We start from the raw sequence: 230,686 nt of genomic DNA on the forward strand, positions 1-230,686 counted from the left end.
TAGTTTTCAAAGCCCAGCAGTTGGGCCAGTTCGTGACGCAACGCGAGGATTTCCGCCATCACCGGGCTGTTGTCCCACTTACCGGCATTCGGTCCCTGATCGGAAGCGCGGGTGCTGTAGGCGCGGTACATCTCTTCACGCAATGCCTGGTTGTCGCAGTAGGTCATCACCGGCAGATAGCTTGGGATATCCAGCGTTAACAGGAAACCGTCCTGCTCTTTCGCTTCGGCCTGGGCTTTTGCCGCCGCCAGCGCGCTTTCCGGCATACCCGCCAGCTCCGCTTCGTCGGTAATCAGCTTCGTCCAGCCCATGGTGGCGTCGAGCACGTTGTTGCTGTACTGGTTGCCCAGCTCGGACAGACGCGCGGCAATTTCACCGTAGCGAACCTGTTTATCTTTTGGCAGACCGATACCGGACAGCTCAAAGTCACGCAGCGCGTTATCGACCGATTTTTTCTGCGCCGTGTTCAGTTCGGCATAGTGGTCGCCGTCGCGCAGGTCGCGGTAGGCCTTGTAGAGTCCTTCGTGCTGGCCGACCCAGGTGCTGTACTCAGAGAGCAGCGGCAGGGTCTGTTCGTAGGCTTCGCGCAGTTCCGGGCTGTTTTTGACCGAGTTCAGGTGGCTCACAGGGGAGAAGATACGCCCCAGCACGTCGTCCACTTCGGAAAGCTTCTGACACAGATTTTCCCACGTGTACGGCGCGCCCTGCGCAACCACGTTTTCTACCGCCGCGCGGCAGTTGTCCAGCGATTGCGTAACGGCTGGAACTACATGCTCAGGGAGGATTTTAGAAAACGGCGGCAACGAAAAAGGCGTCAGTAATGGATTGGTCATAAACGCTGTCCTGTTGAAATAGGTGAATGAAGCGCGCATCCGGCGCTGGGCATATTGTTTTCAGTAATGGGGTTAAGTGTAGAGGATTTCAATGCCGGACGTTGCGCTTTCGCGGCCGTGGAAACTTTTCTGTATACTGTGGCGATACGCTCTATTTTTGCCCGATGGCGCTACGCTTATCGGGCCTACGTTTACTACCTGGAACACATTCATCCATGCTCAGTTATCGCCACAGCTTCCACGCTGGCAACCACGCCGACGTCCTTAAACACACCGTTCAGAGCCTGATCATTGAAGCGCTCAAAGAGAAAGAGAAGCCGTTTCTCTATCTCGACACCCATGCGGGTGCGGGCCGTTATCAGCTGAGCGGCGAGCATGCCGAGCGTACCGGTGAATACCTTGAGGGCATCGCCCGCATCTGGCAGCAGGACGATCTGCCTGCCGAGCTGGAGCCGTACATCGGTGTGGTGAATCACTTCAACCGCAACGGCCAGCTGCGCTACTACCCTGGCTCCCCGCTGATTGCCCGCCAGCTGCTGCGCGAGCAGGACAGCATCCAGTTAACCGAGCTGCACCCGAGCGACTTCCCGCTGCTGCGTTCTGAATTCCAGAAAGATAATCGCGCCCGCGTGGAAAAAGCCGACGGCTACCAGCAGCTGAAAGCCAAGCTGCCGCCGGTCTCCCGTCGCGGCCTGGTGCTGATCGACCCGCCGTACGAAATCAAAACCGACTATCAGGCGGTGGTGACCGGCATCCACGAAGGCTACAAACGCTTCGCTACCGGCACCTATGCCCTGTGGTACCCGGTGGTGCTGCGCGCGCAAATCAAGCGCATGATCAAAGACCTGGAAGCGACCGGTATCCGAAAAATCCTGCAGATTGAGCTGGCGGTACGCCCGGACAGCGATCAGCGCGGCATGACCGCTTCTGGCATGATTGTGATCAACCCGCCGTGGAAGCTCGAAGCGCAGATGAACAACGTGCTGCCGTGGCTGCACAAAACGCTGGTGCCAGCGGGTACTGGCCACGCCACCGTCAGTTGGATCGTGCCGGAGTAATCGCAGCCATCGGTGGAAACTATTGATTTCAGGTATACAATCGCGGCAATTCACGATTAAGGACAAAAGCTATGACTAAGCATTATGACTACATCGCAATCGGCGGCGGCAGCGGCGGCATCGCCTCGATCAACCGCGCGGCCATGTACGGCCAGAAGTGTGCGCTGATTGAAGCCAAAGCGCTGGGCGGCACCTGCGTGAACGTGGGTTGTGTACCGAAAAAAGTGATGTGGCATGCGGCGCAAATCCGTGAAGCTATCCATATGTACGGTCCGGATTATGGCTTTGACACTACCATCAATAACTTCGACTGGGACAAGCTGATCGCCAGCCGTACCGCCTACATCGACCGCATTCACACCTCGTACGATAACGTGCTGGGCAAAAATAACGTCGACGTGATCCACGGTTTCGCCCGCTTTGTGGACGCGAAAACGATCGAAGTGAACGGTGAGACGATCACTGCCGATCACATCCTGATCGCCACCGGCGGCCGTCCGAGCCACCCGAATATTCCAGGTGCAGAATACGGCATCGACTCCGACGGTTTCTTCGAGCTGCCAGCCCTGCCTAAACGCGTTGCCATTGTGGGCGCGGGTTACATCGCGGTGGAACTGGCTGGCGTGATTAACGGGCTGGGCGCTGAGGCGCACCTGTTCGTGCGTAAACACGCGCCGCTGCGCAGCTTTGACCCGCTGATTGTCGATACCCTGGTCGAAGTGATGAACACCGAAGGCCCGACCCTGCACACCAACGCCGTACCAAAAGCGGTGGTGAAAAATGCAGACGGCAGCCTGACCCTGGAGCTGGAAGATGGCCGCAGCCAGACCGTCGACTGCCTGATCTGGGCGATCGGTCGTGAACCGGCGAACGATAACTTCAACCTGGCTGTAACGGGCGTGAAAACCAACGATAAAGGCTACATCGTCGTTGATAAGTTCCAGAACACCAGCGTACCGGGCATTTACGCGGTCGGCGATAACACCGGTGCCGTTGAGCTTACCCCGGTTGCCGTTGCGGCGGGCCGTCGTCTCTCCGAGCGCCTGTTTAACAACAAGCCGGACGAGCATCTGGATTACAACCTTATCCCAACCGTGGTCTTCAGCCACCCGCCAATCGGCACCGTCGGCTTAACCGAGCCGCAGGCGCGCGAGCAGTATGGCGACGACCAGGTGAAAGTGTATAAATCGGCGTTTACGGCGATGTACACCGCCGTCACCTCTCACCGTCAGCCGTGCCGCATGAAGCTGGTCTGCGTCGGCCCGGAAGAGAAGATTGTCGGTATCCATGGCATCGGCTTCGGCATGGACGAGATCCTGCAGGGCTTTGCGGTGGCGCTGAAGATGGGCGCAACGAAGAAGGATTTCGATAACACCGTGGCGATCCACCCGACGGCGGCGGAAGAGTTTGTTACCATGCGTTAATCCTGATGCCCCTCTCCTGAGGGGCATTTTTTTAACATTCATAAATCGTTGCAAAACGAATGCTCCGAAAAGAGTGATCTACCGCACATATCCCTACCCTTCTACCGAAGCGAGTGTCTACGCTTATAGGACGCCCGGAAAAACCTGTCTTTAAGAACACACAACCGGAGGTCCTTATCACCATGTTCAACCAGAAGATACAGGCTACCGAGAACATCGAATTCGGGATCGAAGAAGAGCTGCGCTACGAGACCGATCCCTGCGAGTTGAAACTGGATGAGATGATTGAGGCGGAGCCGGAACCGGAAATGATCGAGGGGCTGCCGGCCTCCGACGCCCTGACGCCTGCCGATCGCTACCTTGAGCTGTTCGAACACGTGCAGTCATCAAGGCTGTTTGCCGACAGCAAAACCTTCCCCGACTGCGCGCCGAAGATGGATCCGCTGGATATCCTGATCCGCTACCGCAAAGTGCGTCGCCATCGTGATTTTGACCTGGCACGCTTTGTGGAGAACCACTTCTGGATGCCGGAAACCTACGGGACGGAATACGTTTCCGACCCCGGTCTTTCCCTGAAAGAGCACATTGATAACCTGTGGCCGGTGCTGACGCGCGAACCGCAGGATCATATTCCCTGGTCGTCCCTGCTGGCGCTGCCGCAGGCGTATATCGTCCCCGGCGGACGATTCAGCGAGACGTACTACTGGGATTCGTACTTCTCCATGCTGGGGCTGGCGGAGAGTGGCCGTAACGATCTGCTGAAGTGTATGGCGGATAACTTCGCGTGGCTTATCGAGCGCTACGGCCATATTCCCAACGGCAACCGTACCTACTATCTCAGCCGCTCCCAGCCGCCCGTATTTGCCCTGATGGTGGAGCTGTTTGAGGAGGACGGGGTGCGCGGCGCGAAGCGTTATCTTGAACACCTGAAGATGGAGCACGCCTTCTGGATGGACGGGGCCGAGTCGCTGCTGCTTAACCAGGCCTACCGCAGCGCGGTGCGTATGCCGGATGGCTCACTGCTTAACCGTTACTGGGATGACCGCGACACGCCGCGCGACGAATCGTGGATCGAGGACGTGGAGACGGCGCGCCACTCTGGCCGTCCGCCGAATGAGGTTTACCGCGATTTACGCGCCGGGGCGGCGTCTGGCTGGGATTACTCCTCCCGCTGGCTTCGTGAGCCGGGTCGACTTGCCAGCATTCGCACCACCCAGTTTATCCCTATCGATTTGAACGCCTTCCTGTTCAAGCTGGAAAGCGCTATTGCCAATATCTCTGCTTCGAAAGGAGATAAAGAGACGGCCGACCTGTTCCGCCAGAAAGCCAGCGATCGCCGCGCGGCGGTTAACCGCTATTTATGGGATGAAGAGAACGGCTGTTATCGGGATTACGACTGGCGACGTGAAGTCATGGCCCTCTTCTCCGCGGCGAGCATCGTGCCGCTGTATGTCGGGATGGCGACTCATGAGCAGGCTGAACGCGTGTCTGATGCGGTGAAAGCGCGGCTGCTGACGCCGGGCGGGATTCTGGCGACCGAGTACGAAACCGGCGAGCAGTGGGATAAACCCAACGGCTGGGCACCGCTGCAGTGGATGGCGATTCAGGGGTTCAAGCAGTATGGCAACGACTCGCTGGGCGACGAGATCGCCTGGAGCTGGCTGCACACGGTGAACCACTTCTACAAGACGCACCACAAGCTGATTGAGAAGTACCACATCGCCAGCAGCACGCCGCGTGAAGGTGGGGGTGGGGAGTACCCGCTTCAGGACGGCTTCGGCTGGACGAACGGCGTAGTGCGGCGGCTGATTGGGCTGTATGGGGAGCCTTGAGTGGGGTGCGGTTAGGTGCCCTCACCCCTCACCCTAACCCTCTCCCCACAGGGGAGAGGGGACTGTAAGGTGCGGTCTTTTCCCCTGTGGGGAGAGGGGAAAAATTTAGCGAATCACCTCATAAATGGCGGTCTGAATAGCCTGCCATTTTTTCGTTTCAGAGCCCGGCTGTGCCTGCGCGCGGCGCTTCGCCATATCCGCGTCGTGCTGCTGGCGCTTCACAACAGCGGGTACGGTGCAAAACGCTTTTAAATAGTCTTTACGCGTTGACGTCAGAGACTCACCGTTCGCCATCGCGTGGCTAAGCGTGTTGATAAAACGTCGGCACGGCTTCTCTTCCACCATGTTTTGCCGATAGCGCAGCATCAGTTCAAGCACGTCGTCATGGTCTGACGACATCGCCTCTTCCGTCCAGGACAGCTTCCAGTCCATGCCCCCCTGCAAGAAAAGCAGCGCCACGCGAGTGTCATTGCGGTTGATGGCTGAACGGAAATTATTCTCGTCCCAGGTAACGCCCATGCGCGTCAGCGTCTCACGCGAGGAAGGCGTTTCACGCATCTCCTCTACTGGAGGCGTGGCTGCGGCATTCGCCGCGACGTGCTGCGGTTTGCCGCTGGTCACAAGCCAGACGCCCCCGGCAATAATCGCGATAACCATGACGCCAACCGCGCCCCACAGCACGCCGGAAATGAGCTGCTCGCGCTGTTCAGGCGTTCGCGGCGCGCGCTGGGTGGGCTTTTCAATGGTGTCACGCACCTCGAACAGATCGCCACCCGTGACCCGGTCCATTTTCTGCGCCTTTTCCCAGAATGCATGCAGTTCGCTGGCATCCACGGCCAGTAATCCCGCCGGATTGACGCGCGTTCTTCCCTCTTCAAACGCGCGCTGAACGGGTCGGGTGACTTGCGTATAGTAGCGATCGAGCAGCAGGATTTGCGCGGAACTTAATGCCCGCTGCACGGTAATGCTGTTGCGGATTTGTCGGATGTCATCAAGGAAGGTTTGCAGGGTGATGCGCGGCTCCACCAGCAGCGTCAGCATGGCAGGATCGCTAAACAGTGACGCGTAGTAACGGCTAAATTCTTTTTTATCCACCAGCAGCTGCGCCAGCTCACTGAACATCATGCCGCTCAACACATCGTTAATGTCACCCAGCTTCAGCCAGCGACGAACGCGATCGGCATTAAACAGGGTCTTGAGATGGTTATTGAGCCGTACCTGATCGGGCCACGCCTGCTGGATCAGCCCCTTCATCATCAATTCGATAGCACGCACCTGCTTATGCGCCTGCTGCTGTTGGATTTCGCTACCGTGCGCCAGCTCAGTGTTGTAAGTCAGAAGAGGCTGCTGGAGACGAAGATGCTCCAGAGTCGTCACAAACCGCATCGCCGCAATCAGCTGATTTTCAGTGACATCCTGCCCGCTTTCATACTGAGGCACGCGCTGCTGCAGCAGGCGCAGCTGGAGCGTAAATGTCGACATTTCAGCGTCGTTCAGGTTGAGTTGCTTCGCAACAGCAGTCCATCCCCCCAGACCTAAGCGGGCACTGTCCAGCTGTTCCAGAAACCAGCGTGGATCTTTTCCTTCAGAAGCATGTACATTCAGCAGGAGCAGAATTTCGACTGACGCCTGACGAATCACCGCAAGACAGTGTTCAAACTGTTCGCGAATGGGGTGTGATGTGCTGAGAGTCATTGTATTCCTTCAGAGACAATGAAAACGCCTGGGCCAGGCATGAAACAGCCTTTTTTTCTTTTATTTATACGACGTTAAACATACCTGACTTTCTGTTGAAATAAAGTGACAACCTTATAATCATTTAAAATGTTTCAGGAGAATCTGAATGCCCGTATTAACGACCGCGCGTCTCACCTGTTCACCGCTGCACGAGCAGGACTGGCCATTTTTTCTCGCGCTACAGCACGATCCCAACGTCATGCGCTTTGTGGCGGAAAACCGCTCTCTGGCAGAGATCCGCGCCGCGTTCGATTCTCGTCTCGTCCCATGGTCGCCAGGCAGTGCGCACTGGCTTTGCCTCACCGTGCGTGATGCGGCCTCGCAGGCTCCGCTGGGCGTCACGGGTTACATTCATCGGGAAGAAGATTGTGCCGAAGTCGGATTCCTTTTCGCACCTGCGGCACACGGGAAAGGTTACGGCTTCGAATCGCTGCGGGCGCTTTGCGATTATGCCTTTCTTCAGGGCGGTATTCGTCGGCTTACCGCCACCGTCACGGCGGGAAATATTGCGTCAAAGCGTGTACTGGAAAAAACAGGTTTTCAACTGGAAGGCGAACTGCGCGAGAATTATTACCTTGGCGGTCAGTGGCAAAATGACTGGCTATTTGGCTTATTGAAGCATGAATACCTGAATAATAATCCCTGAGCAATAGCCATTTGGCGGATATTTCTCCCGCGTCGTTTCCTCTACAGTGTTGCCATTAAGAGGAAACGAATATGCCAGGTTCTACGCTAAAGATATCGTCTGCTGCGATTGCGTTAATTAAAAAAAATCAGGGGCTTTCCCTGGAGAAATATCGCGACATAAACGGGATATGGGTTATCGGATATGGTCACGTCATCCACCCGCGGGAAGATTTTCGCCGTCTTATCACCCCCATCGAGGCAGAATATTTGCTCCACGGCGATTTGCAATTATGCGAGGCGCTGCTGCGGGAAAATGTGACGCTCCCCTTAACCCAACAGCAGCATGACGCGCTGATAGTAATGATATTCAGCTTCGGTGAGACACCCCTGGCGAAAGCGCTGCTTCAGGCCGTTGAGCGGGTGTAGTACATGGCCGCCTGCGTTCTGTTTTTGACATCCAGCCGACGGAAAAGCGCTTCCAGATGGGCTTTTACCGTTGCCGCGCTGATATTCAGGCTGCGGCTAATTTCCTTATTTGACTCCCCGGCGGCCAGGCGTTTCAACACTTCACGCTGACGCTCGCTTAGCGTTAATAATGCCTCCTGCGAAGCCTGCTTCCTGAGCCACTCCCCGGGAAAACAGATCATCCCTCTGGACACGGAATCCAGCACGGCGGCGAATCGTTCCGGGTTCGCATTGCGGGGAATAATCGCCATCACGTTTCGCTGCATCATCTGCTCGCCCCATCTGGACTCTTTTCTCGCCAGAACCATCACCACGCGGAGTGCCGGGAAGCGATGTATGATTTCCTCCAGAAAAGCGATGCCCTCTTTCTGAATTAAATCCCCGTCAATCATCACGATAGCGGCGGGTGACGCGGACAACTGCGCCCATAATTCATCAGCCTGACTGGTCCCCGTCATATCTATTTCCGGAATTAACTTTTGCAGACTGTGTATCGCTCCATGAATAAATATCGACTGCCTGTCAAACATGATTACTCGCATCGTTTTTCTCCCTCTGAGAATAGCGAGGGGGGATTCTACAGAGGCATTATTTGAGAAAAAACTCAATGAATGGAGAGGTTACAAATCCACCCGTTTTCTTTATATCTACCCCTATCTGGACACATTTGTCTTAAGGATTTCCTTAAGAGGTTCCGTCCCCTTAAGCGTGCGGCTTAGAGGAACATACCGCCTGACACTTCAATACGTTGCGCGTTCATCCAGCCCAGTTTGTCGCTAAGCAGGGCGGCAATGGCATTGCCAATGTCGTCCGGCAGGCCCACGCGACCCAGCGCCGTCTGCGACGCCAGCAGTTGATTAAGCTCGGCGTTGTCACGCACGCGTCCGCCGCCAAAGTCGGTTTCAATCGCGCCGGGGGCGATAATGTTGACGGCGATCCCGCGAGCGCCCAGCTCTTTCGCCTGATAGCGGGTCAGCACTTCCATCGCCCCTTTCATCGCCGCATAGGTACCCGAGCCCGGCTGGGTGAAACGGGCCAGACCACTGGAGACGTTCAGAATGCGCCCACCATCCTTTATCAGAGGCAGCAGGGTCTGAGTCAGGAAGAACGGCCCTTTAAAGTGGATGTTCATTGCGTCATCAAACTGGGCTTCCGTCGTCTCGGTATAGGGTGCATATAACCCCGTGCCCGCGTTGTTTAATAAATAATCAAAGGTGTCACGTTGCCAGACCGTCTTCAGGCTTTCCTGCACTTTTTTAGCAAAGTCTCCGAAAGTGGCGATTTCGCCGACGTTAAGCCGTAATGCCACCGCCTTAACCCCTTTTTGCTCAATTTCACGCACGACGTTCTGCGCTTCCCGCTCGCTGCTGTTATAAGTCAGGATGATCCCCGTCCCTTCTGCCGCCAGCTTCAAAACCGCGTTTTTACCCAGGCCACGGCTACCACCTGTCACTAATGCAATACGTTCACTCATGAGAAACCTCGTTTCGGCTGTTATGGAGATTGAGAAAGAGCTTATTAGGTGATAGAAAATCAATAAAGACAGTGGATAACGCTTCACTGTTTCATTAGTAACAACAATGAGCGCCGCCTATGGATAAAATTCACGCAATGCAATTGTTCATCCGTGTCGCAGAACTGGAGAGTTTTTCCCGCGCGGCGGAGACGCTGAGCCTGCCAAAGGGCAGCGTTTCGCGGCAAATCCAGGCGCTGGAAAACCAGCTGGGCACCCAGCTATTGCACCGTACCACCCGTCGCGTCAGCCTGACGCAGGATGGGATGGTCTATTACGAACGCACAAAAGATCTGCTGGCAAACCTCGACGAACTGGACAGCATGTTCCTTCACGACCCTTCCAGCATCAGCGGACGGTTGCGTGTCGATATGCCCGTTGGCGTTGCGCGAAATTTAGTCATCCCCAAACTGCCCGCCTTTCTGCAACAGTATCCCGGCATCGAACTGGAACTCAGCAGCAGCGACCGTCTGGTGGACGTGATTCGCGAGGGGTTTGATTGCGTGGTGCGCGTGGGCACGCTGAAGGATTCAGGGCTGATAGCCCGACCGCTGGGCAAGCTGTCCGTCATCAACTGCGCCAGTCCGGCGTATCTGACGCGCTTCGGCTATCCTGAGACGCTGGACGATCTGGCTTCACATGCGGTGATCCACTATGCCGCCACGCTGGGCACACGCCCGCAGGGCTTCGAGTTTTATAACGGCAGCACGACGCAGTGGGCCAAGTCGGGCGGTGTATTAACGGTCAACAGCACGGAGACCTACCAGGCTGCCTGCCTTGCGGGGTTAGGCATTATTCAGGTTCCGCGGGTTGGGGTGCGTGATTTACTGCGCACGAAGAAACTGGTTGAGATCCTCCCGCAGTACCGGGTGGAACCGATGCCCGTTTCGCTGATTTATCCTCACCGCCGTAACCTCTCCCGCCGGGTACATCTGTTTATGGAGTGGCTAACTGAACTCACGAAAGCTTACGTGGACTAGTCGCAAGCTATAATTCAAAAACACATCCAGCTCAACGAAAAGGAAAATGCGCGTGACGCCGGAAAACAATCCGCAACGACCGACTCAACATTTAGAGTATGAACCCATCAAAAAGATGGAAACCGAGCCTGACGCGCCCGCAACGCCTGGGACAGCCAGCAAAGCGCTGGGCACGGTTACCAGCATGGCAGAAAAGATCCAGCAGCTCCCCATGATTGCGCACCTGATACGCGCCACGGAACGGTTTAACGACCGCATGGGCAATCAGTTTGGGGCGGCCATTACTTACTTTTCTTTCTTATCGATGATCCCGATCCTGATGGTGTCGTTTGCTGCCGCCGGTTTTGTGCTGGCATCACACCCGACGCTGCTGCAGGACATTTTCAATAAGATCCTGATTAACGTCAGCGACCCAACGCTCGCCTCCACGCTGAAAAGCACCATCAATACCGCCGTACAGCAGCGTACTACCGTCGGTATCGTCGGTTTACTGATTGCCCTCTATTCCGGCATTAACTGGATGGGCAACCTGCGTGAAGCCATTCGTGCCCAGTCGCGCGACGTGTGGGAGCGCACGCCGCAGGATCAGGAGAAGATTTGGGTTAAGTATTTTCGTGATTTTGTATCGCTGATTGGTCTGCTCGTGGCGCTGATCGTGACGCTTTCCATCACTTCCGTTGCAGGCTCGGCGCAGCAGATGATCATCTCCGCGCTCTATCTCGATTACATCGAATGGCTGAAGCCCGCATGGCGCGGGATTGGCCTGGCTATCTCCATTTTTGCCAATTATCTGCTGTTCTTCTGGATCTTCTGGCGCCTGCCGCGCCATCGTCCGCGTAAGAAAGCGCTCATTCGCGGGACGCTCATTGCGGCGATTGGCTTTGAGGTGATCAAAATCGTAATGACCTACACCCTGCCGTCGCTGGTGAAATCCCCGTCCGGCGCGGCGTTTGGCTCCGTACTGGGGCTGATGGCGTTCTTCTACTTCTTCGCTCGCCTGACGTTGTTCTGCGCGGCGTGGATCGCCACTGCCGAGTATAAAGATGACCCGCGTATGCCGGGAAAAACCCACCGCTAAGCCCCCTGTCGGGCTGATATTTCAGCCCGACCAATCATTTCAGCATATAAATCCAGACCGTAACTTTTATTTAACCAAAAACCAGTTTTAATCACTAATATTTGAAAAGTGTGAAGCATTTCATGGAAGATATTTCTCTGGTCTGAAAATTATCCGCTTTTTGTTGCTTTTATCACCGCCTCGCGACTTTGTAACAGATTGAAATGTCGCTTTTGCTATGCGTAATATGGCCTTTCGTTCGTCCAAAAATAAGAAAATATTATGCAAGCAACAGCCACAACACTTAACGAAGGGGCGGAAAACGTTCCGGTCAACTCGCGTAACAAAGTTGTCGTCGCATCGCTGATTGGCACCGCCATTGAGTTCTTCGACTTTTATATTTATGCCACCGCAGCGGTTATCGTCTTCCCGCATATTTTCTTCCCGCAGGGCGACCCGACGGCGGCAACGCTACAGTCTCTGGCAACCTTCGCTATCGCCTTCGTAGCGCGTCCAATTGGTTCAGCGGTCTTTGGTCACTTTGGCGATCGCGTTGGCCGCAAAGTGACGCTTGTGGCGTCGCTGCTGACGATGGGGATTTCGACCGTGGCCATCGGTCTGCTGCCCACTTACGAAACCATCGGCATTCTGGCCCCGGTTCTGCTGGCGCTGGCGCGTTTTGGTCAGGGTCTGGGCCTGGGCGGTGAATGGGGTGGCGCGGCGCTGCTGGCTACCGAGAACGCCCCGGCGCGCAAGCGTGCGCTGTATGGCTCATTTCCGCAACTGGGCGCACCGATTGGCTTCTTCTTCGCGAACGGCACCTTCCTGCTGCTCTCCTGGCTGCTGACGGATGAACAGTTCATGAGCTGGGGCTGGCGTATTCCGTTTGTCTTCTCTGCCGTACTGGTGCTGATTGGTCTGTATGTGCGCGTCTCTCTGCACGAAACGCCGGTCTTTGCCAAAGTCGCAGCAGCGAAAAAACAGGTAAAAGTACCGCTGGGAACGCTGTTGACCAAACACGTCCGCGTGACCGTGCTGGGCACTTTTATCATGCTGGCAACGTATACGCTGTTCTACATCATGACCGTCTACTCAATGACGTACAGCACCGCCGCCGCGCCGGTGGGGCTGGGTCTGCCGCGTAACGAAGTGCTGTGGATGCTGATGATGGCGGTGATTGGCTTTGGCGTGATGGTGCCGATTGCGGGTCTGCTAGCGGATAAGTTTGGTCGCCGCTCAAGCATGATTGTGATCACCACGCTGATTATTCTGTTCGCGCTGTTCGTCTTCCCGCCGCTGTTGGGTTCCGGTAGCCCTGCACTGGTGATGGCGTATCTGCTGATTGGCCTGAGCCTGATGGGCCTGACCTTCGGCCCGATGGGTGCGCTGCTGCCGGAGTTGTTCCCGACGGAAGTGCGTTATACAGGCGCGTCGTTCTCCTACAACGTTGCCTCTATTCTGGGCGCGTCCGTTGCGCCGTATATCGCTACCTGGCTGCAGGCGAACTATGGTCTGTTCTACGTGGGCGTCTATCTGGCGGCCATGGCAGCACTGACGCTGATTGCGCTGCTGCTGACGCACGAGACTAAGCATCAGGCTCTGTAATACACTGCGGCCTGATGCCCTCACCCCGGCCCTCTCCCATGTACGGTCCGGGGACATGGTAGACAGGTGTTCGGGGACATGGTGAACACTTTTTAACATCCTTTACCCATGGTGATCGACTTTTTCTTCAGGTCGATCACCCCCACTTTCGTGCTGTACCACCACACCTCGTAGCTGCCGTCTTCCTGCGTCTCCTTCAGCCCGACCCGTTCTCCCCTGAACGCCTTGCCTGCGCTCAGACTTACCCCTTTCACGCTCAGCTTTCCGCTGATATCCACTTTCCTGACCATCACGCCCTCGTCGTATTCCGGGGGCGTGGTGTTGCCGCTGTATTGTCGTGCAGACGGCTTATACCGCGAGCCCGGTACCGCCATATCCAGCGCCTCATGCGGGCGTTCAAGGTTGTACACCGTCCGCCAGTGGTCGAAGGCGCGCTGCAGTTCACCCTCGCTCGCGAACCACTTGCCCTGCAGCACTTCCGCCTTCAGGCTGCGGTGAAAACGCTCCAGCTTGCCCTGCGTCTGCGGATGATAAGGCCGGGAATGCCCCACCCGGATACCGTGGCGCATCAGCCACAGCTCCAGCGCCGTCCAGGTGCCGGTGGTGTCTCCCCACGGTGAGCCGTTGTCCATCGTCATCCGGTCCGGCAGGCCGTAACGTTCAAACACGCTGACCAGTTGCTGCTGCACGGTCTCGCGCCGTTCATCGGTACAGTGCGCCAGGCACAGGGAAAAACGGGAATGGTCGTCCAGGAGGGTGAGCGGATGGCAGCGGCCACCGCCAAAGGGAAAGTGGCCCTTAAAGTCCATCTGCCAGAGGCGGTTCGGCGCGTCGTGTTCGAAGCGTCCCGTGGCGGGAATGCCCGGTGAAGTGCCCGGCAGCAGGCCGTGACGGGCCATCAGGTTATGGACGGTGCTGAAGGCGGGCATGGTGTGCCCCTGGTCTTCGAGCCAGCGCTTTATCTTGCGTGCGCCCCAGCGTTGATGGCGGTCATGGGCCATACGCAGCAGGGCAGTGATGTCGTCAGATGAGCGGTTCGGGGAATGGTGCGGTATGCGCGGGCGGTCCTGAAGGCCGGCGGCCCCTTCCTCCGCCCAGCGGCGAAGCCACTTGTAGCCGGTGGCCGGTGAAATGCCGAAGCGACGGCAGAGGGAACGGATGTTCGCCCCGTCCTGCGAGGCGAACAAAACAAACTCGGTACGTAATGACATGGTATCTCTCGCATCCCAGGGCATAAGCGACTCCATAAACGGGTTCTTATGCCTTAGTTGTAAGTGTCTACCATGTCCCCGAACAAGTGTTCACTATGTCCCCGGACCGTACACCCACAGGGAGAGGGAGAAAGGGAGCTACTTCTTCATCTGCGACAAAATGTTCCGGCACTGATTGGCATCCCCTTCTGACGGCGAAATCAGCGCCAGCAGCGCCGCAGCGGGCGTCACCAGCGTGGCAAGCGCTGCCGCTACCGCACCGCGCGCAATCAGCGGCCCGGGCTTCACGCCCGCCTGCGGATTTTTGAAGGTGCCGCGCACGTAGAGCGGCGAGCGCAGGGTGATGATACGTATCCCCTTACTTTCCGGGTCGATGGTGAGATCAAGTTGCTCAGAAGCCATACTGGCCGTCCCGGTCACGTTGATCACCGCATTCTCCGTATCGAAGGCGAAGATCTGCGGGCGCGCCACGCCGTTGACCAGATCCACGTTTGCCGCCGCACAGTTCACGCGGACTTCATCGTCGCCGAAAATCTGGCCGATGATAAAGTTACCGACGTTAAGCCCCAGAATTTCCATCAGGTTGCGGCTGATCAGCCCGTCGTTCATCAGCAGTTTCAGGTTACCATTACCGCTGCCCAGCAGCGCCGCCACGGAGTTGCCCACGCCGCGAATGTCGGCATCGCCGTTCATCTCACCGAGGGTTTTCTGCATCAGTTCGACGTCAGGCATCAGCTCTTTTAGCTTAAGCCTGCGCGCCTGAATCTCTGCCCGTCCCTGCATCGGCTTTTTGTCGCCTTCCAGATGAATGTTCGAGGAAATCGTTCCGCCCGCCATGCCAAACTTCAAAGGCTGCAGGCGCAGATCGGCGTTTTTCAGGATGATATGCGTCGAGAGATCGCTCAACGGCAGCGTGCTGCCATGCTCAATTTTGCGCCCTTTGAAGCGGACATCGGCATCCATCACGTCCCACTTATCGGTCTCAAAGCGATCGTAAGGCAGCACTTTTCCCGCAGGCTGGATGTCCTTTTTCACCTCTTTTGATTTGGTGCCTTTGCCGGAATCCACGCCAATCAGCGGGCCGAGATCGGCCAGACGCAGCTGGCGGGATTCCACATCCCCTTCCAGTTTCGGACGCGGCTTGCCGGTGGTGTAGGTCAGCGAACCGTGAATATCGCTGTCGCCAATGCGGCCGTTGAAATCCTTGTAGTCAAAGACCGACGATTTCTCGGTGTCGATTTTTGCCACCAGATGCCCGTCCGTTTCAAACGGTGGGGTATCCGGCAGCAGCACGCCGGTCAGTTCATACAGCTCACCCAGCGAATCGCCGGCAAACTTCAGCTGCAGGTCAACACCGCCCATGTTCATCGGGTCGTTAACCGTGCCCACGAACGCCACGCGGGTGTTGCCGGAACGGAAATCCGCCTGCACCGGGAACGGTGTGCCCTCGCTCCTGAGCGCCAGCATGCCGCCAATTTTCCCTTTCCCGGTCAGCGGCTGGTCGTTATAGCGCCCTTTTGCCGTCAGACCGAAGACGTAATCGCCCGCTTTGGCGCTGTCGCCTTTGGCCTTGCTGCCCGTGACTTCGCTAAACGGCAGTGGCTTGCCGAGCGGATCGACCAGGATCTCCACGTCTGCTTTGCTGACCTTATCGTCAATGGCGATCCGCCCGCGATCGAAAAGAATGTTATCGAGGCGGAATGACCACGAAGAGGGCTGCGCATTGGGATCTTTCTCGCCGTCGCTGGCAAGGTTAAACGTCCAGTTGTTGTTCTTTTCAGAAAGGCGGATCAGGCGTGCGTCGGGCTGCTGGAGTTTGATCCACGGCAGGTAAACCGTTTTGGTCAGCAGCGCGAGCGGTGCCAGCGTGGCTTCAACGCGCGGCAGGTGAACCATTGTCACGTCAGGGATGTCCGGCGGGTTGCCAAGAATAATGTCATCGGCGTGAACGTGCGGCCAGGGCACCCAGCTTCGCCAGCCGGTCTCCTCTTTCTGCCGTTCCCATACCACACCCAGATCGCCGCGTATAGCAAAGGGTCGGTTCAGTTCAGTTGAGACTTTCTGGTTGATGGTCGGCTTAAGACGGTTCCAGTCGAATGTCGCAATAATGATGATGGTGACCGCGATCAACAACAAGAAAATCCCTGAGATCCAGGCGATAACCCTGGTTGTCTTTGTCATTTTTGTCCCCTTTCCTGATGACCTGTCCTGTAAAACTATAGTCCAGACAAAGGGAAGCGGGCAGTTCAGAGCGTCGTTATCACCGTTTCGAGCGTATCCATCGGCACCGGACGAGAGAGGAAGTAGCCCTGCGCAGCGGCGGCAGGAGAGTTTTGCACATCACGCCACTCTTCCAGCGTTTCAATACCTTCAACAATCACGCCCTGGCAATAGCGATTCATCAGCTGCAGCAGCAGCGTGAACAGGTTTCGACCTTCCTGCGTCTGGCGCAGCATGATAAAGAGGTCGCGGGCCACTTTGATGTAGTCGTAACGAACTTCGCTAAGGGCCGAGAAGTTCGCCATGCCGGTGCCGAAGTCATCCAGCCACAGCGGGCCAAACTCGCACATGGAGGCAAATGAGGAGTCCTGCGGCAGGCGGACATGCTCCACCAGTTCAAAACGCATCCATGGCAGGGAGGCAATCAGCGCCTGCAATTTCTCGTTCTGGCGCAATGCCAGCAGAGTTGGACCGTCTACATTGACCGACGCAAGGATATTGTGCCGGGCGAAAAATGCCTGCTTCGTTGCCAGCATCCGGAGTTGTTCTTCCAGCACATCCAGTCGCTGGCGAACCGCCACCTCCGCAAAATAGCGGTCAGGCGCAATGCGCTGTGAAGGATTCGATGGGTGTGTAACGACCGTTAAAATCTCAATCGCCATCAGCCGACCATCGGTGCGATAGATGGGTTGATAGGTGTACGCTCGATCACATTGCAGCCAGTAGCGATGCTCCTGCAAGTTCTCAATACTTGCCTCTGGCGTAGTGTTCAGCCGCTGGATAACCTGCTCTGACTTCATTTCAGATGTCCTGTTGTATGGGATGACCTTTTTGGACTCGTCACTGGGTTATCGGCGCGCTAATTGAGAACTTTATGTTCAATTAGCCGGGAAAATGAAATTAAGATGACAGAAATTTGCAGGAACACGCGCTGGCTCAAAAAAAATATTGGAACGTCGTTTTAATATGGTTGACCACAAAATCCACTCAACGCACACTACCGTAAATTACTCTGTTCAGGTTCACGACTATGTCCAAAAAAATTGCCGTGATTGGCGAATGCATGATTGAGCTGTCCCAAAAAGGCGAGGAAGTCAGCCGCGGTTTTGGTGGCGATACATTAAACACATCTGTTTATATTGCCCGTCAGGTTGCTCCTGACGCACTGAGCGTGAACTACGTTACTGCGCTTGGGACGGACAGCTTCAGCGAGCAGATGCTGGCGTCCTGGCAGAGCGAGAATGTTCACACCTCCCTTATCCAGCGTATGGAAAACCGCCTGCCGGGTCTGTACTACATCGAAACTGACAGCACCGGCGAGCGCACCTTCTACTACTGGCGTAACGAAGCCGCCGCCAAATTCTGGCTGGAAAGCGATGCCGCCGCCGCCATTTGCGAAGAGCTGGCCACCTTTGACTACCTCTATCTGAGCGGGATCAGCCTGGCGATCCTGAGCCCGGAAAGCCGGGAAAAGCTGCTGTCTCTGCTGCGCGAATGCCGCGCCAACGGCGGCAAGGTGATCTTCGATAATAACTATCGCCCTCGCCTGTGGGCCAGCCGCGAAGAGACGCAGCAGGTTTATCAGCAGATGCTGGAATGCACCGACATCGCATTCCTGACCCTGGATGATGAAGACGCCCTGTGGGGTGAGAAGCCCGTGGATGAGGTTATCTCACGCACTCAGGCTGCTGGCGTGAGCGAAGTGGTGATTAAACGCGGTGCGGATTCATGCCTGGTTGCCATCGCGGGCGAAGCGGTGGTTGAGGTACCTGCGGTGAAACTGGCGAAAGAGAAAGTGATTGATACGACGGCGGCGGGAGATTCTTTCAGCGCGGGGTATCTGGCGGTACGCCTGACGGGTGGGACACCTGAAGCGGCGGCACAGCGTGGTCACCTAACGGCGAGTACCGTGATTCAGTATCGCGGGGCGATTATTCCGCGTGAGGCAATGCCTGTTTAAATAAGGTGCGGGCTGATGCCCTCACCCTAACCCTCTCCCATGTACGGTCCGGGGACATGGTAGACAGGTGTTCGGGGACATGGTGAACACTTTTTAACATCCTTTACCCATGGTGATCGACTTTTTCTTCAGGTCGATCACCCCCACTTTCGTGCTGTACCACCACACCTCGTAGCTGCCGTCTTCCTGCGTCTCCTTCAGCCCGACCCGTTCTCCCCTGAACGCCTTGCCTGCGCTCAGACTTACCCCTTTCACGCTCAGCTTTCCGCTGATATCCACTTTCCTGACCATCACGCCCTCGTCGTATTCCGGGGGCGTGGTGTTGCCGCTGTATTGTCGTGCAGACGGCTTATACCGCGAGCCCGGTACCGCCATATCCAGCGCCTCATGCGGGCGTTCAAGGTTGTACACCGTCCGCCAGTGGTCGAAGGCGCGCTGCAGTTCACCCTCGCTCGCGAACCACTTGCCCTGCAGCACTTCCGCCTTCAGGCTGCGGTGAAAACGCTCCAGCTTGCCCTGCGTCTGCGGATGATAAGGCCGGGAATGCCCCACCCGGATACCGTGGCGCATCAGCCACAGCTCCAGCGCCGTCCAGGTGCCGGTGGTGTCTCCCCACGGTGAGCCGTTGTCCATCGTCATCCGGTCCGGCAGGCCGTAACGTTCAAACACGCTGACCAGTTGCTGCTGCACGGTCTCGCGCCGTTCATCGGTACAGTGCGCCAGGCACAGGGAAAAACGGGAATGGTCGTCCAGGAGGGTGAGCGGATGGCAGCGGCCACCGCCAAAGGGAAAGTGGCCCTTAAAGTCCATCTGCCAGAGGCGGTTCGGCGCGTCGTGTTCGAAGCGTCCCGTGGCGGGAATGCCCGGTGAAGTGCCCGGCAGCAGGCCGTGACGGGCCATCAGGTTATGGACGGTGCTGAAGGCGGGCATGGTGTGCCCCTGGTCTTCGAGCCAGCGCTTTATCTTGCGTGCGCCCCAGCGTTGATGGCGGTCATGGGCCATACGCAGCAGGGCAGTGATGTCGTCAGATGAGCGGTTCGGGGAATGGTGCGGTATGCGCGGGCGGTCCTGAAGGCCGGCGGCCCCTTCCTCCGCCCAGCGGCGAAGCCACTTGTAGCCGGTGGCCGGTGAAATGCCGAAGCGACGGCAGAGGGAACGGATGTTCGCCCCGTCCTGCGAGGCGAACAAAACAAACTCGGTACGTAATGACATGGTATCTCTCGCATCCCAGGGCATAAGCGACTCCATAAACGGGTTCTTATGCCTTAGTTGTAAGTGTCTACCATGTCCCCGAACAAGTGTTCACTATGTCCCCGGACCGTACACCCACAGGGAGAGGGAACAAAGCACCAGGGTCTTACTGACCTTGCGGAATATCGCTCGCATCCTGGTGCAAATCATCCGCCGATGCAGCCTGTGCAGGCTGCGCTTCAGGCGCCATGATCGCATCCCAGGTCGCTTTCAGTTCCTTCATGTTATATTCCGGCTCGCCTTGCGGCTGCAGCAGAATCAACGCCATATCCTGCGATAGCTGCTGACGTAAATCCTGATTTAACATCTCGACGGTCAGACCGCTGAGGAAATCCTGGCGTAGCTTTTGATACTGCTCCGGCGCGATATCGACCACCTGGTTTTGCAGGGAGCGAATACGCTGGCTAATCAGGATATCGGTATCGGCGCGAGCATAGGTGGCAAACAGTTTCTGCAGCTCAAGTGATTTCTGCGCGACCAGCGCGTTGAATTCCTCTTCAGAGAGCCCCTCTTTACGCACTTTTGCCAGCTCTTTCGCCACCACGCCCAGGTTCGTATTCAGCTTATCGCCCGGCGATTCAACGTTAATGGCGCACTGCGCACGCTGGAACAACACCCGGCAGTCAAAGCCCAGACCAATATTCTTCGCGTTGTTTTTACTGAGCGTTTGCTGAACATGCCAGAACAGTGCTTCACGCGCCAGGTCTGCACGCCAGTAGCGCAGCAGCGCGGCGGATTCGCGAATAGGCTGCCAGGCGGTGTCCCACATCATAGAGAGACGATCCTGTCGCACAGTGTCCGTCATGATGCTGACAGATTCAGGACGCAGCGGCGAAAGGGTCGGTACGGGCGCAGGCGTTTCACGCTTGCCTTTAAGCTCACCAAATACTTTGTTGATTTGCTCGACGACCGCACGGCTATCCACATTACCGACCACGATCAGGGTCATCGCATCCGGGGTGTACCATTTCTGGTAGAACGATTTGACCTGCTCGGCATCCACAGGCTGCTTCAGCGGCTCTGCCGGATCGTGACCGAGCAGCGTTGACCCTTTCAGGCGGTAGCGCCACCAGCCCTCTTTGGTATCGACAGGCCAGGTCGCCACCATGTCACTGTTGCTCAGCGCATAGTTGACGGTTTCCGGCGTCACCGACAGGTTACCGGTGGCGTCGGAGAGATAGGTCAGCGCTTCTTTCAGCAGGTCGTTACGGTTATTTGGCAGACTCAGGTTGAACATGGTGTAGTCGTATGACACAACCGCAGGGGGAAGAGGACGTTTCGGGTCGATGGCCTGTTGCCAGAGTGAACGCACCTGTACCGCCTGCAAACTGCCGCTCTGGGTGAGCGCCAGTCGAGGAATAAAGTGGCTGAAGCCAGTCTGCTGGGTGCTTTCAGTGAGGGAACCGGTATTCACTGACAAACGAATTTCAATACGATCGCTGGGACGCTGCGGAGTCGCTAACAACTGCCACTGAAAACCATTCGCCAGGGTCCCTTGTTGCCAGGCCGGGTCTGGCTGGAGCGCATCTGCCTGCACATAACTGGCTGCTGCCATCATCAGCAAACCGCCGGTTAAGAGTCGAATTTTTGTGCCCTGCATGTGAACCCCTGATCAACATTCCTGGTTAAAAAGAGTGTCTCTTGACGTGAGCACTCTAAAGATGACGATGAAAACACTCCGATTAGACCGCGTGTTAAGCCAAACGTCACGGAGGGAAGTGAAATATACCCAAAAAAAATCTTGTCGAAGTATGACAGGTATGAAGCATTATTATGCGCAGGAGCCCGCATCCCGACAAGGGAATGCGGGCAATTATGACGTGATTAAGAGGATAAACCTGCTGATTTGCTGTCAGTTGGGCGATTATTTAACGTATCGGTGAGCTTTTTGTGATCCAGCTCTTTTACCCATTTCGCCACCACCACCGTAGCCACACCGTTACCCACCAGGTTGGTTAAGGCGCGCGCTTCAGACATAAAGCGGTCAATACCCAGGATCAGCGCCAGGCCAGCCACCGGCAGGTGTCCCACCGCTGAAATGGTCGCCGCCAGCACAATGAACCCACTTCCGGTAACACCCGCCGCCCCTTTCGAGGAAAGCAGGAGCACCACCAGCAGGGTGATTTGATGGAAGATATCCATATGGCTGTTGGTCGCCTGGGCGATAAACACCGCGGCCATCGTCAGATATATCGATGTGCCGTCCAGGTTAAAGGAGTAGCCCGTCGGGATCACCAGCCCCACCACCGACTTCCGGCAGCCCAGTTTTTCCATCTTATCGAGCATACGCGGCAGCGCCGACTCAGAGGACGAGGTACCCAGAACAATCAGTAACTCTTCGCGGATGTAGCGGATGAACTTGAAGATGCTGAACCCCGCCGCACGGGCGATTGAGCCCAGCACCACCACCACAAACAGAATACAGGTGATGTAGAAGCAGATAATCAGCTGACCCAGTTGTACCAGCGTGCCAACGCCGTATTTACCGATGGTAAACGCCATCGCGCCGAAGGCACCGATCGGGGCCAGACGCATGATCATGTTGATGATGCCGAAGATGACCTGCGAGAAGCTTTCAATGACGTTGAAGATGAGCTGGCCTTTGCTGCCCAAACGGTGCAGGGCAAAGCCAAACATCACGGCAAACAGCAGCACCTGCAGGATATTGCCACTGGCGAATGCGCCGATAACGCTGCTCGGAATCACGTCGAGCAGGAAGGCGACAACCCCCTGATCTTTCGCTTGCTCGGCGTAAACGGCTACCGCCTTCGCATCGAGCGTGGCCGGGTCAACGTTCATTCCCGCGCCAGGCTGAACGACGTTAACAATGATCAGGCCGATAATCAGGGCAAGCGTACTGACCACTTCGAAATAGAGAAGCGCCACTGCACCGGTACGTCCGACCGCCTTCATGCTTTCCATGCCAGCGATACCCGTCACCACCGTACAGAAGATGACCGGGGCAATGACCATTTTGATGAGCTTCACGAATGCGTCGCCAAGCGGCTTCATTTGTGCGCCCAGTTCAGGGTAGTAGTGGCCAAGCAGAATACCGACTGCGATGGCTGTCAGGACCTGAAAGTAAAGGCTTTTGAAGATTGAGGTTTTCATAGGGTGTCCTTGGGAAGAAAAACCACAGGCTTTTTAAGGTTATGGTTAACCTGCGGCTCTAAAATAACACCCGCATAACAGGACAGAAATAAACCAGGTTCAAATTTGAAACACAAATGTTAAGAACTTTGAGCTGGCTCGCACAAGCCAGCAACAAAATTACACTTTTGCGTTATTGCCCACGTCGGCAAGGTAGCTTTTTTCGAAGATATCCGACGGTACGGCACGGCCAAATAAGAAGCCCTGACCGCCCTCCACACCCGCTTTAGCCAGCCAGTCTCGCTGGTCTTCATTTTCGATACCTTCAGCAATCACATGCAGGTTGAGACTGCGCGCCATCTGGATAATGGCCTCGACCATACTGCTGTCTTCCGGTAGCCCATCGACAAAGGTTTTGTCGATTTTCAGCACGTCGACCGGCAGCGTTTTCATATGCTGAAGCTGCCGCAGTCCGGCGTAGCCCATACCGAAATCGTCCAGCGCGATGCGAACACCCGCGTTACGCAGCGGTTTCAGGATCGCCACGGCTTCGTTCGGGTCGTCAATACGACGGCTCTCCGTCACTTCCAGAATCAGCGTGTCCGGCTGGATGCGATAGCGGTGGATCAGCTCCAGCAGCTCCGACACCATGGTCGGGTGCATCAGCTGTAAAGCGGAGAGGTTTACCGACAGCGGCAGGGTGATGCCCCGCTCCTGCCAGGCCGCAAGCTGGCGGCAGGACTCTTCCAGCACCCAGTACCCCACGCTGACCATCAGGCCACAGGATTCAATCCGCTCTATCAGCCCCTCAGGCAGCTCCCACGAGCCATCCGGCTGCTGCATACGCAGCAACGCTTCGGCACTGTTCACTTCACCGGTGAGTAAATTGACCTGCGGCTGCAGCCAGATGGCAAACTGGCGGTTGTCCAGCGCGGTCAGTATGTCGCTCTCTTCGGTCAGACGCTGCTGCGCCTTTTCCATCTGCTCCGGGTCGAAGAACTGGATCTGATTCTTCCCTTTGCGTCGCGCGGTGAAGGCCGCCGAGAATGCGCGACGGTAAAGCTGCTCTGCCGTCAGGTCGCCGTAGAACATCGCAATCCCGATACTGGCGCTTGGACGAAGCTGGATCCCCTGAATCGGTAACCGCTCATTAATGACAGTGAGCACTTGCTGACCTAGCGTAATAGCGTGCCATGGCTCTTTCACCCCATGCGCAATGATCACCAGGTCATAGCCGCTAACCTGAGTCAGCACCATGCGCGGGGCAAGCACCGATTTCACCTTTTCCACCAGCGTCAGGAGCAGCATTTCACGCTGGCTCTCCTTGAGCACGCCCGCCGTATCCTGCAAGGTTTCGCAGGCGACCACCATCAGCGCGGTGGTCTGTTGGCGGGCAACCGTCTGCTCCAGCATCGCCATCAGGAAGGCTTTATTTGGCAAATCGGACACCGGGAAACGGGTGGCACTGATATTGAGTTCATCCTGCTGGCGCATAATGCGCTGTTGATTGATGTTGTAGCTGCGCACCAGCATGCCAATTTCATCGTCATGATGCAGACGCGGCAGCGCAATCTGGTGGCCTATCTGCTCCTGCGGCGGGAGATCGTTCAGCTCTCTGGCGATGCGGCGTAACGGATGCACAATCAAACGGTTAATACACCAGGTGAGCGCGACGCTCAAAATAAGCGTCAAAAGTAAGTAAGCAGTCACTAACGTCGCAACCCAACTCATGACAAACTTATACATGCGATAGGAGTCTGACTGAAGGACAAGGTAGGCTAACGGCTGAGGGTTGGCCGGACGTTCCAGTGAATAGATGGGCAGGGAAATTTGCACCGGTAGCTCAAACATGCGCATGACCATGACCGGGACGGGGCGTTCAGGAATGAAGCGCATCCGTAACGCCTGAAACTGATTAGGCAGAACGACATCCGCGCGGCTGACAATACCCGCAGGCTGGATGCGTTTTAAAATGGTTTCCGCGTCGGGAATGTCCCCTTTCAGGATCGCGGCCGACAGCGGCTCACGCACCTCACGGGCAATACTTTCGAGTTGCGAAGCCGTGTTGTAGCGATTCTGCTGTACGGCATGAAACAGCAAAATAACGCTGAAGAGAAAGACAAACAGCATCGTGACGGCTGAAACCATCGCCATCTGTTTGATCGTTAAAGAACGGCTAACACGCAAAATGACTCTCCACAGAACTCGAAGCGCAGGGCGCACCAGGGAGTGAACCTGGTGCGCCTGAGTATACCCGATTGCTGCACTTTTAAGAGAGACTTACAATTGGATTAAGTTAAATCCGATTACCAGTCGGCGTAAGGGACCAGCGGCTCTGGCGGCAGGTCCATATCGCCCTGCCAGCCTGCAGCAGAATAACGCACGTAGAGCAGCGCATGGCTCGGGGTATAGTCTTTTGCTTCCTGAATATCCACGCCCAGACCGACAAACCAGTTGGAGGTCACGCGGCGCTCGATAATCGCCCTCGCGGTATAACCTGTACCGGAGGAGCTGCTACCGGTTTCCATTTCGCCTCTGTCGGTATAGCGGCCAGGCTCATCGGTTGGGATCAGACCCTGTTTCGGATAACGCAACTCATCTTTCGTCTTCGAATGCGACCAGGAGACCGAACCGCCCAGCTCCCATGACCAGTTCTCAGTACGCTTACGCCAGGTGACGGGCAACGCAAAGGAGACATACTCCTGCGGACTGTAGTAGCCACCTTGTCCCAGCGTGTAGCCACTGAGATCTTTGTCGTAATGCCAAAGCATGTTAGAGACACCGACCGTCAGACGTTCGTTGTTCTCGTTGATCAGCTTGTAGTAATAGCCGGTCATCCAGCGGATGCGCCAGTTATCTTCCACATTTTTACCGGTCAGGCTGTCCATGTTCAGGCTTGACCAGACGCCGTTCGCCTCACCTTTGTCATAGCTTACGCTCACACCGCCGCCGGTCGAACGGACGCCGCCCCAGGTGGTGTTGGTATTGGTATCTTTTTGCCCGGCGAAGGCCAGCACAGAGCTGGAGATAGGACGACGATGCGCGTTCAGGGTGTAGCCAATCGGCCCCAGGTCACTGCTGTAGCTCACACCGCCGACCACATCCACCACGTCGAAGCCCATTGGCGTCGTACCCAGATCCCACGCCCAGGTTTTATTCTGCCAGCCCACGGCCACGCTAGCGCCGTTCGCTGACTGGTTCGTGTTGCCGCTACATGGCGTTTCGGCACAGGTACCCCATTTCGGATCGTAGGTGCCGTTACTGGTGGCAAACGAGCCAGCGTCCATATTGACCAGATCGCTTCGGAAGAACATGCGTCCATCTGACAATGGCGCATCGACCTGCAGCATCGTGGTATGCGCTTTCAGGTCGGAATAGCCACCGGTGCCGCTGGAGCCCCAGTAGTCGTGTTGCAGCGTGACGTTCACATCCTGCTGGCGATACAAATCACCGGCATCGCTGCGCACGCCGCGCTTCAGCCAGTCGTCTTTTTCATCATTTCGCGTCAGGCGGGTGAAGCTGTCGTTATCCGCCGGGCGAGTTGACGTGATGCCGGACGACACCATCGCATCTTTATAGGTTTCCAGCGCCTGCTGCGGCTGGCCGTTCTGGGCCTGGAATCGTGCCGCATCACGCAGCACCAGCGCATTGTCCATCGATGCGGGCTGCGATTTGGCCTGAGGGAGAATCTTGCTAAAGGTTTGCTCTGCGGCGGCAGAATCGCCCAGGCCAGCCTGCGCCATGGCGATCCGACGTTGCATATTGAGCGACGTCGGTTGACCATTTTGCGCGGCAGGCAGTTTCGCCAGCTCGGCACGCGCCGCGTCTTTATCACCTTGCGCGATATAAACTTCGGTCAGTCCGAGGAGCGCATCTTCGTTTTGCGGCTCACGCTGGAGCACGGTGCTGTAGGCCGCTTTCGCGGCGTTATGATCGCCACGCTGTTCTGCCCAGTCTGCCAGCGTTAAATCGATACGTGTGGATGCTGGCTGCTGACGAAGCAGGTCTTCAGCCTCCTGCGCTTTCCCGCTGTCACGCAGGCGGTTAGCGGTTTCCAGCACCTGATTGCTCTGCAGTCGGTCAGCCAGCTCCTGAATATTGCCGTTCCACTTGTCGCGCGGCAGGGTATCCAGATGCGCCAGCGCGGCGCGATCCTGATCGTTCCCCGAGAGATACAGCCCGTTGGCGTAGACCTGATCCGGATCGCCCGGCTTCTGGCTTGCCAGCTGGCGCATGAGAGTATCCGCCTGACTGCGCTGACCCGCGCTGTAGAGATCCCGCGACAGACGGTAGGTGATCCATACGTCTCCCGGCGAGAGCGCAAGGCGACGACGCTGAATTTCTGCGGCCTGGGCGTATTGTCCCTGGTTTTCCAGCTGCTCTGCCTGCGCGGAGAGCTGTTCGTTGGTCAGGCTACGTTCAATATCATCTATGCTGCGACGCTGGCTGGCCGAGAGTGACTGAATAAACTGCGTCGCCTTCTCCGGCGACTGCGCGCGATACACATTGGCGAGGCCGCGTACCGCATTGCTGTTGCCGCTGTCCATGCGCAGCGCCTGACGGTAATACCGCTCGGCGGCGTCGTTATCTTTGCGCGCGGCAGCGGCATCGCCCAACCCCAACACCGCATAACTGTCGGTATTATCGATATTGCGCGCCTGTTGGAAATAGCGCTCCGCCTGGGCAGTGTTGTTAGCTTTCAGCGATGCATCACCCTGTTGAATCAGCAGCCAGTAGCGGTTGACCTTCAGCAGGCTGTCCCACTTGCCCCGATTATCGCTCTGCGGATCGAGGGCGATTGCCTTTTCAAACTGCGCCACCGCACGAGCGCGGTCACCTTTTTGTGAATAGGCCTGGCCCAGCGCGCCCACGGCTTCGCTGTCGGTATGGTTGGCACTGACCGCTTTTTGCAGTTCTGCCACCGCTTTACCGCCCTGCCCGGCATCCACTGCGGCTAGCCCTTCGGCTTTGGCGCGGAACGTTGGGTCGGCAAGTTGTTTTTGCTGTGCGTCAAGCTGTGCCCGCGCCGCCGTCACGTTGTCGCCATCACTAAACACCGTGAGGTATTTCTGCAGCGCGCTGACGCTGGCACTGCTGGCAGGCTGATCTTTAATTTGCTGATACCACATATCAGATGCCTGATTGCGGCCATTGTTGGATTTCGCCATCGCCTGCAACACCGCAAAACCTTCATCGCGGCGTCCGCTCTGGAACAGGAGTTGCGCCAGCGCAGCCTGCTGCTGCGTATTGCCCGGATTACTGGCATTAATCTTCTTCAGCTGATTAATGGCGGCATTCCGTCTGGCGGGCTCTTTGGCTACAAGCGTCCAGTATTCTGCTGCCAGGTCGCCATCCGGCGGATCGCCAGCAAACAGTTTGTCATAGGCGGCAATGGCTTCCTGCGTATGACCTGTCGTCGCCAACAGGCGAGCCTGCTGCAAGGCCTGGCGGCCATCCGGCGTGGAGAGCAGCATCGTGTTGCGGGACGTTTTGTATGCGCTGGAGCTCGGCGCCATGCCTTTCAGGCGGTCCAGCTCTTTTTGCGCGCCCGCGTTATCTCCCTGACGTAAGAGATAACGGAAACGTGCGGCAATCACGTCCGGGTTATTCGGGTCGATCAGCTCCAGGCGGTAAAGCGACTGGCGAACCAAATCCTCACGCTGCGTCGATTCGCCCAGACGAACCTGCTCCAGCAACTGTTGCTGCTGGGGGGAATTGGCGGCCCCGACCATTGGCATCAGTGCCAGGCCAAGCGATAAACTGAGTAGATTTATTGTGAACTTGCGCATTCCTGGCCCCAATCCGGTATTAATTCACCCTGTGTGGTGAAGCGAAAACGATGCTGATCCCACCCTTGCCCAAAGAGGGTCAGTACATAGCTGTAATAGGCATTATTATCAGGAAAACGATCGGCGACGCGCTGTCGTTGCACTGCCTGCGCGTCCCGATTCTGTAAAAAAGGTAGCAGAGAGGCAGAAAAACCGACCGGGCCTTTATCCGTCCGTTTTCCGGTTGCCACGTCTACTTTCTCCGGCGGTACACCCTGCTTTGCCGTCACCGTTGCCATTGGCTTAAAGCGTGCCAGCAGCTGAGCCTTCTGCGGGTCTTTATCATTCATCATGCCCACCCAGAGATAAACGCGGATGGCGTCGTAGCTGCCCACCAGCGATTTATCCTGACCGAGCTGCCAGCCTCTGTTTTTCTGGTACTGCACCCAGTTCGGGGAGAAGCCTTTCGGTGCCGTCTCCAGCAATAAACGCAGATTGGTTTCACGAAGCGTGGTCCACGGCGTACCAAATCGGGTGAAATAGTTCGCTAGCTGTGGCGGGAGGTAGCTGGGGTTAAAGCGCCAGGCGTTCTCTTCGGCAAATCCGGTTTTACCCGGCAGCAGCATGAAGCCCAGACCCGGCACTTTCACCACTTCCTCGCTGACGATGCGTTTAAGCAGCCCCTTGCCTGTGCGGGTGTAGTCCTGATTTTTCCACAGCCGCCCTGCTTCCAGCAGCGACCAGGCAATCCAGATATCGGCATCGGACGCGGAGTTTGGGTCGATAACCGCCCAGGTCTCTTTGTCCTTTTGCCCCCACAGCCAGGCAGGCAGGTTGGTCGCTAAATCGCCCCCGGCGAGATTATCGCGCGTCCACGCCAGCAGCAAATCGAACGCTTTACGATCGTTTGCTGCCAGGGCAAAGAACAGCGCGTAGCTTTGCCCTTCAGAGGTGGTAATTTTTCGCGCGTCACTGGGATCGATAACGCGCCCGCTTTCGCTGATGTAGTCCTGTTTAAACTGTTCCCAGGCAGGCCAGCTACAGGCGGCGCGTAGATTTGTCGCCGCCAGCATCAACACGGCGAATACACACCAGCGAAAGCCTTTCATCACAGCTTACTCATGATCCGGATTCAAACGACGACGGCTGATGATACGCAGCAGACGCCACAGCACCCATGCCAGCAATATCACACTCACTGCAGCCAGAATCGCCAGCAGGACCGGATGATTGGACAAGGCATACCACAGACGTTCGAACCACGGCAGATGACCGACATAATAGACATCGCCGACGCGCAGGCTATTGACGCCCGCCTCACGGATAACGGAGACAGAACCAAACATGGCGGCCCGTTTACCGCTGTCGTTCATGGCCGAATTTAACAGTTCATACCCGCGAGGGCTGTCTGCCAGCAGGGCGATCACGCTGCGCTGGTCGTTGTACGGTGACTGGAAGCCCACGATTGCCGCCATCGGGCCCGTTGAGCTTACGCTGGTTTTAACACTGGCCTGGCGGTCACCGCTGTCCGGCATAATGCTTGGGAACTCGGTCTGGCGCAGCGGCGTGTTAACCCACGACTGGGCAGCCTGCACCAGCAGATCGACGCGTTTATCATCCTTCAGCTTATCCGGAATGGTGCCAATGACCATGATATCGGCATCTTTGTTCTGGATTTGGCTACCATCGTCGGTGAGCGAGACGTTGACGGCCGGTAAACCGGTTTGCGACCCAACGGTCCCCATCGTATTCAGCAGCGTCGACACCTGACCCTCATTTGGCGCTTTCGGCATCACAATAATCGACTCAGACAAATCGGCCATGCGGCTGAACGGGAAGCTGGCGTTGGCAAACGCACGCAGATCCGGCATCGCGATAAAGTGATAATACTTCGAGAAGTCGATAGTGGACTCATCGCCAATCACTACATGGTTCTGTACCGGCTGGAAGGTGATGCAGTTATCGACCGAACCGCCAGGCATCGGGTTCATATACTGGAAGTCGAAACGCAGCTGGTTTATCGCGCCAAGCTTCAGCGCCGGGATGGATACATCGGTTTTACCGTCCAGCAGCCCCTGCAGCACAGGCAGGCGGAGCATCAGGCGGTTGGTTTCCTGGTTGCTCGTCAGACTGAATGATTGCAGGAACTGGTTGTTCAGGCTGATATCCATCCGCGAGCTGTCTTTGGTCGACGGCGCGGTGTAACGGTAGTTCAGGTTGATATCAATACCGTTGGTGCGCAGCAGATACAGATCGGGCGGCAGATTCATCGACAAACTGACAGGAGAAGGCTCAAGGCCGGTCGACTGCAGTTGCTCTTCGTATGTTTTCAGCTCGCCGAAGCTAATAGGGCGAACGGTACGCACCCAGTGAGGGGCATCGTAAGGCTTACGCGGCAGCAGCGGTTTCACCTCGTCCACCACAACGCTGTTTCCCCGGAAGAGAACATTCCCTTGCGCAATGCCTTTTGCCGCCTGCACCAGATCTTTCTCATCACGCCCGAAGACGACCAGCAGCTTCACATACGGATTGTCCGGGTGGTTGATCATTTCAATCGTCGGCGCTTTCACGTCCGGGTGTTCACGCAGGAACGCCGGGCGTTTGGCGTTAGTGGCAAACACAATGGCGTTTTTGTCCGGCATTTTGTCGTACATGACCGGGAAGCTCTGGCCGCGCCAGCCGGAGCGAGAGCCAAACCAGGAAGCCACGATGGTGGCGGCAAGCTGTTCCGTCACATCAGGCGCACCGGCAAAGACCATCGGCAGGTTTAACGGGCGATTGTCACGCGGGTCGAAGAACGGGACCGGGAAGGCCGAGAGATCGTTTTTCAACGCCAGCGGCTGATAGGTCAACTGCAGCGAGGAGTTACGACCAATATCCATCCACAGCGTGTTGCTGGCCGGGTTTTCACACACATCGCGATAGTGGCCGACGAATTCCAGACGGACACGGTTGAAGTCGGTGATGAACAGCGGGTTGATTGGCACCTGAGCCAGGGTTTTCTTACCCAGCTGCTCTTTGGTAACCGGCAAAACGTCCATCAGTTCATCGTTCAGGTAGACCTTGAGCTGAGACTGAACGGGCAGCAGTGACGGTGACGGCGTGTATTCCAGATTCAGCACCGCATTCGATACCACTTCATCGCTACGCATCCCAAACTCAACGCCGCCATTAGGATTGATGCCACGCAGCACCATGCTGCCCGGCGGCGGGGCAATCTGGGCGAACGACAGCTTCACATCGCGCGACGGCACATTTTCGGCGACGACAGGCGCACTGGCACCACGTACGCCTGGCATCACCTGCCCAACGACCTGGCTGTCGGCAGATAAGGTATTTCCCGCCGTCGGCTTATTCGGGACCACGTTTTCCGTTTGCCCCGGTGCTGCCGTGACAACAGGATCGGTCGCTTGCGCGACCACCGGAACCGTAGGGGCAGGTGTGGCCGCTGCGTTATCAGGCGCTGCGTTAGCCATTGTTGTAGGGAGCGCACTCATCCCCATTGCCACTGCACATAACCAGGAAAGTTTTGTTTTCATCGCGTTATCATCATTGTTGAGCCATAACCGGGTCTGCCTGCTTCGCTTCATCTCGCTCAGGTCGACGCGGAATGAACGACACGACCCAGGAAACCAGTGAAGTAAGTGACCGGAAAATTAATTTCACCGACGACGGGGCAAATTCTGCAAGGTGACGATAGCCACGGAACCCCAGCTTCAGAATATCCAGCAGGCTTTCCAGAGGTTTATCTTCCGGGAAGCTGTCCTGCCAGAGAGCCCACGTATCCGCGCGGGCAAACGTACACTGCACAAAATCAATATGTTGCTTTTTGGTCAGCGGCATCAGCTTCAGACCCACTTCATCACCTGCCACACGCGCAACCTGCGTAGGGAAGACATACTCTTGCTGACCACGCTTGAGCAGCAGATTGACCTTTTGCCCTTCCAGCACTTTCGCCTGACCGTTGATTTTGATGCCCAAACCACCGTCAGAGAAGTCGTGCACGGTACAGGAGAAGAGGTGACCATCTTCGCGGGCTATTGCTGCCGGCATGCTGATCTCGACGCGGTGCGCACGACGTACCTGTTTGCTCTCGACCGATACGGCTACCGCACCACCGAGGATAATCAGGTTGTAGAACACCCACGCCATACTCACGAATACCGTCAGGACCTCGTTTTCCGGGCCGTAGAAGTAACGCCAGATGCCTACGATGACGCCGACGATGTTAAGCAGGACCAGGAAGATATACGGACGGGAGATCACCCAATCGACATACTCCTCTTCCACCAGCCCACCTTTCGCGGTGACGTTGAACTTGCCTTTGTGCGGGTTTATCAGCGCCACCATGGTTGGCGGGGCAATGTACCAGGCCAGCACGGTTTCGTAGATTTCACTCCAGAACGAATGGCGATATTTCCCCTGGATCTTCGAGTTCGTCAGGCTCGCGTGGATCATGTGCGGCAGAACAAACAGCGCAATCATCAGCGCCGGGGCGTAAATGATGTAGGCATGAAGAAGCAGGAATGCCAGCGGCGCGGTGAGGAAGATCAGCCGCGGGATACCGGATAAGAAGTGGAACATGGCGTTGACGTAGCACAGGCGCTGCGCCAGCTTCAGCCCTTTACCCATCAATGGGTTATCGAGGCGGAAAATTTGCACCATGCCACGCGCCCAGCGAATACGCTGGCCGATATGCGCCGACAGCGATTCTGTCGCCAACCCTGCCGCTTGTGGAATGCGCATGTACGCGGAGGTATAGCCAAGGCGGTGTAAACGCAGCGAGGTGTGGGCATCTTCCGTCACCGTCTCAACGGCAATACCGCCAATCTCATCCAGCGGTTTGCGGCGGATAACGGCACAGGAGCCGCAGAAGAAGGTGGCGTCCCACATATCGTTTCCGTCCTGCACCAGGCCATAGAACAGCGTGCCTTCGTTCGGGGTTTTACGGAAACGACCGAGGTTGCGTTCAAACGGATCCGGTGAGAAGAAGTGGTGTGGCGTCTGCATCATCGCCAGCTCTTTCTCTTTCAGGAACCAGCCCATCGTCATCTGCAGGAACGAGCGCGTTGGCACGTGGTCGCAGTCAAAGATGGAGACGAACTCCCCGGTGGCATACTTCAGGGCGTTGTTAATGTTACCGGCCTTCGCGTGTTCATGAGTGGTACGGGCGATGTACTCCACGCCGACCTCCTCTGCAAACTGGCGAAACTCGGCGCGGCCACCGTCATCCAGGATCCAGATTTTGAGCTTATCTTTCGGCCAGTCGATACCTAATGCGGCATAAATGGTGTTTTTCACCACCGTCAGGTCTTCGTTGTAAGTCGGTACAAAGAGATCGACCGACGGCCACTGAGTGGTGTCTTTTGGCAGCGGAACCGGCTGGCGGTTCAACGGCCAGATAACCTGGAAATAGCCCAGGACCAGCACAATCCACGCGTAAGTTTCAGCAAACAGCAGAATCAGACCGCACACCAGGCTGACCGGGTCATCCCAGTTCAGCGTTGATGTATAACGCCACCAGATATAGCGGCAGGAAACCGTCAGTGACAGCACGATCAGCATCAGGGCGGAGAAGCGTCCCGGAATGCGCCGCACCAGCAGCGCCACGCCCCAGAGCAGGATCAGGAAGGTGAACTGTGCGAGCGGGTTGAACGGCTGCGTAATACAGACCAGTGCCAGAATGAGCGAGAACACCACAATGACGCCGAGGATAAAACGCCTGAAGCCCGGGTGCAGGTGCCCGAGCTCTTTATGATTATCCAGATGACTGGTTTTGTCGCCGACGCGGTCGGGAAGCCTGTCCAGCCACTGGTGATAGCGTTCACGTAAGTTCTGCACGCGATCGAAGCTACGCCAGCGCGGCGTGGATTTTTCCACTCTGGCCGACATCGCTGCCAGCCAGACGGCCTGAATCGCATAGCGTGCAGGATCGAGAGGCCTTGGACGGTCGGGGTTAATGTGCGGATAGAGTTCACTGTGACGCGCACGAATACCCTGCCAGCGGGGGTGTTCGAGTGGAATAAATATCCAGGCCAGGATTAACCAGAAGCAACCGAGCGTGGCACTCAGCGACGACGCGCCATGTCGACGGTAGTGCCGATAGCGCTCGCTTAAACGCGAACTGACCGGCGGGATAAGTAACCCGTTAGACAGGCGACTCATACCGTACTCCCGGCTGATTCCGGTCTTTTCGCGAAGTGCAATAAGCACCAGTTCGCCAGCGTCAGGATCTCTTCGGCTGCCAGCGAATCGCCCCGATATTCACCGAGCGGCTGCTTGGAGGCGAGGCATTCCGCCATTCCCTCATCGCGATGAATAACAATCGGCAGCAGGCGACGCTGGCTTTGCAGCCAAACCTGGTAGAGATCGTCCTGGATCTGGCTGTTGATGCGAAGATCGTTAATCAGCAGATGGGCATTCGTCGGCAGCGGCTGCTGGTGCAGACGAATATGGCAATTCGCATCCACATTCACGATAGAGAGAACATGGTCGCATTGCGCAAGAAGCTGGCGAGTGAGCGTGGCGGCACCGTGCGGCAGATCCAGCAATATCCACTGATACTGCCCTTTTTCCTCCAGGCTCTTCAACGCGGTCGTAAATTGCGAAAGCAGACGCTGATACGCGGCTTCATTCTCACGCTCAGCTTCAGTCAATTGACCATAAGGAAGTAAATCAAGCTGGGAGGTGTAGCGCATACCCGCGTCACGCCAGTCTTTATCATCGAGCAGCGCGCGGGCCCAACCCTTTGTATGCGTAAAGTCGACGTTAAATGACATGCGCAGCAAATTATCGGAGCAGGCATCAATAACCAGCACCGATTCGCCTAACAGCTGTAATGACCACGCCAGCGCCGCGGTAATGGATGTTGTACCTACACCACCACGGACGCCCTGTAATCCTAGTATGGCCATCAATGGCTCCCTTATTGTTGTTGGGCAAATTCAGCTAATAACGGCCAGCGTTTAATAGCCGCGGCCAACTGTTCCCGCTGGGAAATATCGGTGTAATCTATTTCGGGCAAAGAGAAAGCCTGCGTCAGCGCCAGAAAATCGTTTTGAAATGTGTAACCCAGGCTTGAGTCTACAGGCGTTCCGGATTCGTTATTATGCATGATTAATTCATCCCTTAGCGTAAAATCACACGATCAGATGTTGTCGGCATCCTGCCCACGAAATTTCATTTACATGCTAAATCTGATGCTCTTTAATTTCAATGTTAGGTTTATTTCTACGCTTTCGCTAGTAAACTGAGATACAGATAAATTCGACGAAAAGAGGGATACCGTGGACTCCATATTTTCTATTGGCATCCAGTCATTATGGGACGAATTGCGCCACATGCCAGTCGGAGGAGTCTGGTGGATTAATACGGATCGCAACGAAGATGCCATAAGTCTGGTAAACCAGACGATCGCCGCACAGGATAAGGATTCCCGCGTGGCTGTCATTACGATGGGCGAAGAACCTAAAAATATCATCAGGCTCGAAAACGACCGTGGGCCACAGACCGTACGATTATTTTCTATGTCTTCGGAGGCGGATAGTCTATACTTTTTGCCCCGCGATATTCAGTGCTCGATTGATCCGGATCACTATTTACTGATTCTAAAATGTTCGAATAACGCGCTGCAAAATATCCCCTCAGAAAAACTGCTTCGCTGGCTGAACAGAATCAATAATTGGGCAAAAAATCAAAACTGCACACTATTGGTTGTTAACCCCGGCAGTAATAACGATAAGCTTTTTTCACTGTTAATGGGCGAATATCGTTCTCTTTTCGGTCTGGCAAGTATCCATGACCAGACGGATAGCTATCTTTACGATATTGCGTTCTGGTGCAATGAAAAAGGGGTTAGCGCTCGTCAACAGCTCACCCTTAAACATATCGAGGGAGAGTGGCATCTCGCCCGACAAGAAGAAACCGTGGTTCAGCCACGCAGCGACGAAAAACGCATCCTGAGCCACATTGCGGTATTAGAAGGTGCGCCTGCGCTTTCTGAAAATTGGTCACTGTTTGAAACTAACGAAGCGTTATTTAATGAAGCCCGTACGACGCAGGCCGCTACGATTGTTTTTTCTCTCATGCAGAATAACCAAATCGAAACGCTGGCGAGACACATTCACACATTACGCCGTCAACGCGGCAGTGCGTTAAAAATCGTGGTGCGTGAAAATAATACCAGCCTGCGTGCCACTGACGAACGGCTGCTGCTGGGTTGCGGCGCAAATATGGTCATACCGTGGAATGCGCCGCTGTCCCGCTGCCTGACACTTATTGAGAGCATACAGGGGCAGCAGTTTAACCGCCATGTTCCGGAAGATATCGGCACCTTGCTCTCAATGACACAGCCGATGAAACTGCGCGGTTTTCAAAAGTGGGATACCTTCTGTGATGCCGTCGGCAACATGATGAGTAATACGCTGCTGCCAGCAGACGGAAAAGGGGTCATGGTTGCCCTGCGTCCGGTGCCGGGTATTCGCGTTGAGCAGGCGCTCACGCTATGTCGCCCTAACCGCGTCGGAGACATCATGACGATTGGCGATAACCGTCTGGTGCTGTTTTTATCCTTCTGCCGGGTAAACGATCTCGACACCGCGCTCAACCATATCTTCCCTCTTCCGACTGGCGATATTTTCTCTAACCGCATGATTTGGTTTGAAGATAATTTGATTAGTGCTGAACTGGTGCAAATGCGCGCCCTGACGCCTGAACAATGGGCGAAACCTTTACCTATGGCAAACGATGTCAAACCGATCCTGAATGCGAAGCATGACGGGCATGTCTGGCGGCGGATACCCGAACCACGACGTTTATTACCTGAGGGCGAGGAGAGCGCATCATCATGAATCTCAGCGATATCATTCAACTGGTCGTACTGTGTGCGCTGATTTTTTTCCCGCTGGGCTACTATGCGCGCCATTCTCTGCGTCGTATTCGCGATACGGCCAGATTGATGTTTCTAAAACCCCGCTACCTTAAACCAGCCGGAACACTGACACGCGCTCCGAACGTCAAGGCAGACCGAAAACATGACTAATTCTACCTATACCACGTCGGCGCCCTCGCCGCTCTGGCAATACTGGCGCGGACTTTCCGGCTGGAATTTCTACTTTCTGGTGAAGTTTGGCCTGCTCTGGGCAGGCTATCTTAATTTCCACCCTCTGCTTAACCTGGTGTTTATGGCATTCCTGCTGATGCCTATTCCCAATATCAGGCTGCATCGTTTGCGTCACTGGGTCGCTATCCCCATTGGGTTCGCGCTCTTCTGGCATGACACCTGGCTACCGGGTCCGGAAAGCATTATGAGCCAGGGCTCGCAGGTTGCGGGCTTCAGTACCGACTATATGCTTGATCTGGTTGAGCGCTTTATTAACTGGCAGATGATTGGCGCGGTGTTTGTGCTGCTGGTCGCCTGGCTGTTCCTGGCACAGTGGATCCGCGTGACGGTGTTTGTCGTCGCGATTATGGTCTGGTTAAACGTGCTGACGCTGGCAGGGCCGAGTTTCTCCCTGTGGCCAGCCGGTCAACCGACCACAACGGTCACCACCACCGGTGGCACGGCGGCAGCAACCGTCACGACGGCAGGCGATACGCCGGTGGTTGGCGATATTCCTGCACAAACCGCCCCACCCACCTCCACCAATCTGAACGCGTGGCTCTCCAGTTTCTATACCGCTGAAGATAAGCGTCAGACCAAATTCCCGGATGCGCTCCCTGCCGACGCCCAGCCATTTGAACTGCTGGTGATCAACATCTGTTCTCTCTCCTGGGCGGATGTGGATGCAGCCGGATTAATGTCGCATCCGCTGTGGGCGCATTTCGATATTCAGTTTAAAGATTTCAACTCTGCGACCTCTTACAGCGGCCCGGCAGCGATTCGCCTGTTACGTGCAAGCTGCGGTCAACCTTCGCATAAGAACCTCTATCAGCCAGCCGGTAACCAGTGTTACCTGTTTGATAACCTGTCCAAACTGGGCTTTACGCAGCACCTGATGCTGGGTCATAACGGTCAGTTTGGTAACTTCCTGAAAGAGGTGCGTGAAGAAGGGGGTATGCAGGCACCGCTGATGGACCAAACGGGTCTGCCGGTCACTCTGTTGGGCTTCGATGGTTCTCCGGTTTATGACGATACTGCCGTGCTACAGCGCTGGTTGCAGACCGTCAGCAAAGAAGAGGGTTCGCGTAGTGCAACATTCTTTAACACCCTGCCGCTTCACGATGGTAACCACTTCCCGGGCGTGAGCAAAACGGCAGATTACAAAGTTCGTGCGCAGAAGTTCTTTGATGAACTGGACGCATTCTTTACCGAGCTGGAAAAATCAGGCCGTAAAGTGATGGTCGTTGTGGTACCTGAACACGGCGGCGCGCTGAAAGGCGACAGGATGCAGGTATCCGGCCTGCGTGATATTCCAAGCCCGTCGATTACCAACGTCCCTGCCGGGATTAAATTCTTCGGGATGAAGGCCCCGCATCAGGGTGCGCCAATCGAAATCACTCAGCCAAGCAGTTATCTGGCGATTTCAGAACTCGTTGCCCGCGCGGTAGACGGTAAGCTGTTTGTTGAAGATAGCGTGAACTGGGATCAGCTCACCAGCGGTCTGCCACAAACGGCAGAGGTATCGGAGAACGCCAATGCGGTAGTGATCCAGTACCAGAACAAACCGTATGTTCGCCTGAACGGCGGCGACTGGGTACCGTATCCGCAGTAAAAGGCCTGGCCCTCTCCCCAGCGGGGAGCGGGCCTTATTGTTCTGAGATCCAGACCAGCATTTTCAGGCTTGCCGAATAGTAATCATCATTTGCAGTGATGTCGGGCTCGCCGACCGTCTGCCCCATCGTTAAATCACGCACTGCCAGCAGACCGCCTGCCATCATGTAGGGGGCGTATTCATTCGTCGTGACGTTAACCCACGCGGGTGTTTGTTCACGCGGAAACTGACCGAACCAGGCGCGCCACGGGGTGAGCAAGGGGCTTTTCGCGTTGGACCAGCTGATGTACAGCGGAATGCGGATAGCGTCATAACTCATGCGGGGTGGCCAGGCGTTTGCAGGGGCCAGCGTCCCTTTCGTGTCCAGAGAGACCCAATCGGTTGGCAGATTGGCTTTACCCGACCCCATTTTCTTCAGCAGCCGCTGTCCGTCCTGCGCGAGCTGACGCCATATTTGCAAATGGCTGCGGTCAGCAAATGCCTGCCAGGCAGGAAACACGAAGTAGGAAGGATTAAGCACAACGTTATTGTCCAGCTTAAACCCTTGTGAGCCGGGCAACATCACGCGGTAACCCGCATAGCGGATAACGTTATGGGCAAGCAGCGCTTTGGTAATGGCATCCGATGCCGTGCTGTAGCCTTTGTCATGCCAGCGCGCGTTCGCTTTTAACAGAGCCCAGGCAATGAGCACATCGCCATCGGAGGCATTGTTTTTGTCGGCAATCGGGTCTGCCTGAGCGGGGTTATAACGCCAGTAAAAAAGACCGTTCTCTTTATTCTTCAGCGTACTGTTGGTCCAGTGCCAGAGTTTATCAAAGGTCGCTTTATCATCGTTTGCCACCGCCATCAGCATGGCAAAACCCTGGCCTTCGGTATGGGAAACGTCACCGTTGCCGGTATCGACGATTCGCCCATCCGGCTTAAAGAAGCGCGCTTTGTAACTCTCCCAGGCCTGGCCTGCCTGAGAGAAAGGCGTGAACAGCAAACTCATCATGACAGCCAGCGTGGCGCATGCGGATTTTCGCATCATTAATACAATCCGGTTATTCAGCGCTGCGTAAGGAGATTTCCCCGCCCATCCAGGGTTTGATCGCGCCATCCTGTTCCAGGAGCAGCGCCCCCTGCGCATCAATTCCGCGAGAAATGCCGTAGATTTCTTTATCCCCAATCAGCAGTTTCACCGGGCGGTTGATAAAGTTATCCAGCTTTTCCCAGCGAGACAGGAACGATGCCAGCCCGTCTTGTTCAAAGAGCCTGAGTGAGCTTCGCAACTCTTTAATCATTCGCGCGGCCAGGATATTGCGGTCGATAGTGATACCCGCTTCCTGCAGGTTAGTCCAGGCCTGGTTCACCACATCGTTCTGTACATTACGCATCACCATGTTTAACCCGGCACCAATGACGATCTGCGCGGCATCGCCGGTCTTTCCCGTCAGCTCAACCAGAATACCCGCCAGTTTTCGATCGTTCAGATAGAGATCGTTAGGCCATTTTACCCGCACCTTATCCGCGCCCAGATCGTGCAGGACTTCCGCCATCACAATCCCGATGACCAGGCTTAGCCCAACCGCCGCAGCCGGGCCCTGATCGAGTCGCCAGTACATGGACAGGTAGAGATTCGCACCAAACGGCGAGAACCACTTGCGTCCACGACGGCCGCGACCGGCCTGTTGATATTCAGCAACGCAGGCATCGCCGGATTTCAGTTCAGGCAGGCGATCCAGCAGGTACTGGTTCGTAGAGTCAATCACGGGCAGCACCGCAACATTGCCGTGTCCAATCTGGCTACGGATCGTTTCTTCATTCAGCAATTGAATAGGCTCCGGCAGGCTGTAGCCTTTTCCGGGAACCGTGAACACATCAACGCCCCAGTCGCGGAGCGTCTGGATATGTTTATTAATGGCAGCACGGCTCATGCCCAACTGCTCACCTAGCTGCTCGCCAGAATGAAACTCACCGTCCGCAAGGATGCTAATCAGGGTTAAAGGGATCGTGTTGTCCTTCATGCGATAGTCTCCACGGCGTTGACTTCACCCGTACGGCCAATGAAGCGAACTTCAGGCTCCAGCCAGACGTTAAATTTATCACCCACACGCTGGCGGACATGGTGCGCCAGCTTCACAACATCGTCGCTGGTCGCATTGTTTTGATTGATCAGCACCAGCGCCTGCTGGCGATGAACAGCAGCACCGCCCATCGTGGTGCCTTTTAATTCGCACTGGTCGATAAGCCAACCTGCAGCCAGCTTTACGCTACCATCCGTCTGAGGATAATGCGGGGCCGTTGGCCAGCCGGTGAGGAACGTTTTCGCGTTTTCGCTGCTGATGACCGGATTTTTGAAGAAACTGCCCGCATTTCCGTTCACTTTAGGATCCGGGAGTTTTGTCATTCGCATATGGCAAACTGATTCAAACACGTCGCGCGGGGTGACGGTGGCCGGATCGAGACGGGTGAGATCGCCGTAGGTAAGGACCGGGTTCCACTGCTTCGCCAGACGCAGACCAACGGCCACAATGACGAAACGATCCTGGTAGTCATGTTTGAAGATACTGTCACGATAGCCAAAGCGGCACTGTTCTGCGGTTAAACGTTGCGCATTTCCCGTTGCCAGTTCAATGCAGTCAACATATTCACAGACGTGTTTTAGTTCGATGCCGTAGGCACCGATATTTTGAATAGGTGACGATCCAGCGCAGCCTGGGATCAATGCAAGATTTTCCAGGCCGGGCATCCCTTTTTCGAGGGTAAATTGCACCAGATGGTGCCAGTTTTCTCCGGCCCCCACGTGCAGATGCCAACTCACTGCGCTCTCTTTAACGTCGATTCCCATGATGCGGTTGACGATCACGGTCCCCGCAAAATCATCGAGAAACAGGACATTACTTCCTTCGCCCAGAATCAGTACAGGTTCACCGTTTTCAGTCGCGTTTTGCCATGCATTCAGCAACTGCTGAGCATTATCGGCACGTACAATTTGTTTAGCATTACGTTGAATGCCAAAGGTATTCCAGGGCTTAAGGGAGTGGTTCATAGACGCTATCCTGATGCAAAAACGCGGATAGTTTACCGTATATACGGGGGGATAGGTGATTTGTTTATAGAAACGAGGGGTGTACAAAAACGCAAAAAGGCCATCCTTGCGGATGGCCTCTCTACTTAATTGATGCCTGGCAGTTCCCTACTCTCACATGGGGAGACCCCACACTACCATCGGCGCTACGGCGTTTCACTTCTGAGTTCGGCATGGGGTCAGGTGGGACCACCGCGCTAAAGCCGCCAGGCAAATTCTGTTAAATCTGTATCAAAGCTGAAAATATCGTGTCTCTTCGCCAAAACACCTTCGGCGTTGTAAGGTTAAGCCTCACGGTTCATTAGTATCGGTTAGCTCAACGCATCGCTGCGCTTACACACCCGACCTATCAACGTCGTAGTCTTCAACGTTCCTTCAGGACCCTTAAAGGGTCAGGGAGAACTCATCTCGGGGCAAGTTTCGTGCTTAGATGCTTTCAGCACTTATCTCTTCCGCATTTAGCTACCGGGCAATGCCATTGGCATGACAACCCGAACACCAGTGATGCGTCCACTCCGGTCCTCTCGTACTAGGAGCAGCCCCCCTCAATTCTCCAGCGCCCACGGCAGATAGGGACCGAACTGTCTCACGACGTTCTAAACCCAGCTCGCGTACCACTTTAAATGGCGAACAGCCATACCCTTGGGACCTACTTCAGCCCCAGGATGTGATGAGCCGACATCGAGGTGCCAAACACCGCCGTCGATATGAACTCTTGGGCGGTATCAGCCTGTTATCCCCGGAGTACCTTTTATCCGTTGAGCGATGGCCCTTCCATTCAGAACCACCGGATCACTATGACCTGCTTTCGCACCTGCTCGAGCCGTCACTCTCGCAGTCAAGCTAGCTTATGCCATTGCACTAACCTCCTGATGTCCGACCAGGATTAGCTAACCTTCGTGCTCCTCCGTTACTCTTTGGGAGGAGACCGCCCCAGTCAAACTACCCACCAGACACTGTCCGCAACCCGGGTAACGGGTCTACGTTAGAACACCAGCCATTAAAGGGTGGTATTTCAAGGTCGGCTCCACGCAGACTGGCGTCCACGCTTCAAAGCCTCCCACCTATCCTACACATCAAGGACCAGTGTTCAGTGTCAAGCTATAGTAAAGGTTCACGGGGTCTTTCCGTCTTGCCGCGGGTACACTGCATCTTCACAGCGAGTTCAATTTCACTGAGTCTCGGGTGGAGACAGCCTGGCCATCATTACGCCATTCGTGCAGGTCGGAACTTACCCGACAAGGAATTTCGCTACCTTAGGACCGTTATAGTTACGGCCGCCGTTTACCGGGGCTTCGATCAAGAGCTTCGCGTTGCCGCTAACCCCATCAATTAACCTTCCGGCACCGGGCAGGCGTCACACCGTATACGTCCACTTTCGTGTTTGCACAGTGCTGTGTTTTTAATAAACAGTTGCAGCCAGCTGGTATCTTCGACTGATTTCAGCTCCACCCGCAGGGGCTTCACCTACATATCAGCGTGCCTTCTCCCGAAGTTACGGCACCATTTTGCCTAGTTCCTTCACCCGAGTTCTCTCAAGCGCCTTGGTATTCTCTACCTGACCACCTGTGTCGGTTTGGGGTACGATTTGATGTTACCTGATGCTTAGAGGCTTTTCCTGGAAGCAGGGCATTTGTTACTTCAGCACCGTAGTGCCTCGTCATCACACCTCAGCGTTAATAGAGTTCCGGATTTACCTAAAACTCCCGCCTACATGCTTAAACCGGGACAACCGTCGCCCGGCTAACATAGCCTTCTCCGTCCCCCCTTCGCAGTAACACCAAGTACAGGAATATTAACCTGTTTCCCATCGACTACGCCTTTCGGCCTCGCCTTAGGGGTCGACTCACCCTGCCCCGATTAACGTTGGACAGGAACCCTTGGTCTTCCGGCGTGCGGGCTTTTCACCCGCATTATCGTTACTTATGTCAGCATTCGCACTTCTGATACCTCCAGCAACCCTCACAGGCCACCTTCAACGGCTTACAGAACGCTCCCCTACCCAACAACGCATACGCGTCGCTGCCGCAGCTTCGGTGCATGGTTTAGCCCCGTTACATCTTCCGCGCAGGCCGACTCGACCAGTGAGCTATTACGCTTTCTTTAAATGATGGCTGCTTCTAAGCCAACATCCTGGCTGTCTGTGCCTTCCCACATCGTTTCCCACTTAACCATGACTTTGGGACCTTAGCTGGCGGTCTGGGTTGTTTCCCTCTTCACGACGGACGTTAGCACCCGCCGTGTGTCTCCCGTGATAACATTCTTCGGTATTCGTAGTTTGCATCGGGTTGGTAAGCCGGGATGGCCCCCTAGCCGAAACAGTGCTCTACCCCCGAAGATGAATTCACGAGGCGCTACCTAAATAGCTTTCGGGGAGAACCAGCTATCTCCCGGTTTGATTGGCCTTTCACCCCCAGCCACAAGTCATCCGCTAATTTTTCAACATTAGTCGGTTCGGTCCTCCAGTTAGTGTTACCCAACCTTCAACCTGCCCATGGCTAGATCACCGGGTTTCGGGTCTATACCCTGCAACTTAACGCCCAGTTAAGACTCGGTTTCCCTTCGGCTCCCCTATACGGTTAACCTTGCTACAGAATATAAGTCGCTGACCCATTATACAAAAGGTACGCAGTCACCCCATAAAAGAGGCTCCCACTGCTTGTACGTACACGGTTTCAGGTTCTTTTTCACTCCCCTCGCCGGGGTTCTTTTCGCCTTTCCCTCACGGTACTGGTTCACTATCGGTCAGTCAGGAGTATTTAGCCTTGGAGGATGGTCCCCCCATATTCAGACAGGATACCACGTGTCCCGCCCTACTCTTCGAGTTCACAGCAAGTGTGCTTTCGTGTACGGGACTATCACCCTGTACCGTGCGACTTTCCAGACGCTTCCACTAACACACAAGCTGATTCAGACTCTGGGCTGCTCCCCGTTCGCTCGCCGCTACTGGGGGAATCTCGGTTGATTTCTTTTCCTCGGGGTACTTAGATGTTTCAGTTCCCCCGGTTCGCCTCGTTAACCTATGTATTCAGTTAACGATAGTGTGTCGGAACACACTGGGTTTCCCCATTCGGACATCGCCGGGTCAAAGGTTCATATCACCTCGCCGGCGCTTTTCGCAGATTAGCACGTCCTTCATCGCCTCTGACTGCCAGGGCATCCACCGTGTACGCTTAGTCGCTTAACCTCACAACCCGAAGATGTTTCTTTCGATTCATCATCGACTTGCGAAAATTTGAGAGACTCGAACACACATTAACTGTGTGTCGTTTCAATTTTCAGCTTGATCCAGATTTTTAAAGAGCAAAACTTCGCAGTGCACCTTTTCAGGTTCACTCTGAAGTTTTCTTGTGTTCGCAGTAAAAGGATGGTGGAGCTATGCGGGATCGAACCGCAGACCTCCTGCGTGCAAGGCAGGCGCTCTCCCAGCTGAGCTATAACCCCATCGTATACACTAATCTCTGTACCGGTAATGCTTTCTGAGACAAGGCGTGGAATAACGAAGCATACTGAAGTATGCGAGTTGTTCCGCAACGCGGTATCAGGAAGCATTTGGTAGGCCTGAGTGGACTTGAACCACCGACCTCACCCTTATCAGGGGTGCGCTCTAACCACCTGAGCTACAAGCCTGCAGAGATTTTTACTGCTATTTTCATCAGACAATCTGTGTGGACACTACAAAGGCAGGTTCTTTAAGGTAAGGAGGTGATCCAACCGCAGGTTCCCCTACGGTTACCTTGTTACGACTTCACCCCAGTCATGAATCACAAAGTGGTAAGCGCCCTCCCGAAGGTTAAGCTACCTACTTCTTTTGCAACCCACTCCCATGGTGTGACGGGCGGTGTGTACAAGGCCCGGGAACGTATTCACCGTAGCATTCTGATCTACGATTACTAGCGATTCCGACTTCATGGAGTCGAGTTGCAGACTCCAATCCGGACTACGACGCACTTTATGAGGTCCGCTTGCTCTCGCGAGGTCGCTTCTCTTTGTATGCGCCATTGTAGCACGTGTGTAGCCCTACTCGTAAGGGCCATGATGACTTGACGTCATCCCCACCTTCCTCCAGTTTATCACTGGCAGTCTCCTTTGAGTTCCCGGCCGGACCGCTGGCAACAAAGGATAAGGGTTGCGCTCGTTGCGGGACTTAACCCAACATTTCACAACACGAGCTGACGACAGCCATGCAGCACCTGTCTCAGAGTTCCCGAAGGCACCAATCCATCTCTGGAAAGTTCTCTGGATGTCAAGAGTAGGTAAGGTTCTTCGCGTTGCATCGAATTAAACCACATGCTCCACCGCTTGTGCGGGCCCCCGTCAATTCATTTGAGTTTTAACCTTGCGGCCGTACTCCCCAGGCGGTCGACTTAACGCGTTAGCTCCGGAAGCCACGCCTCAAGGGCACAACCTCCAAGTCGACATCGTTTACGGCGTGGACTACCAGGGTATCTAATCCTGTTTGCTCCCCACGCTTTCGCACCTGAGCGTCAGTCTTTGTCCAGGGGGCCGCCTTCGCCACCGGTATTCCTCCAGATCTCTACGCATTTCACCGCTACACCTGGAATTCTACCCCCCTCTACAAGACTCTAGCCTGCCAGTTTCGAATGCAGTTCCCAGGTTGAGCCCGGGGATTTCACATCCGACTTGACAGACCGCCTGCGTGCGCTTTACGCCCAGTAATTCCGATTAACGCTTGCACCCTCCGTATTACCGCGGCTGCTGGCACGGAGTTAGCCGGTGCTTCTTCTGCGGGTAACGTCAATTGCTGAGGTTATTAACCTCAACACCTTCCTCCCCGCTGAAAGTACTTTACAACCCGAAGGCCTTCTTCATACACGCGGCATGGCTGCATCAGGCTTGCGCCCATTGTGCAATATTCCCCACTGCTGCCTCCCGTAGGAGTCTGGACCGTGTCTCAGTTCCAGTGTGGCTGGTCATCCTCTCAGACCAGCTAGGGATCGTCGCCTAGGTGAGCCGTTACCCCACCTACTAGCTAATCCCATCTGGGCACATCTGATGGCAAGAGGCCCGAAGGTCCCCCTCTTTGGTCTTGCGACGTTATGCGGTATTAGCTACCGTTTCCAGTAGTTATCCCCCTCCATCAGGCAGTTTCCCAGACATTACTCACCCGTCCGCCGCTCGTCACCCGGGAGCAAGCTCCCTGTGTTACCGCTCGACTTGCATGTGTTAGGCCTGCCGCCAGCGTTCAATCTGAGCCATGATCAAACTCTTCAATTTAAGTTTGATGCTCGTGAATTAAACTTCGTAATGAATTACGTATGTTCACTCAGAGACTTGGTATTCATTTATTGTCCGAAGACATTAAGAATCCATGTCACTTTGAGTGCCCACACAGATTGTCTGATAAATTGTTAAAGAGCAGTGCCGCTTCGCTTTTCGCAGCGGCGCGGGGTGTGCATATTACGCTTTCCCGCTTCAGAGTCAAGCGTTTATTTTCGCTTTTCTCTGCTGACCCGGCGGCGTGTGTGCCGTTGTTCCGTGTCAGTGGAGGCGCATTATAGGGAGTTATTCTGAAGTGACAAGCACAAAATACAAAAAACTTTTCGTTCGCTCACTTTTCAAACTTAACGCTTATTTAAGTCGCGAATCGCCCGTTATATGCGCGATTTCCCGCGCAAAACTGGCAACCTGCGACCAGTCGGTGTACACCACTTCTTTATGCGTATCGGTTTCACCGCCCGTCATCTTCATAATCAAGCGGATCATAAAGCGGTCGTACCAACGGTAGCGCGGATAGCGCAGCGCCCCGGCAAAGACCGCGCAAAGTGTTGGCTGCCACGGAGAATTAAGTAAAAACTTGCGCGTATAGCTGTTCGTTTGCGGCGTGCGCTTTTCTGCTTTACGGGCAACCAGATTGACCGAGTAGAAGGCACTGGGCAGCTTATTGAGCACGTCCTTATGTTTCTTCACAAAACGATCCAGCGCGGGATGGAAATGCCCGTAACGAATAGACGCCCCAATCACCACACGATCGTACTCCTGCCACGCGATGTGTTCCGCACGGTTCAGGTTCACTACATCCGCGTAAATGCCCAGCTCTTTTAATTCAGAAGCCAGATAAGCGGCAATCTCGCGCGTTTGTCCGTCTCGCGTAGAGAAAAGAACTAATGTTTTCATTAATGACTCCTTACTCGCGCCAGAATGTTGGGGTAAACAGCACCAGCAGCGTAAAGACCTCAAGACGCCCAAACAGCATGTTAGCGATAAGGATCCACTTCGCCACCGGGTTCATACTGGCAAAGTTATCCGCCACCACGCCCAGCCCAGGCCCGAGGTTATTAAGCGTCGCCACAACAGAGGCGAATGCGGAGAAATCATCCACGCCGGTAGCAATAATAGCCAGCATACTGACGATAAAGACCAGCGCATAAGCAGAGAAGAACCCCCACACCGCTTCGAGAATACGTTCCGGCAGCGCACGATTCCCCAGCTTGATGCTATAAACTGCATTCGGGTGAACAAGACGCTTCAGCTCGCGGTTGCCCTGTTTGAACAGCAGCAGTATACGAATGACCTTCAGGCCACCGCCCGTAGACCCCGCACAGCCCCCGATAAAGGCCGAGCAAAGCAAAAGCACCGGCAGGAACAGCGGCCAGCGCGCAATGCTGTCCGTGGTAAAGCCCGCCGTTGTCGCCATCGACACCACCTGGAAGAAGGCCTGGTTTAGCGTGGTCATGGCCGAGTTATAAACATCGTGGAACCAAAGCACTAGGGTACAGATGATCACCAGCGTCAACTGGACGCCAATAAACATGCGGAACTCCGGGTCGCGCCAGTACACCTTCAGGCTTCGCCCACTCAGTAAAGAGAAGTGCAAACCGTAGTTACAACCGGAGATCAGCAGGAAGATAGCAATAATAGTGTTAATCGTCGGGCTGTCGAAGTAGCCCACGCTGGCATCGTGCGTGGAGAACCCACCGATAGCGATAGTCGCAAAGCTGTGCCCGATGGCATCGAAAGCGGGCATTCCGGCAAACCACAGCGCCAGCGCGCAGGCGACCGTCAACAAGACATAAATCAGCCACAGGGTTTTTGCCGTCTCCGCAATACGCGGACGCATTTTGTTATCTTTTAGCGGGCCGGGCATTTCAGCCCGATAAAGCTGCATCCCACCGACGCCCAGAATGGGCAGGATAGCCACCGCCAGGACGATGATCCCCATACCGCCGAACCACTGCAGCATCTGGCGATAAAAGAGAATGGCATGTGGGAGAGAATCCAGCCCCACCAGCGTCGTCGCACCGGTAGTTGTTAAACCAGAGAACGATTCAAAGAATGCATCCGTGATGCTCAAATTGGGCTGTTCAGAGAAGATAAACGGGAGCGAACCGACGCTTCCCAGCACCGTCCAGAACAGCACGACGATCAGAAACCCTTCCCGAGATTTCAGCTCGCCTTTCTCACGACGGTTTGGCCACCAGAGCAGCGAGCCAATCGCCAGCGCGACAAAAAAGGTCTGGGTAAACGCACGCCCCGCGCCGTCCCGGTAGATAAGTGCCACCAGTCCTGGGAGAATCATCGTCCCGGAAAAAAGTATGACCAGCAGTCCAACGATTCGGGTTATGGCACGAAAATGCATCTCTGCCGCTTCCTTTGGTATTCAAAAAGTGAGGTGGGGATTATTCTTCAATCGGCAGCAATTGCAACGAACCACGACTAAAATCAGCGAGTTTTGCTGAAAAAGAAGCCAGTTCCGCCTGAGGAAGCGCCACGCGTAATTGCACCATCGCCTGGTAATCGCTGTGCACAATCACACCGTTAACGCGCTTCAGTAACGCTTCAATGCCCGAAAGCTGCGAGTACTCGCATACCAGAGTATATTCGGTAAGTGGCGTTTTGCGGGTGGTTATCAGCAGATTAAGTGCCTGCTGTACACCTCCACCGTAGGCTTTAACCAGCCCACCCGTGCCTAACAAAATGCCGCCGTAGTAGCGAACCACTACGGCGGTGATCTCGCCCACGCCGCTGCCCATCAGCTGCGAAAGCATAGGTTTACCGGCCGTGCCAGCCGGTTCACCGTCGTCAGAAAACCCCAGCTGTTGCGAATCGTCCGGCGGTCCTGCCACCCACGCCACGCAGTGGTGGCGTGCATCAGGATGCTCCGCGCGAACGGACTCGACAAACGCCTTTGCCGCCTCTACGCCGTCGGTGTGCGCCAGCAGCGTAATAAAGCGGCTTTTCTTGATTTCCTCAACAAAGGTGACCGGTTCAGCCGGTATCAGCCAGCTTTCCATCAGGCCAGCTTCAGGTCTCGCGTCATGTTCTCGACACCGTTCTCATGAATAACCACGTTATCTTCGATACGAATGCCGCCAAACGGTTTCAACGCGTCAATTTTTTCCCAGTTGAAGTGCTTGCTGAACTGCCCTTCACGCCACGGCGCCAGCAGGGATTCAATAAAGTAGATCCCCGGCTCGATGGTCAAGACCATGCGCGGCTCAAGAATACGGGTGCAGCGCAGGTAAGGATATTTAGACGGTGCCGCCAGGTGCGTGCCGGTATCATCCTGCATGAAGCCCGCAACGTCGTGAACCTGCAGGCCCAGCGGGTGACCGATACCGTGCGGCATAAATGGCCCGGTCAGATCGTTTTCGACCATCGCCTCTTCGCTCATGTCTTTCACAATCTGATGCTTACGCAGCAGTTTGGCGATGCGCTGATGGAACTGGATGTGATAATCCACATAGCTGGTTCCGGCCTTCATGGTGCCAATCAGCGCCAGCTGTTCATCGTTCACGTCTTTAATCAGCTGCGCGAAATCGGTATCCCCATTCGTCGCCCAGGTACGGGTCAGATCGGCCGCGTAGCCGTTATACTCTGCCCCTGCGTCCAGCAGGAAGCTGCGCATTTCCGACGGAACCTGGTGATCAAGTTTGGTGTAGTGAAGCACAGACGCGTGCTCGTTCAGCGCGACGATGTTGCTGTACGGTACGTCGGTGTCGCGGTGACCGGTTGCGGTCAGGTAGGCAAGATTGATGTCGAACTCGCTCATGCCCGACTGGAACGCTTCGTGCGCGGCACGATGGCCATTCACCGCCGTTTTTTGCGCTTCACGCATGCAGTAAAGTTCGTAGTCGGTTTTATACGCGCGGTAATAGTGGAGATAATCCAGCACCCCTTTCGGGTTGAGTTTATCCGCCGGAATATCCAGACCCAGCGCACGCTCTGGAACAGGACCAATATAGCCAATGTTGCCACGCGCTGCAGGCAGCTGGCTGCCAATACCGTCCGCTTTTGGCAGGGCAATCACATCAATTTCTTCGGTCCAGAAAGAAGTCGGCAGCGGTTCCACGTTGTGCCAGTAATCCACCGGCAGATAGAACCACAGTTTCGGCTTGTTCACGCCATCCACCAGCAGCCAGCAATTTGGCACCTGTGTCACCGGCACCCAGGCTTTAAACTGCGGGTTGACCTTAAACGGATAAGCATGGTCATCAAGAAACGTGTTCATCAGCTCGCCGGAGTGGATTAGCAGGGCATCCAGCTTGAAGCGCGCCAGTACATCGCGGGTACGTTCCTGTAGGGTAACGATATGATTTTTATAAAGCGAAGCCAGTGAGTCCATCATTCTTCCTTTCGTTTTTTTGACCTCAAGTCATCGCATCTTAGCACACCTCACTCCGGCTGCGTGATTTCCACCGACCGTGATCAATGCAGCAATTTCTTAATGAGAAATTTGCATTTTATTAACATAAATTCCACACTCCGTCTCATCTGGTATGACCAGATCCACTTGCTGGATTCAGGAGACTGACATGCTTTACAAAGGCGACACCCTGTACCTCAACTGGCTGGAAGATGGCATTGCCGAACTGGTGTTCGATGCCCCCGGCTCAGTGAATAAGCTTGATACCGCGACGGTGGCCAGTCTTGGCCAGGCGCTGGATGTTCTTGAAAAACAACCTGAATTAAAAGGGCTGCTGCTGCGTTCGAACAAAGCGGCCTTTATTGTCGGTGCCGATATCACCGAATTTCTCTCGCTTTTCCTGGTGCCTGAAGAACAGCTGAGCCAGTGGCTACACTTTGCCAACAGCGTCTTTAATCGTCTGGAAGATCTGCCTGTCCCCACGATCTCCGCCGTGAACGGCTACGCGCTGGGCGGCGGCTGTGAATGTGTATTAGCCACCGATTACCGTCTCGCCACGCCGGATCTGCGCATCGGCCTGCCGGAAACCAAGCTGGGCATCATGCCGGGCTTTGGCGGCTCCGTGCGTATGCCGCGCATGCTGGGTGCCGACAGCGCGCTGGAGATCATTGCCGCAGGTAAAGATGTCGGCGCAGAACAGGCGCAGAAAATCGGCCTGGTGGACGGCGTCGTTAAACCAGAGAAGCTTGTTGAAGGTGCTGTCGCCATTTTACGTCAGGCGATTAACGGCGATCTCGACTGGAAAGCTAAACGCCAGCCGAAGCTGGAGCCGCTAAAACTCAGCAAGATTGAAGCCACCATGAGCTTCACCATCGCCAAAGGCATGGTGATGCAGACGGCAGGTAAACACTATCCGGCGCCGATCACGGCGGTGAAAACCATTGAAGCAGCGGCCCGCCTTGGTCGCGACGAAGCGCTGAAGCTTGAAAACCAGAGCTTTGTTCCGCTGGCGCACACCAATGAAGCTCGCGCGCTGGTCGGTATCTTCCTCAACGATCAGTTCGTGAAAGGAAAAGCCAAACAGCTGACCAAAAACGTTGAGACGCCAAAACACGCGGCGGTACTCGGCGCCGGCATTATGGGTGGCGGCATCGCCTACCAGTCGGCATGGAAAGGCGTGCCGGTGGTGATGAAGGACATCAACGAGAAATCCCTGACGCTCGGCATGACCGAAGCGGCCAAGCTGTTGAATAAACAGCTGGAGCGCGGAAAAATTGACGGGCTGAAGCTCGCAGGCGTGATCGCCACCATTCAGCCGGTGCTGGAGTACAGCGGTTTTGACCGTGTGGACGTGGTGGTTGAAGCCGTGGTTGAGAACCCGAAAGTCAAAAAAGCGGTGCTGGCGGAAACGGAAGACAAGGTGCGTCCTGGCACCGTGCTGGCGTCTAACACCTCGACCATTCCGATTGGCGAACTGGCGAGCGTGCTGAAGCGCCCGGAAAACTTCTGCGGCATGCACTTCTTCAACCCGGTACACCGTATGCCGCTGGTCGAAGTGATCCGTGGAGAAAAAACCTCTGACGAAACCATCGCCAAAGTGGTGGCGTGGGCGAGCAAAATGGGCAAAACCCCGATCGTGGTGAACGACTGCCCGGGCTTCTTCGTTAACCGCGTACTCTTCCCGTACTTTGCAGGCTTCAGCCAGCTGCTGCGCGACGGAGCGGACTTCCGCGAAATCGACAAAGTGATGGAAAAACAGTTCGGCTGGCCGATGGGCCCGGCGTATCTGTTGGACGTGGTCGGCATTGATACCGCCCATCACGCGCAGGCGGTAATGGCGGCAGGCTTCCCGCAGCGCATGCAGAAAGACTATCGCGACGCCATTGACGCTCTGTTTGACGCCAACCGCTTCGGTCAGAAAAACGGCCTGGGCTTCTGGCGCTATAAAGAAGACAGCAAAGGCAAACCGAAAAAAGAAGAAGATGCGGCGGTGGCTGGCCTGCTGGCCGACGTCAGTCAGCCAAAACGCGACTTCACCGACGATGAAATCATCGCCCGAATGATGATCCCGATGATCAACGAAGTGGTGCGTTGCCTGGAAGAAGGCATCATCGCCAGCCCGGCAGAAGCGGATATGGCGCTGGTGTACGGCCTTGGCTTCCCTCCGTTCCACGGCGGCGCGTTCCGCTGGCTGGATACGCTCGGCAGCGCCCGCTATCTCGATATGGTTCAGCAGTACCAGCACCTTGGCCCGCTTTATGAGGTGCCGGAAGGTCTGCGTAACAAAGCGCGCCATAACGAACCCTACTATCCAGCAGTTGAGCCAGCCCGTCCGGTTGGCGAGCTGAAAACGGCTTAAGGAGTCACAATGGAAAAGGTTGTCATTGTTGATGCGATTCGCACCCCGATGGGCCGTTCAAAAGGCGGCGCGTTCCGTAACGTGCGTGCGGAAGATCTCTCCGCGCACCTGATGCGTAGCCTGCTGGCGCGTAACCCGGCGCTGGACCCAACAGCGCTGGACGATATCTACTGGGGCTGCGTGCAGCAGACCCTGGAGCAGGGCTTCAACATCGCCCGTAACGCGTCTCTGCTGGCAGAGATCCCGCACTCGGTTCCCGCGGTCACCGTCAACCGTCTGTGTGGTTCGTCCATGCAGGCGCTGCACGATGCGGCGCGCATGATCATGACTGGCGATGCGCAGGCCTGTCTGGTAGGCGGCGTTGAGCACATGGGCCACGTGCCGATGAGCCACGGGGTTGATTTCCACCCGGGCATGAGTCGTAATGTGGCGAAAGCCGCGGGGATGATGGGCCTGACCGCCGAGATGCTCTCCCGCCTCCATGGCATCAGCCGTGAAATGCAGGATGCCTTTGCCGCGCGTTCTCACGCTCGCGCCTGGGCCGCCACGCAGTTCGGAGCCTTTAAGAATGAGATCATCCCGACAGGCGGTCACGACGCAGACGGCGTACTGAAGCAGTTCAGCTACGACGAAGTCATCCGCCCGGAAACCACGGTCGAAGCGCTGTCTACCCTGCGCCCGGCATTCGATCCGGTCACCGGCACGGTAACGGCGGGAACGTCGTCCGCACTGTCCGACGGTGCCGCCGCGATGCTGGTGATGAGCGAAAGCCGCGCCCGCGAACTAGGCCTGACGCCACGCGCTCGCGTGCGTTCGATGGCGGTCGTCGGCTGCGATCCTTCCATCATGGGTTACGGCCCGGTTCCGGCCTCGAAGCTGGCACTGAAAAAAGCGGGCTTAACCGCCAGCGACATCGATCTGTTCGAGATGAACGAAGCCTTCGCCGCGCAAATCCTGCCGTGCATTAAAGATCTGGGGCTGATGGATCAGATCGACGAGAAGATTAACCTCAACGGCGGCGCGATCGCCCTTGGTCACCCGCTGGGCTGTTCCGGCGCGCGCATCAGCACGACGCTTATCAACCTGATGGAACGCAAAGATGCTCAGTTTGGTCTGGCAACAATGTGTATAGGGCTGGGTCAGGGTATCGCGACGGTATTTGAGAGAGTGTAATAAAAAAGCCGGGCTGCTTTTGCAGCCTGGCATGAGTTTAGTTGCCGTTCTTCCCGCCTGTCAGGGGCGGGTTTTTTGCATTACTGCAGCAGCGAAATATCCGCCACGCGCAGGAACAGCTCGCGCAGTTTCTCGAGCATTGAGAGACGGTTAATACGCAGATCTTTATCTTCCACGTTCACCATCACTTTCTCGAAGAAGGCGTCGATAACGTCACGCAGTTCCGCCAGCTCCACCAGCGCTTCCTGGTAGCGACCTTCCGCAAAGTACGGCTCGAGCTTGTCGCGCAGCACCACAACCTGCATCGCCAGGGCAATCTCTTCCGGCTCTTTCAGGGTTGCAGCGTTAACACGCTCGTTCAGCGTCTCGTCGGATTTCGCCAGGATATTGGATACACGCTTGTTGGCCGCAGCCAGGGCTGATGCCGCTTCCAGGGTACGGAAGTGGGACACCGCCTTCATGCGCGCATCGAAGTCAGCCGGACGGGTCGGACGACGCGCCAGCACCGCCTGAATGGTGTCAACGGTGTAGCCTTCATCCTGATACCACGCGCGGAAACGACCGAGCATAAAGTCGATGACATCATCCACGACCTTCGCGTTAGTCAGCTTATCGCCGTACAGACGCACCGCTTCTTCAGTCAGGGTCTGCAGATCGAGGTTCAGGTTCTTCTCAACGATGATACGCAGCACGCCCAGCGCGGCACGACGCAGCGCGAACGGGTCTTTGTCGCCTTTCGGGTGCTGACCGATACCGAAGATACCCGCCAGGGTGTCCATCTTATCGGCAATCGCCACGGCGCAGGCAACCGGGTTGGACGGCAAATCGTCACCCGCAAAGCGCGGCTGATACTGCTCGTTCAGAGCCACAGCCACGTCTTCCGCTTCGCCATCGTGACGCGCGTAGTGCATGCCCATCACGCCCTGGGTGTCGGTAAATTCGAACACCATGTTGGTCATCAGGTCGCACTTGGACAGCAGGCCCGCGCGAGTCGCGTGGTTGACGTCGGCACCGATTTCACGGGCGATCCAGCCGGACAGCTCCGCAATACGGTCGGTTTTGTCGCGCAGCGTGCCCAGCTGCTGCTGGAACAGCACGGTCTGCAGGCGCGGCAGGTTATCTTCCAGACGCTTTTTACGGTCGGTATTGAAGAAGAACTCCGCATCCGCCAGACGTGGGCGCACCACTTTCTCGTTACCGGAGATAATCTGGATCGGATCTTTCGATTCGATGTTCGCCACGAAGATGAAGTTTGGCAGCAGCTCGCCGTCGTTGGCGTATACCGGGAAGTACTTCTGGTCACCCTTCATGGTGTAGACCAGCGCTTCAGCCGGAACGGCCAGGAATTTCTCTTCGAACTTCGCGGTCAGCACAACTGGCCATTCCACCAGAGAGGTCACTTCTTCCAGCAAGCTTTCGCTCAGGTCAGCGTTACCGCCAATCTGGCGTGCCGCTTCTTCCGCGTCCGCTTTGATTTTGGCTTTACGCTGTTCGTAGTCGGCAATGACTTTACCGCGCTCCAGCAGAATCTGCGGGTACTGGTCGGCATTGTCGATGGTGAACTCCGGCTCGCCCATAAAGCGGTGGCCGCGGATCACGCGATCGGACGCCACGCCCAGAATGGTGGCAGGAATAACGGCATCGCCCAGCAGCAGGGTCACGGTGTGAACCGGACGCACGAAGTGCACGTCGGACGCGCCCCAGCGCATCAGCTTAGGAATTGGCAGCTTAGCCAGTGAGGTCGCGATCATGTCCGGCAGCAGCGCTTCCGCGCTTTCGCCTTTCACATGTGCACGATACAGCAGCCACTCGCCTTTGTCGGTGGTCAGACGCTCGGCCTGGTCAACGGTGATGCCGCAACCACGCGCCCAACCTTCTGCCGCTTTGCTCGGTTTGCCTTCCGCGTCGAACGCCTGAGCAATGGCCGGGCCACGTTTTTCCACTTCACGATCAGGCTGAGACGCCGCCAGATTTGCCACTTTCAGCGCCAGACGACGCGGTGCAGCAAACCATTCAATTTTACCGTGTGCCAGGCCAGCGTTATCCAGCTCGGCGGTCACGTTCGCAGCAAAAGACTCAGCCAAGCTGCGCAGGGCTTTTGGTGGCAGCTCTTCGGTGCCGATTTCCACCAGGAAAGTTTTTTCAGACATGGCCGCCTCTTATTTGTTTCGGTTGCACATCGGGAAGCCAAGGGCTTCACGGGACGCATAGTAAGCTTCTGCAACGGCTTTGGTCAGGGTACGAATACGCAGAATGTAGCGCTGACGTTCAGTCACGGAGATGGCTTTGCGGGCGTCCAGCAGGTTGAAGCTGTGGGCGGCCTTCAGAATACGCTCGTAGGCAGGCAGCGGCAGCGGAGTCTCCAGCGCCAGCAGCTGCTGCGCTTCTTTCTCGTACTGCTCGAAGCAGGTGAACAGGAAGTCCACGTCCGCGTATTCGAAGTTATAGGTGGATTGCTCCACTTCGTTCTGATGGAACACGTCGCCGTAGGTGGTTTTACCCAGCGGGCCGTCGCTCCAGACCAGGTCGTAAACGCTGTCTACGCCCTGAATATACATGGCCAGACGTTCCAGACCGTAGGTGATTTCACCGGTGATTGGTTTACATTCCAGACCGCCAACCTGCTGGAAGTAAGTGAACTGCGTCACTTCCATGCCGTTCAGCCACACTTCCCAGCCCAGACCCCAGGCACCCAGCGTTGGGTTTTCCCAGTTATCTTCCACGAAACGAATGTCGTGAATGGTCGGGTCCATACCCAGCTCTTTCAGCGACCCGAGATACAGTTCCTGAATGTTGTCTGGTGATGGCTTAATCACCACCTGGAACTGATAGTAGTGCTGCAGACGGTTCGGGTTTTCGCCGTAACGGCCATCGGTAGGACGACGGGAAGGCTGCACATACGCGGTCGCCATTGGCTCCGGCCCCAACGCGCGTAAGCTGGTCATTGGGTGCGAGGTGCCTGCGCCAACTTCCATGTCCAAAGGTTGAACAATGGTGCAGCCCTGACGAGCCCAGTAATCCTGTAAGGTCAGGATCAGGCCCTGGAAGGTCTTGGTATCAAACTTTTGCATAGTATTTCGTGCTGGATACGTGTGGTTTTAAATGGAAGGGATCAGTATACCCGCTGGCTGCAAGATATACAGTACGAAACGGGGTTGTTTAAGATAAATTGGGGAATAAGGCGCACAGCCAGAACGCCAGGGCATTGTGGCTGCTGATTATACGAGCAGATTAGCGCATCGAGAGATGTAAAAACTGGCCGTCCGCGTCAAAAGAACAGACAAAGCCTTCTTTACGCGCAGTATAGCCTTTTAGCTCATAGCTCCCCTGAAAGCGCTCAAATCCGTTAACCGTAATTTTCTGCACCTCGGAATTATAGCGGTGAGCCGCCTGGTCTTTGCAGAGCTGCTCCATATTCAGCGAACGTTCAGGGCTGATTTTCCCCTGCTGTGCTTTTTGTTCAGGCATGTCCTTTGAGGCGCTGCACCCCGCCAGTATGAGTAGCAGAAAGAGTGACGCCACACGCTTCATCATCATTTTTATTACCGCCCTGGTCAGTGGCTGTTATTTTTAATATCAACGCTTTTATAGATTATGGTGCGTCATTCTGCGAATCTCGCGCTTCTCGTACAAGTTACGCGAGTTAAACTCAGAATTTTCCAAGGGAAGACTTTACCCTAATCGCAGTCACACTCTATTTACAGGGAATAAGAGGAACTGATGTCGTCAAAAATTAACTGGATTGATAACCTGCGAGGAATAGCCTGTCTGATGGTGGTGATGATCCACACGACGACCTGGTACGTCACGAACGCGCACAGCATCAGCCACGTTAACTGGGATATCGCTAATATACTTAACTCCGCTTCCCGCGTGAGTGTACCGCTGTTCTTTATGATTTCCGGCTTTCTCTTCTTTGGCGAACGCAGTGCGCAACCGAGGCATTTTATCCGCATCGCGTCATGCCTGGGTTTCTACAGCGTCGTAGCGCTGCTCTATATCACGCTTTTCACCTCAATTAACGCCGAACTTTCGCTGAAAAACGTGCTGCAAAAACCGATCTTCTATCACCTGTGGTTCTTCTTCGCCATTATCGTTATCTACCTGGTTTCCCCACTGATACAGGTGAAGAACGTCAGCGGGAAAATGCTCCTGGCCCTGATGGTGGTGATTGGCGTGGTGGCAAACCCCAATACCGTCTCGCAGAAAATTGACGGATTTGAGTGGTTGCCGGTGAACCTCTATATCAACGGCGATACCTTCTACTACGTGCTTTACGGCATGCTGGGGCGCGCCATTGGCATGATGGATACACAAAAACGGAGTATGAACTGGCTTTGTGGAGCGCTATTTATCATCGGTGTGATCGTGATTTCGCGCGGTACGCTTTATGAGCTGAAGTGGCGCGGGAATTTTGCCGATACCTGGTATCTGTACTGCGGCCCGATGGTCTTTATCTGCGCCATATCCCTGCTGATACTCGTCAAAAATACGCTGAATGAACGCCCGCTTCCCGTGGTGGGATTTATTTCGCGCCACTCGCTGGGGATTTACGGTTTTCACGCGCTGGTGATCCACGCGCTTCGCACGCGTGGGATTGAGCTCAAAAGCTGGCCGCTGCTGGATATTATCTGGATTTTTGCCGCCACGCTGGTCGTGAGCTTATTGCTGTCGATGCTGTTGCAAAAAATAGATACCCGTCGCTTCGTTAGTTAGCGATTCGCTGCCGGGCACGGTGGAACTGGCGCGGGGAGGAAAACCCTGCCGCCAGCGACGCCTGCTCCACCCCACGCCCCTGCAATAACCACTGTTCGGCCACGGCCAGACGCAATTGCTCAAGGTAATCCCGAACGCTTATACCTAAATGTTCCTGAAAAAGCCGGGTCAGATGGCGTGGGCTGACGTGCGCCTGCGCAGCGATATCCGGTATCTGCCACGCTTTTTGCGGCTCAGCGGTAAGGGCGTCCTGCGCGCGGTGGATCGCCGGGTGAAGATGATTGCGGTAGCGTAACCAGGGTGAAAGCTGAGGATCGTCCCCGGAGCGGCGGAACCAGACCACCATCTCACGCGCGATGGCCAGGGCTTTTTCTGGCCCACAAAGGCGGTTAATCATATGCAGCGCCAGATCGATACCCGACGTGATCCCTGCGCTGGTCCAGATATTCTCGTCCTGCACGAAAATCCGGTTCTCTTTAATCGTCGCCGTGGGGGCTGCGGCGCGTAAGCGGCTAATGACGTCATGATGCGTGGTGCACTGCCGGTTATTCAACAAGCCCGACTTTGCCGCCAGCAACGCGCCAGAACAGACGCACATCACGGCGATGTCCTGGCGCTGGATCCGCGGCTGCAGGCGCATCAGCCAGTGCTGAATCTGCTGCGCCAGAGGGGTTGAGAACTGAACGTGGGAGTCGCTGACTCCCGGTAGCACAAGCAAACTCCCTTCTGGCAGACGTTCAGGCAGCGGCTGAATGCCGCTCATCGTCAGGCCAATCGACGTCTGAACATCAGGCTGCGGGCCAATGTAATGCAGGCGAAACGCGTCGCCCGCCAGCACAAAGGTTTCTGCCGGGCCGGTCATGTCTAATGACAGCACCCCGGGCAACATAACGAACCAGACGTCGATGCTCATTACAGTGACTCCAGCGTCTCCGCTACCGTTTTAATCTCGGCAAAACGCCCGGCCAGCACCGTCTCGGTACGATGACGCAGTTCGTCAGCGCTGAGGGTAATTCCGTTGTACGTCATCGGGAACGTCAGCGTAGCCTCGCTCACAAAGGTCACAGCATAGCCCAGATCGGAGGCCACACGTGCGGTAGTTTCACAACATTGTTCAGTGCGAATGCCGCAGATTATCAGTCGGTTGATATCACGCTCGCGCAGCCAGCGGTCGAGCCCGGTGTCCGTAAAGGCATTATGGACGTGTTTCTGGAAAACCACATCCGGCTGATGACGTAAAAAGACCATCGGTTTGACATAGCCGCTTTCCAGGGTGAAGGGACCGTCTTCATCTACATGAAAAATATCAACGACCGGAATATTGCGCGACTGGCAGCCTTCAATCAGCCCCAGCATGGCCTGCTGAAAGGCAGGAATATCGGCCTCCTGCCAGTACATGCGATGATGAAATGACTGCTGAGTGTCAATATTGATTAATGCGGTGCGGGACATGATGGAACTCCTCGTCAGTGGGTATGACCTTATCCTGACGAGGAAACACAGGCACGAACAGACCAAAAAAGGACATCGTCATGCCTCTATCAGACAATCGTTTTATGACATCAACGGCAGCAGCTGCTGGTAGATCCTGCGGAACACATCACGCCTTTCCGCGTAGCGCGAATGGCGTGCTGCGTCAGGAAGATGCGTTTGCTCAAGCGCCAGCTGTGGCAGCAACTGTGCGAGCGGTTTGTCAGGGTTCGCGGCTATCTGTGCCAGCCGCGCTGCGCCAAGCGCAGGCCCGACGTCGCCCCCGGTGCGATAATCAAGCTGTAGCCCGCTAATGTCAGACAGCATCTGCCGCCAGTAACTGCTGCGCGCGCCGCCGCCAATGAGCGTAATGCTTGATGGCTTCAGCCCACAATCGTGAACGACGTCCATCCCATCCGCCAGCGCATACCCGACGCCCTCCAGTACCGCACGCGCCAGTTCAGCCGGGCCATGTTGATGAGTTAAACCGAAAAACACCCCTTTCGCTCCCGGGTTGTTGTGCGGCGTACGCTCGCCGGAAAGATAGGGTAAAAACCAGACGGCACCAGCATTTTCATCCGCCTGCTGCGCGGCTTCGATAAACGCAGGGACATCCGCCATTCCGGTCAGCTTCGCTGCCCAGTCGAGGCAGGATGCCGCACTCAGCATCACCGACATCAAATGCCATTTCCCCGGCAGGGCATGACAGAAACTGTGGACCGCGCTTTCAGGGTTGCTGCGATAACCGTCGCTGACGGCAAAATAGACGCCGGAGGTTCCCAGCGAGAGCATCGCCTGCCCTGCCTCCACCATCCCGACACCGACAGCGCCCGCCGCGTTGTCGCCACCGCCAGCTACCACCGGTACGGCAGGTATATTCCAGCGTTCAGCAATGGAGGACTGCAATGTGCCAGTGACCTCGCAGCCTTCGAAGAGCGCAGGCATATGGTCACGAGTCAGATGGCAGGCATCCAGCATCGCCTCGCTCCAGTCGCGTTTCGCCACATCGAGCCACATCGTGCCCGCCGCGTCAGACATATCACTGGCGAAATCACCCGTCATGCGAAAACGCAGATAATCTTTCGGCAGCAGAACTTTCGCTACCTGACGGAAAATCTCAGGTTCATGGCGCTGTACCCACAAGAGTTTTGGTGCGGTGAAACCTGGCATCATCAGGTTGCCGGTGATGTCACGAGAGGTCGGTACGCGTTCTTCAAGAAGCGCGCACTCTTCTGCACAGCGACCGTCGTTCCAGAGGATCGCTGGACGCAACACGCGGTGCTGGCTGTCCAGCAGCGTTGCACCATGCATTTGTCCGGCAATCCCCAGCGCTTTTACGTCACGGAGACTGTGCTGCGCGCCTAAGGCTGTGATTGCGCGATCCGTCGCCTGCCACCACTGCTCCGGGTCCTGTTCAGACCACAGCGGATGCGGACGTGAAACCTGCAGTTTTTCCGTCTGCGTGGCTAACACGTCGCCCTGTTCGCTTAACAGGATGGCTTTCACACCCGATGTGCCAAGATCGATCCCGATATACATTGTGGTGACTCCTTTGACAAAAATGCCCGGTAGCGCTGCGCTTACCGGGCCGACATGCTGTTATTTATCGAACAGGTAATGATTGACCAGGTTTTCCAGCAGTTCCTGGTGTCCGCTCTGATGCTGCGGTGCCAGCTGATGCTGTTCAGCGTACTTCGCAATCTCACCAAGCGATAACTGGCCTTTCAAAATTTGCTGACCCAGCTCACTGTTCCAGCCGCTATAACGCTTCGCCACGCGTTTATCCAGCTCACCGTCTTCAATCATTCGGGCGGCGATTTTCAGCGCCAGCGCCATGGTGTCCATCGCGCCAATGTGACCGTAGAACAGATCGTACTTATCGGTGCTTTGACGACGCACTTTGGCGTCAAAATTCAGACCGCCGGTGGTGAAGCCCCCCGCTTTGATGATTTCGTACATCACCAGCGCATTCTCTTCCACACTGTTCGGGAACTGGTCGGTGTCCCAGCCCAGCTGTGCATCACCACGGTTTGCATCCACAGAACCAAAGATGCCCAGCGCAATGGCGGACGCAATTTCGTGATGGAAAGAGTGGCCCGCAAGCGTAGCGTGGTTAGCCTCAATGTTCACTTTGATCTCTTTTTCCAGACCAAATTGTTTCAGGAAGCCGTACACGGTTGCGACGTCATAATCGTACTGATGCTTGGTCGGCTCTTGCGGCTTAGGTTCAATCAGCAGCGTACCGCGGAAACCAATTTTGTGTTTATGCTCGACAACCATCTGCATAAAGCGACCAATCTGCTCACGCTCCTGACGCAGATCGGTATTCAGCAGGGTTTCGTACCCTTCACGGCCGCCCCACAGCACATAGTTCTCGCCGCCCAACTGATGCGTGGCGTTCATCGCCGTCACCACCTGTGTGGCCGCCCAACTGAACACTTCGGGATCCGGATTCGTTGCCGCGCCCGCGCCATAGCGAGGGTTAGTAAAGCAGTTTGCCGTGCCCCACAGCAGCTTCACGCCGCTCTGCTGCTGTTTTGCCGCCAGCACGTCCACCATCTGCGCGAAGTTGTTCAGATACTCTTTCAGCGACGCGCCTTCCGGAGAGACATCCACATCGTGGAAGCAGTAGTACGGCACGTTCAGCTTGTGGAAGAATTCAAACGCGACATCCGCTTTACGCTTCGCCAGTTCGATGGCTTCGCCAGGCTGTTGCCATGGACGGTCAAAAGAACCCACACCGAACATATCGGCACCATTCCAGCAGAACGTATGCCAGTAACAGGCGGCAAAGCGCAGATGATCTTCCATGCGCTTACCCAGCACCAGCTCGTCCGGGTTGTAGTGACGAAATGCTAAAGGATTGGTCGTTTTCGTGCCTTCGTAACGAACGCGATCGAGTTGGTCGAAATAAGCTTGCATATTGAGCTCCATAATCAGGGTATGCGGCGAGTCGTAGATACAGGAGTAATAGTGAATACACATTCCGGCTTGCTCAATTACGTTATTTCACACTGCTATTGAGAGAATGCACAACTGTGCGCTGGCTCGCAAAATAATGCGCAGACGAACTATTTTTCGGTGCAAATTCCAGAATCAAATGTAATTAATAAGTTACGTATTTTAAAATCCGATCGCGGTCATAAATTCAGAAATAAACCAAATATCATAATGAGAAGATAAAAATCTGTAATTGCCAGCGGGCCTTTCCACGTTAAAAATTTGCTGCGTCTCAGCAGTGAATGTTTCTTTTATCTCAGCGACACATCCCCTACAAAAAGGCCTAATAATTATGAAGATAAAGAACCTGTCCCTTACACTCTGTACTACTCTCCTGCTTGCAAGCTTTGCCGGGCATGCCAAAGAGGTGAAAATCGGCATGGCCATTGACGACCTGCGCCTGGAGCGCTGGCAAAAAGATCGCGATATTTTTGTAAAAAAAGCAGAATCTCTCGGCGCAAGCGTGTTTGTTCAGTCGGCTAACGGCAACGAAGAAACGCAAATGTCGCAAATTGAGAATATGATCAACCGTGGCGTCGATGTCCTGGTCATTATCCCGTATAACGGCCAGGTATTAAGTAACGTGGTGAAAGAAGCCAAACAAGAAGGCATAAAAGTATTGGCCTATGACCGCATGATTAATAACGCGGACATTGATTATTATATTTCGTTCGACAACGAAAAAGTGGGTGAATTACAAGCCAAAAGCCTGGTCGATAAAGTGCCTCAAGGGAATTATTTCCTGATGGGTGGTTCGCCTGTGGATAACAACGCCAAACTGTTCCGCGAAGGGCAAATGAAAGTCCTTAAACCGTACATCGACAACGGGAAAATTAAAGTGGTTGGCGATCAGTGGGCTGATGGTTGGCTCCCTGAAAACGCGCTAAAAATCATGGAAAACGCGCTGACGGCCAACAACAACAAAATTGATGCAGTTGTGGCCTCTAACGATGCCACCGCTGGCGGTGCGATTCAGGCCCTGAGCGCCCAGGGGCTGGCTGGCAAAGTCGCTATCTCCGGACAGGATGCCGATCTCGCCGGGGTAAAACGCATCATTGCTGGCACCCAAACCATGACGGTTTACAAGCCCATCACCGAACTTGCGAATACGGCGGCTGAAATTGCCGTTGAGCTGGGACAGGGTCAACAACCTAAATCTGACGCGACGTTAAACAACGGACTCAAAGATGTTCCGGCTCGTCTGCTCACCCCGATTGAAGTCAATAAAGAGAATATTGACGCCACTGTCATTAAAGACGGTTTCCACAAGAAGAGTGAACTGTAATCCCGCGCAGCCCCTGCCCGGCAGGGGCGCACCGGTCCGTCCTGTTCTCCCTCAGGTCACGTGGAGCAGTTATGTCTTATTTACTAGAAATGAAGAGCATCACCAAAGCCTTTGGCGCGGTGAAAGCGGTCGATAACGTGAGCCTGCGGCTAAACCCTGGCGAAGTGGTCTCGCTGTGCGGTGAAAACGGTTCAGGCAAGTCGACGCTGATGAAAGTGCTGTGCGGGATCTATCCACATGGCAGCTATGAGGGTGAAATCGTCTTTGCCGGTGAGGTCATTCAGGCCACACACATTCGCGATACTGAACGTAAAGGTATCGCCATTATTCATCAGGAACTGGCACTGGTGAAGCACCTCACCGTGCTGGAAAATATCTTCCTGGGGGCCGAAATCTCACGTCACGGCGTGCTGGATTACGACACCATGACGCTGCGCTGTGAAAAGCTGCTGGCGCAGGTGAGCCTCAGCATTTCACCGGATACCCGCGTGGGGGATCTTGGTCTGGGGCAGCAGCAGTTGGTCGAAATCGCCAAAGCCCTGAACAAGCAGGTAAGACTGCTGATCCTCGATGAGCCAACGGCTTCGCTCACTGAACAGGAAACCGCTGTTCTGCTCAATATCATCCGCGATCTGCAAAACCACGGTATCGCCTGCATCTATATTTCGCACAAGCTTAATGAGGTGAAAGCCATTTCGGACACCATCTGCGTGATCCGCGACGGGCAACACATCGGCACGCGTGAAGCGGAGGGCATGAGTGAAGATGACATCATCACCATGATGGTAGGGCGCGAACTCACTGCGCTCTATCCGAACGAACCCCACGCCGTGGGAGACGAAATCCTGCGCGTGGAAAATCTCACTGCATGGCATCCCGTGAATCGCCATATCAGGCGAGTTAACGACGTCTCCTTTTCCCTTCACCGCGGTGAAATCCTTGGCATTGCGGGTTTAGTGGGCGCAGGTCGAACCGAAGCCGTGCAGTGCCTGTTTGGCGTGTGGCCCGGACGCTGGGAAGGCAGCATTTACATCGATGGTCAGCCGGTAAAAATCGACAACTGCCAGCAGGCGATTGCTCATGGCATTGCTATGGTGCCAGAAGATCGCAAAAAAGACGGCATCGTGCCGGTAATGGCGGTCGGGAAAAACATCACGCTGGCGGCGCTAAACCAGTTCTCTGGCGCCCTGACGAGCCTGGACGACGCTGCCGAGCAGCAGTGTATTCTTCAGTCACTCGCCAGGCTCAAGGTCAAAACCTCCTCCCCGGAACTGGCCATTGGACGCCTCAGCGGGGGGAACCAGCAAAAGGCGATTCTGGCGCGCTGCCTGCTTCTCAACCCGCGAATTTTAATCCTGGATGAACCGACTCGCGGGATTGATATCGGCGCGAAGTATGAAATCTACAAGCTAATTAATCAGCTTGTGCAGCAAGGCATTGCCGTCATTGTCATCTCATCTGAATTACCTGAAGTGCTCGGCCTGAGCGACCGCGTGTTGGTTATGCACGAGGGGAAACTGAAAGCCAATCTGATTAACCAGAACCTGACGCAAGAACAGGTGATGGAAGCCGCCTTAAGGAGCGAACGTCATGTCGAAAAGCAATCCGTCTGATATCAAAGTCGCTGTGCCGACACCCGGCGCGTTCGCGGGGCTGAAAGCGCTAAACCTGCAGGTCTTCGTGATGATCGCGGCGATTATCGCCATCATGCTGTTCTTTACCTGGATGACCGATGGCTCCTATTTGAGTGCTCGTAATATCTCTAACCTTCTGCGCCAGACTGCCATCACCGGCATTCTGGCCGTGGGCATGGTGTTTGTGATTATCTCAGCGGAGATTGACCTGTCGGTCGGGTCGATGATGGGCCTGCTCGGCGGCGTGGCGGCGATATTTGATGTCTGGTTAGGCTGGCCGCTGCCGCTCACCATTGTCGTGACGCTGGCGCTGGGTCTGGTACTGGGGGCGTGGAACGGGTGGTGGGTTGCCTACCGTAAGGTGCCGTCATTCATCGTCACCCTGGCCGGGATGCTGGCCTTCCGTGGGATTCTGATTGGCATCACCAACGGCACTACCGTCTCTCCCACCAGCGCGTCTATGTCGCAGATTGGGCAGAGCTACCTCTCTGATGGCATCGGTTTTACGATCGGCGTGGTGGGCATGATGGCCTTCATCGCATGGCAGTGGCGTGGTCGTATGCGCCGTCAGGCGTTGGGGCTGGCTTCTCCGGCATCGACCTCCGTGGTCGGTCGTCAGGCGCTCACCGCCGTGATTGTGCTGGGTGCCATCTGGCTGCTGAACGATTACCGCGGTGTCCCGACGCCCGTTCTGCTGCTGGCGCTCTTGCTGCTGGGCGGCATGTTTATGGCTACGCGCACCGCGTTTGGTCGTCGTATTTATGCCATTGGCGGTAATCTTGAGGCGGCACGTCTGTCAGGGATCAACGTCGAACGCACCAAACTCGCTGTCTTTGCCATCAACGGCCTGATGGTGGCGATTGCAGGGCTGATCCTCAGCTCACGTCTGGGGGCCGGTTCACCGTCGGCAGGAAACATTGCCGAGTTGGATGCCATCGCTGCGTGTGTCATCGGCGGGACCAGTCTCGCAGGCGGTGTCGGCAGCGTGGCAGGTGCGGTGATGGGCGCATTTATTATGGCTTCGCTGGATAACGGGATGAGCATGATGGACGTCCCAACGTTTTGGCAGTATATCGTGAAGGGAGCGATTCTTTTGCTGGCAGTCTGGATGGACTCTGCAACCAAGCGACGTGCCTGAGAACAGTATTGTTACTTATTTGGGAAAGTGAGCCATGTTTGAAAAGCGTCACCGCATTACGTTGTTATTCAATGCCAACAAAGCCTACGACCGTCAGGTGGTTGAAGGGGTTGGTGAATATTTGCAGGCGTCGCAATCCGAGTGGGATATTTTCATTGAAGAAGATTTCCGCACCCGTCTGGAGAACATCAAAGACTGGCTGGGCGATGGCGTGATCGCTGACTATGACGATCCCGTCATTGAGCAATTGCTAACAGACGTCGACGTTCCCATTGTGGGCGTCGGCGGCTCGTATCATTCGCCCGATCACTATCCACCAGTCCACTACATCGCAACCGATAACCATGCGCTGGTCGAGGCCGCTTTTCTCCATTTAAAAGAGAAAGGCGTGCATCGCTTTGCCTTTTACGGGTTGCCCTCTTCAAGCGGCAAACGGTGGGCGGTAGAGCGCGAGCATGCGTTCTGCCAGCTGGTCGCAAAGGAGAAATATCGTGGTGTGGTGTATCAGGGTCTGGAAACCGCACCGGAAAACTGGCAGCACGCGCAAAACCGCCTGGCGGACTGGCTGCAAACGCTGCCGCCCCAGACAGGGATTATTGCGGTAACAGATGCTCGTGCGCGCCACGTGCTGCAGGTCTGCGAACATTTGCATATTCCGGTGCCTGAAAAGCTGTGCGTAATTGGTATTGATAACGAAGAGTTAACCCGCTATTTGTCTCGCGTGGCGCTCTCCTCTGTCGCGCAGGGAACTCGTCAAATGGGCTATCAGGCCGCGAAGCTGCTGCACCGCCTGCTGGACAACGAAGCCTTGCCGCTTCAGCGCCTGCTGGTTCCGCCTGTGCGTGTCGTCGAACGCCGCTCAACCGATTATCGCTCCTTAAGCGACCCGGCCGTCATTCAGGCAATGCACTACATTCGCAACCACGCCTGCAAAGGCATTAAGGTGGATCAGGTGCTGGATTCGGTCGGCATTTCTCGCTCAAACCTGGAAAAACGCTTTAAAGAGGAAGTGGGTGAAACTATTCACGCCGTAATTCATGCGGAAAAACTGGAGAAAGCGCGCAGCCTGCTGATCTCCACGTCGCTTTCCATCAATGAAATTTCACAAATGTGCGGCTACCCGTCGCTGCAGTATTTCTACTCGGTTTTCAGAAAGGAGTATGAGACCACGCCGAAGGAGTACCGGGAGCGGTATAGCGAAGTGATGATCTAAAAAGCAAAACGCCTTCCGAAGGAAGGCGTTTTTTGGGAATTACATATGCGCGGCAATTAAGCGCTGGTTATCCTGGTACATCGCAAACAGATAGTTGTTATAGCGCTGCCCCTGGGTGGAATAACCTTTCAGCTTGTGGATCATCGTACTGGCCGTCACTTCCTGATCCGCTTTACGCAGCTGGGCGCGAGACTTACGGAACGAAGAGTAGGCCGGATGCGTGTTCAGATTCACGACATAGGCATTCACGGAATCTTTGACCGATTCAAACTGCGAGTAGCCTTTCACTTTACCGGGAGCATTGTTACAACGCCCTTTCACGCATTTCATGCCGAAAAGATTGTTGTTATTGCGCGCCAGCTTCGAGGTACCCCAACCGCTTTCAGCGGCGGCCATCGTTGCCACCATGCTGCCCGGAATGATGTCTACACGCTCCAGAAGTGAATTCCACGGCACACGACGCGTGTTGCCATTCCATTTCACCTTGTAGCGTTTTGAAATCTCTTTCAGGCGCGTGCGCTCAGACGGCGACCAGCGGCTATCGTACTGTTTTGAGATCAGCCAGTTACGATCCGCAGTAATCGCGGCATTTTGACTCGTGATGTAAGGCATTACCGTCCGGAGAAACGCTTTTTTCCTTGGTGTTCCGGAAGGGTATTTTCGCAAATCAGGAAGTGAACTACTCTTTGCACTATTGCGAGAATACTCTTGTTTACTGCTAACCTTACTACTTGTCGTCTTTATTACGTGGGCTTTCTTACTCGTTGTATCCGTGTGCGTCTTCGCAAGCACCTCACCCGAAAATGCCGTGGTGAGTAACATGAGTATCGCAGCCCCATATCGTCGAATGGGAGTCGATATCATTAGGTCTCCTGGTCGGATGTAATCATCCCAACACCTTATTTTTTTCACAAATTTGAGAGCGGAATCTCAAATCATATCAAAAATAGTCTTCCAGAGCACGTATAGAAATAGTCCAAATCCGAAACTATGTCACCTGAAACATGCTCACTAAAGCATCAATTCTGAAAAAATGTGTGCGATATCGCAGATAACTGCCTAATTTTGCGCGGGATCACTCATCCCTTCGCGTCCTCCTGGCAGAAACCGTCGGAGGAGGAGTTTTTCCTCAGTACCCGGTGGCACACTGGTCAAAAAAGCCGCGACAGGAAAATGGAATGAAACGCACCGCACTGGCACTCCTGATGTTACCCGCACTGGCACATGCAGACTGGTCATCGCCGGGATTTAGCGCATTTCGCGCGGAAGGAACCGGGGTCTTCACCAGCCAGGCAAAGCTCGCGAAGGGTACCCGTCCTTTAACAGTGAGTTTTGACAACACGTGCTGGCAGCCTACGGGCTCCATAAAACTCAATGAGATGCTGTCGCTCAAGCACTGTGAGGGCACACCGCCTCAGTGGCGGCTATTTCGTGACGGCGATTATCAAATGCGTGTCGATACCCGCTCTGGGACGCCAACCCTGATGCTGTCCATTCAGAGTACAGCGGAGCAACCTGTCGCGAACATCGCCCGTCAGTGTCCAACGTGGGACGGCAAACCTTTGACGCTGGAGGTAAGCAGTACCTTCCCTGAAGGCACGGTGGTGCGTGATTTCTACAGCAAAGAGACGGCGACGGTGCAGAACGGCAAAATCACCCTACAGCCTGCCGCCAACAGCAACGGCCTGCTGCTGCTTGAGCGTGCCGAAACCGACAAGCCCGCGCCCTTCAGTTGGCAAAACGCCACCGTTTATTTCGTGCTGACCGACCGCTTTGTGAATGGCGACCCGGGCAACGACAACAGCTATGGCCGTCATAAAGACGGCATGCAGGAGATCGGCACCTTCCACGGCGGCGATCTCAAGGGGCTTACCGGCAAGCTCGACTACCTGCAACAACTGGGCGTCAACGCGCTGTGGATAAGCTCCCCGCTGGAGCAAATCCACGGCTGGGTGGGCGGCGGAACCAAAGGTGATTTCCCTCACTACGCCTATCACGGTTACTACACGCAGGACTGGACGAAGCTCGATGCCAACATGGGCACCGAAGATGATCTGCGCCAGCTTGTTGACGAAGCGCACAAGCGCGGTATCCGTATTCTGTTTGATATCGTCATGAACCACGTTGGCTACGCGACCCTTGCGGACATGCAGGAGTACCAGTTTGGCGCGCTGTATCTGCAGGGTGATGAGCTGAAGAAAACGCTGGGTGAACGCTGGACGGACTGGAAGCCCGGCGCGGGTCAAAGCTGGCACAGCTTTAACGACTACATCAACTTTAGCGACAAAGCCGCATGGGAAAAATGGTGGGGCAAGAAATGGATCCGCACCGACATTGGTGATTACGACAACCCGGGCTTCGACGATTTGACCATGTCGCTGGCCTTCCTGCCGGATCTGAAAACGGAATCGACGACCCCGTCAGGTTTGCCGAACTTTTATCAACACAAGCCCGACACCGGCGCGAAAGCGATGACGAATTTCACGCCCCGGGATTACCTGACCCACTGGCTCAGCCAGTGGGTTCGTGACTACGGTATCGACGGCTTCCGGGTTGATACCGCAAAGCACGTTGAACTCGACGCATGGCAGCAGCTGAAAGATCAGGCAGGCCAGGCACTGGCAGCGTGGAAAGCCGCCAACCCCGATAAAAAACTCGACAATGCGCCCTTCTGGATGACCGGTGAAGCATGGGGCCACGGCGTGATGCAGAGCGATTATTACCGCCACGGCTTCGACGCAATGATCAACTTTGACTATCAGGAGCAGGCGGCGAAAGCGGTGGACTGTCTGGCTGATATCGATATGACGTGGCAGCAGATGGCGGAGAAACTGCAAAGCTTCAATGTGCTGAGCTATCTCTCGTCACACGATACGCGACTGTTCCGCGAAGGAGGCCAGCGCGCGGCGGAGCTGCTAATGCTGGCGCCGGGCAGCGTGCAAATTTACTACGGCGATGAATCTGAACGTCCGTTCGGCCCAACAGGCTCCGACCCGCTTCAGGGCACACGCTCGGACATGAACTGGCAGGACGTGACGGGCAAACAGGCCTTAACCGTCGCTCACTGGCAAACTCTGGGTCAGTTCCGCGCCCGTCACCCGGCGATTGGTGAAGGCAAGCAAACCACGCTGTCACTGAAGGAAGGCTACGGCTTCGTGCGCGAGCACAAGGGCGATAAAGTGATGGTGGTATGGGCGGGTAATCAATAAACGGCCCCTCACCCTAACCCTCTCCCCACAGGGGAGAGGGAACCGCACGGAACCGCCTTCCCCCCCCTCGCCCCTTTGGGGAGAGGGCCGGAGTGAGGGGGAAACAAACCAGAACGATTCACTACAAAAATCCAAACCCACCCTATAAAAAAACAAATCCGACCACATCACCTGATTTGCACCAGCACGGTGCTAGCGTTATGGTTACCCCCTTTCATAATAAGCCCGACAGATCACCTGCTATGACGTTTTCACTTTTCGGCGACAAATTTACCCGCCATTCAGGCATTACCCGCCTGATGGAGGACCTCAACGACGGGCTGCGCACACCGGGCGCAATCATGCTCGGCGGCGGAAACCCGGCTCAAATCCCGGAGATGACTACCTATTTCCAGAGCCTGCTCGCTCAGATGCTGGAAAGCGGCAAAGCAACCGATGCACTTTGCAACTATGACGGCCCTCAGGGTAAAACCGAGCTGCTGAAACTCCTCGCCGATATGCTGCGTGAAGAGCTGGGTTGGGATATTGAGCCACAGAATATTGCACTGACAAACGGCAGCCAGAGCGCGTTTTTCTACTTGTTTAATCTGTTCGCAGGACGTCGCGCCGACGGCACGACCAAAAAAGTGCTGTTCCCGCTGGCACCGGAGTATATCGGCTATGCCGATTCCGGCCTCGAAGAAGACCTGTTTGTCTCCGCGCGCCCGAACATCGAACTGCTGCCAGAAGGCCAGTTCAAATATCACGTCGATTTTGAACACCTGCATATTGGTGAAGAGACGGGCATGATCTGCGTATCACGTCCTACCAACCCAACCGGCAACGTGATTACCGATGACGAGCTGATGAAACTGGACGCGCTGGCCAATCAGCACGGCATCCCTTTGGTGATCGATAACGCCTACGGCGTGCCGTTCCCGGGGATAATCTTCAGCGAAGCCCGCCCGCTGTGGAACCCAAACATCGTTCTGTGCATGAGCCTGTCTAAACTGGGCCTGCCGGGCAGCCGCTGCGGCATCATCATTGCCAATGAAAAAATCATCACCGCCATTACCAACATGAACGGCATTATCAGCCTTTCACCCGGCGGCATCGGCCCGGCGATGATGTGCGAAATGATTAAGCGCAACGATCTGCTGCGCCTGTCGAATGACGTGATTAAGCCGTTCTATTACCAGCGCGTTCAGGAAACGATTGCGACAATTCGCCGCTATTTGCCGGAAGAACGCTGCCTGATCCACAAACCAGAAGGGGCGATTTTCCTCTGGCTGTGGTTCAAGGATCTGCCGATTACGACGGAACTCCTCTACCAGCGACTGAAAAAGCGTGGTGTGCTGATGGTGCCGGGTGATTACTTCTTCCCGGGGCTGGATAAACCGTGGCCGCACACGCACCAGTGCATGCGCATGAACTATGTGCCTGATCCAGAAAAAATCGAAGCGGGTGTGAAAATTCTCGCGGAAGAGATTGAGAACGCCTGGCGCGAAAACGGTCAGTAAGTTCTTACGCCAGATGATGCAGCCGTTCGGTGCGTAATCTGGCGGGATCAACACAGCTTAACGCGTGGGTCGGGCAAGCCTCAACGCAGGCAGGTCCGCCCTCGCGATGCGCGCATAAATCACATTTCAGCGCCTGCGCATGATCCCCCACCCTCTGTACCTGCATCGCCCCAAACGGGCACGCCACCATACAGCTTTTGCACCCGATGCAGCGCGCCTGCTCAACAAGCCAGGCTCCGGCTGAGCGTCGGATTGCCCCGATTGGGCACACATTTGCACAGGGCGCATCCTCGCACTGATGACACCCGACCGCGGTGGTATAAGAATCCCCTTTCACCACCCGAATGCGGGGAATGAAATCATTTGCGGTGACGAATTCCTGATGCGAAACCGCACAGGCCACTTCGCAAGTGCGGCACCCAATGCATTTTTCCGAATCCGCCATGATAAATCGGTTCATCTGTTACGCCTCGCGCACGTTAAAACCCAGTTCTTTTGAGATAGCCTCTGCCGTTTCACGCAGCGGCTTGAGCAAGTTCTTCTCACCCACCTGCTTCATGCGCGACGTCGACAGCGAAATGGAGATCGCAAACGGCACGCGCCCGTGGATATCAAAGACCGGCACGGCAATGCAGGAAACCCCCAGCTCGTTCTCTTCTTTATCCATCGCCATGCTGCGCTCGCGAATTTCCGCCAGCTCATCATACATCGCACTCAGCTCGGTAATGGTGTTGCGGGTCAAGGGTTGGATCTGTTCCTGATGGCTTTTCCAGTAGCTCGCCACGTAATCCTGATGACCAAACGCCATGTAGATTTTGCCCATTGCGGAGCAGTAGAGCGGCATATGCTGGCCAATATAGGCACGCGTGCGCAGCATACCGGTTGTCGGTTCGAGCTTATAAATCAGGATCGCGTGGTCGTCCTCACGGCTGGAGAAGTTCACCGTTTCGCCGGTGGCAATGTTCAGCGCCTCAAGGTGCGGAGCGGCCACGTGAATGATATTCAGCGACGACAGGGCCTTTTGCCCGACGGCGATAAATTTGGTGGTCAGGCGATAGCTGCCCGCCGCGGGTGCCGGGGTCACGTACCCGCACGACTGTAGCCCCTGCAGCAAGCGGTGCACGGTGCTCTTATTCAGCCCCGCCAGTTCAGATAAGTGCGCAAGCGGACACCCGTTCGGATAGTTGCTGAGGATCTCAATCAGCATCAGGCCGCGAAACAAGCTCTGGCTACCTGCTGGCCTCTCTTTTTCTTGCGTCATTTCGCTCTCTTTCGTGCTCATCAAATGGCTCCTTTTTGTCGCGCCCTGATGGTAGCGCAAAGTGTGGTTCAGTTCACGATCTCAACAGAAAAAACACAACCAATTGATTTTAATCGATTTTGAAAAACATGAATGTCGTTGATCTGGCAAAATTTGATCGCTATATTTGAAATCAGATTTCGCATAGTGAAATTTAGCGATAAAAAAGCACTCGCACTTGCCCCGAAAAAGAACAGGAGAACAGGGATGAAAGTAACCTTTGAAGAGTTAAAAGCGGCGTTCAATCGGGTTCTGCTCGATCGCGGCGTGAAAGCGGAAACCGCAGACGCCTGCGCCGAGATGTTCGCCCGCACCACGGAATCCGGCGTTTATTCGCACGGCGTTAACCGTTTTCCGCGTTTCATTCAGCAGCTTGATGCAGGCGATATCATTCCCGACGCTCAGCCAAAACGGGTGATGACGCTGGGTGCCATCGAACAGTGGGATGCCCAGCGCTCTATCGGCAACCTGACGGCGAAAAAGATGATGGATCGCGCCACCGAGCTGGCGTCCGACCACGGTATTGGTCTGGTGGCACTGCGTAACGCGAACCACTGGATGCGCGGCGGCAGCTACGGCTGGCAGGCGGCGGAGAAGGGCTATATCGGCATATGCTGGACCAACTCTATTGCCGTCATGCCCGCATGGGGATCAAAAGAGTGCTGCATCGGCACCAACCCGCTGATCGTGGCTATTCCCTCTAATCCAATCACCATGGTCGATATGTCGATGTCGATGTTCTCCTACGGCATGCTGGAGGTGAATCGCCTGGCCGGGCGCGAGCTGCCGGTCGATGGCGGCTTTGACGACGAGGGTAATCTCACCCGAGAGCCAGGCGTGATTGAGAAAAACCGCCGCATTCTGCCGATGGGCTACTGGAAAGGGTCTGGCTTATCCATCGTGCTCGACATGATCGCCACCCTGCTCTCCAACGGATCCTCCGTCGCGGAAGTGACCCAGGACAACAGCGACGAGTATGGCGTGTCGCAGATCTTTGTCGCCATCGAGGTTGATCGCCTGATCGACGGCCCAACCCGCGATGCGAAGCTGCAGCGCATTATGGACTTCATCACCACCGCGCAGCGGTCTGATGAAAACGTTGCCGTCCGCCTTCCGGGCCATGAATTCACGCGCCTGCTGGAAGAGAACCGCCGCGACGGCATCACCATCGACGACAGCGTGTGGGCGAAAATCCAGTCTCTGTAAGGAGTGGACCATGATATTCGGACATATTTCCCAGCCCAATCCGTGCCGTCTGCCGCGGGCGATTGAAAAAGCGCTTCATTTTTTACGCGCTACGGATTTCACCACCCTGCCGCCAGGCGTGGTGGAAATTGAAGGTCGCACTATTTTTGCCCAGGTTCTCGACCTGACGACAAAGGAGCCGCACGAGAACCGCCCGGAAGTGCACCGCCGCTATCTGGATATTCAGTTTTTAGCATGGGGTGAAGAAAAAATCGGTATTGCCATTGATACCGGTAATAACGAAATAAGCGAATCATTACTGGAACAGCGGGATATTATTTTTTATCACGACAGCGAAAATGAATCCTTTATCGAAATGACACCCGGCAGCTATGCCATATTTTTCCCGCAGGATGTGCATCGTCCTGCCTGTATTAAGAACAAGGAAACCGCAATTCGTAAAATTGTGGTGAAAGTGGCAGCCAGCGAATTAGATTAATTTTCTGATATATACAGGAACGCGAAATGACCAATACCAGTTTTATTATTGGTGCGTACCCCTGCGCACCCTCGTTTCACCAGAAAGGGGAACAAGAAGAACAAACCTTCTGGCGGGAACTTTCCGACACGCCAAACATTCGCGGGCTGGAACAGCCGTGCCTTGAACATCTCCATCCGTTTGGTGATGAATGGCTGTTCCGCCATACGCCGGGCGACTGGCAAATCGTCGTCACAGCAGTCATGGAAACCATGCGCCGCCGCGGCACAAACGGTGCGTTTGGCCTGGCCTCAGCCGACGAAGCGCAGCGTAAAGCATGCGTAGACTTTTACCGGCATCTGCACAAGAAAGTTAACGCCGTGAACGTCCGTTTTCCTGGCAAAGTGATTGCTCTGGAGATGCAGGCGGCCCCACAGGCGGGCAATGCTTCCGTCGAGCAGGCTACCGAGGCGTTTTCCCGCTCGATCCAGGAAATCGCGGGCTGGGACTGGAACTGCGATCTGGTACTGGAACACTGCGATGCCATGACCGGCCCGGCACCGCGCAAGGGCTTCTTGCCTTTAGCGCAGGTGCTGGAGGTGGTAAAAGACACCGATATCAGCGTCTGTATCAACTGGGCGCGCTCGGCTATCGAGGGCCGTAATACGACGCTCCCGCTGGAACATATTCAGGCCGCACTCCGTGCCGGAAAGCTGGGTGCACTGATGTTTTCGGGCACGACTACCCGCGGGGAATTCGGTGAATGGCAGGATCTGCACGCGCCGTTTTCTTCATTCTGCGCCGACAGTTTGATGTCTACTGAACACGCAAAATCACTCTTTACTGCGGCGAGCGCCGCAACGTTGAAATTCTCCGGTATTAAATTACTGGAAATAAATGCTAATGCTGACGTCAGCCATCGCATCGCTATTTTGCGCGACGGCATTAGCGAAATGAATAAAGCAACACAATAACAATAAAAAATATCCCTATTCCGGTTACATTGACTGAGACAGTAAATATGAACACTTACTCGAATACTCTACAAGCGGACATTCCGCGCCAGCGCTGGCTAAGAATCATTCCTCCTATTCTTATCGCCTGCATCATTTCGTATATGGATCGCGTAAATATCGCCTTTGCCATGCCCGGCGGTATGGATGAAGAGCTAGGTATTACCGCCACTATGGCGGGCCTGGCAGGTGGGATCTTCTTTATCGGCTATCTGTTCCTGCAGGTTCCCGGCGGCAAGATTGCCGTCCACGGCAGCGGCAAGAAGTTTATCGGCTGGTCACTGGTTGCCTGGGCGGTGATCTCTGTGCTCACGGGCCTGGTGACGAATCAGTATCAGTTGCTGGTGCTGCGCTTCTTACTCGGCGTGGCGGAAGGCGGGATGCTGCCTGTCGTGCTCACCATGATCAGCAACTGGTTCCCGGATGCCGAACGCGGTCGCGCCAATGCCATTGTGATTATGTTTGTCCCCATCGCCGGGATTATCACCGCCCCGCTTTCGGGCTGGATCATCACCGCGCTCGACTGGCGCTGGCTGTTCATCATTGAAGGTTTGATGTCCGTCGTTGTGCTGGTGCTGTGGGCGTTCACCGTTTACGACCGACCGCAGGAAGCCCGCTGGATTTCAGAAGCAGAGAAAAACTATCTGGTGCAAACGCTGGCGGCTGAACAGCAGGCCATCGCCGGAAAAGAGGTGAAAAACGCGTCACTCGGCGCAGTGCTTTCCGACAAAACCATGTGGCAGCTGATCGCGCTGAACTTCTTTTACCAGACCGGGATTTACGGCTACACGCTCTGGCTGCCGACCATCCTGAAAGAGCTGACACACACCAGCATCGGTCAGGTGGGCATGCTCGCCATCCTGCCTTACATCGGGGCCATTGCGGGGATGTTCCTGTTCTCAACACTTTCTGACCGCACCGGCAAGCGCAAGCTGTTTGTCTCCCTGCCGCTGATTGGCTTTGCGCTCTGCATGTTCCTCTCCGTGGCGCTGAAAGAGAGTACCTGGCTGGCGTATTCCGCACTGGTGGGCTGCGGGTTCTTCCTGCAATCCGCAGCGGGCGTGTTCTGGACCATCCCGGCGCGTCTGTTCAGCGCAGAGATGGCGGGCGGCGCGCGCGGCGTGATCAACGCCCTGGGCAACCTCGGTGGCTTCTGCGGCCCGTATGCGGTTGGGGTGCTGATCACCCTGTACAGCAAAGACGCGGGCGTTTACTGCCTGGCGGTTTCTCTGGCGCTGGCGTCGCTGCTGGCCCTGCTGTTACCGGCGAAATGCGATGCCGGTGCAGAGCCTAATCCCACGGTGAATCCGCACAAGCGTGCGGCCTGATGCCCTCACCCCAGCCCTCTCCCACGGGGAGAGGGAGAAAACCAAACCGTAGGCCGGGTAAGCGAAGCGCCACCCGGCAATTAAGTGAGATGAAGATGAGTGAAAAAGAGCCCTTCTGGCTGGGTATCGATTGTGGCGGTACTTATCTGAAAGCCGGTTTATACAACAGCCAGGGCAAGGAAATCTGCATCGAGCGCCGCTCCGTTGCCACGCTCAGCCCGCGCGCAGGTTACGCGGAGCGGGATATGCCCCAGCTCTGGCAGCACTGCTACATTACCGTCCCCACGCTGCTCAAACATTCAGGCATCGACGGAGAGCAGATCAAAGGCGTCGGCATTTCTGCTCAGGGCAAGGGACTGTTTCTGCTCGATAAACAAGACCAACCGCTGGGCAACGCCATGCTCTCCTCAGACCGCCGGGCGCTGGAGATCGTGCAGCGCTGGCAGCAGGACGGCATTCCCGAAAAGCTCTATCCGCATACGCGCCAGACCCTGTGGACAGGGCACCCGGCCTCACTCCTGCGCTGGGTGAAAGAGAACGAGCCGCAGCGGTATCAGCAGATCGGCTGCGTGATGATGGCGCACGACTATCTACGCTGGTGTCTGACCGGCGTGAAGGGCTGCGAGGAGAGCAACATCTCCGAGTCCAACCTCTACAACATGAATACCGGGCAGTACGATCCCCAGCTCACGCGCTGGCTCGGTATCAGCGAAATTGACGGCGCCCTGCCGCCGATTGTCGGTTCAGCAGAAATTTGCGGGGAAATCACCCCTCAGGCAGCCGCGCTTACCGGTCTCGCGGCGGGCACGCCCGTCGTTGGTGGACTGTTTGATGTGGTTTCCACCGCGATCTGCGCCGGGCTGCACGACGAACACACGCTGAATGCCGTCATGGGTACCTGGGCCGTCACCAGCGGGATTGCCAATGCGCTTCGCGAAAACGAGCCGTTCCCCTATGTGTATGGCCGTTACGTCCACCCGCAGCAGTACATCGTTCATGAAGCCAGCCCGACGTCATCCGGCAATCTTGAGTGGCTCACTGCCCAATGGGGCGACATGTCATTCGATGAGATCAACCATGCCGTCGCCAGCCTGCCGAAAGCGGAAAGCGAGGTGTTCTTCCTGCCGTTCCTCTACGGCAGCAACGCCGGGCTGGAGATGACCAGTGGTTTTTACGGCATGCAGACGCTGCATACCCGCGCGCATCTTCTGCAGGCCGTTTACGAGGGCGTGGTGTTCAGCCACATGACCCACCTCAACCGCATGCTTGAGCGCTTTACCCAGGTGCAGGCGTTGCGCGTCACGGGTGGCCCGACCCATTCGGACGTGTGGATGCAAATGCTCGCCGACGTCAGCGGGCTGGCGATTGAGCTGCCGCAGGTGGAAGAGACCGGCTGCTCCGGCGCGGCGCTGGCGGCGCTGGTAGGCACCGGCATCTACCCCGATTTCCACGCTGCGCAGCGCACCCTCAAACACGACATTCGGGTGATTGAACCCGACATGCGCGCCCATGCGGCCTACCAGCGCAAATATCACCGTTACCAGTTACTGATTTCAGCACTTCAGGACTATCACGCCCGTATTAAGGAGTACGACCTATGAGCCGACCATTACTGCAGCTGGCGCTCGACCATACCTCACTTCAGGCCGCCCAGCGCGACGTCGCGGCGCTTTCAGATCACGTTGATATCGTCGAAGCGGGCACCATTTTGTGCCTGAGCGAAGGGCTGAGCGCCGTACGCGCCCTGCGCAAACAGTGCCCGGATAAAATCATCGTGGCGGACTGGAAAGTCGCCGATGCCGGAGAAACGCTGGCTGAGCAGGCGTTTGGCGCGGGCGCGAACTGGATGACCATCATCTGCGCCGCCCCGCTGGCAACCGTTGAGCGAGGCCACGAGGTCGCACTGCGCTGCGGTGGAGAAATCCAGATGGAGCTGTTTGGCAACTGGACGCTGGACGACGCGCGCGCGTGGCATCGCGTCGGCGTGAAGCAGGCTATCTACCACCGCGGGCGCGACGCGCAGGCCAGCGGTCAGCAGTGGAGCGAAGCGGATCTCGCGAAAATGAAAGCGCTCTCCGACATCGGTTTGCAGCTTTCGATTACCGGCGGTATCACCCCTGCCGACCTGCCGCTGTTTAAGCAGATCAACGTAAAAGCCTTTATTGCCGGACGCGCGCTGGCAGGCGCCGCTAATCCGCCGCAGGTGGCACAGGCATTCCATTCGCAAATCCGCGACATCTGGGGAGCGTAACCATGCGTCAACATCCGTTAGGTATTTACGAAAAAGCGCTGTCGAAAGATCTCTCCTGGCCGGAACGCCTGGTGCTGGCGAAAAGCTGCGGGTTCGATTTTGTTGAGATGTCCGTCGACGAGACCGACGAGCGTTTGTCACGCCTCGAGTGGAGCACCACGCAGCGCGCTTCGCTGGTTGAAGCGATGCTGGAAACCGGCGTGGCGATCCCGTCGATGTGTCTCTCTGCCCACCGTCGTTTTCCCTTTGGCAGCCGGGATGAAACCGTGCGCCAACGCGCCCGCGAGATCATGACCAAAGCCATCAGGCTGGCGCGTGACTTAGGCATTCGCACCATCCAGCTCGCGGGTTATGACGTTTATTACGAAGAGCATGATGAAGGCACGCAGCAGCGCTTTGCCGAAGGGCTGGTGTGGGCCGTCGAGCAGGCCGCTGCCGCGCAGGTGATGCTGGCGGTGGAGATCATGGACACCGCGTTTATGAACTCCATCAGCAAGTGGAAAAAGTGGGACGACATGCTCGCCTCGCCGTGGTTCAGCGTTTACCCGGATGTCGGCAACCTGAGCGCGTGGGGCAACGACGTCACCGCCGAGCTGACGCTGGGCATTGACCGCATTGCGGCAATTCACCTGAAAGACACCCAGCCCGTCACCGCACAAAGTCCCGGACAGTTCCGCGACGTGCCGTTTGGAGAAGGCTGCGTCGATTTCGTTGGCGTGTTTAACACGCTGAATAAGCTGAACTATCGCGGCGCGTTTCTGATTGAAATGTGGACTGAAAAAGCAAAAGAGCCGGTGCTGGAAATCATCCAGGCGCGCCGCTGGATTGAAGCCCGTATGCAGGAAGGAGGCATGACATGTTAGAACAACTCAAAGCCGAGGTGTTGGCGGCAAACCTGGCGCTGCCCGCCCACCAGCTGGTGACCTTCACCTGGGGCAACGTCAGCGCGGTGGATCGCGAAAGCGGCCTGATGGTGATCAAGCCGTCCGGCGTGGAGTACGACGTTATGACGGCGAAGGATATGGTGGTGGTGAATATCGCCACCGGCCAGGTGGTTGAAGGCAGCAAAAAGCCCTCTTCAGACACGCCGACCCACCTCGCGCTGTACCGCCGTTACCCGGAGATTGGCGGCATCGTGCATACCCACTCCCGCCACGCTACCATCTGGTCGCAGGCGGGCCAGGATTTACCGGCGTGGGGCACAACGCACGCAGACTATTTCTACGGGGCGATCCCCTGCACGCGACGGATGACCACGGCTGAAATCGCGGGCGAGTACGAATACCAGACGGGTGAAGTGATCATTAACACCTTTGAGGAGCGCGACTTAAGTCCGATGCAGATCCCGGCAGTATTGGTGCACTCCCACGGTCCGTTCGCCTGGGGTAAAGACGCTGCCGATGCGGTCCACAATGCCGTGGTACTGGAAGAGTGCGCCTATATGGGCCTGTTCTCACGCCAGCTTGCACCGCAGTTACCGGTTATGCAGCAGGAATTGCTGGATAAACATTATCTGCGCAAGCACGGGGCGAATGCCTATTACGGCCAGTGATCAGCCGGAATTAATATGCTCTTTACAGTACCGCCGTTTCCAGACGGCGGGGGTTAATCCCGTATGTTTTGAAAATATCTGCCGAAAATAGCCCACGTCATTAAAGCCGCAGCGGGTTGCCACTTCGGTGAGAGAGGCAGAGCCATCCAGTAACAGCTTTTCCGCTGCCCTGACGCGCTGGCGATGTATCGCCTCCGTCAGGGTTAAATGGAAAGTCCGGCGAAACACCCGCCCGAGATAATCGGCATTGCAGTGCAATGCTTTTGCCAGCTGCGACGTAGAAAGCGGTAAATGAAACTGCGTGCGAATAAGCTGCTTCGCCTTCCACGCCATCGCCGCACCGGCTTCATCTGCACTGTCCTCATAGCCTGAAGAATGGGATACTTGTTGCAAAATAAGTAATAAAATCATCTCCAGCGCCACGCTTCGCTGTAATTTCTCCTGCTCGCTGAGAAACTGCCGAAATAGCGCAATGACATATTGCGCATCCCTTACGCGACAGTGCTGTTCTATTGCCAGAGGGGCGGCATTGGGTAACGTTGCATCTGGCGTTTCAACCTCGAAATGGAGCCAGTAAAAGCGCAGGTCAGCCGGGAAATCCTCCACGCCGACATGCCGACGGCCCGGCCAGAGAAGTAAACTTTCTCCCGCGTGAACCTCAAAAATACGCTGTTCCTCCAGAATCGTTAATGTCCCTTTTTCGACAAATATAATCTCCCATGATGTTAATTTTCGCGCAGGATGGCGGCCCACGCCCCGGGAGATAAATAACCCGCCATTTTGGACCTTAATCGGAAGCGCTATGGATAATTCAAGCATGGATATTCACCATTCCGCTTTTATTGCCGTTGATATTCAACTTACGCTTTGATTATTAATCAATATTCGAATAACTGTCCGATCGGAATCACATTTTTATCATCAGGTCGGAATCGTCATCTTTTTATACTTTTCCCTTCCCTTGTTGGCCTTTCCGTTCGGTGCAGAATAAATGAGTACCTTGCACAAATACGATAATAAATTCGATTACTGAGGAGTTACTTCATGACTTCCACACCGATTACAGAATCAGACGTGACACAAGGGGCAACAGATAGCCACTTGTCCGTCCGCGAAAAAATTGGCTACGGCCTGGGTGATGCGGGCGGTACGGTGATTACCTGCCTGATCATGAATTTTCTGACCTTCTTCTATACCGATATTTTTGGTCTGACGCCTGCGCTCGTTGGCACGCTCTTTATTGCCTTGCGCGTATTTGACGCCATTTCCGATCCGGTAATGGGCATTATTGCCGACCGCACGCAAAGCCGCTGGGGACGTTTTCGCCCGTGGCAGCTGTGGGTCGCCTTCCCGATTGGGATTATCGGCGTACTGACGTTCACCGTTCCGGAAGCCAGCATGGGGGTGAAAATCGCCTGGGCGTTCGGCACCTATTTGCTGCTGTCCGTTGGCTATACCGCCATCAACGTTCCCTACTGCGCACTGATCAACACCATGACGACCCGTCACAATGAGGTGATCTCCTGCCAGTCATGGCGCTTTGTTCTCTGCGGCGTTGCGGGCTTCCTGGTCTCGGTCGGTCTGCCGTGGCTGGTCGCGGAGCTGGGCCAGGGCAATGCCGCAAAAGGTTACCAGCTTGGCGTTGGGGTGCTGTGCGCTGTCGCCGTGGTGATGTTCCTGTGCTGCTTCTTCTGGGTACGCGAGCGCGTCCCGCTGGCGCTGATGGGCAAATTCACCCTGCGTGAGCATCTGGCCGGTTTGCGTAAAAACGATCAGCTGCTGCTGATGCTGGTGATGTCGTTCCTGCTGATCAATGTCTTCAATATTCGAGGCGGCGGATATATGTACTTCATCACCTACGTGCTGCAGGGCAGTACCGCCTATACCTCGCTGTTTTTCACCATGGTGACCTTTGCCGCCATTCTGGGCGCGGTGATCGTCAGCCCGCTGTCGCGCCGTATTGATACCGTCAAACTCTACTATTACACCAACCTGGTCCTCGCCGCGCTCGCGGCGGGAATGTGGTTCCTGCCAGGCGGCCCGGCGTACCAGACCCTCTGGCTGATCGTCATTTTGAGCAACGGCGTCATCCTCGGGTTTACCCTGCCGCTGCACTTCTCGCTGATGGCGTTTGCCGACGACTACGGCGAGTGGAAAACCGGCGTGCGTTCGTCGGGGATGAACTTCGCCTTCAACCTGTTTTTCATCAAGCTTGCGTGGGCGTCCAGCGCCGGGATCATCAGCCTGGTGTTTATCACTGTCGCCTACCAGCCAGGCGCGGGCAATCAGACGCCTGCTTCACTGCAGGGCATCACCGCCATGGAGACGCTGCTGCCTGCCCTTTTTCATCTGCTGCTGGCTGTCTCTATCCGCTGGTGCAGACTCAACAACCCTATGATGTCGCGCATTGCAACCGACCTGCGCCAGCGTCACATACCCTCCTGAGGAGAACACGATGTCCATTATGGAAGCCGACCTGCATAAACTGAAAATTAACGACCCGTTTCTCGGACAGTATCAACGGCTGGTGCGTGAGGTGGTGATCCCCTACCAGTGGGATGCGCTAAACGACCGCGTGACGGAAGCCGAACCCAGCCACGCCATCACCAACTTCCGCATTGCGGCGGGCCTGGAGCAAGGCGATTTCTACGGCATGGTATTTCAGGACAGCGACGTCGCGAAATGGCTCGAAGCCGTGGCGTGGTCGCTGTGCCAGAAACCGGATGCTGAACTGGAAAAAACCGCCGACGAGGTGATTGCGCTGGTCGCGGCGGCGCAATGTGACGATGGCTATCTCAACACGTACTTTACGGTGAAAGCGCCCAACGAGCGCTGGACGAATCTGGCCGAATGCCACGAGCTGTACTGCGCCGGGCATATGATTGAAGCGGGCGTGGCGTATTTCCAGGGCACAGGGAAACGCCATCTGCTGGATGTTGTCTGCAGGCTAGCGGACCATATTGACAGCGTGTTTGGCCCCGGCGAAAACCAGCTACACGGTTATCCGGGCCACCCGGAAATCGAGCTGGCGCTGATGCGGCTTTACGACATCACGCAGGAGCCCCGCTATCTCACGCTGGTGAAATATTTCATCGAACAACGCGGTGTGCAGCCTCACTTTTATGATATCGAATACGAGAAACGCGGCAGAACATCATACTGGAACACCTATGGCCCTGCCTGGATGGTCAAGGACAAAGCCTACAGCCAGGCGCATCAGCCGCTTTCTGAACAACAAACGGCCATCGGCCACGCGGTGCGTTTTGTCTACCTGATGGCGGGCATGGCGCATCTGGCGCGCCTGAGCCATGACGAGGGTAAACGGCAGGACTGTCTGCGGCTGTGGAAAAATATGGCGCAGCGCCAGCTGTACATTACCGGTGGAATCGGCTCGCAAAGCAGCGGCGAGGCGTTCAGCAGCGATTACGATCTGCCCAACGATACGGTGTATGCCGAAAGCTGTGCCTCCATCGGTCTGATGATGTTTGCTCGCAGGATGCTGGAGATGGAGGCCGACGGCCACTACGCCGACGTGATGGAGCGCGCGTTATACAACACGGTGCTTGGCGGCATGGCGCTGGACGGAAAACACTTCTTCTATGTGAACCCGCTGGAAGTGCACCCGAAAACGCTGGCGTTCAACCATATCTTCGATCACGTGAAACCCGTCCGCCAGCGCTGGTTTGGCTGCGCCTGTTGCCCGCCGAATATCGCCCGGGTGCTGACCTCGCTGGGGCACTACATTTATACCGTCCGCCAGGATGCGCTTTTTATTAACCTTTACGTGGGCAACGATGTCGCCATTCCGGTTGGCGACGAAACCCTGGCGCTGCGAATTAGCGGTAACTATCCGTGGCATGAACAGGTAAAAATCGACATTACCTCGCCTGCTCCCGTCACGCATACGCTCGCCCTGCGGCTGCCGGACTGGTGTGCCGCGCCTGACGTTTTATTAAATGGTGAAGCGGTAACGGGCAAGATCTCCCGTGGATACCTTTATCTGACCCGCAGCTGGCAGGAGGATGACGTCATAACGCTAACGTTACCTATGCCGGTTCGCCGGGTGTATGGCAACCCACAGGTCCGCCAGCAGGCGGGGAAAGTCGCCCTGCAGCGCGGACCGCTGGTTTACTGCCTGGAAGAGGCCGATAACGGTGCCAATCTTCATCACCTTTCTCTGCCTGGAAACAGCGAGTTCAGGGTCTTTGAAGGGAAAGGGATTTTCGCGCACAAGATGCTGATACAGGCAGAGGGGATTGGGTGTCACATGAAGGACACGGATGCGCTGTGGCAGTACGATCGCTCGCCGGTACAACGTCAGCCCCAGACGCTGACCTTTATTCCCTGGTTTAGCTGGGCTAACCGGGGAGAAGGGGAAATGCGGATATGGGTGGATGAAGGCTGAATATCTGCGGCCTGTTGCCCTCACCCCACCCCTCTCCCACGGGAGAGGGTGAACGCTACGGCAGCACGCGACGTGCTGCCTCAGCCAGAAATGCGCTTCGATTACCGAACTGAGGATGCTCGCTGACATAGGAATCAATCTTTACCAGCAAACGTCGAGGCATCGTGATGTTGATACGCTCGGCCCTGCCGTCGAACTGTTTCATATTAATATCCACCAACAGCCATTGCCCGCCGGTGAAATCCTCAGGACAACTTTCCAAATGCGCTTCCACATTACCCGGAAGAGGTAGTGCATCATCCATTTCAAACAGCGCTTCGAAGTGCGCGGTGAGCGCATCACGTGCATCCTGAAAAGCGTCGTCCAGGGAATCACCTGCAAAAAAGCAGCCTGGAACGTCAGGGAAAAAGCCGCTGGCGCTACCGTCGGAGTCAGAATGAATGTAAGCCGGATAAAACATAACTACTCCTGATATCAGTGTTTAATTCCCGCCTGCCGCCAGATCTGGGCGAGAGTGCCCGGTTTAATATCCTTTTTAGGATGTGGGACAGTAACCAGCCCTTTCTGTTCGGGATGGCGAAACTGGTGATGGCTTCCTTTCGTTCTGACACATTTCCAGCCATGGCTGATCAGAACAGTAATGACATCCGCACTTTTCACATCCCAATCCTTCCATGATTATACACATGATACACACCATCGCTATCGGATTGAATCACATTAGCGCATAAGGAACATCAGTGCAGCCGTGTTTTGGCGGAACAGGAAGAAGCATCGAGAAATGAAAAAGGAATACGTTGTATTGCCGATAAAAATGCAGGCACGATCGTAGGCCGGGTAAGGCAGAGCCGCCACCCGGCTTTACCGCATCAGAAACGCCAGGTCAGGCCGGTCATCAGCGCGAAGCTGTCGTCGCGGTCAATCATCGGACTGTTCTTCACGTCGTCAGGCAACACGGTGTAGACCGCGCTGGCATTCAGGTACAGGTTCTGGGTTAATTGATATTTTGCCGCCAGGCCAACGTATGGCGTCCAGGTGTCGCCTGCGGTGTATTCATCCAGACCTGAGCGGCGAGACTCGCTGCCAGACACGCCGTAGTAGTAGTCGTTATAGCTTTCATCGCTGTAGAAAATGCCCACAGAAGGCGTCAGCGTCAGGCGTTCCATGCGGATTGGGCGGAAGTAAGAAATTTCACCCACCACGCCGCCGCTTTCATCCATCGCGTCACCGGAAACGGCAAATTTCAGGGAACCCCATTTTTCATGGCGGTAGTACGCGCCGCCGAGGAATGCCGAAGCTTTACGCTCATCAAGATGCTTCATCTGATGATCGTCATTGTCATCCGGGTCGAAATGCAGCGGCATCCAGGATGCGGTCAGGCTGAATTCATTCTTACTGTCTTTCCACAGGATCCATCCTCCCGTGGTTTGACGCACATAGAAGTTATCGCCTTCGTAGCTAATTAACGGTACAGCGGTGGTATTTTCGTTATACCCTTTGTAAGGCGACTCGTTAAATACCGCCCCCGCCCCTAGTGAAAAGTCGCCAGCCATTACCGATGATGTCGAAAATAATGCGGCAGCGATGAGTAAATTATATTTAACAGTCATTCTATGTAATCCATTTAAACGCCGAACAAGCGAGGCGCATAATAATGGTTACAAATTTGCCAAAGCAACGCTGCCGTTTATATAATACTATATATAAAATCATATAAATGGGCGTGCATGATGAATAGCTTGCAGTTGAAACCACGTGAATTAAAAATTATTTCCGTCATCGCCGCCACCCACAGTATTGGCGATGCCGCTGCCCTGCTGGGGATGGCGCAGGCCAATGTCAGCAAATATTTATCCGATTTTGAAACCCGCGTTGGACTCAAGGTGTTTGAACGTACGACACGCCAACTGGCGCTGACGCAATTCGGTGAGGCGTTGCTGCCTTATGTGAATGCCACACTGGATAAAAATAGCCAACTTATTAATTTTATTGCCGATTATAAACATGAAAAACGCGGCAAAGTGACGATTTACGCCCCGACAGGTATCGTGACCTATCTGGCGCGTCATGTGATCCATAAGATAGAAGAGATTGGTGATATTCGCCTGTCGTTAAAAACCTATAACCTCGATCGGAACGAGTTTTCCGACGGTGTGACGTTTCCAGACGATTGTGACATTCTCATTACTTACACCCAACCAAAAGATGAAAACCTGGTCGCCAGCGTGCTGACAAAATATTCCGTCACCGCATTTGCCAGTAAAGAGTATTTAACTCAACACCCCATTAAAGGGCCGGAAGACTTAATAAATCATTCGTGTATATTAATAGACTCGATGCTAGTAGATGATGCCAACATCTGGCGCTTCCGCGTACACGGCAGTGAAGAGGCGCAAGACTATAAAGTGACCGGGAATTATATTTGTGATAATACGCAGACGGCGCTTGAACTGGCTCGAAATAATCTTGGTATTGTCTTCGCGCCAAAAGAAAGTCTAAAAAAAGAACTGACGCATGGCATGCTGGTCCCCTGTTTCCCACATCAGGAAGAGTGGTGGCTCGATCTGACAGCAATATTCCGCAAGCGCGAATATCAACCCTGGCGCGTGCAATATGTTCTGGACGGTGTACTGAACTGCCTGCGCCAGCAAATCAATCAGGCCGTCCAGGGACGGCCTGATTTAGGCACCTAAAACAGACCCAGCGGTTTATCGGAATAGCTGACCAGCAGACATTTTGTCTGCTGATAATGTTCCAGCATCATTTTGTGGGTTTCACGCCCAATACCCGACTGCTTGTAACCACCAAATGCCGCATGCGCCGGATAGGCGTGATAGCAGTTGGTCCAAACGCGTCCGGCCTGAATACCGCGCCCCATTTTGTAAGCCAGATTTCCGTTGCGGCTCCAGACGCCCGCCCCCAGGCCATACGGCGTATCGTTAGCAATCTCCAGCGCCTCCTCCATGGTTTTGAAGGTCGTTACGGCCAGCACAGGTCCGAAAATTTCCTCCTGGAAGACGCGCATGTTGTTTTGACCGGACAGGATTGTCGGTTCAAGGTAGTAACCCTCCTGCAGATCCCCCCCCAGCACCTTACGGCGGCCACCGGTCAGGACCTCTGCGCCCTCTTTCTTACCTATCTCTATGTAATTAAGAATGGTTTCCAGCTGCCCGTGCGACACCTGCGCGCCCATCTGCGTGACGTTATCGAGCGGGTTACCGCTACGAATCGACTCCACGCGACGGATTGCCCGCTCCATAAAGCGCTCATAAATGGACTCCTGCACCAGCGCGCGGCTTGGACAGGTGCACACTTCCCCCTGGTTGAAGGCAAACAGCGCAAACCCTTCCAGCGCTTTATCAAAGAACGCATCCTCTTCATCCATAACGTCAGCGAAGAAGATGTTCGGTGATTTTCCGCCCAACTCCAGCGTCACCGGGATGATGTTCTGGGTAGCATACTGCATGATTTGCTGGCCCACTTCCGTCGACCCGGTAAACGCCACCTTAGCGATACGTTTTGAGGTGGCGAGATATTCCCCAATCTCGCCCCCGGCGCCGTTGACGACGTTAATGACGCCTGGCGGCAGCAGGTCTCCAATCACCTCCATCAACAGCAGCACCGACAACGGGGTTAAACGCGCCGGTTTGAGCACAATGCAGTTCCCGGCCGCCAGCGCGGGCGCCATTTTCCAGCTCGCCATCAGCAGCGGGAAGTTCCACGGGATGATTTGCCCCACCACACCCAGCGGCTCGTGGAAATGGTACGCCACAGTGTCTTTATCAACTTCACTTATTCCCCCCTCCTGGGCACGAATACAGGAGGCAAAATAACGGAAATGGTCAATCGCCAGCGGCACATCTGCCGCCATGGTTTCACGGATCGGTTTGCCGTTGTCCCAGGTTTCAGCCGTGGCTAACAGCTCCAGATTCTGCTCCATCCGGTCGGCGATTTTGAACAACATCGCGGCTCTGTCCTGAACGGAAGTCTGCCCCCATTTATCTTTAGCTCTGTGCGCAGCATCCAGCGCCAGGTCGATATCGCGCTTGCCGGAGCTGGCTATCTCGCACAGCGGCTGGCCAGTGACGGGCGTGAGGTTGGAATAGTATTCACCGTCGACGGGTGCCACCCAGTCGCCGCCAATAAAGTTGTCATAACGGGGCTTCAGCTTGAGGGGAAAACCATACTCGCCAGGCTGGATACGTGATGAGGGAGGATTGTTTGTCATGACCGTCTCCTTGCTGTTGGTGTACAACAAGGGTAGCTCCCGCTGGCGATTTTCTCGCCAACCGGTGACGGGTTTACGAGGCGTATCACGGATTACCGTACTTTACGTTTCGTTTCTGCCGCTGAGCCATACTTAACAGCTCAAGGGCTCATGAGGAACGATGCGATGCAGCTATTTATCGGCTTTGACGTGGGCGGAACCCACATCAAACACGGCGTGATTGATGAAAACGGTAAGGAACTCACGTCCGATGAGTACGATACCCCTGAGGATACAAACACATTCAAAGAGAAATGGAAAAGCGTTGTCGAAGAGTACCGGAAGGAAAATGACATTGTCGGCATTGGCGTCAGTTTTCCCGGCCATATTAACCACCATACCGGCGAAGCGGCAAAAGCGGGGGCACTTGAGTATCTTGATGGTGAAAACCTGTGCGAGCTGTTTGCCGGGCTGACCGATCTTCCCGTTACCGTGGAAAATGACGCTAACTGTGCGGCACTGGGCGAACGCTGGCAGGGCGCAGGTAAGGACTACGAACATTTCGTCTGCATCACCATTGGCACGGGCATTGGCGGCGGGATTGTGATGGAAGGCGATCTCTATCGCGGGTCGCATTACCGTGCAGGTGAATTTGGCGTGCTGCCCGTAGGGGACAAGGGCGAACCGATGCATGAGATGGCCTCTGCCAGTGGCCTGATGAAAGCCTGCAGCCGTGCGCTGGCGCTGTCGGAAGACGAAATGCCCGACGGGGAAGAGCTGTTTAAACGTATGGAAAGTGACGTGCATCTGCGCGAAGCCATTGAAGCCTGGGCGCATTTTCTGTCGCGCGGGGTTTACAGCGTGATCTCGATGTTCGATCCCCAGGCAGTGCTGATTGGCGGCGGGATAAGCGAGCAGGAAAAAATTTATCTCCTGCTCGATAAATACCTACAGCGATTCGAGGAGTGGGAGGCGCTTAAGGTGCCCATTCTGCCCTGTGAACTGGGTAACCAGGCAGGACGACTGGGCGCGGTATGGCTGGCGAAGCAGAAACTCGCTCTTCATGCGTAACGCTTAAGGGAACAGCTGCGCGTCGCGAAGCAGATGGTCATTACCCCGACGACGCGTAAACCCAATACGGTTGAAATATTCCAGGATCTGAATCGCCAGCTTGCGACCCACGTTCAGCTGGTCACGGAAATCTGCCGCACAGGTTGATCCGCGAGCCTGATCCAACTCGCGGATCAGATTCGCGAATGCCACGATCCGATCGTTACGGTAATAGCGATCTTTAACGATCGCCACAATCAGCCCCTGCTGTGCGGCATGACGCAATACCTGCCGCATCACCTGCTCGTCGGTATGGGTTTCACGCGCGAGATCGCGGACCCACCAGGGTTCATCGCCAAACAGCGGTGCCGTTTTTTGCCAGACCGCCTCTTGCTCGGCGGTAAAACCCGCCTTGTGATCCGGCAAATGCAACCAGCCGTGATAGCTTTTAATCACCCCGCTTTCCCGCATGTTTTCAATCAGCAGCAGCACCAGCGCATCGTCTTCCATCGGCAATGCCATGCGTCGCAGGCGTTCACGTCCCGGACCGGGTTCATCCTGATGCTGTTCATGGTAGATAGCGAGCGTACTCAGTATCTTGCGCTGCCAGTGTGCGGCAACCGGCGCGTTCAGCATGTTGTTACCGGCCTGAATAAAGCCAGGCTCCCGGGTTAACTGGCGCAACCCTTCAGCGCTCAGCTGGCGCGCCCAGGCAAAATCAGCGAGATTCACCGCACCACGCTCCAGATGGATCCGCAGTGCGGCCTTATCATCGCTGGCCTGCGCCAGTGCCGCCAGCCACTGCAGGTACTCCGGCTTACGCTTGCCACGACGTGGCGGATTGAGCGTCACCACACGCGCCCCGGCCAACGTCTCCCGCGCCGAGATATCGCGCAGCACCAGGCGGTCGTTATCCGCAAGCCAGAGCGGCGCATCGAACACCAGCTCGGCGAGATCGTTTTCCAGCAATGATACGCGCCCGGTGATATGGCTGGCTGCATGGTGTATATGCAGCGGCTGCCATTGGGTCAGCGGCGCATGGGTCTGGAGAGAAACAATCACCCGTCCGGAGGGCTCAGGCGGGGCGTCAGCCAGCAGCCAGTCACCACGGTTGATGGCATCTTTTTCCGCATCCCCGGCGATGTTCAGCGCAATACGCTGCCCGGCATGGGCATGCTCAGTGGGTTGATTTTGCGCATGCAACCCACGCACGCGCATTGGTTTATTCACTCCCGTCAGCCAGAGCGTATCACCTACGTTTACTTCACCGCTCAGCGCGGTGCCGGTCACCACCAGTCCCGCACCTTTTACGGTAAAGGCCCGGTCGATAGCCAGACGGAAGCGGTGATGGCTGGGGTGCTCACGTGACGTAAGCTGCTGTAAACGATCGCGAAGTTCGTCAATACCGCGCCCTTCTGTCGCCACGGTGACAAACAGCGGTGCATCAGCAAAACCATATTCACGCAGGGTCGCCTGTACTTCATCGCGCACTTCATTCAGGCGCGCCTCATCTACGCGATCGGCTTTCGTGAGTGCGACGGTTAACTGCGGGTTGCCCGTCAGCTGCAGGATCGCAAGATGTTCACGCGTTTGCGCCATCACGCCATCATCGCAGGCGACCACCAGCAGGGCATGGTCAATCCCCCCCACCCCTGCGAGCATGTTGGAGAGAAATTTTTCATGTCCCGGTACATCAATGAATCCCAGCACGCGGCCATCGGGCTGAGGCCAGTAGGCATAACCCAGATCGATGGTCATGCCGCGCTTTTTCTCTTCCGGCAGGCGATCGGCGTTAATGCCGGTAATGGCCTGCAACAGCGTAGTTTTTCCGTGGTCGACGTGACCGGCGGTGGCAATAATCATTTCAACAGCATCTCCAGAAATCGCGCTTCATCTTCAAGACAGCGTAAATCCAGCCACATTCGGCCATCGTAAATACGGCCAATCACGGGCGTTGGCAGCGCACGCCAGCGCGCCGACAGCGCCTCAAGGTGGCTACCGCGTCCATCACGCGGCGTGAAGGTCAGCGCTTCGCTAGGCAGCCGGTCTACCGGTAGCGATCCGCTGCCAATCTGCGACTGACAGGGCTCAATACGCACGTCAAAATCAGGGTAATGCGGCGCAACCTGCGGCAACAGTAATTCAGCCTGCGCGCGAATCGAGGCGGCGTCACGGCCCAGCAGGCGCAGAGTTGGCAGGCGCTCGGCCAGCTTCTCCGGGTGCAGGTAGAGCCGGAGGGTCGCTTCCAGCGCGGCGAGCGTCATTTTATCGGCGCGTAACGCGCGCTTCAGTGGATGTTGCTGCAGCTGGGCTATCAGCTCGCGCTTGCCGACGATAATCCCCGCCTGCGGCCCGCCCAGCAGTTTGTCGCCGGAGAAGCTTACCAGGCTCACGCCAGCGGCAATCATCTGCTGCGGCATGGGCTCTTTTGGCAGACCGAACTGGCTTAAATCCACCAGCGAACCGCTGCCGAGATCGGCAATCACCGGGACACTCAGCTCGTGACCCATCGCCGCCAGTTCCGCTTCATCAACGGTTTTGGTAAAGCCTTCTATATGGTAATTGCTGGTGTGGACCTTCATCAGCAGCGCGGTATTTTCATTCACCGCCGCGCGGTAGTCTTTCGCATGCGTGCGGTTGGTCGTGCCGACCTCATGCAGCGTACAGCCCGCCTGGCGCATCACGTCCGGAATGCGAAACGCTCCGCCAATCTCCACCAGCTCGCCGCGGGAAACCACCACCTCTTTGCCGCTGGCGGTCGCCGCCAGCATCAGCAGTACCGCTGCCGCGTTGTTATTTACAATGCAGGCATCTTCCGCCCCGGTCAGTTGGCATAGCAGTTCCGCCAGCGCCCGATCGCGGTGACCGCGCCCCGCGCCGTCCAGATCGTACTCCAGCGTCACCGGCGAGCGCATAGCCTGCACCACCGCCGCGACCGCCTCTTCAGCCTGTTGCGCGCGCCCCAGGTTGGTATGCAGCACGGTCCCCGTCAGGTTGATGACCGGCCGTAACGCGCTTTGCGTTTTCTCTCCCAGCCTTCTCTGCGCTTCTTCCCCCCACTGCTCACACCAGGCGGGCAGCGCATTTTCAGCCTGAATATGGCGCCGGGCTTCGTCCTGAAGCTGGCGTAGCATGTCGACCGTCGCGGTATGACCGAACTGTTCCAGAACGGTTTGAATACGCGGTTCGCGAAGCAGACGATCGGTGGCAGGAATTTGGCTGTAGAGGGAATGATGAGTAGTCATAATGCGCCCGGCGAGTAAATATCTTCCCCCCTCCCGACGGGAGAGGGAGTTAACATGTGGCGGGATTGTACCGCCTCCTGGCGGGAAGTGTTATATCCCGCGTCAAGCCTTTGGCGGTTCGGTACGGGCAAAGCTCTCGCGCTGACAAAGCGTTTCCGCGAGCTTAACCAGCAACGGACGGTTGACGCACCATCCCGGGGAAACGTGGCGGAAGTTGAGATAACCAATGGCACAAACGATGGCAATGGTTGCCAAATCCACGCTATCGACCTGAATTTTTCCTTCCCGAATGAGCTGCTCGCACATGTCCAGGCTGCGGTTGATTTTTTCACGCTGGCGCAGCAGCTCCGTTTCCGACTGCTGGGCGACAGGCCGTGCCAGCTCCCGCACGGAGGTTAACGCCGCATCCATGATGCCATCTGCCAGCGCTTCGATTTGCTTCATGGCCAGCGCCGCTTTTGGATCGGCCGGCAGCATGGCTGGCGCAACGCCGAGTTGTTCGACGTATTCCGCAATTATCGGCGAATCAAACCAGCATTCACCCTCATCGGTCACCAGTGCAGGGACTTTGCCCAACGGATTGTACTGCGCAACGCCATTTTCGGCGCTGTAGGGCTGTTCATTGACGAATTCAAATTCAATCCCTTTCTCCAGAAGGAGAATCGAGATTTTACGCACGAAGGGACTGGTATAGCTGCCGATGAGTTTCATTGCCTGCTCCTGAATGCTCACAAAGAGGTCAGTATGGATCAAGCAGCGAAAAAAGGCAGGTATGCTTATCGCATTCCTGCCTCGGGAGAGATTAGTGATCGAGGTAGAGGTAGTGCATCCAGCTGGTCATACGTAACAGGACCTTACGCATTACCGAGACATGGGCGAAGTGGTCGGAATAGACCGCCACCTGGGCGTAGATACCATCAGGCAGCGCATCAACGTCCGCGTTTGGCTCCAGTTCGATAAGCGCCTGCACGCCATCGGTGCCCGGTACGACCGTCAGCGCCTGCAGCGCGCCCTGCGCCTGGTAAGTCCCTCCCGGCACCACCGGCAGGACGCTGGTAAGTTTACCGGTGAACACCTGGCCCGGCAGTGCGTTAAACACCACTTCCGCTTCGTCGCCCGGTTTCAAACGCAGTAACGAGTTCTGGCGGAACTGCGCCACGATTTGACGTTTCTGTTCAGGAATGAACACCATTACCGGACGCAGCGGCAGCGCGGCGGCGTACGTACCCGGACGGATCAGCACCTGGGTGATATACCCATTGCTTGGCGCACGCACCACGGTCTGATCGAGGTTATAGGTGGCTTCCGCCAGCTGCGCGCGAAGAGAAGCAATCTGCGACTGTTCGCCATTTACCATGCTGTCTAACTGGCTTTGAATCTGCGTTTGTTCGGCAACGGAGCCTTTCACCATCGCATCCTGTGCCAGGTAGTTCTGACGCGCGTTGTCGATATCGCTTTCAGAGAACGGATTCACCTTCGCCTGGCTGCCTTTCAGGTAGCGCTGATAATCTTTAAACAGACGATCGCGTTCAGCGGACACGCGTGTCGTATTCGCGACCGCTTCCGAGAGCTGTGCTTTCAGATTGTCGATATTGTGCGTGGCAGTCACCAGGTCTGCCTTCAGCCGGTCGACGCGTGCCTGATAGCGGCCCGGATCCAGTTTAAATAACACTTCGCCTTTTTTAATAAGCTGGTTATTTTTATCGGTCACTTCCGTGACTATTCCCGTCACCTGCGGCGTGATCGGAATGGAAATAACCGCCTTTTGCGCCGTAAAGGTATACGGGTGGTTATAATTCATTAATAAGATAAGGCCCGCGACAATAAATACCCCACCCAGGGTTGCGGTGGCGAGCGTCCATTGGTTGACCGGAATACGAAATATTTTAAAGATGGCCCATGCAAAGGCCACATAGGTCAGAATAATCAACAAATCCATGATCAGCGCTCCAGCGTATTTTTATCGGAAGCGGGTTGCACTGCGGCCAGTTTTTGCTCGAGTTCGGCTACGCGTTGGGTCAGAGCATCCATACCCGGCACCTCATCCGGTTTTGAGATATGGTTCTGCATACCCCAGCCGCGATCTTCCCGATACAACGTGGCCCATATCCACAGAAACGGCCAAATGGCATGGAGCGTAAACAGGCTTATCCACCCCGCCGTATGGATAGCATCGGCATGGGGATGGTTACGTTTTTTCGCCATATTATAAGGGATGTCATGAATAGCGATGATTCCGTAAAACAGAACCAGGAACACAAAAATCAATACACCCAGCGCAAAATAGTTGAGAAACATATTCTCCTCACTTAAACAACGTCAACTCATTAAATTAATAAAACAGTACGCGGCCTAATTAGTTTATTTTTAAACAAAAGAGCAATGCTTGTTATTTCAAAGGCGGGGAGTATCGGTTTTTATAATATCTCCATGCAAGTTTATAAGCGTGTCAAAATATATCCTGAATAATAATATACTTAACCTTACATTATGAGCGTAATCTACCTTTTCCTTTTTCGCCATACCACATCTTCAAAGTGGTTTTTTAGCTTTCCGTGTTGCTTGCTTTCATCCTGGCGTCGAATGGCAAAGCAAAGTTTGCCAGGGATCACATGCAGACAAATCTGCATAAAAATATTTTGTGAATCCAGTCACATCTCAGAAACAAACAGGCGGCGTCCAAATGTGATATTAATCACAAAACAAGGGTGATTTTGCTTCTTTTCTACGCGCTGTATTTATTTTACACACTGATTTTGTGATGGAGATCACTTCATTATTCGCCCCACCCCCTACATTTACGTGACTGAGATCACACAAATTTTCGCTGTCTGGACAGTTGAACGATTCAGTGCCAGATTTCACAGCATCAGAACAGGGCCCGGCTACCTCTGCCGCCGCACATTAACAATAAACCTCGGGCCGCAAGCCTAAGCGTAAACAGAAGAAGGGGTGTTTTATGTCATCCGATTTCAAGATCAAAGTTCAAAGCTTTGGTCGTTTCCTCAGCAATATGGTGATGCCAAATATCGGCGCGTTTATCGCGTGGGGTATCATCACTGCATTATTCATTCCGACAGGGTGGTTGCCTAACGAAACGCTGGCGAAGCTTGTTGGTCCAATGATTACCTATCTGCTGCCGCTGCTCATCGGTTTCACCGGTGGTCGTCTGGTCGGCGGTGACCGTGGTGGCGTCGTGGGTGCCATCACCACCATGGGTGTTATCGTCGGTGCGGATATGCCGATGTTCCTCGGCGCGATGATTGCCGGTCCTCTGGGCGGCTGGGCGATTAAGAAATTCGACGTCTGGGTTGATGGCAAGATCAAATCCGGCTTCGAAATGCTGGTGAACAACTTCTCTGCGGGCATCATCGGGATGATCCTCGCGATTCTGGCGTTCATGGGCATTGGCCCTGCGGTTGAAGTGCTGTCCAAAATTCTGGCAGCAGGCGTTAACTTCATGGTTGCGCACGACATGCTGCCGCTGGCGTCTATCTTTGTTGAACCGGCGAAAATCCTGTTCCTCAACAACGCCATCAACCACGGTATCTTCTCACCGCTGGGTATTCAGCAGTCCCATGACCTCGGTAAGTCCATCTTCTTCCTGATTGAAGCGAACCCGGGTCCGGGTATGGGCGTTCTGCTGGCGTACATGTTCTTTGGTCGCGGCAGCGCTAAGCAGTCTGCGGGCGGCGCGGCTATCATTCACTTCCTGGGCGGTATCCACGAAATTTACTTCCCGTACGTGCTGATGAACCCACGTCTGATCCTGGCCGTTATCCTCGGCGGTATGACGGGTGTGTTCACGCTGAGCGTGCTGGGCGGTGGTCTGGTTTCTCCAGCGTCTCCGGGCTCTATCCTGGCGGTACTGGCGATGACGCCAAAAGGGGCTTACTTCGCTAACATCGCGGCGATCTGTGCGGCGATGGCGGTCTCCTTCGTGGTGGCGTCTATCCTGCTGAAAACCAGCAAAGTGAAAGAAGACGACGATATCGAAGCGGCAACCCGTCGTATGCACGACATGAAAGCGGAATCCAAAGGCGCTACCCCGCTGGCCGCTGGCGATGTCTCTAACGACCTGAGCCACGTGCGTAAAATCATCGTTGCCTGTGACGCCGGTATGGGCTCCAGCGCAATGGGTGCAGGCGTGCTGCGTAAGAAAGTACAGGATGCGGGTCTGACCAATATCTCTGTCACTAACAGCGCGATTAACAGCCTGCCGCCGGACGTTGACCTGGTTATCACGCACCGCGATCTGACCGAACGCGCCATGCGTCAGGTGCCTCAGGCGCAGCACATTTCGCTGACTAACTTCCTCGACAGCGGCCTGTACACCAGCCTGACAGAGCGTCTGGTTGCGGCCCAGCGTCACGAAGATAACGAAGTCAAAGTGCGTAGCAGCCTGCAGGACAGCTTCGACGAGAGCAATGCTCACCTGTTCAAACTGGGTGCGGAAAACATCTTCCTCGGTCGTACCGCGACCAACAAGGAAGAAGCGATTCGCTTTGCCGGTGAGCAGCTGGTGAAAGGGGGCTACGTTCAGCCAGAATACGTTGACGCAATGCTGGAACGTGAAAAACTGACCCCAACCTACCTGGGTGAATCCATCGCGGTTCCGCACGGTACGGTTGAAGCAAAAGACCGCGTGCTGAAAACGGGCGTGGTGTTCTGTCAGTACCCTGACGGCGTGCGCTTCGGCGAAGAAGAAGATGACATCGCCCGTCTGGTGATTGGTATTGCCGCACGCAACAACGAGCACATTCAGGTGATTACCAGCCTGACCAACGCGCTGGACGATGAGTCTGTTATCGAGCGCCTGGCACAGACTGAAAGCGTTGAAGAAGTTCTGGCACTGCTGAACAAGTAAGTTCCAACTATTCCCTCTCCCTTTGGGAGAGGGTTAGGGTGAGGGAAAAGCCTCACCCCAGCCCTCTCGGGTAAAAACATTAATGAAGGTTAATACTATGAAAGCATTACATTTTGGCGCAGGTAACATTGGCCGTGGTTTTATCGGCAAACTGCTGGCAGACGCGGGCATTACGCTGACGTTTGCCGATGTGAATCAGGTGGTCCTGGATGCCCTGAATGCCCGTCATAGCTATCAGGTCCACGTAGTGGGTGAAAACGAGCAGGTTGAAACCGTGTCGGGCGTGAATGCGGTAAGCAGCATTGGCGACGACGTTATCGACCTGATTGCCAGCGTTGATCTGGTCACCACGGCGGTAGGTCCGGTGGTGCTTGAGCGTATCGCGCCTGCGGTGGCAAAAGGTCTGGCGAAGCGTAAAGCACAGGGCAACGACGCTCCGCTGAACATCATCGCCTGCGAAAACATGGTGCGCGGCACCACGCAGCTGAAAGGCCACGTTCTGGCGGCTGTCGCTGACGAAGACAAAGCATGGGTTGAAATGCACGTCGGCTTTGTCGACTCCGCCGTTGACCGTATCGTACCGCCATCAGAATCTGCAACCAACGACCCGTTGGAAGTGACCGTTGAAACCTTCAGCGAGTGGATCGTCGATAAAACCCAGTTTAAAGGCACCCTGCCTACCATCCCGGGGATGGAATTAACTGATAACCTGATGGCATTTGTCGAACGTAAACTCTTCACGCTGAACACGGGTCATGCTATAACCGCGTACCTCGGAAAATTGGCCGGTCATCAGACCATTCGTGACGCGATCCTCGATGAGAAGATCCGCGCGGTGGTGAAAGGGGCAATGGAAGAGAGCGGCGCGGTGCTGATCAAACGCTACGGTTTTGATGCTGATAAACACGCAGCATACATCCAGAAAATCCTCGGTCGTTTTGAAAACCCGTATCTGAAAGATGACGTTGAGCGCGTGGGTCGTCAGCCGCTGCGTAAACTGAGCGCGGGCGATCGCCTGATTAAGCCGCTGCTGGGCACGCTGGAATACGGCCTGCCACACGCTAACCTGGTGAAAGGGATCGCGGCTGCAATGCACTACCGCAGCGAGCAGGATCCGCAGGCGATTGAGCTGGCTCAGCTGATTGATGACAACGGCGCGCAGGCTGCGCTGGCGCAGATTTCCGGTCTGGACGCCAACAGCGACGTGGTGGCGGAGGCGGTAAGCGCATATAACGCAACCAAATGATACAGAGTCCGGCGCAGGTTAGCCTGCGCCCGAATAACAGATTGTCAGATATGCAGGCAATAATGGAACAAACCCAGGCCTTTGAAAACCGTGTGCTTGAGCGTCTGAATGCTGGCAAAACCGTACGAAGTTTCCTGATTGCCGCCGTCGAGCTGTTAACTGAGGCGGTCAATATCCTGGTGCTTCAGGTGTTTCGCAAAGACGACTACGCGGTAAAATATGCTGTAGAACCGTTACTGGACGGAGACGGACCGCTGGGCGATCTTTCAGTGCGTCTGAAGCTGATTTACGGCCTTGGCGTGCTAAGCAGGCCAGAGTATGAAGACGCTGAATTGCTGATGGCATTACGCGAAGAGTTAAATCATGACGGTAATGAGTACACCTTTACTGATGATGAAATTCTTGGGCCTTTCGGCGAATTACACTGCGTCACCGCATTGCCCCCCGCGCCCCATTTTGATAACAGCGATCCTGAGCTGTACGCGATGCAAAAGCTGCGTTATCAACAGGTTGTCCGTTCCACCATGGTACTTTCCCTGACTGAGCTGATTTCCCGAATCAGCTTAAAAAAAGCGTTTCAGAAGTAAGCCTGCGCACATTGGTGTATCCTTCCTGTAAATTCCCCCGATTTAGAGTCATTTGTCATGAAAGAAGTCGAAAAGAACGAAATTAAACGCCTGAGCGACCGTCTGGATCTGATCCGTCACCAGATGGCTGGCCTTTCCCTGGTGGATTCCGCTGAGAAGTACGCCGAGCTGGAGAAAGAAGCTGCCACGCTGGAAACAGAAATCGAGCGTCTGCGCGAAGTGAAAGGCCAGAAACTGAGCAAAGAAGCGCAAAAGCTGATGAACATGCCACACCGCCGTGCGATCACCAAAAAAGAGCAGGCCGACATGGGCAAGCTGAAAAAAAGCGTCCGTGGCCTGGTGGTGGTGCACCCGATGACCGAGCTTGGCCGCGAAATGGGCCTGAAAGAGATGACGGGTTTTAGTAAGACCGAATTCTAAATGCTTGCCCCTGCCGCCACGGCAGGGGATGCTTAGTTGTAAATCAGGTTAAAGGTCGCCATCGCGTCCGCTTTCCCCGCCGATATTTTCTCTTCCGTCTGGATGTAGCGCGCCTCAAACCCGAAGGTCTCAGTGTGATTGTCACCCACCTGTCCCATTACCGGTACCTGCGGGGTGTTCCACTGAACCGCCTGCCCCTGAACCGAACCGGTATTATCACCATAAACCAGTTCGATTCCGACGCCGCTGGCGCTGTCCTGCTGCTTCGTCAGCGCCAGCGCCTGCGTATTGGCGGGGGTGGTATCGCCGAAGAAGCCTATCTTAACCGCCGTATTATTTTCACAGGTCACCGGGATGGTGAAGCGTCCGCCTCCTGCTCGCGATCCGATGCCGTGAAACTCATTCTGGCTTACCGTCCCCATGGGAACGAGAATGCTGCGAGAGCCGACCATGCAGCTTGTACGCCTGACGGTAAAGCTGGCGAGATAGATCTGCACCGGCGTTGCCACGTTAGCCGCGCTCGCTTCGCTATCGCCCGCCTGCAGCACCACCGAGCCTACGTTTTGCTGCTGCGAGTTGGCGTTATCGTTGGGCATAGCGTTTGTGGTCGGTATTTTGTAAAACACGACGTAGAACTGGAGCTTATACGTTGAGGCGCTGGCAAACGCAGGGGCTTGCGACGCATCGCAAATGCGCCGGGACTCATTGCCGCTCATCGGACTGGTGCCGTCAATGTAACGCACCGCGTCCGCGCCGCAGTATTGCTGCTCGCGAAAACCCAGCGCGTAGCCGATGCCGTCGATTTGCGTTTTATAAACATGACGCGACGTGCCATCTTCACCGACCACGCTGCCGACGGGATTATCCATTTCGATAAAGCCAATGCTGCGCCAGCCGTCATTCCCACCCTCACAGCTGTAAAAATTTTCGCCGGTGGACTGTATCGGCGCGGAGATGGGCGTCCAGTCCGCCGTGCCGGGCGCAAAACCAATGGCGTATGGCACCTGAACGACCCACTGATCGCGCGTGGTGCGGCAGGTTGAAGTTTGCGCGTGGGCGTGAAAGCTCATCATGCCAAAGAGCGAGAGCAGGCCCAGGTAGATAAACCATTTCAACAGATGACGCATGATATTCCTCTAATGGCACTCAAGTGCGAGGGTGGCGATACCGGGCGCTATATGGGACGTCCCAAGTTTGAAAGATGACTGACATTGACGCGGCTTCCCGTCCTCGTACCAGCTCGCGCGAAGCGTACCGCGCTCTGGCACGCCGCTCACATAGGCCTGGCCGCTGTCAGCGACCATGCTCCGGTTTGCGGCGCTGCGGTTATGCTCGATGACCTCGACCTGCGCGCCAAACGGCAGCGGCTCGCCGCGGAATCGCAGGGAAAACAGCACACGATAGCCGATATGCGTTTTGTAATTTGCCAGCACCACCGCGCCGCTGGTGGGGATCAGCGTTAATCCGCTCTGTTCAACGTCGGCATTTTCTCCGAGCGTTGCGGTATCGAGATTGATGGAATTCCTGCGATAGGCCAAGAGGGAGGGCATGACCGCATAGCCGCGGCTGTCGGTATGGATGCCGTTATACCCTTCCGGCTGTACGTTTGCCGCCTCGGGTACACGCAGCAGAGCGACGGTGTCTCCCAAAGGCTGGCTGAGCGTGACGCCATACTGCGTGGCGATGACGCCCCCGGCTAACCCGAGAGTCATGTTATTGCCGCTGCGGCTGTGGTCATAGCCGAGGCTGACGTTGCCGTAGCCGCCGTTGTACTGCATCGCCAGGCTGGTGCTGTCGTTTTGCCCCCCGCTGGCGACGCTCTGCTGAACGCTGTAATTGAGGTTGCGGTTTGCCAGGGCGGTACCGTTGAGCGACATCTGCTGGGTCGACATCCCACGGTTGTTGTGGTTGGTAAAATAGCTGACCGAGCTGTCCGGCAGCCATTTGTTCAGAGGGACGGTGATGTTAAACGACAGGGTACGCTCGGGGTTACGTTCGAGGGCGGAATCGGTGTAGTAATAGCCCAATCCCCAGGAGATACCGCGCCAGCTGGAGTACCAGCCTACGTGGATGGTTTTGTCCTGGCCGCTGGTATGCCAGTAATCTTGCATCCAGGCAGAAACGCTAAGGCTGCCAAGACTGCCGAGCGTCTGGGAGAAGGTGATCTGCGAGCGGCTGCGGCGGTTGTTAAGCCTTAGCTGCTGGCTGTCGGACTGGTTCAGCTCGCTAAATTCATAATAGTTACCAGTAGCATAGCGATAGCTCGCCAGATTAAATGCGGTACCGGTGGCACTGAAATCCTTCTGATACTGGATCCGCCACGCCTGCCCCGTTACATCTTTGCCGTCAGGCAGTCGGCTTCTTGCCACCGTATCGTCAACGCCCAACGAGCCAAATACGCCAAACCCCTGGCCTATACCCAACGCGGCGGCCTGATAGTTATCCGCCCCGCGAATACCACCGTATACCGTCATCTGCGAGGTCAGACCGTAAAAGAGAGCACCTTCGACAAAATCCGGCGCGTGGGTATCCCCCGAACCGGAATGAAAGCGACCTGCGTTCAGGCTGTATTTGAGGCTGCCCTGGCGTCGCATAAACGGCACGGCGGAGAAGGGCTGGGTAAACACGCGCTTCGAACCATCGCTTTCCGTGACGGTGACCTGTAAATCACCGCTCTGCGCGCCGGGAAAAAGATCGTTAATGACAAACGGCCCGGCGGCAACCCAGGTTTCATAAATCACGTAGCCGTTTTGCGAAATGGAGACTTTGGCAAAGCTGTGGGCGACGCCGCGAATGGTTGGCGCAAAGCCGCGCTGGCTGTCGGGCAACATGCTGTCGCTGGAGGCAAGCTGAACCCCGCGAAATGCGACGCTGTCGAACACATCCCCGGCGGTCCACGCATCTCCGACGCGCAGCTGGCTGTTAAGACTGCGAATATCGCGCATCAGCCAGGTGCTTTGTGACTGGAAGCTGTCCCCGGCATCGTCGCTATGGCTCCATGCTGAGGTGTTACGCAGCCGCCACGGCCCCAGGTTCACGCCGTTACGCAGGCTCAGATAGCTTGAGGCGCTGTTGCCACTTTGTCGATGGGCCGACGCCCCGGTCAGACTGTAATCAACAAACGCGGCCGCAATGCCATCGTCCCACTGTGAAGGCGGAACGTAGCCACGGCTACGATTTTTCATCGCTGCCTGCGGCAGGCTGATGTAGAGGCGCTGCTGGTTGAAATCATAAGTGGCCCGGGCCGCAGGAATAAAATCGCCGAGGTGGGTGAAGGTCTCTCCCTCCTTTAGCCGCGAGAAAGCCGGGATCGCGCTGATGTTGACCCCGAGCGCTTCCAGCAACGTCACGCTAAAAACAGGCAGCAGGCCGTCCTTCTCCGCGACAAAAGTCATCTCCTGGCGTCGCTCCTCGCGTCCGTTGATCTCCAGCGTCACGGTCCAGGTACCCGGCATCTGTCCCCCCTTCCGGGAGAAATAGTGCAAATCCGCCGTTTTCTGTTCAGAGGATGAGAGTTCCAGCGCGGCGGGATCGAAATAATCCTCTGCTAATCCCGTGCGGCTGAAGCTGAACAACAGCACGGGTATCGGCGCATAGCGAAGCAGGCGAAAAGCCATCATCTTACAGCGGTTGAGACTGGGTGGTGGTAATGGCGCCAAAATCATTAATTGCTGACCAGCTGACGCTCCCGTTAGCCGTCACGGGCCACTCGCGGGACTCCCCAGGGCCAACCATTCCCGGCTGCTCGATATCATGTCCTGCCACACTCAGATGGAAAAAGGAGACGTAATAGGGCGTCGGGTTGGTTGCTTTTAACCCTTTTGCCGTGCGCGTGAATTTAACTTTTTGCCAGGCCGTCGCCGCATCGCCTTTCAGGCCCTCGGGACGGTAGAAAATTTTAAATTTGGATTTAACATTTATTTGTAATTCGTTGCTGCTCTCTTTTGGCTTTGGTGCAATGGCTTTAATATCGAGCCAAAAAACCGATTCACGATCGGTTGGCAGCGGCGCTCCAGTGTACTGAATACGCAGCATATTAGTCTGATCTGGATCGAGACGAAAAAGCGGGGGCGTAACAATAAAAGGCGCAGCGCGACGTTGAGTTTGTATATCCCCCTCAACCCAGGACTGAATAAGATAAGGGGTGGCGCTTTCCTTATTCGCGACAGAAAATGCCACCTCCTTGCTGTTTTGAGGGTATACAATCCGTGTACCGCCCATTACAACGCCAGCAAAAGCTGACGCAGAATTAATCATCAATGCAGTGAGCATAATATAGGATAAACGCTTCATCACTATTATCTCTGGAGGTGGCTAAATTAAGGAAATTAGTTATAAACCATCAGGAAGTTAGAGACGGCATTGACATCACCCGGGGTAATTTCGGAGCCATCTTTAGACAATGCGGCATAGAAAGTTAACTCTGCACTGCCATCTTCATCCGGCGCGGTTGTTTCTGATACCGTGCCAGGTTTAATCGACGTGCTGCGATTGCTGTTATAGAGCTTCACGCCAACGCCCTTTGCCATATCATCACCCGGCGTAACCTGCAGCAGCGTATCGTTAGCGGCGTCTTTGTTTCCGTCAAACAGCACGGCGATCGACTCAACCGAAGACGGGCAATTCTCCACGTTGATTTTAAATTCACGCGGCGTAGTTTCGCTGTGCTCGTCGAAGTAGTTTTTCGCCCATGCACCGAGGTCCACCGTTTTGCTCTTGGACGCAGGCGTAATATCGCAGGAAATAAGGGTAATTTTACCAGTGAAATTGATCACGCCGCCGGTACTCTGTGAACCTGCACCAGTATCCAGAGACGCATTCACGCCCGAATCACTGCCTGCCAGAACCGGTTGTGCAGATAACAGCAGGCCCGTCGCTGCAATTGCCAACGCCATTTTTTTGATTTTCATTTGAAATGACCTTTCCTCTGTAAATTAAACAGATATAGATATGTTGTACCAGGTTATCTAACAACTATAAGGAGTCGAAAGGCGTCATCCGTTGATGGGTATATAGAATTGGAGACGCGACCTCATAGAATAAAGCAGAGTCCATCCCAATGTGACAATCCATGAATTCAGCCTACTTCAAGATATTAACCGTAATTTCAGACGGGTTTCTTCAGGCTGAGATTAATCATCAGAACATGATGATTATAATATAAGAAGTTCACCAACAATTTTGCATCTGAATAAATGGTAAATCATTTACCTTATTACGTCTACGCCTCCAGGCCGAATGAACCCTGAAGATAATGACATTTAAATTCACAAACAAATAACAAATTTAACTGATTATACTTGCCTTTTAATATAATCACACACCTTTTAGTTTCTCATCGAAATCAAAAGAAAACAGATTGATCAATGTTTGATCAATTTTTTTCAAAACATTTCCAGAATAATTTCTAAAACTAGACGTAGGTCACTTATTTTTATTCTGCGAAATACCTTAAATTCAGAACAATTGATTGCTGATCAGCAATTGATCGTTTGTGATATTCTGTTAAAAGCTCTATGTAATATTTACCTTAATTAAAATTTTTTGCTACATGTTCGCTTTCGCACTTTTAACCAAAAAAAATTTATTTTTTCTAAAACGGCCTTCCTTTTTGTACAAATTAATTGTTATTTGATAACCAATACCAAACCAAAAAATAATCACCACCTAACAAATAATCAAAAAAAACTCATATTGCTTCATCGTGATTTCCGCTAAATCACTCTGTAACCCCTTCATTTCTCATCCCCTCCCGCTGTGACGGCCCGCTTCAGACGCAGTTCAGTTTGGTCCTACCAATTCCGCGCAAAACGCGTCCAATGTTCACATTTTTAGGATGGAAGATTACAAAATCATTGCCTATACGCAACAGTTGATTAACCATTCATTGTCATTAACCCTACAACACAACATTGGCAGGACCACTTTTACACAGACTGTGACGCAGAGATGAGCGGAGACTCACCCGAAACGCTAACTGTGTGGTCCCCAGGAGACCTGCATGAGCCTCTGGCAACAAAACTACGATCCGGCCGGGAATATCTGGCTGTCGAGCCTGATCGCATCGCTTCCGATCCTGTTCTTCTTCTTTGCGCTGATTAAGCTCAAGCTGAAGGGCTACCTCGCCGCGACGTATACCGTTGCCATCGCCCTGATGGTGGCGTTGTTCTTCTACAAAATGCCGGTCGATCGCGCGCTGGCCTCCGTCGTCTATGGCTTCTTCTACGGACTGTGGCCGATTGCGTGGATCATCATCGCCGCCGTCTTTGTCTACAAAATCTCGGTAAAAACCGGGCAGTTCGACATCATTCGCTCGTCTATTCTCTCCATCACGCCGGACCAGCGTTTGCAGATGCTGATCGTCGGCTTCTCCTTCGGAGCATTTCTGGAAGGGGCGGCAGGATTTGGCGCACCGGTGGCGATCACCGCGGCGCTGCTGGTGGGTCTGGGCTTTAACCCGCTGTATGCCGCGGGCCTGTGCCTGATTGTGAACACCGCGCCGGTAGCCTTCGGCGCGATGGGCATCCCGATTCTGGTGGCGGGACAGGTGACCGGGCTGGACAGCTTTGAGATCGGCCAGATGGTGGGCCGCCAGCTGCCGTTCCTGACCATCATCGTGCTGTTCTGGATCATGGCGATTATGGACGGCTGGCGCGGCGTGAAAGAGACCTGGCCCGCGGTGATGGTGGCGGGCGGTTCGTTCGCGATTGCCCAGTATCTCAGCTCCAACTTCCTTGGCCCTGAGCTGCCGGACATTATCTCTTCCCTGGTGTCGCTGGTCTGTCTGACGCTGTTCCTGAAACGCTGGCAGCCGGTGCGCATCTTCCGCTTTGCCGATATGGGTGCCTCACATGTGGATCAGACTCTGGCCCGCACGGGCTATACGGCCGGGCAGATCGTCCGCGCCTGGTCACCGTTCCTGTTCCTGACCGCCACCGTGACGCTGTGGAGCGTTCCACCGTTTAAAGCGCTGTTCGCGCCTGGCGGCGCGCTGTACGACATGGTGATTAACATCTCCGTGCCGTTCCTCGACAAGATGGTCGCGCGTATGCCGCCGGTGGTGCACGACGCCACGCCGTACGCGGCGGTATTCAAATTTGACTGGTTCTCCGCTACCGGCACGGCCATTCTGTTTGCCGCTATCCTTTCCGTGGTGTGGCTGCGCATGAAGCCTGCCGCCGCAGTGCAGACCTTTGCGGCGACGATTAAAGAGCTGATGCTGCCGATCTACTCCATCGGCATGGTGCTGGCGTTCGCGTTTATCTCGAACTACTCCGGCCTGTCTTCGACGCTGGCGTTAGCCCTGGCGCATACCGGCCACGCGTTTACCTTCTTCTCGCCGTTCCTCGGCTGGCTGGGCGTGTTCCTGACCGGTTCAGATACCTCATCAAACGCCCTGTTTGCCGCCCTGCAGGCGACGGCAGCGCAGCAGATTGGCGTGTCGGACGTGCTGCTGGTCGCCGCTAACACCACCGGCGGCGTGACCGGGAAGATGATTTCCCCGCAGTCCATCGCCATTGCCTGTGCCGCGGTGGGACTGGTGGGTAAAGAGTCGGATCTGTTCCGCTTTACCGTTAAACACAGCCTGATATTTACCTGCATGGTGGGCGTTATTACCACGCTGCAGGCCTATGTCTTAACCTGGATGATTCCATGATAGTGATGCCCAGACGCCTCTCCGACGAGATTGCCACTCGCGTGCGGGCGCTGATTGAAGAACAACATCTGGAAGCGGGCATGAAATTGCCCGCCGAACGCCAGCTTGCCGCCCAGCTTGGCGTGTCGCGCAATTCACTGCGCGAGGCGCTGGCGACGCTGGTTAACGAAGGGGTGCTGCTGAGCCGTCGCGGCGGCGGTACTTTCGTGCGCTGGCAGCATGATGACTGGTCCGAGCAAAATATCGTCCAGCCGCTGAAAACGCTGATGGAAAACGACCCGGACTACAGCTTTGACATCCTTGAAGCGCGCCATGCCATCGAAACCAGCACCGCGTGGCACGCGGCAATGCGGGCAACCGAGGCCGACAAAGAGAAGCTCAAAGCCTGTTTCGAAGCCACGCAAAGCAGCGATCCGGACATCGCCTCGCAGGCGGACGTGCGGTTTCATCTGGCGATTGCCGAGGCGTCGCACAACGTGGTTCTGCTGCAGACCATGCGCGGCTTTTTCGACCTGCTGCAGTCTTCCGTAAAGCAGAGCCGCCAGCGTATGTATCTGGTCCCGCCGGTTTTTGCTCAGCTAACCGAACAGCACGAGGCGGTGCTCAACGCCATTCTGGTGGGCGATGCCGAGGCCGCGCGCAAGGCGATGATGGCGCATCTCGGCTTCGTGCACACCACCATTAAACGATTCGATGAAGATCAGGCCCGACAGGCGCGCATTACCCGTCTGCCTGGCGACAACGATATTTCCAGGGAGAACAAAGCATGATTATTTCAGCAGCCAGTGACTATCGCGCCGCGGCGCAGCGCATTTTGCCCCCTTTCCTGTTCCACTACATCGACGGTGGGGCGTATGCCGAATACACCCTGCGCCGCAACGTGGAAGATCTGTCTGAGGTGGCCCTGCGCCAGCGCGTGCTGAAAAATATGTCTGACCTGAGCCTTGAGGCAAGGCTATTCAACGAGACGCTTTCCATGCCGGTGGCGCTCGCGCCCGTAGGCCTGTGCGGTATGTACGCCCGTCGTGGCGAAGTGCAGGCCGCTGCCGCGGCGGATGCTAAAGGCATTCCGTTTACGCTTTCCACCGTGTCCGTCTGCCCGATTGAAGAGGTCGCCCCGACCATCAAGCGCCCGATGTGGTTCCAGCTGTACGTCCTGCGCGATCGCGGCTTTATGCGTAACGCGCTGGAGCGCGCGAAAGCGGCGGGTTGCTCCACGCTGGTCTTTACCGTCGATATGCCGACGCCCGGCGCGCGCTACCGTGATGCGCACTCCGGCATGAGCGGCCCAAACGCCGCGCTGCGCCGCTACTGGCAGGCCGTCACCCACCCGCAGTGGGCGTGGGATGTGGGTCTGAACGGACGTCCACACGATCTGGGAAATATTTCAACCTATCTCGGCAAACCAACCGGACTGGAAGATTACATCGGCTGGCTGGCAAATAACTTCGATCCGTCCATCTCGTGGAAAGACCTGGAGTGGATCCGCGAATTCTGGGACGGCCCGATGGTGATCAAAGGGATCCTCGACCCGGAAGATGCCCGCGACGCGGTGCGCTTCGGCGCGGACGGGATCGTGGTCTCTAACCACGGCGGACGCCAGCTCGACGGCGTGCTCTCTTCTGCCCGCGCGCTGCCCGCCATCGCCGATGCGGTGAAAGGGGACATCGCGATTCTGGCCGACAGCGGTATTCGCAACGGGCTGGACGTGGTGCGCATGATTGCCCTGGGGGCAGACAGCGTGTTGCTGGGTCGCGCGTACCTGTACGCGCTGGCCACCAGCGGTCAGGCGGGCGTGGCGAACCTGCTGAACCTGATCGAGAAAGAGATGAAGGTGGCGATGACGCTGACCGGTGCGAAGACGATTAGCGAAATTAGCAAGGATTCGCTGGTGCAGGAACTCAGTAAACTGCCTGCTGCGCTGGCCCCGCTTTCTCAAGGAAACGCGGCCTGATATTCTCCTGTTAACCTTTGTTTTTCACGCGTCCGATTTCCCCCCTCGGGCGCTTTTTTTGTCGAAAATAACATCCAGTTAACATATTGGATAAGAAAATTTGACACAACCCGCCCTCCGCAATTGTATAGACAAGCAAATACAAGAACACAAAAACAACATCACTTCAGAGGGGATCGTATGACGTATTCAGGTCGGGTGGATATTCAGCAGGTGATCGATGAAAGTCGCTTTTCAGGGTTTCACTGGCTTCTGATTGTGCTGGGCTTTCTGGTTCTGGCGATCGATGGTTTCGATACCGCCGCGATGGGTTACATTGCGCCGACGCTGTCGACCGAATGGGGAATACATAAACAGGATCTGGGGCCGGTACTGAGTGCGGCGCTGCTGGGGCTGTCGCTGGGGGCGCTTATTGCTGGCCCGGTGTCCGACAAAGTGGGACGCAAACGCGTGCTGGTCTTTTCGTGTCTGTTCTTCGGCCTGGCGAGTCTGGGCACGGCCTGGGCACAAAGCCTGAATACCCTGACGCTATGGCGTTTTCTGACAGGCCTGGGGCTCGGCGCCGCGATGCCTAACGCCATCACGCTGATCTCCGAGTTTGCCCCTCAGCGCTGCCGCGCCATGGCCATTAATACCATGTACTGCGGCTTTCCTCTGGGTGCGGCAGGCGGCGGCGCGATCTCTTCCTGGCTTATTCCTCACCATGGCTGGCGAAGCGTGCTGCTGACCGGTGCGATTGCGCCGCTCATTTTAACGCTGCTGCTGGCGCTGCTTTTACCGGAGTCGGTGAAGTTTCTGGTGCAGCGCGGGAAAGACGTCATGCAGATTCGCCGCATCGCTAGCCGGTTCGCGCGCAGCACGCTGGATGGCGTCACGGGCTTTTTCCTCGCGGAAGAGAAGGTCGTCTCTAAGAAAGGGAGCGTAGCGCAGCTTTTCTCCCAACCCTGGTTACCCGGCACCCTGATGCTGTGGGTGACCTACTTTATGGGACTGGTTATTTACTACGTCCTGCTGAGCTGGATGCCGACGCTGATGCAGGGCATGGGCTATGCACTGGCGGAATCGGCCTGGCTCACCTCGCTGTTCACCTTCGGCGGTACCGCAGGCATTCTGCTTGCGGGCTGGATGATGGACCGCTGGGAAGCGCACAAGGTAGTCGCGGGCGGCTTCGTGCTGACAATGGGCCTCATTCTTTTGCTGGGCATTGAGCATAACCATATCGTTCTGTTTGGCGGGTTAATTTTCCTGATGGGTATCGCAATGAATGGCGCACAGTCCGGAATGCAAACCCTGGCGGCCACCTTTTATCCTACCGAGTGCCGCGCCACGGGTATCGCCTGGATGCAGGGGATCGGCCGCTTTGGCGGCGTGGCGGGAACCATGACCAGCGCCCAGCTTCTTTCCATGCAGTGGCAGGCAGACAGTATTTTAATGATCCTCAGCGTGCCCGCCCTGGTGGCCGCTGCGGCAACCTGCTACAAAATGCTGCGCTGCCGCGCGCAGGAACCCAGCGTCGCATAGTCCCGCTCTTTTCTGCTATTCTGCCCCCGCAATTAAGGGGGCAGCATGCTTAACATCGTTTTATTCGAACCAGAAATACCACCCAATACCGGCAACATCATCCGACTGTGCGCCAACACCGGTTTTCGCCTGCATATCATTGAGCCGATGGGCTTCACGTGGGACGACAAGCGCCTGCGTCGCGCGGGGCTGGATTACCATGAATTTACTGCCGTCGTTCGCCATCACGATTACGCCACGTTTCTGGAAGCCGAAAACCCGCAGCGCATGTTCGCCCTGACCACCAAAGGCACCCCAGCGCACAGCGCGGTGAGCTATCAGGACGGGGATTATCTGATGTTTGGCCCGGAAACGCGCGGCCTGCCAGCCACCATTCTTGATGCCTTGCCAGCCGAGCAAAAAATTCGTATTCCGATGATGCCGGACAGCCGCAGCATGAACCTGTCGAATGCGGTGTCGGTAGTGGTGTATGAGGCGTGGCGCCAGCTGGGATACCCTGGCGCAGTACTGCGTAGCTGAAACATGTCGGGTGGCTTTCGCCACCCGATTCGTCGATTTAGCCTGCTACCGCGATACGCTTCATATCGGTCATGTAGCCGCGCAGTTTCTGGCCCACTTTCTCGATTTCGTGGCTGCGGATCGCGTCGTTTACGTCACGCAGCTGCGCGTTGTCAACCGCACCTTCTGGAATCGCTTTGCCCAGATCGCCTGCCTGCAGAGTGGTCATAAACTCTTTCAGCAGCGGTACACAGGCGTAAGAGAACAGGTAGTTACCGTATTCTGCGGTATCAGAGATAACCACGTTCATTTCATACAGGCGCTTACGGGCGATGGTGTTCGCGATCAGCGGCAGCTCGTGCAGTGATTCATAGTACGCAGACTCTTCGATGATGCCGGAGTCCACCATGGTTTCGAATGCCAGCTCAACGCCTGCTTTCACCATCGCGATCATCAGAACGCCTTTATCGAAGTACTCCTGCTCGCTGATTTTGCCGTCGAACTGTGCAGCGTTTTCAAACGCGGTTTTACCAGTCTCTTCGCGCCAGGTCAGCAGGTTTTTATCGTCGTTCGCCCAGTCCGCCATCATGCCGGAAGAGAATTCGCCGGAGATGATGTCATCCATGTGTTTCTGGAACAGCGGTGCCATGATGGTTTTCAGCTGTTCAGACAGCGCGTAAGCACGCAGTTTTGCCGGGTTGGACAGACGGTCCATCATCAGCGTAATGCCGCCCTGCTTCAGCGCTTCGGTGATGGTTTCCCAGCCGAACTGAATCAGTTTTTCCGCGTAGGACGGGTCGGTGCCTTCTTCCACCAGCTTGTCGAAGCACAGCAGAGAACCGGCCTGCAGCATGCCGCACAGAATGGTCTGCTCGCCCATCAGGTCAGATTTCACTTCAGCAACGAAGGACGATTCCAGAACGCCCGCACGGTGGCCGCCTGTCGCCGCTGCCCATGCCTTGGCAATCGCCATGCCTTCGCCTTTCGGATCGTTTTCCGGGTGAACCGCGATCAGGGTCGGCACGCCGAAGCCACGTTTGTACTCTTCACGGACTTCGGTACCCGGGCACTTCGGTGCCACCATCACTACGGTGATGTCTTTACGGATCTGCTCGCCCACTTCAACGATGTTGAAGCCGTGGGAGTAACCCAGCGCCGCGCCGTCTTTCATCAGCGGCTGTACGGAACGCACAACGTCTGAGTGCTGCTTGTCTGGCGTCAGGTTAACCACCAGATCCGCCTGCGGGATCAGCTCTTCGTAGGTACCCACTTTGAAGCCGTTTTCGGTCGCTTTACGCCAGGAAGCACGCTTTTCGGCAATCGCTTCTTTACGCAGGGCATAAGAGATATCCAGCCCGGAGTCACGCATGTTCAGGCCCTGGTTCAGACCCTGCGCGCCACAGCCGACGATGACCACTTTTTTACCCTGAAGGTAGCTCGCGCCATCGGCAAATTCGTCGCGCGCCATAAAGCGGCATTTGCCCAGCTGCGCCAGCTGCTGGCGCAAGTTCAGTGTATTAAAGTAGTTAGCCATGGGTGATACCTCGTGATGTTGTGTGTCTTATTGTTCGGTTCGCGTTTCAGCGAGAATGTACCCACATTACAACAGGAAATTTATTGCGGAAATTGATATATTCACAACGTCATGTTGCAGTTTTTGCAATGTAAAAAGAGGGAGTGGAATCGGTGGATTTACGCGATCTGAAAATGTTCCTGCACCTGGCGGAAAGCCGTCACTTTGGCCGCAGCGCCCGGGCGATGCACGTCAGCCCCTCCACGCTTTCGCGCCAGATCCAGCGCCTTGAGGAAGACCTCGGCCAGCCGCTTTTCGTGCGCGATAACCGCACCGTCACGCTGACGGAAGCCGGTGAAGAACTGCGCGTCTTTGCCCAGCAGACCTTGTTGCAGTACCAGCAGCTGCGACACACCATCGACCAGCAAGGGCCGTCGCTTTCCGGCGAGCTGCATATTTTCTGCTCCGTGACCGCCGCCTATAGCCATCTGCCGCCCATTCTCGACCGCTTCCGCGCGGCGCATCCGTCGGTCGAAATTAAGCTCACCACCGGCGATGCCGCCGACGCAATGGAAAAAGTGGTGACGGGCGAAGCGGATCTCGCCATTGCCGGGAAACCCGAAACCCTGCCGGGCGCGGTGGCGTTCTCCATGCTGGAAAATCTGGCGGTGGTGTTGATTGCCCCGGCGCTGCCCTGCCCGGTGCGTAATCAGGTGTCGGTGGAAAAACCGGACTGGTCCACGGTGCCGTTTATCATGGCCGATCAGGGCCCGGTTCGCCGCCGCATTGAGCTGTGGTTCCGTCGTCAGAAGATCAGCAACCCGTCGATATACGCGACGGTCGGCGGCCATGAGGCGATGGTGTCGATGGTGGCGCTGGGCTGCGGCGTGGCGCTGCTGCCGGAAGTGGTGCTGGACAACAGCCCGGAGCCGGTGCGCAATCGCGTGATGATTTTAGAGCGCAGCGACGAGAAAACGCCGTTTGAGCTTGGCGTGTGCGCACAAAAAAAGCGGCTGCATGAGCCGCTTATTGATGCGTTCTGGAAGATATTGCCGAACCACTAAAGCCGGGTGGCGCTGCGCTTACCCGGCCCACACGCAGCTAAACCCTTAGCCCGCGAGGAAGAAGCGGAACGCCGGGTTATGGGTTTCGTCGTGACACTCGTAGCCCAGCTCGTTCAGCCGCGTTTCGAAATCCGGCTCGTGCTCGCCCAGTTCGAACGCCGCCAGCACGCGGCCGTAGTCGGTGCCGTGGCTGCGGTAGTGGAACAAAGAGATGTTCCAGTGTGTTCCAAGAGTATGCAGGAACTTGAGCAGCGCGCCCGGCGATTCCGGGAACTCAAAGCTAAACAGGCGTTCCTTGAGCGGCTTCGATGGACGCCCGCCGACCATGTAGCGCACGTGCAACTTTGCCATCTCGTCGTCAGAGAGATCGACCACGCTGTAGCCTCCCTCATGCAGCAGGTTGAGGATCTCTTTGCGCTCCTCTACGCCGCGGCTCAGACGCACGCCGACAAAAATGCAGGCGTCTTTGGCATCGGCAAAACGGTAGTTAAACTCCGTCACCGAACGGCCGCCCAGCAGCTGGCAGAACTTCAGGAAGCTGCCCTTCTCTTCCGGAATGGTCACCGCCAGCAGCGCTTCACGCTGTTCGCCCAGCTCGCAGCGCTCGGAAACGTAGCGCAGGCCGTGGAAGTTCACGTTTGCACCAGACAGCACGTGCGCCAGCCGCTCGCCGCGAATATTGTGCTGCGCGATGTATTTTTTCATGCCCGCCAGCGCCAGCGCGCCGGAAGGTTCCGCCACCGCACGGACATCCTCGAACAGATCTTTCATCGCCGCGCAGATGGCATCGCTATCGACGGTGATGATGTCGTCGAGATATTCCTGGCACAGGCGGAAGGTTTCATCCCCAATGCGCTTCACCGCCACGCCCTCGGCAAACAGCCCGACGCGCGGCAGGTCTACCGGATGACCCGCATCCAGCGCCGCCTTAAGGCAGGCAGAGTCTTCCGCTTCAACGGCGATGACTTTGATCTGCGGCATCAGCTGTTTGATCAGCACCGCGACGCCCGCAGCCAGGCCACCGCCGCCGACTGGCACAAACACGCGGTCGAGATGGGCATCCTGCTGCAGCAGCTCAAGCGCCAGCGTGCCCTGCCCGGCAATCACCATCGGGTGGTCGAACGGCGGCACCCAGGTGAAACCCTGCTGCTGCGCCAGCTCAATCGCTTTGGCTTTTGCTTCGTCGAAGTTAGCCCCGTGGAGCAGCACTTCACCGCCGAAACCGCGGACCGCATCGACTTTGATGTCTGCGGTAGCGACCGGCATCACGATCAGCGCTTTCAGCCCCAGACGGGCAGACGAGAACGCAACGCCCTGGGCGTGGTTGCCCGCCGAGGCGGTAATCACACCGCGTGCTTTCTGCTCGTCGGTCAGCCCGGCCATCATCGCGTAGGCGCCGCGCAGCTTGAAGCTGTGCACCGGCTGACGGTCTTCGCGCTTCACCAGAATGACGTTGTCGAGGCGCGAAGAGAGTTTTTCCATTTTCTGCAGGGGCGTGACCTGCACGGCTTCATAGACCGGCGCGCGTAGCACCGCTCTCAAATATTCCGCCCCCTCGGGGGCGGCGGATAAGGGTTGTGACTCGGCCATCATTAGCCCCCAAGTTTAGATTTATCGCGCACCGCGCCTTTATCTGCACTGGTGGCAAGACTCGCATAGGCGCGCAGGGCGAAGGAGACTTCGCGCTGGCGGTCTTTCGGCGTCCAGGCTTTGTCGCCGCGGGCTTCCTGCGCTTCACGACGGGCCGCAATTTCCCGATCGCTCAGCTTGAGCTGAATGCCGCGATTCGGAATGTCGATTTCGATAAGATCGCCGTCTTCGATGATCGCAATGTTGCCGCCGCTTGCCGCTTCCGGGGAAACGTGGCCGATGGAGAGGCCGGAGGTGCCGCCGGAGAAACGCCCGTCGGTGATCAGCGCGCAGGCTTTACCGAGCCCCATGGATTTCAGGAAGGTGGTTGGGTAGAGCATCTCCTGCATGCCCGGACCACCTTTCGGCCCTTCGTAGCGAATGACGACCACGTCGCCTGCCACCACTTTGCCGCCGAGGATAGCGTCTACTGCTTCATCCTGACTTTCGTACACTTTCGCCGGACCGGTAAATTTCAGGATGCTGTCGTCCACGCCTGCGGTTTTCACGATGCAGCCGTTTTCGGCAAAGTTACCGTACAGCACGGCCAGGCCGCCGTCTTTGCTGTAGGCGTGCTCCAGCGAGCGGATACAGCCTTCGGCGCGGTCATCGTCCAGAGTGTCCCAGCGACAGTCCTGGGAGAACGCCTGGGTGGTGCGAATACCGGCAGGACCCGCGCGGAACATTTTTTTCACCGCGTCGTCTTTGGTCAGCATCACGTCGTACTGGTCCAGCGACTCCGGCAGCGTCAGGCCGAGCACGTTTTTCACTTCACGATTCATCAGGCCCGCACGATCCAGCTCGCCCAGAATGCCCAGTACGCCGCCCGCGCGGTGCACGTCTTCCATATGATATTTCTGGGTACTTGGCGCGACTTTACACAGCTGTGGCACTTTACGGGACAGCTTGTCGATATCGCTCATGGTGAAGTCGATTTCGGCTTCCTGCGCGGCGGCCAGCAGATGCAGAACGGTGTTGGTGGAACCGCCCATGGCGATATCCAGCGTCATGGCGTTCTCAAACGCGGCTTTGCTGGCGATGTTGCGCGGCAGCGCGCTGGCATCGTCCTGCTCGTAGTAGCGTTTAGTCAATTCAACGATGCGCTTACCGGCGTTAAGGAACAGCTGTTTGCGGTCGGCGTGGGTCGCCAGCAGCGAGCCGTTACCCGGCTGAGAAAGACCCAGCGCTTCGGTCAGGCAGTTCATGGAGTTGGCGGTAAACATACCGGAACAGGAGCCGCAGGTCGGACACGCGGAGCGCTCAACCTGGTCGCTCTGCTCGTCAGAGACTTTCGGGTCCGCACCCTGGATCATCGCATCGACCAGGTCGAGCTTGATGATTTTGTCGGAGAGCTTGGTTTTCCCCGCTTCCATTGGACCGCCGGAGACGAAGATCACCGGAATATTCAGGCGCAGGGAGGCCATCAGCATCCCCGGGGTGATTTTGTCGCAGTTGGAGATGCAGACCATCGCATCGGCGCAGTGGGCGTTAACCATGTACTCAACCGAGTCGGCGATCAGCTCGCGCGATGGCAGTGAATAGAGCATGCCCCCGTGCCCCATCGCGATACCGTCATCCACCGCAATGGTGTTGAACTCTTTCGCCACGCCGCCGGAGGCTTCGATTTGCTCGGCAACCAGCTTGCCGAGATCGCGCAGGTGCACGTGGCCCGGTACGAACTGGGTGAAGGAGTTCACCACGGCGATAATCGGCTTGCCGAAATCGGCGTCGGTCATTCCGGTGGCGCGCCACAGTGCGCGGGCACCCGCCATATTACGGCCGTGGGTGGTGGTGGCTGAACGATACTTAGGCATGCTTTATTTACTCCCGTCTGACTATTTAATGGGACGGTGCGTGCCGTCCCAAATTTATACTTAGTGATTAACCTGATCCAACCAGCCGTATTTATCTTCTGTTTCGCCGGTGAAGAGGCCAAAGAACGCTTGCTGAATACATTTGGTGACCGGGCCACAGCGGCCTTCGCCCACCTGGATACCGTCTACGCTGCGCACTGGCGTGATTTCAGCCGCGGTACCGGACATAAACACTTCATCGGCCAGATACAGGGATTCGCGGGACAGCACCTGCTCGCGCACTTCGATACCCAGATCTTTCGCCAGCTTGATGATGGCGTCACGGGTGATGCCCGGCAGCGCGGACGAGGTGAACGGCGGCGTGAACAGGATGCCGTCTTTTACTTCAAACAGGTTTTCACCCGCGCCTTCAGAGATGTAGCCGTTCACGTCCAGGGCGATACCTTCCTGATAGCCGTGGCGGCGCGCTTCGCTACCGACCAGCAGGGAAGAAAGGTAGTTGCCGCCCGCTTTCGCAGCTGTCGGGATGGTGTTTGGCGCCACGCGGTTCCAGGAAGAGACCATTGCGTCGATCCCCTGCTCCAGGGCTTCTGCACCCAGGTAGGCACCCCATGGGAACGCGGCAATGATCACATCGGTGTTGTAACCGGCTGGCGGGTTCACGCCCATGCCGACGTCGCCCACGAAGACCAGCGGACGAATATAGGCGCTGGTCAGGTTGTTTTTACGGATCACTTCGCGACAGGCTTCCATCAGCTCATCAACGCTTTGAGAAACCGGGAAACGATAAATTTTGGCTGAGTCATGCAGACGCTGCATGTGTTCGCGATGGCGGAACACCACTGGTCCTTTGTGAGAGTCGTAGCAACGGATGCCTTCAAACACGGAGGTACCGTAGTGCAGCGCGTGGGACATCACGTGGACCTTCGCGTCCTCCCAGCGAACCATCTCACCGTTGAACCAAATGTAATCAGCTTTTTTTGTCGTCATTTTTTCGTCCTGTCACGCTCAAGCGCGGATTTGTTGTGATGTGGTTGTGCTCTGGCAGATGGCAACATGGGCAACGTCTACCAGTTTTGATAATTGGCTAAACAGTAAGTCGACCGACCGCAGGCTGGCAACGGTTAATTCGATACTGATGTTCTGGGCGTCTGTGGCCGTTTCCATATTCATAGAGCAAATCTGAAAACCACGATGACGCACCACGCGCAAAACGCGCTCTAAGGTTTCCGGATTGAAGCGAGCCTGTACGGCGACCTGATGCTGCATCATGATAATTTCTCCATCATTTGTGAGTTGCTGGCACCAGGCGGTACCAACGGCCAGACGTTCTCGAGTTCGTCGATTGAGACATGAAGCAGGTAAGGCCCATCGCTGTTCAGCATGGTGTCGAGCGCCGCTTCAACCTGATCTTTACGGGTGATGTGCTGGCCAGGGATGCCAAAGGCGCTGGCCAGGGTGAGGAAATCGGGGTTATCGGTGAGAGTCGTTTCGCTGTAACGCTCCTGGAAGAACAGCTGCTGCCACTGGCGAACCATCCCTAAACGCTGGTTGTCGAGCAAGACGATTTTCAGCGGCAACTGCTTACGCTTAACGGTGCCGAGCTCCTGGACGTTCATCATGAAGGAGCCGTCACCGGAGATACAGATAACGGTATCGTTCGGGCGGGCAACCTGCGCGCCAACGGCTGCTGGCAGACCGAAGCCCATCGTCCCTAACCCGCTGGAGGTGATGAAGTTTTCCGGGCGGGTGTAGGTCATGTGCTGCGCGGACCACATCTGGTGCTGTCCTACGTCGGTTGTGACGACGCAGTCAGCCGGTTTACGGTCAGACAGCTGCTTCAACAGCAGCGGCGCGTAGATGGCCTCGCCGGGATGGTCGTAACGCCAGGCGTGCTCAGCGCGCATGTCTGCGGTGTGCTGACGCCACGCGTTGATATCCAGCGGCTGCTGCAGTGCCGGTAACAACGCGTTGAGATCGCCCTGCAGCGCGACGTGCGCCTGACGCAGCTTGTTCATCTCCGCCGGGTCGATATCCATATGGATGACGTTGGCGTTCGGCGCAAAGGTATTCAGCTTGCCGGTGACGCGGTCGTCAAAACGGGCGCCTACGGCGATGAGCAGATCGCACTCCTGCACCGCCAGGTTTGCCGCTTTGGTGCCGTGCATCCCCAGCATGCCCAGATAGTATGGGTAGTTCGCGTCTACGGCACCCAGACCTTTCAACGTGCAGGTCGCTGGCATCTGAGTTGTTGCGATAAATTCGCGCAGGGCTGGAACGGCCTGCGCCATGCCGACGCCACCGCCGATGTACAACATCGGCTGTTTCGCCTGCGCCAGCATCTGACGGGCCTCTTCAACTTCCGCCTCCGGAAACGCATTGTCGCTTTCAACGGTAGAGAAGTGGGGTTCCAGATCGCCAGGTGCCACCTGGATATCTTTCGGGATATCGACCAGAACCGGGCCAGGACGACCGGAGCTTGCCACTTCGAACGCTTCTGCCATTACGCGCGGCAGCTCTTCCAGAGACTGGACGAGGAAGCTGTGTTTGGTGCAGGCCAGCGATAAACCAAGGACGTCGACTTCCTGGAAAGCATCGGTACCGATGAACGGAGACGCCACCTGCCCGGTGATGGCGACAACGGGAACGGAATCCAGCAGGGCATCCGCCAGACCGGTGATTAAGTTAGTTGCGCCTGGGCCTGAAGTGGCCATGCAGACACCGGTTTTGCCCGTGGCGCGAGCGTAACCAATGGCCGCCATCGCTGCACCCTGCTCGTGTCGGCACAACAGGTGTTCCACGCCGCCGTCATACAGTGCATCGTAAATCGGCATAATTGCGCCACCCGGATAACCGAATACGGTTTCCACTCCCTGCGCGCGCAACGCATGTACAACCCATTGTGCCCCATTCATAGTTAGTTCCCCGTCATAAATCTGGAGAAACAGAATTTTGTGCTAGTCGTCATACTCTGCTCCTCGTTTACGTTTTTTAGTCATAAAAAAACCCCCGGACCTTTCGGTGCGGGGGTCTTAGTTCGTTAAGGCTTGATTTCTAAGCCTTTCCTCGTCCAAGTGCAGCCCCGCACGGTGGGATAATAATCACCACCACGCTAATCACGACCAGGCTAATCACTCGTAGAAGGGCTGTCATTTTCAGTTCTTTCTGCATCTTGTTCGAAGGAATACCTAAAGAGTTATCACAGAATTCAAAACAAACACAAGATTTATTTATGGCTCACTTGATTAGCCAGCAAATCATATTTCTTAAAATCGTTGTTTTATATGAGGAAAATAGAAAATGAATATTTTTCATTTTTTTCACGGCGGACTACAGCGTCAAAACGCGGTTTTTCACGTTCTGCGAGAAGGCTTCCATGATTATGCAATGGTATGAATGCGGCGTGAAAATACCTGAACAGGTGCCTTAAATTCACAAAATGACGCTAAAAAGACAATACATGCGCTGGCATAGTCACACCAGGAGGTAGTGCAAATGTCACTGTCAGTTGTTTATACGCGTGCGGCTCTCGGGGTGAAAGCACCGCTGATTTCCGTAGAGGTTCATTTGAGTAATGGGCTGCCGGGACTCACGCTTGTCGGGCTACCGGAAACGACGGTTAAAGAGGCGAGGGATCGCGTTCGCAGCGCAATAATAAATAGCGGTTATATCTTCCCGGCAAAAAAGATCACCATCAACCTTGCCCCCGCCGATCTACCCAAAGAGGGGGGACGATACGATTTACCTATCGCGATTGCGCTTCTCGCGGCCTCTGAGCAGCTTAATACAACCAGGCTAGGCTCGTACGAGTTCGTGGGCGAACTCGCGCTCACAGGCGCGTTAAGAGGCGTTCCCGGTGCAATATCCGGAGCGCTGGAGGCAATCCGTGCAGGGCGGCAAATCATTGTCGCCAATGAAAACGCATCAGAAGTGAGTCTTATTGCAGAAAAGGGATGCCTCATAGCGGGGCATCTTCAGGAAGTGTGTGCCTGGCTGGAAGGGCGACATGAGCTGTCCGAACCGGAGGAGTGTGACGATGAGGTAACGGATGTACCAGAGGATCTCAGCGAGATTATGGGACAGGAGCAAGGGAAACGGGCGCTGGAGATCACGGCTGCGGGTGGACACAATCTTCTGCTGATTGGCCCACCGGGTACGGGTAAAACCATGCTGGCGAGCAGGTTGAGTGGGTTGCTCCCACCGCTTAATAATCATGAAGCGCTGGAAAGCGCCGCGATATATAGTCTGATCGGTTCTACGTCGCTCCAAAAACAGTGGCGTCGACGTCCTTTTCGTTCCCCGCATCATAGCGCTTCACTGACGGCAATGGTCGGCGGTGGGTCTATTCCGGGGCCGGGTGAGATCTCACTGGCGCACAATGGCATTCTGTTTCTCGATGAGCTGCCTGAATTTGAGCGCCGCGTGCTGGATGCACTGAGGGAACCCATTGAATCCGGCGAGATACATATCTCACGCACGCGTGCCAAAATAAGCTATCCCGCCAGGTTTCAGCTCGTCGCGGCGATGAACCCCAGCCCCACGGGACACTATCGGGGGAATCATAACCGCTGCACGCCAGAGCAGACGCTGCGCTATCTGGGAAAGCTGTCCGGCCCGTTCCTCGATCGTTTCGATTTATCACTGGAAATCCCGCTTCCACCGCCTGGCATACTCAGGCAGACGGGTATACAGAATGAATGCTCTGCGAATGTTCGCGAGCGGGTTATCGCGGCGCAGGCGCGACAGTACGCTCGTCAGAACAGACTGAATGCGCGGCTGGATAATGCCGGGATCCGACAGTTTTGTTCACTTAACGGTGAGGATGCGGGGTGGCTGGAAGAGACGTTGACGCGGTTTGGGCTGTCCATACGTGCGTGGCAGCGTCTGTTGAAAGTGGCCAGAACCATTGCTGACGTGGAGGGCTGTACTGACATTGAAAGGAAACATTTGCAGGAAGCGCTGAGCTATCGCGCTATTGACCGTTTGCTGCTGCATCTGCAGAAGTTGCAGGCATAAAAAAGGGGCCGTAGCCCCTTCTCACCATCTTAGTCGTCAGACTCCGTGTAGTCTTCTGCACCTTCCATCTGCGGCTTACCGCCAGACAGCGTATGGAAGCGCTTTGGACGCTTAATGCGTGCCATATACTTGATCCATACACGTTCTGCTTCAGACTGCGGCTCACGCTCACCACGGCACACAGAAACAAACTGTTTTTCGTCTTCGGTAGCAGGTTCACGCTTACCCAGATCCAGCTCGTTAAAGGCATAACCATGGCGCTCAAGCAGTTGAGCTTCTTTGATGGTGAAATCGCCGTGACGAGAGAACCCGCGCGGATAATGTTTATTGTCGAAAAAACGATTAGTCGTCGTAAAGCTTTCCGCCATCCTACACGCTCCTAATTCTTTGGCCGAGCTATTTATGGCGCGGAGTATTAGTTACGCTTGACAGAGTGTAAAACAAAACATTTAAATCATAACGACAAATAATTTTGTGGAGAAAGATGTGGATACGGAATTGCTAAAAACTTTCCTTGAAGTGAGCAGAACGCGTCACTTCGGGCGAGCCGCTGAAGCCCTTTACCTGACGCAGTCAGCAGTCAGTTTTCGTATTCGACAGCTGGAAAATCAACTGGGTGTGAATCTTTTTACCCGCCATCGCAACAATATCCGCCTCACGCCTGCCGGTGAAAAACTGCTTCCGTATGCGGAGACATTGATGAACACCTGGCAAGCGGCGCGTAAAGAGGTTGCGCATACCTCAAGACACAATGAATTCTCGATTGGGGCCAGCGCATCCCTGTGGGAATGCATGCTCAGTCAATGGTTGAGCCGGTTGTATCATTCACACGGGCATCTGCAATTTGAGGCCAGAATTGCGCAACGTCAGTCGCTGGTTAAGCAACTCCATGAGCGCCAACTTGATCTTCTGATCACGACCGAAGCCCCCAAGATGGACGAATTTAGCAGCCAGATCGTAGGGCAGTTTGGTCTTGCGCTTTATGCGTCTGAGCCGTCAATGATGAAAACCGATCTGAATTATCTGCGCCTGGAATGGGGCCCGGATTTTCAGCAACATGAGTCTGGGTTGATTGCCAGCGATGATGTCCCCCAGTTAACAACAAGCTCTGCGGAGATTGCCTGCCAGCAGCTGCCTTTATTAAAGGGCTGCACCTGGCTACCTATTCGCTGGGCAGACAGCAGACCGGGTCTGCATACCGTCGCAGATTCCACGACGCTTTCCAGACCGTTATATGCTATTTGGCTGCAGAACAGCGATAAGCAGTCGCAGATTAAAGATCTTCTAAAAATCAATATCATGGACTAACGCAAAAAGCCTGCAGAGATGCAGGCTTCTTTATTAGAAGAGGTGTTTGTCGTATTACAGGCAAAAAAAAATCCTTTGCCGAAGCAAAGGATTCTATATGGCAGGGGCGGAGAGACTCGAACTCGCGACACCCGGTTTTGGAGACCGGTGCTCTACCAACTGAGCTACGCCCCTAAAGTTTCTTACCATCAAGCCTGCCTAAAAGGCAGGCTTGATGTCTTAATAAGTGGCGGAACGGACGGGACTCGAACCCGCGACCCCCTGCGTGACAGGCAGGTATTCTAACCGACTGAACTACCGCTCCACCGAAGACTGCTTGTAACCACCGGATTAATGCACCGGCTTACTACTAAATTTGATGCCTGGCAGTTCCCTACTCTCACATGGGGAGACCCCACACTACCATCGGCGCTACGGCGTTTCACTTCTGAGTTCGGCATGGGGTCAGGTGGGACCACCGCGCTAAAGCCGCCAGGCAAATTCTGTTAATCTGTATCAAAGCTGAAAATATCGTGTCTCTTCGCCAAAACACCTTCGGCGTTGTAAGGTTAAGCCTCACGGTTCATTAGTATCGGTTAGCTCAACGCATCGCTGCGCTTACACACCCGACCTATCAACGTCGTAGTCTTCAACGTTCCTTCAGGACCCTTAAAGGGTCAGGGAGAACTCATCTCGGGGCAAGTTTCGTGCTTAGATGCTTTCAGCACTTATCTCTTCCGCATTTAGCTACCGGGCAATGCCATTGGCATGACAACCCGAACACCAGTGATGCGTCCACTCCGGTCCTCTCGTACTAGGAGCAGCCCCCCTCAATTCTCCAGCGCCCACGGCAGATAGGGACCGAACTGTCTCACGACGTTCTAAACCCAGCTCGCGTACCACTTTAAATGGCGAACAGCCATACCCTTGGGACCTACTTCAGCCCCAGGATGTGATGAGCCGACATCGAGGTGCCAAACACCGCCGTCGATATGAACTCTTGGGCGGTATCAGCCTGTTATCCCCGGAGTACCTTTTATCCGTTGAGCGATGGCCCTTCCATTCAGAACCACCGGATCACTATGACCTGCTTTCGCACCTGCTCGAGCCGTCACTCTCGCAGTCAAGCTAGCTTATGCCATTGCACTAACCTCCTGATGTCCGACCAGGATTAGCTAACCTTCGTGCTCCTCCGTTACTCTTTGGGAGGAGACCGCCCCAGTCAAACTACCCACCAGACACTGTCCGCAACCCGGGTAACGGGTCTACGTTAGAACACCAGCCATTAAAGGGTGGTATTTCAAGGTCGGCTCCACGCAGACTGGCGTCCACGCTTCAAAGCCTCCCACCTATCCTACACATCAAGGACCAGTGTTCAGTGTCAAGCTATAGTAAAGGTTCACGGGGTCTTTCCGTCTTGCCGCGGGTACACTGCATCTTCACAGCGAGTTCAATTTCACTGAGTCTCGGGTGGAGACAGCCTGGCCATCATTACGCCATTCGTGCAGGTCGGAACTTACCCGACAAGGAATTTCGCTACCTTAGGACCGTTATAGTTACGGCCGCCGTTTACCGGGGCTTCGATCAAGAGCTTCGCGTTGCCGCTAACCCCATCAATTAACCTTCCGGCACCGGGCAGGCGTCACACCGTATACGTCCACTTTCGTGTTTGCACAGTGCTGTGTTTTTAATAAACAGTTGCAGCCAGCTGGTATCTTCGACTGATTTCAGCTCCACCCGCAGGGGCTTCACCTACATATCAGCGTGCCTTCTCCCGAAGTTACGGCACCATTTTGCCTAGTTCCTTCACCCGAGTTCTCTCAAGCGCCTTGGTATTCTCTACCTGACCACCTGTGTCGGTTTGGGGTACGATTTGATGTTACCTGATGCTTAGAGGCTTTTCCTGGAAGCAGGGCATTTGTTACTTCAGCACCGTAGTGCCTCGTCATCACACCTCAGCGTTAAAAAGAGTCCGGATTTACCTAAACTCTCCGCCTACATGCTTAAACCGGGACAACCGTCGCCCGGCTAACATAGCCTTCTCCGTCCCCCCTTCGCAGTAACACCAAGTACAGGAATATTAACCTGTTTCCCATCGACTACGCCTTTCGGCCTCGCCTTAGGGGTCGACTCACCCTGCCCCGATTAACGTTGGACAGGAACCCTTGGTCTTCCGGCGTGCGGGCTTTTCACCCGCATTATCGTTACTTATGTCAGCATTCGCACTTCTGATACCTCCAGCAACCCTCACAGGCCACCTTCAACGGCTTACAGAACGCTCCCCTACCCAACAACGCATACGCGTCGCTGCCGCAGCTTCGGTGCATGGTTTAGCCCCGTTACATCTTCCGCGCAGGCCGACTCGACCAGTGAGCTATTACGCTTTCTTTAAATGATGGCTGCTTCTAAGCCAACATCCTGGCTGTCTGTGCCTTCCCACATCGTTTCCCACTTAACCATGACTTTGGGACCTTAGCTGGCGGTCTGGGTTGTTTCCCTCTTCACGACGGACGTTAGCACCCGCCGTGTGTCTCCCGTGATAACATTCTTCGGTATTCGTAGTTTGCATCGGGTTGGTAAGCCGGGATGGCCCCCTAGCCGAAACAGTGCTCTACCCCCGAAGATGAATTCACGAGGCGCTACCTAAATAGCTTTCGGGGAGAACCAGCTATCTCCCGGTTTGATTGGCCTTTCACCCCCAGCCACAAGTCATCCGCTAATTTTTCAACATTAGTCGGTTCGGTCCTCCAGTTAGTGTTACCCAACCTTCAACCTGCCCATGGCTAGATCACCGGGTTTCGGGTCTATACCCTGCAACTTAACGCCCAGTTAAGACTCGGTTTCCCTTCGGCTCCCCTATACGGTTAACCTTGCTACAGAATATAAGTCGCTGACCCATTATACAAAAGGTACGCAGTCACCCCATAAAAGAGGCTCCCACTGCTTGTACGTACACGGTTTCAGGTTCTTTTTCACTCCCCTCGCCGGGGTTCTTTTCGCCTTTCCCTCACGGTACTGGTTCACTATCGGTCAGTCAGGAGTATTTAGCCTTGGAGGATGGTCCCCCCATATTCAGACAGGATACCACGTGTCCCGCCCTACTCTTCGAGTTCACAGCAAGTGTGCTTTCGTGTACGGGACTATCACCCTGTACCGTGCGACTTTCCAGACGCTTCCACTAACACACAAGCTGATTCAGACTCTGGGCTGCTCCCCGTTCGCTCGCCGCTACTGGGGGAATCTCGGTTGATTTCTTTTCCTCGGGGTACTTAGATGTTTCAGTTCCCCCGGTTCGCCTCGTTAACCTATGTATTCAGTTAACGATAGTGTGTCGGAACACACTGGGTTTCCCCATTCGGACATCGCCGGGTCAAAGGTTCATATCACCTCGCCGGCGCTTTTCGCAGATTAGCACGTCCTTCATCGCCTCTGACTGCCAGGGCATCCACCGTGTACGCTTAGTCGCTTAACCTCACAACCCGAAGATGTTTCTTTCGATTCATCATCGACTTGCGAAAATTTGAGAGACTCGAACACACATAACATGTGTGTCGTTTCAATTTTCAGCTTGATCCAGATTTTTAAAGAGCAAAACTTCGCAGTGCACCTTTTCAGGTTCACTCTGAAGTTTTCTTGTTTTGCAGTAAAAGGATGGTGGAGCTATGCGGGATCGAACCGCAGACCTCCTGCGTGCAAGGCAGGCGCTCTCCCAGCTGAGCTATAGCCCCATCGTTTGCAATCTCTGTACCGCTCATCCTTTAAAAGGAGTTTGGTAGGCCTGAGTGGACTTGAACCACCGACCTCACCCTTATCAGGGGTGCGCTCTAACCACCTGAGCTACAAGCCTGCAGAGATTTTTACTGCTATTTTCATCAGACAATCTGTGTGAGCACTACAAAGGCAGGTTCTTTAAGGTAAGGAGGTGATCCAACCGCAGGTTCCCCTACGGTTACCTTGTTACGACTTCACCCCAGTCATGAATCACAAAGTGGTAAGCGCCCTCCCGAAGGTTAAGCTACCTACTTCTTTTGCAACCCACTCCCATGGTGTGACGGGCGGTGTGTACAAGGCCCGGGAACGTATTCACCGTAGCATTCTGATCTACGATTACTAGCGATTCCGACTTCATGGAGTCGAGTTGCAGACTCCAATCCGGACTACGACGCACTTTATGAGGTCCGCTTGCTCTCGCGAGGTCGCTTCTCTTTGTATGCGCCATTGTAGCACGTGTGTAGCCCTACTCGTAAGGGCCATGATGACTTGACGTCATCCCCACCTTCCTCCAGTTTATCACTGGCAGTCTCCTTTGAGTTCCCGGCCGGACCGCTGGCAACAAAGGATAAGGGTTGCGCTCGTTGCGGGACTTAACCCAACATTTCACAACACGAGCTGACGACAGCCATGCAGCACCTGTCTCAGAGTTCCCGAAGGCACCAATCCATCTCTGGAAAGTTCTCTGGATGTCAAGAGTAGGTAAGGTTCTTCGCGTTGCATCGAATTAAACCACATGCTCCACCGCTTGTGCGGGCCCCCGTCAATTCATTTGAGTTTTAACCTTGCGGCCGTACTCCCCAGGCGGTCGACTTAACGCGTTAGCTCCGGAAGCCACGCCTCAAGGGCACAACCTCCAAGTCGACATCGTTTACGGCGTGGACTACCAGGGTATCTAATCCTGTTTGCTCCCCACGCTTTCGCACCTGAGCGTCAGTCTTTGTCCAGGGGGCCGCCTTCGCCACCGGTATTCCTCCAGATCTCTACGCATTTCACCGCTACACCTGGAATTCTACCCCCCTCTACAAGACTCTAGCCTGCCAGTTTCGAATGCAGTTCCCAGGTTGAGCCCGGGGATTTCACATCCGACTTGACAGACCGCCTGCGTGCGCTTTACGCCCAGTAATTCCGATTAACGCTTGCACCCTCCGTATTACCGCGGCTGCTGGCACGGAGTTAGCCGGTGCTTCTTCTGCGGGTAACGTCAATTGCTGAGGTTATTAACCTCAACACCTTCCTCCCCGCTGAAAGTACTTTACAACCCGAAGGCCTTCTTCATACACGCGGCATGGCTGCATCAGGCTTGCGCCCATTGTGCAATATTCCCCACTGCTGCCTCCCGTAGGAGTCTGGACCGTGTCTCAGTTCCAGTGTGGCTGGTCATCCTCTCAGACCAGCTAGGGATCGTCGCCTAGGTGAGCCGTTACCCCACCTACTAGCTAATCCCATCTGGGCACATCTGATGGCAAGAGGCCCGAAGGTCCCCCTCTTTGGTCTTGCGACGTTATGCGGTATTAGCTACCGTTTCCAGTAGTTATCCCCCTCCATCAGGCAGTTTCCCAGACATTACTCACCCGTCCGCCGCTCGCCGGCAAAGTAGCAAGCTACTTTCCGCTGCCGCTCGACTTGCATGTGTTAGGCCTGCCGCCAGCGTTCAATCTGAGCCATGATCAAACTCTTCAATTTAAGTTTGATGCTCGTGAATTAAACTTCGTAATGAATTACGTATGTTCACTCAGAGACTTGGTATTCATTTTTCGTCTTGCGACGTTAAGAATCCATGTCACTTTGAGTGCCCACACAGATTGTCTGATAAATTGTTAAAGAGCAGTGCAACGCGGCTTTCGCTCACCGTTGCGAGGTCCCGTATATTACGTTTTCCTCATTCAGAGTCAAGCAATTATTTTTACTTTTCTCTGTTGGCGTTCATCTCTGAACCCCGCTAACCCGGCGGCTTGCAAGCCGTTGTTCCGTGTCAGTGGAGGCGCATTATAGGGAGTTCTCAGACGTTGACAACCCCTCTTTTAAAAAAAACGTTTAACCGTCTCTTTTTTGCGCAAAACTGTGTCAGAGCGCCAGTTTTTCGAGCGTTTCAAACCCATAACGGCGTAAAACGGGTAAAAGTTGCTCAGTTTCTTTTGTTATCGCCATACAAAAAGCGATATTCGCATCAGACGATTTTGCATCCGGCGCTTCATGTTCCAGCAGCCAGGCCGTGCGCCGAGCAATGGCAGCACCAGAATCCACCAGCCGAGTTCCTTCCGGGAGTACCTCTAACAGTTCTTCTTGTAATAGAGGGAAGTGAGTGCAGCCCAGCACAACCGTATCCGGTGGCTCCGGCATCCGCAGCCATGGGCGAAGAATGCGACGCAGCTCGTCGAGTGATACCGCCTCTCCGTGCAACTTGGCTTCCGCCATCTCCACCAGTTCTGCCGAACCCAGCATTGCGATCTGGCACTCATTGGCGAAACGGTCAATGAGTTCGCGCGTATAAGGACGTTTTACCGTGCCACGCGTGGCCAGCAAACCGACGATACCATTCGCCGTCAGACGTGCAGCGGGTTTAATTGCAGGCACAACGCCCACAACCGGGAACGGGAATTTTTCACGCAGGGCAGGAAGGGAGACCGTGCTCGCCGTATTGCAGGCAATAACCGCCAGCGCCAGGGGATAGCGCTGTTGAACCGCAGTGACGATTTCAACCACACGCTCCACAATAAAGTCTTCACTCTTTTCCCCATACGGGAACGCGACGTTATCGAAGGCGTAGATGTAATGGAGATCCGGCAGCAGATGCCGAATCTCATCATAGACCGAAAGCCCACCGACGCCGGAATCAAACACCAGCACGGTGGGACGCGGATTAGAAGGTGTAGCTGCCAGACAAGGTGTATTCCCGTCCTGCAGTTTGGTAGCCATAAACTGTCTCGTAATCTTTATCGAACAGGTTGGCTATTTTACCACGAACTGTGAGGTGAGAGGTGACAGGATATGAAACTGCGGCATCCCACAGGCTTACACCGCCCATTTTAACCTTTTGATACGGATAGGTTCCGAAGTTGGTGTCGTAACGCGTCCCCAGGTAATGGTAAGTCAGGCTCCAGTCGAGATCATAGATCTGGGTATCAAGCTGATACTTCACCTGCTGCTTAGCGCGACGATCCAGTAGCTGGTTGGTTGCCGCATTGCGTGCATCGACATAGTCATAACCCACAGTATGCATGACCGGGCCCGTATCAAACGACGCGGTAGCTTCGATACCTTTAATACGCGCTTTGCCGACGTTGTAATACTCCAGGAGGTTATTGTTGAAGTCGATGAGATTATCAACGTCATTACGATAGCCGGATACCCGCCAGCTCACGCCTGCCGTCAGGCCTTCAAATGCGCCTTCCCACTGCTTGCTCTCTTCAGGATCAAGACGATCATTACCGTAAATTCCGTAGAGTTGCCCCTGATTCGGTGCTTTATAGGCCGTGCCATAAGAAGCAATGAAACGATAACCGTCAATAAACTCCCAGGCCACACTGCTCTGCCAGGTGCCATGACGTCCAAACTGAGAGTTGTCGTCGCTGCGAACCGCCCCTTCCAGAGTGACGTCACCAAACTGCTGCAACCCGGTCAGGTAGACGCCCGTGTTACGAATGTCGTAGGCATTCGACACATAGTTGGTGTTAGGTTCTGTACTCTGCTTCTGCCAGTCGATACCCGCGCCGATATTACCGTGGCCCACGTCCACAGAGTTTGTCCACTGGACGTTGTACTGTTTGATTTCATCCAGCGTCGCCGTGTAGTCATAGCGCCCAAGATGCGGATCGTAGTTAAAATCCTTACTGTGGCTGTAACTGGAGATCAACTGCGAATGGAAGATATCGTCGTTAAAGCGCACTCCGGCATCCCAGGTCTGGCTATATAACTGACGGGTATCAACAAGCACATTTGGATTGTAATAATTGTCATAGGCAGTACGGTTGCTGTAGCCATACCCGCGAACGAAGCCGCTCCAATGAGCGGAGAACGCATGCTCAAGCGCACCGTAGATCGTTTTATTCATGTAGCCGTCACGATCGGTTTGCGGAACGCCACCGTTGTTGCCGTCCGCCACCACGTCAAAGCCTTTGGTATACGTGTAATCACCTGCCAGCGTCACACGCGTGGAGTCACCCAGCGTCTGCTGCGTACTGCCGCCATAATTTTGGTAGCCATGCGAGCCTACGCCTGCATTCAGAGTCGTACCGTCCTTGGCGCGGGTGGTAATGATGTTCACTACGCCACCAATCGCATCGGAGCCATACACCGCCGAACGCGGGCCACGAATGTATTCGATACGCTGCACCAGCGCGATAGGGAACTGGCTGAGGTCGGACGACCCCGTAACACCCGCCTGGTTAAGGCGAATACCATCGACGAGAATCAGGACGTGACTGGAGTTGGTGCCACGTATAAAGAGAGAAGAGAGTTGCCCCATCCCGCCATTTTGCGCCGTATCCACGCCGGGCAAGCGGCGCATGACATCGATAACGGTCGTGGATTGCCAGCGATCTATATCTTCACGCGTTACAACCGAGGTTGCAGCCAGAACAGATTTTTCAGGTTGTTCAAAACGATTTGCCGTCACCACCAACGAGTCGGCACTGTCCTGCGCCCAGCCCGAAAATGCCGTGACGGACAACGCCGTCAACAGCGATACTTTTTTAATCATTGTTAAAGCATCCACAATATAAGAAGGATGCCGCAGGCCTCATCTATAGCACGCGATGATGAAACCAAATGCGACGTGATCCCGGCAGGTCTTCGGGCTAGGTGGCGTTATACGGATGAAGACTTCCCATTTTCACAGTGTCTACAACTCTCATCCCGCCAGTCTTTACCGCTGCGCGTCAGCTCCAGATTTACACTGGATTCCCTTTTCACTCTCAGGAGACCGGAAACAGAATGCTACAATTAGACACGTATAGATGTCCAGATAGCTATTGGCCATTAAATCTGGACATCCCCTGAACAATGCCTACAATCCCCGCGTAATTCTTTATCACTCAGGACGCATCATGACCCCAGAACACCTCCCGACAGAACAGTACGACGCGCAGCTGGCAGAGAAAGTCGTCCGCCTGCAAAGTATGATGACGCCTTTCAACGCGCCCGTTCCCGAGGTGTTCCGCTCTCCTGTCAGCCACTACCGCATGCGTGCCGAGTTCCGCATCTGGCACGACGGTGACGATCTGTACCACATCATTTTCGATCAGCAGACGAAGTCCCGTATTCGCGTGGACAGCTTTCCGGCGGCGAGCGAGCTCATTAACCAGTTAATGAAGCTGATAATGGACGGCGTGCGCAACAACCCTGTGCTGCGCAACAAGCTGTTCCAGATTGACTACCTGACCACGCAAAGCAATCAGGCGATTGTCTCTCTGCTGTATCACAAAGCCTTGAACGACGAGTGGCGCGAGCAGGCAGAAGCGCTGCGCGATGCGCTGCGCGCGCAGAACATCAACGTTCACCTGATTGGCCGCGCGACCAAAACTAAAATCATGCTCGACCAGGACTACATCGACGAGCGCCTGCCGGTAGCGGGTAAAGAGATGGTGTATCGTCAGGTCGAGAACAGCTTCACCCAGCCGAACGCCGCAATGAACGTGCAGATGCTGGAATGGGCGCTGAAAGCGACAGAAGGGTCTAAGGGCGATCTGCTGGAACTGTACTGCGGTAACGGTAACTTCTCGCTGGCGCTGGCGCGTAACTTCGATCGCGTGCTGGCAACGGAAATCGCCAAGCCGTCGGTTGCCGCCGCGCAGTACAACATTGCCGCTAACCATATCGACAACGTGCAGATCATTCGTATGGCGGCAGAAGAGTTCACGCAGGCGATGAACGGCGTACGCCAGTTTAACCGCCTGGAAGGGATCGATCTGAAGAGCTACCAGTGTGAGACGATTTTTGTCGACCCGCCGCGCAGTGGCCTGGACAGCGAAACCGAAAAGATGGTGCAGGCGTACCCGCGCATTTTGTACATCTCCTGTAACCCGGAGACGCTGTGCAAGAACCTCGAAACATTGAGCCAGACGCACAAGGTTGAACGTCTGGCGCTATTCGATCAGTTCCCGTATACGCACCATATGGAGTGCGGCGTACTGCTCACGGCGAAGTAATGTGGGCCTTGTAGGGCAGGTAAGCGAAGCGCCACCTGCCAAAAAAGCCGGATGGCGCTTCGCTTATCCGGCCTACAATGACAAAACCCTTTACTCTGGTAACTGGCTCTTGCGGCTACGCATGCGCGAACCAATCCAGAACACCAGCGCCACAGACAGTACCGCCGGCAGGAAGTTAGAGCCGATATCCGGATACTCCGCGCGCACCACGGTGCTATACAGCAAGACGCCCAGAATAAAGCAGGCAGCGGCCAGCCCCGGTAACCCCACCGGCATGGTGCGGTTCAGGTAACGTTGATGCAGGCAGTAAACCGTCAGCACCAGCGCAATAAGCGGGAAAATCGAAAACGGCACGATTGAGCTAAAAATAGCGGCAAACGTACCATTAATGGATAAGCCAGCGATCAATGCCAGCAACAGCGTCCCTTTATCCTGACCTGACTGTTTCATTACTCACCTTCACTCTTCGGTTTGATGTGCCAACTTCTCTTGTTCACGGCGATACCAGTAGTACGCACCTTTCGAAATCATGCGCAGCTGCAATACCAGTCGCTCTTCGAGCTGCTTGCGTTGTTCAATGCTGACATCCAGCGCTTCGGCACCTGCGCTGAAAACAATCGTCACCATGGCTTCGGCCTGTGCTTCAGTAAACGCACGCGGCATATGGTTTTCGAGTTCCAGATAGTCGGCAAGTTCCGCGATGAAGTGCTGAATTTCGCGCGCGACGGCGGCACGAAACGCCGCCGATGTGCCCGAACGCTCGCGCAGAAGCAGACGAAACGCGTTGGGGTTATTGCCGATAAACTCCATAAAGGTCGACACGGAGGTGCGGATCACGCTGCCCCCTTTAGCGATACGCTGACGCGCCTGGCGCATCAGCTGTCGCAGCATCAACCCGCTCTCATCGACCATGGTAAGGCCCAGTTCATCCACATCACGGAAGTGACGATAGAAGGACGTTGGCGCAATCCCGGCCTCGCGTGCGACTTCGCGCAGACTCAAACTGGCAAAACTCCGCTCAGCACTCAGTTGACTGAATGCTGCTTCCACCAGCGAACGCCGGGTTTTCTCTTTTTGTTGTGCTCTTACGCCCATCACGATAGTTGAATCCTTCCAAAGGCCTGATGGCACTATACCAGAGAATAAAATTAATCTGTTTGCCTGGCTTTGTGAATGATTGTTTACGTGCGGTTTGTGCTCCACTGCCGGAAAAAAGCACAACGATAATTGGGTTACTCTGGCAATGATGTTATGATTCTGTTGCTTTTATGTATAAGAACAGGTAAGCCTTGCCATGCCACATTCCTACGATTACGACGCAATAGTTATTGGTTCCGGCCCCGGCGGCGAAGGCGCTGCTATGGGTCTGGTGAAACAGGGAGCCAGAGTAGCGGTCATTGAGCGCTACCATAATGTCGGCGGCGGTTGCACCCACTGGGGCACCATCCCTTCGAAAGCCCTCCGCCACGCCGTTAGCCGCATTATTGAATTTAACCAGAACCCTCTCTACAGCGACCACTCCCGACTTCTTCGTTCCTCCTTTGCCGACATCCTGAATCACGCGGATACCGTCATTAACCAGCAGACGCGCATGCGTCAGGGGTTTTATGAGCGTAACCACTGTGAGATTTTGCAGGGCAACGCGCATTTTGTGGATGAACATACCCTGGCGCTCGAATGTCACGACGGTTCGGTTGAAACCCTCACCGCCGAAAAATTTGTGATTGCCTGCGGTTCACGTCCATACCATCCGGCAGACGTGGACTTCTCGCACCCGCGCGTTTACGACAGCGACTCCATCCTCAGCCTGCAGCACGAGCCACGCCATGTGATCATCTATGGCGCGGGCGTGATTGGCTGTGAATATGCGTCGATATTCCGCGGAATGGAGGTCAAAGTTGATCTCATCAACACCCGCGACCGCCTGCTGGCATTCCTCGACCAGGAGATGTCAGACTCCCTCTCCTATCACTTCTGGAACAGCGGCGTAGTCATTCGCCACAACGAAGAGTACGAGAAGATCGAAGGCTGCGACGACGGGGTGATCATGCACCTGAAGTCCGGCAAAAAGCTGAAAGCCGATTGCCTGCTGTACGCCAACGGCCGTACCGGCAACACGGATTCACTGAAGCTGGAAAATATCGGGCTTGAGACCGACAGCCGCGGTCAGCTGAAGGTCAACAGCATGTACCAGACCGCGCTACCGCACGTTTACGCGGTCGGCGACGTAATTGGTTACCCGAGCCTGGCCTCCGCCGCTTACGACCAGGGGCGCATTGCGGCTCAGGCGCTGGTAAAAGGCGAAGCGACGGCGCACCTGATCGAAGATATCCCAACGGGGATCTACACTATTCCTGAAATCAGTTCGGTCGGTAAAACCGAGCAGCAGCTGACGGCAATGAAGGTGCCTTACGAGGTGGGACGTGCCCAGTTTAAACATCTGGCGCGGGCGCAAATCGTGGGGATGAGCGTGGGTACGCTGAAGATCCTGTTCCATCGCGAGACGAAAGAGATCCTCGGGATTCACTGCTTCGGTGAACGCGCGGCGGAAATCATTCATATCGGCCAGGCAATAATGGAGCAGAAAGGTGGTGGTAACACCATCGAGTACTTCGTTAACACCACCTTTAACTACCCGACGATGGCGGAAGCCTACCGGGTAGCTGCGCTGAACGGCTTAAACCGCCTGTTTTAACGCGTTGTCAAAATGGCCATCCATCGAACCACGGATGGCCTCTGCCAGCTGCTCATAGCGGCTGCGCAGCGGTGAACCCGGACGATAAACGAGACCAATGGTGCGACGCGGCTCCGGCTTGATGCACGGCAGATAGACCACGCCATCACGCTTACGCTCGCGCGGCACGGCCAGCGCAGGCAGCAGCGTAATTCCGCTTCCCGCCGCGACCATATTACGCAGCGTTTCCAGGCTGGTTGCGCGGAAATGGGTATCCTCATCCGCACCCGCTTCGAAGCAGAAGCCCATCGCCTGATCGCGCAGGCAGTGGCCATCTTCCAGCATCAGCAGCTTTTCACCGGCCAGATCGGCCATCGGCACGCGATCGCGGTTCGCCCACGGATGATCTTCATAGATCGCCAGCATCATCGGCTCATCGAACAGCGGCACTTCAATAAAGGCTTCGCTCTCTTTCACTAGCGCCAGAATGGCACAGTCGAGCTTGCCGCTATCTAACTGCGCCAGCAGCTGATGCGTTTGCGCTTCATGCAGGTACATTTCGAGTTTCGGGAACGTCTGGTGCAGCATCGGGATGATGTGCGGCAACAGGTACGGGCCAACGGTTGGGATCAGGCCGATATGCAGCGGGCCGGACATCGCCTCCCCCTGCTGGCTTGCCATTTCCTTGAGCACTTTGACCTCGCGCAGCACGGTGCGCGCCTGATCCACCAGCAGCAGACCTGCCTGTGTGAACAGAACCTTACGACTGGTGCGCTCCAGCAGCATCACGCCCAGCTCGTCTTCCAGCTTGCGGATCTGACCGCTCAGCGTGGGCTGGCTGACGTGGCAGGAATCTGCCGCGCGGCGAAAGTGACGATGCTCGGCTAACGCTACCAGGTATTCAAGATCACGAATATTCATTATTCATCCTCCGTCGCCACGATAGTTCATGGCGATAGATAGCATAGCAACGAACGATTATCCCTATCAAGCATTCTGTTGAATAATACACCACATAGACGAGGCGGCACGTGTTTGACCCTTGACGTCCCCGCACCGTCAGCGAGTTTCTCTCAAAACTCGAACAACTAAAGCCAACGTGAACTTTTGCGGACCCCGTGGTCCGCTTTTTTTTGCGTAAAAAAGCCTGGCACTAAGCCAGGCTACATTTACCCTCACCCTAGCCCTCTCCCTAAGGGAGAGGGAACCGATCGAGCCCCTCTCCTCGTGGGAGAGGGGTTGGGGTGAGGGCATCACACCGCACAAATCAAACCAACCGGCTCTTCGCATCCGCAATCGCCTGCGCCACCTGCTTCGGCGACACGCCGCCTTTCGCCGCACGCTTATCCAGACAAGACTGCAGGGCCAGAATCGGATACACATCGTCTCCAATCACCGCGCTGAATTTCTGCAGCTCGGCCAGCGTCAGATCTTCCAGAGGCTTGCCCTGACGAATCGCCTCTACCACCGCTTCACCGACAATATGGTGCGCCTCGCGGAACGGTACGCCTTTCGCCACCAGGTAGTCCGCCAGCTCGGTGGAGTTTGCATAGCCCTGCTGCGCCGCTTCCTGGCAGCGCGGACGTTTCACCTGAATGCCGTCCAGCACCAGCGCGCCCATATGCAGGCAGTCCAGCCAGGTGTCGAGCGCGTCGAACAGCCCTTCTTTATCTTCCTGCATATCTTTGTTGTACGCCAGCGGCAGCCCTTTCAGGGTCATCATCATGCCGGTCAGCGCACCCTGCACGCGGCCACACTTGCCGCGGATCAGCTCCAGCGCGTCCGGGTTTTTCTTCTGCGGCATCAGGGATGAGCCTGAGGTCACGCGGTCGGACAGCTCGACGAAGCCCGCTTCGCCAGAGTTAAAGAAGATCAGGTCTTCGGCAAAGCGCGACAGGTGCACCATCCCGATAGAGGCATTGGAGAGCAGCTCCAGCACGTGGTCGCGGTCAGAAACGCTGTCCAGGCTGTTACGGGTGGCGGAGGCAAAGCCCAGCCAGCCTGCCAGCTGTTCACGGTCAATTTCATACGCCGTACCGGCCAGCGCGCCGCTGCCCAGCGGGCTGACGTCCAGGCGCTTCAGGGTATCCTGCAGACGGCTTTCGTCACGCGCCAGCATCTCAACGTAGGCCAGACACCAGTGCGCAAAGGTCACCGGCTGGGCGCGCTGCAGGTGGGTATAACCCGGCATCACCGCGTCCTGGTTGTTCTGCGCGGTCTCCACCAGCGCACTCTGCAGCTGACGGTTGGCCGCCAGCAGTTCGCCAACGGTATCTTTACACCACAGCTTCAGGTCGGTGGCGACCTGATCGTTACGGCTGCGCCCGGTGTGCAGCTTTTTACCCAGTTGGCCGACTTTGTCGATCAGTTTGCCTTCCACCCAGCTGTGAATATCTTCAGCATCGCTTTCGAGGATCTGCTGCGGGTTAAGACGCACCTCTTCCAGCAGATTGTTCAGCGCGTCTTCCAGCTGTAATTGTTCGTCTGCGGTCAGTACGCCCACCGTCACCAGCGCTTTGGACCAGGCCACAGAGCCGACAATATCCTGTTCGGCCAGGCGGTAGTCGAAGCGCAAAGAGTCGTTGAACTGTTTGAACCGCTGATCCGCTGCCTGTGTAAAACGCCCACCCCAAAGTGCCATAACATGATTCCTTTATTCGTTAGTTCTGCCGGGTGGCGCTTCGCTTACCCGGCCTACGGTCATTCAATAAAAACTTAGGCTAAAATACGCGTGCCAATCGGCGTGCCGTTAAACAGCGCCGGGAGCTGCTCCGCGTGACGCCAGGAGGCGATATCCACAGGGCGGCCCAGCGTACGCGCCGCATCCAGCGCGGCGTTCACTTTAACGATCATGCCGTCGGTAATAATGCCCTGTTCGATCAGCTGCTCAGCTTTGGCGGCGGTCATTTCCGCAATGCGCTGGCCTTTACCGTCCAGAATGCCGCTCACGTCGGAGAGCAGGATCAGGTCCGCACCCAGCGTTGCCGCCAGTGCCGTCGCCGCCTGGTCAGCGTTGACGTTCATCAGCTCGCCCTCTTCGGTCACACCGATAGAGCTCACCACCGGCAGGAACCCCCCTTCCAGCAGCGTATTAATCAGCTTAGGCGAACCCGGCTGTGCCAGTCCAACGTGGCCGAGCTCTTCGTCGAGCTGGGTCACTTTTACGCTGTCGCCATCGCCCAGATAGAGGCCAACGGAGGCAATGTGGTGTTTCTTCGCCCACGCCAGCAGCGTTTTGTTCGCCGTACCCGCCAGCGCACCGGTAATGATGTCGATCTGGTCAGCAGGCGTGACGCGCAGGCCGTTCTTCTTTTTCACCGGCAGGTTGAGCCCTTTCATCAGCTCGTCCACCACGCAACCGCCGCCGTGCACAATCACCAGCGGACGTTGGTGTGATTCACGATAGTTCACCAGCGCGGTAAACAGACGCTCCAGCGCTTCTTCGCTGTCCAGCAGTACACCACCGAGTTTGATAATTAATGGGTTCATCATCACACCTTAAATAAGAGCCTGCGTTTCCGGGAAACCGAAACGAATATTTGCACACTGCATTGCCTGTGCGGCAGCGCCTTTGAGTAAGTTATCTTCTGCGGCGACCACAATTATATGCTCGCCCTGCACGGCAAAGCCGATGTCGCAGAATGGCAGGCCGACCACATTTTTCAGCGCCGGCACGCCTTTGTCGTACATACGTACCAGCGGTTTATCCGCGTACGCCTGCGTGAAGGCCTCGCTCACCTGCTCTTTGGTCACACCAGGCTTCAGGCGGCAGGTAATGGTTTCGAGGATCCCTCGCGGGAAGCTGCCCAGATGCGGGGTGAAAATCACCTCGGCGCCCAGATGCGTCGTGATTTCAGGGTGATGACGGTGATTAAACACGCCATACGGCTGAAGGCTCACTTCGCAGAAGCTGTTGGAGATAGCGGCCTTGCGCCCTGCTCCGCTCACGCCGCTGGTAGCGTTGATCACCGGCCACTGGTTGAGATCCAGCAGGCCCGCGTCGATCAGCGGCTTCAGGGAAAGCTGCGCCGCCGTCGGGTAGCAGCCCGGCACGGCAATCAGGTTCGCTTCTTTCAGCTTGTCTGCGCTCCACTCCGCCAGGCCGTACACCGCTTTTTCAAGCAGATCCGGGTGCTGATGGGTGAAACCATAATATTTTTCGTAAAACGCGCCGTCGTTAACGCGGAACGCGCCGGAGAGATCGAAGACTACGCAGCCAGCCGCCAGAAACTGCGGCGCCAGGTCGTGGCTGACCTCGTGCGCGGTGGCTAAAAACACCACGTCGACGCCGTCGGTAAACTCGCTGATGTCAGACATTGGCTGCAGCGGCAGATCGACAATGCCCCTAAGCTGCGGATGCAAATCGGAAATTAACTTTCCTGCATCATTGCTTTGCGCTGACACGGTCAAAGCGGTTATGGTCATATGTGGATGGCGATTCACGTAGCTTACAAGCTCTGCGCCCGCATAACCGCTAGCGCCTACAATCAGCGTATTCAACATCGGGTTCCTTTATGCTCAACGTTAATGTATTTTTATTCACATTTATTGCATGAATATTGATACTATCACGACCTAAGGTGTGTCAACAATGAAAATGAACTTACCGCCATTTATCGAGATCTACCGCGCCCTGATTGCCACTCCGTCCATCAGCGCAACGGAAGAAGCGCTGGATCAGAGCAATGAGTCTTTAATCAATCTGCTGGCGGGTTGGTTTAGCGATCTTGGGTTTAACGTTGAGGTGCAGCCCGTCCCCGGAACACGCCACAAATTCAACCTGCTCGCCAGCACCGGTACCGGTGCGGGCGGCCTGCTGCTGGCCGGTCATACCGACACCGTGCCGTTTGACGATGGCCGCTGGACGCGCGACCCGTTCACCCTGACCGAGCACGATAACAAGCTCTACGGGCTGGGTACCGCCGACATGAAAGGCTTCTTCGCTTTTATCCTCGACGCGCTGCGTGACGTGGACGTGACGAAGCTGAAAAAACCGCTCTACATTCTGGCGACCGCCGATGAAGAGACCAGCATGGCGGGCGCGCGCTACTTCTCTGAAAACACGTCGATTCGCCCGGATTGCGCGATCATCGGCGAGCCGACTTCACTGCAGCCGATTCGCGCGCATAAAGGCCATATCTCTACCGCCGTGCGCGTGCTGGGCCAGTCCGGCCACTCCAGCGATCCGGCGCGCGGCGTGAACGCCATCGAACTGATGCATGACGCCATCGGCCGCATCATGACCCTGCGCGACGACCTGAAAGAGCGCTATCACTACGAGGCGTTCACCGTGCCGTACCCGACGCTGAACCTCGGCAGCCTGCACGGCGGTGATGCCTCGAACCGCATCTGCGCCTGCTGTGAACTGCACATGGACATCCGCCCGCTGCCGGGCATGACCCTGAGCGATCTCGACGGCCTGCTGAATGAAGCGCTGGCCCCGGTGAGCGAACGCTGGCCGGGCCGCCTGACGGTCTCGGAACTGCATCCGCCGATCCCGGGCTATGAATGCCCGCCGGATCACCAGCTGGTCCAGGTGGTGGAAAAACTGCTCGGCGAAAAAACCGACGTGGTGAACTACTGCACCGAAGCGCCGTTTATTCAGACCCTGTGCCCGACGCTGGTGCTCGGCCCGGGCTCCATCAACCAGGCCCACCAGCCGGATGAATATCTGGAAACCCGCTTCATTAAGCCCACCCGCGAACTGATTACTCAGGTTGTGCACCACTTCTGCTGGCATTAAAACCGCACCGAAGAGTCCCCTCTCCCTGTGGGAGAGGGTTAGGGTGAGGGCAACAAATCGCATGATCTCCGTCACATTCCCATAAGCATCTCTTATCTGACGCAAAGCGAATTAAATTTCGTAAATTGCCCACATTTATTCGTTTGCTGAACCGTTTTCGCAGCAATTGACGACGGGGGTTTTACGTGGCTTTATAAAGGGAGATGACAAAATAATGTCCAAAAGATTTTCGATTGGGCATAAACAAAAATGATGGGGTGACTGGGTTTTTATGAACGAACAATATTCCGCGTTGCGTAGTAATGTCAGTATGCTCGGCAAAGTGCTTGGAGATACCATCAAAGATGCGTTGGGGGAAAACATCCTCGACCGCGTTGAAACCATCCGCAAGCTGTCTAAATCTTCCCGTGCCGGTAACGAAGCCAATCGTCAGGAGCTGCTCACCACCTTGCAGAACCTGTCAAATGATGAGCTGCTGCCCGTTGCACGCGCATTCAGCCAGTTCCTGAATCTGGCCAACACCGCTGAGCAATACCACAGCATTTCGCCAAATGGCGAAGCTGCCAGCAACCCGGAAGTCATTGCCCGTACGCTTCGTAAACTCAAAGACCAGCCCAATCTCAACGAAGCCACCATCAAAAAAGCGGTGGAATCTCTTTCGCTGGAGCTGGTGCTGACCGCTCACCCAACCGAGATCACTCGTCGTACGCTGATCCACAAAATGGTGGAAGTGAACAACTGTCTGAAGCAGTTGGATAACAAAGACATTGCCGACTACGAGCGCAACCAGCTGATGCGACGCCTGCGCCAGCTGATTGCCCAGTCCTGGCATACCGATGAAATTCGTAAACATCGTCCAAGCCCGGTCGACGAGGCAAAATGGGGCTTTGCGGTGGTGGAAAATAGCCTGTGGGAAGGGATACCAAACTACCTGCGCGAGCTGAACGAACAGCTAGAAGAGAACCTGGGCTACCGCCTGCCGGTTGATTTTGTTCCGGTGCGCTTCACCTCCTGGATGGGCGGCGACCGCGACGGTAACCCGAACGTGACCGCGGAAATCACCCGTCACGTCCTGCTGCTGAGCCGCTGGAAAGCGACCGATCTGTTCCTGAAAGATATTCAGGTACTGATCTCCGAGCTGTCGATGGTTGAAGCAACGCCGGAACTGCGCGCGCTGGCCGGAGAAGAAGGTGCCAGCGAGCCGTACCGTTTCCTGATGAAGAAACTGCGTGGTCAGCTGATGGCGACTCAGGCCTGGCTGGAGGCACGCCTCAAAGGTCAGCGCCTGCCGAAACCCGAAGGTCTGCTCAGCCAGAACGAGCAGCTCTGGGAGCCGCTATACGCCTGTTACCAGTCGCTTCAGGCCTGTGGCATGGGCATCATCGCCAACGGCGAACTGCTCGACACCCTGCGCCGCGTGAAGTGTTTCGGCGTGCCGCTGGTGCGTATCGATGTACGTCAGGAAAGTACCCGTCATACTGAAGCGCTGGGTGAACTGACCCGCTACCTCGGCATCGGCGATTATGAAAGCTGGTCCGAAGCCGACAAGCAGGCCTTCCTGATCCGCGAACTGAATTCCAAGCGCCCTCTCCTGCCGCGCAACTGGGAACCAAGCAACGACACTCGCGAAGTGCTCAATACCTGTAAGGCGATCGTGGATGCGCCGAAAGGATCGGTGGCCGCCTATGTGATCTCCATGGCGAAAACCCCGTCCGACGTGCTGGGCGTTCACCTCCTGCTGAAAGAAGCCGGTATCGACTACGCTCTGCCGGTCGCGCCACTCTTTGAAACCCTTGATGACCTGAACAACGCCAACGACGTGATGACGCAGTTGCTGAACATCGACTGGTATCGCGGCTTTATTCAGGGCAAGCAGATGGTGATGATCGGCTATTCCGACTCCGCCAAAGACGCGGGCGTGATGGCGGCATCCTGGGCGCAGTATCAGGCGCAGGACGCGCTGATCAAAACCTGCGAGAAAGCGGGTATAGAACTGACCCTGTTCCACGGACGCGGTGGCTCAATCGGCCGTGGCGGCGCGCCTGCTCACGCGGCACTGCTGTCACAACCACCGGGAAGCCTGAAAGGCGGCCTGCGCGTTACCGAGCAGGGCGAGATGATCCGCTTTAAATACGGTCTGCCGGAAGTGACGATCAGCAGCCTGTCGCTCTACACCAGCGCCATTCTGGAAGCGAACCTGCTGCCGCCGCCGGAGCCGAAAGAGTCCTGGTGCCACATCATGGACGAGCTGTCAGATATCTCCTGCGATCTGTACCGCGGCTACGTGCGTGAAAACAAAGATTTCGTGCCTTACTTCCGCTCGGCAACCCCTGAGCAGGAGCTGGGTAAACTGCCGCTGGGCTCGCGTCCGGCCAAACGTCGCCCAACCGGTGGCGTCGAGTCTCTGCGTGCAATTCCGTGGATCTTCGCCTGGACGCAAAACCGTCTAATGCTGCCCGCCTGGCTGGGTGCCGGTGCCGCACTGCAGAAAGTGGTGGAAGACGGTAAGCAAAATGAACTGGAAACCATGTGCCGCGACTGGCCGTTCTTCTCTACCCGCCTGGGCATGCTTGAGATGGTCTTCTCAAAAGCTGACCTGTGGCTGGCGGAATACTACGATCAGCGTCTGGTGAAACCTGAGCTGTGGACGCTGGGTAAAGAGCTGCGCGAACTGCTGGAAGGCGACATCAAAGTGGTGCTGGATATCGCCAACGACTCACACCTGATGGAAGACCTGCCGTGGATTGCCGAATCTATCCAGCTGCGTAATATCTACACCGACCCGCTGAACGTCCTACAGGCAGAACTGCTGCACCGTTCGCGTCTGGCAGAAGAGGAAGGTAAAGAGCCGGATCCACGCGTCGAACAGGCGTTAATGGTGACAATTGCAGGCGTTGCGGCAGGTATGCGTAACACTGGTTAATCGGTTTTGCCGGGTGGAGCTTACGCTTACCCGGTCTACAATATGCTTTTCGTAGGCCCGGCAAGCGCCAGCGCCGCCGGGCAATACCCTGGTATCCACACCATGCACCACGATATCCCCCACATCCTGAATGACCTGATCAACGGCACCTTGCCGCTGCGTCAGGTGCATTTCCCCCCTTCGGCTATACCGCTCCCCCGAACGTCACCTTGCCTCGTACTTAGCTTTGATACAGCCTGCGAAGCGTTATTTTTTTCATCCGGTAATATTCCGCTTCAACCCGCCTTTTCGCTCAACATCAGCTTCGGCAAGCAACAACTGACTCTTCAGCTCGAGCGCGACAACACGCTTTTGCAACAGCAACAGGTTGCCAGACGCGGGCCGCGAGTGGGCGCATTCCTTTTGCAGACGCTCGCTGAATTGCAAATGCAGCCAGACGATCGGGAAACGGCCAGACTGGTGGTATTAAGTTTGCTCAGCCACTGTCGCGATCTGCTGGGCAGCGATATCCATACCGCCAGCCGCAGCCGTGCATTATTTGAAGCGATTCGTCACTACATCGAAGAACATCACGCCTCTGCACTGACCCGTGAATCGGTGGCGCAGGCGTTTTATATTTCACCGAACTACCTTTCTCATCTTTTTCAAAAAACAGGCAGCGTGGGGTTCAACGAATATCTTACGCAAACACGCCTCGAGCACGCGCGTCAGCTTCTTAAAGGCTACGAATTTAAAATCAAAGATATCGCCGCCAGCTGTGGGTTTACGGACAGCAACTACTTTTGCCGTCTCTTTCGCAAACACACCGAACGTTCCCCTTCCGAATATCGACGCCAGTATCACAGCCAGCTCATCACCAAAAAGTAGCATTGTGATCGCTCTCTCACTTCGCTAAGGACATTACATTTGTCCAGTATTTAGCAAAATTGACCTGTATTCGCCGTGCCTGGGTGCCCCATATCCTTTATTCAACCTTTCTGACTTAAGGAAAAATAATGGAACTGTACCTGGATACCGCCAACGTGGCGGAAGTAGAACGTCTGGCGCACATTTTTCCCATAGCGGGCGTCACCACAAATCCGAGCATCATTGCTGCCAGCCGCGAATCCATCTGGGAGGTGCTCCCGCGCCTGCAAAAAGCTATTGGCCCAGAAGGCACGCTGTTTGCCCAAACCATGAGTCGCGACGCAGAAGGCATGGTGGCGGAAGCTAAACGCCTGAGTAATGCCATCCCGGACATCGTGGTGAAGATCCCGGTCACGGCGGAGGGGCTTACCGCGATCAAAGCGCTGAGAAAAGAGGGCATTACCACGCTGGGTACTGCCGTTTATAGCGCCGCACAGGGTTTGCTCGCCGCGCTGGCGGGAGCGAAATATGTCGCTCCCTATGTAAACCGCGTTGATGCTCAGGGTGGTGACGGCATTCGCATGGTCCAGGAGCTGCAATCCCTGCTGGAACTGCACGCGCCGGAAAGCAGGGTGCTCGCCGCCAGCTTCAAAACGCCGCGCCAGGCGCTGGACTGCCTTCTCGCCGGATGTGAAGCAATCACGCTTCCTTTAGATGTAGCGCAACAAATGCTCGGCACCCCGGCGGTAGAGTCAGCCATAGAGAAGTTCGAGCATGACTGGAAAAACGCGTTTGGTAACCTCAACCTCTAAGGGAGAACTGTTATGGACCGTATCATTCAATCACCTGGGAAATACATCCAGGGTGCTGATGTGCTTACCCGTCTCGGCGACTATCTGAAACCGCTGGCACAGCGTTGGCTGGTTGTTGGCGATAAATTTGTGCTGGGTTTTGCCGAAGAAACCCTGCGCCAGAGTTTTAAAAAAGCCGAACTGCATGCCGAAATTGCGCCATTTGGTGGCGAATGTTCACAAAATGAAATCGATCGCCTGAAAAAGCTGGCCGACAGCGCCGACTGCATGGCGGTGCTGGGCATTGGCGGCGGTAAAACGCTGGATACCGCCAAAGCGCTTGCCCACTTTATGGACGTGCCGGTCGCCATTGCGCCAACCATCGCATCCACCGATGCGCCGTGCAGCGCCCTTTCCGTGATTTATACCGACAGCGGTGAGTTCGACCGCTACCTGATGCTGCCGCACAACCCGAACATGGTCATTATCGACACCAAAGTGGTGGCGGGTGCACCGGCGCGGCTGCTGGCCGCCGGGATTGGCGATGCACTGGCAACCTGGTTTGAAGCACGCGCCTGCTCGCGCAGCGGGGCAACCACTATGGCGGGCGGAAAGTGCACACAGGCGGCGTTAGCGCTGGCCGAGCTGTGCTACAACACGCTGGTTGAAGAGGGTGAGAAGGCGATGCTGGCAGCGGAACAGCACGTGGTGACGCCTGCTCTTGAACGCATTATCGAAGCCAACACCTATCTCAGCGGCGTAGGTTTTGAAAGCGGTGGTCTGGCAGCGGCACACGCTATTCATAACGGTATGACGGCGGTACCGGATGCGCATCACTTCTACCACGGCGAAAAAGTGGCGTTTGGCACGCTGACTCAGCTGGTGCTGGAAAACGCGCCGGTAGAGGAGATCGAAACCGTCGCGGCACTTTGTCACAGCGTGGGGCTGCCGATCACGTTGGCGCAGTTGAATATCAAAGAAGATATTCCGGCGAAAATGCGTCTGATTGCGGAAGCATCTTGCGCAGAAGGTGAAACCATTCACAACATGCCGGGCGGCGTGTCACCGGATCAGGTTTACGCGGCGCTGCTGGTTGCCGACCAGTATGGGCAGCGTTTCCTGCAGGAGTGGGAGTAAATAGCGTGAATAAAAATCCCCGCATCAGCGGGGATTTTTTTGCCCGTAGGCCGGGTAAGCGTTAGCGCCACCCGGCACAAGGGTTACTGCAGGTCAAACCGATCCAGATCCATCACCTTCGCCCATGCCGCTACGAAGTCACGAACGAACTTCTCGCTGGCATCGCTGCTGGCGTAAACCTCAGCCAGCGCGCGCAGGACAGCGTTGGAACCGAAGACAAGGTCGGCACGGGTAGCGGTGTATTTCACTTCGCCGCTGGTGCGGTCGCTACCGGCAAACAGTTCGTTTGATTCATCGGTCGCTTTCCACTGGGTGTTCATATCCAGCAGGTTCACGAAGAAATCGTTGCTCAGCACGCCTTCACGGTTGGTGAATACGCCATTCTTGCTGCCATCGAAGTTGGCACCCAGAACGCGCAGGCCACCGATCAGCACCGTCAGCTCTGGCGCGGTCAGCGTCAGCTGCTGGGCTTTGTCGATCAGCAGTGACTCGGTGGTGGACACATCCACCTGCGCACGGTAGTTGCGGAAGCCGTCGGCAACGGGTTCGAGCAGGTTAAACATCTCGATATCCGTCTGATCCTGACGCGCATCCACGCGGCCCGGCGTGAACGGTACGGTGACGTACACGCCAGCAGCTTTCGCGGCTTGCTCTACGCCTACCACGCCCGCCAGCACGATGATATCGGCCAGGGAGGCTTTGTTGGTGGTGCGCTGGATAGCTTCCAGAGCCGGTAACGCACGAACCGCCGCGGCGTTCACATCCCAATCGCGCTGAGGTGCCAGTGCCAGACGCGCGCCGTTGGCACCGCCGCGCTTATCGCCACCGCGGAAGGTTGAAGCTGACGCCCAGGCAACCGAAACCAGTTCGCTCACGGACAGACCGGAAGCCACAATTTCCGCTTTCAGGCCTTCAATGTCTTCTTTCGAAGGATTGAACACCGCCTGAGGCAGCGGATCCTGCCAAATCAGATCTTCTTTCGGCACTTCCGGGCCGATGTAACGCGCTTTTGGCCCCATATCGCGGTGGGTCAGCTTGAACCAGGCACGCGCGAAGGCTTCGTTGAAGGCCTGCGGATCGTTCAGGAAGCGGCGGGAAATTTTCTCGAATTCCGGGTCAAAACGCAGCGTCAGGTCGGTGACCAGCATGGTAGGTTTACGTTTTTTCGACGGGTCAAACGGATCGGGCATGATTTCCGGTGCATCCACGGCTTCAAACTGAATCGCACCTGCCGGGCTGCGGGTCTGCACCCATTCGTATTTGAACAGGTTCTCGAAGAAGTAGTTGCTCCACTGGGTCGGGGTTTGCGACCAGATAACTTCCAGACCGGAGGTAATGGCATCTGCGCCAATCCCCGTACCGTGCGTGCTCGCCCAGCCCAGGCCCTGCGCTTCAATCGGCGAGGCTTCCGGGTCGGTGCCCACATGCGTGGCTTCACCCGCGCCGTGGGTTTTGCCGAGAGTGTGGCCGCCCGCGATCAGCGCAACGGTCTCTTCGTCGTTCATGCCCATGTTGCCGAAGGTCGCGCGAATGGCCGCCGCAGCAGACAGGGGTTCACCGCTGGCGTTTGGCCCTTCCGGGTTGACGTAAATCAGGCCCATTTCGGTGGCGGCGAGAGGACGCTTCGCCAGCGCTTCCGGGTCACGGTGGGTCAGCCAGGCCTTTTCATCGCCCCAGTTCACGTCCAGATCCGGCTCCCAGACGTCTTCACGCCCGGCGCCAAAACCAAAGGTGCGGAAGCCAGAGTTCTCCAGCGCCACGTTCCCCGCGAGGATAAACAGGTCAGCCCAGGAAATTTTTTGTCCGTATTTTTGTTTGATAGGCCACAGCAGGCGGCGCGCCTTATCCAGGCTCACGTTATCAGGCCAGGAGTTCAGCGGTGCAAAGCGTTGTTGACCGCGTCCGGCACCGCCGCGCCCGTCAACGGAGCGATAGGTACCTGCCCCGTGCCAGGCCATACGGATAAACAGGCCCGCATAGCTGCCCCAGTCGGCAGGCCACCACGGTTGAGAGTCGGTTAAAAGTGTTTTGAGATCGCCTTTAAGGGCGGAGTAATCAAGCTTGCTAAATTCTTTGCGGTAGTCGAAGTCTTCACCCAGTGGGTTCGAACGATTGGAATGTTGGTTAAGAAGATCGATGCGGAGTTGTTTTGGCCACCAGTCGCGGCTGCCTGTACCTGCGCCCGCGCTGTGATCGACGCCGCCCTGATGGAACGGGCATTTGCCGACTGATGCCGCTTTATTGGTCTCGTCTGACGTGCTCATCGCTTTGCTCCCTTTTACAGTGTTACCGTTACGATATACGCCCTTGTTGATAAGGTATAGTTGAGATAACCCACAGATTCGATAGTTAAATCCGTTTAATTTCCCATGGAAAATACATGAGTTTTGTACGTCAAAGGCAGCATCGCTGTTATGGCAGGAAAATAAAACCCTTATAAATCAAAAAACCCTCCGAAGAGGGCTCCTTTTTGTTACACGCCTGGTCTAACGCCGAGCGTGTGGCATATGGCGTAACTCATCTCTGCACGGTTCAGCGTGTAGAAGTGGAAATCCTTCACCCCTTCACGACTCAAGATCTTCACCATGTCCATCGCGATATTTGCGCCCACCAGCTTGCGTGTTTCCGGGTCATCGTCCAGCCCCTCGTACATTTTAGACATCCAAAGCGGAATGCGCACATTGGTCATATCGGCAAATTTCTTCGCCTGTTTGAAGTTAGAGACCGGCAGAATACCCGGGATAATTTCGACGTCGATACCCGCAGAAACGCAGCGGTCACGGAAGCGCAGGTAGCTTTCAACATCGAAGAAAAATTGCGTTATCGCGCGGTTCGCGCCAGCGTCGACTTTGCGTTTCAGGTTGAGCAGGTCCGCCTGGGCGCTTTTCGCTTCCGGATGCACTTCAGGATAAGCAGCAACGGAGATATCAAAGTCAGCCACGTCTTTCAGCAGCGCAACCAGATCGGCGGCATACATGTCCGGCTTGCCGCTCCCCGGCGGCAGGTCACCGCGCAGGGCAACGATATGACGAATGCCGTTATTCCAGTAATCCTGGGCGATAGCCCGCAGCTCGTCGGGGGTGGCGTCGATACAGGTAAGGTGCGGTGCCGCTTCCAGACCGGTACGATCTTTGATGCCTTTAATGATGCTGTGCGTACGGTCACGCTCGCCGGAGTTAGCACCATAAGTCACGGAAACAAACTTCGGTTTCAGGCTGCTCAGGCGATCGATAGAGCTCCACAGGGTTTGCTCCATTTCACTGGTGCGCGGCGGGAAAAATTCAAAAGAGACGTTAATCTGGCCGTTTACTTCGGCCAGGCTCTGATTCAGGGCTTCCCGCTGGTTGGCGTGAAAAAAGCTCATACCTTACCTCTATCTATCGCGTGTCGTTGTCTGTGGTGTTGTGAACTTCTATACGTTTAGACGTCCAGATGTAAAAATGACGGAAAAGCGGAGTGACGTCAACATAAATAATCAACAATAACGGTGAGGTTTGTTCAGGGAAGATGAAGGGAATTCATGATGGGGGGTGAGTGCGGTCTGATGCCCTCACCCTAACCCTCTCCCACAGGGAGAGGGAAATACAGAGGTTACAGTAGCTTAGCCAGACGGTTAATGTCGGACTGGATCGCCCCGGCGGTGACATCGCGCCCCGCGCCCGGACCGCGGATCACCAGCGGGTTATCGCGGTACCAGCGGCTTTCGATAGCGAAGACGTTATCGCACGGCAGCAGCGCCGCCAGCGGATGTTCAGGACGCACCGCCTCCACGCCTACGCGCGCTTTACCGTTCGCCTCGAAACGCGCTACGTAGCGCAGCACCAGGCCCATCTCGTTGGCGGCTTCCAGACGCTGTACCATCTGCTCGTTCAGCTCATCGCCGTTTTCGAAGAAGTGATCCACAGACCCTTCCTCACAGCCCGCAGGCACCAGCGATTCAACACGCACCTGACCCGGTTCGATGTCGTAGCCCGCTTCACGCGCCAGGATCACCAGCTTACGCATCACGTCTTTCCCGGCAAGGTCCACGCGCGGATCGGGCTCGGTTAAGCCCTGCTGCCATGCCTGATCCACCAGGTCGGTGAAGGGTACAGTGCCGTCGAACTGCAGGAACAGCCAGGAGAGCGTACCGGAGAAGATACCGCTCAGCGCCAGAATGCTGTCGCCGCTTTCAATCAGGTCGCGCACGGTATGGTTAACCGGCAGCCCCGCGCCAACGGTGGCGTTGTACAGCCAGTGACGACCGGTTTTTTCAAACGCGTCGTGGATCTGACGGTATTTATCGGTGCTGCTCGCCCCCGCCAGCTTGTTGGCGCTGATGACGTGGAAGCCGTGGCTGGCGAAATCCAGATACTGATCCGCAAGCTGCTCGCTGGCGGTCACGTCCAGCACGACCAGGTCATCGTAAGGGTGCGCGCGCATCCACAGGAACAGGGACTCTTCATCCTGCTCAACGGCTTCATCATTAAAGAAGGCAAGCGCCCGGCTGGCGTCCAGCCCTTCGTAATTCAACAGGCTACGGCGACTGTCCACCACGCCCGCGAGAATAAATTCAAATCCGGTACGCGCGGAGAGCGTTTCCTGCTCACGGGCGAACAGTTCCAGCCAGCGGGAACCGATGTTCCCTTTCCCGAACAGCACCAGGCCGATGCGTTTTTCCGCGCGGAACAGGGAGGTATGCAGACCCTGAATCAGGCTTTCGGTTGGCCTTTTACGCAGCACGGCCACCAGGCTAATTCCCTCTTCCGACTGCCAGGTGAACTCCACCGGCTGGCCTTTCAGCTGCTGCCAGAAGCGGTGGCAGTGCAGCGGGTTACGGGTGACGCCCGCGCCCACCATCGCCACCAGCGCCAGACCCTGACGCAGGCGAAGCTCGCCCGGCAGGCCCGCTTCATCGAGGATTTTCAGCGCGCTGTCCGCCACTTCTGCGGTATAGCAGAACTGCAGCAGCTGGCGGTCGTTGTGAACGCCGACGGCCAGCGGACGCACCTGAGCACGTTTGAGGATCAGGTCGATATCTTTATGTGCCAGCTTGAAGTCCTGGCCCGCAGGCACCTGGAACTCAATCAGGCAGATGTCGTCGTGGCTGGTGACAATACGCGCGCCCGTACCGGAGGCCAGTACGCGTTCGATACGGGTAGAGCCTTGATCCGGGGTATAGCTGCAGCGCAGCTGCAGGTCGATATCGCTACCGGAAACCGGCTGCAGCGTACGGGCGTGCAGTACCGGCGCGGCCAGGCGCGCCAGCTCGCTGGCTTCGTCGAGACGCAGCAGCGGCAGCAGGCAGGCATCTTTCACCTTACGCGGGTCCGCGCTGTAGACACCGGCCACGTCGCTCCAGATGGTGACGCGGGACACGCCCGCCAGGGCACCAATTTGCGTTGCCGAGTAGTCCGAGCCGTTACGGCCCAGCAGCACGGTTTCGCCCGCGTTGCTGCGGCTGATAAAGCCGGTCACCACAATGCGTTTGCCCGGATGCTGCACCAGCAGCTGTTGCAGCAGCGGGTAGGACAAACCTTCATCCACCTGAGGCTGCGCGGCGCGTTCGGCACGCAGGAAATCACGCGCGTCGAGCCAGGCCGCCTCCACGCCCAGGTGTTGCAGAACGGCGGCCATCAGACGTGCGGACCACACTTCACCGTGGCCCACCACTTCGGCATAGACCGCGTCGGTAATACCGCTGTCCAGCAGGGCAGCCAGACGCTCAAGGTCATGGGTAAAGGCGCTGATCAGTCCATCCGCCACGTCCGCAGGCAGCAGGCCGGCAATCAGCTCGCTCTGGTAACGGCGTAAAGACTGTTGTACCTGATGCGCAGAAAGGCGATCGGTCTGGCTCAGTTTCAGCCAGCTAATCAACTGGTTGGTGGTGCTGCCCGCCGCCGAGACAACCATCATGTCACCCGGCTGTGAATACTCGGTCATGATCCCTGCAACGCGCAGGTAACACTTCACATCAGCAAGACTACTACCACCAAACTTGTGCAGTTGACGACCCTTCGCCCCTGCCTGCGCTATCACACTCATGATTACCCCTTGGCTGCGACCTGGAAGCCATTTTCCAGATCGGCAATTAAATCTTCAGAATCTTCAATGCCGGTTGAGATACGCAGCAGCGTCTCAGAGATCCCGGCGGCGGCACGTGCTTCCGGTGCCATACCTGCGTGCGTCATGGTCGCGGCGTGGGAGATTAAGCTTTCAACCCCACCTAATGATTCCGCCAGCGTAAACAATGACAGCCCGCTCAGGAAGCGACGCAGCGTTTGCTCGTCACCGTCCAGTTCAAAACTCAACATCGCGCCAAATCCTTTCTGCTGGCGCGCGGCAATCTCATGCCCCTGATTTTCCGGCAGCGACGGGTGATAGAGTTTCTTCACCAGCGGCTGGGTTTTCAGGAAATCGACGATCGCCTGGGCATTGCGCTGCGCCACTTCCATGCGTGGCGACAGGGTGCGAATGCCGCGTAACAGCAGGTAGCTGTCGAAGGCGCTCGCGGTGACGCCAATGTTATTGGCCCACCATGCCAGTTCGGTGACAACATCGGGATCTTTTGCAATCACCACGCCTGCCACCACATCAGAATGACCGTTCAGATATTTAGTGCATGAATGCAACACCAGATCGGCACCCAGTGCTAACGGGTTCTGAAGGGCCGGACTGAGGAACGTATTATCCACTACACTTATCGCTCCCGCATCCCTTGCGAGCTGACAAATTTTCGCAATATCGACAACGCGCAACAATGGATTGCTTGGACTTTCCACCAGAACCAGCTTCGGTTGCTCTGCCAGCGCCTGCTTCAGCGCCTGTTCGTCGTTTTGATCGACAAACAGCACGCGATAGCAGCCGCGTTTTGCCAGGCTGTCAAACAGGCGATAGCTGCCGCCGTAGCAGTCGTGCGGCGCAACCAGCAGGTCGCCTGGCTTCAGGAACACCGTCGTCACCAGGTGGATTGCGGACATCCCCGTATTGGTTAATACCGCACCCGCCCCCCCTTCCAGCTCTGCCAGGGCACGCTGGGTCACGTCACGCGTAGGGTTGCCACGACGGGAATAGTCATGCGCGCGGGGTTCATTAAATCCGGTGAAATTATAGGTACTGGAAAGATGAATCGGCGGGACAACGCAGCCGTACTGCTCGTCATCATTCAATCCGCTACGCACTGCGATGGTGGCCTGTTTACGCGTCATGGTGAGGGCTTCCTGGCTTAATAGGTGAAAAGTCAGGCACCAGAGTAAACATTGAAAGTATGGACGTCAATACATCTGGACATCTAAACTTCTTTGCGTATAGATTGAGCAATGCGCAAATAGCCGTTAAAATTATATGCTTTAGTGCACGCTGCAGCGGCAATATCCGTGCCACGGTATCGTCTCTACGGTAAACTAGGCAAGATTACGGTTCAAAACCGGCGGTTATCGGTTCTGCGCCTTTAGATTAATGACTGAGAGGATTAAAGGTATCTCATGGCTGAATGGAGCGGCGAATATATCAGCCCATACGCTGAGCACGGTAAGAAGAGTGAGCAAGTAAAGAAAATTACGGTTTCCATTCCTCTGAAGGTGTTGAAGATCCTCACCGATGAACGCACGCGTCGTCAGGTGAACAACCTGCGCCACGCGACCAACAGCGAACTGCTGTGCGAAGCGTTCCTGCATGCGTTTACCGGCCAACCGTTGCCGAACGATGACGATTTGCGCAAAGAGCGCAGTGATGAAATCCCGGAAGAGGCGAAAATCATCATGCGTGAACTGGGCATTGACCCGGATACGTGGGAATACTGAGAAGCAGATACAAAAAAGGCACCTTGCGGTGCCTTTTCTTTCGGGATACTTATTTAGCGCCCGGGATGCTGAAACGCTTGTTGAAGCGGTCAACACGGCCACCGGTTGCAACATCACGCTGCTTACCAGTGTAGAACGGGTGGCATTTGCCGCACACGTCCAGGTTCAGATCGTGACCCACGGTGGAGCGGATCTGGATAGAGTTACCGCAAGAGCAGTTTGCAGTAATCATTTCGTATTTCGGGTGAATATCTTTTTTCATGGGAGAACCTCAGTTAAGGCCGCGTCGCTCTTCCAGCCCTAACGCCAGACACCACGCGATGTTGAATGTAATTTCTTTGGCGTAATATACACCAAAGGCGGCGAATCATACAGAATTTGACCAGCGTATGCAAACTGATCCGCACGCCGCTTTCACTAATGTGTATACTAACGCGCCACTTTTCAAGTCAGGAAGATTCGATGCCCGTCGCTCACGTTGCCCTGCCCGTTCCGCTTCCCCGCACCTTTGACTACCTGCTGCCCGACAGCATGAGCGCCAAAGCGGGCTGTCGCGTGACCGTGCCGTTTGGCAAACAGCAGCGCGTGGGGATCGTGGTTTCCGTGAGTGAAAAAAGCGAGCTGCCGCTTAATGAACTGAAATCGGTTGTTGAGGTACTGGACAGCGAGCCGGTTTACTCCACCAGCACCTGGCGACTGCTGCTGTGGGCGGCGGATTACTATCACCATCCGATTGGTGACGTCCTGTTCCACGCGCTGCCAATCATGCTGCGCCAGGGCAAAAGCGCCAGCCATGCGCCGATGTGGTACTGGTTTGCTACCGAGCAGGGTCAGGCCGTGGATATCAACAGCCTGAAGCGTTCGCAGAAACAGCAGCAGGCGCTGGCGGCACTGCGTCAGGGAAAAATCTGGCGGCATCAGGTCGACGAGCTTGAGGTCAGCGAAACCGCGCTCCAGGCATTAAGAAAGAAAGGGCTGAGCGAACTGGCAAGCGAAGCGCCCGCCCTTCACGACTGGCGCGACGGCTTCTCCGTCTCCGGCGATCGCCTGCGTCTGAACACCGAGCAGGCCACCGCCGTGGGCGCGATTCACAGCGCCTCGGACCATTTCTCTGCCTGGCTGCTGGCGGGCGTGACGGGGTCCGGCAAGACCGAAGTTTATCTGAGCGTGCTGGAAAACGTGCTCGCACAGGGCAAACAGGCGCTGGTGATGGTGCCGGAAATCGGCCTGACGCCGCAGACCATCGCCCGCTTCCGCGAGCGCTTTAACGCGCCGGTTGAGGTGCTGCACTCAGGGCTTAACGACAGCGAGCGCCTCAGCGCCTGGCTGAAAGCGAAAAACGGCGAAGCGGCGATTGTGATCGGCACCCGCTCGTCGCTGTTTACACCGTTTAAAAATCTCGGCGTTATCGTAATAGATGAAGAGCACGACAGCTCCTATAAACAGCAGGAAGGCTGGCGCTATCACGCCCGTGACTTAGCGGTATACCGCGCACACAGCGAGCAAATTCCCATTATTCTCGGCTCCGCCACGCCTGCGCTCGAAACGCTGCACAACGTGCGCCAGCGTAAATACCATATGCTGCGCCTGACGCGTCGCGCGGGTAATGCCCGTCCGGCGATTCAGCACGTGCTGGATCTGAAAGGTCAGCAGGTTCAGGCCGGGCTCGCGCCTGCATTGATTACCCGAATGCGACAGCACTTGCAGGCGGGCAACCAGGTGATCCTGTTCCTTAACCGACGCGGCTTTGCGCCCGCCCTGCTGTGCCACGACTGTGGCTGGATTGCCGAGTGCCCGCGCTGCGACCACTACTACACCTTCCATCAGGCCCAGCGTCATTTACGCTGCCACCACTGCGACAGCCAGCGCCCGGTGCCGCGCCAGTGTCCGTCGTGTGGCTCAACGCATATCGTACCGGTCGGTCTGGGCACGGAGCAGCTGGAACAGGCCCTTGGCCCCTTCTTCCCGGACGTGCCGATTTCGCGTATCGATCGGGACACCACCAGCCGCAAAGGCGCGCTGGAACAACAGCTGGCGGAAGTGCATCGCGGTGGGGCACGCATATTGATTGGCACCCAGATGCTGGCAAAAGGGCATCACTTCCCGGACGTCACGCTGGTCGCCCTGCTGGACGTTGACGGCGCGCTGTTCTCGGCAGATTTCCGCTCCGCCGAGCGCTTCGCCCAGCTTTATACCCAGGTGGCGGGGCGTGCCGGACGCGCAGGAAAGCAAGGCGAAGTGGTGCTGCAAACGCACCACCCTGAGCACCCGCTGCTGCAAACGTTGCTGCATAAAGGCTATGACGCCTTTGCCGAACAGGCGCTGGCCGAACGCCAGACCATGCAGCTGCCACCGTGGACCAGCCACGTCATCATCCGCGCGGAAGACCATAACAACCAGCAGGCGCCGCTTTTCCTGCAACAGCTGAGAAACCTCCTGCAGGCCAGCCCGCTGGTGGATAGTCAGCTGTGGATTTTGGGTCCGGTTCCAGCGCTGGCCCCGAAACGCGGCGGACGTTTCCGCTGGCAAATCTTACTTCAGCACCCGTCACGTATTCGCCTGCAGCATATCGTCAGCGGCACGCTGGCGCTGATCAACACCCTGCCGGAAGCGCGCAAAGTGAAGTGGGTTCTGGACGTCGATCCCATCGAAGGCTGAAGACGGATCGAAAAATTTAACGCGCCTCACACTTTTTATGAAAATTCTGTAACCGATTCCATTAACTATCTGTAAAAATGGTGATGTCCGCAGTTCGGTGTTCAGGCGAGGAGAAGACGTTGAAGTCCAGGAAAGAGATCACTACGGCGACCATGAAAGACGTTGCCGAGAAAGCACAAGTCTCTACGGCAACCGTGTCCCGCGCATTAATGAACCCGGATAAAGTCTCCCAGGCGACCCGTAACAAGGTTGAACAGGCGGCGCTGGAAGTGGGCTATTTCCCGCAGGCGATGGGGCGCAACGTAAAGCGCAACGAATCGCGGACTATTCTGGTGATTGTGCCGGACATCTGCGACCCCTTCTTTAGCGAGATCATTCGCGGTATCGAAGTGACGGCGGCTGAACAAGGCTATCTGGTGCTGATTGGCGACTGCGCCCACCAGAATCAGCAGGAAAAAACCTTTATCGATCTCATTATCACCAAGCAGATTGACGGCATGTTGCTGCTTGGCTCCCGCCTGCCGTTTGATGCCAGCATTGAAGAACAACGCAATTTACCGCCGATGGTGATGGCCAACGAGTTCGCGCCAGAGCTGGAACTGCCGACGGTGCATATTGATAACCTGACCGCCGCGTTCAATGCGGTGAACTATCTTCAGGAGCTGGGGCATAAGCGTATTGGCTGTATTGCCGGACCGGAAGAGATGCCGCTTTGCCACTACCGCCTGCAGGGCTATGTCCAGGCGCTGCGTCGTACCGGAGCCATCGTTGATCCGCACTATATCGCGCGCGGTGATTTTACCTTTGAAGCGGGCGGACAAGCGCTGGAGAAACTGCTGGCACTGCCGCAGCCGCCAACGGCGGTGTTCTGCCACAGCGACGTGATGGCGCTGGGCGCGCTGTCACACGCCAAACGTCGTGGGTTACGCGTGCCAAAAGACCTGTCGATTATCGGCTTCGATAATATTTCGCTTTCAGAGTTTTGCGATCCGCCGCTCTCTACCGTTTCTCAACCGCGCTATCAGATTGGCCGCGAAGCGATGCTGCTTTTGCTGGATCAGCTGCAGGGTCAAACGGTTAGCAGCGGCTCGCGGTTGCTCGACTGCGAGCTGATTGTTCGCGGCTCTACCCAGGCATTGACTTAAAGTAAATGCCTTTCGGACACCCTTATCTGGTCAAAGCCCCGCCGCTTAAGTAACATGGCGGGCTGACGAACGAATAAATACAGCGAAACGATAGTGGCACAACGAGATTATGTACGTCGCGGCCAGCCGGCACCTTCGCGACGCAAAAAGAGTAGTTCAAAAAGCAAGCAGCGGAACCTGCCTGCCGTCTCGCCAGCAATGGTCGCTATTGCTGCGGCTGTACTGGTGGCCTTCATTGGCGGCCTGTACTTTATTACGCACCATAAAAAAGAAGAATCTGAAGCGCTTCAGGGCAACAAAGTGGCCGGTAACGGCCTTCCGCCGAAGCCTGAGGAGCGCTGGCGCTATATTAAAGAGCTGGAAAGCCGCCAGCCTGGCGTGCGTGCGCCTACCGAGCCGTCTGCCGGTGGCGAAGTGAAAAATGCCGATCAGCTGACGAACGAACAGCGCCAGCTGCTGGCACAGATGCAGGCCGATATGCGTCAGCAGCCTACGCAGCTGAATGAAGTGCCGTGGAACGAACAAACGCCTGCGCAGCGTCAGCAAACGTTGCAGATGCAGCGTCAGCGCCAGGCACAAATTCAGCAGCAGCAACAGCAGCAGTGGACGCAAACCCAGCCGGTACAACAGCCGAAGGCCCAGCCATACCAGCAGCCACAGCAGCAGACGCGTACGGTGCAATCGCAGCCTGTTCAGCAACAGCCAAAAGCGCAGCCGCAAAAGCAGGCGGCGCAGCCGTATCAGGATCTGCTCCAGACGCCAGCGCATACCACGGCGCAGCAGCCGAAAACGCAGCAGGCCGCGCCGGTGACCAAAGAGACCGAAGCACCGAAGCAAACGGCAGAGAAAAAAGACGAACGCCGCTGGATGGTGCAGTGCGGCTCGTTTAAAGGCGCCGAGCAGGCCGAAACCGTGCGTGCTCAGCTCGCGTTCGAAGGATTTGACTCACGCATTACCACCAACAACGGCTGGAACCGCGTGGTGATTGGCCCGGTCAAAGGTAAAGAAAATGCCGACGGCACTATCTCTCGTTTGAAAGTAGCCGGTCACACAAACTGCATTCGACTCGCCTCCGGGGGTTGAAACCCCCAAAATCCCCCCCATCTATCATTTAATTCAGCCCTGAGCACTGGCTCAGGGCTTCTGTTTCCCGAATCTGTAACCAGGGGGTCTGCTCGTGACAACAATAGTAAGTGTACGCCGTAACGGCCATGTGGTAATCGCCGGTGATGGCCAGGCCACGCTGGGTAATACCGTCATGAAAGGCAACGTGAAGAAAGTGCGTCGTCTCTACAACGACAAAGTGATCGCCGGTTTTGCAGGCGGCACGGCGGATGCCTTCACGCTGTTTGAACTGTTTGAACGCAAACTGGAAATGCACCAGGGTCACCTGGTGAAAGCTGCCGTTGAGCTGGCGAAAGACTGGCGTACCGACCGCATGCTGCGCAAGCTCGAAGCGCTGCTGGCCGTGGCCGATGAAACCGCCTCGCTAATCATCACCGGTAACGGTGACGTGATTCAGCCGGAAAATGACCTGATTGCCATCGGCTCCGGCGGCCCGTACGCCCAGGCTGCAGCCCGCGCCCTGTTGGAAAACACCGACATGAACGCGCGCGATATCGCGGTGAAAGCGTTGGATATTGCAGGTGATATCTGCATTTATACCAACCACAACCACACCATCGAAGAATTGACCTCCAAAGCGTAAGGATCTCCCATGTCTGAAATGACCCCACGCGAAATTGTCAGCGAACTGAACAAACACATTATCGGCCAGGATAACGCCAAGCGTTCCGTGGCGATTGCCCTGCGTAACCGCTGGCGTCGTATGCAGCTTGACGAAGAGCTGCGCCACGAAGTGACCCCGAAAAACATTCTGATGATCGGGCCGACCGGTGTTGGTAAAACCGAAATCGCTCGTCGCCTGGCGAAACTCGCTAACGCGCCGTTCATCAAAGTGGAAGCCACTAAGTTCACCGAAGTGGGCTACGTGGGTAAAGAAGTGGATTCCATTATCCGCGATCTGACCGACTCGGCAATCAAGATGGTGCGCGTCCAGGCTATCGAGAAAAACCGCTACCGCGCAGAAGAGATGGCCGAAGAGCGCATTCTCGACGTGCTGATCCCACCGGCTAAAAACAACTGGGGCCAGGCAGAGCAGCAGGCGGAACCGTCCGCAGCGCGCCAGGCATTCCGCAAGAAACTGCGTGAAGGCCAGTTGGACGACAAAGAGATTGAGATCGATCTCGCTGCCGCGCCGATGGGTGTGGAAATCATGGCGCCTCCGGGCATGGAAGAGATGACCAGCCAGCTGCAGTCCATGTTCCAGAACCTGGGCGGCCAGAAGCAGAAAGCACGTAAGCTGAAAATCAAAGATGCGATGAAGCTGCTGATTGAAGAAGAAGCGGCGAAGCTGGTGAACCCGGAAGAGCTGAAGCAGGACGCTATCGACGCGGTTGAGCAACACGGCATCGTGTTTATCGACGAAATCGACAAAATTTGTAAGCGCGGCGGCAACAGCTCCGGCCCGGATGTATCCCGCGAAGGCGTTCAGCGCGACCTGCTGCCGCTAGTTGAAGGCTGCACCGTCTCCACGAAGCACGGCATGGTGAAAACGGACCACATCCTGTTTATCGCTTCCGGGGCGTTCCAGGTTGCCAGCCCGTCGGATCTGATCCCGGAACTGCAGGGCCGTCTGCCCATCCGCGTTGAGCTGCAGGCGCTGACCACCGAAGATTTCGAACGTATCCTGACCGAGCCAAACGCCTCTGCCACCGTGCAGTACAAAGCGCTGATGGCAACCGAAGGTGTGAACCTCGAGTTCACCGAAGACGGTATCAAACGTATCGCCCAGGCCGCATGGCAGGTGAACGAAACCACCGAGAACATCGGTGCGCGTCGTCTGCACACCGTACTGGAACGCCTGGTGGAAGATATCTCTTATGATGCGAGCGACCTTAACGGTCAAACCATCACCATTGACGCAGAATATGTGAGTAAACATCTGGATGCGTTAGTGGCAGATGAAGATCTGAGCCGTTTTATCCTATAATCGCGGTTACTGCATTCTCATCACGTTTAATGGGGGCTAATGCCCCCATTTTTATTGGCTAAATACTTATGACTGACATCAGCCGTACTCAGGCGTGGCTCGAAAGTTTGCGCCCTAAAACGCTTCCTCTGGCCTTTGCCGCGATTATCGTCGGTACTGCGCTTGCCTGGTGGCAAGGTTATTTTGATCCGCTGGTCGCCGCGCTGGCATTGATTACCGCCGGCCTGCTGCAAATTCTCTCCAATCTCGCCAATGACTATGGCGATGCGGTGAAAGGCAGCGACAAGCCCGATCGCATCGGGCCGCTGCGCGGGATGCAGAAAGGGGTCATTACCCAGGCACAGATGAAACGCGCGCTGATTATCACCGTGGTGCTGATTTGCTTGTCCGGCCTGGCGCTGGTGACGGTCGCATCTAAGACCACCAGCGATTTCATCGGTTTCCTGGTGCTGGGTTTGCTCGCGATTATCGCAGCCATTACCTACACCGTTGGCACGCGCCCTTACGGTTATATTGGGCTGGGTGATATCTCCGTGCTGGTGTTCTTCGGCTGGCTGAGCGTGATGGGGAGCTGGTATCTGCAGGCGCATACGGTCATCCCTGCCCTGTTCCTGCCCGCAACAGCCTGCGGCCTGCTGGCCACGGCGGTGCTCAACATCAACAATCTGCGCGATATCGACAGCGATCGTGAGAACGGCAAAAATACCCTGGCCGTGCGTCTGGGGCCGGTGAATGCGCGCCGCTATCATGCCTGTCTGCTCATTGGCGCGCTGGTTTGCCTGGCGCTGTTTAACCTGACTTCCTTGCAGAGCTTGTGGGGGTGGCTGTTTGTGCTTGCCGCGCCGTTGCTGGTTAAGCAGGCCCGCTTTGTGATGCGTGAGCTCAGCCCGTCCGCTATGCCACCAATGCTGGAACGTACGGTAAAAGGCGCGCTGTTGACTAACCTGTTGTTCGTCATCGGGATTGTGTTAAGCCAGACGCTCAGTTAGCTGACAAATATCAATTAACAATTGATGATTTTGCCAACAACGCATTTCGCACGATATACTGAACACATTCGCAGCAACTGAGCGTTAAACCTATGAAATACGATACCTCCGAGCTTTGTGACATCTACCAGGAAGATGTCAACGTCGTTGAACCGCTGTTCTCCAACTTTGGTGGGCGGTCGTCGTTTGGCGGGCAAATCATCACGGTGAAATGTTTCGAGGATAACGGGTTGCTGTACGATCTGCTCGAACAGAATGGTCGTGGCCGCGTTCTGGTGGTCGACGGCGGCGGTTCCGTGCGCCGTGCATTGATTGATGCTGAACTGGCGGGAATTGCCGTCCAGAACGAGTGGGAAGGCATTGTGGTGTACGGTTCCGTGCGTCAGGTGGACGATCTCGAAGACCTGGATATCGGGATTCAGGCCATCGCGGCCATACCGGTAGGCGCAGCGGGCGACGGCATCGGCGAAAGCGACGTGCGCGTTAACTTCGGCGGCGTGACCTTCTTCTCCGGCGACCATCTCTACGCCGATAACACCGGCATTATCCTTTCCGAAGATCCGCTGGATATCGAGTAATAGAACAGTCAGCGTGAACCATAAAAAAACCGCCAACAGCAATGTGGCGGTTTTTTTGTCCCTCGGGATTCGCGGTCCGTTGGGAGGATTTACAGCTCCACACCAGGGACTTTTATCATACCCCTCAATAAGCGGCAGGCAATCCCTTAGACCCTTTATAAAATCTTAATTTTATTTGCACATCTTAACGGCGAGGCTGATGTTAACTATGATGAAGCGTCCCTTTCCGCCATCTCGCACATGGGCATCGGTCCAGGGAAAGGTGTATTCACAGCCGTATAACAGCCCACACCAGGGCTTGTGTCCACCGACTTATCACCGGTGGTGAACGGTGGAGCGGTTAGCAGCAGGGACCGCATAATGAAACGCTATTTATGTATCGCGTTCATTGTCGCCAGCGTACTCGTGGTAAAGAGTGATGAACCGAGTGGGTTTGTTGCTTATGCTATGACAACGCAGGACAAGTAGCGTTAAGGCCGCCTCGGGCGGCCTTTTTTATGGCTTGACTCAGTTAGCGATAACCATAAAAAAGCCGGGTGGCGGCTTCGCCTTACCCGGCCTGGTCAGTCATCCTTAAGGGGATCAGACTTCTTCCATACGTCCCAGCAGCGCCTGCAGGCGATCCTGCCAGCCGTTCTGCTGTTCGCGCAGCTGGTTGTTTTCGCGCTCCAGTTCCTCGCGGCCGTGCTGAGCGTTCTGAACTTCCTGCGCCAGGCTGTTGTTCTTCTCTTTCAGCTCTTCAATTTCCATCTGCAGCAGGGTGATGGTGTCAATCGCCTGCTGTACTTTCGATTCCAGTTTCTCAAACACTTCTAAAGACATGATGCTACCTCTCCTGAATTGCAAGGCGACGCTTTAACGTAAACGCGCACGACATATACCGTCGATTGTATGGAGCGCGGCGCTCTGTGTCCAGCGACACACCGCGCAGATCGCGGTTTGCAACACTTTTAGGTCTGGTCCTGGTGCGTTCGCGTCATATACCCCTAAATTGTTAACTCATTCGTTAATGAAATGATTCAGCTCACATTCTAAGGCTGATGCAAAAATGTGCTTTATGGCGCGAAAACGCTCATTTTATTGACGCAGACCACACATTTTGATTTCGATATTTCTCGTTTTTGCTCGTTAACGATAAATTAACACTATGTCTACAGGACATCGTGGCTGTCACGGGCGGCCATGCTAACAATAAACATTCATCTCTTCAGGATTCCGATTATGAGTCAGACATCAACCTTAAAAGGCCAGTGCATTGCCGAGTTCCTTGGTACCGGGTTGTTGATATTCTTCGGAGTGGGCTGTGTCGCTGCACTGAAAGTGGCGGGTGCCAGTTTTGGTCAGTGGGAAATCAGTATCATCTGGGGTCTGGGCGTGGCGATGGCCATCTACCTGACTGCAGGGGTTTCCGGTGCACATCTTAACCCGGCGGTGACCATCGCGCTGTGGCTGTTCGCGTGCTTCGATGGACGCAAAGTTGTTCCTTTCATCATTTCTCAGTTTGCCGGCGCCTTTTGCGCAGCGGCGTTAGTTTACGGGCTTTATTACAATCTTTTCATCGACTTCGAACAGACGCATCATATGGTGCGCGGCAGTGTCGAAAGTCTGGATCTGGCTGGCATCTTCTCAACCTATCCGAACCCGCATATCAATTTTGTGCAGGCGTTCGCAGTTGAAATGGTGATTACCGCTATTCTGATGGGCGTCATTATGGCGCTGGGCGATGACGGCAACGGCATTCCGCGCGGCCCGCTGGCCCCGCTGCTGATTGGCCTGCTGATTGCGGTTATCGGCGCATCAATGGGTCCACTGACCGGCTTCGCGATGAACCCGGCGCGTGACCTGGGGCCAAAAACCTTCGCCTTCTTCGCTGGATGGGGCGACGTCGCCTTCACCGGTGGCAAAGACATTCCTTACTTCCTGGTTCCGCTGTTCGGGCCAATCGTAGGGGCGGCGCTGGGTGCATTCGGCTATCGCAAATTAATTGGTCGCCACTTACCGTGCGACACCTGTGTGGAAGAAGAGAAAGAAACAACGTCTACCGCACAACAAAAAGCTTCGCTGTAATCTGACTACGGGACACCTAACATGACCGAAAAAAAATATATTGTTGCGCTCGACCAGGGCACTACCAGCTCCCGCGCTGTCGTAATGGATCATGACGCGAACATCGTCAGCGTGTCACAGCGCGAATTCGAGCAAATTTATCCTCGTCCAGGCTGGGTAGAGCATGACCCAATGGAGATCTGGGCGTCACAAAGCTCCACGCTGGTCGAAGTGCTGGCGAAAGCCGACATCAGCTCCGACGAAATTGCCGCCATCGGTATCACCAACCAGCGTGAAACCACCGTGGTCTGGGAGCGCGAAACCGGTAAGCCAATTTACAACGCCATCGTCTGGCAGTGCCGACGTACCTCAGAAATCTGTGAGAAGCTAAAGCGCGACGGTATGGAAGAGTACGTTCGTAGCGCTACCGGCCTGGTGGTTGACCCGTATTTCTCCGGCACCAAGGTGAAGTGGATCCTCGACCACGTGGAAGGCTCACGCGAGCGTGCTAAACGCGGCGAGCTGCTGTTCGGTACCGTTGATACCTGGCTTATCTGGAAAATGACCCAGGGACGCGTTCACGTCACCGACTATACCAACGCCTCGCGTACCATGCTGTTCAACATCAATACCCTGGAGTGGGATGACAAGATGCTGGACGCGCTGGACATCCCGCGCGCGATGCTGCCTGAAGTGCGTAAGTCTTCAGAAGTGTACGGCCAGACCAACATCGGCGGTAAGGGCGGCACCCGTATTCCTATCGCCGGTATCGCCGGTGACCAGCAGGCGGCGCTGTTCGGCCAGCTGTGCGTCAAGGAAGGGATGGCGAAGAATACCTATGGCACCGGCTGCTTTATGCTGATGAACACTGGCGAGAAAGCGGTGAAATCAGAAAACGGCCTGCTGACCACCATCGCCTGCGGCCCGCGCGGCGAAGTGAACTATGCGCTGGAAGGTGCGGTGTTTATGGCCGGTGCGTCCATTCAGTGGCTGCGCGACGAGATGAAGCTGATCAGCGATGCGTTCGATTCCGAGTACTTCGCGACCAAAGTGAAAGACACCAACGGCGTGTACGTGGTGCCTGCGTTCACCGGTCTGGGCGCACCGTACTGGGATCCGTATGCACGCGGCGCGATTTTCGGTCTGACGCGCGGTGTGAACTCTAACCACATTATTCGCGCCACCCTGGAATCCATTGCCTACCAGACGCGCGACGTGCTGGAAGCGATGCAGGCTGACTCCGGCATTCGTCTGCACGCCCTGCGCGTGGACGGCGGTGCGGTAGCGAATAACTTCCTGATGCAGTTCCAGTCCGACATTCTGGGCACCCGCGTTGAGCGCCCTGAAGTGCGCGAAGTGACGGCGCTGGGTGCGGCGTACCTTGCCGGTCTGGCGGTAGGCTTCTGGCAGAACCTGGACGAGCTGCAGGAAAAAGCGGTTATCGAACGCGAATTCCGCCCGGGCATCGAAACCACCGAGCGTAACTTCCGCTACAGCGGCTGGAAAAAAGCGGTGAAACGCGCTCTGGCGTGGGAAGAGCACGAAGAGTAATAGTCCTTAATCCCCTCTCCCCTGGGGAGAGGGTTAGGGTGAGGGGCTCAGACCGCACCACCCCTCCCCCGTCCCCACTCTGTGATAAACTTCGTGCAATTCCTTTTGATTGCACGAGTACCTCATGAAACGTGAACTTGCTATCGAGTTTTCCCGCGTCACCGAAGCAGCCGCCCTTGCAGGCTATAAATGGCTGGGTCGTGGCGACAAAAATACCGCCGACGGCGCCGCCGTCCACGCCATGCGCATTGTACTTAACCAGGTCAACATCGACGGCACCATCGTGATCGGCGAAGGCGAGATCGACGAAGCGCCGATGCTCTATATCGGTGAAAAAGTCGGTACCGGCAAAGGCGATGCCGTGGATATCGCCGTCGACCCGATCGAAGGCACCCGTATGACGGCGATGGGCCAGGCCAACGCGCTGGCAGTGCTGGCCGTGGGCGATAAGGGATGCTTCCTCAACGCGCCGGATATGTACATGGAAAAGCTGATTGTCGGTCCTGGCGCGAAGGGCGCAATCGACCTCAGCCTGCCGCTGGAAGAGAACCTGCGCAATATCGCCAAAGCCCTGGGCAAACCGCTCAGCGAGCTGACCGTGACGATTCTGGCGAAACCGCGCCACGACGCCACCATCGCGCAGATGCAAAAGCTCGGCGTGCGCGTTTTTGCTATCCCTGACGGTGATGTTGCCGCCTCGATCCTGACCTGCATGCCGGACAGTGAAGTAGACGTGCTGTACGGTATCGGCGGCGCGCCGGAAGGCGTGGTCTCTGCGGCGGTAATCCGCGCGCTGGACGGCGATATGCAGGCGCGTCTGCTGCCACGTCATGAGGTGAAAGGCGACAGCGACGAGAACCGCCGTATCGGAGAAAACGAGCTGGCACGCTGCGACGCGATGGGCATCGAGGCCAATAAAGTGCTGGCTCTGGACGAGATGGCGCGCAGCGACAACGTTGTCTTCTCCGCGACCGGCATCACCAAAGGCGATCTGCTGGACGGCATCACCCGCAAGGGCAACATGGCGACCACCGAAACGCTGCTGATCCGCGGTAAATCGCGCACCATTCGCCGCATTCAGTCTATCCACTATCTCGACCGCAAAGACCCGGACGTGCAGACGCACATTCTGTAAAACCGTTTGATCGATTGAGCTTTCCGGCCCAAATGGGCTGGAAATCTCCCCGCTAAGTACGGAAGATAGAACAGAGAAACAGCACAGGAGAAGATCATGGCGGACTGGGTAACAGGTAAAGTCACAAAGGTACAGTTCTGGACCGATGCGCTATTTAGTCTCACCCTGCATGCTCCCGTCCACCCGTTCACAGCCGGGCAATTTGCAAAGCTGGGGCTGGATGTCGACGGCGAACGCGTGCAGCGCGCCTACTCTTACGTTAACGCGCCTGATAACCCGGATCTCGAGTTCTATCTGGTCACCGTCCCGGACGGTAAACTCAGCCCACGCCTCGCGGCGCTGAAGCCTGGCGATGATGTGCAGATTGTGGCAGAAGCGGCCGGTTTCTTCGTGCTCGACGAAATTCCAGACTGTGACACCTTGTGGATGCTGGCAACCGGCACCGCCATCGGGCCTTATCTCTCTATTTTGCAGTACGGCAAAGATCTGGAACGTTTCAAAAACATCGTGCTGGTTCACGCCGCGCGCTACGCCGCAGACCTGAGCTATCTGCCGCAAATGCAGGTGCTGGAACAGCAGTACGGCGGGAAGCTGAAAATTCAAACCGTGGTCAGCCGTGAAACGGCGTCAGGCTCACTGACCGGACGTGTTCCGGCGTTGATTGAGAGCGGTGCGCTGGAGGAGGCGGTTGGCTTGCCAATGAATATCGAAACCAGCCATGTGATGCTGTGCGGTAACCCGCAGATGGTTCGTGACACGCAGCAGCTTCTGAAGGATACCCGGCAGATGACGAAACACCTTCGTCGCCGACCGGGCCATATGACGGCTGAACACTACTGGTGATCAGCGGTACTTCACCTCAAGGGTATCTTTACCGTATTTGTTTTCGCTCTGGGTGCCGATAAACGCGCCCAGATCGACAACCATCATCACGAAGATAATGCTCGGCACCATCCTGCCCACGACCCACGGCAGGATAGACGGCAGCACTGACCAGTTTCCTGCCACCAGCATCCACGCCAGAATAATCAGAAAAGCCCATGCGCCGGAACGGCCGCGATCGTGCAGACGTTTCACCACCACGGCGGCCGTTGGCCACAGCAGGCAGACCAGCGCAAACGCCGCCGTTTGCGTGCTCAGCCACGCGTTATAAGCAACAAAAAATAGAAGCAGCATGGCGACAACCCACGTCACCATCCAAACCCAGAAATCACGGCGTCCAATACGCCCTTTGAATGAAAACAGCCACTGCTGTATGGTCATGTAAGGTTCCTTATTATCGTATAGCGCGCATTTTACCCTGGAGTTGTGACCTTTTGACAAGCCGACCAGATATCGTTTTAATCATGAGCACTTACGGCCAGGGGCAATATTGATGAAATTAACGGCACACTCTCTTTTCCTGTGTTTAGCGATGCTGAGCGCAGGCAGCTCTCTGCATGCCGCTGAAAACACCGCTCCAACTACAGCGCCGTATCTCCTGGCGGGCGCGCCCTCCTTCGACCAATCCATCAGCCAGTTTCGTGAAGCCTTTAATCAGGCCAACCCAAAGCTGCCGCTGGACGAGTTTCGCGCCATTGATAGCGCCCGAGATACCCCAACCCTGACCCGTGCAGCGAGCAAAATTAACGAGAATTTATACGCATCGACAGCGCTGGAACGCGGCACGCTAAAAATTAAAAGCATGCAGATCACCTGGCTGCCAATCCAGGGGCCGGAACAGAAAGCGGCCAGGGCGAAAGCGCTGGAGTATATGAGCGCCATTTTGCATGCCTTCACCCCGGCGCTAACGAAAACGCAAAGCCAGCAAAAGCTGCAAAAATTGCTGACGGCAGGTAAAAACAAGCGTTACTACGCCGATACGGAAGGCGCCATTCGCTATGTAGTGGCGGATAACGGTGAAAAAGGCCTGACCTTCGCTGTTGAACCGATTAAGCTGGCGCTATCAGACTCACTCGGAGGGGCGAATTAATGACAAAAAGCAAAGCCTTTCAGGGGAAAATCTCTATACTGATTCACAGACCATGCTGCCCATAAGGGCGGCCATATTCCTTAATTCGCTTATTTAGCGTGGAGAATTGAAATGCGACATCCTTTAGTGATGGGTAACTGGAAACTGAACGGCAGCCGCCACATGGTAAACGAACTGGTTGCGAACCTGCGTAAAGAGCTGGCTGGCGTAACCGGCTGCGCGGTTGCTATCGCTCCGCCGGATATGTACCTGGACCTGGCTAAACACGCCGCTGACGGCAGCCACATCGTGCTGGGTGCGCAGAACGTTGACGTTAACCTGTCTGGCGCATTCACCGGTGAAACCTCTGCTGAAATGCTGAAAGATATCGGCGCGAAATACATCATCATCGGCCACTCTGAGCGTCGCACCTACCACAAAGAATCCGATGAGTTCATCGCGAAGAAATTCGCCGTGCTGAAAGAGCAGGGCCTGATCCCGGTTCTGTGCATCGGTGAAACCGAAGCGGAAAACGAAGCGGGCAAAACTGAAGAAGTGTGCGCACGCCAGATCGACGCCGTGCTGAAAACCCAGGGCGCAGCAGCGTTCGAAGGCGCGGTCATCGCTTACGAGCCAGTCTGGGCGATCGGTACCGGCAAATCTGCAACCCCTGCACAGGCTCAGGCGGTTCACAAATTCATCCGTGACCACATTGCTAAAGCCGACGCGAAAGTGGCTGAGCAAGTGATCATCCAGTACGGTGGTTCCGTAAACGCAGCCAACGCTGCTGAGCTGTTCACCCAGCCAGACATCGATGGCGCGCTGGTTGGCGGTGCATCCCTGAAAGCTGACGCTTTCGCGGTGATCGTTAAAGCAGCAGAAGCGGCTAAACAGGCGTAAATGCCTTTGTGGCGGGTGGCGCTTGCGCTTACCCGCCCTACAAAACCCCTACAACTTACCTAACACGCTAAACCACAGATAATCCAGCGGCAGTAGCACAAGATACGTTGCTATGGCTAGCGCCAGACAGAGCACCATCCCCGCCCTTGCAGGGACTTTTCCTAAGCCCATCGCCACCACAATCGGCGACGCCTGATACGGCAGCAGCGGCGTGGAGTAGCCCAGCACCTGAATCATAATCACCGACAGCAGCGGGAAACCGGTCGCGTCCGAGAAGCTTTGCGCCAGCGTGGTATAGAGTGCAGGAACGCCGTTGGCGGTCATAATGAAGTTGAGCGCCGTGGTTATCCCGGTCAACGCGAGGAAACTGGTGAACGGCCTGTGTACATCCAGCGGCATGATGCGAAGCAATGCCTCGCCCACAGCCGTTCCAATGCCGGTTTGCGTCACCACGATTGCCAGACCGAGAATACCCGCGACGTAAATACAGGTTCGCATATTCACCCCCGCAGAAAACTCCTCTCCGGTGATAAAACCGATGCGCGGCAGCATAACGATGACCGCTGCCGCCAGTCCTGTCCACGCAGGCCCCACGCCGTGCCAGCTCTCCGTCACCCACATTCCCAACACCACCGCCAGCAGCCAGGCGAGACGCTTTTCGTCCCGCCCCATAGGCTCTGAGGGCGTCAGCTCCTTCGGCGGTTTCGGGCTGCCGGGGAATAGCCAGCAGATCAGGCCAATCAGGATCAGGCCTTTGAGGATACCGAGCACCGGCGTGTGCAGCAGCAGATACGGGACATAGTTCAGGTGAATACCGTACGAGCCCTCCGCCGCACCGCTCATCACCAGATTGGGGACGTTAGCAGGCAGGATAGTGGCTGAAAGCTGGAAGGTGCCGAACCCGACGGCCAGCGCCAGACCGAACCAGGCGCGGGAGCCGTCGGCGATACCGGCGCGTTTTGCCATCGCCGCGACAATCGGCATCAGCAGCGCAATACGTCCCATGTTCGACGGCATCACAAACGCCAGCGCATAGCTCAGCAGCACCACGCTTGCCACCATCAGCGGCCAGGAGTCGGTAAGCTTTGCGGAGAGCGCCCGGGCGGCCCTGTCCGCCAGGCCGGTTTTACGGAGCGCCACGCCGAGGACAAAACCGCTAAATACCAGCCAGAAAGCCGACGAAGCAAAACCGCCAAAAATCACTTCCGGCGGGGCAATTTTGGCGATCATCGCCGCCGTGAAAAACAGCAGCGCGGTGAGAAATTCCGGCAGCAGCGACGTCGCCCACAGCACGATGGTGACGCCAACAATCAGTGAGGGCAGCAGCAGAGGATGCGTTAACCAGAGCGACATACCTGTCTCCTGTAGAATTTTTCAGCAAGTCTACGGCGACAGGCAGGACGAGTAAACGCCATTTATAGTGGGGTCACTTCAGGATATCGCATTGATGATCCTGAAGTTCCTCCGCCGACGCGCGGTTAAGCATCAGCAGATTACGCTCGGTCGCCAGCAAAACAAACGAACCGTCCGACTGCTGCGCCATCGCCAGCGCGAAGCGCCCCATATGGTCGCGCGCTTCCGGCAGCTCTTCTGCCAGCATCATAAACGGGCTGCGCTGTACCAGCTCATTCTCCGTCACCCGACGGGCAAGATATTCATGCCCTTCCAGCCCGCCCGGGAACGGTAACCACTGGGTGCTAATTTGCCCCTGAGCGGCATTGAGCTTCTCGCGCACGTCCGGGCGCAGGCAGGAGATATGAATATGAAAATGGTTTTGCGTGCGGCCAGTTGGGGAGTTGATCGTCAGCGAAATGGCGCTATCAGGCACCTCTGAGCCGCGCTTCAGCGTCATAAAGCTGCGGGACTGCCACGCCAGCCAGAAAAAGTTCGGCGTGTGAGGCTCCGTCAAAAGGGGACTTTCGGTGCCGTTGATGCGGTACGTGGGCATCAGCAGATACTGCAGCGGGCCGTTGCGGTCTTTAAACACCACATAGCCTGCATCCGTTTTCACCTGCGCGCACGGCGCGGGGTTACGGTGTTGGATCTGATTCGGCACGCACTGGTCGAGAACGATATGCCGCAACGCGTTCGGATTACCCGCCTTTATCCAGTACGCGCCGCCAGCGGCCAGGGCGATGACAATCAGGATCAATACGATAATTTTTTTCACAACGCGTTCCCTGTTTTCGATAGAGGCGAAAGAGTAACGCAAAATGATGACCAAATAAAAAACCCGGCGGATTTCTCACACCGGGTCACCGTGTCGTTCGTTGTGTCGCGCTTAGCGTTTGCTGATCTGGTCGAAGGTGCCGCCGTTAGAGAAATGCTCTTTCTGCGCTTTAGTCCAGCCGCCGAAAACATCGTCAATGGTGAAGAGCTTCAGTTTCGGGAATTCGCTGTCGTATTTCTTCGCCACAGCCGGGTCACGCGGGCGATAGAAGTTCTTCGCCGCGATTTCCTGACCTTCCGGAGAGTAGAGATACTTCAGGTAGGCTTCCGCCACCGCTTTGGTGTCTTTCTTCTCAACGACTTTGTCGACCACGGAGACGGTCGGCTCGGCGAGGATAGATTCGCTTGGGGTGACGATCTCGAACTTGTCTTTACCCAGCTCGTTGGTCGCCAGCAGGGCTTCGTTTTCCCACGCAATCAGCACGTCGCCGATGCCGCGCTCAACGAAGGTGTTGGTTGCGCCGCGCGCGCCGGAATCCAGCACTTCAACGTTTTTAAACAGCGCTTTCACGAATTCCTGCGCTTTAGCCTGGTCACCGTTGTTGTGGTGCAGGGCGTAGCCCCAGGCCGCCAGGTAATTCCAGCGCGCGCCGCCGGAGCTTTTCGGGTTAGGGGTAATCACGGAAACGCCCGGTTTAATCAGGTCGTTCCAGTCCTTAATTTGTTTCGGGTTGCCTTTACGCACCAGGAAAACGATGGTCGAGGTGTATGGCGCGGAGTTGTCCGGCAGACGTTTGATCCAGTTTTTATCAATACGGCCACGTTCCGCGATTGCGTCCACGTCGTAGGCCAGCGCCAGGGTCACCACGTCAGCTTCAATGCCGTTAATTACAGACGTTGCCTGTTTGCCCGAGCCGCCGTGAGACTGGCGAATCACCACGTTATCGCCGGTTTCCTGCTTGTAGTGCGCCGCGAAGGCTTTGTTGTATTGATCGTACAGCTCACGCGTCGGGTCGTACGACACGTTCAGTAACTGGATGTCCTTTGCCAGAACGCTGGTCGATGCCAGCAATAATGTTAAACCCACGCCCCATTTATTCATCGCCCAGCTCTCTTGTGTAGTGTTTTGATGAATGCAGCGTGCCAGAAAGCGAATCGATGATTAAAGAATAAAAAAAGATTGGCTATAACGTAGTGGAATAAAAGAGTGGATGAGTGGCCTGATGCCCTCACCCCGGCCCTCTCCCACGGGAGAGGGAGTAAACATAAAAAAACGGTAACCCAGGGGTTACCGTTTTGCATTTACCTTGCGCCACCCGGCACAATACAGACGCCGATCAGTACAGTTTTTTCGCGCAGTCCAGCCAGTCACCTTTGAACGGACGCTTCATGTTTTCAATCGCGTCGATGATGTCATGGTGTACCAGCTGTTCGTTCTGAATACCGACGCAACGACCGCCATGCCCCTGCAGCAGCAGTTCGATAGCATACGCACCCATACGGGAGGCCAGAATACGATCGTACGGGCCAGGGGAACCGCCACGCTGGATATGACCCAGAACGGTCGCACGGGTTTCGCGTTTGGTTTCGGTTTCGATGTAATTCGCCAGCTCGTCAACGTCGCAGATGTGCTCGGTGATGGCGACAATGGCGTGTTTTTTACCTTTCGCGATACCGGCTTTGATTTCGTTCACCAGATCTTCACGGCTGAATTCCACTTCCGGCACCACCACGAACTCACAGCCACCGGCGATAGCGGCCGCCAGCGTCAGATCGCCGCAGTAACGACCCATCACTTCAACGATGGAGATACGCTGGTGAGAAGAAGAGGTGTCACGCAGGCGGTCAATCGCTTCAACAACGGTACCCAGCGCAGTGAAGTAACCGATGGTGTAGTCAGTGCCTTTGATGTCGTTGTCGATGGTGCCAGGCAGACCGATGCACGGGAAGCCCATTTCGGTCAGACGTTTTGCACCCATATAAGAGCCGTCACCACCGATAACAACCAGTGCGTCCAGGCCACGTTTCTTCATGTTTTCGATAGCCACTTCGCGAACGTGTTCATCACGGAATTCCGGGAAGCGCGCAGAACCGAGGAAGGTACCGCCACGGTTGATCATGTCAGACACGCTGTAGCGGTCCAGTTGAACCATGCGGTCTTCGTACAGACCCAGGTAACCGTCATAAACGCCAAACACTTCCAGACCTTCCGTCAGTGCTGCACGGACAACACCACGAATTGCCGCGTTCATGCCCGGCGCATCACCGCCGCTTGTCAACACACCGATTTTCTTAATCATGACTACCTCTGAACTTAGGAATGCAAAATTGAAATCTGTTGCCGGAAGAAACTGTTCGACCAACGAATACTGCAAATAGTATATCAATCGCTTCCAGCTGAATTGATTCAGGTCAGACCAAATGGCGGTAATTTATACACAAAATGCTGGCCTGGCTCACTTTTTTACAACGAATTACGAAAGCTCAACATGTCCGGGTACAACCGAGCAGGGATCCTGGTGAATGATGACGTCCGAACCAGGAAAACGCTGCAAAATCGCCTGCTCGACCTGCTCAGCTATAACGTGAGCCTGAACCAACGGCAGGTTGTCTTCCATTTCAATGTGGATCTGTATAAAGCGGGTCGGCCCTGACTGCCGCGTACGAAGATCGTGGGCACCACTGACGCCGGGCCAGTGGGTCACGATGGCAAAAATTTCATCACGTTCTGCATCAGGCAGCGCACGGTCAAGAAGCGATTGCACCGCTTCATATCCCATCCGTAAGGCGCTATATAAGATATAGACCCCTATCCCTAACGCAAACAATGCATCGGCCCGATGCCAGCCATACCAGGCCAGACCGAGCGCAATAAGAATAGCCCCATTCATCATAACATCAGACTGATAATGAAGCATATCCGCCCGTACAGCCTGGCTTTGTGTTTTACGCACGACCCAGCGCTGGAACGTTACCAGAACAAGTGTGCTAATAAGTGCAATGACCGTGACGATCACGCCGACACCGGGATCGTTCATCGGTGAGGGTGAAATGAGATGCTGAATACCGGTCAAAAACAGGAACAGCGCGGAGCCAGAAATAAACATGCTTTGCGCCAGCGCCGCGAGCGATTCTGCTTTTCCGTGTCCAAATGTGTGCTCTTCATCCGCCGGTTGCAGCGAATAGCGCACCACCAGCAGGTTGGTCAGCGAGGCGGCAATATCCACTAAAGAATCCACCAGCGCCGCCAGAATACTGACCGAGCCGGTGTACCACCACGCGAAAATTTTGATCACCAGCAAACACGACGCCATTATCGTCGCGGCGATTGCGGCCCGGCTTACCAGCCGTCCATAGGATTGATTCATAAACACTCCTGTCATGCCATGGCGCTAGTATAACGGATGGTTGCGGAGTCAAAGGATGAATAAACGGTTAACAAAAGAGAATGACGGGCAAAAAAAACCCCCACATCATGTGGGGGAAGACAGGGATGGTGTCTATGGCAAGGAAAACAGGGTTTACTGGTTACTACGGGTACTGCTATTGCTACTGAAAAGCGTCGTTTCTGAGCTTCGCTGCATCCGTGCAACCTTACGCAACTGGTCCATCCGTTGCTGATGTTTGTCGTTCAAAACCGCTTGCTGCTCAGGCGACAACAGGTGGAACATCTGGTTGCGGACCTTCGCCATCTCTACCTGGCGGGCAACCTGTTCCTGTGCCATTTTTTCTGCCTGAGCGCGTACAGCGCTTTCGTCAAAATTTTCTGCGGTGACAAGGCGATGCATTGTCTCCATTTCGCTAACATTAACAGGGGGCTGGTCGTGTCTTGCCCTCTGCATCAGATCTCGCATCTGTTGACGCTGATGTTCGGTTAAACTTATGCCGTCAAACATATGGCTTTGGCCGCTGTGCTGCGTTGTACCCTCTTGCGAGGAACTGTTATCGCCGATGATAGCTACAGCAGCCTGGCTAAACGCACTGAACGCCAGCGTTGAGGCCATGACGGCAGCGGTAACTTTGCGCATCACTTGCTCCCAAAATCTTTCGTGTCGCGATTCAACGAGAGACAGTCTACGATTCAGGCTGCAAACATGCGTCAGGGGGTGTAAAACAACGTAAAGTCATGGATTAGATAGCCTTGATGTCGTAATTTCTGCCTCGGAGGTATTTAAACAATGAATAAAATCCTGTTAGTTGATGATGACCGAGAGCTCACATCTCTTTTAAAGGAGTTGCTCGACATGGAAGGTTTCAACGTCCTGGTTGCCCACGATGGCGAGCAGGCGCTGAGTCTCCTTGACGACAGCATCGATTTACTTTTGCTCGACGTGATGATGCCGAAGAAAAACGGCATTGATACGTTGAAAGAGCTTCGCCAGACACACCAGACCCCCGTAATCATGCTGACCGCGCGTGGCAGCGAACTTGACCGCGTACTCGGCCTTGAGCTGGGCGCGGATGACTATTTACCGAAGCCGTTCAACGACCGTGAACTGGTGGCCCGTATTCGCGCGATCCTGCGTCGTTCCCACTGGAGCGAGCAGCAGCAGAATACCGACAACAGCTCACCAACGCTGGAAGTGGACTCCCTGAGCCTGAACCCGGGCCGTCAGGAAGCGAGCTTCGACGGTGAAACGCTGGAACTGACCGGCACCGAGTTCACCCTGCTTTACCTGCTGGCGCAGCATCTCGGCCAGGTGGTATCGCGTGAACATTTAAGTCAGGAAGTGCTGGGCAAACGCCTTACCCCGTTTGACCGCGCCATCGACATGCACATCTCTAACCTGCGCCGCAAGCTGCCGGAGCGTAAAGATGGTCACCCATGGTTTAAAACCCTGCGTGGTCGCGGTTATCTGATGGTTTCCGCTTCATGATAGGCAGCTTAACCGCCCGCATCTTCGCCATCTTCTGGCTGACGCTGGCACTGGTTTTAATGCTCGTTTTGATGTTGCCAAAACTCGACTCACGCCAGATGACGGAGCTTCTCGACAGCGAGCAACGTCAGGGCGTGATGATCGAGCAGCACGTGGAAGCCGAGCTGGCAAACGATCCGCCGAACGATTTAATGTGGTGGCGCAGATTATTTCGCGCTATCGACAAGTGGGCGCCGCCCGGACAACGCCTGCTGCTGGTCACCAGCGAAGGCCGCGTCATTGGGGCCGATCGCAATGAAATGCAGATTATCCGTAACTTCATTGGCCAGGCGGATAACGCCGATCACCCACAGAAGAAGAAATATGGTCGGGTAGAGATGGTTGGCCCTTTCTCGGTACGGGATGGGGAAGATAACTATCAGCTTTACCTGATTCGCCCTGCGAGCAACTCCCAGTCCGATTTCATCAACCTGCTGTTTGACCGCCCTCTGCTACTGCTGATTGTCACCATGCTGGTCAGCTCGCCGCTGCTGTTATGGCTGGCGTGGAGTCTGGCAAAACCGGCGCGTAAGCTGAAAAATGCGGCGGATGAAGTGGCTCAGGGTAACCTGCGACAACACCCTGAACTGGAAGCAGGGCCGCAGGAGTTCCTTGCCGCCGGAACCAGTTTTAACCAGATGGTGAGCGCGCTGGATCGCATGATGACCGCCCAGCAGCGTCTGCTGTCGGATATCTCGCACGAGCTGCGCACCCCGCTCACGCGCTTACAGCTTGGCACCGCCCTGCTGCGACGCCGTAGCGGTGAGAGCAAAGAGCTGGAGCGTATTGAGACGGAAGCTCACCGTCTGGACAGCATGATTAACGACCTGCTGGTGATGTCGCGCAATCAGCAGAAAAACGCGCTGGTGAGCGAAACGGTCAAAGCTAATCACCTGTGGCACGAGGTGCTGGACAACGCGGCGTTTGAAGCGGAACAGATGGGTAAATCCTTCACCGTCAACTTCCCGCCGGGCCCGTGGCCGCTGTACGGTAACCCCAACACGCTGGAAAGCGCGCTGGAGAATATCGTGCGTAACGCCCTGCGCTATTCGCACACGAAGATTGAGGTGGCGTTCTCGGTGGATAAAGATGGGATCACCATCATCGTGGACGATGACGGCCCTGGCGTCAGCCCGGAAGATCGCGAACAGATTTTCCGTCCGTTCTACCGTACCGACGAAGCGCGCGACCGCGAATCAGGCGGCACGGGGCTGGGACTGGCGATTGTTGAAACCGCCATGCAGCAGCACCGAGGCTGGGTGAAAGCCGACGACAGCCCGCTGGGCGGGTTGCGGTTAACGCTGTGGCTGCCGTTGTATAAGCGTTCGTAGCTGTGGTGCCGGGTGGCGGCTTCGCCTTACCCGGCCTACATTCTTCCGTGGGTTATTTACCCCACAATCGCCGAGAATTATCCTCGATCTTGCCGCTTACGCGCCGCTTCTGCATCGTTCTGGTCCAACTGGTCGATAACCCCGCCGCCGACAGCAGGCGATGATACTGCTCGTCGTCAAACGGCATATGCCAGGCAATAGCGCAGGCCTCATACACGGAGACATCGCTCAGCCGCGACGCCAGCTCCAGCGGTGCATCCGCAGAAACCTGCCCGGCCAGCACCACGCGGTAGAGCCAGCCGGTTTTACCCGCATTTTGCAGCTGCTCGGACATATCGCTGATGCCGAAATGGTAGTTGAGCTTGAAGCACGGCGAGCGCGGCTGCGTCACCTGAATCAGGGCGTCGCCCCAGCGGTAAATATCACCGATAAAGACGTTTTTCTCGGTCAGCCCTTCGGTCGAGAGGTTCTCGCCAAACGCGGGGGCGACAAACAGCTCCGCCTGTTCGGGGAATTCGGCTTTCCAGTGATGATAGTGCTCGCGCGGATAGTGGCACAGCGCGCGCTCGGGCCCGCCGTGGATTTTCTTTTCGGCCTGCTCGTCACCCGCCAACCCGAGGTCGGTTAGCGTCAGCTCGCCGTCGACCTGAATTTTAGCGATGGCGCTCGGGCGGCTGCCGTCATACTCCCTGACCTTGCCTGTAAACACATTCACCGGGTAATGCATTGCTGCCTCCATTACGCAGATACAAAAAAAGCGAGTCATAAGACTCGCTTCTCACAGGCGTCAATGCAACCTTATTTTTTAGCGGCGAAACGCGCTGCTGCTTCGTCCCAGTTCACCACGTCCCAGAAGGCTTTGATGTAGTCCGGGCGACGGTTCTGGAATTTCAGGTAGTAAGCGTGTTCCCACACGTCCAGGCCCACGATTGGGAAGCCGGATGCGCCAGAAATTGCTTCACCCATCAGCGGGGAGTCCTGGTTAGCGGTAGAAACAACCGCCAGCTTGTCGCCTTTCAGAACCAGCCACGCCCAGCCAGAGCCGAAACGGGTTGCAGCGGCTTTTTCGAATTCCGCTTTGAAGTTGTCTACGGAACCGAAGTCACGCTCGATAGCCGCTTTCAGGTCGCCCTGCAGGGTGGTACCGGTTTTCAGGCCTTTCCAGAACAGGCTGTGGTTAGCGTGACCGCCCGCATTGTTACGCAGAACGGTTTTCTTGTCCGCTGGCAGCTGGTCCAGCTTGGTGATCAGCTCTTCAGCAGACAGGTTCGCGAACTCTGGCAGGCTTTCCAGCGCGGCGTTCGCGTTGTTCACATAGGTCTGGTGGTGTTTAGTGTGATGGATTTCCATCGTCTGCTTGTCGAAATGCGGTTCCAGTGCGTCGTAGGCATACGGCAGGGATGGCAGTGTATAACTCATAATCCTCTCCATTATTGTCGGGCGGCACAGCTGTTAATGCCGCGTAAGCAGTTGGTTCATTATAGTTAATTAAATGATATTGAAAATGATTATCAATGCCGTAGTTTTTATAAGGTTATTCGTTTTTCGATTAATGGCGGAAATGTGAGTCTGCTCACGCGGTTAACGTGCTGATTGCCATCCAGAACAAAAGTGCGGCAACCTTCTGAAGGTTCCCAAACCGCCTAATTTTTACACTCATCAAGTCGGCGGGAAGCCACCGACTATAAAAACGATGAGGATGTAAAAATGAATCATGCGATTACGATGGGTATCTTCTGGCATTTGATAGGCGCGGCCAGTGCTGCCTGTTTCTATGCCCCGTTTAAAAAAGTGAAAGGCTGGTCATGGGAAACCATGTGGTCCGTTGGCGGTACCGTGTCATGGCTGATTTTGCCGTGGACCATTAGCGCCATGCTGCTCCCGGATTTCTGGGGCTACTTCTCCTCCTTCAGCGCCTCTACCCTGCTGCCGGTATTTCTGTTCGGCGCGATGTGGGGCATCGGCAACATCAACTACGGCCTCACCATGCGCTATCTCGGCATGTCGATGGGCATCGGCATCGCGATTGGCATTACGCTTATCGTCGGCACCCTGATGACGCCGATCCTCAACGGCAACTTTGACGTGCTAATCAACACGCAGGGCGGACGAATGACGCTGCTTGGCGTGCTGGTCGCGGTGATCGGCGTGGGTATCGTCACCCGCGCGGGCCAGTTGAAAGAGCGCAAGATGGGCATCAGGGCCGAAGACTTCAACCTGAAGAAAGGGCTGCTGCTGGCGGTGATGTGCGGCATCTTCTCGGCGGGCATGTCGTTCGCCATGAACGCCGCCAAACCGATGCACGAAGCGGCCGCGGCGCTGGGCGTTGACCCGCTGTACGCTGCCCTGCCAAGCTACGTGGTGATCATGGGCGGCGGCGCGCTGGTGAACCTCGGTTTCTGCTGTATTCGTCTGGCAAAAGTGAAGAACCTGTCGGTAAAAGCCGACTTCTCGCTGGCAAAACCGCTCATCATCACCAACGTGCTGCTCTCCGCTCTCGGCGGCCTGATGTGGTACCTGCAGTTCTTCTTCTACGCCTGGGGCCACGCCAGTATTCCGGCGCAGTACGACTACATGAGCTGGATGCTGCACATGAGCTTCTACGTGCTGTGCGGCGGGCTGGTTGGGCTGGTGCTGAAGGAGTGGAACAACGCCGGGCGTCGTCCGGTGGGCGTGCTGAGCCTGGGCTGCGTGGTGATTATCATTGCCGCCAACATCGTTGGCCTCGGCATGGCGAACTGACTACGCCGCCTTTCGACTGCGATGACGCCACTGAACCGGCGTCATCCCCACCTCGCGGTTAAACACCACCGAAAAGTAGTTGCTGTCCTCAAAGCCGCAGCGCATCGCCACTTCACTCACCATCAGCTCCGTATGCTGCAGCAGATACTGGGCGTGGCAGATGCGCAGCTGGCGCAGGTAGTGGTTTACCGTCATCCCCGTCTGGGTGCGGAACTGCTGGCGCAGCGCGCGCTCGCTGCACTGCTCCTGCTCGCAGAATTTCTCCAGCAAGAAGCTTTTGTTCAGGCTGCCCGCAAGCGTGGTGATGAGCTTATCCAGCAGCGCTTCCTGCGTCGTGGCGGAGGGATTATCGGTGGCGTAACGGTGACGTTTCAGCGTCATCACCAGCTGGGCGAAAAGCAGCTCCGCCATCTGGTTGGCGACCGGGTCGCTCTTCTGGCTCTCCTGCTCCAGCTGAGAGATAACCTGCCGAACCTGGGTCATGCCGCCGCTGCTTAAGCGCCAGTGCGGTTCTCCTCGGGCATCAAGAAAACCGGGAATGTTGGCCACCCAGTCGACGTTAAGCCTGAGCCTGTCCGGGCAGTAGATGACGTTCTGCAGCACCAGGTCGTTAACCGAGGCGTAGGAGTGTTTATCTTCGGCGCGGATGTAGAACAGATCCCCGCGCGTGATGCGGTAGGGTCGGTCGTTGAGGACGTGCAGGCCGTTGCCGCGCCACACCAGCACCAGCTCGCAGAACTCGTGGGTATGCTCGGCAAAGACGTTTTGCGGGTAGCGATCGGCCACCGCGACGGCCTGACTCGCGGAGGCAAAAAAATCATCTTTGCGAAGGATTAACTGAGCAGCCACACCACGACCTCTGTGCCGAAAAACCTGACATTATTAGCTTTATTGCGGCAATAAAACGGTGACTGCCCTCGCGTTACTGAAGCAATGCGTCTTTTCCCTGACGAATATCGCGCGGCGACCAGCTAAACTCCCGACGAAAAAGCGTCGAAAAGTGGTTACTGTCGCCGAAACCGCAGCGATAGGCGATATCCGTGACGCTTTCGTCAGTATGGCGTAAAAGATGACGCGCTTTGATTAACCGCAGGCGGTTAAGGTAGCGTTGCGGCGTCAGCCCGGTGTGCTGCTTCAGCTGGCGATGCAGGGTGCGCAGCGATAGCGAAAAATCATCCGCCAGCGTTTCCCAGCTGACATCTTCGGCGAAATGGTCTTCCAGCCAGGCCATCAGATGGTTCAGCCGGGCGTCGTTGTTTTCCAGCCCCTCCACCAGACTACTGCGGCGCAGCAGCACCAGCAGCTGCATGAACAGCAGCTCGCGCGTGGCAATGGCGTGCGTCTCCTGCCCGTCCTCGCTCTGCTCCATCTGGCTCACCAGCTGTCGCACCTGCTGTAAGGTGGACTGATTCACCCGCCAGTGCGACGGATAGTGTCCGTCCTGCTCCTGTGGCAGCAGCTGATTCAGCCCGGAGAGAAACTGGAACGCGTCCGGGGAACGATAGAGCACGTTGGTCAGGCACAGGTTGTCGGTATGTTCATACAGGTGCCTGTCGTGGTCCCGCACGAAGCACACGGTGCCGCCGCTGATGGTATACGGCTGGCCGTTAAACACGTGAATGCCCGTGCCGTGCTCAACAATCACAATCTCATGGAAATCATGATGATGCTCCGGGAATGCGGCCTGAGGGAGCCGTGGCTCAATCGCGACGGGCGACCCTCCTGCAGGGAAAAAATCCACGCTGTGTAGTACGGTCATAACGGCCCCCACCAATGAGAAATGTTCTCAAAATAGTAATTAAGGCCTTGCACCCTCACCTTAAATTTTCGGCAGCAAACCTCGCAAAAGCTGTCCGTTTTTCAAGAAACCGGTGGAAAGATCGGGAAATGCGGTAAGCGTCACACTGCCTGAAACCCCCGCAATTACTGGAAACTGTGAACTCCCTCACGTTCATCTTTGCTTTCTTGCCAGCGCCGGATTTGGCCTGTCAGTGGCGAGAAGGTGCCTTTTTCTTCCCTTTCTTACACTCATCGCTAATGAATTAAGAAAGGATCCGACCATGACTTTTCGCCATTGTGTGGCTGTCGATTTAGGCGCATCCAGCGGCCGCGTAATGCTCGCCACCTGGGACTGTAGCCAGCGCACACTTTCGCTTCGCGAAATGCACCGTTTCGCCAACTGCCTGAAAAAGCAGGACGGTGTTGAGACCTGGGATATCGATGCCCTGGAGGCGGAGATCCGCACCGGGCTGAACAACGTCTGCAACGACGGCATTCGTATCGACAGCATCGGTATTGATACCTGGGGCGTGGATTACGTGCTGCTGGACGGTAACGGCGAGCGCGTCGGCCTGCCCGTCTCCTACCGCGACAGCCGCACCGACGGCCTGATGGCGCACGCTATCGCCCAGCTTGGCAAGGACAACATCTACGGGCGCAGCGGCATTCAGTTTCTGCCGTTTAACACGCTGTACCAGCTGCGCGCTCTCGTCGAGCAGCAGCCGGAGCTGGTCGCGAACGTGGCCCACGCGCTGCTGATCCCGGATTACCTGAGCTACCGCCTGACCGGCAATATGAACTGGGAATACACCAACGCCACCACCACCCAACTGGTGAACATCAACACCGATAACTGGGATGAAAACCTGCTGGCGTGGACGGGCGCGTCGCCGTCCTGGTTCGGCACGCCAACGCACCCCGGAAATGTGATCGGTCAGTGGATTTGCCCGCAGGGGAACGAAATCCCCGTCGTTGCCGTCGCCAGCCATGATACCGCCAGCGCGGTCATTGCCTCGCCGCTTTCCAGCAAAGACGCGGCGTACCTTTCTTCCGGCACCTGGTCGCTGATGGGCTTTGAGAGCAAAACGCCGTACACCAGCGATGCCGCGATGGCGGCGAACATCACTAACGAAGGTGGTGCGGAAGGGCGTTATCGCGTGCTGAAAAACATCATGGGCCTGTGGCTGCTTCAGCGCGTGCTGAAAGAGCAAAACGTTACCGACCTGCCTGCGCTTATCGCGGAGACAGAAAAGCTGAAGGCCTGCACCTTCCTGATCAACCCGAACGATAACCGCTTTATCAACCCGGCGCACATGAGCGCCGAAATCCAGGCCGCCTGTTTCGCCGCCGGGCAGCCGGTGCCGTCCAGCCCGGCAGAGCTAGCGCGCTGCATTTTTGACAGCCTCGCCCTGCTGTATGCCGACATCCTCAGCGAGCTAGCCGATCTGCGCGGTAAGCCGTTCAGCCAGCTGCACATCGTGGGCGGCGGCTGCCAGAACCAGCTGCTGAACCAGCTTTGCGCGGATGCCTGCGGCATCACCGTGGTGGCGGGCCCTGTAGAGGCTTCCACGCTCGGCAATATCGGCATTCAGCTGATGACGCTGGACGAACTCTCCAACGTTGACGACTTCCGTTCGGTGGTGGCGGCGAACGCCAGCCTGACCACCTTCACCCCCAATCCCTGCCATGAGATTGCCCGCTACCGGGCGCAGTTTCAGCAAAAACGACTGACTAAGGAGCTTTGCGCATGACCACTCAATTAGAACAAGCCTGGGACCTGGCTAAACAGCGTTTCGCCGCCGTCGGCGTGGATGTCGAAGAGGCCCTGCGCCAGCTCGACCGTCTGCCCGTCTCTATGCACTGCTGGCAGGGCGATGACGTCGCCGGTTTCGAGAACCCGGGCGGTTCCCTGACGGGTGGTATTCAGGCCACGGGTAATTATCCGGGCAAAGCACGTAACGCGACCGAACTGCGCGCCGACCTGGATCTGGCCCTGAGCCTGATCCCGGGGCCAAAGCGCCTGAACCTGCACGCGATTTACCTCGAATCCGACGAGCCGGTGGCGCGCAACGAAATCAAACCAGAACACTTTAAGAACTGGGTGGAGTGGGCAAAAGCCAATAAGCTGGGCCTGGATTTCAACCCGTCCTGCTTCTCGCATCCGCTGAGCGCGGACGGTTTTACCCTCGCCCACGCGGACGATGAAATCCGTCAGTTCTGGATCGACCACGTGAAGGCCAGCCGCCGCGTGTCTGCGTACTTTGGCGAGCAGCTGGGCACACCGTCGGTGATGAACATTTGGATCCCGGACGGCATGAAGGACATCACCGTCGACCGTCTGGCTCCGCGCCAGCGCCTGCTGGCCGCGCTGGATGAGGCCATCAGCGAGAAGCTGGACCCGGCGCACCACATCGACGCCGTGGAGAGCAAGCTGTTCGGCATTGGCGCCGAGAGTTACACCGTCGGCTCGAACGAGTTCTACATGGGGTACGCTACGAGCCGCCAGACCGCGCTGTGCCTGGATGCCGGTCACTTCCATCCGACCGAGGTGATCTCCGACAAAATCTCCGCTGCCATGCTCTACGTGCCGCGCCTGCTGCTGCACGTCAGCCGCCCGGTGCGCTGGGACAGCGACCACGTGGTGCTGCTGGATGACGAAACCCAGGCGATTGCGAGCGAAATCATCCGCCACGACCTCTTTGACCGCGTCCACATCGGCCTCGACTTCTTCGATGCCTCCATCAACCGCATCGCGGCGTGGGTTATCGGCACCCGCAACATGAAAAAAGCCCTGCTGCGCGCCCTGCTGGAGCCGACTGCCGAACTGAAAAAGCTGGAAGCAAACGGTGACTACACCGCGCGTCTGGCGCTGCTGGAAGAGCAGAAATCCCTGCCGTGGCAGGCGGTGTGGGAGATGTACTGCCAGCGTAACGACGCCCCGGCGGGGAGCCAGTGGCTGGACAACGTGCGGGCGTATGAGGAAGGCGTGTTGAGTCAGCGCGGGTAACTGCCCCCTCACCCCTGCCCTCTCCCCAAAGGGGAGAGGGAGCAAACCATCCCCTCTCCCCTTTGGGGAGAGGGTTAGGGTGAGGGGTTCAACCTCACCGCGATAACTGGAAATGAAAACTATGCAGACCATCACCACTTCCTGGTTCGTCCAGGGCATGATCAAAGCCACCTCTGACGCCTGGCTGAAGGGTTGGGACGAGCGCAACGGCGGCAACCTGACGCTGCGCCTGGACGACGCGGATATCGAACCCTTCGCGGCCGATTTCCACCAGAAGCCGCGCTATATCGCGCTGAGCCAGCCGATGCCGCTGCTCGCCAACACGCCGTTTATCGTCACCGGCTCCGGGAAGTTTTTCCGTAACGTCCAGCTCGACCCGCAGGCCAACCTCGGCGTGGTGAAGGTGGACAGCGACGGCGCGGGCTACCACATTCTGTGGGGGCTGACCGATGAAGCGGTGCCAACCTCTGAACTGCCGGCGCACTTCCTCTCCCACTGCGAGCGCATTAAGGCCACCAACGGCAAAGACCGCGTGATCATGCACTGTCACGCCACCAACCTGATCGCCCTGACCTACGTGCTGGAAAACAGCTCGGATTTCTTCACCCGCAAACTGTGGGAAGGCAGCACCGAGTGTCTGGTAGTGTTCCCGGACGGCGTCGGCATTTTGCCGTGGATGGTGCCGGGTACCGACGAAATTGGCCAGGCAACCGCAACGGATATGCAAAAACACGCTCTGGTGCTGTGGCCGTTCCACGGCGTCTTCGGCAGCGGCCCGACGCTTGATGAAACCTTTGGCCTGATCGACACCGCCGAGAAATCCGCGGAGGTGCTGGTGAAGGTCTATTCCATGGGCGGCATGAAGCAGACCATCACCCGGGAAGAGCTGATCGCCCTGGGCAAACGCTTTGGCGTCACCCCGATGCAGTCCGCGTTAGATCTGTACCCATAACAACATCGCGCCCCGCTCACCGAGACGGGGCGAAAACCACCTGCAATCCCTACAACTAACTCAAGTCAGTGGAGTAAAAGCAATGAAAATAAAGACAAGCTTGATCCTCACCGTTGCCGCTCTGGCGTTGTCCGGTTCCGCTTTAGCAGAAGTGAAAATCGCCCTGGTGGCGAAGTCCTTAGGGAATGGATTCTTCGAAGCAGCGAACGTCGGCGCGCAGGAGGCGGCCAAAGAGTTAGGCGATGTAAAAGTGATTTATACCGGCCCGACCACCACCACGGCAGAAGCGCAGATCGAGGTGCTGAACGGACTGATCGCCCAGGGCGTGGATGCGATCGCGATTTCCGCGAACGATCCGGACGCCTTAGTCCCGGTACTGAAAAAAGCGATGCAGCGCGGCATCAAGGTTGTGTCGTGGGATTCCGGCGTGGCAAAAGCCGGACGTCAGATCCACCTGAATCCGTCCAATAACGCCCTGATTGGCGAAACCAACGTCAAGCTCGCCGCTGACGCGCTGAAGGCGCTGAACGTGGAAAAAGGCGACGTGGCGGTGCTGAGCGCCACGCCAACATCAACAAACCAGAACACCTGGATTGCGGAGATGAAAAAGGTGCTGCCGAAGTACCCGTCCGTCAATCTGGTGACCGTGGCCTACGGGGACGATCTCTCTGATAAAAGCTACCGCGAGGCGGTCGGCCTTCTGAAAACCTACCCTGATTTGAAAGTGATCGTTTCACCGTCGTCCGTGGGCATTGTCGCTGCGGCGCAGGCAGTGAAAGACCAGGGCAAGATCGGCAAAGTGTACGTCACCGGGTTAGGCCTGCCGTCTGAAATGGCGGGCGCAGTGAAATCCGGCGCGAGCAAAAGCTTTGCCATCTGGAACCCGATTGACCTGGGCTATGCGGCAACCTATTTAGCAGACGATCTGGTGAAAGGCACTGCCACAAAGAGCGAGGCCAGCATGGGCAAGCTGGGCAAAGTGAAGCTGGATGCCGACGGCAACGGAGCGATGGCCGAGCCGTTCGTCTACGATGCCAGCAATATTGATAAGTTCTCGAAGATCTTTTGATCCTTTCCCCCTCTCCCTGTGGGAGAGGGCCGGGGTGAGGGCATCAGGCCGCATTTCCCCTCACCCTAGCCCTCTCCCACAGGGAGAGGGAATACTACGGAGAACTATCATGACCCCATTGCTACAGCTTTCTGGCATCACCAAGGTGTTCCCCGGCGTGCGTGCCCTTGAGAACGTGCAGCTTGCGCTCTGGCCCGGCAAAGTGACGGCGCTTATCGGCGAAAACGGCGCGGGTAAGTCGACGCTGGTCAAAGTGATGACCGGCATTTACCAGCCCGACGAGGGCGAGATCCTCTACAAAGCGATCCCCGTTCACCTCCCGACGCCGGACTCGGCGCATAAGATCGGCATCACCGCTATTCATCAGGAAACCGTCCTGTTCGATGAACTTTCGGTCACCGAAAATATCTTTGTCGGGCAGTACCTCTACAAAGGCGTTCTGAAAACGCTCGACTGGCCGGAGATGCACCGCCGGGCGCAGGCGATCCTCACCCGCCTTGAAGTGCAAATCGACCCGCGCGCGACGCTGAAAACCCTGAGCATCGCCCAGCGCCACATGGTCGCCATCGCCCGCGCCCTGTCGTTTGAGGCGCAGGTGGTTATCCTGGATGAACCTACAGCGGCGCTGTCGCAGCACGAAATCCTTGAGTTTTACCAAATCGTTGAGCGCCTGAAGCAGGAGGGCAAGGCCATCCTGTTTATCTCCCACAAGTTCGACGAAATCTTCGAACTTGCAGATCACTACACCATTTTGCGCGACGGCGTGTTCGTCGGAGAAGGCGCGATGAGTGCGATAACCGAAGAGCGGATGGTATCGATGATGGTCGGGCGCGCCATCACCCAGACCTTCCCGAAGGTGGCGTGTGAAAAAGGCGAGACGGTGCTGGAGGTAAAAAATCTCTGCCACCCGACCGAGTTCGCCAATATCTCCTTCTCCCTGCGTAAAGGGGAAATCCTCGGCTTCTATGGGCTGGTGGGCGCCGGGCGTACCGAGCTGATGCAAGCGCTTTCCGGCGTCACGCGGCCATCGTCAGGCGAAATTATTCTTAACGGTCAGGCCCGGCGCTTCCACCAACCTGCGGATGCGATCAAAGCCGGTATCGTCTGCGTGCCGGAAGAGCGGCAGAAGCAGGGCGCGATTATCGAACTGTCGATTGCCCAAAACATCAGCCTGCCGCAGCTTGGCAAGCTCAACCCGAACGGCGTGCTGCACGACGACCGCGAATGGCGGCTGGCGGATGAATACGCCAAACGCCTGCAGGTGAAAGCCTTTAGCTGGAAACAGGCGGTGGATACCCTCTCCGGCGGCAACCAGCAAAAGGTGGTTATCGGTAAGTGGCTGGCAACGCATCCTGACGTGATCATCCTCGATGAGCCGACAAAAGGCATCGATATCGGCTCAAAGGCAGCCGTTCATCAATTTATGTCCGAGCTGGTCGGCCAGGGGCTGGCGGTGATTATGGTCTCCTCCGAACTGCCGGAAGTGATGGGCATGGCGGACCGCATTATCGTGATGCACGAAGGGCTGATGGTGGCCGAATACCGGGCGGGTGACGCGACGGCGGAAACCATCGTCAGCGCCGCCAGCGGTGCAAAACAGGAGGCGGCATAATGCTTAACTCGCTGTTAAAACACCGCGAAGCCCTGCTGGGCGCGGTGATTGTGCTGATGGTCATCGCCATCGGCAGCCGCGTGCCGTCGTTTATCACACCGGGTAACCTGGTTGAGATGTTTAACGACACTTCCATTCTGATCGTCCTCGCGCTCGGGCAGATGATGGTGCTGCTCACCAAAGGTATCGACCTGTCGATGGCGGCCAATCTGGCGCTGACCGGGATGATTGTCGCCCTGATTAACGTCCATTATCCGGACGTGCCGGTCTGGGCACTGCTGATCCTCGCCAGCGCGCTCGGGCTGCTGATGGGCGCGATTAACGGCCTGCTGGTGTGGAAGCTGGGCATTCCGGCGATTGTGGTAACGCTCGGCACCATGAGCATCTACCGCGGGATTATCTTTTTGCTCTCCGGCGGCGGCTGGGTGAACGCCAACCAGATGGGCGCGGACTTCCTCGGCCTGCCGCGCGCCTCCGTGCTGGGCCTGCCGGTGCTGAGCTGGTGCGCCGTCGCCGCGCTGCTGCTGGTGGGTTACTTCCTGCGCTACAGCCGTACAGGACGGGCGCTGTATACCGCGGGCGGCAACGCTACGGCGGCGTACTACACCGGGATCAACGCCGGGAAAATGCAGTTTGTCAGCTTCTGCCTCTCCGGGCTGTTGGCCGGGTTTTGCGGGTATCTGTGGATTTCCCGTTTCGCCGTGGCCTATGTCGACGTGGCGAACGGCTTTGAGCTGCAGGTGGTCGCCGCCTGCGTGATTGGCGGCATCAGCACCATGGGAGGCACCGGGCGCGTACTCGGCTGCCTGTTCGGCGCGCTGTTCCTCGGCGTGATAAACAACGCCCTGCCGGTGATCGGCGTCTCCCCGTTCTGGCAAATGGCAATTTCCGGCACGGTGATCGTCATTGCGGTGCTGCTGAACGAACGCAGCAACAGGCGTAAAGGACGGCTGATTCTGCGCGACGCGGCGCTGGCACGTCAGAAACTGGCGGTGAAATCATGAGCAAAATGATGGCCTCTGAAGAGATCAAAAACGTGCCTGCTGTGCCGGGCATTTTCCAGCGCCTGCTGTGCTGGGAAGGCTTCCTGCTGGCGGTGACGCTGGCGGTATTCGTGGTGAACGCGCTGGCCTCGCCCTACTTCCTCAATGTCTGGAATCTCTCCGACGCGACGTTCAACTTCACCGAAAAAGCGATCATCGTGTTGCCGATGGCGATGCTGATTATCGCCCGGGAAATTGACCTGTCGGTGGCATCCACCATTGCGCTTAGCTCCACGGTGATGGGCTTCTGCGCGGCGGCGGGCGTGGATACGCCGCTGCTGGTCTGCGTCGGGCTGGGCGTGGGGCTGCTGTGCGGACTGTTCAACGGCATTCTGGTGACGCGCTTCAACCTGTCGTCCATCGTTATCACCATCGGCACCATGAGCCTGTACCGCGGGATCACCTACATCCTGCTCGGCGATAAGGCGCTGAACAGCTACCCGGAGAGCTTCGCCTGGTTCGGCCAGGGCTACGTCTGGGGCGCGCTGTCGTTTGAGTTCGCGCTGTTTATCGTGCTGGCCGCGGTGTTTGCCTTTGTGCTGCACCGCACCAACTTTGGCCGCCGCACCTACGCCATCGGCAATAACCCGACCGGCGCGTGGTATTCCGGCATCAACGTTAAGCGCCACAACCTGATCCTGTTCGCGCTGGTGGGGCTGATGTCCGGCCTGGCGTCGGTGCTGCTCACCTCGCGCCTGGGCAGCACCCGTCCGACGATTGCGATGGGCTGGGAGCTGGCAGTGGTAACGATGGCGGTGCTCGGCGGCGTCAATATTCTCGGCGGGTCCGGCAGCATGGTGGGCGTGATTATCGCCGCCTTCCTGATGGGACTGGTGACCTTTGGCCTGAGCCTGCTCAACGTGCCCGGCATCGTGATGTCGGTGATTATCGGCGCGATGCTGATCGTGGTGATTTCGCTGCCGATTATTACCCGCCGGGTAATGCAGCGAAGACGGATCTCATAGCCGGGTGGCACTGCGTTTACCCGGCCTACTTAACCGTAGGCCCGCGCAAGCGCAGCGCCGCCGGGCATAAAAATCACAGTAATTAAGGAGAATTATCATGAGCTTTATGTTGGCGCTTCCAAAAATCAGCCTGCACGGCGCGGGCGCAATCGGCGATATGGTCAACCTGGTGGCGAGCAAGCAGTGGGGAAAGGCGCTGGTTGTCACCGACGGTCAGCTGGTAAAACTCGGCCTGCTCGACAGCCTGTTTAACGCGCTGGACGCCCATCAGATGTCGTATCACCTGTTCGATGAAGTGTTCCCGAACCCGACGGAGGCGCTGGTGCAGAAAGGCTATGCGGCATATCAGGACGCGGAGTGTGATTACGTGATTGCCTTCGGCGGCGGCAGCCCGATTGATACCGCCAAGGCGATCAAAATCCTCACCGCCAATCCCGGTCCGTCAACCGATTACTCCGGCGTCGGCAAAGTGAAAAACGCGGGCGTGCCGCTGGTGGCGATCAACACCACCGCAGGCACGGCGGCGGAGATGACCAGCAACGCGGTGATCATCGACTCCGCGCGGCAGGTGAAAGAGGTGATCATCGATCCGAACATCATCCCGGATATCGCCGTGGACGATGCCAGCGTGATGCTCGATATTCCCGCCTCCGTGACCGCTGCGACCGGTATGGATGCGCTAACTCACGCCATCGAAGCCTACGTGTCCGTCGGCGCGCACCCGCTCACAGATGCCAACGCGCTGGAAGCGATTCGCCTGATCAACCTGTGGCTGCCGAAAGCGGTCGAGGACGGTCATCACCTTGAAGCGCGTGAGCAGATGGCGTTTGGTCAGTATCTGGCGGGCATGGCGTTTAACAGTGCGGGCCTTGGCCTTGTGCATGCTTTGGCTCACCAGCCGGGCGCGACGCACAACCTGCCGCACGGCGTGTGCAACGCCATCCTGCTGCCGATCATCGAAAACTTTAACCGTCCGAACGCGGTCGTCCGCTTCGCCCGCGTGGCGCAGGCGATGGGCGTAGATACCCGCGGCATGAGTGATGACGCGGCCAGCATGTCCGCCATTCAGGCGATTCGCGACCTGAGCGCTCGCGTCGGTATCCCTGCAGGCTTCAGCCAGTTCGGAGTGACTAAAGCCGATATCGAAGGCTGGCTGGATAAAGCCCTCGCCGATCCCTGTGCGCCATGTAATCCGCGCCCCGCCAGCCGTGAGGAAGTTCGCGAGCTCTATCTGGAGGCCCTATGATCCGCAAAGCCTTTGTGATGCAGGTAAATCAGGACGCGCACGAGGAGTACGCGCGCCGCCACAACCCTATCTGGCCCGAGCTGGAAGCGGTGCTGAAAGCCCACGGCGCGCACCACTACGCCATCTATCTCGACAAAGCCCGCAACCTACTGTTTGCAACCGTGGAGATTGAATCGGAGGAGCGCTGGAACGCGGTAGCGAATACCGACGTCTGCCAGCGCTGGTGGAAGCATATGGGTGACGTTATGCCGTCTAACCCGGATAACAGCCCGGTGAGTGCGGAGCTGGAAGAGGTGTTTTACCTGGACTGATGTGTTAACGCTGCTGCCCCCGAGGCGGCAGCAATCTCCCGCCTGCCACTCAGCGTAAACGCCGACACCACCGTAATCGCCAGCACGAAGCAGCCCAGCATCAGGTACGTATCCTGGAAGCCGATCCGGTCATACATATTCCCGGCAAAGGCGGAGAGAAAAATCGCCGCCGACTGTTTGGCAAACTGGAAGCCAATCAGGTAGATGGTGGCCGAAAGCCGCGTATCAAACACGCCCGTAATGTACTTGAATGCACCCACCAGCAGGAACGGGACCTCCAGCGCGTGCAGCATCTTGAGGGCAATCACCTCCACGGCGGTGGTGGCGAACGACGAGCCGATAATGCGCGTCGCCATAATCACCCCGGCGATCAGCAGCGTGTTTTTCGCGCCGATGCGGTTAATGATCCACGGCGAGCAGAACATGATGATGGCGTTACAGATTTCCCCCGCCGTGGTGGCAAAGCCAAAGGCGCGGGTGCCTTCCTGCGGCGTGGCGAAGAAGGTTTTAAAGAAGGTGGCAAACTGCTGGTCGAAAACGTCATACACGCAGGCCACGCCAATCACGTACAGAATGAACATCCACATTCTGCGCTGGCGGAACAGGTTGAACACGGTTTTGGCAGTGATCTGCGGCTGGTTTGCGCCCAGGGCGTTCATTACCTGCGCCGTCTGGTTGGGCTTCGGCTTCGCAACGACCAGCAGCAGCATCAGCAACAGCGCTGCTCCCGAGCCCATCCAGAAAACGTACGACGGATCGATGCCAAAAAGGATGCCGCCCGTTGAGGCGCACAGCCCCCAGCCGAGACAGCCGAACATGCGCGCCTTGCCGTATTCGAAGAAGCTGTTGCGGCTCACGCGCTCGATGTAGGCCTCAATTGCCCCCGATCCCGCCGAGAAGACAAAGCCGATATACAGCCCGCCGCTCAGCGCGCCCAGCCAGATATTGGTTTTCAGCAGCGGCGCGAAGACGTACAGGAAGAATGGCGCGAACAGGAACAGCAGCACCGCGATGATCCACAGCAGGTGTTTTTTCAGCCCAAGCTTGTCCGAAATTACGCCCAGCACCGGCTGGAAGGCGATGGCCGACAGCGAGATGCAGGAGAAGACAATCCCGGTATGGGTTTTATTCAGGCCGATGATGTCCGACAGCCAGATCGGCAGGAACGGAAAGCAGGTGGCCATGATGAAGAAGTAGAGAAAGAAGAACAGCCCGAAGATCCAGAAGTTAGGGTTGTCTTTGTGGGTACAGGTTGTTGTGTTCATTATTTTTATCCTCAACGGAGGGCCGGCTGCCCGGCCCTTCAACCTTACACGCGTTCGACGCCAATCAAAATGGCGGTCTCCGGGTCCAGAATCGGCAGCGCAATACCCGCCTGCATCAGCCACTCGCCGCTCACCGTTTGCGGCGCTTCCATCCACGAAGGCAGCTTGCGCATGGTGTGTCCACCCTCACCCGTAATCTGGATGTTCGGGTGATCGAGCAGCGTGATGCGGTACTGCGCGCTAGCGTCTAACCCCGGCATGCGCAGCGGCATCATCAGGGTGTAATCCGGCATCGCAAGCTGGCTGACCATAAACAGCCCCTGCGCTTTGTCTTTGCTCACAATACCCTGTGCCAGGGTGGTAGCGTCCGGCATATCAATACGCCACTGGGTACCATGGTGGATCACTTCGCGCCACTGCTTGTGCAGCGCGGCGTAGTGCCGATAGCCTTCGCGTTCATCTTCATCGACGGTGAGCGGATCCAGCTCCAGCCCCATATGGCCAAACAGGGCCGTCAGCCCGCGAAACAGGATGCTATGCTGGCGGAAGGTGGCGTGGCATTTATGATGACCGATATGCGCGCCCATCACCTCCGGCGGGAAGAAGTAGCTCATGCCGCGCTGGATGGTGCTGCGCTCCAGGGCGTCGTTGTTGTCGGACGCCCAGAAGCGGTGGCTGCGGGTCAGCACTTCGTAATCAATACGCCCGCCGCCCGACGAGCAGGATTCAAACTCAATGTGCGGGAAGCGCTCACCCAGCACGTCCAGAAGGCGGTAAAACTCGCGGGTCTGCGCGTCGGCGGCGGCTTTACCCTTGTGTCCCGGCTGCACCAGCTCACGGTTCATGTCCCATTTCACGTAATCGACCGCGTGCTCGCCCAGCAGCCAGCTCATGCGCTCCACGAGGTAATCAAAGGCTTCCGGGATGTTCAGATTGAGCACCAGCTGATGACGCCCGGTCGCCTGATCGTAGCCCGGCAGCGCCAGCACCCAGTCAGGGTGCGCGCGGTACAAATCGGAATCCGGGTTGATCATCTCCGGCTCTACCCAGATGCCAAACTCCATGCCGAGCCGTTTGACGTGGTCGATCACCGGCGTCAGGCCGTTCGGGTATTTTTTTTCGTCCAGATACCAGTCGCCCAGCGCGGCATGGTCGTCGTTGCGGCCTTTGAACCAGCCGTCGTCGATAATAAAGCGTTCCACCCCAAGCGCCGCGGCCTCGTCGGCCATGCGCATGATGTAGTCCGGGTCGTGGTTGAAGTAAATCCCTTCCCAGGTATTGAGGTGCACCGGGCGCGGTTTGTTTTCCGGGAAGCGGATAACCTTATCGCGCAGATAGCGATGGAACTGCTGGCTCATGCCGTTTAGGCCCCGCGGGGAGTAGCTGGCATACAGGCGCGGCGTCCAAAGCGTGTCACCCTCTTCAACCGCCATCTCTCCCGACAGGTAGAGCGCTTCGGCCTGCAGGTAGCGACGACCATCGGTTTTCGCTTCCGCGCGCAGGCGATGGTTGCCGCTCCAGCCCAGATGCACGCCCCAGACGTCACCCTGCATTTCGCTAAACGACGACGTACCGGCAATCAGCGCCGGGAAGTGCTCGTGGGAGGTTTTACCCCGGCGGTTTTCAATCACGAAGCTGTCGTGTTCAAGCTTTACGCGGTGCGGCTGAAATTCTCTGATCCAGCGTCCGTGGAAGGCCATCACCTCCTGCGCGCGCTCGGCCACCGGCAGCGTGACGGCGAAACGGTCCACCTGCCACGGCAGCGCTTTCAGATTGGTCAGACCATGACGCACCACCAGCACGCCGCTGGCATCCAGCGCCAGCTCGCTGGTCAGGCGCAGACCCGCATGTTCATCTTCTGCGGTAATCGTCAGGGTGTTTAACGCCTGCTGCACCTGCGTAGTTTTGAACACCGGGGAGCCGTCCAGCCCCTGGCGATGCCCCTCAATGCCCGGCGAGCCAAACAGGCCGTGCCCCAGCTCCGCCATCAGTGTGACCGGGGAGTCGACATCCAGCCTGCCGTTCGCCACCGGGCGCGCAATGCTCAGCACATCGTGCGGCGAAAAGTGCTGAAGGTGCGGCCCCCAGTAGAGAATTTCGGCGAACGGGTGGGTTTTAACCACCACGTCTACCGTATTGCTTTCGAGTCGAAAAATGGAATCTTGCATCAGACATCTCCTGTCGTCGGGATGTCCTGAGTGTTGATCCGAAACGTTTCGGATACAAACCAAAACGTTTCGGATCTGTGATCGGGTTTGGAATTTTAGTGGGTTTAGGCCGTCTGGCCCGGAGAGAATTCAGGCTGCCAGAGCACCTGAAGCTGCTCGATATCGTCGCCGTTAATCAGCTGGCGCACCATATCGGCAATCTGTTTTCCGACGCCCTGACGGGTGGACTGAATGACCGACGCTACGTCGATATCGACAATGCTGTCCTGCGGCAGGCCGTCGTAGACCACCAGCGAGACGGCGTTGTCGCCGGATAAGCGCCCCATCTGCGCCAGCGCCATCGCCGCGCCGTCGCCGTGAGTATTGCAGTCGGTAATGATGGCCGTGGGCGGCTGCGGCAGAGCGAGAAGCTCTTTGGTGGTGGCATACCCCACGCGGCGCGACGGCGGCATGGCGCGCAGCCATTCGCTGGAAAGCCCGGCTTCTCGCAGGGCATCGAGAAAGCCCTGACGACGCTGGGTAATAAACGCCTGATTGTTGCTTTCACCGAGCAACGCGATGCGCTGATGGCCTTTCTCGATCAGCCAGCGGGTAGCCTGATGCGTACCGGCGTAGTTGTCGAAGTCAAACCACGCGTACGGCTGCGGGAGGTGGCTGCGCCCGAGCGCCAGGAAAGGAAAACTGGCGGCCTGAAGCTGCTCAAGACGCGGATCGTGGTCCAGCGTGTGCGCTACGATCAGCGCATCCACGCGGCGGCTCTGCACCATGCGCATATAGCTGTGCTTATCGGCCAAATCATCATCGGCAATCAGCAGTAAATCGATCTCATGTCGCGCCAGTTCGTGGCTAATTTCGCCGACCATGTCCATAAAAACGCTATTATTGAGCGGAACGGGATGCACGGGGAACACCAGCCCGACAGCGTCAATTTTGCCCATCTTGAGGCGGCGGGCGAAGGTGTTAGGTCGGTAGCCACGGCGCTGCGCCTCTGCTTCCACGCGGGCGCGCGTCTCGGCGGAGACGTCGTCATATCCGTTGAGTGCGCGGCTGACGGTGGTGACTGACAACCCCAGTTCTTTGGCAATGGCTTTAAGCGACATGAGTTTCCGTATCTCTGTTAGTTCTGTTCCGCCACCAGCAGCGCGTGCGTATCTGGCTCCAGCGCCTTAAAGATATGCGGCAGATCGGCGGGATAACAGATGTAATCCCCCGGGCCGAGTTCTTCCGCTGCGTCGATCAGGCCGACTAACGCGCGCCCCTGCGTCACAATAATATGTTCAACGGACCCCGGCGGATGCGGCTGGGATATACGGTCTGCGCCCGGCTGGGTGAGCAGCAGATAGATGTCGCGCCGCGCGCCCGGCGGACACGCCGCCAGCAAAATAGCTTCATAGTTAGCCTGCCCGGCAACGACCTTCGTTCCCTCTCCACGGCGGATGACCTGTGTTGTCGTCTGCTGTGGTTCCAGCAGGCGGGCGAAAGGGATATCCAGCGCCACGCAAAGCGACCACAGCGTCTCCAGGCTCGGGTTACCGTTACCGGACTCCAGTTGGGAAAGCGTGGATTTGGCGATCCCGGCACGACGGGCAATTTCCGCCAGTGAAAGCCCGGTTCGCAGGCGTTCTCGCACCAGGCTTTTGGCGATCACGCTGATTGGCTGCGTCATAAAACGGCCCTTTTTGTTCTATAAATCGAACGAATCGTTCGCCTTGAAAAACGTTTCTGTTGCGTTCATTATAATGGATACACGTTCGATATGGCTAAAATTGTATGAAGCATCATCTCTCCTGCCTGAAAGGCGACACGATCAAAGCAATCATCCTGGTTTGCCTCGCGGTGGGCGTGGTCGGGATGTCCTACGGCTCGCTGGCGATGGCCTACGGTTTCCCGCTGTGGGTGCCGTTTGTGCTCTCCCTTACCGTGCTGGCGGGCGCATCGGAATTTATGTTTATCGGCATCGTGGCGAGCGGTGGTAACCCGCTGGCCGCAGCGGCAGCCGGATTACTGGTGAACGCACGCCATGTTCCCTTTGGCGTGACGGTGCGTGAACTGGTGGGTAAGCGCGGCCTGAGCTTTTTGGGCTGCCACATCATGAACGATGAAAGCGTAGTGTTCGGCCTGTCGCAGAAAACCCCAGAACAGCGTAAAGCGGCCTACTGGCTGTGCGGTTTGGGCGTGGCAATCATCTGGCCGCTGGGCGCGCTGCTGGGTGCCATGGTCGGCAAACTGCTGCCAGACCCGGAAACCATTGGGCTGGATGCGGTATTTCCCGCCATTTTGCTGGCGTTAGTGGTGCCTGCGTTTAAAAACCGCACCACGCTAATCCGCGCCTGCAGCGGCGCAGTGCTGTCGCTGGCCGCCGTGCCGTTTGCCCCAGTGGGCCTGCCGGTGCTGCTCTCCTTACTGGGCCTTGCCGCGAGGAAAAAATAATGGAAAACATGACGGTCTTTATTCTCGGCATCGCGATCCTGTCTGCGGGAACGTATTTGATGCGCCTCGGCGGGGCAAAACTGGGCAGCAGGCTGGCATTGTCAGAGCGTTCACAGGCGCTGCTGTCAGATGCGGCAACGGTATTGCTGTTTTCGGTGGCGCTGGCGACCACATTTTATGAAGGCGAACATTTCGCCGGGATGGCGCGGGTGCTGGGCGTGGCGTTTGCGGTGTTTTTGGCCTGGCGGAAGATGCCGTTAATTGTAGTGATCGTTGCGGCGGCGGTGGTGACGGCGCTGCTGCGTCTGGCGGGAATAGAATAAAAAAGCCCGACAGCACGCGTCCGTCGGGCAAGGCGGCGTTTACTGCGCCGCGAGGGTAACGTAATTCACCGTCAGCATTTCTTCGAGTTCCGCCGTATTGCCCGTCTTAAACGCGTTATCGTTCAGATAGGTAGTCACAGAAAGCGTAACGACCAGCTGTTTGCCCGCCACTTCACTGCCGTTTACCGCCACGAGAGACATATCCGGCGGCAGCGCGACCTCCGCCGCGCCAGCGGTAATCTGCGCCGATCCGCGCGGCACGGCTGTCAGCTGCACGGCTCCACTATCCATGCGGGCCTCTTTCGCAGTGATTTTTAGCACACCGTTATCGCTGAAGCGATACGCCTTATTTCCACGAGCCGGGCCGTCCACCAGCAGACGGATCTTGCGCACGTCCGGGCAGATCACCGACACCTGGATTTCACGCTCTGGCGAGGCGTAGCCCCGGTAACTTTTTCCGCCAATTTCCGTAGTGACCTCGCGCATCGTCTCCCGACGCAGGAGGCCGTTATTGATATTCTTCACCGAAGAGACAACCTGGCATTCCTCTTCTGCCAGGACTAAGGAGGTATGGCTGAGGGTGACACAGGCAATAAGCAGTAAACACATGCGATGAATAATCAGAGACATTTTCCGTTTATCTCCTCGTAGAATTGAGTAGGGTCCGCTTCCGGCAAGGAGAAACTCAGCGTGCAACGGTCATTATCCTGCTTCACATACAGCGTCTGGCTGGCTGAAATATCATTCAGGAAGATGATGCCATCCTCCGGTGCAGAGGTGATGTACTCCCCTTTACCGTTCACAACAGAGACACCTTTCGGTAACGGCGTGCCGTCCGCGCGCGTAATGTTCAGCAGCACGCGGCGCTGGCTAAGCGTGGTGAACTTCCAGTGGGCAAACGCACCGTGGGAGGCCTTCAGCGACGCATGGCCGTTGCTGACGTCCAGGTTTCCCGGCAGGCTTTGGGTATCTATTTCAACCGTGCTTTCACTGAACGGTGTCAGGGCGGGCACAACCGCTCTGCCCCATTTGTCCGTCCAGACGTTACCGCGCGGGGTACCTATTGCCACCCCGGCAACGGGCTTGTCCAGCGCCACAACCGCATAGGTGTCTGTTACCGGATAAGGTGAGAAGGTGACGCCATCACTGTGCGCGACAATACCGCCGCTTAACGCGATCGAGGAGTTGCGGTTGCTTTCATTGTCGCCCCCTAACCCCACCGCGAGCGTGGTGTAGTGCAGGTTACTGTTCAGCGAACCATCCCAGTTAGTTACGCTGTCATCGTGATCCTGAGAGATGCCCACCGTGTAGGTGTTTTCGTCGTTAAGTGAACCCATTGCACGGGTGCCGTAAGAGGCTTTGCCCTCGTTTTCACGGTACCAGCTGTTGGTAGAAACGCCGGAGCGCCCCAAAGGCACAGAGACGTTCACATAAAACATATCGTTGTCGCTGGTGCTCTTGTCACCGCTACTGATGTCAGATTCCCAGTTTAAGCTGACGTTGAAATAGCGGTATGACTGGGACCACGACGAAATGATGCGGCGGCTGTCGTATTCGCTGTTCCAGGTCTGGTTGTTGTAATAGCTCAGAGAGAAACGCCCCAGCGTCGGATTCGACCAGCTCACGCCAACGTTGGTGTCGTATTTCGTGGTCGAGTAATCGTCGTCGTCGCTGTAGAGCTCCTGCATCTCGCGATACTTCGGCGTACCGTAGCTTCCGCCAAGAGACAGCCCGAGCCCCCACGGCAATGCATAGCCGAGATCCAGCGTGGTTTTGTTACCATCAGTTTGCGAGAGATTATCAATGGAGCCGAGTAAACCCAGCGAGGCATACATATGCTGCATCGGCACGGTGTCAATATTGGCTGAGAAACCGTAATAGTGGTTATCCGCCATCACCATGCCAGCGAGAAAGTTCATCCGGTTGTTAATGGACCAGCCGTTTGACGCGGCGACAATCCACGGCTGCGTAAAGTTTGTCTCCATGTCCTCCGCACGCCCGACGGCCAGTGAAAACCCCGGCGCACGGCCCACGTGGTTGCTACGGAAGGTGCTGGCGGCAACCGTAAAATGGCTTTCGCTGCCGTCGGTTTCTGTCACCGTGACGTTTAAATCCGTGTTCAGGTTAGCAATGGGCACATCGCTTAAGGTAAACGGCCCGGCTGGCACCAGCGTGGAGAAGATCAGTTGTCCACCCTGGCGAATATCCACGCGCGCTTGGGGGTTGCGGGCAATACCGCTAACCTCAATACCGCTGCTATAACCCGGAAGGAGAGCGTTATCCGGCATCATCTGTACGCCATAAATCCCGGGGATACTGAAGCGGCTGTTGGCGATGTTAATTTGCCCCCCCTGCACCATCACGCCGTAGTCGGTAAAGGTGCGCTGTGCGTAGGTGTAAAGCGATTCGCTCTCGAACGCCATGCCGCTGCCGTCGCTGATAAACTGCGAACTACGGACAATCCAGTCGCCGGCGTTAAAGCCAAACTCAAACGAAGACTGGAAGCGATCGGATGTATCATCATCGAAGTCGTAATGGGTGCCAAATAGGGAGTAGTTCAACATAGCCGCATGCCCGCCGCGTACGTCAGCCACCTGGCGGCCGCTTTCCGGATCGATAGCCTCTGGCGGAACAACCAGTGAAATTTCATCTACGTCTGGAGAAGTGACCACCGTTGCGTTTTTCCAGTACTGATGAATTAAGGGGCACGTTTCACGCTTGAGTTTTTTATATAATCCGGCGCCGTCCAGAAATTCGCCATCAATACAGGGAAGACCCTCTTCATTAAATTTTACGGGCATAATGCCGTGCTTTTTCCCGTTAATAAGCACAGTGACATTATGATAACCCGGCATAAATCGCGGGGCGCCGGCATAATAGTCAGCAATTGCCGGATCGAGGCCACTCTCTTTTAACGCTTCGGTATCGAATAAGGCTCTTGCCAGCTCCACAGCGGGCGCTGCCGTTGGCAGAATTTCTGCACGAATGCCGAATGCCACCGAGCTCAGGCAAAATGCCAGCACGCCTGTTTTGCAGGGGGGATTTTTCATGGCCACTCCGTCGGGTATTATTATTTTAATTCAGCAACGTAAGCACTGGTTTTATAGCCAAAGCGGGTAGCAGGGTACATTTCTACCTTGTTACTTTGCCCGGATATTTTGTTTTCTGACGTCGCGGTCATCGTCTGGCCGGGAAGAATATAGCTTTTGTCAAATTTGACCTTAATTCCGGACGGTAATAATTTTGCGTGTTGCTCCATACGCACTACATAAGGCGTATCGTTTAGTACCGTCAGGTTGCCGTTTTTCATCTGCCAGCGCAGTTCTTTCCAGGGTTCCATATTCACGTCGAGGCCTGCCGGGCGAATAATGATGGGCAGATTCTGGCTGAAAACCATTTTTACTTTATTCTGCTCTCGTTGCGGAATAGTGGAAAAAATGACGCGCTTTAGGTGTTCTGTTTTTAATTTTTCCGCGCTGTCTTTTAAGACAAAGCGGACACGCTGCGTTTTACCGGCATTTACGCGCACCACCGGTTGAGTGACAATGACACCGGGCGTGGGATCGTCCGGTAAATCGACAATGCGGGTATAGAGAAGCTGGGCGGTATCGTCGCTATTTTTCACATCCATGTTCGCTCCCCGCTCGTCTTCGTTAATTAACAGCAGTGACGTATCTGGCACCATACCGGCGGCAAATGTCTGCAACGACGAAAACAGGCAAACGCAGAGCAACGTTTTTTTAGAGAGAATCATAATATTAATCCGTTAATATTGATGGAGACTGCTCCCCGAATCTGAGGAGCAGTGAATTATCAGCAGTGCTGGTAATCAGAGGTAAACCAGCTCAACGTTGGATAAACCGTCCAGCGTCACTTCATCCGTGACGTTTAAATCGTTGGTTGGGTTAATTGTGGCCTCAATAACAACCTTAAAGTTGATCTTACTTTGTGGTGAAAGTACGCCACTAGAGCGCTCTGTACCAAATCCATAAATTTCACGATTATCACTGGTAATTTGCAGATACTCATTACCTCTATATCCCCAGCCGTTACCCCCATCTAAACTAAGCATCGGATAAAGTGTGTCACCAGCATCGTTGGTGTTAGCACCTTGAATGCGGGGTATAGCTAACGCATAGGCACCAATGTTTTTACCGTTATACGTTCCCAGCCCAAAAGCAAATTGAGGGGAGCCAGCAAAGCTATTAAATGAGATGCCTTCAGTTGGGGAAGAGGCATCACGCGCATCGGTAAATTTCACCGCAACACGCGTGTCTTCTTCACAGGTGATGGTAATTGGCACTTCTTTCTGTTCCGATAACGGTGTCACGCTAGTTGCGTTGAGTGCTGCTACTTTCATCGAACCGAAGTCAGCAATACCTCCGCCGCTTGGGAAGGAGGGGGTACAGGAGGATGGGAGGATTTTACCGGTGACCTTAATATCAATGCTTTGTGCAGCCATGGCTGTATTAACCGACATTGCTAACACCGTGGCCAGCACTCCTTTTTTGATATGCGCGTTCATTCAATTTCCTTATTAAGGTGAAATACAAAAGAAAGCCAAATGCAGGCATTTGACCAAGGGTATCGATAAACAATATTAATTACAGAAAAATACCAGCATCAATAACCTCTATCAATTGCCTGAGTCATCTTTAGGATTTACACCTGAGGAATGCCTTAACCATTGAGATCAATCATTTGGTATATGAATATAAAGAACACCGGCGACTTAAAAGCATTGAAGGAAATTATGTTATCGAAATGCTTATCAGACAATTTATTTATTAAGATTATTTAACGACGAGTAATAAAAAGGAATGAAGATAGAGAAGGGAGATAAGTTAACGCCTTTGCAAGCGAGAAGAGGAATGACTTTTGATTTACACCAGTCCCCGCTCCGAAGAGCAAGGGACAGTGGCAATACAGCTTACTTGGTCAGTTCAGCGGTCATGTGTACGCGGTTACCGGTGAATGCCTGGGTAATTTTGTACGATGATGCACCTGCTTCCTGAGCCTGTGCAGCAATTTTTGCTTCTGCACCGTCCAGCGTAGAGGCGGAAGCGGTTACTGTCTGCGCAGCGAAAGAACCGAAAGAAGCAGCCAGAGCGATTACAGCGACAAAAGTTTTGATGCTTTTCATGAGATAAACCCTTTCATTAAGTTGTTTAGGTAAGGCACCGTGCCTTGATGAGATAAATACTAGACCTCATCCCGATCAACTAAAAGCGGAAGGATTTGCTATTCTCTTTCAAAATTACTGATTAACAATTAGTCGCTGTGAGTGCGTGTAAATCGTCGCCCTTCCAGGCTTGCAGAACCCCACCAGCGTCAGGTTACAGCGTTCTGCCACTTCTACCGCCAGCGTCGTTGCCGCTGAGACCGCAAACAGAATTTCCACGCCGCACATGGCGGCTTTCTGCACCATCTCGTAGCTGGCGCGGCTGGAAACGAGCGCTGCCCCCTGCTGCCAGACGTCATTTTCACGCGCGCGGCGACCGAGCAACTTATCCAGCGCCACGTGGCGGCCCACGTCTTCGTGACCACCGATAATGTCACCCGATGGCAGAACCCACGCCGCCGCGTGCGTACAGCCGCTCAGCTGACCGATGGGCTGTACATCGTTGAGGTGTTCCAGTGCCTTATCGAGGTTGGCGAGGTTAAACGTCTGGGTAAACGGCAGTGGCGTAACGGGCTTGCCGATATCGTTGAGCTGCTCAACACCACACACGCCGCAGCCGGTGCGTCCGGCCAGCGCGCGCCGACGCTCTTTTAACCCCATAAAGCGGCGGCTGGAAAGCTCGATTTGCACTTCAAGGCCGTTACACGCCTTCACCACGTCCATGCCGTAGATCTCCTGCGGATGGTCGATGATGCCTTCCGAGAGGGAAAAACCGATGGCGAACAGCTCAAGATCTTTCGGCGAAGCCATCATCACCACGTGCGAGATACCGTTGTAAACGAGCGCAACGGGCACCTCTTCCGCCAGAAAATCGGGCGTGGCATGGGTAATGTGGGGCGGTCTGTGTACCACCCGTTCCACAACGCCCGCAGGCAGTGGTGACGGGTGGGTAGCACGGTTTTGTTTAGACACGACGGTATTCCTGAACAACCACGGAGGTGAGCCTGCTATTGCATCACAAACAACAGGGCTTACGCATAGTATGGATCAACTTTTCAGCATCAAGTTTACCTACTCACTTGTGAGAGGTGCAACAAAACGCATGCTACACCCCTTTAACATGCGGGGTTAATAATGTGATTGATATCACACTTTATAGTCAACAGGGTGATAATACGTTCACTTTGTTTTAACGCCATTGGAACAGTCGTACCGACATTGTGGTATTCTGATGATATCCCTCGTGGAATTGAGGGATTAACGCAAATTTTTCTCCTTTGCGGTCAATTCTCAACCGCGAAGTTAAAACTACATATGTAAGCAATGTCGAAACAAGGAGTGACCCATGCAGGTCAGCAGAAGGCAGTTCTTTAAGATCTGCGCTGGCGGTATGGCAGGCACCACGGCAGCGGCACTGGGCTTTGCGCCCGGCGTAGCGCTGGCGGAAACGCGGCAGTATAAACTGCTGCGCACCCGTGAAACCCGTAACACCTGTACGTACTGCTCTGTCGGTTGCGGGCTGTTGATGTATAGCCTCGGCGACGGTGCTAAAAACGCCAAAGCGTCTATTTTCCATATCGAAGGCGACCCGGATCATCCGGTCAACCGCGGCGCATTGTGCCCCAAAGGGGCCGGCCTGGTGGACTTTATCCACTCCGAAAGCCGCCTCAAATTCCCAGAATACCGCGCGCCTGGCTCCGACAAATGGCAGCAAATCAGCTGGGAAGAGGCGTTCGACCGCATCGCAAAACATATTAAAGAAGACCGCGATGCCAACTTTGTTGAGAAGAACGCCGACGGCGTCACGGTCAACCGCTGGCTCTCCACCGGGATGCTGTGTGCCTCTGCTTCCAGCAACGAAACCGGTTATTTAACCCAGAAATTTACGCGCGCACTCGGTATGCTCGCGGTCGACAACCAGGCGCGTGTCTGACACGGACCAACGGTAGCAAGTCTTGCTCCAACATTTGGTCGCGGTGCGATGACCAACCACTGGGTCGACATCAAGAACGCCAACCTCATTGTGGTGATGGGCGGTAACGCCGCTGAAGCGCACCCTGTCGGGTTCCGCTGGGCGATGGAAGCCAAAATCCACAACGGTGCGAAACTGATTGTGATCGATCCCCGCTTTACGCGTACTGCGTCAGTGGCGGATTTCTACACCCCTATTCGTTCAGGTACTGACATCACTTTCCTGTCAGGCGTATTGCTGTACCTGATGACCAACGAAAAATATAACCGCGAATACACCGAAGCCTATACCAACGCCAGCCTGATCGTGCGTGAGGATTACCACTTCGAAGATGGCCTGTTCAGCGGTTACGATGCCGAGAAACGCAAATACGACAAAACCAGCTGGAACTACGAGCTGGATGAGAAAGGCTTTGCGAAGCGCGACACCACCCTGCAACACCCGCGCTGCGTGTGGAACCTGCTGAAAGAGCACGTTTCCCGCTACACGCCGGAGGTTGTCGAAAACATCTGCGGTACGCCGAAGGCGGACTTCCTCAAGGTGTGCGAGCTTATCGCCGAGACCAGCGCGAAAGACAAAACCGCGTCGTTCCTGTATGCCCTCGGCTGGACGCAGCACTCCATCGGCGCGCAGAACATCCGTACCATGGCGATGGTTCAGCTCCTGCTCGGCAACATGGGGATGGCAGGCGGCGGCGTGAACGCCCTGCGCGGTCACTCCAACATTCAGGGTCTGACCGACCTCGGCCTGCTGTCTCAAAGCTTGCCGGGTTACATGAACCTGCCAAGCGAGAAGCAGACCGACCTGCAAACCTACCTGACGGCCAGCACGCCTAAACCGCTGCTCGAAGGCCAGGTAAACTACTGGGGCAACTATCCGAAGTTCTTCGTCTCAATGATGAAAGCCTTCTTCGGCGACAAAGCGACGGCTGAAAACAGCTGGGGCTTTGACTGGCTGCCGAAGTGGGACAAAGGCTACGACGTTCTGCAGTATTTCGAGATGATGCACCAGGGCAAAGTGAACGGCTATCTGTGCCAGGGCTTTAACCCGGTTGCCTCGTTCCCGAACAAGAACAAGGTTGTTGAGTCCCTGTCGAAGCTGAAGTTCCTGGTGACGATTGACCCGCTCAATACCGAGACCTCGACCTTCTGGCAGAACCATGGTGAATCGAACGACGTCGATCCATCGAAGATTCAGACCGAAGTGTTCCGTCTGCCATCGACCTGCTTCGCGGAAGAGAACGGTTCTATCGTCAACTCCGGACGCTGGCTGCAGTGGCACTGGAAAGGCGCGGACGCCCCGGGCATCGCCATGAACGACGGCGAGATCCTGGCCGGTATCTTCTTACGCCTGCGTAAGATGTATGCGGCAGAAGGCGGCGCGAATCCGGAACCGGTGCTGAACATGAGCTGGAACTACTCGACGCCGGAAAATCCTGCGCCAGAAGAAGTGGCGATGGAGAGCAACGGTAAGGCGCTGGCGGACGTTATCGACCCGGCCACCGGTACCGTGCTGGCGAAGAAAGGCGATCAGCTCAGCACCTTCGCACACCTGCGCGATGACGGCACAACCTCCAGCGGTTGCTGGATCTTTGCCGGTAGCTGGACGCCGAAAGGCAACCAGATGGCCAACCGCGATAACGCCGACCCGTCGGGCCTCGGCAATACGCTGGGCTGGGCATGGGCGTGGCCGCTCAACCGCCGCATCCTCTATAACCGCGCATCCGCTGACCCGCAGGGTAACCCGTGGGATCCGAAGCGTCAGCTTCTGAAGTGGGACGGCGCGAAATGGGGCGGCGTGGATATTCCGGACTACAGCACTGCCGCACCGGGCAGCGACGTTGGGCCGTTTATCATGCAGCCAGAAGGGATGGGACGCCTGTTTGCTATCGATAAGATGGCGGAAGGACCGTTCCCGGAACACTATGAGCCGTTTGAGACGCCGCTGGGCACCAACCCGCTGCACCCGAACGTGGTCTCTAACCCGGCAGCCCGTATCTTTAAGGGCGATTTCGACGCGCTGGGTAAAAAAGACAAGTTCCCGTACGTGGGCACCACCTACCGTCTGACCGAGCACTTCCACTACTGGACCAAGCACGCGTTGCTTAACGCCATCGCGCAGCCGGAACAGTTTGTGGAGATCGGCGAGAAGCTGGCGGGCAAGCTCGGCATCGCCCATGGCGATACCGTGAAGGTCTCCTCTAACCGCGGCTATATCAAAGCCAAGGCGGTGGTGACCAAGCGTATTCGCACGCTGAACGTTCACGGTCAGCAGGTAGATACCATCGGTATTCCGATCCACTGGGGCTATGAGGGCGTGGCGAAGAAAGGGTTCATTGCGAACACCCTGACGCCGTTCGTCGGCGATGCGAACACGCAGACGCCGGAGTTTAAGGCCTTCCTCGTGAACGTGGAAAAGGTGTAACGGAGACGACTTATGGCTTATCAATCTCAAGACATTATCCGTCGTTCCGCGACAAACAGTTTCACGCCCGCGCCTCAGGCGCGGGACCACCAGCAGGAAGTGGCGAAGCTCATCGACGTGACCACCTGTATCGGCTGTAAAGCCTGTCAGGTGGCCTGTTCAGAGTGGAACGATCTGCGTGACGAAGTGGGTCACAACGTCGGGGTGTACGACAACCCGGCGGACCTGACCGCCAAGTCCTGGACGGTGATGCGTTTCTCGGAAGTGGAGCAGAACGACAAACTGGAATGGCTTATCCGCAAAGACGGTTGTATGCACTGTGCGGATCCGGGCTGCCTGAAGGCATGTCCGTCAGAAGGGGCTATCATTCAGTATGCTAACGGCATCGTCGACTTCCAGTCCGAGCAGTGCATCGGCTGCGGCTACTGCATCGCGGGCTGTCCGTTCGACGTACCTCGCCTGAACCCGGAAGACAACCGCGTCTACAAATGCACGCTGTGCGTTGACCGCGTCACCGTCGGCCAGGAGCCCGCGTGCGTGAAGACCTGCCCAACCGGCGCTATCCACTTTGGCTCCAAAGAGGATATGAAAACGCTGGCGGCAGAGCGCGTGGGCGAGCTGAAAACCCGTGGTTACGACAACGCGGGCCTGTACGATCCGGCCGGGGTTGGCGGTACGCACGTGATGTACGTGCTGCACCACGCCGACAAGCCGAACCTGTATCACGGCCTGCCGGAGAACCCGGAAATCAGCGCCACCGTGAAGTTCTGGAAAGGCATCTGGAAACCGCTGGCAGCGGTAGGTTTTGCTGCCACCTTCGCAGCGAGCATCTTCCACTACGTCGGCGTTGGTCCGAACCGTGCGGAAGAGGAAGACGACAACCTGCATGAAGAGAAAGACGAGGTGCGCAAATGAGAAAACGTGACACCATCGTGCGCTACACCGCGCCGGAACGCATCAACCACTGGGTCACCGCCTTCTGCTTCATGCTGGCGGCGATAAGCGGGCTGGGGTTCTTCTTCCCGTCCTTCAACTGGCTGATGCAGGTACTGGGCACGCCGCAGCTGGCGCGCATCCTTCACCCGTTTGTGGGTGTGGTGATGTTTGCCTCGTTTATCATCATGTTTTTCCGCTACTGGCACCATAACCTAATCAATCGGGATGATATCTTTTGGGCGAAGAATATTCGTAAGATCGTCGTCAACGAGGAAGTAGGTGATACCGGGCGTTATAACTTCGGCCAGAAATGCGTATTCTGGGCGGCGATTATCTTCCTGGTCCTGTTGCTGGTCAGCGGCGTGATCATCTGGCGTCCGTACTTTGCGCCTGCTTTCTCAATCCCGGTGATCCGATTCGCGCTGATGCTGCATTCATTTGCCGCAGTGGCGTTAATTGTGGTTATCATGGTGCATATCTACGCCGCCCTTTGGGTGAAAGGCACCATTACCGCGATGGTGGAAGGATGGGTAACCAGTACGTGGGCGAAGAAACATCACCCACGCTGGTACCGTGAAGTCCGCCAGAAACAGGAAAAGTCATCTGAATGAGTATTCGCATAATCCCGCAAGATGAGCTGGGGTCGAGCGAGAAACGCACGGCGGATTATATTCCGCCGTTGTTATTCCCCAGACTCAAGAACCTCTACAACCGCCGCGCAGAGCGTCTGCGCGAGCTGGCAGAGAACAACCCGCTGGGTGATTTTCTGCGCTTTGCTGCGCTGGTTGCCCACGCGCAGGAAGTGGTGCTGTACGACCACCCGCTGCAAATGGACCTGACCGCGCGCATCAAAGAAGCCAACGCGCAGGGCAAGCCGCCGCTGGACATTCACGTCCTGCCGCGCGACAAGCACTGGCAAAAGCTGCTGCATTCGCTGATTGCCGAGCTGAAGCCGGAGATGAGCGGTACCGCGCTGGCGGTTATCGAGAATCTGGAAAAAGCCTCTGACCTGGAGCTGGAAGAGATGGCGAGCGCGCTGTTTGCCTCTGACTTCTCTCTGGTCAGCAGTGATAAAGCGCCGTTTATCTGGGCCGCGCTGTCGCTCTACTGGGCGCAAATGGCAAGCCTGATCCCGGGCAAAGCCCGCGCCGAATACGGTGAAGCGCGTCAGTTCTGCCCGGTCTGCGGGTCAATGCCGGTCTCCAGCATGGTACAAATCGGTACCACTCAGGGGCTGCGCTACCTGCACTGCAACCTGTGTGAAACCGAGTGGCACGTGGTGCGCATCAAGTGCAGCAACTGCGAGCAGACCCGTGATCTGAACTACTGGTCGCTGGAAAATGAAGAAGCGGCGGTGAAAGCGGAAAGCTGCGGCGACTGCGGAACCTACCTGAAGATTCTGTATCAGGAAAAAGACCCGAAAGTCGAAGCGGTGGCCGACGATCTCGCCTCGCTGATTCTGGATGCGAAGATGGAGCAAGAGGGCTTTGCCCGCAGCTCGATTAACCCGTTCCTGTTCCCGGGTGAAGGGGAGTAATCTCCTGTGAGAGTGCCGGGCGGCGCGTGCTTGCCCGGCCTACAGCTGGTAAGGTGAAACGACCCCGGCAATGCCCGAAAAGTCTTTCGTATTGCGTGAGATTAACGGGCAACTTCTGCTCTGAGCGGTAGCCAGAATGATGGCATCGGGCAGCTTCATGCCGTGCTTCTCGCGGAGTAATACGCTTCTTTCAGCAATCTCCCGCGAGATCTCAATAATTTCAAAAGCCCCCATCACAGCCGCCGTTTTTGCTTCATGTCCGTGCTTGCGCGCGCCCACCATGACTTCCATCCACGTGATCAGGCTAATGGCTCTATGCGACGCCGTGCGATCAATGGCATCCGCCGCCTCAACGCGATTATTAAAAAGATCGATGAGAATATTGGTATCAAACACTGCCATGTGCTCCATGATTACCACTCCTCACGCAGCTTGCGTTCATACTCAAGCCCATCTTCCTGCTGGTTTCCCCACAGGCCAAGCGCATCGCGGATAACCGATGAACTCTGCTGGTCGAGATATTGCTCAATAGCTTCCCGTAGCAATTCGGCGCGGGGCCGGTTACGCAGCTGCTTCAGGTTATCCAGTCGCTGAATCACGTCATCAGACAAATCGATCAGTATTCTGCCCATATCAAGGTCCGCCAAAAGACTCATATATCACCTTAGTATATCACTCTTGTATGTTTTCAAGGCAACATACGCTTTCTTTCAGTAGGGTTAAAGTCCCTGGCAATAGTTTTCCTGCCATTTGCGAGGCACTTTCCAGATTTTAATCCGCGACAATATTCTTGTTTTCTTTTGAATCAAACCAGGCTATAAAACTGTTCATCCATACAGTAAAAAGGGTGTTTTCATGGCGCTGGAACAGGGTATTACTCAACTGGTTCAGGGGTTTATCGCTGCAGGTCGGCCCTCTTCACGTCGCCAGGGCATTGAGGTGCGACGAGCAGGTTATATTGCCAGCACGGAGCTTGCCGGGAAGACCGAAACGCGCGTTCAGGTGGAGACGCTTGTTCTTGAGGGTCTTACCATTCGGGTATTTTCACCTCTCAATGCGCCTGAAATATTGCCTGCTGCCATCTACTACCACGGCGGATGTTTTATCAGCGGCGGCTTTGATACCCATGACAACCAGCTCCGTCAGTTAGCCTGCTACGGCAATTGCCGGGTGATTGCGATTCAGTACAGGCTGGCTCCGGAGCATACCTTCCCCGCCGCACATGACGATGCTGAAAGAGGTGCGAATCTGGTCTGGCAGTATGCAGACGAATTAGGCGTGGATAAGAACCGGCTCACCCTCTGTGGAGACAGCGCAGGAGGGCATCTGGCGCTGGTAACGGCGCTGCGGCTTAAGGTTAAAGGGCTGTGGCAACCTGCGCAGCTTATTCTTATCTATCCCATGCTCGACGCCACGGCCAGTTTTGAAAGCTATACCCTCAACGGCATGGATTACGTGATTACTCGCGATACCCTGCTGAGCGGCTATGAAATATATCTGGCTGGAGCCGACCTTCAGCATCCTGAAGTGAGCCCGCTGTGGCGGGAAGACTTCAGCGGCCTGCCGGCTGTCCATATCGTTACCGCTGAATACGACCCGTTATGCGATGAGGGAGAGGCGCTGTTTCAGCGCCTCACGGAGCAAGGGGTGACGTGTACCGCTCAGCGATGGCTGGGGGTAATACATGGCTTTTTCCAGCTTGGTGGAATTAGCCAGTCAGCGCGAGACGTTATACGGGATATCGCCTGGCGGATCAGTGCCGCCCGGCGATAAAACGGGGAGAGACTACTCCTCCTCGTTCCCGCCCTCTTCATACGCGCCGTAGGGCTTCGCCGGGAGGACGATATACGTTCCTTCAAACACCGCGCCCGCCGTTTCATCGCCAAACAGCTCAACCTGCATCTGTACGCGCGCTTTGCGGCCTCGCGCCAGACGGTCAAGATCGCCACCCAGTGCACCGAGATCGGCCACCGCGCTCGGCTTGCCGCTGATGGGGGCGCTGTAGCGAATATGTGCATCAGCAAGAATAATGGTGCCGCCCAGATGACGCTCGCGCAGCATTAGCCAGATGAGCCCCCAGCCGGTCAGGGTCGCCAGCGAGAAGAGACTGCCTGCAAAAAGGGTGTGGTGCGGATTTTGGTTGCCGATCTCCGGCATGGTGGTAATAAATTTCTGCCCTGTGTACTGCTGAATGCGCACGCCCATTTTTTCACTGAGCGGGATGTGCTCATACCACGCCTGCTGCAGCTGACCGCACCAGTCCGCGCGATGCAGAATGTCATCCAGCGTGGCGATGGGTTTGATCATCAAAAAGTGGCGAATCGGCGTGGTCTGCGGGGCGGTAATTTCGCCCTGGTTAACAAAACCGAGCTTGGCAAAGAACTCGACGGCATCTTCACGGGCGCTACAGGTGACGCGCTTAACGCCTTCCTGACGGGCGACGGACTCCAGCGTCATCGCCATCAGGGTACCAAGCCCTTTATCCTGCACGGACGGGTGAACCGCCATAAAGCGAATAGAGGCTTCATTGTCGGCATTGATATACAGTCGCCCAACGGCGACGAGGTTACCCTCTTCATCCACCACCATTTGATGGTGCGCCATCGCATCCCAGGCGTCGCGTTCAGACCCTTTGGGTTGGTGTAAGGGTTTGCGCAGCATTTCCCAGCGGAAATGGTAGTAGACCTCTAACTCTTCTTCCGTTTGCGGTACTCGAAGGTGATACATAGCTGTACTCTCTCTGGTTACCCGCGGCCACGCCGCCAGTTGGCTCATACCTGGAGCCAGAATGTGACGGGGCCATCGTTCACCAGCGATACCTGCATATCTGCAGCGAATCGTCCGGTTTGCGTATTCATTTCCTGCTGACGGCAGCGCTCAACAAAGTACTCGTAAAGGGCTTCTGCGCGTTCTGGCGCAGCACCTTTAGAAAAACCAGGCCGCATGCCACGTTCGGTATCTGCGGCCAACGTAAACTGGGAAACCACCAGCACGCTTCCACCCGCCTGCTGGACGTTGAGGTTCATCTTGCCTTCCGCATCGCTAAAGATGCGGTAGCCCAGCACGCGCTCGCACAGGCGGTTGGCTTTTTGTTCGTCATCATCCTTTTCGACACCTAACAACACTAAAAGTCCTGGGCCGATTTCACCCGTCACCTCATCCTCCACGGTGACGCTGGCACGGGTTACGCGCTGTATCAATGCAATCATGGTTGGTCTGCTTCTTGTTGTTTTTCAGCTTCTGCTGCTTTTTTAAGTTCGCGGTATATTCCGAGAGTGACAGTTATTTCGGCACCAAGCAAGACGATACACCAGGTCCAGTAGACCCAGACAAACAAAATGGGGATCACCGCCAGCACGCCGTAAATCAGCTGATAAGACGGGAACATGGTGATGTAAAGCGCGAAACCTTTCTTGCCCAGCTCGAAGAGCACGGCTGCGACCAACGCTCCAACGATGGCATCACGGTTAGGTACGCGCGTCGTCGGTACCACGCTGTAAAGCAGCCAGAACGAGAGCCACGATAAAATGAGCGGGAAGATGCGCAGAACGTTATCAATCACGCTGTTTAAGTCACTCGCCCAGCGCAGAGAAAGAAGATAGGAACTGATCGCCAGACTCGCCCCCGCCAGCAGCGGACCGAGGGTCAAAATCATCCAGTACACGGCAAAGGAGTAAACCTTAGGACGGATTTTTTTACTTCGCCAGATGGTGTTGAGGGCACTGTCGATGGAATACATCAAAAGCAGCGCCGTGACGATGAGGCCGCAGGCGCCCACCGCCGTCATCTTGCTGGAGTTGGCGACAAACTGCTCAATATAGTTCTGTATGACGTCGCCGGTGGCCGGAATGAAGTTTGCAAAAACAAAATGGCGAAGCTGCAGGCTGACATCTGCAAACATCGGAAACGCGGAAAACAGGGCAAAGATGACCGCCACCAGCGGCACCAATGAGAGCAACGACACATAGGCGAGATTCCCTGCCAGCGTCGTCATGTTGTCCTCATCAATGCGGTGCCAGAGCAGCTTCAGCCATGCCCGAAGCGGCCGAGTATGGTGCGTGGCTTTTTGATGAACGGTTTTTAGCATAACTGCTTCGCAAAATAGTTCGGTATCGTCTCTTTTCCGGTCACCAGAATTGACGTGATACCTAACTGGTTAGCTCCCTCTATATTATCGGCGTTGTCGTCGAAAAAGACCGCATCAGCCGCGGAGAATCCTTCTTCCTGCAGAACCGCCTGATAAATACGCGCTTCTGGCTTGCGCATGCCCATCTCCTGGGAGAGATAAATTTTATCTGCTGCCGCGTGGATCTCCGGGTATTCATCCGGCCAAAACGTGGTATGCAGGCGGTTGGTATTTGACAGCACCACCACGCGATGCCCCTGCTCGCGCAGTTTATGCATGATGTCGGTCACTTCCGGGCGGATCGCGACAAAAACTGCCTGCCAGCCATGGGAAAACTGCTCGTAGCTTAACGGCAGATCCATTTCATGGCAGAAACGCTCTGCGAATTCTTCATCGCTGATTTCACCGCGTTCGTGCTGGTGGAATGTCTCACCCATCGCGAAATTCTGTTTTAACGTCGCCAGGGGCACACGGCTAAAATCGCTCCATGCGCCCAGCACCCGATTAAAATCGATATCGACGATTACATTTCCTAAGTCAAAGATATAAAGCATGTTTATCTCCTTTCGCCGTGGAAAAGTAACTGTAGCGGGAAAGATAAGGTTTGGCTATGCGTGTGATTCAGCTTAAAGAAAGGAATGGCCCGAACGTGAATGTCGGGCCAGGAGAAGCGTTAACCTGCCTGCTGTTCGTCGGCTGAATTCACTTCAATAATTTCAACCTTGCTGAATTTAAGATGATTTTGCAGCGCCGAGCCGGGGAGCTGGTCTGTGAAGAGCGCCGTCGCCTGCGCCACGTTGCCGATTTCGACCGCCGCAGAGGCCTGATATTTCGTATGATCGGCCGCCAGTAAAATGTGGCGGGCGTGAACGATCATGGTTTTCACCACGCTAGCCTCGTTGACGTCAAACTCCATCATCGCGCCGTCGTGCTCAATCGCCCCGACGCTGGTCACGAGATAGTCCGCCCGAAAACCAGACACAAACGCCGTTGCCGCCGGGCCGATAATGCCGCCGTTGTGCGGGCGCAGCGTGCCGCCCGGCACCATCACTTCGAAGCGCGGGTTCTTATACAGAATATGCGCCACCCGCAGGCTGTTGGTGATGATGCGCAGATGATTATGGTTAAGCAACGCCCGGGCAACATGCTCCACGGTCGTCCCGATGGTGATGAAAATAGTCGAGCCGTCCGGGATATAGTCAGCAATCGCTTCGGCAATGGCTCGCTTCTCATCGGTAAGCGAGACTTCGCGCTGTTCGAATGCGGTATTCACCACGCTGGATGCCCTGCCCGCGCCGCCATGATGACGCGTGATCAGCCCCTGCTCGCTGAGCTTGCGGATATCCCGGCGCACCGTCTGCGTCGACACATCCAGCAGCTGCGCCAGTTCATCAATGTTCATATAGCCGCGATCGGCAATCAGCGTCAGCAGCCGATCGTGACGCGGGTTGCCGGTTAGTTCGGTAGGGCTCATGGGCTGTCCTCTGAATACCATCACGTTCCGCATTTTATACAAAAAGTGACAAAAAAGAGCGGGTTTGATCACAGTCGGGTATACCCGCGCGCCCGCCGGGCTTTGTGCATTTCAGGGCTGCGACGGCGCTGGCAAAACGCACGGCGTCAGCTGCGGACGATTGTTGCCCAAGGCTGACCGCCAGCGCGCCATGGAAAACGTCGCCCGCCCCGGTGGTATCCACCACTTTCACCTCAAAGCCGGGCTGATGGCACAACGCGCCGTTTTCCAGCCAGAAGCAGCCGTCTCGCCCCTTCGTGACATACACATGTCCATTTGTGAGCGTTTGTGCTTTTCGCAGCGCGTCTTCTGTTTCATCCTGCTGCGTTAAGCGCCGTAGCCCCGGCGCGGAGAAAGCTGCATGATCGCTTAAGGCAACCAGCTCCGCGATGCCCTGCGGGGTGACGTCTGCATCAAGCAAGGTCGGCACGCCCTGCTGGCGGGCAAGGGTAAACGCCTGCTTTGCCCCGTCGTGCCAGCGCACGTCTGCCAGGACGATATCCCATTGCGAGAAGTCGATTTCACGCAGCCAGTCTGCCGCGGCAGGGAGATCGGGGCTGGGGTAGTTCGCGATAACACGCTCCCCGCTGCCGTCTACCAGCACCGCCGACTGTGACGAACGGGCTCCCTTAAACACGTGCGTAAAGCGGGTATTCACCCCCAGGGATTCCAGCTCCGCGAGCAGTCGTCTGCCGGTATCGTCGTCCCCTACCCGACCAATAAAATCCACTTCCACGCCCAGTTTTGCCGCCGCCACCGCCGCAGTTGCCGCCGGACCGCCGCCCACTTCCGTATAGTCTTTTGCGACATACTTCCCACCTTCTTTAGGCAAATCATCGAGATACCAAATGCGATCCAGCACGGTAATGCCGACACAAACGATGCGAGTCATGGTGATTCCTTCTGCGATTTCTGATGCTTTCATTTTAATTTCATCAAATGTTTAAAAAGTGACCCGTGTCAATTTTTTGACTATAAATTACAAATACGATCAAAAACAGACAACACAAACGCGCAAAAATTGACACGATGTGACAGGAGAGAGGCATGTCAGCAATCGCATTTATCGGTTTAGGGCAGATGGGCGCGCCAATGGCGAAGAATCTACTCAAGCAAGGCCACCAGCTTAACGTTTTTGATGTGAACCCGCAGGCGGTTCAGGCGCTGGTGGAGAACGGCGCGCGGGCGGCGGCAACGCCAGCGCAGGCCGCAACGGATGCCGAATTCGTGATTACCATGCTGCCAAACGGCGACCTGGTACGCAGCGTACTGTTCGGCGAGCACGGTGTATGCGAGGGGTTATCCCGCGACGCGCTGGTGATTGATATGTCCACCATTCATCCGCTGCAAACCGACGCGCTGATCCGCGAGATGGCTGAGCGCGGCTACAGCCTGATGGACGTGCCCGTCGGACGCACCTCTGACCATGCCGTCGCCGGCACGCTGCTCCTGCTAGCAGGCGGCACGGCGCAGCAGGTTGAGCGCGCCACGCCCGTATTAATGGCGATGGGCAACGAGTTGATTAACGCCGGCGGACCGGGCATGGGCATTCGCGTAAAGCTTATTAATAACTACATGAGCATCGCTCTGAACGCCCTGTCGGCAGAGGCGGCCGTACTGTGCGAAGCGCTCGGCCTCTCCTTTGACGTGGCGCTCAAGGTGATGAGCGGCACGCCTGCGGGTAAAGGTCATTTCACGACATCCTGGCCGAACAAAGTACTGAAAGGCGATCTTTCGCCCGCCTTCATGATCGACCTTGCGCATAAAGATCTGGGGATCGCCCTGGACGTGGCCAACCAGCTCCACGTCCCAATGCCGCTGGGCGCGGCTTCCCGCGAAGTTTACAACCAGGCACGCGCCGCCGGGCGCGGGCGCGAAGACTGGACGGCCATTCTTGAACTGGTTCGCGCATCTGCCGGGCTGAAAAAAACACACTGATACGAAAGGACTGAGGAATGACGATGTACACCCTGAAAGATATCACCCGACCTTCCGGCGGTTTTGCGATGCTGGCCGTGGACCAGCGCGAAGCGATGCGCCTGATGTTTGCTGCGGCAGGCGCGCCGGTGCCGGTAACCGACCAGCACCTCACGGATTTTAAGGTCAACGCGGCGAAGATTCTGTCGCCGTACGCCTCTGCCATTCTCGTCGATCAGCAGTTCTGCTATCGCCAGATTGTGGAGCAGCAAGCCGTTGCCAAAAGCTGCGCGATGATTGTGGCGGCCGACGAGTTTATTCCGGGGAACGGGATCCCGGTCGACAGCGTGGTGATCGACAAGAACATCGACGCACAGGCGATCAAACGTGATGGCGGCAAGGCGCTGAAGCTGCTGGTGCTATGGCGCAGCGATGAAGATCCGCAGCAGCGTCTTGAGATGGTGAACGCATTCAACACGCTGTGCCACGACAACGGGCTGCTGAGCATTATCGAGCCGGTTGTACGTCCGCCGCGCTGCGGCGCCGCGTTTGACCGCGAACAGGCAATTATTGACGCGGCAAAAGAGCTGGGCGACAGCGGCGCCGACCTCTACAAGGTTGAGATGCCGCTGTTTGGCAAAGGCACGCAGCAGGCGCTGCTGGCGGCCTCGCAGAAGCTGAACGAGAACATCGCCATGCCGTGGGTGATCCTCTCCTCCGGGGTGGACGATAAGCTATTCCCGCGCGCCGTCAGCGTTGCCATGCAGGCGGGGGCATCGGGCTTTTTAGCCGGTCGCGCCGTCTGGTCATCGGTGATTGGCCTGCCGGACACCGAGCTGATGCTTCGCGATATTGCCGTACCAAAACTGCAGCGTCTGGGTGAAATCGTCGACGAAATGATGGCTCGCCGCTAAGAAAGGACACGAACATGAAATGGTTTAACACCCTGAGCCATAACCGCTGGCTCGAACAAGAGACCGACCGCATTCTCGATTTCGGTAAAAACGCCGCCGTGCCGACCGGCTTTGGCTGGCTGGGCAATAACGGCCAGGTCCGCAGCGATATGGGCACCCATCTGTGGATCACCGCCCGCATGCTGCACGTGTACGCGGTGGCGGCAAATATGGGCCGTCCCGGCGCGTATGCCCTTGTTGAGCACGGTATTAATGCCCTTAACGGGCCGCTGCGCGACAAACAGCACGGCGGCTGGTATGCCTGCGTTAGCGATGAGGGCGTGATGGATGCCTCCAAGCAGGGCTATCAGCATTTCTTCGTGCTGCTGGGCGCGGCGAGCGCCGTGACCACAGGCCATCCAGAGGCGCGCAGACTGCTGGACGATGCCGTCGAGGTGATTGAGCGCTATTTCTGGAGCGAACAGGAGCAGATGTGCCTGGAGTCCTGGGATGAAGCCTTTAGCAAAACGGAAGACTATCGCGGAGGTAACGCCAATATGCACGCCGTGGAAGCTTTCCTGATCGTTTATGACGTGACCCACGACCGGAAATGGCTCGACCGCGCCCTGCGCATCGCCTCGGTGATTATTCACGACGTAGCGCGCAAAGGGGAGTATCGCGTTAACGAGCATTTCGATGCGAACTGGAACCCAATCCGCGATTACAACATCGATAACCCCGCCCACCGCTTCCGCGCCTACGGCGGCACGCCGGGGCACTGGATCGAGTGGGGCCGCCTGATGCTGCACCTGCGCGCCGCGCTGGAAGCCCGCTTTGAAACCCCGCCGGAATGGCTGCTGGAAGATGCGAAAGGGCTGTTCCACGCCACCATCCGCGACGCCTGGGCACCCGACGGGGCCGACGGGTTTGTCTACTCCGTGGACTGGGACGGAAAGCCTATCGTGCGCGAACGCGTGCGCTGGCCGATCGTCGAGGCGATGGGCACCGCCTGGGCGCTCTACACAGTGACTGGCGAGGCGCAGTACGAAGCCTGGTACCAGAAGTGGTGGGATTACTCCATCAAATACCTGATGGATTACGAGAACGGTTCCTGGTGGCAGGAGCTGGACACCAACAACGAAGTAACCACCAAAGTCTGGGACGGCAAGCAGGATATTTACCATCTGCTGCACTGCCTGGTGATCCCCCGCCTGCCGCTGGCGCCGGGCTTAGCGCCTGCCGTAGCCGCCGGATTACTGGATAGCCTGGCCAAATAATAAAGACGGAGTTTTTATGCGTACCCTACACAATATTGACCTAAAAAATAACGAAAGTGGTTTTACCCTGCGCTGGCAGGACCGTCTGATTTTATCCCACACCCCGGCTGAGCCTTGCCTGTGGATCGGCGCTGGCGAGGCCGATATCGAGATGTTTCGCGGCAACTTCAGCATCAAAGACAAGCTCAACGAAAAGATTGCCCTTACGAACGCAACCGTCACGCAGCAAAGCGCGGGCTGGGCGATCCGCTTTACCCGCGGCGATGCGGTGAGCGCGACGCTGCTGGTGGACGTCGATGCGGAAGGCCGGCTGGAGCTGAGGCTTAAAAATGATGCTCCCGGCCATAACCGCATCTGGCTGCGGCTGGCGGCTAAGCCTGACGATCATATTTACGGCTGCGGCGAGCAGTTTTCGTACTTCGATCTGCGCGGAAAGCCGTTCCCGCTGTGGACCAGCGAGCAGGGCGTGGGGCGCAATAAGCAGACCTACGTGACCTGGCAGGCCGACTGCAAAGAGAACGCGGGCGGCGACTACTACTGGACCTTCTTCCCGCAGCCCACCTTCGTGAGCACCCAGAAGTACTACTGCCACGTGGACAACAGCTGCTACATGAACTTCGACTTCAGCGCGCCGGACTTTCACGAGCTGGCATTCTGGGAAGATAACGCCACGCTGCGCTTCGAATGTGCGCAAACTTACGTCGATCTGCTGGAAAAACTCACCGGCCTGCTGGGGCGTCAGCCTGAACTGCCGGACTGGGTTTACGACGGCGTGACGCTGGGTATTCAGGGCGGCACCGAGGTATGTCAGCAGAAGCTCGACGCTATGCGCCAGGGCGGCGTGAAGGTGAACGGCATCTGGGCGCAGGACTGGTCCGGCATTCGCATGACCTCCTTTGGCAAACGTGTGATGTGGAACTGGAAGTGGAACAGCGAGCTTTATCCACAGCTTGACGAGCGTATTGCGCAGTGGAAACAGGAAGGCGTGCAGTTCCTCTCCTATATCAACCCGTACGTCGCCAGCGATAAAGATCTCTGCGAAGAGGCGGCAACGCGCGGCTATCTGACCAAAGATGCCGACGGCAAGGACTACCACGTCGAGTTCGGCGAGTTCTACGCGGGCGTTATTGACCTGACCAACCCGGAAGCCTACGGCTGGTACAAAGAGGTTATTAAAAAGAACCTGATCGCGCTGGGCTGCGGCGGCTGGATGGCCGACTTCGGGGAATATCTGCCGACCGATACCTTCCTGCACAACGGCGTCAGCGCCGAGATCATGCATAACGCCTGGCCTGCCCTGTGGGCGAAGTGTAACTACGAGGCGCTTGAAGAGACCGGCAAGCTCGGCGAGATCCTGTTCTTCATGCGCGCGGGCTACACCGGCAGCCAGAAGCACTCGGTGATGATGTGGGCGGGGGATCAGAACGTCGACTGGAGCCTGGACGACGGTCTGGCGTCCGTCGTTCCTGCGGCCCTTTCGCTGGCGATGACCGGGCACGGCCTGCACCACAGCGACATCGGCGGCTATACGACGCTCTTTGATATGAAGCGCAGCAAAGAGCTGCTGCTGCGCTGGTGCGACTTCAGCGCCTTTACGCCGATGATGCGTACCCACGAGGGCAACCGCCCTGGCGATAACTGGCAGTTCGACGGCGACGCGGCAACCATCGCGCACTTCGCGCGCATGACCACCGTCTTCACTACCCTGAAGCCGTACATCAAGGCCGCCGTCGCGCAGAACGCGAAAAGCGGCCTGCCGGTGATGCGCCCGCTGTTCCTGCACTACGAAGACGACGCGCGCGCCTACACGCTGAAATACCAGTATCTGTTTGGCCGCGATCTGCTGGTGGCGCCGGTTCATGAAGAGGGCCGCCGCGACTGGATGCTCTATCTGCCGCAGGACAGCTGGGTCAACGCGTGGACCGGGGAAACCTGCCAGGGCGGTGACGTGACCGTTGATGCCCCGCTCGGCAAGCCGCCGGTGTTCTATCGCCAGCACAGCGACTGGGCAGATCTGTTTAGCACCTTACGTCATATCTGATAAGGCTCGCCCGCAGGGAAACCTGCGGGCAGACGGAGAACAATAATGAGTCAACATACTTCCGATCCGGCAACCCTACGCCTGCCGTTTAAAGAAAAACTCGCCTACGGGATGGGCGACCTCGGCTCTAACATCCTGCTGGATATCGGCACGCTCTATCTGCTGAAGTTCTACACCGACGTGCTGGGGCTGCCGGGTACCTACGGCGGGATCATCTTCCTGATTGCGAAGTTCTTTACCGCCTTCACCGACATGGGGACCGGGATCATGCTCGACTCCCGGCGCAAGATCGGCCCGAAAGGGAAGTTCCGCCCGTTCGTGCTGTATGCAGCGTTCCCGGTGACCTTACTGGCGATTGCCAACTTCGTCGGCACGCCGTTTGAGATGACCGGTAAAACGGTGATGGCGACGGTGCTGTTCATGCTCTATGGCCTGTTCTTCAGCATGATGAACTGCTCCTACGGCGCGATGGTGCCCGCCATTACTAAAAACCCGGACGAACGGGCCTCGCTGGCCGCCTGGCGTCAGGGCGGTGCCACCCTGGGCCTGCTGCTCTGTACCGTCGGCTTTGTGCCGGTGATGAACCTGATTGAAGGTAACGACCAGCTTGGGTATATCTTCGCAGCGACCCTCTTCTCACTGTTCGGGCTGTTCTTTATGTGGTGGTGCTACAAGGGCGTGACCGAGCGTTACGTCGAGACACAGCCTGCAAACCCGGCGCAAAAACCGGGCCTGCTGCAGTCGTTTCGCGCCATCGCCGGGAACCGTCCGCTGTTTATCCTGTGCATCGCTAACCTGTGCACACTGGGTGCCTTTAACGTCAAGCTCGCCATCCAGGTTTACTACACGCAGTACGTGCTGAACGACCCGATCCTGCTGTCGTACATGGGCTTCTTCAGCATGGGCTGTATTTTTATCGGCGTCTTTATGATGCCCGGCGCGGTACGGCGTTTCGGGAAGAAAAAGGTCTACATCAGCGGGCTGATGATTTGGGTGGCGGGCGATCTGCTCAATTACTTCTTCGGCGGCGGCTCGGTGAGCTTTGTGGCGTTCTCCTGCCTGGCGTTCTTTGGCTCCGCGTTTGTGAACAGCCTGAACTGGGCGCTGGTGTCCGATACCGTGGAATACGGCGAATGGCGCACCGGCGTGCGCTCCGAGGGGACGGTCTACACCGGCTTTACCTTCTTTCGGAAGGTATCGCAGGCGCTGGCGGGCTTCTTCCCGGGGATCATGCTCACGCAGATTGGCTATGTGCCCAACGTGGTGCAATCCGCCGGAACGGTTGAAGGGCTGCGGCAGCTGATATTTATCTATCCAAGCCTGCTGGCGGTTATCACCATCGTGGCGATGGGCTGCTTCTACAATCTCAACGAGAAAATGTATATGCGCATCGTGGAAGAGATCGAGCTGCGCAAACGTACAGCATAAATGACGTGATAGAGCGCCCGGCGGGGCGCTCTGAGGATCGACCATGACACATAACACTGATCCGTTAACCCTGAAATTGAGCCTGCGAGAGAAGTGCGCCTACGGGATGGGCGATTTTGGCTCGAATCTGATGCTGTGTATTGGCACCCTGTATTTGCTGAAGTTTTACACGGACGAACTGGGCATGCCCGCGTTCTATGGCGGCATTATTTTCCTGGTGGCGAAGTTTTTTACCGCGTTGACCGACATGCTGACCGGCGTGCTGCTCGACTCCCGGCGTAACATCGGCCCGAGAGGGAAGTTCCGGCCATTCATTCTTTACGCCTCCGTCCCGGTGGCACTGGTCGCAACGGCGCAGTTTATGGCCAATGACTTTAGCCTGACGGTGAAAACAGCCCTCGCCACCGTGCTCTTCATGATGTTTGGCCTCTGCTATAGCCTGATGAACTGCGCCTACGGCGCGATGGTCCCGGCCATCACCAAAAACCCGAACGAGCGCGCGCAGCTTGCGGCGTGGCGTCAGGGCGGTGCAACGGTGGGACTCTTGCT

The 230,686-nt window shown here is 56.1% G+C and carries 191 protein-coding genes, 6 tRNA genes, 6 rRNA genes and 1 riboswitch (2 of these 204 cut by a window edge); of the genes, 91 read left to right on the forward strand and 112 right to left on the reverse strand.

The genetic code is table 11. The features are described 5' to 3' along the window. On the reverse strand, positions 1-833 hold the 5' portion of the coding sequence (gene prlC, locus ACOQH0_RS21850) for an oligopeptidase A (RefSeq protein ID WP_421511182.1). Its footprint begins 1,210 nt before the window's first position; the window shows 833 of its 2,043 coding nt (coding positions 1-833); the start codon lies at positions 831-833; its stop codon lies off the left edge, out of view. A 215-nt stretch (positions 834-1,048) separates the two neighbouring features. Here prlC and ACOQH0_RS21855 point away from each other — a divergent pair, with 215 nt between their 5' ends. The 3 genes from ACOQH0_RS21855 to ACOQH0_RS21865 all read left to right on the forward strand — a co-directional run bounded on the left by ACOQH0_RS21855 (position 1,049) and on the right by ACOQH0_RS21865 (position 5,147). Beyond that, positions 1,049-1,891, forward strand: coding sequence for a 23S rRNA (adenine(2030)-N(6))-methyltransferase RlmJ (locus ACOQH0_RS21855; RefSeq protein ID WP_108417662.1), 843 nt, complete (start codon positions 1,049-1,051; stop codon positions 1,889-1,891). 71 nt (positions 1,892-1,962) lie between these two features. Next, positions 1,963-3,315 (forward strand): glutathione-disulfide reductase, encoded by a 1,353-nt coding sequence (gene gorA / locus ACOQH0_RS21860; protein WP_421511183.1) that lies wholly within the window; start codon positions 1,963-1,965, stop codon positions 3,313-3,315. Between the two features lie 182 nt (positions 3,316-3,497). Continuing rightward, the gene (locus ACOQH0_RS21865; RefSeq protein ID WP_089598696.1) at positions 3,498-5,147 is read left to right on the forward strand and encodes an alpha,alpha-trehalase; all 1,650 of its coding nucleotides are present in this window, start codon (positions 3,498-3,500) and stop codon (positions 5,145-5,147) included. A 105-nt stretch (positions 5,148-5,252) separates the two neighbouring features. On the opposite strand, the gene ACOQH0_RS21870 is transcribed toward ACOQH0_RS21865, so the two are convergent. Next, positions 5,253-6,842, reverse strand: a complete 1,590-nt coding sequence (locus tag ACOQH0_RS21870; protein WP_421511184.1) for an STY4199 family HEPN domain-containing protein — start codon at positions 6,840-6,842, stop codon at positions 5,253-5,255. Between the two features lie 148 nt (positions 6,843-6,990). Between ACOQH0_RS21870 and ACOQH0_RS21875 the strand changes: the two genes are divergently transcribed. Then, the gene (locus ACOQH0_RS21875) at positions 6,991-7,530 is read left to right on the forward strand and encodes a GNAT family N-acetyltransferase (RefSeq protein ID WP_421511185.1); all 540 of its coding nucleotides are present in this window, start codon (positions 6,991-6,993) and stop codon (positions 7,528-7,530) included. A gap of 71 nt (positions 7,531-7,601) precedes the next feature. After that, positions 7,602-7,937, forward strand: coding sequence for a lysozyme (locus ACOQH0_RS21880; protein ID WP_421511186.1), 336 nt, complete (start codon positions 7,602-7,604; stop codon positions 7,935-7,937). Here ACOQH0_RS21880 and ACOQH0_RS21885 read toward each other — a convergent pair. After that, positions 7,916-8,518: a response regulator transcription factor gene (locus ACOQH0_RS21885; RefSeq protein ID WP_421511187.1), complete on the reverse strand. Its 603-nt coding sequence runs from the start codon at positions 8,516-8,518 to the stop codon at positions 7,916-7,918. The genes ACOQH0_RS21880 and ACOQH0_RS21885 overlap by 22 nt on opposite strands. 173 nt (positions 8,519-8,691) lie before the next feature. Next, a complete protein-coding gene (locus ACOQH0_RS21890; protein ID WP_421511188.1) occupies positions 8,692-9,450 on the reverse strand; it encodes an SDR family NAD(P)-dependent oxidoreductase in 759 nt (252 codons plus the stop codon). Positions 9,451-9,569: 119 nt separating this feature from the next. Between ACOQH0_RS21890 and ACOQH0_RS21895 the strand changes: the two genes are divergently transcribed. From ACOQH0_RS21895 to ACOQH0_RS21905, 3 genes are all read left to right on the forward strand, one after another. Continuing rightward, positions 9,570-10,469, forward strand: coding sequence for a LysR family transcriptional regulator (locus ACOQH0_RS21895; protein WP_421511189.1), 900 nt, complete (start codon positions 9,570-9,572; stop codon positions 10,467-10,469). 52 nt (positions 10,470-10,521) lie between these two features. Continuing rightward, entirely contained in the window at positions 10,522-11,547 is a 1,026-nt protein-coding gene (yhjD, locus tag ACOQH0_RS21900) for an inner membrane protein YhjD (RefSeq protein ID WP_421511190.1), read from the forward strand. A gap of 261 nt (positions 11,548-11,808) precedes the next feature. Further along, a complete protein-coding gene (locus tag ACOQH0_RS21905; protein WP_010426025.1) occupies positions 11,809-13,131 on the forward strand; it encodes an MFS transporter in 1,323 nt (440 codons plus the stop codon). Between the two features lie 92 nt (positions 13,132-13,223). Here ACOQH0_RS21905 and ACOQH0_RS21910 read toward each other — a convergent pair whose 3' ends face one another. From ACOQH0_RS21910 to pdeH, 3 genes are all read right to left on the reverse strand, one after another. Further along, on the reverse strand, positions 13,224-14,366 hold the full coding sequence (locus ACOQH0_RS21910; protein ID WP_421510610.1) for an IS481 family transposase: 1,143 nt from the start codon (positions 14,364-14,366) through the stop codon (positions 13,224-13,226). A 114-nt stretch (positions 14,367-14,480) separates the two neighbouring features. Continuing rightward, a complete protein-coding gene (locus ACOQH0_RS21915; protein WP_421511191.1) occupies positions 14,481-16,523 on the reverse strand; it encodes an AsmA family protein in 2,043 nt (680 codons plus the stop codon). A 65-nt stretch (positions 16,524-16,588) separates the two neighbouring features. Continuing rightward, positions 16,589-17,362, reverse strand: coding sequence for a cyclic-guanylate-specific phosphodiesterase (gene pdeH / locus ACOQH0_RS21920; protein WP_421511192.1), 774 nt, complete (start codon positions 17,360-17,362; stop codon positions 16,589-16,591). Positions 17,363-17,592: 230 nt separating this feature from the next. On the opposite strand from pdeH, the gene ACOQH0_RS21925 reads away from it, so the two are divergent. Beyond that, positions 17,593-18,522, forward strand: coding sequence for a sugar kinase (locus ACOQH0_RS21925; protein ID WP_089599343.1), 930 nt, complete (start codon positions 17,593-17,595; stop codon positions 18,520-18,522). Positions 18,523-18,615: 93 nt separating this feature from the next. Here ACOQH0_RS21925 and ACOQH0_RS21930 read toward each other — a convergent pair whose 3' ends face one another. From ACOQH0_RS21930 to bcsR, 10 genes are all read right to left on the reverse strand, one after another. Then, positions 18,616-19,758 (reverse strand): IS481 family transposase, encoded by a 1,143-nt coding sequence (locus ACOQH0_RS21930; RefSeq protein ID WP_421510610.1) that lies wholly within the window; start codon positions 19,756-19,758, stop codon positions 18,616-18,618. A 121-nt stretch (positions 19,759-19,879) separates the two neighbouring features. Then, positions 19,880-21,373, reverse strand: a complete 1,494-nt coding sequence (locus ACOQH0_RS21935) for a M16 family metallopeptidase (RefSeq protein ID WP_416719867.1) — start codon at positions 21,371-21,373, stop codon at positions 19,880-19,882. 224 nt (positions 21,374-21,597) lie between these two features. Further along, complete coding sequence (locus tag ACOQH0_RS21940) at positions 21,598-22,884, reverse strand: dicarboxylate/amino acid:cation symporter (RefSeq protein WP_010426035.1); 1,287 nt, start codon at positions 22,882-22,884, stop codon at positions 21,598-21,600. A 159-nt stretch (positions 22,885-23,043) separates the two neighbouring features. After that, the gene (gene hmsP, locus ACOQH0_RS21945) at positions 23,044-25,050 is read right to left on the reverse strand and encodes a biofilm formation regulator HmsP (protein WP_411777831.1); all 2,007 of its coding nucleotides are present in this window, start codon (positions 25,048-25,050) and stop codon (positions 23,044-23,046) included. 119 nt (positions 25,051-25,169) lie between these two features. Next, on the reverse strand, positions 25,170-28,652 hold the full coding sequence (bcsC, locus tag ACOQH0_RS21950; protein WP_421511193.1) for a cellulose synthase complex outer membrane protein BcsC: 3,483 nt from the start codon (positions 28,650-28,652) through the stop codon (positions 25,170-25,172). Then, the gene (bcsZ, locus tag ACOQH0_RS21955; RefSeq protein WP_421512387.1) at positions 28,634-29,740 is read right to left on the reverse strand and encodes a cellulose synthase complex periplasmic endoglucanase BcsZ; all 1,107 of its coding nucleotides are present in this window, start codon (positions 29,738-29,740) and stop codon (positions 28,634-28,636) included. The genes bcsC and bcsZ overlap by 19 nt, the downstream gene beginning before the upstream one ends. A 6-nt stretch (positions 29,741-29,746) precedes the next feature. Then, a complete protein-coding gene (bcsB, locus tag ACOQH0_RS21960; protein ID WP_421511194.1) occupies positions 29,747-32,170 on the reverse strand; it encodes a cellulose biosynthesis cyclic di-GMP-binding regulatory protein BcsB in 2,424 nt (807 codons plus the stop codon). Positions 32,171-32,180: 10 nt separating this feature from the next. After that, positions 32,181-34,796, reverse strand: a complete 2,616-nt coding sequence (gene bcsA, locus ACOQH0_RS21965; protein ID WP_420984662.1) for a UDP-forming cellulose synthase catalytic subunit — start codon at positions 34,794-34,796, stop codon at positions 32,181-32,183. Beyond that, positions 34,793-35,545, reverse strand: coding sequence for a cellulose biosynthesis protein BcsQ (gene bcsQ, locus ACOQH0_RS21970; protein ID WP_010426043.1), 753 nt, complete (start codon positions 35,543-35,545; stop codon positions 34,793-34,795). The genes bcsA and bcsQ overlap by 4 nt, the downstream gene beginning before the upstream one ends. Positions 35,546-35,556: 11 nt before the next feature. Beyond that, positions 35,557-35,745, reverse strand: coding sequence for a cellulose biosynthesis protein BcsR (gene bcsR / locus ACOQH0_RS21975; protein ID WP_010426045.1), 189 nt, complete (start codon positions 35,743-35,745; stop codon positions 35,557-35,559). 172 nt (positions 35,746-35,917) lie between these two features. On the opposite strand from bcsR, the gene bcsE reads away from it, so the two are divergent. Genes bcsE through bcsG form a run of 3 tightly spaced genes read left to right on the forward strand, consistent with a single transcriptional unit; the run spans position 35,918 to position 39,343 of the window. Further along, positions 35,918-37,480: a cellulose biosynthesis c-di-GMP-binding protein BcsE gene (gene bcsE / locus ACOQH0_RS21980; protein ID WP_420984661.1), complete on the forward strand. Its 1,563-nt coding sequence runs from the start codon at positions 35,918-35,920 to the stop codon at positions 37,478-37,480. Beyond that, positions 37,477-37,671, forward strand: coding sequence for a cellulose biosynthesis protein BcsF (gene bcsF / locus ACOQH0_RS21985; protein WP_089599348.1), 195 nt, complete (start codon positions 37,477-37,479; stop codon positions 37,669-37,671). The genes bcsE and bcsF overlap by 4 nt, the downstream gene beginning before the upstream one ends. Continuing rightward, a complete protein-coding gene (bcsG, locus tag ACOQH0_RS21990; protein ID WP_148401353.1) occupies positions 37,664-39,343 on the forward strand; it encodes a cellulose biosynthesis protein BcsG in 1,680 nt (559 codons plus the stop codon). The genes bcsF and bcsG overlap by 8 nt, the downstream gene beginning before the upstream one ends. Positions 39,344-39,377: 34 nt before the next feature. Here bcsG and ACOQH0_RS21995 read toward each other — a convergent pair whose 3' ends face one another. From ACOQH0_RS21995 to pepQ, 12 genes are all read right to left on the reverse strand, one after another. Beyond that, a complete protein-coding gene (locus ACOQH0_RS21995) occupies positions 39,378-40,370 on the reverse strand; it encodes a glycosyl hydrolase family 8 (RefSeq protein ID WP_420984730.1) in 993 nt (330 codons plus the stop codon). Between the two features lie 16 nt (positions 40,371-40,386). Beyond that, positions 40,387-41,349: a bifunctional biotin--[acetyl-CoA-carboxylase] ligase/biotin operon repressor BirA gene (gene birA, locus ACOQH0_RS22000; protein WP_348580074.1), complete on the reverse strand. Its 963-nt coding sequence runs from the start codon at positions 41,347-41,349 to the stop codon at positions 40,387-40,389. After that, on the reverse strand, positions 41,346-42,374 hold the full coding sequence (murB, locus tag ACOQH0_RS22005; protein WP_089599349.1) for a UDP-N-acetylmuramate dehydrogenase: 1,029 nt from the start codon (positions 42,372-42,374) through the stop codon (positions 41,346-41,348). Before murB ends, birA begins: the two co-directional genes overlap by 4 nt. A gap of 134 nt (positions 42,375-42,508) precedes the next feature. Next, a 5S ribosomal RNA gene (rrf, locus tag ACOQH0_RS22010) occupies positions 42,509-42,624 on the reverse strand. Between the two features lie 69 nt (positions 42,625-42,693). Further along, positions 42,694-45,600: ribosomal RNA gene (locus ACOQH0_RS22015) — 23S ribosomal RNA — on the reverse strand. A gap of 181 nt (positions 45,601-45,781) precedes the next feature. Then, a tRNA-Ala gene (locus ACOQH0_RS22020) sits at positions 45,782-45,857 on the reverse strand. Between the two features lie 109 nt (positions 45,858-45,966). Beyond that, positions 45,967-46,043, reverse strand: a tRNA-Ile gene (locus ACOQH0_RS22025). A gap of 68 nt (positions 46,044-46,111) precedes the next feature. Next, positions 46,112-47,651, reverse strand: a 16S ribosomal RNA gene (locus ACOQH0_RS22030). The 16S, 23S and 5S rRNA genes sit together here with 2 tRNA genes alongside, the layout of an rRNA operon. Before the next feature lie 354 nt (positions 47,652-48,005). Then, positions 48,006-48,551, reverse strand: a complete 546-nt coding sequence (hemG, locus tag ACOQH0_RS22035; RefSeq protein WP_211449852.1) for a menaquinone-dependent protoporphyrinogen IX dehydrogenase — start codon at positions 48,549-48,551, stop codon at positions 48,006-48,008. Between the two features lie 10 nt (positions 48,552-48,561). Beyond that, positions 48,562-50,013 carry a Trk system potassium transporter TrkH gene (gene trkH / locus ACOQH0_RS22040; protein WP_010436781.1) on the reverse strand — a complete coding sequence of 484 codons (1,452 nt, stop codon included), beginning with the start codon at positions 50,011-50,013 and terminating at the stop codon, positions 48,562-48,564. 40 nt (positions 50,014-50,053) lie between these two features. Next, positions 50,054-50,668: an IMPACT family protein gene (locus tag ACOQH0_RS22045; RefSeq protein ID WP_421511195.1), complete on the reverse strand. Its 615-nt coding sequence runs from the start codon at positions 50,666-50,668 to the stop codon at positions 50,054-50,056. Then, positions 50,668-51,999, reverse strand: a complete 1,332-nt coding sequence (pepQ, locus tag ACOQH0_RS22050; RefSeq protein WP_421512388.1) for a Xaa-Pro dipeptidase — start codon at positions 51,997-51,999, stop codon at positions 50,668-50,670. Before pepQ ends, ACOQH0_RS22045 begins: the two co-directional genes overlap by 1 nt. 190 nt (positions 52,000-52,189) lie before the next feature. Between pepQ and fadB the strand changes: the two genes are divergently transcribed. Next, complete coding sequence (gene fadB, locus ACOQH0_RS22055) at positions 52,190-54,379, forward strand: fatty acid oxidation complex subunit alpha FadB (RefSeq protein ID WP_421511196.1); 2,190 nt, start codon at positions 52,190-52,192, stop codon at positions 54,377-54,379. Between the two features lie 9 nt (positions 54,380-54,388). Continuing rightward, positions 54,389-55,552: an acetyl-CoA C-acyltransferase FadA gene (gene fadA, locus ACOQH0_RS22060; RefSeq protein ID WP_421511197.1), complete on the forward strand. Its 1,164-nt coding sequence runs from the start codon at positions 54,389-54,391 to the stop codon at positions 55,550-55,552. Positions 55,553-55,632: 80 nt separating this feature from the next. Here fadA and glyS read toward each other — a convergent pair whose 3' ends face one another. From glyS to ACOQH0_RS22075, 3 genes are all read right to left on the reverse strand, one after another. After that, complete coding sequence (gene glyS / locus ACOQH0_RS22065; RefSeq protein WP_421511198.1) at positions 55,633-57,702, reverse strand: glycine--tRNA ligase subunit beta; 2,070 nt, start codon at positions 57,700-57,702, stop codon at positions 55,633-55,635. 9 nt (positions 57,703-57,711) lie between these two features. Beyond that, a complete protein-coding gene (gene glyQ / locus ACOQH0_RS22070) occupies positions 57,712-58,623 on the reverse strand; it encodes a glycine--tRNA ligase subunit alpha (RefSeq protein ID WP_003860141.1) in 912 nt (303 codons plus the stop codon). Between the two features lie 160 nt (positions 58,624-58,783). Continuing rightward, positions 58,784-59,089 (reverse strand): YsaB family lipoprotein, encoded by a 306-nt coding sequence (locus tag ACOQH0_RS22075; RefSeq protein ID WP_421511199.1) that lies wholly within the window; start codon positions 59,087-59,089, stop codon positions 58,784-58,786. A 183-nt stretch (positions 59,090-59,272) separates the two neighbouring features. On the opposite strand from ACOQH0_RS22075, the gene ACOQH0_RS22080 reads away from it, so the two are divergent. After that, positions 59,273-60,268 (forward strand): acyltransferase, encoded by a 996-nt coding sequence (locus tag ACOQH0_RS22080; RefSeq protein ID WP_421511200.1) that lies wholly within the window; start codon positions 59,273-59,275, stop codon positions 60,266-60,268. Here the strand turns inward: ACOQH0_RS22080 and ACOQH0_RS22085 are convergent. The 4 genes from ACOQH0_RS22085 to xylA all read right to left on the reverse strand — a co-directional run bounded on the left by ACOQH0_RS22085 (position 60,261) and on the right by xylA (position 64,660). Beyond that, the gene (locus ACOQH0_RS22085; protein ID WP_421511201.1) at positions 60,261-61,181 is read right to left on the reverse strand and encodes a GlxA family transcriptional regulator; all 921 of its coding nucleotides are present in this window, start codon (positions 61,179-61,181) and stop codon (positions 60,261-60,263) included. The genes ACOQH0_RS22080 and ACOQH0_RS22085 overlap by 8 nt on opposite strands. After that, positions 61,181-61,720, reverse strand: coding sequence for an isochorismatase family protein (locus ACOQH0_RS22090; protein ID WP_421511202.1), 540 nt, complete (start codon positions 61,718-61,720; stop codon positions 61,181-61,183). The genes ACOQH0_RS22085 and ACOQH0_RS22090 overlap by 1 nt, the downstream gene beginning before the upstream one ends. 102 nt (positions 61,721-61,822) lie before the next feature. Further along, entirely contained in the window at positions 61,823-63,277 is a 1,455-nt protein-coding gene (gene xylB, locus ACOQH0_RS22095) for a xylulokinase (RefSeq protein WP_421511203.1), read from the reverse strand. A gap of 60 nt (positions 63,278-63,337) precedes the next feature. Further along, positions 63,338-64,660: a xylose isomerase gene (gene xylA / locus ACOQH0_RS22100; RefSeq protein WP_089599718.1), complete on the reverse strand. Its 1,323-nt coding sequence runs from the start codon at positions 64,658-64,660 to the stop codon at positions 63,338-63,340. 370 nt (positions 64,661-65,030) lie between these two features. Here xylA and xylF point away from each other — a divergent pair, with 370 nt between their 5' ends. From xylF to xylR, 4 genes are all read left to right on the forward strand, one after another. Next, complete coding sequence (xylF, locus tag ACOQH0_RS22105) at positions 65,031-66,023, forward strand: D-xylose ABC transporter substrate-binding protein (RefSeq protein ID WP_042716575.1); 993 nt, start codon at positions 65,031-65,033, stop codon at positions 66,021-66,023. A 71-nt stretch (positions 66,024-66,094) separates the two neighbouring features. Further along, the gene (locus ACOQH0_RS22110) at positions 66,095-67,636 is read left to right on the forward strand and encodes a xylose ABC transporter ATP-binding protein (RefSeq protein ID WP_010436748.1); all 1,542 of its coding nucleotides are present in this window, start codon (positions 66,095-66,097) and stop codon (positions 67,634-67,636) included. Then, on the forward strand, positions 67,614-68,795 hold the full coding sequence (gene xylH / locus ACOQH0_RS22115) for a xylose ABC transporter permease XylH (protein WP_010436746.1): 1,182 nt from the start codon (positions 67,614-67,616) through the stop codon (positions 68,793-68,795). The genes ACOQH0_RS22110 and xylH overlap by 23 nt, the downstream gene beginning before the upstream one ends. A 34-nt stretch (positions 68,796-68,829) precedes the next feature. Next, on the forward strand, positions 68,830-70,008 hold the full coding sequence (gene xylR / locus ACOQH0_RS22120) for a D-xylose utilization transcriptional activator XylR (protein ID WP_348557336.1): 1,179 nt from the start codon (positions 68,830-68,832) through the stop codon (positions 70,006-70,008). Between the two features lie 39 nt (positions 70,009-70,047). Here xylR and ACOQH0_RS22125 read toward each other — a convergent pair whose 3' ends face one another. Continuing rightward, on the reverse strand, positions 70,048-70,872 hold the full coding sequence (locus tag ACOQH0_RS22125) for a protein bax (RefSeq protein ID WP_100165422.1): 825 nt from the start codon (positions 70,870-70,872) through the stop codon (positions 70,048-70,050). A 314-nt stretch (positions 70,873-71,186) separates the two neighbouring features. On the opposite strand from ACOQH0_RS22125, the gene ACOQH0_RS22130 reads away from it, so the two are divergent. Together ACOQH0_RS22130 and avtA are read left to right on the forward strand one after the other, a co-directional pair. Then, complete coding sequence (locus tag ACOQH0_RS22130) at positions 71,187-73,217, forward strand: alpha-amylase (protein ID WP_421511204.1); 2,031 nt, start codon at positions 71,187-71,189, stop codon at positions 73,215-73,217. 242 nt (positions 73,218-73,459) lie between these two features. Further along, positions 73,460-74,716: a valine--pyruvate transaminase gene (avtA, locus tag ACOQH0_RS22135; protein ID WP_421511205.1), complete on the forward strand. Its 1,257-nt coding sequence runs from the start codon at positions 73,460-73,462 to the stop codon at positions 74,714-74,716. A gap of 4 nt (positions 74,717-74,720) precedes the next feature. Here the strand turns inward: avtA and ACOQH0_RS22140 are convergent, their stop codons facing one another. After that, on the reverse strand, positions 74,721-75,176 hold the full coding sequence (locus ACOQH0_RS22140) for a 4Fe-4S dicluster domain-containing protein (protein WP_421511206.1): 456 nt from the start codon (positions 75,174-75,176) through the stop codon (positions 74,721-74,723). A gap of 3 nt (positions 75,177-75,179) precedes the next feature. Continuing rightward, the gene (gene yiaJ / locus ACOQH0_RS22145) at positions 75,180-75,998 is read right to left on the reverse strand and encodes an IclR family transcriptional regulator YiaJ (RefSeq protein ID WP_421511207.1); all 819 of its coding nucleotides are present in this window, start codon (positions 75,996-75,998) and stop codon (positions 75,180-75,182) included. Between the two features lie 225 nt (positions 75,999-76,223). Between yiaJ and yiaK the strand changes: the two genes are divergently transcribed. The 8 genes from yiaK to araD all read left to right on the forward strand — a co-directional run bounded on the left by yiaK (position 76,224) and on the right by araD (position 83,823). Continuing rightward, the gene (yiaK, locus tag ACOQH0_RS22150) at positions 76,224-77,222 is read left to right on the forward strand and encodes a 3-dehydro-L-gulonate 2-dehydrogenase (RefSeq protein WP_421511208.1); all 999 of its coding nucleotides are present in this window, start codon (positions 76,224-76,226) and stop codon (positions 77,220-77,222) included. A 10-nt stretch (positions 77,223-77,232) separates the two neighbouring features. After that, on the forward strand, positions 77,233-77,700 hold the full coding sequence (locus ACOQH0_RS22155; RefSeq protein ID WP_421511209.1) for a YhcH/YjgK/YiaL family protein: 468 nt from the start codon (positions 77,233-77,235) through the stop codon (positions 77,698-77,700). Positions 77,701-77,726: 26 nt separating this feature from the next. Then, positions 77,727-78,653, forward strand: coding sequence for a DUF4862 family protein (locus tag ACOQH0_RS22160; RefSeq protein WP_421511210.1), 927 nt, complete (start codon positions 77,727-77,729; stop codon positions 78,651-78,653). A 47-nt stretch (positions 78,654-78,700) separates the two neighbouring features. Further along, positions 78,701-80,020, forward strand: coding sequence for an MFS transporter (locus ACOQH0_RS22165; RefSeq protein WP_042716588.1), 1,320 nt, complete (start codon positions 78,701-78,703; stop codon positions 80,018-80,020). Positions 80,021-80,115: 95 nt separating this feature from the next. Further along, the gene (locus ACOQH0_RS22170; protein ID WP_421511211.1) at positions 80,116-81,621 is read left to right on the forward strand and encodes an FGGY-family carbohydrate kinase; all 1,506 of its coding nucleotides are present in this window, start codon (positions 80,116-80,118) and stop codon (positions 81,619-81,621) included. Beyond that, on the forward strand, positions 81,618-82,271 hold the full coding sequence (gene ulaD, locus ACOQH0_RS22175; protein WP_421511212.1) for a 3-keto-L-gulonate-6-phosphate decarboxylase UlaD: 654 nt from the start codon (positions 81,618-81,620) through the stop codon (positions 82,269-82,271). Before ACOQH0_RS22170 ends, ulaD begins: the two co-directional genes overlap by 4 nt. Positions 82,272-82,273: 2 nt before the next feature. Next, entirely contained in the window at positions 82,274-83,134 is an 861-nt protein-coding gene (locus ACOQH0_RS22180) for an L-ribulose-5-phosphate 3-epimerase (protein ID WP_407586485.1), read from the forward strand. Beyond that, positions 83,128-83,823, forward strand: a complete 696-nt coding sequence (araD, locus tag ACOQH0_RS22185) for an L-ribulose-5-phosphate 4-epimerase (RefSeq protein WP_126817142.1) — start codon at positions 83,128-83,130, stop codon at positions 83,821-83,823. The genes ACOQH0_RS22180 and araD overlap by 7 nt, the downstream gene beginning before the upstream one ends. Here araD and ACOQH0_RS22190 read toward each other — a convergent pair whose 3' ends face one another. Further along, positions 83,824-84,642: a helix-turn-helix domain-containing protein gene (locus tag ACOQH0_RS22190; protein ID WP_421511213.1), complete on the reverse strand. Its 819-nt coding sequence runs from the start codon at positions 84,640-84,642 to the stop codon at positions 83,824-83,826. It abuts the gene before it with no gap. 225 nt (positions 84,643-84,867) lie between these two features. Here ACOQH0_RS22190 and ACOQH0_RS22195 point away from each other — a divergent pair, with 225 nt between their 5' ends. Further along, entirely contained in the window at positions 84,868-86,268 is a 1,401-nt protein-coding gene (locus ACOQH0_RS22195; protein ID WP_421511214.1) for an MFS transporter, read from the forward strand. Positions 86,269-86,278: 10 nt separating this feature from the next. Next, complete coding sequence (locus tag ACOQH0_RS22200; protein WP_421511215.1) at positions 86,279-88,228, forward strand: glycoside hydrolase family 127 protein; 1,950 nt, start codon at positions 86,279-86,281, stop codon at positions 88,226-88,228. A 55-nt stretch (positions 88,229-88,283) separates the two neighbouring features. Here the strand turns inward: ACOQH0_RS22200 and ACOQH0_RS22205 are convergent, their stop codons facing one another. From ACOQH0_RS22205 to ACOQH0_RS22215, 3 genes are all read right to left on the reverse strand, one after another. Further along, a complete protein-coding gene (locus ACOQH0_RS22205; RefSeq protein ID WP_172701685.1) occupies positions 88,284-88,688 on the reverse strand; it encodes a type II toxin-antitoxin system HicB family antitoxin in 405 nt (134 codons plus the stop codon). A gap of 14 nt (positions 88,689-88,702) precedes the next feature. Continuing rightward, positions 88,703-88,888, reverse strand: a complete 186-nt coding sequence (locus ACOQH0_RS22210; RefSeq protein WP_071993467.1) for a type II toxin-antitoxin system HicA family toxin — start codon at positions 88,886-88,888, stop codon at positions 88,703-88,705. A 209-nt stretch (positions 88,889-89,097) separates the two neighbouring features. After that, a complete protein-coding gene (locus ACOQH0_RS22215; RefSeq protein WP_089599697.1) occupies positions 89,098-89,838 on the reverse strand; it encodes a MipA/OmpV family protein in 741 nt (246 codons plus the stop codon). Positions 89,839-89,955: 117 nt separating this feature from the next. Here ACOQH0_RS22215 and ACOQH0_RS22220 point away from each other — a divergent pair, with 117 nt between their 5' ends. After that, positions 89,956-90,921, forward strand: a complete 966-nt coding sequence (locus tag ACOQH0_RS22220) for a LysR family transcriptional regulator (protein WP_421511216.1) — start codon at positions 89,956-89,958, stop codon at positions 90,919-90,921. Here ACOQH0_RS22220 and ACOQH0_RS22225 read toward each other — a convergent pair. Beyond that, positions 90,918-92,456 (reverse strand): aldehyde dehydrogenase family protein, encoded by a 1,539-nt coding sequence (locus ACOQH0_RS22225; protein ID WP_421511217.1) that lies wholly within the window; start codon positions 92,454-92,456, stop codon positions 90,918-90,920. The two genes, ACOQH0_RS22220 and ACOQH0_RS22225, sit on opposite strands and share 4 nt — an antisense overlap. A 165-nt stretch (positions 92,457-92,621) precedes the next feature. Between ACOQH0_RS22225 and ACOQH0_RS22230 the strand changes: the two genes are divergently transcribed. Continuing rightward, a complete protein-coding gene (locus tag ACOQH0_RS22230; RefSeq protein WP_421511218.1) occupies positions 92,622-93,506 on the forward strand; it encodes an ROK family protein in 885 nt (294 codons plus the stop codon). Positions 93,507-93,509: 3 nt separating this feature from the next. Here the strand turns inward: ACOQH0_RS22230 and selB are convergent, their stop codons facing one another. The 5 genes from selB to ACOQH0_RS22255 all read right to left on the reverse strand — a co-directional run bounded on the left by selB (position 93,510) and on the right by ACOQH0_RS22255 (position 99,028). Then, positions 93,510-95,348: a selenocysteine-specific translation elongation factor gene (gene selB / locus ACOQH0_RS22235; RefSeq protein WP_421511219.1), complete on the reverse strand. Its 1,839-nt coding sequence runs from the start codon at positions 95,346-95,348 to the stop codon at positions 93,510-93,512. Beyond that, positions 95,345-96,730 (reverse strand): L-seryl-tRNA(Sec) selenium transferase, encoded by a 1,386-nt coding sequence (gene selA / locus ACOQH0_RS22240; protein ID WP_421511220.1) that lies wholly within the window; start codon positions 96,728-96,730, stop codon positions 95,345-95,347. Before selA ends, selB begins: the two co-directional genes overlap by 4 nt. Positions 96,731-96,832: 102 nt before the next feature. Continuing rightward, positions 96,833-97,441, reverse strand: a complete 609-nt coding sequence (locus tag ACOQH0_RS22245; RefSeq protein ID WP_042718571.1) for a glutathione S-transferase — start codon at positions 97,439-97,441, stop codon at positions 96,833-96,835. Positions 97,442-97,532: 91 nt separating this feature from the next. Beyond that, complete coding sequence (locus ACOQH0_RS22250) at positions 97,533-98,669, reverse strand: HlyD family secretion protein (protein WP_089599703.1); 1,137 nt, start codon at positions 98,667-98,669, stop codon at positions 97,533-97,535. A gap of 2 nt (positions 98,670-98,671) precedes the next feature. Continuing rightward, positions 98,672-99,028, reverse strand: coding sequence for a DUF3302 domain-containing protein (locus ACOQH0_RS22255; protein ID WP_421511221.1), 357 nt, complete (start codon positions 99,026-99,028; stop codon positions 98,672-98,674). Positions 99,029-99,689: 661 nt separating this feature from the next. On the opposite strand from ACOQH0_RS22255, the gene ACOQH0_RS22260 reads away from it, so the two are divergent. The 4 genes from ACOQH0_RS22260 (at position 99,690) to ACOQH0_RS22275 (ending at position 103,850) form a co-directional block, all read left to right on the forward strand. Then, a complete protein-coding gene (locus tag ACOQH0_RS22260; protein WP_010436684.1) occupies positions 99,690-101,597 on the forward strand; it encodes a PTS mannitol transporter subunit IICBA in 1,908 nt (635 codons plus the stop codon). A 97-nt stretch (positions 101,598-101,694) separates the two neighbouring features. Then, positions 101,695-102,843 carry a mannitol-1-phosphate 5-dehydrogenase gene (mtlD, locus tag ACOQH0_RS22265; RefSeq protein ID WP_421511222.1) on the forward strand — a complete coding sequence of 383 codons (1,149 nt, stop codon included), beginning with the start codon at positions 101,695-101,697 and terminating at the stop codon, positions 102,841-102,843. Further along, positions 102,840-103,430 carry a mannitol operon repressor MtlR gene (mtlR, locus tag ACOQH0_RS22270; protein ID WP_010436680.1) on the forward strand — a complete coding sequence of 197 codons (591 nt, stop codon included), beginning with the start codon at positions 102,840-102,842 and terminating at the stop codon, positions 103,428-103,430. Before mtlD ends, mtlR begins: the two co-directional genes overlap by 4 nt. Positions 103,431-103,487: 57 nt before the next feature. Beyond that, positions 103,488-103,850: a YibL family ribosome-associated protein gene (locus ACOQH0_RS22275; RefSeq protein ID WP_420985874.1), complete on the forward strand. Its 363-nt coding sequence runs from the start codon at positions 103,488-103,490 to the stop codon at positions 103,848-103,850. A 32-nt stretch (positions 103,851-103,882) separates the two neighbouring features. On the opposite strand, the gene ACOQH0_RS22280 is transcribed toward ACOQH0_RS22275, so the two are convergent. The 4 genes from ACOQH0_RS22280 to ACOQH0_RS22295 are packed head-to-tail and all read right to left on the reverse strand — an operon-like array spanning position 103,883 to position 108,760. Continuing rightward, a complete protein-coding gene (locus ACOQH0_RS22280) occupies positions 103,883-104,977 on the reverse strand; it encodes a fimbrial protein (protein ID WP_421511223.1) in 1,095 nt (364 codons plus the stop codon). 9 nt (positions 104,978-104,986) lie between these two features. Then, positions 104,987-107,470, reverse strand: a complete 2,484-nt coding sequence (locus ACOQH0_RS22285) for a fimbria/pilus outer membrane usher protein (protein WP_421511224.1) — start codon at positions 107,468-107,470, stop codon at positions 104,987-104,989. Between the two features lies 1 nt (position 107,471). Next, the gene (locus ACOQH0_RS22290) at positions 107,472-108,146 is read right to left on the reverse strand and encodes a molecular chaperone (protein ID WP_421511225.1); all 675 of its coding nucleotides are present in this window, start codon (positions 108,144-108,146) and stop codon (positions 107,472-107,474) included. 32 nt (positions 108,147-108,178) lie between these two features. Beyond that, positions 108,179-108,760 carry a fimbrial protein gene (locus tag ACOQH0_RS22295; RefSeq protein ID WP_421511226.1) on the reverse strand — a complete coding sequence of 194 codons (582 nt, stop codon included), beginning with the start codon at positions 108,758-108,760 and terminating at the stop codon, positions 108,179-108,181. 1,091 nt (positions 108,761-109,851) lie between these two features. Between ACOQH0_RS22295 and lldP the strand changes: the two genes are divergently transcribed. The 5 genes from lldP (at position 109,852) to trmL (ending at position 115,501) form a co-directional block, all read left to right on the forward strand. Then, the gene (gene lldP / locus ACOQH0_RS22300; RefSeq protein ID WP_010436678.1) at positions 109,852-111,507 is read left to right on the forward strand and encodes an L-lactate permease; all 1,656 of its coding nucleotides are present in this window, start codon (positions 109,852-109,854) and stop codon (positions 111,505-111,507) included. Continuing rightward, the gene (lldR, locus tag ACOQH0_RS22305; RefSeq protein WP_262186691.1) at positions 111,504-112,277 is read left to right on the forward strand and encodes a transcriptional regulator LldR; all 774 of its coding nucleotides are present in this window, start codon (positions 111,504-111,506) and stop codon (positions 112,275-112,277) included. The genes lldP and lldR overlap by 4 nt, the downstream gene beginning before the upstream one ends. Then, positions 112,274-113,461 (forward strand): FMN-dependent L-lactate dehydrogenase LldD, encoded by a 1,188-nt coding sequence (gene lldD, locus ACOQH0_RS22310; RefSeq protein WP_421511227.1) that lies wholly within the window; start codon positions 112,274-112,276, stop codon positions 113,459-113,461. The genes lldR and lldD overlap by 4 nt, the downstream gene beginning before the upstream one ends. 180 nt (positions 113,462-113,641) lie before the next feature. Continuing rightward, entirely contained in the window at positions 113,642-114,982 is a 1,341-nt protein-coding gene (locus ACOQH0_RS22315; protein WP_172701690.1) for an MFS transporter, read from the forward strand. A 45-nt stretch (positions 114,983-115,027) separates the two neighbouring features. Beyond that, on the forward strand, positions 115,028-115,501 hold the full coding sequence (trmL, locus tag ACOQH0_RS22320; protein ID WP_421511228.1) for a tRNA (uridine(34)/cytosine(34)/5-carboxymethylaminomethyluridine(34)-2'-O)-methyltransferase TrmL: 474 nt from the start codon (positions 115,028-115,030) through the stop codon (positions 115,499-115,501). Between the two features lie 37 nt (positions 115,502-115,538). Here the strand turns inward: trmL and ilvC are convergent, their stop codons facing one another. Next, positions 115,539-117,014 (reverse strand): ketol-acid reductoisomerase, encoded by a 1,476-nt coding sequence (gene ilvC, locus ACOQH0_RS22325; protein WP_218309111.1) that lies wholly within the window; start codon positions 117,012-117,014, stop codon positions 115,539-115,541. Positions 117,015-117,166: 152 nt separating this feature from the next. Between ilvC and ilvY the strand changes: the two genes are divergently transcribed. Beyond that, complete coding sequence (gene ilvY, locus ACOQH0_RS22330) at positions 117,167-118,057, forward strand: HTH-type transcriptional activator IlvY (protein WP_010436673.1); 891 nt, start codon at positions 117,167-117,169, stop codon at positions 118,055-118,057. A gap of 45 nt (positions 118,058-118,102) precedes the next feature. Here the strand turns inward: ilvY and ilvA are convergent, their stop codons facing one another. The 7 genes from ilvA to ilvL all read right to left on the reverse strand — a co-directional run bounded on the left by ilvA (position 118,103) and on the right by ilvL (position 124,653). Further along, the gene (gene ilvA / locus ACOQH0_RS22335) at positions 118,103-119,647 is read right to left on the reverse strand and encodes a threonine ammonia-lyase, biosynthetic (protein WP_010436672.1); all 1,545 of its coding nucleotides are present in this window, start codon (positions 119,645-119,647) and stop codon (positions 118,103-118,105) included. A 2-nt stretch (positions 119,648-119,649) separates the two neighbouring features. Continuing rightward, positions 119,650-121,500, reverse strand: a complete 1,851-nt coding sequence (gene ilvD, locus ACOQH0_RS22340; RefSeq protein WP_421511229.1) for a dihydroxy-acid dehydratase — start codon at positions 121,498-121,500, stop codon at positions 119,650-119,652. Positions 121,501-121,560: 60 nt separating this feature from the next. Beyond that, complete coding sequence (ilvE, locus tag ACOQH0_RS22345; RefSeq protein ID WP_023293579.1) at positions 121,561-122,490, reverse strand: branched-chain-amino-acid transaminase; 930 nt, start codon at positions 122,488-122,490, stop codon at positions 121,561-121,563. An 18-nt stretch (positions 122,491-122,508) separates the two neighbouring features. Continuing rightward, the gene (gene ilvM / locus ACOQH0_RS22350) at positions 122,509-122,772 is read right to left on the reverse strand and encodes an acetolactate synthase 2 small subunit (RefSeq protein WP_421511230.1); all 264 of its coding nucleotides are present in this window, start codon (positions 122,770-122,772) and stop codon (positions 122,509-122,511) included. Further along, complete coding sequence (ilvG, locus tag ACOQH0_RS22355; protein ID WP_421511231.1) at positions 122,769-124,415, reverse strand: acetolactate synthase 2 catalytic subunit; 1,647 nt, start codon at positions 124,413-124,415, stop codon at positions 122,769-122,771. The genes ilvM and ilvG overlap by 4 nt, the downstream gene beginning before the upstream one ends. A 2-nt stretch (positions 124,416-124,417) precedes the next feature. Beyond that, positions 124,418-124,468: a peptide IlvX gene (gene ilvX, locus ACOQH0_RS22360; RefSeq protein WP_166792073.1), complete on the reverse strand. Its 51-nt coding sequence runs from the start codon at positions 124,466-124,468 to the stop codon at positions 124,418-124,420. An 86-nt stretch (positions 124,469-124,554) separates the two neighbouring features. After that, entirely contained in the window at positions 124,555-124,653 is a 99-nt protein-coding gene (gene ilvL, locus ACOQH0_RS22365) for an ilv operon leader peptide (RefSeq protein ID WP_001311244.1), read from the reverse strand. 342 nt (positions 124,654-124,995) lie between these two features. Here ilvL and ACOQH0_RS22370 point away from each other — a divergent pair, with 342 nt between their 5' ends. Then, entirely contained in the window at positions 124,996-126,516 is a 1,521-nt protein-coding gene (locus ACOQH0_RS22370) for a YifB family Mg chelatase-like AAA ATPase (protein WP_421511232.1), read from the forward strand. A gap of 29 nt (positions 126,517-126,545) precedes the next feature. Here ACOQH0_RS22370 and ACOQH0_RS22375 read toward each other — a convergent pair whose 3' ends face one another. Next, on the reverse strand, positions 126,546-126,884 hold the full coding sequence (locus ACOQH0_RS22375) for a DUF413 domain-containing protein (protein ID WP_008501577.1): 339 nt from the start codon (positions 126,882-126,884) through the stop codon (positions 126,546-126,548). Between the two features lie 118 nt (positions 126,885-127,002). On the opposite strand from ACOQH0_RS22375, the gene hdfR reads away from it, so the two are divergent. Next, positions 127,003-127,824 carry an HTH-type transcriptional regulator HdfR gene (hdfR, locus tag ACOQH0_RS22380; protein WP_421511233.1) on the forward strand — a complete coding sequence of 274 codons (822 nt, stop codon included), beginning with the start codon at positions 127,003-127,005 and terminating at the stop codon, positions 127,822-127,824. A gap of 98 nt (positions 127,825-127,922) precedes the next feature. On the opposite strand, the gene ACOQH0_RS22385 is transcribed toward hdfR, so the two are convergent. The 9 genes from ACOQH0_RS22385 to btuB form a co-directional block, all read right to left on the reverse strand. Beyond that, a tRNA-Trp gene (locus ACOQH0_RS22385) sits at positions 127,923-127,998 on the reverse strand. Positions 127,999-128,051: 53 nt separating this feature from the next. Further along, positions 128,052-128,128 (reverse strand) — tRNA-Asp (locus ACOQH0_RS22390). A gap of 56 nt (positions 128,129-128,184) precedes the next feature. Then, positions 128,185-128,300, reverse strand: a 5S ribosomal RNA gene (gene rrf, locus ACOQH0_RS22395). 68 nt (positions 128,301-128,368) lie between these two features. Beyond that, a 23S ribosomal RNA gene (locus tag ACOQH0_RS22400) occupies positions 128,369-131,275 on the reverse strand. Positions 131,276-131,455: 180 nt separating this feature from the next. Next, positions 131,456-131,531 (reverse strand) — tRNA-Ala (locus tag ACOQH0_RS22405). A gap of 42 nt (positions 131,532-131,573) precedes the next feature. After that, positions 131,574-131,650: transfer RNA gene (locus ACOQH0_RS22410), tRNA-Ile, on the reverse strand. A gap of 68 nt (positions 131,651-131,718) precedes the next feature. Next, a 16S ribosomal RNA gene (locus ACOQH0_RS22415) occupies positions 131,719-133,260 on the reverse strand. Between the two features lie 381 nt (positions 133,261-133,641). Further along, complete coding sequence (gene murI, locus ACOQH0_RS22420; protein ID WP_421511234.1) at positions 133,642-134,493, reverse strand: glutamate racemase; 852 nt, start codon at positions 134,491-134,493, stop codon at positions 133,642-133,644. Further along, complete coding sequence (gene btuB, locus ACOQH0_RS22425) at positions 134,438-136,276, reverse strand: TonB-dependent vitamin B12 receptor BtuB (RefSeq protein ID WP_421511235.1); 1,839 nt, start codon at positions 136,274-136,276, stop codon at positions 134,438-134,440. The genes murI and btuB overlap by 56 nt, the downstream gene beginning before the upstream one ends. Before the next feature lie 66 nt (positions 136,277-136,342). Continuing rightward, a riboswitch (cobalamin riboswitch) is annotated at positions 136,343-136,518 on the reverse strand. Positions 136,519-136,622: 104 nt separating this feature from the next. On the opposite strand from btuB, the gene trmA reads away from it, so the two are divergent. Further along, positions 136,623-137,723 carry a tRNA (uridine(54)-C5)-methyltransferase TrmA gene (gene trmA, locus ACOQH0_RS22430; protein WP_108417926.1) on the forward strand — a complete coding sequence of 367 codons (1,101 nt, stop codon included), beginning with the start codon at positions 136,623-136,625 and terminating at the stop codon, positions 137,721-137,723. 90 nt (positions 137,724-137,813) lie between these two features. Here trmA and ACOQH0_RS22435 read toward each other — a convergent pair whose 3' ends face one another. Together ACOQH0_RS22435 and fabR are read right to left on the reverse strand one after the other, a co-directional pair. Beyond that, positions 137,814-138,173 carry a YijD family membrane protein gene (locus ACOQH0_RS22435; protein WP_042713638.1) on the reverse strand — a complete coding sequence of 120 codons (360 nt, stop codon included), beginning with the start codon at positions 138,171-138,173 and terminating at the stop codon, positions 137,814-137,816. A 9-nt stretch (positions 138,174-138,182) separates the two neighbouring features. Further along, entirely contained in the window at positions 138,183-138,821 is a 639-nt protein-coding gene (gene fabR, locus ACOQH0_RS22440; RefSeq protein ID WP_008501784.1) for an HTH-type transcriptional repressor FabR, read from the reverse strand. Between the two features lie 196 nt (positions 138,822-139,017). Here fabR and sthA point away from each other — a divergent pair, with 196 nt between their 5' ends. Next, positions 139,018-140,418, forward strand: coding sequence for a Si-specific NAD(P)(+) transhydrogenase (gene sthA, locus ACOQH0_RS22445; protein WP_042713640.1), 1,401 nt, complete (start codon positions 139,018-139,020; stop codon positions 140,416-140,418). Here the strand turns inward: sthA and oxyR are convergent. The 4 genes from oxyR to argC all read right to left on the reverse strand — a co-directional run bounded on the left by oxyR (position 140,401) and on the right by argC (position 144,900). After that, positions 140,401-141,318, reverse strand: coding sequence for a DNA-binding transcriptional regulator OxyR (gene oxyR, locus ACOQH0_RS22450; RefSeq protein ID WP_014172176.1), 918 nt, complete (start codon positions 141,316-141,318; stop codon positions 140,401-140,403). The genes sthA and oxyR overlap by 18 nt on opposite strands. 346 nt (positions 141,319-141,664) lie before the next feature. After that, positions 141,665-143,038, reverse strand: a complete 1,374-nt coding sequence (gene argH, locus ACOQH0_RS22455) for an argininosuccinate lyase (protein ID WP_089599273.1) — start codon at positions 143,036-143,038, stop codon at positions 141,665-141,667. A gap of 74 nt (positions 143,039-143,112) precedes the next feature. Next, on the reverse strand, positions 143,113-143,889 hold the full coding sequence (gene argB, locus ACOQH0_RS22460; RefSeq protein WP_089599274.1) for an acetylglutamate kinase: 777 nt from the start codon (positions 143,887-143,889) through the stop codon (positions 143,113-143,115). A 6-nt stretch (positions 143,890-143,895) separates the two neighbouring features. Continuing rightward, on the reverse strand, positions 143,896-144,900 hold the full coding sequence (argC, locus tag ACOQH0_RS22465; protein WP_303569440.1) for an N-acetyl-gamma-glutamyl-phosphate reductase: 1,005 nt from the start codon (positions 144,898-144,900) through the stop codon (positions 143,896-143,898). Between the two features lie 88 nt (positions 144,901-144,988). On the opposite strand from argC, the gene argE reads away from it, so the two are divergent. The 5 genes from argE (at position 144,989) to gldA (ending at position 151,837) form a co-directional block, all read left to right on the forward strand. Next, a complete protein-coding gene (argE, locus tag ACOQH0_RS22470; RefSeq protein ID WP_028014830.1) occupies positions 144,989-146,140 on the forward strand; it encodes an acetylornithine deacetylase in 1,152 nt (383 codons plus the stop codon). Between the two features lie 271 nt (positions 146,141-146,411). Beyond that, complete coding sequence (gene ppc / locus ACOQH0_RS22475) at positions 146,412-149,063, forward strand: phosphoenolpyruvate carboxylase (RefSeq protein WP_182402136.1); 2,652 nt, start codon at positions 146,412-146,414, stop codon at positions 149,061-149,063. 102 nt (positions 149,064-149,165) lie between these two features. Then, entirely contained in the window at positions 149,166-149,930 is a 765-nt protein-coding gene (locus ACOQH0_RS22480) for a helix-turn-helix transcriptional regulator (RefSeq protein ID WP_421512389.1), read from the forward strand. A 128-nt stretch (positions 149,931-150,058) separates the two neighbouring features. Then, the gene (gene fsa, locus ACOQH0_RS22485) at positions 150,059-150,721 is read left to right on the forward strand and encodes a fructose-6-phosphate aldolase (RefSeq protein ID WP_420985028.1); all 663 of its coding nucleotides are present in this window, start codon (positions 150,059-150,061) and stop codon (positions 150,719-150,721) included. Positions 150,722-150,733: 12 nt separating this feature from the next. After that, complete coding sequence (gene gldA / locus ACOQH0_RS22490) at positions 150,734-151,837, forward strand: bifunctional L-1,2-propanediol dehydrogenase/glycerol dehydrogenase (protein WP_420985029.1); 1,104 nt, start codon at positions 150,734-150,736, stop codon at positions 151,835-151,837. An 83-nt stretch (positions 151,838-151,920) separates the two neighbouring features. Here gldA and katG read toward each other — a convergent pair whose 3' ends face one another. The 4 genes from katG to metB form a co-directional block, all read right to left on the reverse strand. Then, complete coding sequence (gene katG / locus ACOQH0_RS22495; RefSeq protein ID WP_256460391.1) at positions 151,921-154,101, reverse strand: catalase/peroxidase HPI; 2,181 nt, start codon at positions 154,099-154,101, stop codon at positions 151,921-151,923. 209 nt (positions 154,102-154,310) lie between these two features. Next, on the reverse strand, positions 154,311-155,201 hold the full coding sequence (gene metF, locus ACOQH0_RS22500) for a methylenetetrahydrofolate reductase (protein ID WP_420985030.1): 891 nt from the start codon (positions 155,199-155,201) through the stop codon (positions 154,311-154,313). Between the two features lie 227 nt (positions 155,202-155,428). After that, the gene (locus tag ACOQH0_RS22505) at positions 155,429-157,861 is read right to left on the reverse strand and encodes a bifunctional aspartate kinase/homoserine dehydrogenase II (protein WP_421511236.1); all 2,433 of its coding nucleotides are present in this window, start codon (positions 157,859-157,861) and stop codon (positions 155,429-155,431) included. Positions 157,862-157,863: 2 nt separating this feature from the next. Further along, on the reverse strand, positions 157,864-159,024 hold the full coding sequence (metB, locus tag ACOQH0_RS22510; protein WP_089599282.1) for a cystathionine gamma-synthase: 1,161 nt from the start codon (positions 159,022-159,024) through the stop codon (positions 157,864-157,866). A gap of 276 nt (positions 159,025-159,300) precedes the next feature. Here metB and metJ point away from each other — a divergent pair, with 276 nt between their 5' ends. Next, on the forward strand, positions 159,301-159,618 hold the full coding sequence (gene metJ / locus ACOQH0_RS22515; protein ID WP_010436961.1) for a met regulon transcriptional regulator MetJ: 318 nt from the start codon (positions 159,301-159,303) through the stop codon (positions 159,616-159,618). Between the two features lie 49 nt (positions 159,619-159,667). Here metJ and rpmE read toward each other — a convergent pair whose 3' ends face one another. Continuing rightward, positions 159,668-159,880, reverse strand: a complete 213-nt coding sequence (rpmE, locus tag ACOQH0_RS22520) for a 50S ribosomal protein L31 (protein ID WP_003862040.1) — start codon at positions 159,878-159,880, stop codon at positions 159,668-159,670. Positions 159,881-160,080: 200 nt separating this feature from the next. On the opposite strand from rpmE, the gene priA reads away from it, so the two are divergent. From priA to rraA, 7 genes are all read left to right on the forward strand, one after another. Beyond that, entirely contained in the window at positions 160,081-162,276 is a 2,196-nt protein-coding gene (gene priA, locus ACOQH0_RS22525; RefSeq protein ID WP_108417939.1) for a primosomal protein N', read from the forward strand. Positions 162,277-162,395: 119 nt separating this feature from the next. After that, a complete protein-coding gene (gene cytR / locus ACOQH0_RS22530; protein ID WP_421511237.1) occupies positions 162,396-163,421 on the forward strand; it encodes a DNA-binding transcriptional regulator CytR in 1,026 nt (341 codons plus the stop codon). Between the two features lie 93 nt (positions 163,422-163,514). After that, a complete protein-coding gene (ftsN, locus tag ACOQH0_RS22535) occupies positions 163,515-164,504 on the forward strand; it encodes a cell division protein FtsN (protein ID WP_089599285.1) in 990 nt (329 codons plus the stop codon). A 94-nt stretch (positions 164,505-164,598) separates the two neighbouring features. Next, positions 164,599-165,129, forward strand: a complete 531-nt coding sequence (hslV, locus tag ACOQH0_RS22540) for an ATP-dependent protease subunit HslV (protein ID WP_008501802.1) — start codon at positions 164,599-164,601, stop codon at positions 165,127-165,129. Positions 165,130-165,138: 9 nt separating this feature from the next. Continuing rightward, positions 165,139-166,473 carry an HslU--HslV peptidase ATPase subunit gene (hslU, locus tag ACOQH0_RS22545; protein WP_010436948.1) on the forward strand — a complete coding sequence of 445 codons (1,335 nt, stop codon included), beginning with the start codon at positions 165,139-165,141 and terminating at the stop codon, positions 166,471-166,473. Positions 166,474-166,541: 68 nt separating this feature from the next. Then, a complete protein-coding gene (gene menA, locus ACOQH0_RS22550; RefSeq protein WP_218309089.1) occupies positions 166,542-167,462 on the forward strand; it encodes a 1,4-dihydroxy-2-naphthoate polyprenyltransferase in 921 nt (306 codons plus the stop codon). 92 nt (positions 167,463-167,554) lie between these two features. Beyond that, entirely contained in the window at positions 167,555-168,040 is a 486-nt protein-coding gene (gene rraA, locus ACOQH0_RS22555) for a ribonuclease E activity regulator RraA (protein WP_010436943.1), read from the forward strand. Positions 168,041-168,622: 582 nt separating this feature from the next. Here the strand turns inward: rraA and zapB are convergent. Continuing rightward, positions 168,623-168,862 (reverse strand): septal ring assembly protein ZapB, encoded by a 240-nt coding sequence (gene zapB, locus ACOQH0_RS22560; protein ID WP_010436935.1) that lies wholly within the window; start codon positions 168,860-168,862, stop codon positions 168,623-168,625. A gap of 399 nt (positions 168,863-169,261) precedes the next feature. Here zapB and ACOQH0_RS22565 point away from each other — a divergent pair, with 399 nt between their 5' ends. The 4 genes from ACOQH0_RS22565 to fpr all read left to right on the forward strand — a co-directional run bounded on the left by ACOQH0_RS22565 (position 169,262) and on the right by fpr (position 173,615). Further along, positions 169,262-170,107, forward strand: a complete 846-nt coding sequence (locus tag ACOQH0_RS22565) for an MIP/aquaporin family protein (protein ID WP_010436934.1) — start codon at positions 169,262-169,264, stop codon at positions 170,105-170,107. 21 nt (positions 170,108-170,128) lie between these two features. Continuing rightward, positions 170,129-171,637 carry a glycerol kinase GlpK gene (gene glpK, locus ACOQH0_RS22570; RefSeq protein WP_089599288.1) on the forward strand — a complete coding sequence of 503 codons (1,509 nt, stop codon included), beginning with the start codon at positions 170,129-170,131 and terminating at the stop codon, positions 171,635-171,637. 124 nt (positions 171,638-171,761) lie between these two features. Next, positions 171,762-172,772, forward strand: coding sequence for a class II fructose-bisphosphatase (gene glpX, locus ACOQH0_RS22575; protein WP_421511238.1), 1,011 nt, complete (start codon positions 171,762-171,764; stop codon positions 172,770-172,772). A gap of 96 nt (positions 172,773-172,868) precedes the next feature. After that, complete coding sequence (gene fpr, locus ACOQH0_RS22580) at positions 172,869-173,615, forward strand: ferredoxin--NADP(+) reductase (protein ID WP_421511239.1); 747 nt, start codon at positions 172,869-172,871, stop codon at positions 173,613-173,615. On the opposite strand, the gene ACOQH0_RS22585 is transcribed toward fpr, so the two are convergent. After that, positions 173,616-174,035, reverse strand: coding sequence for a DUF805 domain-containing protein (locus tag ACOQH0_RS22585; protein WP_010436930.1), 420 nt, complete (start codon positions 174,033-174,035; stop codon positions 173,616-173,618). 151 nt (positions 174,036-174,186) lie between these two features. On the opposite strand from ACOQH0_RS22585, the gene ACOQH0_RS22590 reads away from it, so the two are divergent. Then, a complete protein-coding gene (locus ACOQH0_RS22590) occupies positions 174,187-174,744 on the forward strand; it encodes a DUF1454 family protein (RefSeq protein WP_371317580.1) in 558 nt (185 codons plus the stop codon). A gap of 111 nt (positions 174,745-174,855) precedes the next feature. Continuing rightward, a complete protein-coding gene (gene tpiA / locus ACOQH0_RS22595) occupies positions 174,856-175,623 on the forward strand; it encodes a triose-phosphate isomerase (RefSeq protein ID WP_010436926.1) in 768 nt (255 codons plus the stop codon). Between the two features lie 48 nt (positions 175,624-175,671). Here the strand turns inward: tpiA and ACOQH0_RS22600 are convergent, their stop codons facing one another. The 6 genes from ACOQH0_RS22600 to cpxP all read right to left on the reverse strand — a co-directional run bounded on the left by ACOQH0_RS22600 (position 175,672) and on the right by cpxP (position 181,820). Next, a complete protein-coding gene (locus tag ACOQH0_RS22600; protein ID WP_421511240.1) occupies positions 175,672-176,976 on the reverse strand; it encodes an SLC13 family permease in 1,305 nt (434 codons plus the stop codon). Positions 176,977-177,049: 73 nt separating this feature from the next. After that, complete coding sequence (locus ACOQH0_RS22605) at positions 177,050-177,793, reverse strand: CDP-diacylglycerol diphosphatase (protein ID WP_421511241.1); 744 nt, start codon at positions 177,791-177,793, stop codon at positions 177,050-177,052. 111 nt (positions 177,794-177,904) lie between these two features. Continuing rightward, positions 177,905-178,894, reverse strand: coding sequence for a sulfate ABC transporter substrate-binding protein (locus tag ACOQH0_RS22610; protein ID WP_042718182.1), 990 nt, complete (start codon positions 178,892-178,894; stop codon positions 177,905-177,907). Between the two features lie 235 nt (positions 178,895-179,129). Further along, positions 179,130-180,092 carry a 6-phosphofructokinase gene (gene pfkA, locus ACOQH0_RS22615; protein WP_421511242.1) on the reverse strand — a complete coding sequence of 321 codons (963 nt, stop codon included), beginning with the start codon at positions 180,090-180,092 and terminating at the stop codon, positions 179,130-179,132. 174 nt (positions 180,093-180,266) lie between these two features. Further along, a complete protein-coding gene (fieF, locus tag ACOQH0_RS22620) occupies positions 180,267-181,160 on the reverse strand; it encodes a CDF family cation-efflux transporter FieF (RefSeq protein WP_010436917.1) in 894 nt (297 codons plus the stop codon). Positions 181,161-181,313: 153 nt separating this feature from the next. After that, entirely contained in the window at positions 181,314-181,820 is a 507-nt protein-coding gene (gene cpxP / locus ACOQH0_RS22625; RefSeq protein ID WP_420985051.1) for a cell-envelope stress modulator CpxP, read from the reverse strand. Positions 181,821-181,970: 150 nt separating this feature from the next. Between cpxP and cpxR the strand changes: the two genes are divergently transcribed. Together cpxR and cpxA are read left to right on the forward strand one after the other, a co-directional pair. After that, complete coding sequence (gene cpxR / locus ACOQH0_RS22630) at positions 181,971-182,669, forward strand: envelope stress response regulator transcription factor CpxR (RefSeq protein WP_003862004.1); 699 nt, start codon at positions 181,971-181,973, stop codon at positions 182,667-182,669. After that, positions 182,666-184,039, forward strand: coding sequence for an envelope stress sensor histidine kinase CpxA (cpxA, locus tag ACOQH0_RS22635; protein ID WP_010436910.1), 1,374 nt, complete (start codon positions 182,666-182,668; stop codon positions 184,037-184,039). The genes cpxR and cpxA overlap by 4 nt, the downstream gene beginning before the upstream one ends. Before the next feature lie 52 nt (positions 184,040-184,091). Here the strand turns inward: cpxA and yiiM are convergent, their stop codons facing one another. Beyond that, on the reverse strand, positions 184,092-184,766 hold the full coding sequence (yiiM, locus tag ACOQH0_RS22640; RefSeq protein ID WP_089599292.1) for a 6-hydroxyaminopurine reductase: 675 nt from the start codon (positions 184,764-184,766) through the stop codon (positions 184,092-184,094). 71 nt (positions 184,767-184,837) lie between these two features. Next, complete coding sequence (gene sodA / locus ACOQH0_RS22645; protein WP_010436906.1) at positions 184,838-185,458, reverse strand: superoxide dismutase [Mn]; 621 nt, start codon at positions 185,456-185,458, stop codon at positions 184,838-184,840. A 288-nt stretch (positions 185,459-185,746) separates the two neighbouring features. Here sodA and rhaT point away from each other — a divergent pair, with 288 nt between their 5' ends. Then, positions 185,747-186,781, forward strand: a complete 1,035-nt coding sequence (gene rhaT / locus ACOQH0_RS22650) for an L-rhamnose/proton symporter RhaT (RefSeq protein WP_108417949.1) — start codon at positions 185,747-185,749, stop codon at positions 186,779-186,781. On the opposite strand, the gene rhaR is transcribed toward rhaT, so the two are convergent. Both rhaR and rhaS (ACOQH0_RS22660) read right to left on the reverse strand, forming a co-directional pair. Then, a complete protein-coding gene (rhaR, locus tag ACOQH0_RS22655; RefSeq protein ID WP_303569452.1) occupies positions 186,782-187,630 on the reverse strand; it encodes an HTH-type transcriptional activator RhaR in 849 nt (282 codons plus the stop codon). It abuts the gene before it with no gap. A gap of 73 nt (positions 187,631-187,703) precedes the next feature. After that, the gene (gene rhaS / locus ACOQH0_RS22660; RefSeq protein ID WP_303569455.1) at positions 187,704-188,540 is read right to left on the reverse strand and encodes an HTH-type transcriptional activator RhaS; all 837 of its coding nucleotides are present in this window, start codon (positions 188,538-188,540) and stop codon (positions 187,704-187,706) included. A 301-nt stretch (positions 188,541-188,841) separates the two neighbouring features. Here rhaS (ACOQH0_RS22660) and rhaB point away from each other — a divergent pair, with 301 nt between their 5' ends. The 9 genes from rhaB (at position 188,842) to rhaM (ending at position 198,765) form a co-directional block, all read left to right on the forward strand. Beyond that, complete coding sequence (rhaB, locus tag ACOQH0_RS22665; RefSeq protein WP_421511243.1) at positions 188,842-190,311, forward strand: rhamnulokinase; 1,470 nt, start codon at positions 188,842-188,844, stop codon at positions 190,309-190,311. Beyond that, a complete protein-coding gene (rhaA, locus tag ACOQH0_RS22670; RefSeq protein ID WP_421511244.1) occupies positions 190,308-191,567 on the forward strand; it encodes an L-rhamnose isomerase in 1,260 nt (419 codons plus the stop codon). The genes rhaB and rhaA overlap by 4 nt, the downstream gene beginning before the upstream one ends. A 121-nt stretch (positions 191,568-191,688) precedes the next feature. Next, complete coding sequence (gene rhaD, locus ACOQH0_RS22675; RefSeq protein ID WP_421512390.1) at positions 191,689-192,519, forward strand: rhamnulose-1-phosphate aldolase; 831 nt, start codon at positions 191,689-191,691, stop codon at positions 192,517-192,519. A gap of 82 nt (positions 192,520-192,601) precedes the next feature. After that, positions 192,602-193,588, forward strand: coding sequence for a rhamnose ABC transporter substrate-binding protein (gene rhaS, locus ACOQH0_RS22680; protein ID WP_420985057.1), 987 nt, complete (start codon positions 192,602-192,604; stop codon positions 193,586-193,588). 109 nt (positions 193,589-193,697) lie between these two features. After that, positions 193,698-195,200 carry a sugar ABC transporter ATP-binding protein gene (locus ACOQH0_RS22685; RefSeq protein WP_421511245.1) on the forward strand — a complete coding sequence of 501 codons (1,503 nt, stop codon included), beginning with the start codon at positions 193,698-193,700 and terminating at the stop codon, positions 195,198-195,200. Further along, positions 195,200-196,204: an ABC transporter permease gene (locus tag ACOQH0_RS22690; protein WP_042716417.1), complete on the forward strand. Its 1,005-nt coding sequence runs from the start codon at positions 195,200-195,202 to the stop codon at positions 196,202-196,204. The genes ACOQH0_RS22685 and ACOQH0_RS22690 overlap by 1 nt, the downstream gene beginning before the upstream one ends. Further along, on the forward strand, positions 196,201-197,208 hold the full coding sequence (locus ACOQH0_RS22695) for an ABC transporter permease (RefSeq protein ID WP_211450084.1): 1,008 nt from the start codon (positions 196,201-196,203) through the stop codon (positions 197,206-197,208). Before ACOQH0_RS22690 ends, ACOQH0_RS22695 begins: the two co-directional genes overlap by 4 nt. Before the next feature lie 97 nt (positions 197,209-197,305). Beyond that, positions 197,306-198,454, forward strand: a complete 1,149-nt coding sequence (gene fucO, locus ACOQH0_RS22700; RefSeq protein ID WP_421511246.1) for a lactaldehyde reductase — start codon at positions 197,306-197,308, stop codon at positions 198,452-198,454. Further along, on the forward strand, positions 198,451-198,765 hold the full coding sequence (gene rhaM, locus ACOQH0_RS22705; protein WP_421511247.1) for an L-rhamnose mutarotase: 315 nt from the start codon (positions 198,451-198,453) through the stop codon (positions 198,763-198,765). The genes fucO and rhaM overlap by 4 nt, the downstream gene beginning before the upstream one ends. On the opposite strand, the gene ACOQH0_RS22710 is transcribed toward rhaM, so the two are convergent. The 4 genes from ACOQH0_RS22710 to ACOQH0_RS22725 form a co-directional block, all read right to left on the reverse strand. Beyond that, complete coding sequence (locus tag ACOQH0_RS22710) at positions 198,753-200,030, reverse strand: MFS transporter (protein ID WP_421511248.1); 1,278 nt, start codon at positions 200,028-200,030, stop codon at positions 198,753-198,755. The genes rhaM and ACOQH0_RS22710 overlap by 13 nt on opposite strands. Positions 200,031-200,074: 44 nt before the next feature. Continuing rightward, positions 200,075-202,198 carry an alpha-galactosidase gene (locus ACOQH0_RS22715; protein WP_421511249.1) on the reverse strand — a complete coding sequence of 708 codons (2,124 nt, stop codon included), beginning with the start codon at positions 202,196-202,198 and terminating at the stop codon, positions 200,075-200,077. A 104-nt stretch (positions 202,199-202,302) separates the two neighbouring features. Further along, positions 202,303-203,298 (reverse strand): LacI family DNA-binding transcriptional regulator, encoded by a 996-nt coding sequence (locus ACOQH0_RS22720; protein ID WP_421511250.1) that lies wholly within the window; start codon positions 203,296-203,298, stop codon positions 202,303-202,305. Positions 203,299-203,315: 17 nt separating this feature from the next. Next, on the reverse strand, positions 203,316-203,864 hold the full coding sequence (locus ACOQH0_RS22725; protein ID WP_010436871.1) for a helix-turn-helix domain-containing protein: 549 nt from the start codon (positions 203,862-203,864) through the stop codon (positions 203,316-203,318). A gap of 104 nt (positions 203,865-203,968) precedes the next feature. Here ACOQH0_RS22725 and ACOQH0_RS22730 point away from each other — a divergent pair, with 104 nt between their 5' ends. Beyond that, the gene (locus ACOQH0_RS22730) at positions 203,969-204,628 is read left to right on the forward strand and encodes an AzlC family ABC transporter permease (protein ID WP_010436869.1); all 660 of its coding nucleotides are present in this window, start codon (positions 203,969-203,971) and stop codon (positions 204,626-204,628) included. Then, positions 204,628-204,951: an AzlD domain-containing protein gene (locus ACOQH0_RS22735; protein WP_421511251.1), complete on the forward strand. Its 324-nt coding sequence runs from the start codon at positions 204,628-204,630 to the stop codon at positions 204,949-204,951. Before ACOQH0_RS22730 ends, ACOQH0_RS22735 begins: the two co-directional genes overlap by 1 nt. A 39-nt stretch (positions 204,952-204,990) precedes the next feature. Here ACOQH0_RS22735 and ACOQH0_RS22740 read toward each other — a convergent pair whose 3' ends face one another. From ACOQH0_RS22740 to fdhD, 6 genes are all read right to left on the reverse strand, one after another. Then, positions 204,991-205,581, reverse strand: coding sequence for a hypothetical protein (locus ACOQH0_RS22740; RefSeq protein WP_421511252.1), 591 nt, complete (start codon positions 205,579-205,581; stop codon positions 204,991-204,993). Then, positions 205,572-208,001, reverse strand: coding sequence for a fimbrial biogenesis outer membrane usher protein (locus ACOQH0_RS22745; protein ID WP_421511253.1), 2,430 nt, complete (start codon positions 207,999-208,001; stop codon positions 205,572-205,574). Before ACOQH0_RS22745 ends, ACOQH0_RS22740 begins: the two co-directional genes overlap by 10 nt. A 20-nt stretch (positions 208,002-208,021) precedes the next feature. Then, on the reverse strand, positions 208,022-208,705 hold the full coding sequence (locus ACOQH0_RS22750; RefSeq protein WP_421511254.1) for a fimbria/pilus chaperone family protein: 684 nt from the start codon (positions 208,703-208,705) through the stop codon (positions 208,022-208,024). Between the two features lie 75 nt (positions 208,706-208,780). Beyond that, positions 208,781-209,476, reverse strand: coding sequence for a DUF1120 domain-containing protein (locus ACOQH0_RS22755; RefSeq protein ID WP_421511255.1), 696 nt, complete (start codon positions 209,474-209,476; stop codon positions 208,781-208,783). A gap of 405 nt (positions 209,477-209,881) precedes the next feature. Further along, positions 209,882-210,094 (reverse strand): DUF1471 domain-containing protein, encoded by a 213-nt coding sequence (locus ACOQH0_RS22760; protein WP_047360318.1) that lies wholly within the window; start codon positions 210,092-210,094, stop codon positions 209,882-209,884. Positions 210,095-210,208: 114 nt separating this feature from the next. Beyond that, positions 210,209-211,045, reverse strand: a complete 837-nt coding sequence (fdhD, locus tag ACOQH0_RS22765; protein ID WP_421511256.1) for a formate dehydrogenase accessory sulfurtransferase FdhD — start codon at positions 211,043-211,045, stop codon at positions 210,209-210,211. Positions 211,046-211,418: 373 nt separating this feature from the next. Here fdhD and fdnG point away from each other — a divergent pair, with 373 nt between their 5' ends. From fdnG to fdhE, 4 genes are read left to right on the forward strand one after another with little or no spacing between them, the layout of a single operon-like run. Further along, positions 211,419-214,469: a formate dehydrogenase-N subunit alpha gene (gene fdnG, locus ACOQH0_RS22770; protein WP_148400120.1), complete on the forward strand. Its 3,051-nt coding sequence runs from the start codon at positions 211,419-211,421 to the stop codon at positions 214,467-214,469. A gap of 12 nt (positions 214,470-214,481) precedes the next feature. Then, positions 214,482-215,384, forward strand: a complete 903-nt coding sequence (fdxH, locus tag ACOQH0_RS22775) for a formate dehydrogenase subunit beta (protein ID WP_010436855.1) — start codon at positions 214,482-214,484, stop codon at positions 215,382-215,384. After that, positions 215,381-216,016, forward strand: a complete 636-nt coding sequence (gene fdoI, locus ACOQH0_RS22780; protein ID WP_010436852.1) for a formate dehydrogenase cytochrome b556 subunit — start codon at positions 215,381-215,383, stop codon at positions 216,014-216,016. Before fdxH ends, fdoI begins: the two co-directional genes overlap by 4 nt. Beyond that, the gene (gene fdhE / locus ACOQH0_RS22785) at positions 216,013-216,942 is read left to right on the forward strand and encodes a formate dehydrogenase accessory protein FdhE (RefSeq protein WP_010436850.1); all 930 of its coding nucleotides are present in this window, start codon (positions 216,013-216,015) and stop codon (positions 216,940-216,942) included. Before fdoI ends, fdhE begins: the two co-directional genes overlap by 4 nt. Positions 216,943-216,981: 39 nt before the next feature. On the opposite strand, the gene ACOQH0_RS22790 is transcribed toward fdhE, so the two are convergent. After that, on the reverse strand, positions 216,982-217,353 hold the full coding sequence (locus tag ACOQH0_RS22790; protein WP_237845167.1) for a type II toxin-antitoxin system VapC family toxin: 372 nt from the start codon (positions 217,351-217,353) through the stop codon (positions 216,982-216,984). Positions 217,354-217,355: 2 nt separating this feature from the next. Next, a complete protein-coding gene (locus tag ACOQH0_RS22795) occupies positions 217,356-217,598 on the reverse strand; it encodes a ribbon-helix-helix protein, CopG family (protein ID WP_010436846.1) in 243 nt (80 codons plus the stop codon). A gap of 199 nt (positions 217,599-217,797) precedes the next feature. On the opposite strand from ACOQH0_RS22795, the gene ACOQH0_RS22800 reads away from it, so the two are divergent. After that, complete coding sequence (locus ACOQH0_RS22800) at positions 217,798-218,715, forward strand: alpha/beta hydrolase (RefSeq protein WP_421511257.1); 918 nt, start codon at positions 217,798-217,800, stop codon at positions 218,713-218,715. Between the two features lie 12 nt (positions 218,716-218,727). Here ACOQH0_RS22800 and fabY read toward each other — a convergent pair whose 3' ends face one another. From fabY to ACOQH0_RS22830, 6 genes are all read right to left on the reverse strand, one after another. Beyond that, positions 218,728-219,669: a fatty acid biosynthesis protein FabY gene (fabY, locus tag ACOQH0_RS22805; protein WP_010436842.1), complete on the reverse strand. Its 942-nt coding sequence runs from the start codon at positions 219,667-219,669 to the stop codon at positions 218,728-218,730. Between the two features lie 44 nt (positions 219,670-219,713). Continuing rightward, positions 219,714-220,151, reverse strand: a complete 438-nt coding sequence (gene dtd, locus ACOQH0_RS22810; RefSeq protein WP_108417975.1) for a D-aminoacyl-tRNA deacylase — start codon at positions 220,149-220,151, stop codon at positions 219,714-219,716. Then, on the reverse strand, positions 220,148-221,029 hold the full coding sequence (locus ACOQH0_RS22815) for a virulence factor BrkB family protein (RefSeq protein WP_010436837.1): 882 nt from the start codon (positions 221,027-221,029) through the stop codon (positions 220,148-220,150). Before ACOQH0_RS22815 ends, dtd begins: the two co-directional genes overlap by 4 nt. Next, on the reverse strand, positions 221,023-221,622 hold the full coding sequence (yihX, locus tag ACOQH0_RS22820) for a glucose-1-phosphatase (RefSeq protein WP_010436834.1): 600 nt from the start codon (positions 221,620-221,622) through the stop codon (positions 221,023-221,025). Before yihX ends, ACOQH0_RS22815 begins: the two co-directional genes overlap by 7 nt. A gap of 119 nt (positions 221,623-221,741) precedes the next feature. Then, the gene (locus ACOQH0_RS22825; protein ID WP_421511258.1) at positions 221,742-222,542 is read right to left on the reverse strand and encodes a DeoR/GlpR family DNA-binding transcription regulator; all 801 of its coding nucleotides are present in this window, start codon (positions 222,540-222,542) and stop codon (positions 221,742-221,744) included. Between the two features lie 34 nt (positions 222,543-222,576). Further along, positions 222,577-223,473 (reverse strand): sugar kinase, encoded by an 897-nt coding sequence (locus ACOQH0_RS22830; protein ID WP_421511259.1) that lies wholly within the window; start codon positions 223,471-223,473, stop codon positions 222,577-222,579. A gap of 155 nt (positions 223,474-223,628) precedes the next feature. Here ACOQH0_RS22830 and yihU point away from each other — a divergent pair, with 155 nt between their 5' ends. The 6 genes in view from yihU to ACOQH0_RS22860 are tightly spaced (at most 45 nt apart) and all read left to right on the forward strand, a layout consistent with a single transcriptional unit that may run on beyond the window. Further along, complete coding sequence (gene yihU / locus ACOQH0_RS22835) at positions 223,629-224,519, forward strand: sulfolactaldehyde 3-reductase (RefSeq protein WP_407586217.1); 891 nt, start codon at positions 223,629-223,631, stop codon at positions 224,517-224,519. 17 nt (positions 224,520-224,536) lie between these two features. Continuing rightward, positions 224,537-225,412 carry a sulfofructosephosphate aldolase gene (gene yihT / locus ACOQH0_RS22840; RefSeq protein ID WP_421511260.1) on the forward strand — a complete coding sequence of 292 codons (876 nt, stop codon included), beginning with the start codon at positions 224,537-224,539 and terminating at the stop codon, positions 225,410-225,412. Between the two features lie 14 nt (positions 225,413-225,426). Continuing rightward, entirely contained in the window at positions 225,427-226,668 is a 1,242-nt protein-coding gene (gene yihS / locus ACOQH0_RS22845; RefSeq protein ID WP_421511261.1) for a sulfoquinovose isomerase, read from the forward strand. 16 nt (positions 226,669-226,684) lie between these two features. Next, on the forward strand, positions 226,685-228,709 hold the full coding sequence (locus ACOQH0_RS22850; RefSeq protein ID WP_421511262.1) for an alpha-glucosidase: 2,025 nt from the start codon (positions 226,685-226,687) through the stop codon (positions 228,707-228,709). 45 nt (positions 228,710-228,754) lie between these two features. Further along, positions 228,755-230,137 (forward strand): MFS transporter, encoded by a 1,383-nt coding sequence (locus tag ACOQH0_RS22855; RefSeq protein ID WP_421511263.1) that lies wholly within the window; start codon positions 228,755-228,757, stop codon positions 230,135-230,137. Positions 230,138-230,180: 43 nt separating this feature from the next. Continuing rightward, positions 230,181-230,686 carry the 5' portion of an MFS transporter gene (locus tag ACOQH0_RS22860; protein WP_421511264.1) on the forward strand. It continues 919 nt past the right edge of the window, so the window shows 506 of its 1,425 coding nt (coding positions 1-506); it begins with the start codon at positions 230,181-230,183; the stop codon falls past the right edge of the window.

Origin of the sequence: Enterobacter sp. JS8-1 (genome assembly GCF_049187015.1) — a bacterium.
Taxonomy (GTDB): Bacteria; Pseudomonadota; Gammaproteobacteria; order Enterobacterales; family Enterobacteriaceae; genus Enterobacter; species Enterobacter mori.

Excerpts from the sequence above, each read along its gene's own strand:
- ACOQH0_RS21855 (WP_108417662.1), top strand. The coding sequence starts at position 1,049 with ATGCTCAGTTATCGCCACAGCTTCCACGCTGGCAACCACGCCGACGTC.
- gorA (WP_421511183.1), top strand. The coding sequence starts at position 1,963 with ATGACTAAGCATTATGACTACATCGCAATCGGCGGCGGCAGCGGCGGC.
- ACOQH0_RS21865 (WP_089598696.1), top strand. The coding sequence starts at position 3,498 with ATGTTCAACCAGAAGATACAGGCTACCGAGAACATCGAATTCGGGATC.
- ACOQH0_RS21870 (WP_421511184.1), bottom strand. The coding sequence starts at position 6,842 with ATGACTCTCAGCACATCACACCCCATTCGCGAACAGTTTGAACACTGT.
- ACOQH0_RS21875 (WP_421511185.1), top strand. The coding sequence starts at position 6,991 with ATGCCCGTATTAACGACCGCGCGTCTCACCTGTTCACCGCTGCACGAG.
- ACOQH0_RS21880 (WP_421511186.1), top strand. The coding sequence starts at position 7,602 with ATGCCAGGTTCTACGCTAAAGATATCGTCTGCTGCGATTGCGTTAATT.
- ACOQH0_RS21885 (WP_421511187.1), bottom strand. The coding sequence starts at position 8,518 with ATGCGAGTAATCATGTTTGACAGGCAGTCGATATTTATTCATGGAGCG.
- ACOQH0_RS21890 (WP_421511188.1), bottom strand. The coding sequence starts at position 9,450 with ATGAGTGAACGTATTGCATTAGTGACAGGTGGTAGCCGTGGCCTGGGT.
- ACOQH0_RS21895 (WP_421511189.1), top strand. The coding sequence starts at position 9,570 with ATGGATAAAATTCACGCAATGCAATTGTTCATCCGTGTCGCAGAACTG.
- ACOQH0_RS21905 (WP_010426025.1), top strand. The coding sequence starts at position 11,809 with ATGCAAGCAACAGCCACAACACTTAACGAAGGGGCGGAAAACGTTCCG.
- ACOQH0_RS21910 (WP_421510610.1), bottom strand. The coding sequence starts at position 14,366 with ATGCCCTGGGATGCGAGAGATACCATGTCATTACGTACCGAGTTTGTT.
- ACOQH0_RS21915 (WP_421511191.1), bottom strand. The coding sequence starts at position 16,523 with ATGACAAAGACAACCAGGGTTATCGCCTGGATCTCAGGGATTTTCTTG.
- pdeH (WP_421511192.1), bottom strand. The coding sequence starts at position 17,362 with ATGAAGTCAGAGCAGGTTATCCAGCGGCTGAACACTACGCCAGAGGCA.
- ACOQH0_RS21925 (WP_089599343.1), top strand. The coding sequence starts at position 17,593 with ATGTCCAAAAAAATTGCCGTGATTGGCGAATGCATGATTGAGCTGTCC.
- ACOQH0_RS21930 (WP_421510610.1), bottom strand. The coding sequence starts at position 19,758 with ATGCCCTGGGATGCGAGAGATACCATGTCATTACGTACCGAGTTTGTT.
- ACOQH0_RS21935 (WP_416719867.1), bottom strand. The coding sequence starts at position 21,373 with ATGCAGGGCACAAAAATTCGACTCTTAACCGGCGGTTTGCTGATGATG.
- ACOQH0_RS21940 (WP_010426035.1), bottom strand. The coding sequence starts at position 22,884 with ATGAAAACCTCAATCTTCAAAAGCCTTTACTTTCAGGTCCTGACAGCC.
- bcsC (WP_421511193.1), bottom strand. The coding sequence starts at position 28,652 with ATGCGCAAGTTCACAATAAATCTACTCAGTTTATCGCTTGGCCTGGCA.
- bcsZ (WP_421512387.1), bottom strand. The coding sequence starts at position 29,740 with ATGAAAGGCTTTCGCTGGTGTGTATTCGCCGTGTTGATGCTGGCGGCG.
- bcsB (WP_421511194.1), bottom strand. The coding sequence starts at position 32,170 with ATGAAAACAAAACTTTCCTGGTTATGTGCAGTGGCAATGGGGATGAGT.
- bcsA (WP_420984662.1), bottom strand. The coding sequence starts at position 34,796 with ATGAGTCGCCTGTCTAACGGGTTACTTATCCCGCCGGTCAGTTCGCGT.
- bcsQ (WP_010426043.1), bottom strand. The coding sequence starts at position 35,545 with ATGGCCATACTAGGATTACAGGGCGTCCGTGGTGGTGTAGGTACAACA.
- bcsR (WP_010426045.1), bottom strand. The coding sequence starts at position 35,745 with ATGCATAATAACGAATCCGGAACGCCTGTAGACTCAAGCCTGGGTTAC.
- bcsF (WP_089599348.1), top strand. The coding sequence starts at position 37,477 with ATGAATCTCAGCGATATCATTCAACTGGTCGTACTGTGTGCGCTGATT.
- bcsG (WP_148401353.1), top strand. The coding sequence starts at position 37,664 with ATGACTAATTCTACCTATACCACGTCGGCGCCCTCGCCGCTCTGGCAA.
- ACOQH0_RS21995 (WP_420984730.1), bottom strand. The coding sequence starts at position 40,370 with ATGCGAAAATCCGCATGCGCCACGCTGGCTGTCATGATGAGTTTGCTG.
- birA (WP_348580074.1), bottom strand. The coding sequence starts at position 41,349 with ATGAAGGACAACACGATCCCTTTAACCCTGATTAGCATCCTTGCGGAC.
- murB (WP_089599349.1), bottom strand. The coding sequence starts at position 42,374 with ATGAACCACTCCCTTAAGCCCTGGAATACCTTTGGCATTCAACGTAAT.
- hemG (WP_211449852.1), bottom strand. The coding sequence starts at position 48,551 with ATGAAAACATTAGTTCTTTTCTCTACGCGAGACGGACAAACGCGCGAG.
- trkH (WP_010436781.1), bottom strand. The coding sequence starts at position 50,013 with ATGCATTTTCGTGCCATAACCCGAATCGTTGGACTGCTGGTCATACTT.
- ACOQH0_RS22045 (WP_421511195.1), bottom strand. The coding sequence starts at position 50,668 with ATGGAAAGCTGGCTGATACCGGCTGAACCGGTCACCTTTGTTGAGGAA.
- pepQ (WP_421512388.1), bottom strand. The coding sequence starts at position 51,999 with ATGGACTCACTGGCTTCGCTTTATAAAAATCATATCGTTACCCTACAG.
- fadB (WP_421511196.1), top strand. The coding sequence starts at position 52,190 with ATGCTTTACAAAGGCGACACCCTGTACCTCAACTGGCTGGAAGATGGC.
- fadA (WP_421511197.1), top strand. The coding sequence starts at position 54,389 with ATGGAAAAGGTTGTCATTGTTGATGCGATTCGCACCCCGATGGGCCGT.
- glyS (WP_421511198.1), bottom strand. The coding sequence starts at position 57,702 with ATGTCTGAAAAAACTTTCCTGGTGGAAATCGGCACCGAAGAGCTGCCA.
- glyQ (WP_003860141.1), bottom strand. The coding sequence starts at position 58,623 with ATGCAAAAGTTTGATACCAAGACCTTCCAGGGCCTGATCCTGACCTTA.
- ACOQH0_RS22075 (WP_421511199.1), bottom strand. The coding sequence starts at position 59,089 with ATGATGATGAAGCGTGTGGCGTCACTCTTTCTGCTACTCATACTGGCG.
- ACOQH0_RS22080 (WP_421511200.1), top strand. The coding sequence starts at position 59,273 with ATGTCGTCAAAAATTAACTGGATTGATAACCTGCGAGGAATAGCCTGT.
- ACOQH0_RS22085 (WP_421511201.1), bottom strand. The coding sequence starts at position 61,181 with ATGAGCATCGACGTCTGGTTCGTTATGTTGCCCGGGGTGCTGTCATTA.
- ACOQH0_RS22090 (WP_421511202.1), bottom strand. The coding sequence starts at position 61,720 with ATGTCCCGCACCGCATTAATCAATATTGACACTCAGCAGTCATTTCAT.
- xylB (WP_421511203.1), bottom strand. The coding sequence starts at position 63,277 with ATGTATATCGGGATCGATCTTGGCACATCGGGTGTGAAAGCCATCCTG.
- xylA (WP_089599718.1), bottom strand. The coding sequence starts at position 64,660 with ATGCAAGCTTATTTCGACCAACTCGATCGCGTTCGTTACGAAGGCACG.
- xylF (WP_042716575.1), top strand. The coding sequence starts at position 65,031 with ATGAAGATAAAGAACCTGTCCCTTACACTCTGTACTACTCTCCTGCTT.
- ACOQH0_RS22110 (WP_010436748.1), top strand. The coding sequence starts at position 66,095 with ATGTCTTATTTACTAGAAATGAAGAGCATCACCAAAGCCTTTGGCGCG.
- xylH (WP_010436746.1), top strand. The coding sequence starts at position 67,614 with ATGTCGAAAAGCAATCCGTCTGATATCAAAGTCGCTGTGCCGACACCC.
- xylR (WP_348557336.1), top strand. The coding sequence starts at position 68,830 with ATGTTTGAAAAGCGTCACCGCATTACGTTGTTATTCAATGCCAACAAA.
- ACOQH0_RS22125 (WP_100165422.1), bottom strand. The coding sequence starts at position 70,872 with ATGATATCGACTCCCATTCGACGATATGGGGCTGCGATACTCATGTTA.
- ACOQH0_RS22130 (WP_421511204.1), top strand. The coding sequence starts at position 71,187 with ATGAAACGCACCGCACTGGCACTCCTGATGTTACCCGCACTGGCACAT.
- avtA (WP_421511205.1), top strand. The coding sequence starts at position 73,460 with ATGACGTTTTCACTTTTCGGCGACAAATTTACCCGCCATTCAGGCATT.
- ACOQH0_RS22140 (WP_421511206.1), bottom strand. The coding sequence starts at position 75,176 with ATGAACCGATTTATCATGGCGGATTCGGAAAAATGCATTGGGTGCCGC.
- yiaJ (WP_421511207.1), bottom strand. The coding sequence starts at position 75,998 with ATGAGCACGAAAGAGAGCGAAATGACGCAAGAAAAAGAGAGGCCAGCA.
- yiaK (WP_421511208.1), top strand. The coding sequence starts at position 76,224 with ATGAAAGTAACCTTTGAAGAGTTAAAAGCGGCGTTCAATCGGGTTCTG.
- ACOQH0_RS22155 (WP_421511209.1), top strand. The coding sequence starts at position 77,233 with ATGATATTCGGACATATTTCCCAGCCCAATCCGTGCCGTCTGCCGCGG.
- ACOQH0_RS22160 (WP_421511210.1), top strand. The coding sequence starts at position 77,727 with ATGACCAATACCAGTTTTATTATTGGTGCGTACCCCTGCGCACCCTCG.
- ACOQH0_RS22165 (WP_042716588.1), top strand. The coding sequence starts at position 78,701 with ATGAACACTTACTCGAATACTCTACAAGCGGACATTCCGCGCCAGCGC.
- ACOQH0_RS22170 (WP_421511211.1), top strand. The coding sequence starts at position 80,116 with ATGAGTGAAAAAGAGCCCTTCTGGCTGGGTATCGATTGTGGCGGTACT.
- ulaD (WP_421511212.1), top strand. The coding sequence starts at position 81,618 with ATGAGCCGACCATTACTGCAGCTGGCGCTCGACCATACCTCACTTCAG.
- ACOQH0_RS22180 (WP_407586485.1), top strand. The coding sequence starts at position 82,274 with ATGCGTCAACATCCGTTAGGTATTTACGAAAAAGCGCTGTCGAAAGAT.
- araD (WP_126817142.1), top strand. The coding sequence starts at position 83,128 with ATGTTAGAACAACTCAAAGCCGAGGTGTTGGCGGCAAACCTGGCGCTG.
- ACOQH0_RS22190 (WP_421511213.1), bottom strand. The coding sequence starts at position 84,642 with ATGCTTGAATTATCCATAGCGCTTCCGATTAAGGTCCAAAATGGCGGG.
- ACOQH0_RS22195 (WP_421511214.1), top strand. The coding sequence starts at position 84,868 with ATGACTTCCACACCGATTACAGAATCAGACGTGACACAAGGGGCAACA.
- ACOQH0_RS22200 (WP_421511215.1), top strand. The coding sequence starts at position 86,279 with ATGTCCATTATGGAAGCCGACCTGCATAAACTGAAAATTAACGACCCG.
- ACOQH0_RS22205 (WP_172701685.1), bottom strand. The coding sequence starts at position 88,688 with ATGTTTTATCCGGCTTACATTCATTCTGACTCCGACGGTAGCGCCAGC.
- ACOQH0_RS22215 (WP_089599697.1), bottom strand. The coding sequence starts at position 89,838 with ATGACTGTTAAATATAATTTACTCATCGCTGCCGCATTATTTTCGACA.
- ACOQH0_RS22220 (WP_421511216.1), top strand. The coding sequence starts at position 89,956 with ATGATGAATAGCTTGCAGTTGAAACCACGTGAATTAAAAATTATTTCC.
- ACOQH0_RS22225 (WP_421511217.1), bottom strand. The coding sequence starts at position 92,456 with ATGACAAACAATCCTCCCTCATCACGTATCCAGCCTGGCGAGTATGGT.
- ACOQH0_RS22230 (WP_421511218.1), top strand. The coding sequence starts at position 92,622 with ATGCAGCTATTTATCGGCTTTGACGTGGGCGGAACCCACATCAAACAC.
- selB (WP_421511219.1), bottom strand. The coding sequence starts at position 95,348 with ATGATTATTGCCACCGCCGGTCACGTCGACCACGGAAAAACTACGCTG.
- selA (WP_421511220.1), bottom strand. The coding sequence starts at position 96,730 with ATGACTACTCATCATTCCCTCTACAGCCAAATTCCTGCCACCGATCGT.
- ACOQH0_RS22245 (WP_042718571.1), bottom strand. The coding sequence starts at position 97,441 with ATGAAACTCATCGGCAGCTATACCAGTCCCTTCGTGCGTAAAATCTCG.
- ACOQH0_RS22250 (WP_089599703.1), bottom strand. The coding sequence starts at position 98,669 with ATGGATTTGTTGATTATTCTGACCTATGTGGCCTTTGCATGGGCCATC.
- ACOQH0_RS22255 (WP_421511221.1), bottom strand. The coding sequence starts at position 99,028 with ATGTTTCTCAACTATTTTGCGCTGGGTGTATTGATTTTTGTGTTCCTG.
- ACOQH0_RS22260 (WP_010436684.1), top strand. The coding sequence starts at position 99,690 with ATGTCATCCGATTTCAAGATCAAAGTTCAAAGCTTTGGTCGTTTCCTC.
- mtlD (WP_421511222.1), top strand. The coding sequence starts at position 101,695 with ATGAAAGCATTACATTTTGGCGCAGGTAACATTGGCCGTGGTTTTATC.
- mtlR (WP_010436680.1), top strand. The coding sequence starts at position 102,840 with ATGATACAGAGTCCGGCGCAGGTTAGCCTGCGCCCGAATAACAGATTG.
- ACOQH0_RS22275 (WP_420985874.1), top strand. The coding sequence starts at position 103,488 with ATGAAAGAAGTCGAAAAGAACGAAATTAAACGCCTGAGCGACCGTCTG.
- ACOQH0_RS22280 (WP_421511223.1), bottom strand. The coding sequence starts at position 104,977 with ATGCGTCATCTGTTGAAATGGTTTATCTACCTGGGCCTGCTCTCGCTC.
- ACOQH0_RS22285 (WP_421511224.1), bottom strand. The coding sequence starts at position 107,470 with ATGATGGCTTTTCGCCTGCTTCGCTATGCGCCGATACCCGTGCTGTTG.
- ACOQH0_RS22295 (WP_421511226.1), bottom strand. The coding sequence starts at position 108,760 with ATGAAAATCAAAAAAATGGCGTTGGCAATTGCAGCGACGGGCCTGCTG.
- lldP (WP_010436678.1), top strand. The coding sequence starts at position 109,852 with ATGAGCCTCTGGCAACAAAACTACGATCCGGCCGGGAATATCTGGCTG.
- lldR (WP_262186691.1), top strand. The coding sequence starts at position 111,504 with ATGATAGTGATGCCCAGACGCCTCTCCGACGAGATTGCCACTCGCGTG.
- lldD (WP_421511227.1), top strand. The coding sequence starts at position 112,274 with ATGATTATTTCAGCAGCCAGTGACTATCGCGCCGCGGCGCAGCGCATT.
- ACOQH0_RS22315 (WP_172701690.1), top strand. The coding sequence starts at position 113,642 with ATGACGTATTCAGGTCGGGTGGATATTCAGCAGGTGATCGATGAAAGT.
- trmL (WP_421511228.1), top strand. The coding sequence starts at position 115,028 with ATGCTTAACATCGTTTTATTCGAACCAGAAATACCACCCAATACCGGC.
- ilvC (WP_218309111.1), bottom strand. The coding sequence starts at position 117,014 with ATGGCTAACTACTTTAATACACTGAACTTGCGCCAGCAGCTGGCGCAG.
- ilvA (WP_010436672.1), bottom strand. The coding sequence starts at position 119,647 with ATGGCCGAGTCACAACCCTTATCCGCCGCCCCCGAGGGGGCGGAATAT.
- ilvD (WP_421511229.1), bottom strand. The coding sequence starts at position 121,500 with ATGCCTAAGTATCGTTCAGCCACCACCACCCACGGCCGTAATATGGCG.
- ilvE (WP_023293579.1), bottom strand. The coding sequence starts at position 122,490 with ATGACGACAAAAAAAGCTGATTACATTTGGTTCAACGGTGAGATGGTT.
- ilvM (WP_421511230.1), bottom strand. The coding sequence starts at position 122,772 with ATGATGCAGCATCAGGTCGCCGTACAGGCTCGCTTCAATCCGGAAACC.
- ilvG (WP_421511231.1), bottom strand. The coding sequence starts at position 124,415 with ATGAATGGGGCACAATGGGTTGTACATGCGTTGCGCGCGCAGGGAGTG.
- ilvL (WP_001311244.1), bottom strand. The coding sequence starts at position 124,653 with ATGACAGCCCTTCTACGAGTGATTAGCCTGGTCGTGATTAGCGTGGTG.
- ACOQH0_RS22370 (WP_421511232.1), top strand. The coding sequence starts at position 124,996 with ATGTCACTGTCAGTTGTTTATACGCGTGCGGCTCTCGGGGTGAAAGCA.
- ACOQH0_RS22375 (WP_008501577.1), bottom strand. The coding sequence starts at position 126,884 with ATGGCGGAAAGCTTTACGACGACTAATCGTTTTTTCGACAATAAACAT.
- murI (WP_421511234.1), bottom strand. The coding sequence starts at position 134,493 with ATGGCTACCAAACTGCAGGACGGGAATACACCTTGTCTGGCAGCTACA.
- btuB (WP_421511235.1), bottom strand. The coding sequence starts at position 136,276 with ATGATTAAAAAAGTATCGCTGTTGACGGCGTTGTCCGTCACGGCATTT.
- trmA (WP_108417926.1), top strand. The coding sequence starts at position 136,623 with ATGACCCCAGAACACCTCCCGACAGAACAGTACGACGCGCAGCTGGCA.
- ACOQH0_RS22435 (WP_042713638.1), bottom strand. The coding sequence starts at position 138,173 with ATGAAACAGTCAGGTCAGGATAAAGGGACGCTGTTGCTGGCATTGATC.
- sthA (WP_042713640.1), top strand. The coding sequence starts at position 139,018 with ATGCCACATTCCTACGATTACGACGCAATAGTTATTGGTTCCGGCCCC.
- oxyR (WP_014172176.1), bottom strand. The coding sequence starts at position 141,318 with ATGAATATTCGTGATCTTGAATACCTGGTAGCGTTAGCCGAGCATCGT.
- argH (WP_089599273.1), bottom strand. The coding sequence starts at position 143,038 with ATGGCACTTTGGGGTGGGCGTTTTACACAGGCAGCGGATCAGCGGTTC.
- argB (WP_089599274.1), bottom strand. The coding sequence starts at position 143,889 with ATGATGAACCCATTAATTATCAAACTCGGTGGTGTACTGCTGGACAGC.
- argC (WP_303569440.1), bottom strand. The coding sequence starts at position 144,900 with ATGTTGAATACGCTGATTGTAGGCGCTAGCGGTTATGCGGGCGCAGAG.
- argE (WP_028014830.1), top strand. The coding sequence starts at position 144,989 with ATGAAAATGAACTTACCGCCATTTATCGAGATCTACCGCGCCCTGATT.
- ppc (WP_182402136.1), top strand. The coding sequence starts at position 146,412 with ATGAACGAACAATATTCCGCGTTGCGTAGTAATGTCAGTATGCTCGGC.
- ACOQH0_RS22480 (WP_421512389.1), top strand. The coding sequence starts at position 149,166 with ATGCACCACGATATCCCCCACATCCTGAATGACCTGATCAACGGCACC.
- fsa (WP_420985028.1), top strand. The coding sequence starts at position 150,059 with ATGGAACTGTACCTGGATACCGCCAACGTGGCGGAAGTAGAACGTCTG.
- gldA (WP_420985029.1), top strand. The coding sequence starts at position 150,734 with ATGGACCGTATCATTCAATCACCTGGGAAATACATCCAGGGTGCTGAT.
- katG (WP_256460391.1), bottom strand. The coding sequence starts at position 154,101 with ATGAGCACGTCAGACGAGACCAATAAAGCGGCATCAGTCGGCAAATGC.
- metF (WP_420985030.1), bottom strand. The coding sequence starts at position 155,201 with ATGAGCTTTTTTCACGCCAACCAGCGGGAAGCCCTGAATCAGAGCCTG.
- ACOQH0_RS22505 (WP_421511236.1), bottom strand. The coding sequence starts at position 157,861 with ATGAGTGTGATAGCGCAGGCAGGGGCGAAGGGTCGTCAACTGCACAAG.
- metB (WP_089599282.1), bottom strand. The coding sequence starts at position 159,024 with ATGACGCGTAAACAGGCCACCATCGCAGTGCGTAGCGGATTGAATGAT.
- metJ (WP_010436961.1), top strand. The coding sequence starts at position 159,301 with ATGGCTGAATGGAGCGGCGAATATATCAGCCCATACGCTGAGCACGGT.
- rpmE (WP_003862040.1), bottom strand. The coding sequence starts at position 159,880 with ATGAAAAAAGATATTCACCCGAAATACGAAATGATTACTGCAAACTGC.
- priA (WP_108417939.1), top strand. The coding sequence starts at position 160,081 with ATGCCCGTCGCTCACGTTGCCCTGCCCGTTCCGCTTCCCCGCACCTTT.
- hslU (WP_010436948.1), top strand. The coding sequence starts at position 165,139 with ATGTCTGAAATGACCCCACGCGAAATTGTCAGCGAACTGAACAAACAC.
- menA (WP_218309089.1), top strand. The coding sequence starts at position 166,542 with ATGACTGACATCAGCCGTACTCAGGCGTGGCTCGAAAGTTTGCGCCCT.
- rraA (WP_010436943.1), top strand. The coding sequence starts at position 167,555 with ATGAAATACGATACCTCCGAGCTTTGTGACATCTACCAGGAAGATGTC.
- zapB (WP_010436935.1), bottom strand. The coding sequence starts at position 168,862 with ATGTCTTTAGAAGTGTTTGAGAAACTGGAATCGAAAGTACAGCAGGCG.
- ACOQH0_RS22565 (WP_010436934.1), top strand. The coding sequence starts at position 169,262 with ATGAGTCAGACATCAACCTTAAAAGGCCAGTGCATTGCCGAGTTCCTT.
- glpK (WP_089599288.1), top strand. The coding sequence starts at position 170,129 with ATGACCGAAAAAAAATATATTGTTGCGCTCGACCAGGGCACTACCAGC.
- glpX (WP_421511238.1), top strand. The coding sequence starts at position 171,762 with ATGAAACGTGAACTTGCTATCGAGTTTTCCCGCGTCACCGAAGCAGCC.
- fpr (WP_421511239.1), top strand. The coding sequence starts at position 172,869 with ATGGCGGACTGGGTAACAGGTAAAGTCACAAAGGTACAGTTCTGGACC.
- ACOQH0_RS22585 (WP_010436930.1), bottom strand. The coding sequence starts at position 174,035 with ATGACCATACAGCAGTGGCTGTTTTCATTCAAAGGGCGTATTGGACGC.
- ACOQH0_RS22590 (WP_371317580.1), top strand. The coding sequence starts at position 174,187 with ATGCTGAGCGCAGGCAGCTCTCTGCATGCCGCTGAAAACACCGCTCCA.
- tpiA (WP_010436926.1), top strand. The coding sequence starts at position 174,856 with ATGCGACATCCTTTAGTGATGGGTAACTGGAAACTGAACGGCAGCCGC.
- ACOQH0_RS22600 (WP_421511240.1), bottom strand. The coding sequence starts at position 176,976 with ATGTCGCTCTGGTTAACGCATCCTCTGCTGCTGCCCTCACTGATTGTT.
- ACOQH0_RS22610 (WP_042718182.1), bottom strand. The coding sequence starts at position 178,894 with ATGAATAAATGGGGCGTGGGTTTAACATTATTGCTGGCATCGACCAGC.
- pfkA (WP_421511242.1), bottom strand. The coding sequence starts at position 180,092 with ATGATTAAGAAAATCGGTGTGTTGACAAGCGGCGGTGATGCGCCGGGC.
- fieF (WP_010436917.1), bottom strand. The coding sequence starts at position 181,160 with ATGAATCAATCCTATGGACGGCTGGTAAGCCGGGCCGCAATCGCCGCG.
- cpxP (WP_420985051.1), bottom strand. The coding sequence starts at position 181,820 with ATGCGCAAAGTTACCGCTGCCGTCATGGCCTCAACGCTGGCGTTCAGT.
- cpxR (WP_003862004.1), top strand. The coding sequence starts at position 181,971 with ATGAATAAAATCCTGTTAGTTGATGATGACCGAGAGCTCACATCTCTT.
- cpxA (WP_010436910.1), top strand. The coding sequence starts at position 182,666 with ATGATAGGCAGCTTAACCGCCCGCATCTTCGCCATCTTCTGGCTGACG.
- yiiM (WP_089599292.1), bottom strand. The coding sequence starts at position 184,766 with ATGCATTACCCGGTGAATGTGTTTACAGGCAAGGTCAGGGAGTATGAC.
- sodA (WP_010436906.1), bottom strand. The coding sequence starts at position 185,458 with ATGAGTTATACACTGCCATCCCTGCCGTATGCCTACGACGCACTGGAA.
- rhaT (WP_108417949.1), top strand. The coding sequence starts at position 185,747 with ATGAATCATGCGATTACGATGGGTATCTTCTGGCATTTGATAGGCGCG.
- rhaS (WP_303569455.1), bottom strand. The coding sequence starts at position 188,540 with ATGACCGTACTACACAGCGTGGATTTTTTCCCTGCAGGAGGGTCGCCC.
- rhaB (WP_421511243.1), top strand. The coding sequence starts at position 188,842 with ATGACTTTTCGCCATTGTGTGGCTGTCGATTTAGGCGCATCCAGCGGC.
- rhaA (WP_421511244.1), top strand. The coding sequence starts at position 190,308 with ATGACCACTCAATTAGAACAAGCCTGGGACCTGGCTAAACAGCGTTTC.
- rhaD (WP_421512390.1), top strand. The coding sequence starts at position 191,689 with ATGCAGACCATCACCACTTCCTGGTTCGTCCAGGGCATGATCAAAGCC.
- rhaS (WP_420985057.1), top strand. The coding sequence starts at position 192,602 with ATGAAAATAAAGACAAGCTTGATCCTCACCGTTGCCGCTCTGGCGTTG.
- ACOQH0_RS22685 (WP_421511245.1), top strand. The coding sequence starts at position 193,698 with ATGACCCCATTGCTACAGCTTTCTGGCATCACCAAGGTGTTCCCCGGC.
- ACOQH0_RS22690 (WP_042716417.1), top strand. The coding sequence starts at position 195,200 with ATGCTTAACTCGCTGTTAAAACACCGCGAAGCCCTGCTGGGCGCGGTG.
- ACOQH0_RS22695 (WP_211450084.1), top strand. The coding sequence starts at position 196,201 with ATGAGCAAAATGATGGCCTCTGAAGAGATCAAAAACGTGCCTGCTGTG.
- fucO (WP_421511246.1), top strand. The coding sequence starts at position 197,306 with ATGAGCTTTATGTTGGCGCTTCCAAAAATCAGCCTGCACGGCGCGGGC.
- rhaM (WP_421511247.1), top strand. The coding sequence starts at position 198,451 with ATGATCCGCAAAGCCTTTGTGATGCAGGTAAATCAGGACGCGCACGAG.
- ACOQH0_RS22710 (WP_421511248.1), bottom strand. The coding sequence starts at position 200,030 with ATGAACACAACAACCTGTACCCACAAAGACAACCCTAACTTCTGGATC.
- ACOQH0_RS22715 (WP_421511249.1), bottom strand. The coding sequence starts at position 202,198 with ATGCAAGATTCCATTTTTCGACTCGAAAGCAATACGGTAGACGTGGTG.
- ACOQH0_RS22720 (WP_421511250.1), bottom strand. The coding sequence starts at position 203,298 with ATGTCGCTTAAAGCCATTGCCAAAGAACTGGGGTTGTCAGTCACCACC.
- ACOQH0_RS22725 (WP_010436871.1), bottom strand. The coding sequence starts at position 203,864 with ATGACGCAGCCAATCAGCGTGATCGCCAAAAGCCTGGTGCGAGAACGC.
- ACOQH0_RS22730 (WP_010436869.1), top strand. The coding sequence starts at position 203,969 with ATGAAGCATCATCTCTCCTGCCTGAAAGGCGACACGATCAAAGCAATC.
- ACOQH0_RS22735 (WP_421511251.1), top strand. The coding sequence starts at position 204,628 with ATGGAAAACATGACGGTCTTTATTCTCGGCATCGCGATCCTGTCTGCG.
- ACOQH0_RS22740 (WP_421511252.1), bottom strand. The coding sequence starts at position 205,581 with ATGTCTCTGATTATTCATCGCATGTGTTTACTGCTTATTGCCTGTGTC.
- ACOQH0_RS22745 (WP_421511253.1), bottom strand. The coding sequence starts at position 208,001 with ATGAAAAATCCCCCCTGCAAAACAGGCGTGCTGGCATTTTGCCTGAGC.
- ACOQH0_RS22750 (WP_421511254.1), bottom strand. The coding sequence starts at position 208,705 with ATGATTCTCTCTAAAAAAACGTTGCTCTGCGTTTGCCTGTTTTCGTCG.
- ACOQH0_RS22755 (WP_421511255.1), bottom strand. The coding sequence starts at position 209,476 with ATGAACGCGCATATCAAAAAAGGAGTGCTGGCCACGGTGTTAGCAATG.
- ACOQH0_RS22760 (WP_047360318.1), bottom strand. The coding sequence starts at position 210,094 with ATGAAAAGCATCAAAACTTTTGTCGCTGTAATCGCTCTGGCTGCTTCT.
- fdxH (WP_010436855.1), top strand. The coding sequence starts at position 214,482 with ATGGCTTATCAATCTCAAGACATTATCCGTCGTTCCGCGACAAACAGT.
- fdoI (WP_010436852.1), top strand. The coding sequence starts at position 215,381 with ATGAGAAAACGTGACACCATCGTGCGCTACACCGCGCCGGAACGCATC.
- fdhE (WP_010436850.1), top strand. The coding sequence starts at position 216,013 with ATGAGTATTCGCATAATCCCGCAAGATGAGCTGGGGTCGAGCGAGAAA.
- ACOQH0_RS22790 (WP_237845167.1), bottom strand. The coding sequence starts at position 217,353 with ATGGAGCACATGGCAGTGTTTGATACCAATATTCTCATCGATCTTTTT.
- ACOQH0_RS22795 (WP_010436846.1), bottom strand. The coding sequence starts at position 217,598 with ATGAGTCTTTTGGCGGACCTTGATATGGGCAGAATACTGATCGATTTG.
- ACOQH0_RS22800 (WP_421511257.1), top strand. The coding sequence starts at position 217,798 with ATGGCGCTGGAACAGGGTATTACTCAACTGGTTCAGGGGTTTATCGCT.
- fabY (WP_010436842.1), bottom strand. The coding sequence starts at position 219,669 with ATGTATCACCTTCGAGTACCGCAAACGGAAGAAGAGTTAGAGGTCTAC.
- dtd (WP_108417975.1), bottom strand. The coding sequence starts at position 220,151 with ATGATTGCATTGATACAGCGCGTAACCCGTGCCAGCGTCACCGTGGAG.
- ACOQH0_RS22815 (WP_010436837.1), bottom strand. The coding sequence starts at position 221,029 with ATGCTAAAAACCGTTCATCAAAAAGCCACGCACCATACTCGGCCGCTT.
- yihX (WP_010436834.1), bottom strand. The coding sequence starts at position 221,622 with ATGCTTTATATCTTTGACTTAGGAAATGTAATCGTCGATATCGATTTT.
- ACOQH0_RS22825 (WP_421511258.1), bottom strand. The coding sequence starts at position 222,542 with ATGAGCCCTACCGAACTAACCGGCAACCCGCGTCACGATCGGCTGCTG.
- ACOQH0_RS22830 (WP_421511259.1), bottom strand. The coding sequence starts at position 223,473 with ATGACTCGCATCGTTTGTGTCGGCATTACCGTGCTGGATCGCATTTGG.
- yihU (WP_407586217.1), top strand. The coding sequence starts at position 223,629 with ATGTCAGCAATCGCATTTATCGGTTTAGGGCAGATGGGCGCGCCAATG.
- yihT (WP_421511260.1), top strand. The coding sequence starts at position 224,537 with ATGACGATGTACACCCTGAAAGATATCACCCGACCTTCCGGCGGTTTT.
- yihS (WP_421511261.1), top strand. The coding sequence starts at position 225,427 with ATGAAATGGTTTAACACCCTGAGCCATAACCGCTGGCTCGAACAAGAG.
- ACOQH0_RS22850 (WP_421511262.1), top strand. The coding sequence starts at position 226,685 with ATGCGTACCCTACACAATATTGACCTAAAAAATAACGAAAGTGGTTTT.
- ACOQH0_RS22855 (WP_421511263.1), top strand. The coding sequence starts at position 228,755 with ATGAGTCAACATACTTCCGATCCGGCAACCCTACGCCTGCCGTTTAAA.